General features: G+C 68.0%; 222 protein-coding genes, 1 pseudogene and 2 riboswitches (2 of these 225 running past the window's edge). Of the genes and pseudogenes, 117 read left to right on the top strand and 106 right to left on the bottom strand.

All coding sequences use genetic code 11. The features are described from left to right. A protein-coding gene (locus tag J2739_RS00545; RefSeq protein ID WP_309897747.1) for an amidohydrolase family protein crosses the window boundary here: on the top strand, positions 1 to 498 show its 3' portion. It extends 702 nt beyond the left edge of the window; 498 of the gene's 1200 nt are visible here — the last part of the coding sequence; its start codon lies beyond the left edge, outside the window; it ends in the stop codon at positions 496 to 498. A 115-nt stretch (positions 499 to 613) separates the two neighbouring features. Here J2739_RS00545 and J2739_RS00550 read toward each other — a convergent pair whose 3' ends face one another. The 5 genes from J2739_RS00550 to J2739_RS00570 all read right to left on the bottom strand — a co-directional run bounded on the left by J2739_RS00550 (position 614) and on the right by J2739_RS00570 (position 7081). Beyond that, positions 614 to 1012 (bottom strand): GtrA family protein, encoded by a 399-nt coding sequence (locus tag J2739_RS00550; protein ID WP_309897748.1) that lies wholly within the window; start codon positions 1010 to 1012, stop codon positions 614 to 616. Then, positions 1009 to 1983, bottom strand: coding sequence for a glycosyltransferase family 2 protein (locus J2739_RS00555; protein ID WP_309897749.1), 975 nt, complete (start codon positions 1981 to 1983; stop codon positions 1009 to 1011). Before J2739_RS00555 ends, J2739_RS00550 begins: the two co-directional genes overlap by 4 nt. Beyond that, on the bottom strand, positions 1980 to 3764 hold the full coding sequence (locus tag J2739_RS00560) for an ArnT family glycosyltransferase (protein WP_309897750.1): 1785 nt from the start codon (positions 3762 to 3764) through the stop codon (positions 1980 to 1982). The genes J2739_RS00555 and J2739_RS00560 overlap by 4 nt, the downstream gene beginning before the upstream one ends. Further along, positions 3764 to 6517, bottom strand: coding sequence for a methionine synthase (gene metH / locus J2739_RS00565; protein ID WP_309897751.1), 2754 nt, complete (start codon positions 6515 to 6517; stop codon positions 3764 to 3766). The genes J2739_RS00560 and metH overlap by 1 nt, the downstream gene beginning before the upstream one ends. Before the next feature lie 19 nt (positions 6518 to 6536). Continuing rightward, positions 6537 to 6632, bottom strand: a riboswitch (S-adenosyl-L-homocysteine riboswitch). Between the two features lie 8 nt (positions 6633 to 6640). After that, positions 6641 to 7081, bottom strand: coding sequence for a PACE efflux transporter (locus tag J2739_RS00570; RefSeq protein WP_309897752.1), 441 nt, complete (start codon positions 7079 to 7081; stop codon positions 6641 to 6643). 94 nt (positions 7082 to 7175) lie between these two features. Here J2739_RS00570 and J2739_RS00575 point away from each other — a divergent pair, with 94 nt between their 5' ends. After that, the gene (locus tag J2739_RS00575) at positions 7176 to 8063 is read left to right on the top strand and encodes a LysR family transcriptional regulator (protein ID WP_309897753.1); all 888 of its coding nucleotides are present in this window, start codon (positions 7176 to 7178) and stop codon (positions 8061 to 8063) included. 38 nt (positions 8064 to 8101) lie between these two features. On the opposite strand, the gene J2739_RS00580 is transcribed toward J2739_RS00575, so the two are convergent. After that, positions 8102 to 8941, bottom strand: coding sequence for an SH3 domain-containing protein (locus J2739_RS00580; RefSeq protein ID WP_309897754.1), 840 nt, complete (start codon positions 8939 to 8941; stop codon positions 8102 to 8104). Positions 8942 to 9105: 164 nt separating this feature from the next. Next, a complete protein-coding gene (locus tag J2739_RS00585; RefSeq protein WP_309897755.1) occupies positions 9106 to 10152 on the bottom strand; it encodes a homocysteine S-methyltransferase family protein in 1047 nt (348 codons plus the stop codon). Between the two features lie 139 nt (positions 10153 to 10291). Between J2739_RS00585 and J2739_RS00590 the strand changes: the two genes are divergently transcribed. The 3 genes from J2739_RS00590 to J2739_RS00600 all read left to right on the top strand — a co-directional run bounded on the left by J2739_RS00590 (position 10292) and on the right by J2739_RS00600 (position 12987). Beyond that, complete coding sequence (locus tag J2739_RS00590) at positions 10292 to 10735, top strand: CesT family type III secretion system chaperone (RefSeq protein WP_309897756.1); 444 nt, start codon at positions 10292 to 10294, stop codon at positions 10733 to 10735. Between the two features lie 626 nt (positions 10736 to 11361). Next, positions 11362 to 11721, top strand: a complete 360-nt coding sequence (locus tag J2739_RS00595) for a hypothetical protein (protein ID WP_309897757.1) — start codon at positions 11362 to 11364, stop codon at positions 11719 to 11721. A gap of 63 nt (positions 11722 to 11784) precedes the next feature. Continuing rightward, positions 11785 to 12987 (top strand): hypothetical protein, encoded by a 1203-nt coding sequence (locus J2739_RS00600; RefSeq protein ID WP_309897758.1) that lies wholly within the window; start codon positions 11785 to 11787, stop codon positions 12985 to 12987. A gap of 56 nt (positions 12988 to 13043) precedes the next feature. Here the strand turns inward: J2739_RS00600 and hutG are convergent, their stop codons facing one another. The 16 genes from hutG to J2739_RS00680 all read right to left on the bottom strand — a co-directional run bounded on the left by hutG (position 13044) and on the right by J2739_RS00680 (position 31171). After that, positions 13044 to 13862 (bottom strand): N-formylglutamate deformylase, encoded by an 819-nt coding sequence (gene hutG, locus J2739_RS00605; RefSeq protein ID WP_309897759.1) that lies wholly within the window; start codon positions 13860 to 13862, stop codon positions 13044 to 13046. Continuing rightward, positions 13859 to 15253: a formimidoylglutamate deiminase gene (locus J2739_RS00610; protein WP_309897760.1), complete on the bottom strand. Its 1395-nt coding sequence runs from the start codon at positions 15251 to 15253 to the stop codon at positions 13859 to 13861. The genes hutG and J2739_RS00610 overlap by 4 nt, the downstream gene beginning before the upstream one ends. Continuing rightward, the gene (gene hutI, locus J2739_RS00615) at positions 15250 to 16500 is read right to left on the bottom strand and encodes an imidazolonepropionase (RefSeq protein ID WP_309897761.1); all 1251 of its coding nucleotides are present in this window, start codon (positions 16498 to 16500) and stop codon (positions 15250 to 15252) included. The genes J2739_RS00610 and hutI overlap by 4 nt, the downstream gene beginning before the upstream one ends. Continuing rightward, positions 16497 to 17099 carry a HutD/Ves family protein gene (locus J2739_RS00620; RefSeq protein WP_309897762.1) on the bottom strand — a complete coding sequence of 201 codons (603 nt, stop codon included), beginning with the start codon at positions 17097 to 17099 and terminating at the stop codon, positions 16497 to 16499. Before J2739_RS00620 ends, hutI begins: the two co-directional genes overlap by 4 nt. Further along, on the bottom strand, positions 17099 to 18058 hold the full coding sequence (locus J2739_RS00625) for a Bug family tripartite tricarboxylate transporter substrate binding protein (RefSeq protein WP_309897763.1): 960 nt from the start codon (positions 18056 to 18058) through the stop codon (positions 17099 to 17101). The genes J2739_RS00620 and J2739_RS00625 overlap by 1 nt, the downstream gene beginning before the upstream one ends. Then, entirely contained in the window at positions 18058 to 18864 is an 807-nt protein-coding gene (locus J2739_RS00630) for a phosphate/phosphite/phosphonate ABC transporter substrate-binding protein (RefSeq protein ID WP_309897764.1), read from the bottom strand. Before J2739_RS00630 ends, J2739_RS00625 begins: the two co-directional genes overlap by 1 nt. A gap of 4 nt (positions 18865 to 18868) precedes the next feature. Beyond that, positions 18869 to 19870 carry an ornithine cyclodeaminase family protein gene (locus tag J2739_RS00635; RefSeq protein ID WP_309897765.1) on the bottom strand — a complete coding sequence of 334 codons (1002 nt, stop codon included), beginning with the start codon at positions 19868 to 19870 and terminating at the stop codon, positions 18869 to 18871. 11 nt (positions 19871 to 19881) lie between these two features. After that, on the bottom strand, positions 19882 to 21603 hold the full coding sequence (gene hutU / locus J2739_RS00640) for a urocanate hydratase (protein WP_309897766.1): 1722 nt from the start codon (positions 21601 to 21603) through the stop codon (positions 19882 to 19884). Positions 21604 to 21631: 28 nt separating this feature from the next. Beyond that, positions 21632 to 23182, bottom strand: a complete 1551-nt coding sequence (gene hutH / locus J2739_RS00645) for a histidine ammonia-lyase (RefSeq protein ID WP_309897767.1) — start codon at positions 23180 to 23182, stop codon at positions 21632 to 21634. 61 nt (positions 23183 to 23243) lie between these two features. Next, positions 23244 to 24008, bottom strand: a complete 765-nt coding sequence (gene hutC / locus J2739_RS00650) for a histidine utilization repressor (RefSeq protein ID WP_309897768.1) — start codon at positions 24006 to 24008, stop codon at positions 23244 to 23246. A 51-nt stretch (positions 24009 to 24059) separates the two neighbouring features. Further along, positions 24060 to 24842: an ABC transporter ATP-binding protein gene (locus J2739_RS00655; protein ID WP_309897769.1), complete on the bottom strand. Its 783-nt coding sequence runs from the start codon at positions 24840 to 24842 to the stop codon at positions 24060 to 24062. Further along, positions 24842 to 25702 (bottom strand): ABC transporter permease, encoded by an 861-nt coding sequence (locus tag J2739_RS00660; protein WP_309897770.1) that lies wholly within the window; start codon positions 25700 to 25702, stop codon positions 24842 to 24844. The genes J2739_RS00655 and J2739_RS00660 overlap by 1 nt, the downstream gene beginning before the upstream one ends. 34 nt (positions 25703 to 25736) lie before the next feature. Next, positions 25737 to 26642, bottom strand: coding sequence for an ABC transporter substrate-binding protein (locus J2739_RS00665; protein WP_405053813.1), 906 nt, complete (start codon positions 26640 to 26642; stop codon positions 25737 to 25739). 299 nt (positions 26643 to 26941) lie between these two features. Continuing rightward, entirely contained in the window at positions 26942 to 28027 is a 1086-nt protein-coding gene (locus tag J2739_RS00670; protein ID WP_309897772.1) for a hypothetical protein, read from the bottom strand. 105 nt (positions 28028 to 28132) lie between these two features. Continuing rightward, positions 28133 to 30691: a hypothetical protein gene (locus J2739_RS00675; RefSeq protein WP_309897773.1), complete on the bottom strand. Its 2559-nt coding sequence runs from the start codon at positions 30689 to 30691 to the stop codon at positions 28133 to 28135. A gap of 18 nt (positions 30692 to 30709) precedes the next feature. Continuing rightward, entirely contained in the window at positions 30710 to 31171 is a 462-nt protein-coding gene (locus J2739_RS00680; RefSeq protein WP_309897774.1) for a CesT family type III secretion system chaperone, read from the bottom strand. Positions 31172 to 31358: 187 nt separating this feature from the next. Between J2739_RS00680 and recQ the strand changes: the two genes are divergently transcribed. Continuing rightward, complete coding sequence (gene recQ, locus J2739_RS00685; protein ID WP_309897775.1) at positions 31359 to 33242, top strand: DNA helicase RecQ; 1884 nt, start codon at positions 31359 to 31361, stop codon at positions 33240 to 33242. Positions 33243 to 33246: 4 nt separating this feature from the next. Here recQ and J2739_RS00690 read toward each other — a convergent pair whose 3' ends face one another. The 3 genes from J2739_RS00690 to J2739_RS00700 form a co-directional block, all read right to left on the bottom strand. After that, entirely contained in the window at positions 33247 to 34896 is a 1650-nt protein-coding gene (locus tag J2739_RS00690) for a S41 family peptidase (RefSeq protein WP_309897776.1), read from the bottom strand. Between the two features lie 210 nt (positions 34897 to 35106). Further along, positions 35107 to 36678: a S41 family peptidase gene (locus J2739_RS00695; RefSeq protein ID WP_309897777.1), complete on the bottom strand. Its 1572-nt coding sequence runs from the start codon at positions 36676 to 36678 to the stop codon at positions 35107 to 35109. Positions 36679 to 36725: 47 nt separating this feature from the next. Beyond that, positions 36726 to 39047: an ATP-binding protein gene (locus tag J2739_RS00700; protein ID WP_309897778.1), complete on the bottom strand. Its 2322-nt coding sequence runs from the start codon at positions 39045 to 39047 to the stop codon at positions 36726 to 36728. A 120-nt stretch (positions 39048 to 39167) separates the two neighbouring features. Here J2739_RS00700 and J2739_RS00705 point away from each other — a divergent pair, with 120 nt between their 5' ends. The 3 genes from J2739_RS00705 to J2739_RS00715 all read left to right on the top strand — a co-directional run bounded on the left by J2739_RS00705 (position 39168) and on the right by J2739_RS00715 (position 42623). Then, positions 39168 to 40367: a threonine ammonia-lyase gene (locus tag J2739_RS00705; protein WP_309897779.1), complete on the top strand. Its 1200-nt coding sequence runs from the start codon at positions 39168 to 39170 to the stop codon at positions 40365 to 40367. 80 nt (positions 40368 to 40447) lie between these two features. Beyond that, a complete protein-coding gene (locus J2739_RS00710) occupies positions 40448 to 40600 on the top strand; it encodes a hypothetical protein (RefSeq protein ID WP_309897780.1) in 153 nt (50 codons plus the stop codon). A 175-nt stretch (positions 40601 to 40775) separates the two neighbouring features. After that, positions 40776 to 42623: a phosphoenolpyruvate carboxykinase (GTP) gene (locus J2739_RS00715; RefSeq protein WP_309897781.1), complete on the top strand. Its 1848-nt coding sequence runs from the start codon at positions 40776 to 40778 to the stop codon at positions 42621 to 42623. A 58-nt stretch (positions 42624 to 42681) separates the two neighbouring features. On the opposite strand, the gene J2739_RS00720 is transcribed toward J2739_RS00715, so the two are convergent. After that, positions 42682 to 43182, bottom strand: coding sequence for a hypothetical protein (locus tag J2739_RS00720; RefSeq protein WP_309897782.1), 501 nt, complete (start codon positions 43180 to 43182; stop codon positions 42682 to 42684). A 111-nt stretch (positions 43183 to 43293) separates the two neighbouring features. On the opposite strand from J2739_RS00720, the gene J2739_RS00725 reads away from it, so the two are divergent. Next, positions 43294 to 44268: a LysR family transcriptional regulator gene (locus J2739_RS00725; protein WP_309898684.1), complete on the top strand. Its 975-nt coding sequence runs from the start codon at positions 43294 to 43296 to the stop codon at positions 44266 to 44268. Here J2739_RS00725 and J2739_RS00730 read toward each other — a convergent pair. Next, on the bottom strand, positions 44265 to 44549 hold the full coding sequence (locus tag J2739_RS00730) for a hypothetical protein (protein ID WP_309897783.1): 285 nt from the start codon (positions 44547 to 44549) through the stop codon (positions 44265 to 44267). The two genes, J2739_RS00725 and J2739_RS00730, sit on opposite strands and share 4 nt — an antisense overlap. Before the next feature lie 14 nt (positions 44550 to 44563). On the opposite strand from J2739_RS00730, the gene J2739_RS00735 reads away from it, so the two are divergent. Beyond that, complete coding sequence (locus J2739_RS00735) at positions 44564 to 45394, top strand: metallophosphoesterase (protein WP_309897784.1); 831 nt, start codon at positions 44564 to 44566, stop codon at positions 45392 to 45394. A gap of 10 nt (positions 45395 to 45404) precedes the next feature. Here the strand turns inward: J2739_RS00735 and J2739_RS00740 are convergent, their stop codons facing one another. Both J2739_RS00740 and J2739_RS00745 read right to left on the bottom strand, forming a co-directional pair. After that, positions 45405 to 46946: an alkaline phosphatase D family protein gene (locus J2739_RS00740; RefSeq protein ID WP_309897785.1), complete on the bottom strand. Its 1542-nt coding sequence runs from the start codon at positions 46944 to 46946 to the stop codon at positions 45405 to 45407. Positions 46947 to 46954: 8 nt separating this feature from the next. Continuing rightward, complete coding sequence (locus tag J2739_RS00745; protein ID WP_309897786.1) at positions 46955 to 48535, bottom strand: phospholipase D family protein; 1581 nt, start codon at positions 48533 to 48535, stop codon at positions 46955 to 46957. Positions 48536 to 48627: 92 nt separating this feature from the next. Between J2739_RS00745 and J2739_RS00750 the strand changes: the two genes are divergently transcribed. From J2739_RS00750 to J2739_RS00765, 4 genes are all read left to right on the top strand, one after another. Then, positions 48628 to 49857 carry a nucleoside recognition domain-containing protein gene (locus tag J2739_RS00750; RefSeq protein WP_309898686.1) on the top strand — a complete coding sequence of 410 codons (1230 nt, stop codon included), beginning with the start codon at positions 48628 to 48630 and terminating at the stop codon, positions 49855 to 49857. 150 nt (positions 49858 to 50007) lie between these two features. Then, the gene (locus J2739_RS00755; protein WP_405053814.1) at positions 50008 to 50451 is read left to right on the top strand and encodes a flavin reductase family protein; all 444 of its coding nucleotides are present in this window, start codon (positions 50008 to 50010) and stop codon (positions 50449 to 50451) included. Positions 50452 to 50478: 27 nt separating this feature from the next. Continuing rightward, on the top strand, positions 50479 to 51015 hold the full coding sequence (locus J2739_RS00760) for a BON domain-containing protein (protein WP_309897788.1): 537 nt from the start codon (positions 50479 to 50481) through the stop codon (positions 51013 to 51015). A gap of 28 nt (positions 51016 to 51043) precedes the next feature. Next, positions 51044 to 51973 (top strand): DMT family transporter, encoded by a 930-nt coding sequence (locus J2739_RS00765; RefSeq protein ID WP_309897789.1) that lies wholly within the window; start codon positions 51044 to 51046, stop codon positions 51971 to 51973. Between the two features lie 31 nt (positions 51974 to 52004). Here J2739_RS00765 and J2739_RS00770 read toward each other — a convergent pair whose 3' ends face one another. After that, complete coding sequence (locus tag J2739_RS00770; protein WP_309897790.1) at positions 52005 to 52895, bottom strand: LysR family transcriptional regulator; 891 nt, start codon at positions 52893 to 52895, stop codon at positions 52005 to 52007. 87 nt (positions 52896 to 52982) lie between these two features. On the opposite strand from J2739_RS00770, the gene J2739_RS00775 reads away from it, so the two are divergent. After that, on the top strand, positions 52983 to 53207 hold the full coding sequence (locus tag J2739_RS00775) for a hypothetical protein (RefSeq protein ID WP_309897791.1): 225 nt from the start codon (positions 52983 to 52985) through the stop codon (positions 53205 to 53207). An 11-nt stretch (positions 53208 to 53218) separates the two neighbouring features. On the opposite strand, the gene J2739_RS00780 is transcribed toward J2739_RS00775, so the two are convergent. Continuing rightward, positions 53219 to 54241: a LacI family DNA-binding transcriptional regulator gene (locus J2739_RS00780; RefSeq protein WP_309897792.1), complete on the bottom strand. Its 1023-nt coding sequence runs from the start codon at positions 54239 to 54241 to the stop codon at positions 53219 to 53221. A gap of 136 nt (positions 54242 to 54377) precedes the next feature. Here J2739_RS00780 and J2739_RS00785 point away from each other — a divergent pair, with 136 nt between their 5' ends. Genes J2739_RS00785 through J2739_RS00805 form a run of 5 tightly spaced genes read left to right on the top strand, consistent with a single transcriptional unit; the run spans position 54378 to position 58945 of the window. After that, a complete protein-coding gene (locus tag J2739_RS00785) occupies positions 54378 to 55244 on the top strand; it encodes a dioxygenase family protein (protein ID WP_309897793.1) in 867 nt (288 codons plus the stop codon). 36 nt (positions 55245 to 55280) lie between these two features. Beyond that, on the top strand, positions 55281 to 56045 hold the full coding sequence (locus J2739_RS00790; RefSeq protein ID WP_309897794.1) for an SDR family NAD(P)-dependent oxidoreductase: 765 nt from the start codon (positions 55281 to 55283) through the stop codon (positions 56043 to 56045). After that, positions 56042 to 56935, top strand: coding sequence for a beta-keto acid cleavage family enzyme (locus J2739_RS00795; RefSeq protein WP_309897795.1), 894 nt, complete (start codon positions 56042 to 56044; stop codon positions 56933 to 56935). Before J2739_RS00790 ends, J2739_RS00795 begins: the two co-directional genes overlap by 4 nt. Continuing rightward, on the top strand, positions 56932 to 57933 hold the full coding sequence (locus tag J2739_RS00800) for a quinone oxidoreductase family protein (RefSeq protein WP_309897796.1): 1002 nt from the start codon (positions 56932 to 56934) through the stop codon (positions 57931 to 57933). The genes J2739_RS00795 and J2739_RS00800 overlap by 4 nt, the downstream gene beginning before the upstream one ends. A gap of 31 nt (positions 57934 to 57964) precedes the next feature. Continuing rightward, positions 57965 to 58945, top strand: coding sequence for a tripartite tricarboxylate transporter substrate binding protein (locus tag J2739_RS00805; protein ID WP_309897797.1), 981 nt, complete (start codon positions 57965 to 57967; stop codon positions 58943 to 58945). A gap of 12 nt (positions 58946 to 58957) precedes the next feature. On the opposite strand, the gene J2739_RS00810 is transcribed toward J2739_RS00805, so the two are convergent. The 4 genes from J2739_RS00810 to J2739_RS00825 form a co-directional block, all read right to left on the bottom strand. Further along, the gene (locus J2739_RS00810) at positions 58958 to 59344 is read right to left on the bottom strand and encodes a hypothetical protein (RefSeq protein ID WP_309897798.1); all 387 of its coding nucleotides are present in this window, start codon (positions 59342 to 59344) and stop codon (positions 58958 to 58960) included. An 88-nt stretch (positions 59345 to 59432) separates the two neighbouring features. Next, positions 59433 to 59633, bottom strand: a complete 201-nt coding sequence (locus J2739_RS00815) for a hypothetical protein (protein WP_309897799.1) — start codon at positions 59631 to 59633, stop codon at positions 59433 to 59435. Positions 59634 to 59762: 129 nt separating this feature from the next. After that, positions 59763 to 60278, bottom strand: coding sequence for a cupin domain-containing protein (locus J2739_RS00820; RefSeq protein ID WP_309897800.1), 516 nt, complete (start codon positions 60276 to 60278; stop codon positions 59763 to 59765). Then, complete coding sequence (locus J2739_RS00825; RefSeq protein WP_309897801.1) at positions 60275 to 61012, bottom strand: NAD-dependent epimerase/dehydratase family protein; 738 nt, start codon at positions 61010 to 61012, stop codon at positions 60275 to 60277. The genes J2739_RS00820 and J2739_RS00825 overlap by 4 nt, the downstream gene beginning before the upstream one ends. Positions 61013 to 61107: 95 nt before the next feature. Here J2739_RS00825 and pdxR point away from each other — a divergent pair, with 95 nt between their 5' ends. Next, positions 61108 to 62544, top strand: coding sequence for a MocR-like pyridoxine biosynthesis transcription factor PdxR (gene pdxR / locus J2739_RS00830; RefSeq protein ID WP_405053798.1), 1437 nt, complete (start codon positions 61108 to 61110; stop codon positions 62542 to 62544). 12 nt (positions 62545 to 62556) lie between these two features. Further along, positions 62557 to 63015: a CopD family protein gene (locus J2739_RS00835; RefSeq protein WP_309897803.1), complete on the top strand. Its 459-nt coding sequence runs from the start codon at positions 62557 to 62559 to the stop codon at positions 63013 to 63015. Positions 63016 to 63024: 9 nt separating this feature from the next. Here J2739_RS00835 and J2739_RS00840 read toward each other — a convergent pair whose 3' ends face one another. From J2739_RS00840 to J2739_RS00850, 3 genes are all read right to left on the bottom strand, one after another. Then, the gene (locus J2739_RS00840; RefSeq protein WP_309897804.1) at positions 63025 to 64155 is read right to left on the bottom strand and encodes a Fic family protein; all 1131 of its coding nucleotides are present in this window, start codon (positions 64153 to 64155) and stop codon (positions 63025 to 63027) included. Positions 64156 to 64253: 98 nt separating this feature from the next. Further along, complete coding sequence (locus J2739_RS00845; RefSeq protein WP_309897805.1) at positions 64254 to 65486, bottom strand: CaiB/BaiF CoA transferase family protein; 1233 nt, start codon at positions 65484 to 65486, stop codon at positions 64254 to 64256. Between the two features lie 88 nt (positions 65487 to 65574). Further along, positions 65575 to 66771 carry an acyl-CoA dehydrogenase gene (locus J2739_RS00850; RefSeq protein ID WP_309897806.1) on the bottom strand — a complete coding sequence of 399 codons (1197 nt, stop codon included), beginning with the start codon at positions 66769 to 66771 and terminating at the stop codon, positions 65575 to 65577. Positions 66772 to 66946: 175 nt separating this feature from the next. Here J2739_RS00850 and J2739_RS00855 point away from each other — a divergent pair, with 175 nt between their 5' ends. The 5 genes from J2739_RS00855 (at position 66947) to J2739_RS00875 (ending at position 70861) form a co-directional block, all read left to right on the top strand. Continuing rightward, positions 66947 to 67870, top strand: coding sequence for a LysR substrate-binding domain-containing protein (locus J2739_RS00855; protein WP_309897807.1), 924 nt, complete (start codon positions 66947 to 66949; stop codon positions 67868 to 67870). A gap of 109 nt (positions 67871 to 67979) precedes the next feature. Beyond that, on the top strand, positions 67980 to 68144 hold the full coding sequence (locus J2739_RS00860) for an FmdB family zinc ribbon protein (protein WP_309897808.1): 165 nt from the start codon (positions 67980 to 67982) through the stop codon (positions 68142 to 68144). A gap of 169 nt (positions 68145 to 68313) precedes the next feature. Next, a complete protein-coding gene (locus J2739_RS00865; RefSeq protein ID WP_309897809.1) occupies positions 68314 to 68973 on the top strand; it encodes a peroxiredoxin in 660 nt (219 codons plus the stop codon). A 13-nt stretch (positions 68974 to 68986) separates the two neighbouring features. After that, entirely contained in the window at positions 68987 to 70027 is a 1041-nt protein-coding gene (locus J2739_RS00870) for an MBL fold metallo-hydrolase (protein WP_309897810.1), read from the top strand. 18 nt (positions 70028 to 70045) lie between these two features. Next, entirely contained in the window at positions 70046 to 70861 is an 816-nt protein-coding gene (locus J2739_RS00875; protein ID WP_309897811.1) for a phytanoyl-CoA dioxygenase family protein, read from the top strand. Between the two features lie 47 nt (positions 70862 to 70908). Here J2739_RS00875 and J2739_RS00880 read toward each other — a convergent pair whose 3' ends face one another. Together J2739_RS00880 and J2739_RS00885 are read right to left on the bottom strand one after the other, a co-directional pair. Then, positions 70909 to 71709, bottom strand: a complete 801-nt coding sequence (locus tag J2739_RS00880) for a hypothetical protein (protein ID WP_309897812.1) — start codon at positions 71707 to 71709, stop codon at positions 70909 to 70911. A gap of 222 nt (positions 71710 to 71931) precedes the next feature. Beyond that, positions 71932 to 72078, bottom strand: coding sequence for a hypothetical protein (locus J2739_RS00885; protein ID WP_309897813.1), 147 nt, complete (start codon positions 72076 to 72078; stop codon positions 71932 to 71934). 96 nt (positions 72079 to 72174) lie between these two features. Between J2739_RS00885 and J2739_RS00890 the strand changes: the two genes are divergently transcribed. Continuing rightward, entirely contained in the window at positions 72175 to 72702 is a 528-nt protein-coding gene (locus J2739_RS00890) for a hypothetical protein (protein WP_309897814.1), read from the top strand. 15 nt (positions 72703 to 72717) lie between these two features. Continuing rightward, positions 72718 to 73119 carry a phage holin family protein gene (locus J2739_RS00895; protein ID WP_309897815.1) on the top strand — a complete coding sequence of 134 codons (402 nt, stop codon included), beginning with the start codon at positions 72718 to 72720 and terminating at the stop codon, positions 73117 to 73119. A gap of 54 nt (positions 73120 to 73173) precedes the next feature. Here the strand turns inward: J2739_RS00895 and J2739_RS00900 are convergent, their stop codons facing one another. Further along, positions 73174 to 74385: an MFS transporter gene (locus J2739_RS00900; RefSeq protein WP_309897816.1), complete on the bottom strand. Its 1212-nt coding sequence runs from the start codon at positions 74383 to 74385 to the stop codon at positions 73174 to 73176. Between the two features lie 45 nt (positions 74386 to 74430). Then, on the bottom strand, positions 74431 to 76443 hold the full coding sequence (locus J2739_RS00905; RefSeq protein WP_309897817.1) for an acetoacetate--CoA ligase: 2013 nt from the start codon (positions 76441 to 76443) through the stop codon (positions 74431 to 74433). Positions 76444 to 76671: 228 nt separating this feature from the next. Here J2739_RS00905 and J2739_RS00910 point away from each other — a divergent pair, with 228 nt between their 5' ends. From J2739_RS00910 to J2739_RS00920, 3 genes are read left to right on the top strand one after another with little or no spacing between them, the layout of a single operon-like run. Further along, complete coding sequence (locus J2739_RS00910; protein WP_309897818.1) at positions 76672 to 77373, top strand: phosphatase PAP2 family protein; 702 nt, start codon at positions 76672 to 76674, stop codon at positions 77371 to 77373. After that, complete coding sequence (locus J2739_RS00915) at positions 77360 to 77644, top strand: acyl carrier protein (protein WP_309897819.1); 285 nt, start codon at positions 77360 to 77362, stop codon at positions 77642 to 77644. Before J2739_RS00910 ends, J2739_RS00915 begins: the two co-directional genes overlap by 14 nt. Continuing rightward, complete coding sequence (locus tag J2739_RS00920) at positions 77641 to 78855, top strand: beta-ketoacyl-[acyl-carrier-protein] synthase family protein (protein WP_309897820.1); 1215 nt, start codon at positions 77641 to 77643, stop codon at positions 78853 to 78855. Before J2739_RS00915 ends, J2739_RS00920 begins: the two co-directional genes overlap by 4 nt. A 123-nt stretch (positions 78856 to 78978) precedes the next feature. Here the strand turns inward: J2739_RS00920 and J2739_RS00925 are convergent, their stop codons facing one another. After that, a complete protein-coding gene (locus J2739_RS00925; protein ID WP_309897821.1) occupies positions 78979 to 79221 on the bottom strand; it encodes a DNA-directed RNA polymerase subunit alpha C-terminal domain-containing protein in 243 nt (80 codons plus the stop codon). A gap of 295 nt (positions 79222 to 79516) precedes the next feature. On the opposite strand from J2739_RS00925, the gene J2739_RS00930 reads away from it, so the two are divergent. Together J2739_RS00930 and J2739_RS00935 are read left to right on the top strand one after the other, a co-directional pair. Next, positions 79517 to 79705, top strand: a complete 189-nt coding sequence (locus tag J2739_RS00930) for a LysR substrate-binding domain-containing protein (RefSeq protein WP_309897822.1) — start codon at positions 79517 to 79519, stop codon at positions 79703 to 79705. A gap of 163 nt (positions 79706 to 79868) precedes the next feature. Beyond that, positions 79869 to 80003 (top strand): hypothetical protein, encoded by a 135-nt coding sequence (locus J2739_RS00935; protein WP_309897823.1) that lies wholly within the window; start codon positions 79869 to 79871, stop codon positions 80001 to 80003. Here J2739_RS00935 and J2739_RS00940 read toward each other — a convergent pair. From J2739_RS00940 to J2739_RS00970, 7 genes are all read right to left on the bottom strand, one after another. Further along, positions 79968 to 80162 (bottom strand): DUF3606 domain-containing protein, encoded by a 195-nt coding sequence (locus J2739_RS00940; RefSeq protein ID WP_309897824.1) that lies wholly within the window; start codon positions 80160 to 80162, stop codon positions 79968 to 79970. The two genes, J2739_RS00935 and J2739_RS00940, sit on opposite strands and share 36 nt — an antisense overlap. Before the next feature lie 173 nt (positions 80163 to 80335). After that, positions 80336 to 80893 carry a DUF4142 domain-containing protein gene (locus J2739_RS00945; protein WP_309897825.1) on the bottom strand — a complete coding sequence of 186 codons (558 nt, stop codon included), beginning with the start codon at positions 80891 to 80893 and terminating at the stop codon, positions 80336 to 80338. Beyond that, the gene (locus tag J2739_RS00950; protein ID WP_309897826.1) at positions 80890 to 81810 is read right to left on the bottom strand and encodes a manganese catalase family protein; all 921 of its coding nucleotides are present in this window, start codon (positions 81808 to 81810) and stop codon (positions 80890 to 80892) included. Before J2739_RS00950 ends, J2739_RS00945 begins: the two co-directional genes overlap by 4 nt. Before the next feature lie 178 nt (positions 81811 to 81988). After that, a complete protein-coding gene (locus tag J2739_RS00955; protein WP_309897827.1) occupies positions 81989 to 82912 on the bottom strand; it encodes a ZIP family metal transporter in 924 nt (307 codons plus the stop codon). A gap of 7 nt (positions 82913 to 82919) precedes the next feature. Then, positions 82920 to 83519 (bottom strand): hemerythrin domain-containing protein, encoded by a 600-nt coding sequence (locus J2739_RS00960; protein ID WP_309897828.1) that lies wholly within the window; start codon positions 83517 to 83519, stop codon positions 82920 to 82922. Between the two features lie 209 nt (positions 83520 to 83728). Beyond that, positions 83729 to 84091, bottom strand: a complete 363-nt coding sequence (locus J2739_RS00965; RefSeq protein ID WP_309897829.1) for a DUF1161 domain-containing protein — start codon at positions 84089 to 84091, stop codon at positions 83729 to 83731. Beyond that, positions 84091 to 84327: a hypothetical protein gene (locus tag J2739_RS00970; protein WP_309897830.1), complete on the bottom strand. Its 237-nt coding sequence runs from the start codon at positions 84325 to 84327 to the stop codon at positions 84091 to 84093. The genes J2739_RS00965 and J2739_RS00970 overlap by 1 nt, the downstream gene beginning before the upstream one ends. 81 nt (positions 84328 to 84408) lie before the next feature. Here J2739_RS00970 and J2739_RS00975 point away from each other — a divergent pair, with 81 nt between their 5' ends. Continuing rightward, a complete protein-coding gene (locus J2739_RS00975) occupies positions 84409 to 84558 on the top strand; it encodes a hypothetical protein (protein WP_309897831.1) in 150 nt (49 codons plus the stop codon). Positions 84559 to 84655: 97 nt separating this feature from the next. Here J2739_RS00975 and J2739_RS00980 read toward each other — a convergent pair whose 3' ends face one another. Next, entirely contained in the window at positions 84656 to 85561 is a 906-nt protein-coding gene (locus J2739_RS00980; RefSeq protein ID WP_309897832.1) for a LysR substrate-binding domain-containing protein, read from the bottom strand. Positions 85562 to 85667: 106 nt separating this feature from the next. Here J2739_RS00980 and J2739_RS00985 point away from each other — a divergent pair, with 106 nt between their 5' ends. Then, complete coding sequence (locus J2739_RS00985; protein WP_309897833.1) at positions 85668 to 87065, top strand: FAD-binding oxidoreductase; 1398 nt, start codon at positions 85668 to 85670, stop codon at positions 87063 to 87065. 23 nt (positions 87066 to 87088) lie between these two features. Here the strand turns inward: J2739_RS00985 and J2739_RS00990 are convergent, their stop codons facing one another. Continuing rightward, complete coding sequence (locus tag J2739_RS00990) at positions 87089 to 87487, bottom strand: nuclear transport factor 2 family protein (protein WP_309897834.1); 399 nt, start codon at positions 87485 to 87487, stop codon at positions 87089 to 87091. A 287-nt stretch (positions 87488 to 87774) separates the two neighbouring features. Here J2739_RS00990 and J2739_RS00995 point away from each other — a divergent pair, with 287 nt between their 5' ends. The 6 genes from J2739_RS00995 to J2739_RS01020 all read left to right on the top strand — a co-directional run bounded on the left by J2739_RS00995 (position 87775) and on the right by J2739_RS01020 (position 92059). Further along, positions 87775 to 88251 (top strand): adhesin, encoded by a 477-nt coding sequence (locus J2739_RS00995; protein WP_309897835.1) that lies wholly within the window; start codon positions 87775 to 87777, stop codon positions 88249 to 88251. A gap of 192 nt (positions 88252 to 88443) precedes the next feature. Further along, a complete protein-coding gene (arsC, locus tag J2739_RS01000; RefSeq protein WP_309898687.1) occupies positions 88444 to 88875 on the top strand; it encodes an arsenate reductase (glutaredoxin) in 432 nt (143 codons plus the stop codon). 5 nt (positions 88876 to 88880) lie between these two features. After that, positions 88881 to 89771 carry an alpha/beta fold hydrolase gene (locus J2739_RS01005; RefSeq protein ID WP_309897836.1) on the top strand — a complete coding sequence of 297 codons (891 nt, stop codon included), beginning with the start codon at positions 88881 to 88883 and terminating at the stop codon, positions 89769 to 89771. Positions 89772 to 90030: 259 nt separating this feature from the next. Further along, positions 90031 to 90627: an ATP-dependent Clp protease proteolytic subunit gene (locus J2739_RS01010; protein WP_309897837.1), complete on the top strand. Its 597-nt coding sequence runs from the start codon at positions 90031 to 90033 to the stop codon at positions 90625 to 90627. Positions 90628 to 90808: 181 nt separating this feature from the next. Next, positions 90809 to 91147, top strand: coding sequence for a hypothetical protein (locus J2739_RS01015; RefSeq protein WP_309897838.1), 339 nt, complete (start codon positions 90809 to 90811; stop codon positions 91145 to 91147). Positions 91148 to 91231: 84 nt separating this feature from the next. Further along, entirely contained in the window at positions 91232 to 92059 is an 828-nt protein-coding gene (locus tag J2739_RS01020; protein WP_309897839.1) for an enoyl-CoA hydratase/isomerase family protein, read from the top strand. Positions 92060 to 92063: 4 nt separating this feature from the next. Here J2739_RS01020 and J2739_RS01025 read toward each other — a convergent pair whose 3' ends face one another. After that, complete coding sequence (locus J2739_RS01025; protein WP_309897840.1) at positions 92064 to 92339, bottom strand: DUF2164 domain-containing protein; 276 nt, start codon at positions 92337 to 92339, stop codon at positions 92064 to 92066. A 103-nt stretch (positions 92340 to 92442) separates the two neighbouring features. Here J2739_RS01025 and J2739_RS01030 point away from each other — a divergent pair, with 103 nt between their 5' ends. Both J2739_RS01030 and J2739_RS01035 read left to right on the top strand, forming a co-directional pair. Then, the gene (locus J2739_RS01030) at positions 92443 to 93570 is read left to right on the top strand and encodes a helix-turn-helix domain-containing protein (protein WP_309897841.1); all 1128 of its coding nucleotides are present in this window, start codon (positions 92443 to 92445) and stop codon (positions 93568 to 93570) included. A 115-nt stretch (positions 93571 to 93685) separates the two neighbouring features. After that, a complete protein-coding gene (locus J2739_RS01035) occupies positions 93686 to 94750 on the top strand; it encodes an alpha/beta hydrolase family protein (protein WP_309897842.1) in 1065 nt (354 codons plus the stop codon). Between the two features lie 6 nt (positions 94751 to 94756). Here J2739_RS01035 and J2739_RS01040 read toward each other — a convergent pair whose 3' ends face one another. Beyond that, positions 94757 to 95860, bottom strand: coding sequence for a DnaJ C-terminal domain-containing protein (locus J2739_RS01040; protein WP_405053799.1), 1104 nt, complete (start codon positions 95858 to 95860; stop codon positions 94757 to 94759). 368 nt (positions 95861 to 96228) lie between these two features. Between J2739_RS01040 and J2739_RS01045 the strand changes: the two genes are divergently transcribed. The 4 genes from J2739_RS01045 (at position 96229) to J2739_RS01060 (ending at position 100748) form a co-directional block, all read left to right on the top strand. Further along, on the top strand, positions 96229 to 98160 hold the full coding sequence (locus tag J2739_RS01045) for a PAS domain S-box protein (RefSeq protein WP_309897844.1): 1932 nt from the start codon (positions 96229 to 96231) through the stop codon (positions 98158 to 98160). 145 nt (positions 98161 to 98305) lie between these two features. Beyond that, positions 98306 to 98908: a DUF1326 domain-containing protein gene (locus J2739_RS01050; RefSeq protein WP_309897845.1), complete on the top strand. Its 603-nt coding sequence runs from the start codon at positions 98306 to 98308 to the stop codon at positions 98906 to 98908. Between the two features lie 129 nt (positions 98909 to 99037). Beyond that, a complete protein-coding gene (locus J2739_RS01055; protein ID WP_309897846.1) occupies positions 99038 to 99868 on the top strand; it encodes a DUF2182 domain-containing protein in 831 nt (276 codons plus the stop codon). Beyond that, positions 99861 to 100748, top strand: coding sequence for a DMT family transporter (locus tag J2739_RS01060; RefSeq protein ID WP_309897847.1), 888 nt, complete (start codon positions 99861 to 99863; stop codon positions 100746 to 100748). The genes J2739_RS01055 and J2739_RS01060 overlap by 8 nt, the downstream gene beginning before the upstream one ends. A gap of 117 nt (positions 100749 to 100865) precedes the next feature. Here the strand turns inward: J2739_RS01060 and J2739_RS01065 are convergent, their stop codons facing one another. From J2739_RS01065 to J2739_RS01085, 5 genes are all read right to left on the bottom strand, one after another. Further along, complete coding sequence (locus J2739_RS01065; RefSeq protein WP_309897848.1) at positions 100866 to 101306, bottom strand: MaoC family dehydratase; 441 nt, start codon at positions 101304 to 101306, stop codon at positions 100866 to 100868. 10 nt (positions 101307 to 101316) lie between these two features. Then, positions 101317 to 102600 carry a benzoyl-CoA 2,3-epoxidase subunit BoxA gene (boxA, locus tag J2739_RS01070; RefSeq protein ID WP_309897849.1) on the bottom strand — a complete coding sequence of 428 codons (1284 nt, stop codon included), beginning with the start codon at positions 102598 to 102600 and terminating at the stop codon, positions 101317 to 101319. Positions 102601 to 102791: 191 nt separating this feature from the next. After that, positions 102792 to 104219, bottom strand: coding sequence for a benzoyl-CoA 2,3-epoxidase subunit BoxB (boxB, locus tag J2739_RS01075; protein WP_309897850.1), 1428 nt, complete (start codon positions 104217 to 104219; stop codon positions 102792 to 102794). Positions 104220 to 104279: 60 nt separating this feature from the next. After that, the gene (boxC, locus tag J2739_RS01080; protein WP_309897851.1) at positions 104280 to 105950 is read right to left on the bottom strand and encodes a 2,3-epoxybenzoyl-CoA dihydrolase; all 1671 of its coding nucleotides are present in this window, start codon (positions 105948 to 105950) and stop codon (positions 104280 to 104282) included. Between the two features lie 161 nt (positions 105951 to 106111). Then, the gene (locus J2739_RS01085; protein ID WP_309897852.1) at positions 106112 to 107038 is read right to left on the bottom strand and encodes a helix-turn-helix transcriptional regulator; all 927 of its coding nucleotides are present in this window, start codon (positions 107036 to 107038) and stop codon (positions 106112 to 106114) included. Between the two features lie 170 nt (positions 107039 to 107208). On the opposite strand from J2739_RS01085, the gene J2739_RS01090 reads away from it, so the two are divergent. The 9 genes from J2739_RS01090 to J2739_RS01130 all read left to right on the top strand — a co-directional run bounded on the left by J2739_RS01090 (position 107209) and on the right by J2739_RS01130 (position 116290). Then, positions 107209 to 107676: a 4-hydroxylaminobenzoate lyase gene (locus J2739_RS01090; RefSeq protein ID WP_309897853.1), complete on the top strand. Its 468-nt coding sequence runs from the start codon at positions 107209 to 107211 to the stop codon at positions 107674 to 107676. Positions 107677 to 107689: 13 nt separating this feature from the next. Then, positions 107690 to 109249, top strand: coding sequence for a 3,4-dehydroadipyl-CoA semialdehyde dehydrogenase (locus J2739_RS01095; protein ID WP_309897854.1), 1560 nt, complete (start codon positions 107690 to 107692; stop codon positions 109247 to 109249). A gap of 31 nt (positions 109250 to 109280) precedes the next feature. Further along, positions 109281 to 110882 carry a benzoate-CoA ligase family protein gene (locus J2739_RS01100; RefSeq protein ID WP_309897855.1) on the top strand — a complete coding sequence of 534 codons (1602 nt, stop codon included), beginning with the start codon at positions 109281 to 109283 and terminating at the stop codon, positions 110880 to 110882. Between the two features lie 28 nt (positions 110883 to 110910). After that, positions 110911 to 111711: an alpha/beta fold hydrolase gene (locus J2739_RS01105; RefSeq protein ID WP_309897856.1), complete on the top strand. Its 801-nt coding sequence runs from the start codon at positions 110911 to 110913 to the stop codon at positions 111709 to 111711. After that, positions 111708 to 112877 carry an ABC transporter substrate-binding protein gene (locus tag J2739_RS01110; RefSeq protein ID WP_309897857.1) on the top strand — a complete coding sequence of 390 codons (1170 nt, stop codon included), beginning with the start codon at positions 111708 to 111710 and terminating at the stop codon, positions 112875 to 112877. The genes J2739_RS01105 and J2739_RS01110 overlap by 4 nt, the downstream gene beginning before the upstream one ends. Before the next feature lie 48 nt (positions 112878 to 112925). Next, a complete protein-coding gene (locus J2739_RS01115; protein WP_309897858.1) occupies positions 112926 to 113798 on the top strand; it encodes a branched-chain amino acid ABC transporter permease in 873 nt (290 codons plus the stop codon). After that, on the top strand, positions 113795 to 114751 hold the full coding sequence (locus tag J2739_RS01120; RefSeq protein WP_309897859.1) for a branched-chain amino acid ABC transporter permease: 957 nt from the start codon (positions 113795 to 113797) through the stop codon (positions 114749 to 114751). The genes J2739_RS01115 and J2739_RS01120 overlap by 4 nt, the downstream gene beginning before the upstream one ends. Continuing rightward, positions 114748 to 115500, top strand: coding sequence for an ABC transporter ATP-binding protein (locus J2739_RS01125; RefSeq protein WP_309897860.1), 753 nt, complete (start codon positions 114748 to 114750; stop codon positions 115498 to 115500). The genes J2739_RS01120 and J2739_RS01125 overlap by 4 nt, the downstream gene beginning before the upstream one ends. Positions 115501 to 115588: 88 nt before the next feature. Continuing rightward, on the top strand, positions 115589 to 116290 hold the full coding sequence (locus tag J2739_RS01130) for an ABC transporter ATP-binding protein (protein WP_309897861.1): 702 nt from the start codon (positions 115589 to 115591) through the stop codon (positions 116288 to 116290). Between the two features lie 99 nt (positions 116291 to 116389). Here the strand turns inward: J2739_RS01130 and J2739_RS01135 are convergent, their stop codons facing one another. Beyond that, positions 116390 to 116842, bottom strand: a complete 453-nt coding sequence (locus tag J2739_RS01135; RefSeq protein ID WP_309897862.1) for a cupin domain-containing protein — start codon at positions 116840 to 116842, stop codon at positions 116390 to 116392. A 10-nt stretch (positions 116843 to 116852) separates the two neighbouring features. After that, on the bottom strand, positions 116853 to 117251 hold the full coding sequence (locus J2739_RS01140; protein ID WP_309897863.1) for a tautomerase family protein: 399 nt from the start codon (positions 117249 to 117251) through the stop codon (positions 116853 to 116855). Positions 117252 to 117392: 141 nt separating this feature from the next. On the opposite strand from J2739_RS01140, the gene J2739_RS01145 reads away from it, so the two are divergent. Next, positions 117393 to 118313 (top strand): LysR family transcriptional regulator, encoded by a 921-nt coding sequence (locus J2739_RS01145; RefSeq protein ID WP_309897864.1) that lies wholly within the window; start codon positions 117393 to 117395, stop codon positions 118311 to 118313. Between the two features lie 418 nt (positions 118314 to 118731). Further along, positions 118732 to 119892, top strand: a complete 1161-nt coding sequence (locus tag J2739_RS01150; RefSeq protein WP_309897865.1) for an IS30 family transposase — start codon at positions 118732 to 118734, stop codon at positions 119890 to 119892. 152 nt (positions 119893 to 120044) lie between these two features. Here J2739_RS01150 and dfrB read toward each other — a convergent pair whose 3' ends face one another. From dfrB to J2739_RS01175, 5 genes are all read right to left on the bottom strand, one after another. Continuing rightward, positions 120045 to 120281, bottom strand: coding sequence for a trimethoprim-resistant dihydrofolate reductase DfrB (gene dfrB / locus J2739_RS01155; protein WP_309897866.1), 237 nt, complete (start codon positions 120279 to 120281; stop codon positions 120045 to 120047). Positions 120282 to 120541: 260 nt separating this feature from the next. After that, positions 120542 to 121504, bottom strand: a complete 963-nt coding sequence (locus tag J2739_RS01160) for a hypothetical protein (RefSeq protein WP_309897867.1) — start codon at positions 121502 to 121504, stop codon at positions 120542 to 120544. Positions 121505 to 121543: 39 nt separating this feature from the next. Next, on the bottom strand, positions 121544 to 122035 hold the full coding sequence (locus J2739_RS01165) for a hypothetical protein (protein ID WP_309897868.1): 492 nt from the start codon (positions 122033 to 122035) through the stop codon (positions 121544 to 121546). A gap of 179 nt (positions 122036 to 122214) precedes the next feature. Further along, positions 122215 to 122487 (bottom strand): DUF6572 domain-containing protein, encoded by a 273-nt coding sequence (locus J2739_RS01170; RefSeq protein WP_309897869.1) that lies wholly within the window; start codon positions 122485 to 122487, stop codon positions 122215 to 122217. Between the two features lie 197 nt (positions 122488 to 122684). After that, entirely contained in the window at positions 122685 to 123704 is a 1020-nt protein-coding gene (locus J2739_RS01175; RefSeq protein WP_309897870.1) for a methyltransferase, read from the bottom strand. Positions 123705 to 124044: 340 nt separating this feature from the next. On the opposite strand from J2739_RS01175, the gene J2739_RS01180 reads away from it, so the two are divergent. Further along, the gene (locus tag J2739_RS01180; RefSeq protein WP_309897871.1) at positions 124045 to 124317 is read left to right on the top strand and encodes a hypothetical protein; all 273 of its coding nucleotides are present in this window, start codon (positions 124045 to 124047) and stop codon (positions 124315 to 124317) included. A 64-nt stretch (positions 124318 to 124381) separates the two neighbouring features. Here J2739_RS01180 and J2739_RS01185 read toward each other — a convergent pair whose 3' ends face one another. Further along, on the bottom strand, positions 124382 to 125707 hold the full coding sequence (locus tag J2739_RS01185; RefSeq protein WP_405053800.1) for a type II toxin-antitoxin system HipA family toxin: 1326 nt from the start codon (positions 125705 to 125707) through the stop codon (positions 124382 to 124384). Continuing rightward, positions 125701 to 126057, bottom strand: a complete 357-nt coding sequence (locus J2739_RS01190; protein ID WP_309897873.1) for a helix-turn-helix domain-containing protein — start codon at positions 126055 to 126057, stop codon at positions 125701 to 125703. The genes J2739_RS01185 and J2739_RS01190 overlap by 7 nt, the downstream gene beginning before the upstream one ends. Positions 126058 to 126287: 230 nt before the next feature. Between J2739_RS01190 and J2739_RS01195 the strand changes: the two genes are divergently transcribed. Further along, entirely contained in the window at positions 126288 to 126824 is a 537-nt protein-coding gene (locus J2739_RS01195; protein ID WP_309897874.1) for an SLATT domain-containing protein, read from the top strand. A gap of 80 nt (positions 126825 to 126904) precedes the next feature. On the opposite strand, the gene J2739_RS01200 is transcribed toward J2739_RS01195, so the two are convergent. The 3 genes from J2739_RS01200 to aptA all read right to left on the bottom strand — a co-directional run bounded on the left by J2739_RS01200 (position 126905) and on the right by aptA (position 132350). Then, on the bottom strand, positions 126905 to 127549 hold the full coding sequence (locus J2739_RS01200; protein ID WP_309897875.1) for a redoxin domain-containing protein: 645 nt from the start codon (positions 127547 to 127549) through the stop codon (positions 126905 to 126907). Positions 127550 to 127578: 29 nt separating this feature from the next. Then, on the bottom strand, positions 127579 to 130710 hold the full coding sequence (locus J2739_RS01205; protein WP_309897876.1) for an adenylate/guanylate cyclase domain-containing protein: 3132 nt from the start codon (positions 130708 to 130710) through the stop codon (positions 127579 to 127581). Positions 130711 to 130991: 281 nt separating this feature from the next. Next, positions 130992 to 132350, bottom strand: coding sequence for an omega-aminotransferase AptA (aptA, locus tag J2739_RS01210; RefSeq protein WP_309897877.1), 1359 nt, complete (start codon positions 132348 to 132350; stop codon positions 130992 to 130994). A gap of 105 nt (positions 132351 to 132455) precedes the next feature. Between aptA and J2739_RS01215 the strand changes: the two genes are divergently transcribed. The 4 genes from J2739_RS01215 to J2739_RS01230 all read left to right on the top strand — a co-directional run bounded on the left by J2739_RS01215 (position 132456) and on the right by J2739_RS01230 (position 136205). Then, the gene (locus tag J2739_RS01215; protein WP_309897878.1) at positions 132456 to 133400 is read left to right on the top strand and encodes a LysR family transcriptional regulator; all 945 of its coding nucleotides are present in this window, start codon (positions 132456 to 132458) and stop codon (positions 133398 to 133400) included. Between the two features lie 259 nt (positions 133401 to 133659). Next, positions 133660 to 135462 (top strand): NAD(P)/FAD-dependent oxidoreductase, encoded by a 1803-nt coding sequence (locus J2739_RS01220; protein WP_309897879.1) that lies wholly within the window; start codon positions 133660 to 133662, stop codon positions 135460 to 135462. 99 nt (positions 135463 to 135561) lie between these two features. Then, positions 135562 to 135843, top strand: coding sequence for a hypothetical protein (locus J2739_RS01225; protein ID WP_309897880.1), 282 nt, complete (start codon positions 135562 to 135564; stop codon positions 135841 to 135843). A gap of 137 nt (positions 135844 to 135980) precedes the next feature. Then, positions 135981 to 136205, top strand: a complete 225-nt coding sequence (locus J2739_RS01230) for a hypothetical protein (RefSeq protein ID WP_309897881.1) — start codon at positions 135981 to 135983, stop codon at positions 136203 to 136205. A 23-nt stretch (positions 136206 to 136228) separates the two neighbouring features. On the opposite strand, the gene J2739_RS01235 is transcribed toward J2739_RS01230, so the two are convergent. After that, on the bottom strand, positions 136229 to 136936 hold the full coding sequence (locus tag J2739_RS01235; RefSeq protein WP_309897882.1) for a Crp/Fnr family transcriptional regulator: 708 nt from the start codon (positions 136934 to 136936) through the stop codon (positions 136229 to 136231). Positions 136937 to 137041: 105 nt separating this feature from the next. Here J2739_RS01235 and J2739_RS01240 point away from each other — a divergent pair, with 105 nt between their 5' ends. The 4 genes from J2739_RS01240 to J2739_RS01255 all read left to right on the top strand — a co-directional run bounded on the left by J2739_RS01240 (position 137042) and on the right by J2739_RS01255 (position 141889). Continuing rightward, positions 137042 to 137962, top strand: coding sequence for a beta-keto acid cleavage family enzyme (locus tag J2739_RS01240; RefSeq protein WP_309897883.1), 921 nt, complete (start codon positions 137042 to 137044; stop codon positions 137960 to 137962). A gap of 56 nt (positions 137963 to 138018) precedes the next feature. Continuing rightward, positions 138019 to 139011 (top strand): Bug family tripartite tricarboxylate transporter substrate binding protein, encoded by a 993-nt coding sequence (locus J2739_RS01245; RefSeq protein WP_309897884.1) that lies wholly within the window; start codon positions 138019 to 138021, stop codon positions 139009 to 139011. A gap of 12 nt (positions 139012 to 139023) precedes the next feature. Further along, positions 139024 to 139968 carry a 3-hydroxyacyl-CoA dehydrogenase NAD-binding domain-containing protein gene (locus J2739_RS01250; protein ID WP_405053801.1) on the top strand — a complete coding sequence of 315 codons (945 nt, stop codon included), beginning with the start codon at positions 139024 to 139026 and terminating at the stop codon, positions 139966 to 139968. Positions 139969 to 140080: 112 nt separating this feature from the next. After that, on the top strand, positions 140081 to 141889 hold the full coding sequence (locus tag J2739_RS01255) for a feruloyl-CoA synthase (protein ID WP_309897886.1): 1809 nt from the start codon (positions 140081 to 140083) through the stop codon (positions 141887 to 141889). Positions 141890 to 141940: 51 nt separating this feature from the next. On the opposite strand, the gene J2739_RS01260 is transcribed toward J2739_RS01255, so the two are convergent. Beyond that, positions 141941 to 142687 carry a hypothetical protein gene (locus tag J2739_RS01260; protein ID WP_309897887.1) on the bottom strand — a complete coding sequence of 249 codons (747 nt, stop codon included), beginning with the start codon at positions 142685 to 142687 and terminating at the stop codon, positions 141941 to 141943. 136 nt (positions 142688 to 142823) lie between these two features. Between J2739_RS01260 and J2739_RS01265 the strand changes: the two genes are divergently transcribed. Next, on the top strand, positions 142824 to 143795 hold the full coding sequence (locus tag J2739_RS01265; RefSeq protein WP_309897888.1) for a threo-3-hydroxy-L-aspartate ammonia-lyase: 972 nt from the start codon (positions 142824 to 142826) through the stop codon (positions 143793 to 143795). A gap of 3 nt (positions 143796 to 143798) precedes the next feature. On the opposite strand, the gene J2739_RS01270 is transcribed toward J2739_RS01265, so the two are convergent. From J2739_RS01270 to J2739_RS01280, 3 genes are read right to left on the bottom strand one after another with little or no spacing between them, the layout of a single operon-like run. Further along, the gene (locus J2739_RS01270) at positions 143799 to 146084 is read right to left on the bottom strand and encodes a N,N-dimethylformamidase beta subunit family domain-containing protein (protein ID WP_309897889.1); all 2286 of its coding nucleotides are present in this window, start codon (positions 146082 to 146084) and stop codon (positions 143799 to 143801) included. Further along, on the bottom strand, positions 146081 to 147055 hold the full coding sequence (locus tag J2739_RS01275; RefSeq protein ID WP_309897890.1) for a Bug family tripartite tricarboxylate transporter substrate binding protein: 975 nt from the start codon (positions 147053 to 147055) through the stop codon (positions 146081 to 146083). The genes J2739_RS01270 and J2739_RS01275 overlap by 4 nt, the downstream gene beginning before the upstream one ends. A gap of 27 nt (positions 147056 to 147082) precedes the next feature. Beyond that, positions 147083 to 148483, bottom strand: coding sequence for an aminotransferase family protein (locus J2739_RS01280; protein WP_309897891.1), 1401 nt, complete (start codon positions 148481 to 148483; stop codon positions 147083 to 147085). A gap of 54 nt (positions 148484 to 148537) precedes the next feature. Between J2739_RS01280 and J2739_RS01285 the strand changes: the two genes are divergently transcribed. After that, on the top strand, positions 148538 to 149470 hold the full coding sequence (locus tag J2739_RS01285) for a LysR family transcriptional regulator (RefSeq protein ID WP_309897892.1): 933 nt from the start codon (positions 148538 to 148540) through the stop codon (positions 149468 to 149470). A gap of 17 nt (positions 149471 to 149487) precedes the next feature. Here the strand turns inward: J2739_RS01285 and J2739_RS01290 are convergent, their stop codons facing one another. After that, a complete protein-coding gene (locus tag J2739_RS01290; RefSeq protein WP_309897893.1) occupies positions 149488 to 150801 on the bottom strand; it encodes an AsmA-like C-terminal region-containing protein in 1314 nt (437 codons plus the stop codon). Positions 150802 to 150907: 106 nt separating this feature from the next. Here J2739_RS01290 and J2739_RS01295 point away from each other — a divergent pair, with 106 nt between their 5' ends. Together J2739_RS01295 and J2739_RS01300 are read left to right on the top strand one after the other, a co-directional pair. Then, the gene (locus tag J2739_RS01295) at positions 150908 to 151333 is read left to right on the top strand and encodes a hotdog fold thioesterase (RefSeq protein ID WP_309897894.1); all 426 of its coding nucleotides are present in this window, start codon (positions 150908 to 150910) and stop codon (positions 151331 to 151333) included. A 39-nt stretch (positions 151334 to 151372) separates the two neighbouring features. Beyond that, positions 151373 to 152731: a solute carrier family 23 protein gene (locus J2739_RS01300; RefSeq protein WP_309897895.1), complete on the top strand. Its 1359-nt coding sequence runs from the start codon at positions 151373 to 151375 to the stop codon at positions 152729 to 152731. Here J2739_RS01300 and J2739_RS01305 read toward each other — a convergent pair. Next, the gene (locus tag J2739_RS01305; RefSeq protein WP_309897896.1) at positions 152698 to 153033 is read right to left on the bottom strand and encodes a hypothetical protein; all 336 of its coding nucleotides are present in this window, start codon (positions 153031 to 153033) and stop codon (positions 152698 to 152700) included. The genes J2739_RS01300 and J2739_RS01305 overlap by 34 nt on opposite strands. Positions 153034 to 153256: 223 nt before the next feature. Here J2739_RS01305 and minC point away from each other — a divergent pair, with 223 nt between their 5' ends. The 3 genes from minC (at position 153257) to minE (ending at position 155236) form a co-directional block, all read left to right on the top strand. Beyond that, positions 153257 to 154012, top strand: a complete 756-nt coding sequence (gene minC, locus J2739_RS01310) for a septum site-determining protein MinC (protein WP_309897897.1) — start codon at positions 153257 to 153259, stop codon at positions 154010 to 154012. A gap of 126 nt (positions 154013 to 154138) precedes the next feature. Continuing rightward, a complete protein-coding gene (gene minD / locus J2739_RS01315; protein ID WP_309897898.1) occupies positions 154139 to 154954 on the top strand; it encodes a septum site-determining protein MinD in 816 nt (271 codons plus the stop codon). Positions 154955 to 154957: 3 nt separating this feature from the next. After that, complete coding sequence (gene minE / locus J2739_RS01320) at positions 154958 to 155236, top strand: cell division topological specificity factor MinE (RefSeq protein WP_309897899.1); 279 nt, start codon at positions 154958 to 154960, stop codon at positions 155234 to 155236. Between the two features lie 10 nt (positions 155237 to 155246). On the opposite strand, the gene J2739_RS01325 is transcribed toward minE, so the two are convergent. Together J2739_RS01325 and J2739_RS01330 are read right to left on the bottom strand one after the other, a co-directional pair. Beyond that, positions 155247 to 156161 carry an alpha/beta hydrolase gene (locus J2739_RS01325; RefSeq protein WP_309897900.1) on the bottom strand — a complete coding sequence of 305 codons (915 nt, stop codon included), beginning with the start codon at positions 156159 to 156161 and terminating at the stop codon, positions 155247 to 155249. A 204-nt stretch (positions 156162 to 156365) separates the two neighbouring features. Next, entirely contained in the window at positions 156366 to 156968 is a 603-nt protein-coding gene (locus tag J2739_RS01330) for a TetR/AcrR family transcriptional regulator (protein WP_309897901.1), read from the bottom strand. A 121-nt stretch (positions 156969 to 157089) separates the two neighbouring features. Here J2739_RS01330 and phaP point away from each other — a divergent pair, with 121 nt between their 5' ends. Then, positions 157090 to 157581, top strand: a complete 492-nt coding sequence (gene phaP / locus J2739_RS01335) for a TIGR01841 family phasin (RefSeq protein ID WP_309897902.1) — start codon at positions 157090 to 157092, stop codon at positions 157579 to 157581. Between the two features lie 216 nt (positions 157582 to 157797). Then, positions 157798 to 157944, top strand: a complete 147-nt coding sequence (locus J2739_RS01340; RefSeq protein WP_309897903.1) for a hypothetical protein — start codon at positions 157798 to 157800, stop codon at positions 157942 to 157944. Between the two features lie 74 nt (positions 157945 to 158018). On the opposite strand, the gene J2739_RS01345 is transcribed toward J2739_RS01340, so the two are convergent. Together J2739_RS01345 and J2739_RS01350 are read right to left on the bottom strand one after the other, a co-directional pair. Continuing rightward, positions 158019 to 158369 (bottom strand): hypothetical protein, encoded by a 351-nt coding sequence (locus J2739_RS01345; protein ID WP_309897904.1) that lies wholly within the window; start codon positions 158367 to 158369, stop codon positions 158019 to 158021. A 26-nt stretch (positions 158370 to 158395) separates the two neighbouring features. Next, positions 158396 to 158971, bottom strand: coding sequence for a cob(I)yrinic acid a,c-diamide adenosyltransferase (locus J2739_RS01350; protein WP_309897905.1), 576 nt, complete (start codon positions 158969 to 158971; stop codon positions 158396 to 158398). A gap of 58 nt (positions 158972 to 159029) precedes the next feature. Between J2739_RS01350 and J2739_RS01355 the strand changes: the two genes are divergently transcribed. Next, positions 159030 to 160454, top strand: a complete 1425-nt coding sequence (locus tag J2739_RS01355; RefSeq protein WP_309897906.1) for an FAD-binding oxidoreductase — start codon at positions 159030 to 159032, stop codon at positions 160452 to 160454. 41 nt (positions 160455 to 160495) lie between these two features. Here J2739_RS01355 and J2739_RS01360 read toward each other — a convergent pair whose 3' ends face one another. From J2739_RS01360 to J2739_RS01395, 8 genes are all read right to left on the bottom strand, one after another. Next, the gene (locus J2739_RS01360; protein ID WP_309897907.1) at positions 160496 to 161386 is read right to left on the bottom strand and encodes a CsgG/HfaB family protein; all 891 of its coding nucleotides are present in this window, start codon (positions 161384 to 161386) and stop codon (positions 160496 to 160498) included. Positions 161387 to 161500: 114 nt separating this feature from the next. Next, positions 161501 to 162442, bottom strand: a complete 942-nt coding sequence (locus tag J2739_RS01365; protein WP_309897908.1) for a ParB/RepB/Spo0J family partition protein — start codon at positions 162440 to 162442, stop codon at positions 161501 to 161503. 5 nt (positions 162443 to 162447) lie between these two features. Then, a complete protein-coding gene (locus tag J2739_RS01370) occupies positions 162448 to 162990 on the bottom strand; it encodes an RBBP9/YdeN family alpha/beta hydrolase (RefSeq protein WP_309897909.1) in 543 nt (180 codons plus the stop codon). Between the two features lie 42 nt (positions 162991 to 163032). After that, entirely contained in the window at positions 163033 to 163884 is an 852-nt protein-coding gene (locus J2739_RS01375) for a ParA family protein (RefSeq protein ID WP_309897910.1), read from the bottom strand. Between the two features lies 1 nt (position 163885). After that, a complete protein-coding gene (locus J2739_RS01380; RefSeq protein WP_309897911.1) occupies positions 163886 to 164500 on the bottom strand; it encodes a LysE family transporter in 615 nt (204 codons plus the stop codon). Positions 164501 to 164561: 61 nt separating this feature from the next. Next, positions 164562 to 165200 carry a 16S rRNA (guanine(527)-N(7))-methyltransferase RsmG gene (rsmG, locus tag J2739_RS01385; protein WP_309897912.1) on the bottom strand — a complete coding sequence of 213 codons (639 nt, stop codon included), beginning with the start codon at positions 165198 to 165200 and terminating at the stop codon, positions 164562 to 164564. After that, on the bottom strand, positions 165197 to 167146 hold the full coding sequence (mnmG, locus tag J2739_RS01390) for a tRNA uridine-5-carboxymethylaminomethyl(34) synthesis enzyme MnmG (RefSeq protein ID WP_309897913.1): 1950 nt from the start codon (positions 167144 to 167146) through the stop codon (positions 165197 to 165199). The genes rsmG and mnmG overlap by 4 nt, the downstream gene beginning before the upstream one ends. 280 nt (positions 167147 to 167426) lie before the next feature. Further along, positions 167427 to 167612 (bottom strand): DUF1328 family protein, encoded by a 186-nt coding sequence (locus tag J2739_RS01395; protein ID WP_309897914.1) that lies wholly within the window; start codon positions 167610 to 167612, stop codon positions 167427 to 167429. A 173-nt stretch (positions 167613 to 167785) separates the two neighbouring features. On the opposite strand from J2739_RS01395, the gene gstA reads away from it, so the two are divergent. Continuing rightward, entirely contained in the window at positions 167786 to 168394 is a 609-nt protein-coding gene (gstA, locus tag J2739_RS01400) for a glutathione transferase GstA (RefSeq protein ID WP_309897915.1), read from the top strand. A 231-nt stretch (positions 168395 to 168625) separates the two neighbouring features. After that, the gene (locus tag J2739_RS01405) at positions 168626 to 169729 is read left to right on the top strand and encodes an alkene reductase (protein WP_309897916.1); all 1104 of its coding nucleotides are present in this window, start codon (positions 168626 to 168628) and stop codon (positions 169727 to 169729) included. A gap of 18 nt (positions 169730 to 169747) precedes the next feature. On the opposite strand, the gene J2739_RS01410 is transcribed toward J2739_RS01405, so the two are convergent. Further along, positions 169748 to 171130 (bottom strand): sensor histidine kinase, encoded by a 1383-nt coding sequence (locus J2739_RS01410; RefSeq protein WP_309897917.1) that lies wholly within the window; start codon positions 171128 to 171130, stop codon positions 169748 to 169750. 16 nt (positions 171131 to 171146) lie between these two features. Continuing rightward, the gene (locus tag J2739_RS01415) at positions 171147 to 171836 is read right to left on the bottom strand and encodes a response regulator transcription factor (protein WP_309897918.1); all 690 of its coding nucleotides are present in this window, start codon (positions 171834 to 171836) and stop codon (positions 171147 to 171149) included. Between the two features lie 155 nt (positions 171837 to 171991). On the opposite strand from J2739_RS01415, the gene J2739_RS27860 reads away from it, so the two are divergent. Next, positions 171992 to 172477: a cation transporter gene (locus J2739_RS27860; RefSeq protein WP_405053802.1), complete on the top strand. Its 486-nt coding sequence runs from the start codon at positions 171992 to 171994 to the stop codon at positions 172475 to 172477. A 113-nt stretch (positions 172478 to 172590) separates the two neighbouring features. Next, the gene (locus tag J2739_RS01425) at positions 172591 to 173364 is read left to right on the top strand and encodes a TIGR04325 family methyltransferase (RefSeq protein ID WP_309897919.1); all 774 of its coding nucleotides are present in this window, start codon (positions 172591 to 172593) and stop codon (positions 173362 to 173364) included. Positions 173365 to 173392: 28 nt separating this feature from the next. Here J2739_RS01425 and J2739_RS01430 read toward each other — a convergent pair whose 3' ends face one another. Further along, positions 173393 to 174325, bottom strand: coding sequence for a YcjF family protein (locus J2739_RS01430; RefSeq protein WP_309897920.1), 933 nt, complete (start codon positions 174323 to 174325; stop codon positions 173393 to 173395). A 78-nt stretch (positions 174326 to 174403) separates the two neighbouring features. Between J2739_RS01430 and creB the strand changes: the two genes are divergently transcribed. Together creB and creC are read left to right on the top strand one after the other, a co-directional pair. Next, a complete protein-coding gene (gene creB / locus J2739_RS01435) occupies positions 174404 to 175147 on the top strand; it encodes a two-component system response regulator CreB (protein ID WP_309897921.1) in 744 nt (247 codons plus the stop codon). Next, complete coding sequence (gene creC / locus J2739_RS01440) at positions 175144 to 176583, top strand: two-component system sensor histidine kinase CreC (RefSeq protein ID WP_309897922.1); 1440 nt, start codon at positions 175144 to 175146, stop codon at positions 176581 to 176583. The genes creB and creC overlap by 4 nt, the downstream gene beginning before the upstream one ends. A 24-nt stretch (positions 176584 to 176607) precedes the next feature. Here the strand turns inward: creC and J2739_RS01445 are convergent, their stop codons facing one another. Continuing rightward, positions 176608 to 178953, bottom strand: coding sequence for a penicillin-binding protein 1A (locus J2739_RS01445; protein WP_309897923.1), 2346 nt, complete (start codon positions 178951 to 178953; stop codon positions 176608 to 176610). A 204-nt stretch (positions 178954 to 179157) separates the two neighbouring features. Here J2739_RS01445 and J2739_RS01450 point away from each other — a divergent pair, with 204 nt between their 5' ends. From J2739_RS01450 to J2739_RS01500, 11 genes are all read left to right on the top strand, one after another. After that, complete coding sequence (locus tag J2739_RS01450) at positions 179158 to 181230, top strand: VIT and vWA domain-containing protein (protein WP_309897924.1); 2073 nt, start codon at positions 179158 to 179160, stop codon at positions 181228 to 181230. Between the two features lie 13 nt (positions 181231 to 181243). Then, complete coding sequence (gene xrtQ / locus J2739_RS01455; protein WP_309897925.1) at positions 181244 to 182173, top strand: exosortase Q; 930 nt, start codon at positions 181244 to 181246, stop codon at positions 182171 to 182173. After that, the gene (locus tag J2739_RS01460; protein WP_309897926.1) at positions 182151 to 182732 is read left to right on the top strand and encodes a hypothetical protein; all 582 of its coding nucleotides are present in this window, start codon (positions 182151 to 182153) and stop codon (positions 182730 to 182732) included. The genes xrtQ and J2739_RS01460 overlap by 23 nt, the downstream gene beginning before the upstream one ends. 13 nt (positions 182733 to 182745) lie before the next feature. After that, a complete protein-coding gene (locus tag J2739_RS01465) occupies positions 182746 to 184020 on the top strand; it encodes a biosynthetic peptidoglycan transglycosylase (protein WP_309897927.1) in 1275 nt (424 codons plus the stop codon). Between the two features lie 87 nt (positions 184021 to 184107). Beyond that, entirely contained in the window at positions 184108 to 185214 is a 1107-nt protein-coding gene (locus J2739_RS01470) for an ABC transporter ATP-binding protein (protein WP_309897928.1), read from the top strand. 45 nt (positions 185215 to 185259) lie between these two features. Beyond that, positions 185260 to 186537 (top strand): ABC transporter substrate-binding protein, encoded by a 1278-nt coding sequence (locus J2739_RS01475; protein WP_309897929.1) that lies wholly within the window; start codon positions 185260 to 185262, stop codon positions 186535 to 186537. Beyond that, complete coding sequence (locus J2739_RS01480) at positions 186534 to 187424, top strand: ABC transporter permease (protein ID WP_309897930.1); 891 nt, start codon at positions 186534 to 186536, stop codon at positions 187422 to 187424. The genes J2739_RS01475 and J2739_RS01480 overlap by 4 nt, the downstream gene beginning before the upstream one ends. A gap of 2 nt (positions 187425 to 187426) precedes the next feature. Then, positions 187427 to 188317, top strand: coding sequence for an ABC transporter permease (locus J2739_RS01485; RefSeq protein WP_309897931.1), 891 nt, complete (start codon positions 187427 to 187429; stop codon positions 188315 to 188317). A 116-nt stretch (positions 188318 to 188433) separates the two neighbouring features. Next, on the top strand, positions 188434 to 189336 hold the full coding sequence (locus J2739_RS01490; RefSeq protein ID WP_309897932.1) for a pirin family protein: 903 nt from the start codon (positions 188434 to 188436) through the stop codon (positions 189334 to 189336). Positions 189337 to 189455: 119 nt separating this feature from the next. After that, positions 189456 to 190526 (top strand): flavodoxin family protein, encoded by a 1071-nt coding sequence (locus tag J2739_RS01495; RefSeq protein ID WP_309897933.1) that lies wholly within the window; start codon positions 189456 to 189458, stop codon positions 190524 to 190526. A 135-nt stretch (positions 190527 to 190661) separates the two neighbouring features. Next, positions 190662 to 191210 (top strand): Spy/CpxP family protein refolding chaperone, encoded by a 549-nt coding sequence (locus J2739_RS01500; protein WP_309897934.1) that lies wholly within the window; start codon positions 190662 to 190664, stop codon positions 191208 to 191210. Between the two features lie 88 nt (positions 191211 to 191298). Here J2739_RS01500 and J2739_RS01505 read toward each other — a convergent pair whose 3' ends face one another. After that, on the bottom strand, positions 191299 to 191730 hold the full coding sequence (locus tag J2739_RS01505) for a serine/threonine protein kinase (protein WP_309897935.1): 432 nt from the start codon (positions 191728 to 191730) through the stop codon (positions 191299 to 191301). Positions 191731 to 191992: 262 nt separating this feature from the next. Here J2739_RS01505 and J2739_RS01510 point away from each other — a divergent pair, with 262 nt between their 5' ends. Genes J2739_RS01510 through J2739_RS01525 form a run of 4 tightly spaced genes read left to right on the top strand, consistent with a single transcriptional unit; the run spans position 191993 to position 195655 of the window. Next, complete coding sequence (locus J2739_RS01510; RefSeq protein WP_309898692.1) at positions 191993 to 192721, top strand: endonuclease/exonuclease/phosphatase family protein; 729 nt, start codon at positions 191993 to 191995, stop codon at positions 192719 to 192721. Positions 192722 to 192741: 20 nt separating this feature from the next. Next, positions 192742 to 193971 (top strand): cardiolipin synthase ClsB, encoded by a 1230-nt coding sequence (gene clsB, locus J2739_RS01515; RefSeq protein WP_309897936.1) that lies wholly within the window; start codon positions 192742 to 192744, stop codon positions 193969 to 193971. Continuing rightward, positions 193968 to 194966, top strand: a complete 999-nt coding sequence (locus tag J2739_RS01520) for a lysylphosphatidylglycerol synthase domain-containing protein (RefSeq protein WP_309897937.1) — start codon at positions 193968 to 193970, stop codon at positions 194964 to 194966. Before clsB ends, J2739_RS01520 begins: the two co-directional genes overlap by 4 nt. Before the next feature lie 5 nt (positions 194967 to 194971). After that, positions 194972 to 195655: a UdgX family uracil-DNA binding protein gene (locus J2739_RS01525; RefSeq protein ID WP_309897938.1), complete on the top strand. Its 684-nt coding sequence runs from the start codon at positions 194972 to 194974 to the stop codon at positions 195653 to 195655. Here the strand turns inward: J2739_RS01525 and J2739_RS01530 are convergent. Beyond that, positions 195643 to 196215 carry an acyloxyacyl hydrolase gene (locus J2739_RS01530; RefSeq protein WP_309897939.1) on the bottom strand — a complete coding sequence of 191 codons (573 nt, stop codon included), beginning with the start codon at positions 196213 to 196215 and terminating at the stop codon, positions 195643 to 195645. The genes J2739_RS01525 and J2739_RS01530 overlap by 13 nt on opposite strands. Positions 196216 to 196378: 163 nt before the next feature. Between J2739_RS01530 and J2739_RS01535 the strand changes: the two genes are divergently transcribed. Then, the gene (locus tag J2739_RS01535) at positions 196379 to 196885 is read left to right on the top strand and encodes a polyhydroxyalkanoate granule-associated phasin (protein WP_309897940.1); all 507 of its coding nucleotides are present in this window, start codon (positions 196379 to 196381) and stop codon (positions 196883 to 196885) included. A gap of 33 nt (positions 196886 to 196918) precedes the next feature. Here the strand turns inward: J2739_RS01535 and J2739_RS01540 are convergent, their stop codons facing one another. The 7 genes from J2739_RS01540 to dnaA all read right to left on the bottom strand — a co-directional run bounded on the left by J2739_RS01540 (position 196919) and on the right by dnaA (position 205284). After that, positions 196919 to 198109 (bottom strand): metallophosphoesterase, encoded by a 1191-nt coding sequence (locus tag J2739_RS01540; RefSeq protein ID WP_309897941.1) that lies wholly within the window; start codon positions 198107 to 198109, stop codon positions 196919 to 196921. Positions 198110 to 198213: 104 nt separating this feature from the next. Continuing rightward, entirely contained in the window at positions 198214 to 198534 is a 321-nt protein-coding gene (locus tag J2739_RS01545) for a hypothetical protein (RefSeq protein ID WP_309897942.1), read from the bottom strand. Then, positions 198521 to 198982, bottom strand: a complete 462-nt coding sequence (locus J2739_RS01550; protein ID WP_309897943.1) for a carboxypeptidase-like regulatory domain-containing protein — start codon at positions 198980 to 198982, stop codon at positions 198521 to 198523. Before J2739_RS01550 ends, J2739_RS01545 begins: the two co-directional genes overlap by 14 nt. A gap of 118 nt (positions 198983 to 199100) precedes the next feature. Then, positions 199101 to 199598 carry a hypothetical protein gene (locus J2739_RS01555; RefSeq protein ID WP_309897944.1) on the bottom strand — a complete coding sequence of 166 codons (498 nt, stop codon included), beginning with the start codon at positions 199596 to 199598 and terminating at the stop codon, positions 199101 to 199103. A gap of 208 nt (positions 199599 to 199806) precedes the next feature. Beyond that, positions 199807 to 202428, bottom strand: coding sequence for a DNA topoisomerase (ATP-hydrolyzing) subunit B (gyrB, locus tag J2739_RS01560; RefSeq protein ID WP_405053803.1), 2622 nt, complete (start codon positions 202426 to 202428; stop codon positions 199807 to 199809). A gap of 101 nt (positions 202429 to 202529) precedes the next feature. Further along, on the bottom strand, positions 202530 to 203636 hold the full coding sequence (gene dnaN, locus J2739_RS01565) for a DNA polymerase III subunit beta (protein WP_309897945.1): 1107 nt from the start codon (positions 203634 to 203636) through the stop codon (positions 202530 to 202532). Positions 203637 to 203904: 268 nt separating this feature from the next. Continuing rightward, positions 203905 to 205284 (bottom strand): chromosomal replication initiator protein DnaA, encoded by a 1380-nt coding sequence (gene dnaA, locus J2739_RS01570; protein ID WP_309897946.1) that lies wholly within the window; start codon positions 205282 to 205284, stop codon positions 203905 to 203907. Between the two features lie 303 nt (positions 205285 to 205587). Here dnaA and rpmH point away from each other — a divergent pair, with 303 nt between their 5' ends. The 8 genes and pseudogenes from rpmH (at position 205588) to J2739_RS01605 (ending at position 211341) form a co-directional block, all read left to right on the top strand. Beyond that, a complete protein-coding gene (rpmH, locus tag J2739_RS01575) occupies positions 205588 to 205722 on the top strand; it encodes a 50S ribosomal protein L34 (RefSeq protein WP_007834827.1) in 135 nt (44 codons plus the stop codon). 73 nt (positions 205723 to 205795) lie between these two features. Beyond that, positions 205796 to 206191 carry a ribonuclease P protein component gene (locus tag J2739_RS01580; RefSeq protein WP_309897947.1) on the top strand — a complete coding sequence of 132 codons (396 nt, stop codon included), beginning with the start codon at positions 205796 to 205798 and terminating at the stop codon, positions 206189 to 206191. Next, positions 206188 to 206475 (top strand): membrane protein insertion efficiency factor YidD, encoded by a 288-nt coding sequence (gene yidD / locus J2739_RS01585; RefSeq protein WP_309897948.1) that lies wholly within the window; start codon positions 206188 to 206190, stop codon positions 206473 to 206475. The genes J2739_RS01580 and yidD overlap by 4 nt, the downstream gene beginning before the upstream one ends. Further along, on the top strand, positions 206472 to 208214 hold the full coding sequence (gene yidC / locus J2739_RS01590; protein ID WP_309897949.1) for a membrane protein insertase YidC: 1743 nt from the start codon (positions 206472 to 206474) through the stop codon (positions 208212 to 208214). The genes yidD and yidC overlap by 4 nt, the downstream gene beginning before the upstream one ends. Before the next feature lie 70 nt (positions 208215 to 208284). Then, positions 208285 to 209691 (top strand): tRNA uridine-5-carboxymethylaminomethyl(34) synthesis GTPase MnmE, encoded by a 1407-nt coding sequence (gene mnmE / locus J2739_RS01595; RefSeq protein WP_309897950.1) that lies wholly within the window; start codon positions 208285 to 208287, stop codon positions 209689 to 209691. Positions 209692 to 209784: 93 nt separating this feature from the next. Beyond that, positions 209785 to 210252 carry a Crp/Fnr family transcriptional regulator gene (locus J2739_RS01600; protein ID WP_309897951.1) on the top strand — a complete coding sequence of 156 codons (468 nt, stop codon included), beginning with the start codon at positions 209785 to 209787 and terminating at the stop codon, positions 210250 to 210252. 78 nt (positions 210253 to 210330) lie between these two features. Beyond that, positions 210331 to 210402, top strand: a pseudogene (locus tag J2739_RS27990) (zinc-ribbon domain-containing protein); the annotation flags it as partial. Between the two features lie 768 nt (positions 210403 to 211170). Beyond that, positions 211171 to 211341, top strand: coding sequence for a hypothetical protein (locus J2739_RS01605; RefSeq protein ID WP_309897952.1), 171 nt, complete (start codon positions 211171 to 211173; stop codon positions 211339 to 211341). A gap of 21 nt (positions 211342 to 211362) precedes the next feature. Here the strand turns inward: J2739_RS01605 and J2739_RS01610 are convergent, their stop codons facing one another. Further along, a complete protein-coding gene (locus tag J2739_RS01610) occupies positions 211363 to 213348 on the bottom strand; it encodes a monovalent cation:proton antiporter family protein (protein ID WP_309897953.1) in 1986 nt (661 codons plus the stop codon). A 120-nt stretch (positions 213349 to 213468) separates the two neighbouring features. Here J2739_RS01610 and J2739_RS01615 point away from each other — a divergent pair, with 120 nt between their 5' ends. The 4 genes from J2739_RS01615 to J2739_RS01630 are packed head-to-tail and all read left to right on the top strand — an operon-like array spanning position 213469 to position 216426. Beyond that, a complete protein-coding gene (locus tag J2739_RS01615) occupies positions 213469 to 214470 on the top strand; it encodes a KpsF/GutQ family sugar-phosphate isomerase (protein ID WP_309897954.1) in 1002 nt (333 codons plus the stop codon). Beyond that, the gene (locus tag J2739_RS01620) at positions 214470 to 215018 is read left to right on the top strand and encodes a KdsC family phosphatase (RefSeq protein ID WP_309897955.1); all 549 of its coding nucleotides are present in this window, start codon (positions 214470 to 214472) and stop codon (positions 215016 to 215018) included. The genes J2739_RS01615 and J2739_RS01620 overlap by 1 nt, the downstream gene beginning before the upstream one ends. Next, entirely contained in the window at positions 215015 to 215656 is a 642-nt protein-coding gene (gene lptC, locus J2739_RS01625) for an LPS export ABC transporter periplasmic protein LptC (RefSeq protein ID WP_309897956.1), read from the top strand. Before J2739_RS01620 ends, lptC begins: the two co-directional genes overlap by 4 nt. Continuing rightward, positions 215653 to 216426, top strand: a complete 774-nt coding sequence (locus J2739_RS01630; RefSeq protein WP_309897957.1) for an SDR family oxidoreductase — start codon at positions 215653 to 215655, stop codon at positions 216424 to 216426. The genes lptC and J2739_RS01630 overlap by 4 nt, the downstream gene beginning before the upstream one ends. Positions 216427 to 216510: 84 nt before the next feature. Here J2739_RS01630 and J2739_RS01635 read toward each other — a convergent pair whose 3' ends face one another. Next, positions 216511 to 217029 (bottom strand): RNA recognition motif domain-containing protein, encoded by a 519-nt coding sequence (locus J2739_RS01635; RefSeq protein ID WP_309897958.1) that lies wholly within the window; start codon positions 217027 to 217029, stop codon positions 216511 to 216513. A gap of 249 nt (positions 217030 to 217278) precedes the next feature. Further along, a riboswitch (yybP-ykoY riboswitch) is annotated at positions 217279 to 217460 on the top strand. Positions 217461 to 217467: 7 nt separating this feature from the next. Between J2739_RS01635 and J2739_RS01640 the strand changes: the two genes are divergently transcribed. From J2739_RS01640 to metW, 3 genes are all read left to right on the top strand, one after another. After that, positions 217468 to 218034: a TMEM165/GDT1 family protein gene (locus J2739_RS01640; protein WP_309897959.1), complete on the top strand. Its 567-nt coding sequence runs from the start codon at positions 217468 to 217470 to the stop codon at positions 218032 to 218034. A 117-nt stretch (positions 218035 to 218151) separates the two neighbouring features. Beyond that, positions 218152 to 219306, top strand: coding sequence for a homoserine O-succinyltransferase MetX (gene metX, locus J2739_RS01645; RefSeq protein ID WP_309897960.1), 1155 nt, complete (start codon positions 218152 to 218154; stop codon positions 219304 to 219306). Beyond that, positions 219303 to 219341: the start of a methionine biosynthesis protein MetW gene (metW, locus tag J2739_RS01650; protein ID WP_309897961.1), read on the top strand. 549 nt of this gene lie beyond the right edge of the window; only the first 39 of its 588 coding nucleotides appear in the window; it begins with the start codon at positions 219303 to 219305; its stop codon lies beyond the right edge, outside the window. Before metX ends, metW begins: the two co-directional genes overlap by 4 nt.

Raw genomic sequence — 219341 nt, forward strand, 5'->3', positions numbered from 1 at the left:
ACCTCGCTGCCGGAAGCCCATGTGTGCGAGCTGTGCGAGAAGTCATCGCGCGCCATCGAGATCGTGCACAACGGCAACGAGCGCGTCGCGATCGCGGCGGCCAAGGCGGCGCTGGACCTGAAGTGCCCGCACCGCATCATCCTGGGTACCGACGGCCCGGCCGGCTCGGGCGTGCAGCCGCTGGGCATCCTGCGCATGGTCGCGATGCTGTCCTCGCTCGCCAACATCCCGGCCGAGCTGGTGTTCTGCTTCGCGACCGGCAACACGGCGCGCATCCGCAAGTTGAATTGCGGCCTGATCGAGCCCGGCCGCGCGGCCGACTTCGTCTTCATGGACCGGGCGCAGCACACGGCCGGCAAGACCTTGCTCGAAAGCGTGCAACTGGGCGACATCCCGGGCGTGGGGATGGTGATGATCGACGGCATCGTGCGCTGTGGGCGCAGCCGCAACACGCCGCCGGCAACGGAGATCCCGGTGGTGGTGTCGGGCGCGCACTGAGGAAGGTGCCTCCGGCGAATGACTCGATCGAGCCGTCGCTGCCGGCGGACCGTGCTTTTCCAGGACTTGAGCGGCAATGCTTTTTCATCGCGGCGCATCGCCATGCCGCCAGCCCTCAGCGTCCGCGTCTCGACTTGAAGATCAGCTGCCTTGCGGCCAGGAAGTTCAGCGTCATGCCCGCGCAACTGCCCAGGGCCACGCCGAACGCGGGTGCCCAGGGGCCCTCGACCGTGTGCAGCACCAGCACGTAGACGCCGTAGTTCACCACGGCCCCGCCGAGCATGGTCAGCAGGTAGCTGAAATATTCGCGCGCCAGCGAGGCGCCCGAATGCCGCGCGCCGAAGGCGTAGCGCCGGTTCAGCGCCCAGGTGGCAGTCGCCGCCGCGAGGAAGGACAGCACGCGCGCCGCATACCAGCCGAGCAGCGGCGCCGCGAGGTAGAGCACGCCGACGTCGACGCCCAGGCCGATGACGCCGGCGAACGCGAACAGCAGGAACTCGCGGCCCAGCCTCATCGCCCGAGCAAGTGCCGCACACCCGGAATGGCCAGGTAGCGCAAGCGCTTGGCCTCCTGGCGGCCCATGGTCACGGTGTCCAGCACGATGCCGCAGACGAAGGCGAGCATCGCGACCAGCATGGTGCCGGTCAGCAGCACGGCGGTCGGCAGGCGCGGCACCAGTCCGGTCTCGACGTAGGTCAGCGCCAGGGGAATCGCCGCCAGGATCGACCCGAGTGCGAGCACGGTCGCAATGGCCGAGAAGAACAGCAGCGGCCTCTCGCTCACGAACAGCTTGCAGATGGTCTTGAGGATGCGCCAGCCGTCGCGGTAGGTGGAGAGCTTGCTGTGCGAGCCCTCGGGCCGCGAACGGTAGCGCACCGGCAGCTCGGCGAAGGGCATGCGCAGCTCCAGCGCGTGGACCGTGAGCTCGGTCTCGATCTCGAAGCCCTCCGAAACGGCAGGGAAGGACTTGGCATAGCGCCGGGAGAACACGCGCAGGCCCGAGAGCATGTCGGTGAGACGTCCGCCGAAGAGCGCCGCCACCGCGCCGGTGAGCAAGCGGTTGCCGAAGCGGTGGCCGGCGCGGTAGGTCTGCGCGTCGTGGCCGTCGTCCACCCGCGAGCCGACCACCATGTCGAGGTTGCCGTCGACCAGCGTGTCGACCAGGCGGCGCAGCTCGCCCAGATCGTAGGTGGCGTCGCCGTCGACCATCACATAGAGGTCGGCCTCCACGTCGGCGAACATGCGGCGCGCCACGTTGCCCTTGCCGCGCAGGGCCACGTGGGTCACCTGGGCGCCGGCCGCCCGGGCAACGGCGGCCGTGTCGTCGGTGGAGGCATTGTCGAAGACGTGGATCTCGGCCTCGGGCAACGCGGCGCGGAACTCGTCCACCACCTGCGCGATGGCGAGCGCCTCGTTGTAGCAGGGGATCACCGCGGCAATGCGCAGCGCGGGCCGCGGGGCGGTGGAGGCAGGAGCTTCGTTCATGGTGCAGGTGGCAGGATACGGTAGGCCTTGGCGCCGTCCTGCGCGACCATCAAGGTGAAATGGCGGTTGAAATCCTCGTGGCCGACCAGGGTGCGCGCCACCGCATCGGGCATCACGATGGCCTCGAAGCCCAGCCCGGCGAACCTGCGCGCCGCCTCGGCCGCCGGCAGCAGCGGGAAATCCGCATAGCGCCAGGGGCCGAGCGTGTCACCCCAGATCGGGTTGGGCCCGTAGTAGATGGCCTCGCTCAGTGCGATCTGGTAGACGCGGCCCGTGACGTGCTCGCGCACGTGGTTCATCACGGCATAGCCCGGCACGTTGGCGCGCAGGAAGGCCTCGCGCTCCGCGGGGCTGGCCGATACCTTGGCCAGTTCGCTCGTGGTGTGCCGGAACGACACCGCGGCCAGCACGGCCAGGAACAGCCCGGCCGCGACGCCCCCCGCACGCACCGGCCAGCCGGTCCGGCCCTTCGCCGGCAGCAGCCTGCGCAGCGCGCCGGCGATCCATCCCAGCAGGACCTGCCACCCCAGCACCGCCACCAGCGCGAGCAGCGGGAAGGACGCCGTCATGTAGCGCGGATAGCGCGAGGTCAGCGCCCACACGAGCAGCGAATAGGCGCAGAAGACGATCGCCGCATGCACCGCCGGCGAGCGCCGCCAGGCCAGGCTGAGGGGCGCGAGCACCACCGGCCAGATCAGGAAGTTCGGCAGCGCCGCGTGGGCGCGCACGTCGTCGACCTGGTTCTTGTAGTCGGCAAGGTTCCAGTTGGTAAAGCCGAACACCTTGGCGCCGATCGGATTGAAAGGATCGCCGGTCATCACGGCGTTGCGCGCGTACCAGTAGACACAGGGCAGGAGGAAGCACACGAGGCCCGCCACCCAGACTGCCGGACGCCTTTCTCGCCGGACCACGAACCACGCGGCCAAGGGAAGGAAGGTCAACGCCTGGTACTTGGAACCGGCCGCGAGGCCCAGGAAGAAGGCGGCCAGGGCCAGCCAGCGCGCGCCCTGCGCCGGCTGCACCGCGTGCGACTCGTTCCACCACCACAGGGCAATCCACGCAGACAACACGAACAGCGCCACGCCCATGTCGATCAATGCGTTCGAGTAGTCGCCGATGCCGAGCCAGATGGCAGCAGCCGCGCAGGCCAGCACGCGGTTGAGGTACTGCAGGCCCAGGCGGTAGACCATCCACACCGACAGCCAGCCGGCCAGCGCGTTCATGAAGTGCGGCAGTGCGTCGTCGCCGACCAGCAGCGCGCCGGCATAGAGCAGGTTGTAGTTGTACGGAAACCAGGGATAGCGCAGCCATTCATGGATGCCGAGCTGGCCGCTCTGCGCCACCTGGCGCGCATAGGGCAGGTGGTACATCAGCTCGTCGAAGGCCGCGGGCGGCGCCAGCGGCGCCACCAGCGTGGGCAGCGCGACCAGCGCCAGCGCAGCCAGCCCCGCCTTCTCGACCCACGTCAGGGACGGCCCGGGGTCGAGCGCGCGCGCCTGCCGCAGCCAGACGGGGACCTGCACGCAAGCCGCGGCGAAGCCGATCGCGACGGTCAGCAAGACGCCGGGCAGCTTCAACAGACCCGCGATGCCCAGCGCCTGGAACACGCAGATGAAGATGCCGACGCCGAGCGCCGTCGTCATGGCCGTCTCGAGCCAGAAGTCGTGCCGGACAGGGCCCCCCAGGCGCGTGAACAGCGCGCGTCCGAAGCCCCAGCAGCCGGCGACGAAGATCGCCAGCGCGGCGTAGTGCACGGCCGCGAAGGTGAGTTTCTCGAGCATCAGAGATTGGGCGCCAGCAGCCGCTCCAGCTCCGCCTCGCTCGCGTGGCGCCGCGCGGCCTGGTCCTGCAACTGGTCGTGCCCGATCTTGCCGACGTTGAAGTAAGTGGCCGCCGGATGGCTCAGGTAGAAGCCGCTGACGCTGGCGGCGGGCAGCATGGCCAGGCTTTCCGTCAGGGTCATGCCGATGTCCTGGCACTGCAGCAGCTCGAACATCGGGCCTTTCACGCTGTGGTCCGGGCAGGCGGGGTAGCCGGGCGCGGGGCGGATGCCGCGGTACTTCTCGGCGATCATCGCTTCATTGCTCAGGGCCTCGTCGGGCGCATAGCCCCAGAGGTCGGTACGCACGCGGTGGTGCAGCGCCTCCGCGAAGGCCTCGGCCAGCCGGTCGGCCAGGGCCTTGAGCATGATGGCCGAGTAGTCGTCGAGGTCGTCGAGGAAGAACTTCTCCTTCTTCTCGACGCCGATGCCTGCCGTGACCGCGAACATGCCCACGTAGTCGGCCAGGCCGCTGTCGCGCGGCGCCACGAAGTCGGCCAGGCAACGGCTGGGGCGCATCACGCCGTCGATGGCCTGCTTCTCGGTTTGCTGGCGCAGGCCGTACCAGGTGAGTACGGGCTCGGTGCGTGTCTCGTCGGCGTAGAGCGCGATGTCGTCGTCGTTCACCGTGTTGGCAGGCCAGAAGCCGATCACGCCGTTGGCCGTGAGCCAGCGGCCCTCGATGAGGCGCTTGAGCATGCGCTGCCCATCGCCGAAGACGCGCACGGCCTCGCTGCCCACGACCTCGTCCTTGAGGATCGCCGGGAAGGGCCCGGCCAGGTCCCAGGTCTGGAAGAAGGGGCCCCAGTCGATGTACTTCGCGAGCTCCGTCAAATCGAAGTTGCGGAAGACGCGCCGGCCGGTGAACTTCGGCACCGGCGGCACATAGCCCTGCCAGTCGATCGGCGTCTTGTTGGCACGCGCCTTGGCCAGCGGCCACAGCGGCACCTGCTTCTTGTTGGCATGCAGATGCCGGACCTTGTCGTAGTCGGCATTGATCTCGTCGATGTAGGCGGTGGCTTGTTCCGACAGCAGCGACTGCGCCACGCTCACGCTGCGCGACGCGTCGGGCACGTAGACCACCGGCCCCTCGTAATGCGGCGCGATCTTCACCGCCGTGTGCACGCGGCTGGTGGTGGCGCCGCCGATCAGCAGGGGAATCTTGCGGATGCGGAAGTGCTCGTCCTTCTGCATCTCGCCGGCGACGTACTGCATCTCCTCCAGGCTGGGCGTGATCAGGCCCGACAGGCCCACGATGTCCGCGCCTTCGACCTTGGCGCGCGCCAGGATCTCGTGGCAGGGCACCATCACGCCCATGTTCACCACCTCGAAGTTGTTGCACTGGAGCACGACGGTGACGATGTTCTTGCCGATGTCGTGCACGTCGCCCTTGACGGTGGCGATGACGATCTTGCCCTTGCTGCGCACGTCGCGGCCGGCGGCTTCGTCCTGGCGCTTCTCTTCCTCGATGTAGGGGATCAGGTGGGCCACGGCCTGCTTCATCACGCGCGCCGACTTCACCACCTGGGGCAGGAACATCTTGCCGGCGCCGAACAGGTCGCCCACCACGTTCATGCCGTCCATCAGCGGGCCTTCGATCACGTGCAGCGGGCGGCCGCCTTTGGCGAGGATGGCGCGGTAGGCCTCCTCGGTATCGTCGACGATGAAGTCGGTGATGCCGTGCACCAGCGCATGCGACAGCCGCTGGTTGACCGACACCGGCTGCTCCGCCGTGCCGCGCCATTCGAGCTTCTTGCTGTCGTCCTTGGCGCCGCTCTTCGCGCTCTCGGCCACTTCGACCAGGCGCTCGCCGGCGTCGGGGCGGCGGTTGAGCACGACGTCTTCCACGCGCTCCCGCAGGGACGGCTCGAGGTCGTCGTACACGCCGACCATGCCGGCATTGACGATGCCCATGTCCATGCCCGCCTGGATCGCGTGGTAGAGGAACACGGTGTGGATCGCTTCACGCACCGGGTCGTTGCCGCGGAAGCTGAAGCTCACGTTCGACACGCCGCCGGAGACCTTGGCGCCCGGCAGGTTCTTCTTGATCCAGCGCGTGGCCTCGATGAAGTCGACCGCGTAGTTGTTGTGCTCCTCGATGCCGGTGGCGATCGCGAAGATGTTGGGGTCGAAGATGATGTCCTCGGGCGGGAAGCCCACCTCGTCGACCAGGATGCGGTAGGCGCGCTCGCAGATCTCGATCTTGCGCTGGTAGGTGTCGGCCTGGCCTTGCTCGTCGAAGGCCATCACCACCGCCGCCGCGCCGTAGCGCCGCAGCAGCGTGGCCTGGTGCCTGAAGCCCTCCACGCCTTCCTTCATGCTGATCGAGTTGACGATGCCCTTGCCCTGGATGCAGCGCAGCCCGGCCTCGATCACCTCCCACTTCGAGCTGTCGATCATGATCGGCACGCGCGCGATGTCGGGCTCGCTGGCGATCAGGTTCAGGAAGCGGACCATCGCGGCCTTGCTGTCGAGCATGGCCTCGTCCATGTTGATGTCGATCACCTGGGCGCCGTTCTCGACCTGCTGGCGCGCCACCGCCAGCGCCTCCTCGAACTGGCCGTTCAGGACCATGCGGGCGAAGGCCTTGGAGCCGGTGACGTTGGTGCGCTCGCCGATGTTGACGAACAGCGTGCCTGCGCCGATCTGCACCGGCTCGAGGCCGGACAGCTTCATCGGGGGGACGAGGACGGGAGAGGAGGAATCGGAAGACATGGGCTCACCTGCGAATGGAATCAGGCGAGCGTCGTTGCACTCCAGAAAATGGAAGCCCAAGCCTGACGCGGCGCCCTCGACAAGGGAGGGCCGCGCTGCAACGCTCCTTGGGAGCCGGCGATTTTACGCCGGCTGCACTGCGGCCCCGGCCGCCGACGCGGGCAGGCCGAAGATGGCGTCGAAGGCCCAGTTGAAGACGAAGGTGTAGACCAGGAAGAACACCACCAGGCCGAGGTCCATCACCAGCGCCTGCCACAGGCTCACGTCGAGCCACCAGGCGAAGACCGGCACCAGGAAGGCCACCAGCCCGCCCTCGAAGCCGATCGCGTGGGCGACGCGGCGGCGCAGGCTGCGGCCGCGCACGGCCTGGCGGGACTCCCAGCGCTCGAAGAGAGCGTTGAAGGTGAAGTTCCAGAAGATGGCGATGGCGGAGGCCAGGACGGACGCCACGGCCGACGGGCCGGCGCCCTGCCCCGTCATCCACGCGAGCCCGGCACCGGCCGCGACGATGGCGATGCCTTCATAGAGCGTGATGTAGAGGATGCGGCGCTTGAGCCCTTGCATGAATCGTCCGGTGTCGTTGCTGCGTCAGGGCTCGACTTTATGTGTGCCATGCTGATATAAAAAGTCACCTTCCTTCAGCTGTACTGATAGGCCGATGAGCTTCAACAGCGACAACGTGCAGGTCTTCCTGGCCGTGCTCGACCACGGTTCCTTCTCGGCGGCGGCCCGCGCCCTGCGTCGCGTTCCCTCGGCCGTGAGCATGGCCATCGCCAACCTGGAGGCGGAGCTGCACCTCGCTCTTTTCGACCGCAGCGGGCGCGAGCCGCAGCCGACGCCGGCCGCGCGCTCGCTGGAGCCGCAGGCCCGCTTGCTGGCGGCGCAGCTTCAGCAACTGCAGGTGCAGGCGCTGGCCCTCACGCAAGGCCTGGAGAACCGCCTCACGCTCGCCATCGCGCCCGAGCTGCTGGCGGCGCCCTGGAGCGGGCCCCTGGCCACACTCGCGCAGGACTACCCGCAGCTCGAGGTCGAGGTGCTGGCCGCGCCCCAGGACGACGCGTTGGCACTGCTGCACAGCGGCCGCGCGCAGCTGGCGCTGGTCTTCGAGCGGCCGAGCCTCGACGGCCGCGAGGGCTTCCAGGAGGTGGCCAACGAGACGATGGTGGCGGTCATCGCCCCCGCGCACCCGGCGCTGACCGGCGCCGGCGGCCGGCTGCGCGAGGACCACCTGCGCACCACCCGCCAGATCGTGGTGGCGGGCCGCGACCTGGCCACGCGCGACCCGCGCTTCGAGTTCGCGCGCCACGTCTGGCGCACCGACAACGCGCTCGCTGCGCTGAGCCTGATCACCGCCGGGCTGGGTTGGGGCTGGCTGCCGCGCAACTTCGCGCGGCCGCATGTGGCGGCGGGAGCGCTGGTCGAGATTCCCTTCGAGAACCTCTCCAATGGACTGGACCTGTGGGTGGACGTGGTCTGGTCGCGCGAGCGCCCGCTCGGCTTGGGGGCGCAGCGCTTCGTGGCGCTGATCGCGCGCAAGAAGGACTAGCCGCGCGCCCCCGAGGGCGCGACCTGTACGCGCAGCCCTTAAGGACGATCGTCCGACGAAGACGGCGGCCGATTGATCCGGTCCATCTGCCGTTGCCGCAGGTCCGCCCCGGGCATGGCGCTCGGCATCGGCGGCCGGGCGGCCGGCGGAGCCGGCTGCGCCTGCGGCGGACGGACGCCCTGCGGCATGGCCGGTGGCTGCGCATGCATGGGCGGCTGGACGCCGGGGATCGCCCGTTGATGGAAGTCGGGGCCCGGTTGTGGCGGGCGGATATCTCTGTCAGGGCGCGGCGGACGGAAGCCCTGATCCGGCGGCGGACGCTGTCCGGGCGGCGGCTGCCAGCCGGGATACGGCCTGACGCCGGGGTCCGCATGCCGCCGATAGCCCGGGTCACGGTCGTGCCAGGGGTTCGGTCGCCATTCGGGCCGTGGCGCCGGCACCGGCTGCCAGCCCGCCACCGGGGGCGGCGGCCGCTGGCCATGCCACCAGCGCTGCTCGCCGTACCAGGGTCGGTCGCGGTAGTGGTTGGACCAGTAGTTGCCGATGCTGAAGCCGACGATCGGCACGCCGATGATCGCGCCGTAGGTCGCCAACGGCACGCGGCGGTTGTCGTAGACGTAGTCGATGGCGCCTGCATAGACCCAGCCGCGCAGGCCGTCCGGCAGTACCACGTCGCACCAGCTGTAGCCGCTGATGCAGCCCAGCACATCGAAGGGCTGGCCGGGGCCCAGCCGCGCCACCACCGGGTATTCGCCGGAAGGTCCCGCCCGCAGGTTGACGGTGTGGCGAGCCACGGCCTCCTGGGCCGCCGCGGCGATCGGAAGCGCGAGCGCGAGGGTTCCGATGCCGATCCAGCGTTGCGCGAGCTTGTTGTTCATGGTGCCTCCTTGATGAACTGCAGGGCCGGCCGCGTGCCCGGGGCGTTGCCATTTGGCCACGGCCTGCCCGTCCAACGGGCCCGCTGCGGGGGCGGTGCACCGCCATAACCCTTGGAGAGCTTCTTCATCCGGCCTTTACAGCAAGCCGGAGCCCGGCGTCGCCCTCAAGCGGCTTCGGGATAGAAGGCCGCCCGGTGCAGCGCCCGGCCCGCCAGCGGCGACACCGCCTGCCCGATCGCGGCGATGTGCTCGGGCGTGGTGCCGCAGCAGCCGCCCACGATATTGACCAGCCCCTCGGACGCGAATTCGTGCAGCAGGCGCGAGGTGACCTCGGGCGTCTCATCGAAGCCTGTCTCGCTCATCGGGTTGGGCAGGCCGGCGTTGGGGTAGCAGCTGATGAAGGTGTCGTCCGCCACGCGGGCCAGCTCCTGGATGTACGGCCGCATCAAGGCCGCGCCCAGCGCGCAGTTCAGCCCGACGGCCAGCGGCCGCGCGTGGCGCACGCTGTGCCAGAAGGCGGTGACGGTCTGGCCGCTGAGGATGCGGCCGGAAGCGTCGGTCACCGTGCCGCTGATGATCAGCGGCAGGCGCTCGCCGCTCGCCTCGAAGTACTCGTCGATCGCGAACAGCGCGGCCTTGGCATTGAGGGTGTCGAAGATGGTCTCGACCAGCAGCACGTCGGCGCCGCCTGCGACCAGCGCCTCCACCTGCTCGTAGTAGGAGGCGCGCAGCTCTTCGAAGCTCACGTTGCGCGCGCCCGGGTCGTTCACGTCGGGGCTGATGCTCGCGGTCTTGGGCGTCGGGCCCAGGGCACCGGCCACGAAGCGCGGCTTGTCGGGCGTGGAGAACTTGTCGCAGGCGGCACGGGCGATGCGGGCCGATTCGACATTCATCTCGCGCGCGAGCTCGGCCATCTTGTAGTCCTCCTGCGCGATGCGGGTGGCGCCGAAGGTGTTGGTCTCGATCAGGTCGGCGCCGGCGGCCAGGTAGCCCTCGTGGATGTCGCGGATCACCTCGGGGCGGGTGAGCGAGAGCAGCTCGTTGTTGCCCTTCACGTCGCGGGGAAAGTCCTTGAAGCGCTCGCCGCGGTACTGGGCCTCGGTGAGCTTGAAGCGCTGGATCATCGTGCCCATGGCGCCGTCGAGGATGGCGATGCGGCTGGCGAGGATGGCGGGGAGCTGCTGGGCGCGGGTGTAGACGAGGGGCTTCATGGGGGGATTGTAGGAATTGGGGATCAGCCCTCCCAAGCCTGGTCTTTGCGGCGGGGGCGGAACTGATCGCGACAAAGGGTTACGGAGTGGAGGGCGTCGCTGCGTCCATGGTGGACCGGCCCGGCACATCCCAAGGACCATGAACCAAATCCAATTCACCGGCATCTGCGAAACCGCTGCCCGCGCCTTGCGGGTCGACCCGTCGAAGCATGAGGGGCGCTACTCGTTCTGGTTGGACGAGATCGAAATCCTGATGGATTTCGACGCTGCAGAAGACACCGATGCGCTTTATTTCTACATCGACCTGGGCGAAACCGGCCCGCACGACCGAGCGGAGGTCTGCCAGCAATTGCTGCAGCTCAATCTGAATACCCATGGACACCTGCGTGGCGCCTACGCCTTCGATGGTGGTTCCTCACGCGCGATTTTCTGCGGGGAACTCCGGGATGCCGAGGCGCTTGACGGCGAATTTGTGGCGGAGATGCTCCGATTTCACGCCGACCAAACCCGAACGGCGCGGGACGTCGCTGGCCTTCGAGCAGCGGAAAGCGGCGGCATTCTTTTGACAAGCGTGCTCGCCTGATCGCGGCTGCCATTCCTTTCATTGTTGATTCCAGAAATACCAAACGCATGAGTTCTATAAGACCACTTCCGAAAATTCCAGTTAAAAATCCGGTCGGCGACTCCGATAAAACTTCAACGACGCCCCAAGAGCCCAGCGTTTTGCAAGCCGTCGTCGGCTCAAAAAACCCATCACCGGTTCCACGATTGCGCCTGACGCCTGAGCCCTCCTCCCCGGCGAACAGGCCTCCTCCGGAGGTTCCCGAATCGACACCCCATACCTCTCCAGGTGAATTTTCTGAAGGCGCGACGACCCTCCTTCGGACTTCCTCCCCGCCTAACAGGCCTCTGCCAAGAATACCGGAGCAAGCCACCAATTCGCCACGAACCTCGATAAATCCAACCCTCCCCATGTCGGGGCCGGACACCACCAGACTAGACACAGAAGACACATCCCCAAAGAGAAGTCCGAGCCAGAAGGCATCTGTGGGTACGGGAGAGAGCAGCCCCAAGCCAGCCTTGGTGCGCCAAACCAGGTCGACGACGTTACGCGGGCGACACATGGACCCTGGCGCGGTCCCGAACCCATCATTCGACCCGAATATTCGATCGCAGCGATCATCACTCTCACGAACTGAAAAAGGCCTGATGACCAGATTGGAAGAGCTCATCACGGATGATTCTTTGATGACGACGACAGGGCAAAACAAGTTAACCCTCATTTCCAGTTTGACACCGGATTCGCCAAAGCCCGTTCAACCGCCAGAGAAGGTCGATGTATCCCTCAAAAGCCCCAAAACTCCGAGAACCAGCGCAGCCTCGAAGCCCCAGTTTCTTCGCACCAAGACCACGCCCCGACGGCCCCCGGCCGAGCGAATGGATGTCTCCCCGTCCAGCAATCTGACGAGATCAACAACCATTCCTGAAAACGCCTCGGAATTCGGCGCAATCGAAGAGGATAAAAACCTCCATGAGATCGAGCCTGCGGAAAAAAGAAAAGATAACTAGCACCCGCGTCCCGGCGAACAACTTCTCCCAGCGCTTCGTTTCAGTCAATTAGAGAAGTCATCGATGAACCGCACAAACCCAAACCCCACAAACCGTCCGACATCAGGTGCAAATGCGCCCTCCGAGAGCGAACGAGCCAAGAAGAAAGTGGAAGCCGACGCGGAGAACAAAAAACTTTCGGCCATCATTCCTCGGCAAACTCCGGAGTCACCATCTGGCGTATCGAAGATTTCAAAGCGTTTCGAGAAAATTTCAGGTTTTTGGTCTCCACGCGGGAAAGCGAAGAAGAGTAGCCATGAACCTCCCTCAGACGCTCCGACGAATTGGCAAGAGGCCCACACCCCACGAAACACGGCCCATCGGCCGACGCGATCGTTACGCCCCGATGGAGGCCTGACGGTTCTGCACAGGAGCGAAGGCACTGAACCACCGTCTTCTCACGAGCGCGATGAGCCAGACTCCGGGCAAGAGTACATTTTCCGCAACGAAAACGCAGCGCAGATGCGAGATCCAAGTGAAACTTCGGAATTGACTAATTTTGCGGAATCACTGCCGGACGGTAAAGAATCTTCGATCGCAAGAGGCGTAACCACGCCCGCATCCAACACAGATCTAGACGTGGAGATTATAGAAAAAGAGTTGAACGCCCTGGAACAGCTCCTATCAAATGTCGACGATGCGGAAACACAGGAAGCGAGCACGCCTGAAGAAGAGGTGAGCAATACCGCTGTGCGCAATGAGCGGCCAGATATGCACGAACTCGTGAAAAGCATAAATAGAAGGGAAAATCTTCTGCCGCGTCAACTGCGAGAACGTGATAAACCAACGTTGCCTGGTATGAAAAGCCCCGTCGGTCCAGGCTACATAGTGCCAGTTACACCCAATAAAATGGCCACTGAAGTTAAAAGGCTCATAGATAATTACAGCAGCCTTGGCGGCAAAGGCAAGCCCTTGCGGGCATTGAACATACTAATCTGCGTCGCTGGAGACAGGACCAACATGCGGGATCCCATCGCATATCCGGAGACCGATCAAATCGCATCGACACTGAGCAATCTTCCGGATAGAGAAAGAGCGAAATACATGTTCCCCTTATTCGAGAAATTGGAAGGTTATCTACCAACTGAAATAAGGGGCAAAATTAGAAACTCGATAGCAGAGCTTTGGAGTTGCACGCAAGTTTCATACAACACCGAAAGCGCTGAATTTCATCTCCGGGCCATCAAGCGCATACTACAAGAGAAAGTTATCGAGCTTGGAAGCTAGCGCGATCTTTTTTGGAAATCCATCTGCGAAATAGCCGTTGAAGGCAGGCCGACTGCCTACGCTCGGGCTGCCAAGAAGTCCAGCACCTTCTCCACCATCCGCCGCACCACCGGCTGCACGCGGATGGCGGTTTCCGGCAGGTACGCAAAGGGCAACCGCTCCTCCATATAGCTCGCCTGCGTCATCTCCAACTGCACCGCATGCACGCCACCCGAAGGATTCCCGTAGGTGCGCGTGATATGCCCTCCTTTGAACCGGCCATTCAACACCGCCGAATAGCCGCCAGCCGATGAGGCGATCCGAAGCAGCGCCTCCGCCAGCGTCGGATCGCAACTCGTCCCGCCCCCCGTCCCCAGGTTCAGATCCGTCAACCGCCCTTCGAAGAAGCGCGGCAGCACCGAGCGGATCGAATGCGCGTCCCACAGCGCGACGGTGCCGTGCACGGCCTTCATCCGCTCCAGCTCGGCCGCCAGCTTCTGGTGGTACGGCTTCCAGACCGCATCGACGCGCGCCGCGATCTCGGCCTCGTCCGGCACATCGCCGGCCGCGTACAGCGGCGTCTTGTCGAAGGTGTCGACCGGGCACAGGCCGGTGGTGTCCTGGCCCGGGTAGAGATTCTGGTTGTCCGGCGGCCGGTTGAGGTCGACCACGTAGCGCGAGTGTGTCGCCACGAGCACGCTCGCGCCCAGCTCGTCGGCGAAGTCGTAGAGACGCTCCAGATGCCAGTCGGTGTCGGGCACCTGCCTCGCCTCCTCAGTCAGCCGCGCGGCGAGCGCGGGCGGGAGGTAGGTGCCCACGTGGGGCATCGAGATCAGCAGCGGTCGGGTGCCCTGGCGAAAGCGAAAAGGGGGCTCGGTGGTTTCGAAGAGGTTCATGGCGAGGCGTCGAGCAGTTGGCTGCGCGCGGCGACGAAGGCCGCCGCGGCGTCGTGGTGAAGAGGATGCCGTCCGCCGACGACGCGCCGCCCCCCAGCCACCCAGGCCGCGGCGATCGCGTTGCTGCGGTGGCTGGCGAAGACATGCGAGGACAGCATGTCGGTCGCGCAGAGGCCGGCCAGTGCCGGATGGTGGGCGTCGAGCATCACGAAGTCAGCCTGCTGGCCGACCGCGAGGCCGCCGACCGCGCGCCCCGAGGCCTGCGCCCCGCCCTGCACGGCCGCGAGCGTCAGGGCGGTCGCGACGCCAGGCTCGGCCGCCTCGGCGCCGATGTTGCGCTGGCGGGTGGCCAGCCGCTGGCCGTATTCGAGCATCAGCAGTTCCTCGGCCGCGTTGACGCAGGCGTGGCTGTCGGAGCCGAGGCCCCAGCGCCCGCCGTCCGCGCGCCACGCGCCGAAGTCGAAGAGGCCGTCGCCCAAGTTGGCTTCGGTGGTCGGGCACAGGCCCGCCACGGCGCCGGTCGCGGACGCGCGGCGGTACTCGCCCGCATCCATGTGCGTGGCATGGACGAGGCACCACCGTGCATCGACTGGCGCGTGGTCGAGCAGCCAGGCGACGGGGCGCTGGCCGCTCCAGGCCAGGCAGGCTTCGACCTCGGCCGTCTGCTCGGCGATGTGGATGTGGATGGGCGCTGTGGCGTCGATTGCATCCAGCCCCGCGAGCACGTCACGCAAGGCCTCGGGCGTGACGGCGCGCAGGGAATGCGGCGCGAGGCCGAGGCGCGCTCCCTGCGCTGCGCACAACGGGCGCAGCCGCTCGAGCAGGCGCAGCATCGAATCGGTCGAGCGGATGAAGCGCCGCTGCCCCGCGTTGGGCGCCAGCCCGCCGAAGCCGCTGGCCTGGTAGAGCACCGGCAGCAAGGTCAGGCCGATGCCCGTGCGTTCGGCGGCACGCAGCAGCGCGAGCGCGAGCTCGGCGTCCTCGGCGTAGGGACGGCCGTCGCGGTCGTGGTGCAGGTAGTGGAATTCGCAGACCGAGGTGTAGCCGGCCTCGAGCATCTCGACATAGAGCCAGGTCGCGATGGCTTCGACCTGCGCCGGCGACAGCTGCGCTGCGAAGCGGTACATCAGGGTGCGCCAGCTCCAGAAGCTGTCTTCTCCGCTGCCGCGGAATTCGGTGAGTCCGGCGAAGGCGCGCTGGAAGGCATGCGAGTGCAGGTTCGGCATGCCGGGGATGACGGGGCCGGTGGAGCGCGGCGCATCGACCGTGGGCTCCGCATCGGGCTGCACCTGGACGAGCCGGCCGGCGGCGTCCCAACGCAGCAGCACGTTGCGCGCCCAGCCTGAGGGCAACAGCGCATCGCTGGCATGCAGGACGCGGAGCTCGCTCATCGCGCGCCCTCCTGCGCCACGCGGCCCTGGCGGACCACGCGTTTCACCGCGCGGCGCCCGAACCAGTAGGCCAGTTCCGAGGCATCGGTGGCATTCCACAGCACGAAGTCGGCGGGACGGCCCACGCCGAGCACGCCGTGCGTGTCCGACAAGCCCAGCGCGCGTGCCGCGTGCACCGTCACGCCCGCCAGCGCCTCGGGCACCGTCAGGCGGAACAGCGTGCAGGCCATGTTCATCATCAGCAGCAGGCTCAGCGCAGGGGAGGTGCCGGGGTTGTGGTCGGTCGCCACGGCCATCGGCACGCCGGCGGCGCGCAGCGCCTCGATGGGCGGCAGGTGCGTGTCGCGCAGCGTGTAGTAGGCGCCGGGCAGCAGCACGGCAACGCTGCCGGCATCGCGCATCGCGGCGATGCCCTCGGGGGAGAGGTGCTCGATGTGGTCGCACGAAAGCGCCCCATAGCTCGCCGCGAGCGCCGCGCCGCCCATGTCCGAGAGCTGCTCGGCATGCAGCTTGACCGGCAGGTCGAGCGCGCGGGCAGCCTGGAACACGCGCTCGGTTTCCTGCAACGAGAAGGCGATGCGCTCGCAGAAGACGTCGACGGCGTCGACCAACCCTTCGTTCGCGAGCGCCGGCATCATCTTCTTGCACACCGCATCGATGTAGTCGCCGCTACGGCCCGCGTAGTCGGGCGGCAGGGCGTGGGCGCCGAGGAAAGTGGTGCGCACGGTCACGCCATAGGCCTCGCCGAGGCGTCGTGCCACGCGCAGCTGCTTGCGCTCGTGATCGAGCGAGAGGCCGTAGCCGGACTTGATCTCGATCGCGCACACGCCGTCGGCCAGCAGTTGTTCCAGGCGCTCCGCGGCCTGCCCGAAGAGCTGGTCCTCGCTGGCTTCGCGCGTGGCGCGCACCGAGGCGACGATGCCGCCGCCGGCCTTCGCGACCTCCTCGTAGCTCGCACCCGCAAGCCGCATCGCGAATTCGTTGGCGCGTTGGCCGCCGTAGACCAGGTGCGTGTGGCAATCGATCAGGCCCGGCGTGACGAGCGCGCCACCGCCCTCGTGGCGCGGCGCGTCGGCGAAGCGTGCGGGCACGGCGCGGCTGTCGCCGATCCAGCCGATGCGGCCGTTCGCCACGACGATCGCCGCCTCGGCGCCTTCGGGCAGCTGCACACCGGGCGCCGCGCCGGGCGCCAGTCGCAGGCCGGTCCACAGGCCGTCGGCGGAAGGAAGTTCGTCGAAAGCTTTCATCGTTCGTCTCTCGAAGCCATGGGATCGGCGGGCAGCACGCGCACCGCGGCCAGGCGTGCCTCCGGGGAAGCCGGCACCGCCTGCCACGCGTGCGGTGCGTCGGTCCAGCACATGCCCTCGCCTTCGCGGCAGGCCTGCCCTTCGTCATTCAAGCGCCAATCGCCACGCAAGGCCAGCAGCACACCATGCGCGGCGGACGCGACGTCGGCCGCATGCGCCAACACACGCACCTCCGCGCGCCATTGCCCGCGCCGCGTCATCACGTTGAAGTCGCTCGACGCGCCGTCCTGCAGCGTGCAGTCGATCTCCACATCCCCGGGGAACGCGAAGGGCCGGTGCGGCACATCGAGCCGGTGATCGATGCGCCCGTCGCGCGAGCGCAGGCGCACGCCCTCGCCATCCAGCAGCATGATGCTGCGGTCCACACCCGCGAAGACGGAGAAGGGTCCGGCGGCGGCGATGGTCGCGATGCTCACGCGCCAGCCGAAGTCGGACAAGCCCGCGCCCGCCGGCCAGCAGGCGATCTCCCGCGTGGTGCCACCGCCGTTCTTCCACGGCGTGGCGGGCAGGCTCGCGCAAGAAAAGTGCGTGAGGGCCATCAGTCGGGCTTGATGTTCTGCTTCCTGATCACCTCGGCCCAGCGCGCGGTCTCCGTGCGGATCGTGGCCGCGAGCTCCTGCGGCTTGCCGCTGCCCGGCTCCAACCCCTGGGCCGCGAACTTCTCCTTGATCGCGGGCTTGGCGAGCGCGCGCACGCTCTCGGCGTTGAGTCGATCGACGATGGCCGCAGGCGTGCCGGCGGGCGCCATCAGCGCGTACCACGAGACCGCCTCGAACTTCGGCAGGCCTTGCTCCGCGATCGTCGGCAGCTCGGGCATGGCGGCCGAGCGCTTCAGGCTCGCCACGCCGAGCGCGCGCAGCTTGCCGGACTTGATGTGGGGCAGCACCGCCGACATCGAACCGAACATCATCGTCACCTGTCCGCCGACCAGGTCATTGATGGCCGGGCCGATGCCCTTGTAGGGTACGTGGATCAGCTTCACGTCGGCGTCGAGCGCCATCAGCTCGCCGGCGAGATGGGCCTGGCTGCCGGCGCCGGGCGAGGCGAAGCTGACCGTGCCGGGCTTCTGCTTCGCCAAGGCCAGCAGTTCCTTCAGCGATTGGGCGGGCACGCTGGCGTTGACCACCAGCACGTTCTCCACCGTCGCCAGCATCGCGACCGGCGCGAGATCGCTGGCCTTGTACGGCAGCGTGGGAAAGAGGCTCGGGTTCACCGCGACGTTGCCCACCGGGACGATGCCCAGGGTGTAGCCGTCCGGCGCGGCCTTCGCGATCTGCTCGACACCGATGTTGCCGGCTGCGCCGGCCTTGTTGTCGACGACGAAGGGCTGGCCGAGCGCATCGGAAAGGTCCTGTCCGACCACGCGGGCGAGCACGTCGGCCGGGCCGCCGGGCGCGAAGGGCACGATGATGCGCACCGGCTTGGCGGGCCAGGGCTGCGCATGGACGACGGAGGCGAACACGAGCGGCAGCAGAAGGGCAAGACGACGCTGGATCATCAGAGTTCCTCGAAATTGGGAAGGTGAGAACGGGCGATCTGCGCGAGGACGTCGTAGTCCCCGCGGTCGGGCGTGGCGAAGGCCGCGAGCAGCAAGCGTTCGGTCACGCCGCGGAGCTCGGGTGCCGTCGTGCTGGCCTGCAGCGCCTCGCGCAGGCGCGCGAGTTCGCCGGGCTTCAACGCGGCCGTCGCCACCAGCGGCGGGATGGGCCGCGCCTCGGTGCTCGCGACGGTGCGCACCTGCTGCGCGAACGCAGGCTCGTTGTGCCGCAGCAGGTCGTGGTAGTAGCTGTCGAGCGGGCCGACGTCGATGGTGCCGGCAGCCAGCGCCTCGATCACGCCGCGTGCGTGAATCAGGTTGCCGACGGCCTTGCGGTAGAGGCGCTTTCCACGCGCTTGCCGGTAGGGCGCAAGGTGGTTCGCCAGCGCGACGCCGCCCGACATCGAATCGGCCAGCGTGTAGCCCACCACGCCGCCGAAGGTGTCCTCGAGGCGCTGGTACGGCGCGTCGGCACGCACCACGATGTCGGTGAAGTAGACCGGCCGCCCATGGTAACGAGCGGGCGAAGGCACCGGCGCGGCGATCAGCGTGGGCCGCGGCGCGCGCTGCGAGAAGGGCAGCCCGCACATCATCGCCAGCCCCAGGTCCTCGCGTGCCCACAGCGCAGAAAGCGGCGCAGGCGCGTCGTGGTCGATCAGCTCCCAGCCGAGCTCCGCGCGCGCGAGCACCCAGGCGAGCAGTGTCTTCCAGTCGGCCCGCGCAGCGGCGGTGGCCGAGTACATGCGCGCGTTGGCGACCAGGGCCATGGCGTCAGCGGAAGCGCAGCTGCTGGCCGAGCCGCAGGCGTTTCGCCTTGGCCAGCATCGCAGAGCCGAGCGCGATGTCCGACAACGACAGCCCGCGGTGCCAGAACAGGTTGGTCTCGTCCTCGCTCTCGCGACCCGGCTTGAGCCCGGCGACGATCTGGCCGAGCTCGGCGTGCAGCGTCTGCTCCGACAACTTACCGCTGTCCACGTGCGCGCGCAGCGCGCCCAGCGGGCCCGCCTTGGCCTGGCCCCAGTCGTCCATCACCATCTTGTCCATGATGTCGGTGAGCGAGAGCTCGACCGCGCTCATGGTGCCGTAGGGAATGACGCAGGCGCCTTTCTTGATCCACTCGGTCTTGAGCATGGGCGTGGGCTTCTCCAGGCGCGAAGCCTCGACCACGATGTCGGCGCCGCGCACGCAGGACTCCCAGTCCTCGGTGACGGTGATCTTCGTGCCGAGGTCGCGCTCCAGCCGCGCGGCGAACTTCTCGCGGCTCTCGGGCCGGCGCGAATGCACGCGGATCTCGTCGAAGTGGAAGATCGAATGCAGCAGGCGCACGTTCCAGTACGAGGTGCCGCGCGCGCCGATGTGGCCGAGGATCTTCGAGTCCTTGCGCGCAAGGTGCTTGGCGCCGATGGCCGTTACCGCGCCGGTGCGCATGTCGGTGATGTCCGAGGCGTCGATGATGGCCACCGGCACGCCGGTCTTCGGATCGAAGAGGTTGAGCAACGCGAGCTCCGAGGGCAGACCCTTCTCGTAATTGCGGTAGAAGTCGCCCACGACCTTCACGCCAGCCACGCCGAGTGGCCGCACGTAGCCGCGCAGCACGTTGAAGTGGCCGGGGTAGTCCTTCTCGGGCACGAGGTGCATGCGCGGCTCGATGGTGGTCTCGCCGCGGCCTTGGGCGAGCAGGCCCTCCTCGACGGCGGCGATGATCTCGGCGTCGGTCATGGCCAGCGCCTGGACGTCGAGGTGATTCAGGTAGTGAAGGTAGATCTCGGACATGGTGGCAGGGCTCACTTGATCATGGGAAGTTGAAGGGCGTGTTGCCTGGCCGTCGCGACCGCCTGTTCGTAACCTGCGTCGGCATGGCGCATGACGCCGGTGGCGGGGTCGTTCCACAGCACGCGTGCGATGCGCTTCGCAGCCGCCTCGGTGCCGTCGCACACGATCACCACGCCCGCATGCTGCGAGTAGCCCATGCCGACGCCGCCGCCGTGGTGCAGGCTGACCCAGGTCGCGCCGCCCGCGGTGTTGAGCAGCGCGTTGAGCAGCGGCCAGTCGGACACGGCATCGGTGCCGTCCTTCATCGCCTCGGTCTCGCGGTTGGGGCTGGCGACGGAGCCGGTGTCGAGATGGTCGCGGCCGATGACGATGGGCGCCTTGAGCTCGCCCGACTTCACCATCTCGTTGAAGGCCAGGCCGGCCTTGTGGCGCTCGCCCAGCCCCAGCCAGCAGATGCGCGCCGGGAGGCCCTGGAAGGCGATGCGCTCGCGCGCCATGTCCAGCCAGCGGTGCGTGTGCTTGTTCTCGGGGAAGAGCTCCTTGATCTTGGCGTCGGTCTTGTAGATGTCTTCCGGGTCGCCCGAGAGCGCGACCCAGCGGAAGGGGCCCTTGCCCTCGCAGAAGAGCGGGCGGATGTACGCGGGCACGAAGCCGGGAAAGTCGAAGGCGTTCTTCACGCCCTCGTCGAAGGCGACCTGGCGGATGTTGTTGCCGTAGTCGACGGTCGGGATGCCCATGGCCTGGAAGTCCAGCATGGCCTGAACGTGCATCGCGCAGGACTTCGCGGCTTCGGCCGCGAGACGCGCGTGCTGCGACGGATCCTTCTGGGCATCGAGCCACTGCTCGACGCTCCAGCCCGCGGGCAGGTAGCCGTTGATGAGGTCGTGCGCCGAGGTCTGGTCGGTGACGAGGTCTGGCCTCAGGCCGCCGGCCTTCGCGCGCTTCACGAGCTCGGGCAGGATCTCGGCGGCGTTGCCCAGCAGCGCGATCGACACGGCCTCCTTCGCCGCCGTGTGCTGCCGGATCAGCGCGATGGCGTCGTCGATGTCCCTGGCCTGCTTGTCGACGTACCGTGTGCGCAGGCGGAAATCGATGCTCGACTGCTTGCACTCGATGTTGAGCGAGACGGCGCCGGCCAGCGTGGCGGCCAGCGGCTGCGCGCCGCCCATGCCGCCAAGGCCCGCGGTCAGGATCCATCGGCCGGAGAGGTCGTCGTGGTAGTGCTGGCGGCCGGCTTCGACGAAGGTCTCGAAGGTGCCCTGCACGATGCCCTGGCTGCCGATGTAGATCCAGCTGCCGGCGGTCATCTGGCCGTACATGAAGAGGCCCTTGCGGTCCAGCTCGTTGAAGTGGTCCCAGGTCGCCCACTTGGGCACGAGGTTGGAGTTGGCGAGCAGCACGCGCGGGGCATCGGCGTGGGTCTTGAAGACCCCGACCGGCTTGCCGGACTGGATCAGCAGGGTCTCGTCGTCGTTCAGCGTCTTCAGCGAGGCGAGGATCTGGTCGAAGCATTCCCAGTTGCGCGCGGCGCGGCCGATGCCGCCGTAGACCACGAGGTCCTGCGGGCGCTCCGCCACCTCGGAGTCAAGGTTGTTCTGCAGCATGCGGAAGGGCGCCTCGGTGAGCCAGCTCTTGCAGCTGAGCTGGCTGCCGCGCGGCGCGCGGATCACCCGGGTCGGGTCGTGGCGGGGGTCGGTGGCGGTCTGGGCGACGAACTTGTCTGGCGCGTTCATGGCGGCTTGTCCTTTCGTTGGGCGGGGTTCAGGGGCGGCTGGGCAGGATGTCCAGCAGGGCGGCGGGCCAATCGCTGCGGCGCGCCCATCGGCGCATGGCCTCGATGTCGGGGGCGATGAAGTGGTCCTGGTCGATGAAGGCCACGCGCTCGCGGATGGCGGCGAATTCGGCTTCCAGCAGCGGCGAGCTTTTCGGGCCTCGCTTCAGCTCGATGCCTTGCGCGGCGGCCATGGCCTCGATACCCACGACCACCGCGGTGTTCTGCACCATCTCGGCCAGGCGGCGCGCGGCGAAGGTGGCCATCGACACATGGTCCTCCTGGTTGGCCGACGTGGGCAGGCTGTCGACGCTGGCGGGATGGGCGAGCGACTTGTTCTCGGAAGCCAGCGATGCGGCCGTGACCTGCGCGATCATGAAGCCGGAGTTGACGCCGCCGTCGCGCACCAGGAAGGGCGGCAGGCCGGAGAGGCCGCTGTCCAGCAGCAAGGCCATGCGGCGCTCGCTGATGGCGCCGATCTCGGCCACCGCGAGCGCGATGATGTCGGCCGCGAAGGCCACCGGCTCGGCGTGGAAGTTGCCGCCGGAGATGACGTCGCCGTTGTCGAAGACCAGCGGGTTGTCGGAGGCGGCATTGGCTTCGATGCGCAGCACGCGCGCGGCGTGCGCGAGGTTGTCGAGGCAGGCGCCCATCACCTGCGGCACACAGCGCACGGAGTACGGGTCCTGCACGCGTCCGCAGTCGGCATGCGAGGGGATGATCTCGCTGCCTTCGAGCAGCGCACGCACGGCGGCGGCGACCGCGACCTGGCCCGGCTGGCCGCGCGCGGCGTGGATGCGCGCATCGAAGGGCTTGATCGAGCCCTGGATCGCCTCGAGCGAGAGCGCGCCGGCCATCAGGGCGGCGGCGAACACGTCCTCGGCGCCGAACAGGCCGGCCAGCGCCAGCGCGGTCGACACCTGCGTGCCGTTGAGCAGGGCCAGGCCCTCCTTGGGGCCGAGGACGAAGGGCTCGAGCCCGATGCGTGCGAGCGCCTCGGCACCGCGGATCACCGCGCCATCGGGCGTCGTGACCTCGCCCTCGCCGATCAGCACGCAGGCCAGGTGCGCGAGCGGCGCGAGGTCGCCCGAGGCGCCCACCGACCCCTTGGACGGAATGCGCGGCAGCAGGCCTGCGTTGTGCAGCGCGATCAGCGCATCGACGATGGCGGGCGCGATGCCCGAGTGCCCGCGCGCCAGGCTCACGGCCTTGGTCGCAAGCACCAGCCGCACCACGCCGTCCGGCAGCGGCTCGCCGGTGCCGGCGCTATGCGAGAGCACCAGGTTGCGCTGCAGTTCGGCCAGCCGCTCGTGCGGAATGATGGTCTGCGCGAGCTTGCCGAAGCCGGTGTTGATGCCGTAGACCACCTCGCCGGCATCGACGATCCGGCGCACGGTGGCCTGGGCCGCGAGCAGGCCGGCGCGCGCCGCGGGGTCGAGGGCGAGCTGCGCGCCGCCGGCATGCACGCGGCGCAACGCAGCGAGCTCGACCTCGCCGGGTGTGAGCAGCAAGGGGGCGGTGGAGAGGATTGCGTTGTCCATCGAAGATCCTGTCTATACAAGTAGGTGCGTGCGAAAGGCGACGCAGATTCGGCCGTCCCGGTCAGCCGAAGCTCGGGTTGCCGTCGGCGCGGAAGCGGCTGCCGAGGCGGTAACGCGAGGCCGGATGCAGGCAGCGGACCATCGTCACCGGGGTGTTGCGCGACCAGGTGCGGCGCGTCAGCAGCAGGCAGGGATCGCTGGACGGCATGTCCAGGCGCTCGGCCTGTTCGGGCGTGGGCAGCACGGCGTCCACCACGTGCTCGATCTGGTCGAAAGGCACGTTGCGCACCAGGTACTCGCTGGGCGACATGGCGGAGAAGTCCTGATCCAGAAAGGCCGGCACCACGCGCGGGTTGACGTGACGGTCCTCCAGCTGCACGGGCAGGTCGTTCTCCAGGTGCAGGCACACGGTGTGGAAGACGGACTCGCCGGGCCGCAGGTCCAGCCACACGGCCACGTCGGGCGCGGCGGCGATGCGCTCCGCAACCAGGAACTCGCAGCGGTAGTCGTGGCCGCGGGCGCGGATCTCGCTCGCGATGTTGGCGATCTGCAGCAGTGTGGACTGCGGCTTGTCCTCGGCCACGAAGCTGCCCACCCCGGCCACGCGCACGATCCGGCCCTGCTCCACCAGCTCGCGCAGCGCGCGATTGACCGTCATGCGCGCCACGCCGAACTTGGCCACCAGCTCGCTCTCGGACGGCAGCCGATGGCCGGCGGGCCAGGAGCCGTTCTGGATCTTGTGCGTGATGAAGGCCTTGACCTGCTCGTACAGCGCGAGGGCGGGCTGCGGCGGGTGGGCGGCCTTGCGGGCGGTGGTGGTGCTCATGGCGTCTCGAATGCGGGCTCGACCGGGCGCGTACGGATCTCCGCTTTCATGTCAATGCTCCGCAGCCGCCATCGACTCCGCGCGGATCTCCTCGGTCAGGCGCGCCTTGATCTCCATGAACTCCGGCGAGGTCTTGATGGTGTAGTGGCGCGGATGTGGGAAGCCGACCGCGATCTCGCTCTTGATGCGGCCCGGCCGCGCGCTGAAGACCGCGACGCGGTTGGCCATGAAGATGGCTTCGTCGATGTCGTGGGTGACGAAGAGCACGGTCTTCTGCGCCGACTCCCAGATGCCGAGCAGCAGCTCCTGCATCAGCACGCGCGTCTGGTTGTCGAGTGCGCCGAAGGGCTCGTCGAGCAGCAGGATCTTGGGGTCGTTGGCGAGCGCGCGCGCGATCGCGGTGCGCTGCTGCATGCCGCCGGAGAGCTGTTTGGGGAAGTGGTTCTCGAAGCCGCGCAGGCCGACCTTGGCGATGAAGTAGTCGCTGCGCTCCTTCTGCGCGGCCTCGCCCATGCCGCGTTCGCGCAGGCCGAAGCGGATGTTCTGCGCGATGGTGAGCCAGGGGAAGAGCGTGTAGCTCTGGAACACCATGCCGCGATCGGCACCCGGACCTTCGATGGGTTTGCCGTCGAGCAGCACGCGGCCTTCGCTCGGCTCGTCCAGGCCGGCCACGATGCGCAGCAGCGTGGACTTGCCGCAGCCCGAGGGGCCGAGGATGGTGACGAAATCGTTCTCGCGCACGTCGAAGTCGATGGGCAGCAAGGCCTGCGTGCGCTGGCCGCGATGGCCGGTGAAGGTGCGGGAGACGCCGCGGATCGAAAGCTGGGTTTGCATCACAGCGTGCTCCAGGCGAAGAGGCGGCGGTTGAGCGACTTGAAGACGAAGTCCGAGACCAGCCCGATCACCCCGATGACGATGATGCCGAAGATGATCTGGCCGGTGTTCAGCAGCGCCTGGCTGTCGGTGATCATGTGGCCGATGCCTGAAGAAGAGCCGATCAGCTCCGCCACGATCACGTAGGTCCAGGCCCAGCCCAGCACCAGGCGCAGGGTTTCGGCGATGCCCGGCGCGGCGCCGGGGATCAGCACGCGCGCGACGATGCCGCGGCTGTCGGCGCCCAGCGTGTAGGCCGCCTCGACCAGGTCTCGGCGCGCACTGCCGACGGTGACGGCCACCATCAGCGTGATCTGGAACACCGAGCCGATGAAGATCACGAGCAGCTTCTGCGCCTCGCCGATGCCGGCCCAGAGGATCAGCAGCGGGATGAAGGCCGAGGCCGGCAGGTAGCGGCAGAAGGAAACGAAGGGCTCGAAGAAGGCCTCGACGGGCTTGTAGGCGCCCATCGCGATGCCCAGCGGCACCGCGACGAGGGCCGCCAGCACGAAGCCGCCGACCACGCGCCACACCGTCATGCCGATGTCGTGGATGAAGTTGAATTCGGTGAAGAGGCCGTAGCCCTCCTTCACCATCGTCACCGGGCTCGCGAGGAAGGTGGGCGGCACGAAGCCGCCCAGCGTGAACGCGGCCCAGACCGCGAAGAACAGGACGAAGAAGCCCACGCCCAGCAACCAGCGCGCGCGCGGGCTGACGGGTTCGAGCGGCGCCATGCCGCGGCGCCGGCGGGCGCGCGCGATCGGCATGGCAGCGGGCGCCGCAGGGGCAGCGGCGGGGACGGTGGCGGTGGTCGCTTCCATGGCTGTGGCCCAGGGAGGGTTCGTGGGCGGCCCGTTACTTGATGAAGCTCGCGTCGAAGGTCGCCGAGAGATCCTCGGGCGCCTTGCGGATGACGCCGGCCTCCAGCAGGATCGGCACCGAGTCCTTCATGAACTGGGTGAGCTCGCCGGCGAAGAACTTCTGGTTGGCCGCCTTGTCCTGCCAACGCAGGTAGGCCGAGGACTTGGCGAACTGCTCGCCGCTCTGCTTGACGGCCGAGCCCATCAGCTCGTTGGCCTTGGCGGGGTCGCTCTTGATCATCTCCAGCGCCTCGAAGTAGGAGTTGGTCAGGGCCTGCGCGGCCTTGGCGTTGGCCTTGAGCCAGGTGGGCGCGCAGCCCACGGTGTCCATCACCATCGGGTAGTCGAGCGTGGTGGCGAGGATCTTGCCGGCCTGCGGATTGGCGCGCACGGTGGAGAGGTAGGGCTCGTAGGTCATGGCGGCATCGTTCTGGCCGGCGACGAAGGCCTGGGCGGCGGGCTGCGGCTCGAGCGAGACGGTCTTCACGTCCTTCAGCGTCATGCCGTTCTTGCTCAGCATCCAGGCCAGGCCGAAGTAGGGTGCTGTGCCCGGCGCGCTGACGCCGATGGTCTTGCCCTTGAGGTCGGCGAAGCTCTTGACGTCGTTGCGCACGGCGATGCCGTCGGCGCCATAGGACTTGTCCATCTGGAAGATCTGCACGATCGGCACGCCGTTGGCGTTCCAGGCCACGTGCGTCTCGACCGTGGTGGCCGCGCACTGGATGGCGCCGGAGGCCAGGGCCAGGTGGCGGTCCTTCTGCGGGATCATCTTGAGCTCCACGTCGAGCCCGTTCTTCTTGAAGATGCCGGCCTTGTCGGCCAGCGAGAGCGGCGCGAAGCCGGTCCAGCCGGACATGCCGAGGGCGAGCTTGGTGTCCTGGGCGTAGGCACTGGCCGCCATGCCTGCGGCGCACAGGCCTGCCGCGAGCAGCGAGGCGGTTCTTGCGAGGGTCTTGACCATCTGGGTACTCCTGTTGTGTTCGTAAAAAGGCCCGACGCGCCATGCGTGACACACGCGGCATGGAGACGCATGGTGCCGGGGCGGGATGCACCTGTATATACAGGCAAACCCCGATTGGTGCCTTGCGCGGCCGTGGGTGCCCGGTTCCGGTGCCAAAGCGCCTGTCGAGCCGCCTGCGCAAGCGCAGGCGGGCAAAGGGGAGCAAGGTGCGTGCCGGCTCGCGGAGCGGACCAGCGCCCTCAGCCTCGCGCGGAGAGCTGCGGCGTGGTGGCGGCGGGCTGGGGGCCGGGACGACCGGATCGTTCGAGCTGCTCGACAAGATCGGCAGCCTCCCGCAGCGCCCGGGCCTTCTCAAGAGCTTCGACCTTTTGATCCTGCGACTCGAGAAGGTGGTCGAACTTCCGCTTGGCTTTGGCGCGAGCGGCGGCCTCTTTTTTGGGGAGCGCTGCGATCTCCTTCAAATCCAGCATGAAGGCCGTCTTGGCGAAGAGGTCCGCCTGAGGCAAACCTTCCGTCTTTTCAAGGAATTTCCCGATGGTGCTGTCGAAAGCCAGCAAAGCGGTCTCAGGGTCCGGATAGCGCTCTGCCAGGGCGTTCAGAGTCTCTTGCCCCCATTCCTCGTCAATGCGATCGACACGCTTGAAAGCCGCCTTGCGCGCGTTCTCGAAATGCCGGAGGAAGACCGACACATGAGGCAGTGCCTGCACGCCACCGGCCTCCACGCGCAGCTTCATTCCCAGGCTGGATGCGATCTTCGATTGGATGTAGTCCAGCTGCACATCCGCCGGCTTGGCCGACGCCGCCTTGCAGATGGCAAGCAGCCTGACCGCATCGATGCCGACGGCCTCCAGCAACTGGATGCAGGGAGACTCGGGGTTGTAACCGGTCCCGTTACCCAAAACCAGATCCTGAACCTGGAGCGCCAATGCGTGAAGCCCCAGGTACTCGTTGTCGCGGGCATCGAATTCCATGTCCCGGCTGCCAACGAAGCGCTGGTCCTGGGGCAGGTATTCGCCTTCCTGAAACTCCGCGCGAAGACCTGACCCGTCCGGGTGTGTCCCCGCCAGCTTTTGCTCCAGTTCATTGCGGGACACCTCGAAGCCCAGAGCGCGCACGGCGCGCTGACGCCACTTGGACTTGTGCTCGATCCGGTGATGCTCGTGTCTGCGTCTGGCCGAAGCGCCTGCCCAAATGATTCCGGGCACGGCGGTCACTGCCCCGACCGGACCGAGCAAAGGGGCGGCGAGGACGCCCCCGATCACCAGCCCTCCTGCCGCTGTTTGGCCAATCGGTAATGGCGAGCGAATGCCGGGGCGCGTCGACACGCCAGTGCTGCTCCCGTGCAATCCTCGGCCTGCTGCGCCAGGACGGTGCTTGAGCATCAAGCAATCACAGGCATGCAAACGCCGCAGCCTGCCCCGGGCATTGGCTCATGCCCGGGGCAACACGATCTGATCGGCCTGCTGCATTCGATGGAACTGCTCCAATTCCTTGACTAGGTCGGTGGCCTCCTCCACGGCGGCGCGTTCTCGCTGTCTTTGTTTTTTCTGCTCAATCTCCGCATCAGTCTTCCTGACAAGTCCTTCGAACTTCTCTCTGGCTTGTAAATACTCGTCGAACGCCTTCAGCATCTCAGTGTCCTTGGTCTGAGGAAGGTGTTCCGTCTTTTTCAGAAAAGTCTTGACGGCCTGGTGAAAGGCCAGCATGCCTGCCGGGTCTGAATAGCGCGCTGCCAGCTGCTTGCGAATCTCTGGAAACAACTCACTCGAATGGGGCACGAGGCCGTGCTTGTTCTCCCAAAAGGCGCTGTTCGCTGCGACCCCGAAATGCTTCAGAAAGATCGACGGATGCGCTGGTTCCTGGGTTCGGGTTCCCGGTGCCACGATGAACTTCATGCCCAACTTGGGCGCAAGCCGAGATTGGATGTAGTCCAGTTGCTCGTTCGGCTCCTTCGCCGCAACAGCCTTGCAAATCGCCAGAAGCCGGTGTTGATCGATGCCGACGCCATGCAAGAGCTTCATGACCGGGGAGTTCTTGTCATACGCTTCTTTGCCACGGGCCAGATCCTGGACCTTGAGCGCCAGCAAGTGAAGGCCCAGGTACTCGTTGTCGCGCGCCTTGAGTTCGAGCTTGCGGTGTCCAGCGAAGTGCCCCTTTTCAGGTTCGTATTCGCCTTCCTCCTGTGCGAATTCAATGTCTTCATTGCCGGCCAGTTTGGACGCCAGCGCTTCGCGAGGCGTATCGAGGGCGATCGCCTGCACCATTCGCTGGCGCCATTTAGCGTTGTGGTCGGCACGCACCCGCTTGTAGTTGCGTGCCCCCACTGCGAAGCCCCAACCCGTTCCCAATACCAAAAGAGGCACGGCCGCCACGCCAGCCGTTGCTGCGGTGAGAACGCCAAGCCCGGCGGCCGCAGCGAGCGCCGCTGCTGTGGCAGCCGCTCCGCCGACAGTACCGCCTCCCCTGAAAATACGCCCCCGGGCGAATTTCTTTTCGCGCTTTGCCTGGCGCAGCAGACGATCCTGTTGCTTGGAGAAGCACTGGATGAGGCCTTGCGCCAACTCGTTGTCGTGATGAGTCTGGTACTCAGTGCTGGCAGGGTCCGTTCTGGACAATAGCTCCTGCATGAGTTCCTTGCGCAAGCTTGCTCGCGCCTGTTGGTCCACGCGCCGCAGCAACTCGTGCTTGCCTTCGTCGACTTCGATCACGCCCCCGACAATGGCAAGCGGCGCCAGCGCAGCACCCGCCAGAGGGCTGACTGAAACGGTGCTGTTGACGCCTTCGATGACAGCCCCGACGGTGTTGGACATCGCTGTCATGGGCGACCTGATGGCGCGGTCTCGCGCCGCCTTGCGAGTGGAGGAATCCTCCAGTGTTGTGCCGAACAACTTTTCGCAGGCGTCCATGAAATTCAAGAAACCTTCAGCATCCTCGGGAGCGGCATTCCCCGGATCCGCCATGAACCTGTCGGCGGCTTGTCTGAAGCGCAGGTTGCTCTTGGCCTTCTCGCGCTCGGAGAGCTGCCTGAGGTGCGCTTCCGTGGCAAATACCGCATCGATGCCCGATGGCACCACCGCGAGCGCTGCAAGTCCATCGGTGACCGAAGTCAGATCCGCGCCCAGCGTCGGATCGGCAAAATTGGCGTAAGCGGTCAGACCTGTGTTGAGCAGTCTGCTGCCGGATACTGCGGCCAAGGCGAAGTCATTGGGCACCTGATTGTTTTGGTTCAGCAGGCCCTTCCCCTTGTCGCTCCCGTACTCGGTGCCCGTCTTGCACGGGCGGCCGGTTTTTTCACGCAGGACGCGCCCGACCTTGTTGAGGCCGGTCTGCACTTCCTTTCCTTTCGCGGCCTGCCAGGCATGAAGCTGCACGCCTAACTTTTCCTCGCTCCTCACCAACACCCGGTCAGTACCCTCCGTACCGTCAGCTTTCGTATATTTTTGTGCCTTTCTTGCGTAGGCGCCCTGTCCGTTTTTTTCTTTCTCTTCCTCCCATTTCAACGCCAGTTCGTTGTACTGCTCGAATTGCTCGCGTTGAGTGCCGTGCAGCTTCTCCGAGAGTATTTCGAATGTGCCGGGGAGGCTTGAGCTGGCCGTGTGCGCGGCGGGTCCTGCTTCAGGCACCGCCTGCAGCACCGGCTCGCCGGAGAGGTGCAAGCCCTCAGACTCTGTCTGCGACTCTGAACCGAAGAGGGAACGGGGGACGTCTTGTTCGGGGGAGGGTCGAGCTCGCGGCGTGTCCTTTGGCAACAGCTCAAACTCGCCCTCTGTGTGTGTTGCTGCTTCGTGACCGAAGAAGGAGTGCTGGGCCTCTGCCTTGGTCCGCGGTATGAAGCCAGCCACCGACCGCTCGAGGGGAGGCCGAAACCGCGGCGTACTCTTTGGCGACGGCTCCGCGGGCAATGGGTTGTTCAGGTTCGGCAGCTTCCAGCCCCCGGTCGGCAGCCGGACAGGCAGCCCGGCAGGCTTCAAAGTGCTGTTTTTGTTCATCGCACTTCCCCTGATCTTTCAGACCCACGAACCCGGTGGCGGCGAGAGGTCGGCAGCAGGCGGCGCGTTGTCGACGGCCTCCCGCAACCGGCCCTTCCATTCGTCCAGCAAGGGAATCAATTGCTCCTGGAGCACGAACGCAAGATCGATGTCGTCCTCGAGCAATGCCGGCAGAGGAATGTGATACGCCACCACTGGATGGTGGTTCTCGGCGTGCAGGCTGAAGGTGGGCAGGTAGAAGCTCGTGTTGCCCAGGTTGAACTCCAGCAGCAGTTCGAGCATCTCCGCCCTGTCGACGCCTTCCTCGATCTCACCGAGATCGGCGAGCAGGCGAATTTCGTCACGCTCTTCGAGGTACTCGATGCAGACCAGCGTGTCGTCCACCTGCAGCAAGCCGCGATCCAGAAACTCGCCGGCATCGCCGAGTTCCAACTCCTCGCAAAGATCCTGAACCAGCTCGACATAGTCTTCACGACTCATGGGCCTGTCTCCTCATCAGGTCGAACAAAGGAAATCCACTGGTAGTTGGTAACAATGGTGTCCCAAACCCTCCTGGCGGGGTCTGACGTTTTGTGACGACAGCTCAAGCGACAATCAGTTTTCGGCGACCACTGCAGCGCCCCTCAGTTCCCCCCATCCGATCATTCACGCCGTTGGCGCCACACCCGTGTCAGTCTTGCCGTCTCCCTCACCCGATCACGAGCTGTCGCAAATCCTCAGCGAGGTCTTCGGCTATGCCGAGTTCCGCGGCCATCAACAAGCCATCGTCGAGCACGTGAACGGCGGCGGCGACGCGCTGGTGCTGATGCCGACCGGCGGCGGCAAGTCGCTGTGCTATCAGATCCCCGCCATCGCGCGGCAGCGGGCGGGCCGCGGCGTGACGGTGGTGGTCTCGCCGCTGATCGCACTGATGCACGACCAGGTGGGTGCACTGCACGAGGCAGGCGTGGCAGCGGCCTTCCTCAATTCCACGCTGGATTGGGAACAGACCCAGGACGTCGAGCGCCGCCTGCTGCGCGGCGAGATCACGCTGCTCTACGCAGCACCCGAGCGCGTCACGACGCCGCGCTTCCTGTCACAGCTCGATGGGCTCCACCAGCGCGGCAAGCTGTCGCTGTTCGCGATCGACGAAGCGCATTGCGTGAGTCAGTGGGGCCACGACTTCCGTCCGGAGTACCGCGCGCTCACAGTGCTGCACGAGCGCTATGCGAGCGTGCCGCGCATCGCGCTGACCGCGACCGCGGACGCACTGACGCGGGCCGACATCGTGGAGCGCCTGCAGCTCGAGCAGGCGCGCCAGTTCGTCTCCAGCTTCGACCGGCCGAACATCCGCTACACCATCGTCGAGAAGAAGGAACCGGTGACGCAGCTGCTGCGCTTCATCCAGCGTGAGCATGAAGGCGACGCAGGCGTCGTCTACTGCCAGTCGCGCAAGCGCGTCGAAGACACCGCGCAGACCTTGCGCGATGCCGGCGTCGAAGCCCTGCCCTACCACGCCGGCCTGGACGCGGCGGTACGGCAGCAGCACCAGGACCGCTTCCTGCGCGACGAGGGCATCGTGATGGTGGCGACCATCGCCTTCGGCATGGGCATCGACAAGCCCGACGTTCGTTTCGTCGCCCACCTCGACATGCCGAAGAACATCGAGGGCTACTACCAGGAAACGGGCCGCGCAGGGCGCGACGGCGAGCCGGCCGATGCCTGGATGACCTACGGACTGCAGGACGTGGTCAATCAGCGCCGCATGATCGACGAAAGCCCCGCCGGCGAGGAGTTCAAGCAGGTGATGCGCGGCAAGCTCGACGCCCTGCTCTCGCTGGCCGAAGCGAGCGACTGCCGTCGGGTTCGGCTGTTGCATTACTTCGGCGAGCGCAGCGAGGCCTGCGGCAACTGCGACAACTGCCTGAACCCGCCGCAGGTGTGGGACGGCACGGATGCGGCGCGCAAGCTGCTCAGCACCATCTACCGCGTGCAGCAGCAAAGCGGCATCAGCTTCGGGGCGGGCCACATCATGGACATCCTGCGCGGCAAGGCAACGGAGAAGGTGACGCAGTTCGGCCACGCGACACTTAGCACCTTCGGCCTGGGCGCCGAGTTCAGCGAAGCGCAGCTGCGCGGGGTGATGCGCCAGTTGATCGCCACCGGCGCGCTGGCGGTCGATGCGCAGGCCTACAACACGCTGCAGCTCACCGAAGGCTCCCGCGCGGTTCTCAAGGGCGAAATGTCCGTGCTGTTGCGCGAGTCGCTTTCGTCACCGGCCGAGCGCAAGAAGGTCCGGCGCGAGAAGCCGGCGCGCGGTGCGCCCTCGCCGGCCGCAGCCACGCTGGACGTGACGGGCCAGGCGCGCTTCGCCGCGCTCAAGGCCTGGCGCGCCGAGGTGGCGCGAGAGCACAACCTGCCGGCCTACGTGATCTTTCACGATGCGACGCTGGCCGCCATTGCCGGGCGCGCGCCGGCCACGCTCGAGGACCTGCAAGGCCTGAGCGGGATCGGGAGCAAGAAGCTCGAAGCGTACGGGGCGGATGTGCTCAGGGTCTGCGCCGCGTTCTAGTCCCTCAGTGGCCGCTGCGGCGGAGCACCCGGTTCTCGCGCAGCGGAGAACGCACGAGATAGGGCACACGCTCGGCTTCGGCCTTGCGCATGGCGACGTCGGCCTTGCTGGCCGATGGCGGGGTGGGGCAGATCCCGCCGCCGAGCAGGTGCAACGCGACCGCAAGCCGGGCTTCCTTCGGGTCACCCAGCTGGTGCGTGAAGTCGTCCACCACCGCACAGGTCGGCGCAAAGCCATCGCTGTAGTCGCCGAAGCCCTTGTCGTTGACGCCCTGGAACTGGATGGCGTAGTAGGTCGTGCCGCAGTTGTCCTGAGGTATGAAGCCGTAGGGCTTGCCGCAGGTGCCGCCACCGACCAGGTCGACGGTGACGCCGATGCCGCGCAGGCTGTTGACGACGGACTCGCTGGCCGAGCAGGTATCGGGGCCGCTCAGCACCGTGACATGCGACAGCCCGAGCTGCGGCAAGGCGTACCCCGGCGACACGGAGTACCCGAGCGCGGTGGCCTGGAAGGGCAGCTTGGCTTCTTCGGGCGTCAAGCGGAACGGATTCTTGTTGTTGTACTGCAGCCGCTCGAAGGTCTTGCCCTGGGTCGCGGCGCTCGAGCTCACCATGTAGGCCAGCTCGCTCGCGACATCGAGCAGGCCACCGCCGTTGTAGCGCATGTCGATCACGAGATCGGTGATGCCGATGGACTGGAACAGCTCCATCGTGGAGGTGAGCCAGTATTCGGCGGTGGCGATGTGCTCGTTGAAGAGCATGTAGCCGACGCGCTTGGTGCCGACGTTGAAGGCGTTCAGCGTCGGGACGGGATCGCGGGTGATCGACGCCGACGTGAGCGCGACCGTGCGCTCGGTGCCGTCGGTCGCCCGCAGCCTGAAGCTGTGCTGCGCTCCTTCGCGCTCGGGAGCGATCGCGGCATTGAGCGCATCGACATCCGTCCCGCCCACGACATCGATGCCGTCGATCTCGATCAGCCGGTCACCCCGAGTCACGACCGCCTGCGCCGCCGGAGACCCCGATTCGGTGAACGCGACGCGGATATCGCGCGGCGGTGAACTGCTAAGGAAGGCGAGCTCCATGCCGTAACCGATTTCGGTGCCGCTTTGCGACAGGGCGCGCGCCTGCTCGGTGTTGGCGGTGAAATGGAAGCGATCCTTCGGTTTGCCTGCCGCGGTGAGCTTCGGCGTCTTCAGCACATCGAAGTAGGCGACGGGCGTTGCATAGTCTCTTGCGAGCAGACGGGTCGGCACTTCGTCGTACCAAAGATAGGTCTCGTCGATCCAGTCGCGCACCCAGCTCTTTTCGAGCGCGAGGCTCCCCGGCAGATCGGCAAACGCAGCGCCCGTCGCAGGATCGATGCCGGTTCGCGGTGCGGCGCATCGGGCCGCCACGTCGGCGGACTTGCCAATTTCTTCTTGGACGTCCGGCGCGGGCGGCGTCGAGGGGACAGGCAGCGTGCCGGGTTCGGGGTCCACCGTCACTTCAGGGGCCGACGGCCCTGCCACTGGCGCAGGGTCTGCAGGCGCGGCGGCGATGGTCGGGAACACGACGCCGCCGCCACCGCCACCGCCTCCGCCACATGCCGCGAGCGCGATGAGCCACGCTGCGCAAAGCGCACCCCGCGCCAATTTCTTGCCGAAGACTCTGTCCATGATCCCTCCGATAGGGCATTGCTGCCGGTTTAGTCGCGGGATGCTAGGAACGCTCTGGTCAAAAAGGTTTTGCTGGCGACATTTCTTCAGAATGAGCGGGTCGCTCGGTCACTGATGGAATTGCAATTGCTTCGTCGGACCTTCCGTGAAGACGAAAAGGCGCATCGCCGCCCTCCGGCGGACGGTGTATTGAATCGGCGTGAAGTGCGGTCAGCGCTGCGGCGCGAGCGGTGCCGCGACGAGCCGGTTTTCCCGCAGTGGCGGACGCACGAGATACGCCGCGCCCTGTGCCTCCGACTTGCGCTGCGTGACGTCGGCCTTGCTCGATCCCGGTGCCGGACAGGCCCCGCTGCTTCGCAAGCTCAGCGCAGCCGCCAACCGCGCCTCGGCCGGATCGCCCAGCGCGTGATCGAAGTCATCGGCCACTGCGCAAGTCGGGGTAAAGCCGTCCCCGTAATCGCCGAAACCGATGTTGTTGACGCCCTGGAACTGGATCGCGAAATAGGTGGTCCCGCAGTTGTCCTGCGGGAGAAAGCCATAGGGCTTGCCGCAGGTGGCGCCGCCGACCAGGCTGACGGCCACGCCGACGCCGCGCAGGCTGTTGATCACCGATTCGCTGGCGGAGCAGGTGTCGGGGCCCGCGAGCACCGTGACGCGCGACAGCCCCAGGCGCGGCAGCGCCTGCCCGGCCGGCGTCGAGAAGCCCAGCGAAGCGGTGTGGAAGGGCAAGGTGGTCTGCGCCGTTGTCAGGCGAAACGGATTCTTGCTGTTGAAGAGGAGGCGCTCGAACACGGCGCCGTTGGTCGCACTCCCCGCGCTGACCATGGCGGCCAGTTCGCTCGCCACATCGAGCAAGCCGCCGCCGTTGTAGCGCATGTCGATCACCAGGTCGATGATGCCGGCGCCCTGCAACTGGTTGACGGCTGCGATCAGCCCCGCCTCCGCGGTTGCCAGATGGTCGTTGAACTGCATGTAGCCCACCGGCCCGCTGGCGGTGGCAATGGTCTTCACGTTTTGTACAGGGACGCGCGTGACGCGCGCCGCGGCCAGCGAGAGCGTGCGTTCAGTGCCGTCGGGGGCTTGCAGCTTGAAGGTGTGGGCTTCACCCTCGCGCGCCGGGGCGAGCCCGGCGTTGAGCTTGGTGGTGTCGCTGCCGTTGGCGACGTCGATGCCGTCGACCTCGACCACCCGCGTGCCGCGCACGATGCCGGCCTGCGCCGCGGGCGAGGCGGGCTCGGTGTAGGCCACACGTACATCGCGCGGCGGCGATGCGCTCAGGAAGGCGAGCTCGAGTCCGTAACCCACATCCACGCCATCTTGCGAGAGCGCGCGGTAGGCGGCTGTGTCCTGCGTGAAATGGAAGCGGTCCTTGGGCCGGCCGGAAGCCGTGAGCCTGGGCGTCTTGAGCACAGCGAACCAGGTGATCGGCGTGCTGTAGTCCTTCGATGCCAGGTTGGTCGGCACCTCGTCGAACCAGAGGTAGGTTTCGTCGATCCAGCTGCGTACCCAGCGTTTCTCGTCGACGGTGGTGCCGCTGCGGTCGGGAAAGACGGTGCCCGTGCCGGGGTCGATGCCAACGCGCGGCGCGGCGCACAGGCCGGCGACGCTGGCGGAGTCGACGATGGTGTCATCCGCGGCCGCGGCAGGCTGCTGCGAGGATGTCGCCGCCAGTGGCAGGAAGGCGCCGCCACCGCCGCCACCGCCGCCACCGCAGGCGGTCAATGCGCCGGCAGCCGCGCAAAACGCCAACAGCGCAGCCAGGCGCTGCAATCCAGGCTTCATGAAGATCTCCCTTGCGCGCCGGCACTCCGGCGCGACGGCGCGTTGTCTTAGTGAACGAAGCCCATGCCGCGCGACTCGCGTACCTCGGGCTTGATGCGGTGCTCGGCCTCGAGCTGATCCAGGAACTCCTCGGCCGAGAAGGCCACCGCAAGGATATCGGTCTGGCGCTTCACAGCCGCGAAGTCGCCGGGGCACAGCTGCTGCAGCTTGGCCAGGCGCTGCCGCCGCTCGGTCGTCAGGCCGGTTGCATCGCCGTCCAGCGCCTCGGTGACGAACATGCACTCTCGCTGCGCCGGCGTCAGAGGCATGAACTTGATCTTGAAGGTGAAGCGCCGCAATGCCGCCTGGTCGAGCCGGTCGAGCAGGTTGGTGGTGCAGACGAAGATGCCGTCGAAGCGTTCCATGCCCTGCAGCATCTCGTTGACCTCGGTGACCTCGTAGGTGCGCTGGGCGCCGCGCCGGTCCTGCAGGAAGCTGTCGGCCTCGTCGAGCAGGAGGATCGCCTGCTCGGCCTCGGCCTCCTTGAACATGGCCGCCATGTTCTGCTCGGTCTCGCCGACGTACTTGCTCATCAGGTCGCTCGCCTGCTTGATGATCAGCGGCCGGCCGATGGCGCGGGCGATGTGCTCGGCCAGCGCGGTCTTGCCGGTGCCGGGCGCGCCGTAGAAGCACAAGGTGCCGTGGCCGCGCGCCCTGAGCGCCTCGACGATGCGCGGGATCTCGAAGCGGCTCTCGACGTTGAGCATGTCGAGGTCGTAGGTGGTGACGCTGCGGCGTGCGCCCAGGCCACCCTGCGTGCCGAGCGCCATGTCGGCATTGCGCAGCTGGCGCTCGATCAGGCTCTCGATCGAAGTGCCCTCGCCCATGGCCAGGCCGGCGAAGCGCACCGCGGTGCGGATCTGCGCCGGCGTGAGGCCCTTGCGCGCCGCCAGCTTGGCGGTGAAGGCCTCGGACACGGCCACGCCCTCGAGTGTCTTGCGCACCAGCTGTTCGCGCGCGCCGGGCGGCGGCGATTTGAGCTCCAGGTGATAGGCGAAGCGGCGCCGGAAGGCGGGGTCGATCTGCTCGATGCGGTTGGTCACCCAGAGGGTGGGCACCGCATTCGATTCGAGGATCTGGTTGACCCAGGCCTTGCCGCTCACGCTGCCGCTGGCGGACGCAGGGACCTGCTCGGCGCGCGCCATGAGCTGTGCCGCCTCGGTGCTGATCGGGGGGAACACATCCTCGACCTCGTCGAACAGCAGCGCCGCCTGCGCGCTGCCCTTGAGGAAGACCTGCGCAATCTGGAGCGAGCGGTAGCGGTCGCGGCCCGAGAGCGAATTGCCGTCGCGGTCGGCGTACTCGACCTCGAAGAGCTCCAGGCCCGCGGCTTGCGCCACGACCTTGGCGAGCTCGGTCTTGCCGGTGCCGGGCGGGCCGTAGAGCAGCACGTTCACGCCCGGCTCCTTGCGCGCCACTGCGGCCGAGAGCAGGGTGATGAGCATCTGCGCATCCTCCTGGACGAAGGCGAAGTCGTGCACTGCGAGCGCGCTCTTGGCCGATGGCCGGGTGAACACGGCCATCAGCTCGTTGTGGTCGCGGTACTCGCGCATCAGCACGGGCGGCAGCTTCTCGCTCACCTTCATGAGATCGGCGAGGTCGGTGATGTTGTGCTCGGAGATCAGGTTCTCGACCAGGCCGATGCGCTCCAGCCGGGAGCCCGCGCGCAGCGCCTCGCCCACGTCGCTGGCATTGACGCCGGCCACCTCCGCGATCGCGGCATAGGCCTCGGGCGCGTTATTGACCTTGAACTCCACCAACAGCGAGCGCAGGTCGCGCTGGTAGCGGGCCAAGGTGCCATAAAGCAGCAGCGCGCGCTCCGCCTTGTTGAGCTGCAGCAGGCCTGCGAGGGCATCGATGTTCTTCTCGACCAGGGTCGATTGCTTGCGCAGCGCATGGGTGAGCCAGTCCCGCGTGGCCGACAGCACGGAGAGCAGGTCCTTGGGCTGATCCTTGGCGTATTCGTCCAGGTAGAAAAAGAGCGTGCCTTCCTCGTAGGGGCCGCGCCAGACGCCGTGGCGCTCCAGCAGCGTGCGGCCGTCGAAATGCTCGACGCCTTTCCAGACCTCGTTGCCGGCACAGCGGCGCCCGAGAAATTCGCGCAGGCGCTGCAGCACGGCCAGCGGCCAGACCAAGTGGCGGCCGGTGAGCGAGAGCAGGCCGTTGAGGTCGCGCCGCACGTTGAAGCGCGGACCCTGCTTCGCCGCGAGGGTGAGCACGAAGTGCGAGCACATGAGCTCGAGCACCGGCGCCTCCTTGAGTCCGGGCGACGGCAATGCATGACCGCGGGAAGCCGCGGCCACGACATCGGCACCGGAACGCTTGACCATCGAGCAACCCCCAGCTAGGAGAATCGGAACTGACCGCGACCATAGCGCAGACTTTTGGCTTCGGGAAGACTCGGGAACGGTAAAAACCCGGATGTTGCGATTCCGTCCACAATGCCGCCCATGCTTGGAATCGACGACATCGAACGCGCCGCCGAGCGCCTGCGCGGGCAGGTGCTCGATACGCCCTGTGTGGAATCGCGCACGCTGTCCGAGATCGTGGGCGCGCAGATCTTCCTCAAATTCGAGAACCTGCAGTTCACGTCCTCCTTCAAGGAGCGCGGAGCCTGCAACAAATTGGTCGACCTGTCGGAGAAGGGCGTTCGGGGTGTGATCGCGATGTCGGCGGGCAACCACGCCCAGGGCGTGGCCTACCACGCCCAGCGCCTTGGCCTGCGGGCGCTGATCGTGATGCCGCGCTTCACGCCGGGCGTGAAGATCGAGCGCACCCGCGGCTTCGGCGCCGAGGTGGTGCTGCACGGCGATACGTTGGACGCCGCGCGCGCCCACGCCCTGGCGCTGGCAGAGCAGGAAGGCCTGGCTTTCGTCCACCCGTACGACGACGAAGCCATCATCGCCGGCCAGGGCACCGTGGCGCTCGAAATGCTGGCGGCAGTGCCGCAGCTCGATGTCCTGGTGGTGTCGGTGGGCGGCGGCGGGCTGATCGCCGGCATGGCGTTGGCGGCCCGGGCGCGTCAGCCCGGCATCGAGATCGTGGGGGTGCAGACGCGGCGCTTCCCGACCATGGTCAACGCCATCCAGGGCACGAACCTTCCGCTGGGGCAGAGCACCATCGCCGAAGGGATCGCCGTCGGCACGCCGGGGGTGCTGACGCAAGCCATCATTGGCGCCCAGGTGAACGATCTGCTGCTGGTCGACGAGGGCGACATCGAACAGGCGGTGCTGATGCTGCTGGAGATCGAAAAGACGCTGGTCGAGGGCGCTGGCGCGGCCGGGTTGGCGGCGCTGATCCGGCATCCCGAGCGCTTCAGGGGCAAGCGGGTCGGGCTGGTGCTCTCGGGTGGCAACATCGATCCGTTGCTCCTGGCGGCGATCATCGAGCGCGGCATGGTGCGCGCCGGCCGGCTCGCCCGCGTGCGCGTCAGCGCACGGGACGTGCCCGGCTCATTGGCCCAGATCACGGCCACTGTGGCGGAAGCGGGCGCCAACGTCGATGAGGTGCACCATCAGCGCGCCTTCACCATGCTGGCGGCGCAGAACGTGGACATCGAGTTGGTCCTGCAGACCCGCGGACGCACGCACCTGACGGCGGTGCTCGAGGCGCTGCGCAAGGCCGGCTTCGAAGCAGACGAGCAGCGCTGAGGGGGCTGGCAAGCCCCTAGACCGCGGGGCGCGGGTCCGTCGGTAAAATGGCCTCAGTTTTGCGTACCCGAGGAATAACCATGTCCAATCCCACCCCTGTCGATCCGGCCAAGGCCTCCGCCGTCGAGGCCGATGCGGTCGAGTCGATCGTTCCCCTCATGCCCCTGGTGCTGCCCCTGGCCGGCGGGGTGCTGATGCTCCTGCTGGCCTCCATCGCCGTCTACATGGCCTGACATCCGGCTGCGGCAGCGGCGGACACCGAGCGGACCGCCACTGTTCGAGGATTTCGAACCCCGCCCCACGAAATCCTCCCTCTCCCGAGACGGGAAACGTTTTTTCCAACGGACCTCGGCGGCCCTGGCGCCAGAGCCCCGTTCGGAAAGACGATTTTTCAACTTAGGAGTTTGTATGAACGCACCGTTGAAGGGACTTGCAGTGCAGGCACCCTCGTACGTCAAGAACGCAAGTCTGATCGCCTGGGTGGCGGACATGGCCGCGCTGTGCAAGCCCGAAGCCATCCATTGGTGCGATGGCAGCCAGGAGGAATATGAACGCATGTGCCAGCTCCTGGTCGACTCCGGCACCTTCAAGAAACTGAACCCCGCCAAACGCCCCAATTCCTTCCTTGCGTGTTCGGACCCGAGCGACGTCGCCCGCGTCGAAGACCGCACCTTCATCTGCTCCGAGAAGAAGGAAGGCGCCGGCCCCACCAACAACTGGATGGCGCCCGCCGAGATGCGCGCCACGCTGCAGCCCCTGTTCGACGGCTGCATGAAGGGCCGCACGATGTATGTCGTGCCCTTCAGCATGGGCCCGCTGGGTTCGCCGATCGCGCACATCGGCATCGAGCTTTCCGACAGCCCGTACGTGGTCGTCAACATGAAGATCATGACGCGCATGGGCAAGGCCGTGTACGACGTGCTGGGTTCCGAAGGCGAGTTCGTGCCCTGCGTGCACACCGTCGGCGCGCCGCTGCAGCCGGGCGAGAAGGACGCGGCCTGGCCCTGCAACAAGACCAAGTACATCGTCCACTACCCCGAGACCCGCGAGATCTGGAGCTACGGCTCGGGCTACGGAGGCAATGCGCTGCTGGGCAAGAAGTGCTTCGCCCTGCGCATCGCCTCGAACATGGGCCGCGACGAAGGCTGGCTGGCCGAACACATGCTGATCCTCGGCGTCACCAATCCCCAGGGCAAGAAGTACCACGTCGCGGCGGCGTTCCCCAGCGCGTGCGGCAAGACCAACTTCGCCATGCTCATCCCACCGGCCGGTTTCGAGGGCTGGAAGGTCACGACCATCGGTGACGACATCGCCTGGATCAAGCCCGGTGCCGACGGCAAGCTGCACGCGATCAATCCGGAGGCCGGCTACTTCGGCGTCGCGCCCGGCACCAATGTCCAGACCAACCCGAACTGCATGGCCAGCCTCAACCGCGACGTGATTTTCACCAACGTCGCGCTGACCGACGACGGCGACGTGTGGTGGGAAGGCATGGGCGAGGCCCCGGCCCACGCGATCGACTGGCAGGGCAAGGACTGGACGCCCGCCATCGCCAGGGAAACCGGCGCCAAGGCCGCCCACCCGAACGCGCGCTTCACGGTCGCCGCGGTCAACAACCCGGCGCTCGACGACGCCTGGGACGATCCCAAGGGTGTGGCCATCGACGCCTTCATCTTCGGCGGCCGCCGCTCGACCACGGTGCCGCTGGTGACCGAGGCGCGCAATTGGGTCGAAGGCGTCTACATGGCCGCGACCATGGGGTCCGAAACCACCGCCGCGGCCGGTGGCCAGCAGGGCGTGGTGCGGCGCGATCCCTTCGCGATGCTGCCCTTCGCCGGCTACAACATGAGCGATTACTTCCAGCACTGGCTGGACCTGGGCAGGAAGCTCGAGGCCGCCGGCGCGCGCCTGCCCCGGATCTACACCACCAACTGGTTCCGCAAGGGCGCCGACGGCAAGTTCGTCTGGCCCGGCTACGGCGAGAACATGCGGGTGCTGAAGTGGATGATCGATCGCATCGAAGGCAGGGGCGAAGGAAACGAGCATGTGTTCGGCGTCAGCCCGCGCTATGAAGACCTCAACTGGACGGGCCTGGACTTCAGCGCCGAGCAGTTCGACACGGTCACCCACATCGACAAGGCAGCGTGGCAGGCGGAGCTGAAGCTGCACGCCGAGCTGTTCCAGCAGTTGGCGCATCACCTGCCGGAGGAACTGCCGGCGACGAAGGCCGCGATCGAGCAGCGGCTCGCCGCCTGAAGCCGGCACCCATGAAAAAAGCCGCCCGAGGGCGGCTTTTTTTTCGCGGGCGGCGCGATCAGTAGTGCTGGCCCAGGTTCACGCGGCGCAGCGCGGAGTACAGCATCGGCGCATTGGCGTCAGCGGAGCGCTTGGCGGCTTCCTCTTCCTGGCGCGTGCTGATCGCCTGCAAGTCGCGAAGAATGCGCGGGTCGAGCCGGGCGTAGGCCAGGAATTCCGCATCCGCGCGGGCCGCAGCGCGGCGTCGGGCGATGCCGCGTGCCGCGGACAGACCGCGAACCGCGATCGATCGGGCTGTGCTGGCGAAGAAGGCGATCGCCGCGAAGGCCACGCCCCACAGCACGAGCCAGGCGACGAGCAGACCGCCATCGTTCCAGGTCGACATGAGCTTGTCGGCGACGACGAGCAGCGAGGCGACGATGGCGCCCAGCAGCAGGGCTGCGAGGCCGCGCGCGCCGTCGAAGCTGCGCCCGGTGGCGCGGAGATGGTCGATGACGGCTTCCGCGCGGGCAACGCCCGGGTGCGTGGCCGGTTGTTCAACGTGGACAAAGCTGGTCATGGTGAAAGTCCCTCCTAGGACGACAATTGGCCGAAGCCGATGCATTGATACTAGTGATTTCCCTAGTATGTTTCTACTTTAGTTTCATGATGTCTATCATTCACCGTCATGATGGACGTCAACTTTCGCACGCTGGATCTCAACCTTCTCCGCGTTTTCGACGAGGTGATGGCGGAGCGCAACCTCACGCGCGCCGCGCGAAACCTCTCGATCACCCAGCCAGCCGTGAGCAATGCCCTGCGCCGGCTGCGCGAGACGCTCGGCGACGAGCTGGTGCGCCGCTCTGGTGCCGGGGTCGAGCCCACCCCGCGCGCAATGGCGCTGTGGCCGACCGTTCGCGACGCGCTGCGGCAACTGCAGCACTCGCTGGCACCCGGCGAGTTCGACGCGGCGGTCGCCGACGACACCTTCGTTCTTGCCATGGCCGATGCAACGGCGGCCGAGCTGGTCCCGGGCCTGGTCAGGATCGTCGAGGAAGAGGCCCGTGCGATCTCGCTGCGCGTGCTGCCGCTGACCACCCGGGACCCCCGGCGGCTGCTCGAAAGCGAGGAGGTCGACATGGCCATCGGCTACTTCCCGGCCGTGATCGCCAACCTGGCAGCGCGCGGCCAGTCCGATGCCGCCTTGCTGCCCTTCGAAACGCAGCGCCTCTACGTGGGCGACTATGTCTGCGTGATGCGCCGAGGCCATCCGCTGGCGGACGAGCCGCTGACGCTCGACGCCTTTTGCAGCGCGCGACACCTGCTGGTGAGCTTCTCGGGCCGGCCCTATGGCTTCATCGACCAGACACTGGGCGCGCTGCGACGGGAGCGGCGCATCGTGGTCACCGTGAACCAGTTCTTCACGGCCGGCCGGGTGGTGGCCAATTCCGACTTGCTGACCGTTCTGCCCCGCCATTTCGTCAAGGTGACGGGGATCGACGAGCAACTGGTGCTGCGCGAACTGCCTTTCCAGCAGCCACGGGTCCACGTGGATGCCATCTGGCATCGCCGGACGCAGCATGGCCATGCCCATGGCTGGTTGCGGCAGGCGCTGTTGCGCTCCGCGCGGGCGGCTTTTGCCGGGGCGCCGGGTGGACCCGATTAGCGAACGACGCTGAGCCAGGCGCTGGCGGCCGCGCGAAGTTCCCGGGCCTGGCGAGCGTTCATGCCGGCGCGGGAATCCGCACTCTCCATCAGCGCCGCAGCAGGGCTGGGGGGAAGCTCGGACGATGCGAAACGAAACAGGCGCGCCACCTGTGCAAGAAGACTGAACATGATGCATGCGCGGTCCAAAGCCCGCGCCGGAGTGAAGTTGATCTCGAAGATAAGGGTTTTCCCCAGTATCCAGAGCCCCAGGTTATGCGCTTGGCGCATGAGGATATTCACCTAGACTGACCACGATGAAACTGCAGCTGCTCTCGGATCTGCACCTGGAAGTGCATCCGCAGTTCCAGATCTCGCCCACGCCCGGCGCCGATCTGCTGATTCTTGCCGGCGATATCGGCTCGTACCAGGCTGGATCACGGCTGGTCGAACCCGATTTCGGGCTCACCCGTTTTTCCCCCCGGCACGGCTGGCCGACGCCAGTCCTCTACGTCCCGGGCAACCACGAGTACGACAACGCCGACTTCGATGAGACGCACGCGCGCCTTCGCGCCCTTTGCGACGCGCTCGACATCCAATGGCTCGAGCGCGAGAGCCGCGTCATCGGCAATGTGCGCTTCGTCGGCACCACCTTGTGGGCCGACTTCGATGCCCTGGTGGAGCCCGGCGACAGCATGACGGAGGCCCTGCGAAAGCGCGGCAAGGCCATGCGCGCCGCCAACTTCTATCTGGAAAAAGCGCTGACGCAGCGGAACGGCGAGATCTTCCTCGCAGAGCCCCTGAGAGAGCACTCACTGACGTGTCAGGCCTGGTTGCGCCACGCATTGGCCGAGGACTTCGAAGGCCCCACCGTGGTCATCACGCATTTCGCGCCGACGCTCGCCAGCGCCGATCCGCGTTACGGGCTGAGCCCCGGGACCGCAGGTTTCTGCAATACGCTCGACGACTTGCTGCCGCGCGCCGAGCTTTGGCTGCATGGACACCTGCACTGCGCCTTCGACTATGTGAAGGACGGGTGCCGGGTCGTGGCGAATCCGCTGGGCTATATCGGCAAGGGCGAGCAGGAGGGCTTCAGGCCCGACCTGCTCATCGAGGTGCCGCCCAGGCGGCCGGATCGAGCGGCCTGAGGGTCCGGGCTCAAGCCGGCTTCACGCCCGCGTGGCCGGTCTCGATCGCAAAGCGCGCCTGCGTGTGGAAGCGCGCATCGGCGACCACGGGATGCGCGGTCGCGCGGAATTCGCAATGCATGGCGGTCGGCGTCGCCTCGATGAAGGCGTAACCGCGCTCGTCTCCGCGGGCATGGATCACGTCGGGGTTGTCGCGTCGCAACCAGTCCATCGAGGTCCGGCTGGCGCCGCGCGAGCTGATCGAGCCACCGACGAACTCGCTCGCGACCACCGCCGACGCCGTGTCGTTGGGGACCACGCGCAGGTCCGCCGCCACGAACCGGTGTACGTCGCCGCCCAGCACCACCACGTCGCGCAGACCGGCGTCGGAGATCCCCTGCAGCAGCTGGCGCCGCGCCTCGGGATAGCCGTCCCAGCCGTCGGTCCAGAACTGGCGGCCTCGCGGCGCCTCCAGGCTCGTCGGGCTCATCTGCGTGGATTGGCCCAGCAACTTCCATTGGCGGTCCGAGCTTGCCAGGCCCTGGGCCAGCCACCTTGACTGCTCGGCGCCGAGCATGGTCCGCGACGGATCCGCCAGCGCTTCGCAGCCGATCACCAGTCGGCCCCAGTCACGTGCCGGATCGGCGCAGGCATGGTGACTGCGGTACTGCCGGCAGTCCAAGGTCCAGAGTTCGGCCAGCCGGCCCCAGGCGAAGCGGTCGTGGATGCGCATGGCCGCGCCCTGCGGCGGCACCAGCAGCGGCATGTGTTCGAAGTAGGCGCGGTAGGCCGCGGCGCGCCGGGCCAGGAAGAGCCCGGGCTCGGTATACGCCGGGTCGCGGTCGTTCGCATAGTCGTTGACCACCTCGTGATCGTCCCAGGTCATGACCCACGGATGCGCCGCATGCGCGGCCTGCAGGTCGGCATCGCGCTTGTAGAGCGCATGGCGCGCTCGGTACCCGTCCAGCGTTGCCGGGATGGGCGCCCCATGCCGGCGCGCCTCGGGCGTCTGGCTGCTGCCTTCGTAGATGTAGTCGCCGACGAAGAGCACGAAGTCGATCTCGCGCGCCGCGATCTCGCGATGCGCGGCGTAGTAGCCGTGCTCATAGTTCTGGCAGGACGCAAGCGCAAGGCGCAAGCGCTGCACCGGCGCATCAGGGGCGGGCGCAGTGCGCGTGCGGCCCACGGGACTTTGCGCGTCGCCGCATCGGAAGCGATACCAATATTCACGCTGCGGCACGAGGCCCTGCGCATGGACATGCACGCTGAAGCCGCGCGCTGCCTCGGCCTGCACTTCGCCTTGCGCCACCGGGCGCCTGAGCTCGGCGTCGCCGAACATCTCGTAGCGCACGGTGCAGCGCTCCAGGCCTTCGAAACCGGGCTCGTCCTCGGCCGCGAGCCGGGTCCAGAGCACGACGCTGTCCGGCCGCGGCTGGCCGCTGGCGACACCGAGGGTGAAGGGATTCGAGCGCCAGCGCGGCGCCGGCTGCGCGTGCAGCGGGCGGACCGCGGACCACCCGCAAAGGGCGAGCCACAGCGCGGCACGGTTCAGATCTCGACGGCGAATGTCCATGGCGCTTTCTACAGCAGTTCCTCGCCCACCCAGGGCGACATCAGCCAGTTCTTGAAGCGCAGCCAGAAATAGCCGCCGGGCTCGTCGTCGTGCACGATGTCGTTGCCGTCCGCGTCGAGTTCCAGCCATTGCACATGGCCGCGATCGGGCGAGAGCCGCAGCCGGTAGGCGACATTGGCTCTGCTGGTGCCGCCGATCAGCGTGTTGTAGTCGGCAACCAGCTCCGGACTGTCGATCAGCAGGCCGGCCTCCGTGTTGACGGTTGCCGAACGATGATCCATGTTCATCGAGCCGATGAAGAGCCGGCGATCGTCGATCACCGCCAGCTTGGCATGCAGCCGGCTGATCGAGCTGCCGAAGTTGCCGAACTGGCCCGATTTCCCGGTGATCCCGGGCGCGATCTCGCGGATGGTCACGCCGATCCGGAGCATCTCGGCGCGGTAGCGCGTGTAGCCGCCATAGACCAGCGGCTCGTCGGTCGCCCCCAGCGAATTCGTGACGAGAAAGATCCTGCCGGGCTGCCCGCCCGTTGCCCGCCGCATCATCGCCATGCCGCGCTCTCCGGGGACGAAGTAGGGCGAGACGATGGTCACGCCGCGGCGCGCCGAGTCCAGGGCTCGCAGGGCGCCCTCGGTCACGCTGCCGCTGAAGGCCGCTGCGTCGTTCCCGCGCGCGATCTTGCCGGGCTCGTCGACATAGAACTGCGCCGGCGCCCACCGCAGCGCCAGCGTGCCAGCCTCCAGCTGCTGGCTGACGGAACTGCGCTCCATCACGTCGCGCGGGCGCAGCGGCAGCCCGGTCAGGCCGGCGCGCGCCGCCTCGTCGAAATGCCGGCGCGCAGCGTCCGGCGCCGGCGCGCGCGCCACCACGTTGCCGACCGGGCGCACCTGCTCGCTGTTCCAGTAGCGGTCGAAGCCCTTCGACATCTCGCGCACGACCGGGCCGCAGGACAGCACATCCATGTCGATGAAATTCGCGGCGCTGCTGCGCATGAAGTATTCGCCGGCGATGTTGCGTCCGCCCGTGACGGCACAGCTGTTGTCGGCCACCAGCAGCTTGTTGTGCATGCGGTGATTGATGCGCCCGAACTCGTGCAGCGAGAACAGGAAGCGCGCCGAGAGCGATGCGGCGCGCGAGGGCAGCGGATTGAACAGGCGCACTTCGACACCGGGATGAGCGGCCAGGCCCAGCAGCAGATCGTCCTGGCCGCCGGTGTAGAGATCGTCGATCAGCAGCCGCACGCGCACGCCGCGCGCGGCCGCATCGCGCAGCTCGCGCAGGAAGAGCAGCCCGAGCTCGTCGCTGTGGATCTGGTAGTACTGCACGTCCAGCGACGCCTGCGCCTGCCGGATCAAGGCGATGCGCGCATCGAAGGCGAACTCGGCTTCCGGCAGCAGCCTGAAACCGGACATGTCCGGCTGTCCGGCCGCCTCCCCGGCGGCGCTGACCCGCGCCAGACGCGTGCCCGACACATCGGTCAATGCGTGGCTGGCTGCGGCCGGCACCATTGCAGGCAACGTGGCGCAGCCGCCGAGCCAGACGGCGGCCAGGCACGAGAGGGCGATGCGCGATCCGGAGAGCTTCGGCATGCGCCGCAATGTAACGCCACGCCGCGGCACGTTCGGCGGCGCCGCCTATGATCGCGCGCATCTTCGAAGGACGGCGGCAGCAAGGGATACGCGTGCTCAACGGCTTGTGGCTCGGTTTTTTTCTCGCGGCAGCGCTGGCTGCGTTTTCGCGCTGGCTGATCGGCGGCGATGCCGCGGTGTTCGCCGCCCTGGTCGAAAGCCTGTTCGCCATGGCCAGGCTTTCGGTCGAGGTGATGGTGCTGCTGTTCGGCACGCTCACGTTGTGGCTGGGTTTCCTGCGCGTCGCCGAAGCGGCCGGGCTGGTGGCCGGGCTCGCGCGGCTGCTAGGCCCGTTATTCCGTCGGCTCATGCCCGAAGTGCCCGCCGGCCATCCGGCGCTCGGCCTCATCACCATGAACTTTGCCGCCAACGCACTGGGGCTGGACAACGCGGCCACGCCCATCGGCCTGAAGGCGATGCGCGAGCTGCAGCGGCTCAATCCCAGCGCGACCACGGCCAGCAACGCGCAGATCCTGTTCCTGGTGCTCAATGCCTCTTCCCTCACGCTGCTGCCGGTCACCATCTTCATGTACCGGGCGCAGCAGGGCGCGGCCGACCCGACCCTGGTGTTCCTGCCCATCCTGCTGGCGACCAGTTGCTCCACGCTGGTGGGGCTGCTCTCGGTGGCCTTCGTGCAGCGGCTCAGGTTGTGGGATCCGGTGGTGCTCGCCTACCTGCTGCCGGGCGCGCTGCTGCTGGCCGGCTTCATCGCGCTGCTGGCCACGCTCTCGGCCGCCGCGCTGGCCTCGCTGTCTTCGCTGCTGGGCAACCTCACGCTCTTCGGCATCGTGCTCGTCTTCCTTCTGGCCGGGGCGCTGCGGCGCGTGAAGGTCTACGAATGCTTCGTCGAGGGGGCCAAGGAGGGCTTCGACGTGGCGAAGAACCTGCTGCCCTATTTGGTGGCGATGCTGTGCGCGGTCGGCGTGCTGCGCGCTTCGGGCGCGCTGGACATGGTGCTGGCCGGCATCCGCTGGGCCGTCGGCCTGACGGGCTGGGACGCGCGTTTCGTGGACGCCCTGCCCACGGCGCTGGTCAAGCCCTTCTCCGGCAGCGCGGCACGCGCGATGCTGATCGAAACCATGCAGAGCCATGGCGTCGACAGCTTCGCGGCGCGCCTTGCGGCCACCATCCAGGGCAGCACCGAGACCACCTTCTATGTCCTGGCCGTCTACTTCGGCGCGGTCGGCATCCAGCGCGCCCGACATGCGGTCGGCTGCGCGCTGCTGGCCGAGCTGGCCGGGGTGCTGGGTGCGATCGGCGTGGGCTACTGGTTCTTCGGCTAGCGGCCGTCGTCATGTTCAAAATTCGTGGCGACAGCGGCGCGCGAGGTGATCGGCCAGAATAGCCCCTCACTTCACGGCTTCCCAGTGACCGCTCCTGCCCAGGCGAAACCGCCCTCCTTCACGACCGATGAATTTCGCGAGGCCCTGGGCATGTTCGCGACGGGGGTGACCATCGTCACCGCGCGCGCGGCCAATGGCAGGCTGGTCGGGCTCACCGCCAACTCCTTCAACTCGGTGTCGCTCGATCCGCCCCTGGTGCTGTGGAGCCTGGCGCGCAGCGCGGCCTCGATGGCCGCGCTCAGCACCGGTTCGCACTACGCGGTGAACATCCTGGCGGCGGACCAGAAAGACCTGGCCGAGCGCTTCGCCACCAAGGACGTGGACCGCTGGGCCGATGTCGCATTCACCGAAGGCGTGGGCGGGGCGCCGGTGCTGGCGGGCGCTGCGGCGAGCTTCGAGTGCTTCAACCGCAGCCGCTACGACGAGGGCGACCATGTGATCTTCGTCGGCGAGGTCGAGCGCTGCGGGCACAGGGCGGGAGCCTCGCCGCTGCTGTTCCATGGCGGGCACTTCTACACCGAGCACCCGCTGTAATCCGCCCAGGCGGGCTACGATCGACGCATGCCCTTGCGTCCCCCCAGCCCGCCGCCGCGCGCAACACTGCTGCGCCATGCTGCGGCGATGGTGCTGCTCGCCATCACGGGTGCGGCGGCCGCGCAGCCCTCGGCCAGGCTCGACAAGAGGAACTGGTTCGACGATCCCTTTTTCCAGGTCTCCTCCGGCCTGCGCGCTTGCCCGATACCCGAAGGTCCGCTCTACACCGCCGAGGAGCGGCGACAGCAGATGCATGCGCGGCTGGAGCGCGGCACCAGCTGCTGGCTCGAAGGCCGCTGCAAGGACAGCAATGCCTACGGCTACGACAAGCGCATCGCACCCCAGGTGCAGGCTGCCCTCGCGGCCGTGCCGGGCGTGCAACGCGCCAGCGTCTGGGCCGTGGTCCAGCGGCGCTGGGTCTACCTGCAAGGCTGCGTGCCTTCGCGCGCGCTGGCCCGGCGCCTGCAAGGCGCGGCACGCGCGGTGCCCGATGTGGAGCTGGTGGTCGATGACCTCATGGTGGGCACGCGGGGCAAGCCGCCTTATCCGGTTGCCGTGCGCTGAAGCGCAATCACCGAAACGAGAAGGACGAATGATCGAACGCAAGAACCACCTCGACACCCGAGCCACCACACTGCTGCTCGCTTGCTGCGCCTTCTGGGGCCTGCAGCAGATCCTGATCAAGACCACCGTCGGTGAGGTGCCGCCGCTGTGGCAGGCGTCGATCCGCATGAGCGGCGCGGTGCTGCTGCTGTGGCTGTGGTGCCGCTGGCGCGGCGTGCCGCTGTTCGATCGCGACGGCACCCTCGGCGGCGGCCTCCTCGCGGGCCTGCTGTTCGCGGCGGAGTTCGCGTGCATCTACATCGGGCTGCAGCACACCAGCGCCTCGCGGCTCACGGTGTTCCTCTATACCTCGCCCTTCGTCGTCGCGCTGCTGCTCCCGCGCTTCGTGCCCGCGGAGCGCTTGCGCGGGGTGCAATGGCTGGGCCTCGCGCTGGCCTTCGGCGGCGTGGTGCTGGCTTTCGGCGAGAGCTTCGGGCACAGCAGCTCGCGCCAGCTGTTCGGCGATGCGCTGGCGCTGCTCGCCGGCGTCGCATGGGGACTCACGACGCTGGCGATCCGCACCACGCGGCTCGCCACGGCCAGCGCCGAGAAGACGCTCTTCTATCAGATCGGCGTCACGGCGGCGGTGTCGCCGCTGCTGTCGCTCGCGCTGGGCGAGCGCTGGAGTTTTTCGTACTCCGGCTATGCCTGGTTCTCGATCTCGCTGCAGACCGCGATCGGCGCCTTCGCGAGCTACCTGGCCTGGATGTGGATGCTCAGGCACTACCCGGCCACGCGCATTTCTTCCTTCACCTTTCTCACGCCGCTGTTCGCTCTGGTCTTCGGCGTGGTGCTGCTCGACGAACCGCTCACGCTGCAACTGGTGTCGGCGCTGGCGGGCGTGGCGTTGGGGATCGTGCTGGTGAACCGGAGGGCCGGCCCGAAGGTGCAAGCCGAATCCGTCAGCCGCGCAAATTGAGCAGGCCGATCACCTGACCGTCCCTCGTCGCTCAGGCGAACTCCAGCAGCGTCTCGATCACCCGCTGCGTGGCGCCGTCGAGCGTGCCGTGCGCGCGGTACGCAATGGCCAGGTGGCGCGTGAGCGGCGGGCTCAGCGGCCGCGTCTGCACATGCTCGCCGGCGCCGGCGACCGCCCCCTTGTCGGGCGCGGGCAGCAGCGCGACGCCGTAGCCCGCGGCCACCAACCCTCGCATTGCGACGTCGTAGTCATGCTCGATGCGCGCGCGCGGCGCGAAGCCGGCGCGGGCGAACCACTCCATGGTCAGCGCATACATGCGCGAGCCCGGCTCGTTCATGATCAGCGGATGCTGCGCCAGCCAGGCCGGCGTCGCGCGGCGCGGCACCTGCCAGCGGGCCGGCAGGAAAGCCATCATCGAATGCTTGCGCCAGGGGGTCAGCCCCAGGCCCGGCACCGCCGGCTGCGGCAGCGCGATGATGCCAAGGTCCAGCGTGCCGGCCAACACGCCGGAGACCGAATAGTCCGAGCCCAGGAAGCTGGGCGTGAGCACGATGTCGGGGTAGCGCTCGAGCAGCGCATGGAACACCGGCGGCAGCAGGTCGACCACCACGCTGGTGGTGCTGCAGCCGATGCGCACCCGGCCGGCCAGCCCCTGGTGCTGGCGCCGTACGGCGTCGATGGCGTCGTCCGCGTCGCGCAACAGGCGCCGGCCGCGTTCCACCAGCACGGCGCCGGCCGCCGTGGGCGTGACGCGCCGCGCGCCGCGCACGACCAGCGGTGCGCCCAGGCGCGACTCGAGCTCGCTGACATGCAGGCTCACGGTGGGCTGCGCCAGGTGCAAGGCCTGCGCGGCGGCGGAGAAGGTGCCGAGATCGGCGATGGCGACCAGGGTGCGGAGTTGGTCGAGGTTCAGCTGGCGCATCAGAAATCCTGATTGAAGGCCTCAGAAATCTCAACTTCCACAATAGCATGCGGCGACGCACCATCGCTCTCCATACAGGAGAAAGCGATGGCACTGAAGATGCACTTGCCCACCTTCGGGCCTCTGCGGACGATGGGCGACTGGCTGGCCCGCGCGACGGCCAGCCGCCGCGCGAGACATCGGGCCGGGGCGCTGAAGACCATGAGCGAGTACGAGCTGCGGGACCTCGGCATCGGCCGCAGCGAGGTGCCGGCCCTGATGCGCGGCACGGCAGACCGCCGGCAGGGCCATGCCGGCGGAACCGGTTCGTAGCTGGGCCCCGATCAGGAGATTCTTCGCGTCGACTCGCGCACCACCAGCTCGGGCCGCAGCACCACGGTGGAAGCCGACAGCGACTTGCCCTCGATCTCGTCGAACAGCATCTCGGCCGCGCGCCAGCCCAGCTCGCGATGCGGCAGACGGATGGTGGTCAGGGGCGGATCGACCATGTCCACCAGCGGCATGTCGTTGTGGCCGGTGATCGAGATGTCCTGCGGCACGCGCAGACCCTGCGCGCGCAGGAGGTCGTAGGCGCCCAGGGCGACGAGGTCGTTGCAGCACACCACGGCCTCGGGCCGCTCGTTCTGCGCCAGCAGCTGCGCCATCGCCAGGCGGCCGGCCTCGCGGCTGTAGCTCTCGCATTCGGCCACGCAGGCCAGCTCCAGCCCGCGGTCGCGCAGCGCCTGCTCCACGCCTTGACGCCGTGCCACGCCGGTGGGCACGTTCTGCGGCCCGGCCAGGTGCGCGATGCGCCGATGGCCGGCCGCGACCAGATGGTCCACCGCCAGCTTCATCGCCAGCCGGTCGTCGCTCACCACTGCGGGTAGGCGCCCGCTCTCGTCGGCGCGGTTCACCAGCACCGTGTGCATGCCGGCCTTCTGCAAGTAGCCGATGAGCGGGTCGTCGCGCATGGCGATCGCCATCACCAGGCCGTCGACCTGCTGCGCCAGCATGCGCTCTACCACGGGGCGGGCCAGCGTGGGGTCCATCACGTTGGTCACGAACACGAAGTAGCCGCGCGCCGCGGCGCTGGCCTCGATGCCCTGAAGGATGGGCGGGAACACCGGGTTGGTGATGTCCGGCACCAGCACGCCGATGGTGTGGGTGCGGCCGGTACGCAAGGCCGAGGCGGCGCGGTTGGGCCGATAGCCCAGGCGCCGCGCCGCCTCCTCGACCACGTGCAGCACCTCCTCGCTGATGAGGCTGCGCTTGTCCGGGCTGAGGGCGCGCGAGACGGTCGACACATGCACGCCGGCGGCCTGCGCGACATCGCGAATGGTGACGGGGGACGGCGTGGGTGCGCTCATGCCATGCAAACGATTAATTGATCCATCCCCGAGAGTATCGCCCCGCCTTCTCTGCGGCTTCTCGTAAACCCCGATTTTGCGGAATCTTTCCTGAACCGCATAATTTGCAAACGTTTGCAGACCACCAAGATCCCCCATGAACATCGTGACCACCCCCGATTCCGTGCTCCACATGGCGACGGCCGCCATGTCCCGCACGCCCGATGAGCGCCTGCGCACCGTGATGGCGTCGCTCACCCGCCACCTGCATGCCTTCGTCCAGGAAGTGCACCTGAGCGAAGAGGAGTTCGAGCAGGCGCTCGACTTCATCGTCCGCATCGGCCAGGCCACCGGCGAAAAGAAGAACGAGGTGGTGCTTGCCGCCGACCTGCTGGGGGTCTCCACCCTGGTCGCGCTGCTCAACAACCAGGACCCTCAGGGCGAATCCGCGGCCGCGCTGCTCGGGCCCTTCTGGCGGGCCAACGCGCCGCTGTGCCGGGCCGGCGAATCGATCGCGCGCGACGACACGCCGGGCGTGCCGCTCGAAGTGACCGGCGTGGTCCGCGACACGCAGGGGCGGCCGGTCGCAGGCGCCATCGTCGATGCCTGGCAAGCCTCGCCCGCCGGCCTGTACGAGAACCAGGACCCGCAGCAGGCCGACATGAATCTGCGTGGCCGCTTCGAGACCGATGCCGAAGGCCGCTTCCACTTCCGTACCGTCCGCCCGGCCGGCTACCCGGTACCGACCGACGGGCCCTGCGGCGTGCTGCTGAGCGCACAGCAGCGCCATCCCAACCGGCCGGCGCACCTGCACTTCATGGTGAGCAAGCCGGGCCACAAAGTGCTGATCACGCAGGTCTTCGCCGACGACGACGAGAACCTGGAGAGCGACCCGGTGTTCGGCGTCACGCGCCGGCTGATCGGCCGCTTCGAGGCGCAGCGCGACGGCCTCGCGGCGACGCTGCAGCACGACTTCGTGCTCGAGCCGGGGGAGATGAAGTTCCCGCGTCCGCCCATTCCCTGAATTCCCTTCATCGCACTTGCACCGCGTTCCCATCGCATGAGCTTCGATCCCACACCCCGACTCGACGGCAAGGTGGCCGTCATCACCGGCGGCCTCGGCGCCATCGGCTATGCCACGGCGCAGCGCCTCGCCGCGCTCGGCGCCAGCTGCGTGCTGCTGCATCGCGGCACGGACGACGCGGCGAAACGCGCGGCCGCACTGCCCGTCGCAGAGGGCCAGCACCATGCCGCGCTGCGCGCCGACATCGTGGACACGCCCAGCCTGCAGAAGGCCGCGGTCGAGGTCGCGGCGCTTCACGGCCGCTGCGACATCCTCGTCAACAGCGCGGGCCATACCCGGCCGGTGGCCGCCGCCGACCTCGACGGCCTGACCGACGAGCTCATCGACGAACTGATGCGCGCCAACTTCCGCGGCGTGTTCGCCACCATCCGCGCCTTCGCGCCGCTGCTCAAGGCCAGCGGCGACGGGCTGGTGGTCAACATCTCCTCGATCGCCGGCTTCACGGGCGTCGGCAGCAACCTGGCCTATGTGGCCGCCAAGGCCGGGCTGGACGTGGTGGGCGACGCGCTGGCCAAGGCGCTGGCGCCGGCGGTGCGCGTGGTCTCGGTCTCGCCGGGGGCGGTCGAATCCGGCTTCGTGCCCGGCCGCGGTGAGGACTTCAAGGCCAGGATGGCCACGACCACGCCGCTGGGCCGCATCGGCAAGCCCGAGGACGTGGCGGCCACGGTCGAGGCACTGGCGACCACGCTGCGCTTCGTGACGGGCACGCGCATCGTGGTCGATGGCGGGAGGCACCTGTGAACACCGCCAGGACCCTCATCACCTGCGCAGTGACGGGCAATCTTGTGAAGCCCGAGCAGACGCCGCACCTGCCCGTCACGCCCGCGCAGATCGCCGACGAATGCCTGGCCGCGGCCGAGGCCGGCGCGGGCCAGGTGCACATCCATGTGCGCGACCCCGAGAGCGGGAGGCCTTCGATGCAGGTCGAGCTCTACCGCGACGTTGTCGACCGCATCCGCAAGCAGGACCGCGCGCTGATCATCAACCTCACCACCGGCCCCGGCGGCCGCTTCATCCCGAGCGAGGACGATCCCAAGGTCTACGCGCCCGGCACCAGCCTGCTGCCGCCCGAGAAGCGCGTGGAGCACATCGCGCTGATCAAGCCCGACGTCTGCTCGCTCGACCTCAACACCATGAATTCCGGCCCGGACGTGGTGATCAACACGCCGAAGAACGTGCGCCGCATGGCCCGGGTGATCCGCGAGGCGGGCGTGAAGCCCGAGCTCGAGATTTTCGACTCCGGCGACATCCATATGGCGCTCGACCTGATCGCCGACGGCACGCTCGAGGGGCCTGCCATGTGGACCCTCGTGCTGGGCGTGAAGTACGGCTTCATGCCCACGCCGCAGACGGTGATGTACGCGCGGGACATGCTGCCGCGCGGCGCCTTCTGGAGCGCCTTCGGCATCGGCCGCATGGAGTTCCCGATCGTCGCCCAGGCCTGGCTGCTGGGCGGCCATGTGCGGGTGGGGATGGAGGACAACATCTACCTCGCGAAGGGCGTGCTGGCCGAGAGCAATGCGCAGCTGGTGGCCAAGGCGCGCGACATCATCGAAAGCCTGGGCGGCGAGATCGCGAATCCACGCGAGGCCCGCACCATGCTCGGCTTGGCGGGAGCGGCCGCGCGATGAATGCAGTCCTGAACACGGCGACGGCCGCCCGCGCCGTGCGCCTGCATGAAAAAGTCGCGCAGCTCGATGCCTTGAAGCTCGACATCGCGGCGCAACCCGAGCCTGCCGCCAGGCCCGGCTTCGCCGTGGTGCGCGTCGGCGCCGCGGCGGTGAACCCCAGCGACGTCAAGGCCAGCCTGGGCCTGATGCCCCAGGCCGTGTGGCCGCGCACCCCGGGCCGCGACTTCGCCGGCGTGGTGGTGGCAGGCCCGACCTCATGGGTGGGCCGCGAGGTCTACGGCTCGGGCGGCGACATCGGCATCACGCGCGACGGCTCCCATGCGCGCTTTCTCTTGCTGCCGGTGGCCGCCTTGCGCGATCGTCCGCGCAGCATCTCGATGGACGAGGCCGGCGCCGTGGGCGTGCCCTTCGTCACCGCCTACGAAGGCTTCCGCCGCAGCGGCATGCCGGGGGCCGGGCAGACGGTCCTGGTGCTGGGCGCCAACGGCAAGGTGGGCCAGGCCGCGGTGCAGCTCGCCGCGCAAGGCGGCGCGCGCGTGATCGCGGTGCAGCGGCGCGCCGGGCCTTTCGAGGGCTTCGCCTGCGGCCCGGTCGAGGGGATCGATGCCGGCGCGGGCGATGTCGCCGCACAGGTGCGCGAGCTCACCGGCGGCCGTGGCGCAGACATCGTCTACAACACGGTGGGCAGCGCCTACTTCGAGGCGGGCAACAAGGCGATGGCCAAGGGCGCCACGCAGATCTTCATCGCCACGCACGACCGCGCGGTGCCCTTCGACATCTTTGCGTTCTATCGCGGCATGCACACCTATGTGGGCATCGACTCGCTCGCGCTGGACTGCGAGGCCGCCACCGCGCAGCTCGACGCGATGCGCGAGGGCTTCGAGCGCGGCACTTTGAAGCCCTTTCCGGTGGCACGCGCCTTCACCCTCGACGAGGCTGCGGACGCCTACCGCCTGGTGCTTTCCGGCAGCACCGACCGCGTGGTGCTGCGCCCCTGAAGCCACGAACACCTGCAACGGAGACAAGACCATGACGACAATGCTTCCCGGACGCCGCCAGCTGATCGCCGCGGCGCTGGCCGCCTGCGCCTTCACCGGCGTCCAGGCCCAGGGCGACTGGCCCAAGGGCCAGACGGTCAGGCTGATCGTGCCCTTCACCGCCGGCAGCGGCACCGACATCGTCGCGCGCCTGGTGGCGGAGCGCCTCGGGCCGGCGCTGGGCACCAGCGTGATCATCGACAACAAGCCCGGCGCGGGCGGCACGCTGGGCGCGGCGCAGGTGGCGAAGGCGCCGGCCGACGGCTACACGCTGCTGGTCCACTCCGCGGGGCACCTGGTCAACCCTTCGATCTATCCCAACCTCAGCTACGACACGCTCAAGGACTTCGCAGGCATCACGCCCATGGCCAGCCTGCCCAACATGCTGGTGGTGGCGCCGAACCGCTTCGCCGACGTGAAGGACCTGGTCGCGCAGGCCAAGGCCAAGCCCGGCGGCTTCAACTACGGCTCGGCCGGCAACGGCTCGGCCACGCACATGAATGCCGAGGTGTTTCGCCTGGCCGCGGGCCTGCAGGCGCAGCATGTGCCCTTCCGCGGCACGCCCGAGGCGATGACGGAGGTGATGGGCGGTCGCATCGACTGGTTCTTCGCGCCCATGGTGTCGGCCCTGCCGCTGGTGAAGGATGGCAAGCTCAAGGCCCTCGCAGTGGGCACGGGCAAGCGGTCGGCCGTGATGCCGCAGCTGCCCACCACCGTCGAGGCCGGCGTGCCCGGTTCGGAATACCTGTTCTGGGTCGGCCTGTTCGCCCCGGCGAAAACGCCGAAGCCGGTGATCGAGCGGCTGCAGGCGGAGGTCGCGAAGATCATGACGGCCCCCGATCTCAAGGAGCGGCTCGACAAGCTCGGCGCCGAGCCCTTCACGATGCCCTCTGCGCAGTTCGACAAATTCATCGTCGACGAAACGGCCAAGGCGCAGCAGGTGGTGAAGGCGGCCGGCATCAAGGTGGATTGACCGCCCTCGACCTCAGCTTCGGGCGGCAATCAGAAGAAGATGGACGCCCGATGCCGCGGCAATCAGAAAGATGCCGAAGACCCTCCAACTGATGGACTCGACGGACGCATCATTCGCCGCCCGTGCCAACCTTCTGGAGACCTTGTTGGTCATGCTGCACCAGGAGACAAAGGCAGCGTGGGCCACAAAGGCGCCGACGATCCCAAACTCCACCGCCATGAAGAACGCTGCAAAGCCCATGCGTGCTGCAACACCCGATGCGGCCGTGAACGCCATCGACGCGCTGAGCAGCGCGAGCAGGATCACCCATGGGCCGCGCAGAAGGGCGCGCCTCCACTTTTCATCTGCCGCGAAACAACAGGTGCCGAACAGCGTCCTGATCAGGAAGAACTTTCTCACGCGCTAGTTCCCGGTGGATCCGACGACTGCTGCGCTCAAGGCGAGAACGCCGGACACTGCGCCGTACAAGGCGATGGCCGCCAGTAGTTCAGGCGCCATCGCCGCAGCTGCCATCTCCGTCTCCTCCGCTGACGAACTTGACCTCCCACGCATTCAGCTCGCGAAAGTTTGGCGAGAGCGCTGCGAATGGTTTGAATTTCTTTGTCATCAGGACTCCCCAGACATCCAATGAAAAAGACCACCATGAGAACAGTGGAGCATTGCCTCTGCTTCCCAAGAAGATCGCCATGGCGCTGAGAGTCTAGTGGTGCAGCCTGCTCACTCTCAATACACCCGATCGGGTGTATTGACGAAGTACTCCTTGTTTGCTACCTGGCTTCAGCAAGGAAAGAGAGGGCGGCCTTGCGCGACGGTCACTTCACTCATAGACCACCAGCGGCCCGCAGTTCTCGTCGGTGACGAAGAAGGCGATCAGCTTCGAAGTGCGCGACGGGTCCGGGTTTTCGGCGAACACGTGCAGCGTTCCGGGCGGCTCGAAGAAGCTCTGGCCGGCCTGGTAGTCGGCCGGCGGCGTGCCCTGCAGCTGCGAGCGAATGGTGCCCTCGGTCACGACGGCAGTGACCGAGCCCGGATGCCGATGCGCCGGCGAGTAGGCCAGCGGCGGGAACTCCACCAGCACCGTGGTCTGCGACTTGCCCGGCGCGTTGGGCAAGGGCTCGCAGGACAGCCGTTTCAGCACGGTCGATGGCCGTGCCGCGGCGCCTGCCGGTGCCGGCGCGGAGGCGAACATCGGCCGTCCCAGGCTGCTGCAGAGATCGTCGAACCACTGCACGGCCGAGCGCGGTGCGGCAGGCGTGAGCAGCAGCCACCCGGCGGCCACGCCGAACGCAGCAAGCGCCGCGGCGCGCCGGGGCGCCACGAACAGCGCGCTCATCGCAGGACCTCCGCCGGCCAGCGCAACGCCGCATGCCAGCCGAGCTCGCGCTGCGCCTTGTCGCTGCTGACCTCGGGGCCGTCCTCGGCGATGTTGTAGATGCCGCGGGCGTCGCGTTGAACGGCCAGCAGGGCGGCCCATGCCGCCGCTTCGACATGGACCGGGGTGGCGCCCCTGGGCACCGGCGTGGAGGTGCCCGGGCCGTAGATCTGGCCGTAGCGCAGCACGGTCCCGGCGATGCCGCGCGTCCCAAGCACGACCTCTTCCAGTGCCGCGACCCCACGCACGGTGATGCCGCGCGGGTCCGCGGCCTTGAGGTCCAGCGGCTGCTCCTCGCGCCACGGCCTCGAGCCGGGCACATACGCCCAGGCGATGCTCTGCGCGATCATGCGGCCGCATCCCGCCGCCAGCGCCGCGGCGACCAGGTTGCGCGTGCCTTCGCTGCGCACCCGCGCGTTGCGCACCACCGCCTCGGCCATGCGCGCCGGGTCCAGGTCGCGTGGCAGGTCGGTGAGCTGGTGGATCACGATGCCCGGGGCAATGCGCTTCAAGGCCGACGTCAGGGCGACCTGGTCGAAGACGTCGACCACCACCGGCGTCACCGCCTGCGCCTCCAGGGCCTGAGTCCGTTCGGGGCGGCGGGTGCTGCCATAAACCGTGTAGCCGGCATCCACCAGCAAAGGGGCCAGTACCGACCCGATGGCGCCCGTGGCGCCGGCCAGGAATATCTTCATCTTGCTCAGCCTCTCTTCGTCGATCTTCGGAGGCTTCAGCTTAGGTCTGCGATGCCCCAGAATAAAGATCCAAGAATTGCAGAAACGGCTGGGCCATGATGGACGCGCATTCCCTCCGTGCCGAGCTGCTCCGGCTCGACCGGCGTCAGTCGGCACCGCTCTACCAGCAGATCTGCCAGCGCTTGCGCAGGGCCATCGAGCAGGGCCTGCTGCAGCCGGGCGAACGTCTTGCCTCGGCGCGCAGCCTGGCCAGCGAGCTGGGGGTGGCGCGCGGCACGGTCGAGCTGGCCTATGGCCAGCTCGCGGGCGAGGGCTACCTGCTCGCGCGCGGACAGGCGGGCACGGTGGTGTCGCCAGCGCTGCCGCGCCGCGTGCCGGTGCGCGGCGGCAGCACCGCCGGCAGGGTAGCGGGCGAGCTGCCGCTCGCCCGCGCCGTTGCGCCTCCGCCTTTCCAGCTCGGCATCCCGGCCCTCGACGCATTTCCGCGCAAACTGTGGGCGCGCCTTGCCGCGCGCCGCGTGCGTGCCACCACCATCGCCGACATGAACTACGGCGAACCCTGCGGCCATGCCCCATTGCGCGAAGCCATTGCCGCTTACCTGCTGGTGGCACGTGGCGTGGCCTGCCGCCCGGCGCAGGTGTTCGTCACCGCAGGCCATCGCGCGAGCCTGGCCCTGGTCTCGCGCGCCTTGCTCGCCAGGGGCAATCGCGCATGGGTGGAAGAGCCCGGTTTTGCGCCGACGCGCGACGTGCTGCAGGCCGAGGGGCACCGCGTGGTCGCGGTGCCGGTGGACGAGCAAGGCCTGCGCGTCGCGCATGGTCGCCGCCGCGCGCCGGACGCCAGGCTGGCGATCGTCACGCCCTCGCATCAGGCACCGCTGGGCTGCTCGATGAGCATGGCCCGTCGCCTCGAACTGCTGGCATGGGCGCAGGCTGCCCGCGCCTGGATCGTGGAGGACGACTACGACGGCGAGTTCCGCTATGCGGGGCATCCGCTGCCGGCACTCAAGAGCCTGGATCGGGAGGACCGGGTTCTCTATGCAGGCACCTTCTCGAAAGTGCTCCATCCCGGCCTTGCGCTGGCCTACCTGGTGGTGCCGGAGCCGCTGGTGGAGCGCTTCGCGCGGGCCGCGCGCACGGTGTCCAACGGCCCTGCGCAACTCACGCAGGCGATCGTCTGCGACTTCATGCGGGAAGGCCACCTCGCACGGCACGTCAAGAAGATGCGGCTGCTCTATGGCCGGCGCCGGGCGACGCTGGCCGCCGAACTGCAACGCGCGTTCGGCGATGCGGTACGCATCGAGCTCCGTGGCGGCGGCATGCACCTGCTCGCGCGCTTCACGGGCCTGGTCGATGACCGGACACTGGCCCGGCGCGCGCAGGCGGCCGGCCTCAATTGCCAGGCGCTGTCGGAGCGCTACGCCGGCAAGGCCCGCACCGAGGGCTTGCTGATGGGATTCACCAACCTGGCCTCGGCGGCCGAAACCCGCCGGCTCGTCGCCCGGCTGCATGCAGCGCTGATCGTGGGCTAAGCTGCGCGGGCCATGACCCAAGCTCTCCTGCTCCTGCTGCATCTGCTCACCGCCGCCTTCTGGGTGGGCGGCATGGCCGTCATGCACTTCGCCGTCCGCCCCTCAGCCGCTGCGGTGCTGGAGCCGCCGCTGCGGCTGCCGCTGATGGCACAGGCGCTGTCGCGCTTCTTCGCCGGCGTGGCCATGGCCATCGTGCTGCTGTTGGCCAGCGGCCTCGGCATGGTCTGGCTGGCCGGCGGCTTCGCTCGCGTCCACTGGAGCGTGCATGCCATGCTCGGCACCGGGCTCCTCATGATGGCATTGTTCCTGCACATCCGCTTCGCGCCCTACCCGCGCCTGCTGCGCGCGGTCGCGGCCCGCGAATGGCCGGCAGCCGCGGCGCAGCTCGGGCAGATCCGCCGGCTGGTCGAAGTGAACCTCGCGCTGGGCGTGGTGGTGTTTGCGCTGGCGATCGTCGGGCGGGCGCTGTGAGGCGGCGCCTCAAGGTGGCGTGATGAGTTCGTAACTCGTGCTGCGTCCGCCGGACTCTGACTTTTTCAGCACCCCGCGCGCCACGAGCTCGCTGATGTCGCGCAAGGCCGTGTCGGCGGAGCACTTGGCGATGGCCGCCCATTTGCTGCTGGTGAGCTTGCCTTCGAGACCGTCGAGCAGCCGGTTGACGAGCTTGATCTGGCGCTCGTTGAGAGGCAGATCCGCCCAGCGCTGCCAAGCGCGGGACCTGCCCAACACGCTGGACAGCGAGGCTTCCGCGCCCTCGACCGCGCGCAGAAGGCAGCCCAGGAACCAGGTGAGCCAGGGCGTGACGTCCATCGGGCCCTTCTGCGTGCGCTCCAGCATCTCGTAGTAGTCCTTGCGTTCGCGCTGGATCTGGGCCGAGAGGCTATAGAAGCGCTGCGCCGAACGGTCTGCCCGAGCGAGGGCCATGTCGCCGACCGCGCGTGCGATGCGACCGTTGCCGTCGTCGAAAGGATGCAAGGTGACGAACCAGAGGTGCGCGAGACCGGCATGCACGAGCCGGTCACCGTCTTTGGACAGCTCGAACCATTCGACAAAGCGCGCCATCTCGGCTTCGAGCCGAACTGCTGGCGGCGCCTCGAAATGCACCTTGCGCCGGCCGATGGGTCCGGAGACCACCTGCATCGGTCCGCTCGCATCGTCGCGCCAGGCCCCGGTGCGAATTGGCGCCAGACCGCTGTAGCCCGTGGGGAAAAGGGCCGCATGCCAGCCGAAAAGGCGCTCGCGCGTCAGCGGCTGCGCATGCGCGCCGGTGGCGTCGAGCACCATGTCGACGACGCCGTCGACATGCCGATCCGCCGGCGCCAGCGCGCCGATGTCCAGGCCCAGGCGGCGGGCGATGGACGAGCGGACCGTTTCGGTGTTCAGCCGCTCGCCCTCGATCTCGCTGGTCTTGACGACGTCGTCGGTCAGCACCCGCAAGGTGGTCGCATCACGCTGCGACAGCCCCACGTCGGCCATGCGGCCCAGAAGATGCCCTTGCGCGGCATGGACAGCAGCGAGCGGCGCGGCGAGAAGGGTGAGGTCGTAGCGCAGGCGCGGCCAGCCGGCGTTCTCCCAGATATAGAGGCCCTCGTCGTTTTCTCCGCTATCCATGCGGAGATTGTGCCGCTATTCCCCGCAGGGCGCCCGCTATTCACCGCAAACCATGCGGCGAATAAGACTCTATTCGCCGCAAGCCCTCGGCAGAGGTTTCAGATCACGCCCGCATCGCGCAGCGCCGCGCGTTGCTGCTCGTCGAGCCCCATCTCGGCCAGCACCTCGTCCGTGTGCTGCCCGAGCGCCGGCGGCGCGTACCGCAGCACGGGCGGCGTGCCCTGCAGGCGCAGCGGGCTCGCAACGCCGACGATCCGCTCGATGCCATCGCCGGCGTCACGCGGCAGCGATACGGCCAAGCCGCGCGCCTTCACCTGCTCGTCCTCGAAGGCCTGGGCGATGTTGTTGATCGGGCCGCAGGGCACGGCCTTGTCTTCCAGCAGCGCAATCCATTCGGCGGTGGTGCGGGTGCGGGTGACGGCTTCCATCATCGGGATCAGCACCTCGCGGTGGCGCACGCGCAGGGTGTTGGTGGCGAAGCGCGGGTCGCTCGCCCACTCGGCCTGGCCGGCCGCCTCGCAGAAGCGCATGAACTGGCCGTTGTTGCCGATGGCCAGCAGCATCGCCCCGTCCTTGGTGTGGAAGTCCTGGTAGGGCGCGAGGCTCGGGTGGCTGTTGCCCTGGCGCTGGGGCGCGACGCCGGTGTTGAGGAAGGCGCTGGCCTGGTTGGCCAGGATGGCCATGCCGACGTCGAGCAGCGCCATGTCGATGTGCTGGCCTTCTCCGGTGCGATGCCGCACCTCGATCGCCGCCAGGATGGCGGTCGCCGCGTAGACGCCGGTGAAGAGGTCGGTGAGCGCCACGCCCACGCGCAGCGGGCCGCCGCCGGGCTCGCCGTCGGGGCGGCCGGTGATGCTCATCATGCCGGTGGTGGCCTGGATCATCAGGTCGTAGCCGGCGCGCGAGGCATGCGGGCCGTCATGGCCGAAGCCGGTCACGCTGCAATAGACCAGGCGCGGGTTGAGGGCGCGGAGGCTGTCGTAATCCAGGCCGTACTGCTTGAGGCCGCCGGTCTTGAAGTTCTCGACCACGATGTCGGCTTGCGCCGCCATCTTCTTCAGGAGGGCCTGGCCTTCGGCCGTGGCCATGTCGATGGTGACCGATCGCTTGTTGCGGTTGCAGGCGGTGAAGTAGCTGGCCTGGTCGGTGTCGCGGCCCTGAGCGTCCTTCAGGAAGGGCGGGCCCCAGGTGCGCGTGTCGTCGCCGACGCCGGGCCGCTCGATCTTGACCACGTCGGCGCCCAGGTCCGCGAGGATCTGCGTGCACCACGGGCCCGCCAGAACGCGCGAAAGATCGAGAACCTTGATGCCGTCGAGTGCTGCTGGGGTCATGTGTTTCGGGTTCGAGGAATCGGGGTCGAGAACGCAGAGGACGCGAAGGTTCGCCGCTGTGCCCTCTGCGTTCGGATGTCCGGCTTGTTCAGTTCGCGAACGCCGCAATCCCGGTCTGCGCGCGCCCCAGGATCAGCGCATGGATGTCGTGCGTGCCCTCGTAGGTGTTGACCACTTCCAGGTTGACCAGGTGCCGCGCCACGCCGAACTCGTCGCTGATGCCGTTGCCGCCCATCATGTCGCGTGCCAGGCGGGCAATGTCCAGTGCCTTGCCGCAGGAGTTGCGCTTGAGCAGGGAGGTGACCTCGACGGAAGCCGTGCCCTCGTCCTTCATGCGGCCCAGGCGCAGGCAGCCCTGCAGGCCCAGCGTGATTTCGGTCTGCATGTCAGCCAGCTTCTTCTGGACCAGCTGGTTGGCCGCGAGCGGGCGGCCGAACTGCTTGCGGTCCAGCGTGTACTGGCGGGCGCGATGCCAGCAGTCCTCGGCGGCGCCGAGCGCGCCCCAGGAAATGCCGTAGCGCGCGCTGTTGAGGCAGGTGAAGGGGCCCTTCAGGCCACGCACCTCGGGGAATGCGTTCTCCTCGGGGCAGAACACGTTGTCCATCACGATCTCGCCGGTGATGCTGGCGCGAAGGCCGACCTTGCCATGGATCTCGGGCGCCGACAGACCCTTCATGCCTTTCTCCAGCACGAAGCCCCGGATCGGGCCGACGGCGCCGCCCTCGCTCACTTCCTTGGCCCAGACCACGAACACGTCGGCGATCGGGCTGTTGCTGATCCACATCTTGGCGCCGGTGAGGGAGTAGCCGCCGGGCACCTTCTTGGCACGCGTGACCATGCTGCCGGGGTCCGAGCCGTGGTCGGGCTCGGTCAGGCCGAAGCAACCGATCCATTCGCCCGTGGCCAGCTTGGGGAGGTACTTCTGCTTCTGCGCTTCGGTGCCGAATTCGTTGATCGGCACCATCACCAGCGAGCTCTGCACGCTGGCCATGGAGCGGTAGCCGGAGTCGACGCGCTCGACCTCGCGCGCGATCAGGCCGTAGCAGACGTAGTTGAGCGCGGGGCCGCCGTACTGCTCCGGGATGGTGGGGCCGAGCAATCCGAGCTCGCCCATCTCGCGGAAGATCTTCGGGTCGGTCACGCCGGTGCGGAAGCCTTCGAGCACGCGCGGGGCGAGCTGGCCCTGGCAGTAGGCGTGGGCGGCGTCGCGCACCTGGCGCTCTTCGCTGGTGAGCTGCTGGTCGAGCAGAAGGGGATCGTCCCAATGGAATGCGGCGTGGGCCATGTGCGGTCTCCGATGTAGGTGGGCAGGGGAAGCTAGTGCGATCCTAAGCGGCCGACCTCGCGAGCGCAAACGAAGATTCAGCACCCAGTTATGCGCTTTGCTCACTTCAGCGCACAATAGCCGATCGATCCTCATTGGCAGACGGCATCGATCAACTATGTAGCACCCGCATACCATGCGCCGAAGACTCCCTTCCACCCAGGCCCTGATCTGCTTCGAGGCCGCCGCCCGGCACGAGAGCTACACGCGGGCGGCGCAGGAGCTCGCGCTGACGCAGAGCGCGGTCTCGCGCCAGATCACGGCGCTGGAGGACTTCCTGGGCATGGCGCTGTTCCGCCGCACCCGCCACGGAGTGGCGCTCACGCCGGCAGGTGCCGACTACGCGCGCCAGATCGCCCGCCAGCTCGACAGCATGGAGCGCGACACGCTCGATGCCATGGCGCGCCAGGGCCTGGGCGGCTCGCTGCAGCTGGCGGCGGTGCCGACCTTCGCCACGCGCTGGCTGATCCCGCGGCTGCCGGACTTCGCCGCGAAGCACCCCGACATCACGGTTCACATCGAGACCCGCACCCGCCCCTTTCTGTTCAACGAAACGCCCTTCGACGCCGCCCTTTACGCCGGCACGCCAGCGCAAGCCGCCAACTGGGCCGGCACGCGCTCGGTGCTGCTGCTGCACGAGGACGTGGTGCCGGTGTGCAGCCCTGCGCTGCTGGGCGCCAAGGCGCAGCTGTCGCCGGCCGCGATCGCGCGGCTGCCGTTGCTGCAGCAGAGCACCCGGCCCGACGGCTGGCACCAATGGTTCGACGCCCAGAAGGTGGACGCACCGCGGGCGCGCAGCGGTCCGCGTTACGAGCTGTTCTCGATGATCGCCGTCGCCGCCACGCATGGCCTGGGCGTGGCGCTGATGCCGCGCATGCTGATCGAGTCCGAGCTGGCCCGCGGCGAGCTGGTCGTGGCCTGCGACCGCCCGCTGCGAGCGGAGCGCGGGTATTTCCTGATCACGCCCGCCAGCGCGGACGAGCGGCCCGCGCTCGCAGCCTTCCGCGACTGGCTGGCGGCCCAGGCCTCGGCGGAGGCCGACCCTGCCGGCAATCGCTGAACGGCTGGCCCGATGCGGTCGTTCGGTTTAGCATGGGCCCGGTGCATCGGAGCTCACTGGCCCGCGGGGCCCAGCGCCGCCTTCGGCTGCATCACGATGGAGACGCGCCATGCCTACCTATCAGTACCGTTGCCAGAAATGCGGCGAGGTGTTCGAGCACGCCGAGCACATGGCGGAGCACGAGACCGTGCAGCTGCGCTGCCCCAAGTGCGGCAGCGACGCCGTCGAGCACAAGCCGACGCAGTTCTTCGCCAAGACCTCCAAGAAAAGCTGAGCCGAGGCGAGTTGCGCCACGGCGCCGAGGCCGCGGGCAGCAAGCGCCGTCGCCTCGTGCAGCAGGGAACCGTCGCTGGCATCCGGCGCGCCAGTCTTCTATGCTCTGAGTCTTGCCGCAGGCGCGGCAACAGCGTTCGCCCTCAGTCATTTCTTCTCCAGGAGCAACCATGTCACTGCGCATCAACGACGAGGCCCCTAACTTCAAGGCCAAGACGACCCAGGGGGATATCGACTTTCACCAATGGATCGGCGACCAATGGGCCGTCCTGTTCTCCCACCCCAAGGACTTCACGCCGGTGTGCACCACCGAGCTGGGCTACATGGCGAAGATCGAGCCCGAGTTCACCAAGCGCAACGCCAAGCTGATCGGCTTGAGCATCGACCCCGTGGACGCCCATGACCGGTGGTCCGACGACATCGAGGAAACGCAGGGCCATCGGCCCACTTATCCGATGATCGGCGACACCGACCTCGCGGTGGCCAAGCTCTACAACATGCTGCCGGCCGAAGAGCCGGGCAGCTCCGAAGGCCGCACGGCGGCCACCAACGCGACCGTGCGCTCGGTCTTCATCATCGGCCCCGACAAGAAGATCAAGCTGATGCTGACCTACCCGATGACCACCGGCCGCAACTTCGACGAGATCCTGCGCGTGCTCGACTCCATGCAGCTGACCGCCAAGCACAAGGTCGCCACGCCGGTGAACTGGAAGCAGGGCGAGGACGTGATCATCGCCGGATCGGTCTCCGACGAGGACGCCAAGAAGCTGTTCCCCGGCGGCTGGCAGGCGCCCAAGCCCTACCTGCGCGTGGTGAAGCAACCCGGCTGAGCCCGGCGGCCGCATGGTCTTCGAGCAGGTCGCGACCGGCGGCTGCCAGTCCTACCTGGTCGGCTGCGAGCAGAGCTGCGCGGCCGCGCTGATCGATCCGGAGATCAGCCAGATCGACCATTACCTGGGGCTGGCGGCGCGCCACGGCGTGCGCATCCGCTACCTGATCGACACCCACACGCACGCCGACCACTTCTCCGCCACGCGCGAGCTGGCACGCCAGCTCAAGGTGCCGGTGGTGATGCACCGCGCCAGCCCGGCGCCCTTCGTCGAACTTCGCCTGGCCGACGGCGAGATGCTGGTGCTGGGCAAGCTCAGGCTCTCGGTGCTGCACACCCCGGGCCACACGGCCGACTCGATGTGCCTGCAGGTGGAGGACCGGCTGTTCACCGGCGACACGCTGCTGATCGGCGCCACCGGCCGCACCGACCTGCCGAGCGGCGACCCGGAGGCGCTCTATGACAGCCTGTTCAACAAGGTGCTGCGGCTGGACCCGGCGCTCAAGGTCTGCCCGGCGCACGACTACAAGGGACGTACCCACTCGACCATCGGCGAGGAGCTGGCGACCAACCCGCGGCTGCAGAAGCGCGAGCGCGCCGAATTCGTCGCGATGATGCAGAACCTCAACCTGACCATGCCCACCCATGTCACCGAGGCGCTGCGCACCAACATGAGCGGCGGCAAGACGGTGGCGCGGCTGCTCGCCGAGGCCGGCGCCAAGGTGCCCTTCATGTCGCTCGCCGAGCTCAAGGCGCGCGTGGAGGCCGGCGAGGACGATCTGATCGTGCTCGACGTGCGCGAGCGCGAGGCCTACGAAGCCGGCCACGTGCCGGGCGCGCGACTGCTGCCGCGCGGCCAGCTGGAGCTGCGCGTCAACCAGGATCTGCCCGATCCGACGCGGCGCATCCTCAGCTGCTGCGAGCTGGGCTACATCTCGACACTGGCGGCTGCAACACTGCGCGACATGGGCTTCCTGCACGCGGTCGCGCTCGACGGGGGCATGAAGGCGTGGCGAGAGGCGGGCTACCCCGTGAAGGCAGGGAAGGAACCCTGAGAGAGAGGCAAGACGGACATGGCCCGACTTTCTTACGACGAGATCGCCCACTACCAGCGCGAAGGCTGGGTGATCCCCGAGTTCTGCCTCGCACCACGCCGCGTGGCGCAGATGCACGATGCGCTCAACGAGCTGATCCACCGCAACCCCGGCGTGCGACCCGAGAAGCTCGTTTCGGCCCACATCGAGGGCGACAACGGCGAGGGCGTGCGCGGCAGCCGGGAGTTCCTCGACCTGGCAATGGACCCCGACATCGTCGAGTTGGTCTCAGGCGTGATCGGCGAGGACGTCGTCCTCTGGGGCTGCCACGTCTTCTGCAAACCGGCCAGCGAGGGCTTCGAGACGCCCTGGCACCAGGACGGCCACTACTGGCCGATCCGCCCGCTGGCCAACTGCACCGTGTGGGTGGCGCTGGAGCCGTCGACGCGCGCCAACGGCTGCCTGCGCGTGATCCCACGCTCGCACCGGGGCGGCGTGCTGCATCCGCACCTGCACGAGGAGCGGCAGGACCTCACGCTCAACCAGCGCATGGCGGCCGGCAGCTTCGACGAGCACGAGGCGGTCGACCTCGAACTGCAACCCGGCCAGATGTCGCTGCACGATGTCTACATGATCCACGGCGCGCGCGCCAACACCTCGAACCAGCGGCGCACCGGCGTCGCGCTGCGCTACATGCCATCGACTTCGGTGTTCGAGCGCGACCTCCGGCCGGCGGACGGCAAGACCGGTGTCGCGGTGAACTTCGCGCAGCGGCCCTTGTGGCTGCTGCGGGGGGTGGATCGCAGCGGGCGCAACGACTTCGAAGTGGGCCATCGCCGCCACGGCGCCGGCTGATACGGTCCTTGCGATCGCGGGCTATGCGACGTCGATGCAGCCCGTAGTCAGGCGAGGGCCGCCAGGCCGCTCGTCGGTGCGCTGACGGGGGTGCTTTCCTCGCCGGCCAGCACCGCCGACGCATGGATCTTGTCGTGCCCGTGCAGCCAGGGGATGGTCTCGTCCTTGCGCAGCAGGGCCAGCTCGCGCTCGTAGAAGCTCATCAGCTCGGTGCCGGTGCTGTGCGAGAGATAGAGGCGCATGTCGTGCTCGGCGATGCCCAGGTAACCGTCCAGCACCAGCTCGACGTGCAGGTGGTGCAACCCGCTGGCGCGCAGGTTCATGCCGGAGAGATAGAGGGCTTCGGCGGTCATGGCGGTGGACATGGCCAAGGTGCCGCGGGTGCGCAGCAAAGCTTCGGCCTGCGCGATGCGGGCGATGAACCCGGCGAGGTTGTGGCCGCGGAAGCGCGGATGCACCCAGCCCGCGCCGATATAGCCGAAGAGCGCGTGGGGAGGGAGCGTCGGGCCCGTTTCCGGCAGCCAGCCCTCCTTCTGCTTGCAGCGGTAGAGCGACCCCTGGCTGTAGGCCTCGCCGACACGGCGGACTGCGCTGCCGTTCTGCATGGTCCGGAACCCGGTGAGGGCCACGGGCGCATTGCCGTCGTCGAAGCAGACCCAGAAGTTGCAGGGGTTGGCGTCCTTCGGGTCTTCGATCACGAAAGGCAACTGAACGTAGCCGGTGCCGGTGGCCGCCTCGTAGGTCTTGAGCAGCACCGACAGATCGTCACCGAAACTGACGGTCAGGCCGGATTCCTCCAGCTGCTGCACGAGATGGTCCTGGTATTCCGTGATCTCCGAAAGTTGCATGACGAGTCCTTGAGAGTGATGGCGGCACCGGTCGGCTCTGTTAGGGCGGCTTGGGGCAGCGGACAGAATGTTTCCGACAACAGATTGCGCATTACTCCACTTGCGCGAGCATCGCGCAAGCTGTATGCGTCGCTCGCTGAAAAGTAGTTGGGCGGAGAATACAAAGTGTTACCTGAAGTAATCATATTTTCCTATTCGGCAAATTCGTGTTACCACTTTTTTCTAACACTCCCAGGAGGCAATGCGCTCGCGGAAAAAGGCTTGGCTGTAGGCCGTATGGGTGAAGACGCCCTTGCGATGGCCGTCGATGATCGGTAGTTGCTCGCATAAATCGACGAAATCGTCGATGGAGAGCGTCTGTGAAGGCACGTGCCGATCTACAGTGGGGCCCCCAAGGGAATCATGACAAGAGCGAAATTGCGAATCACAGGGCCCCACTCGAGCCCCTACGTGCTAGGCGAACCCATGTACTTGTACGATGGGTCGCTGCACGTCGCGACCCTGGACCCGGTTCCTGTGAACCGCGAAGGCACCGAGGTTCACATCGAGCACTTCACGCCGACCACCGTCGTCACCCAGCGGAAACTGGAGATAAGCAAGCTGGCCCTGGTCGAGATGGTGTATTTCGTCGCCGAGAACTTCACCTCGGTCCAAGCCATCAGCCTGGCGCTGAGCCGCCAGGTCGAGGGCTACGGCGACGGCATGCGGCTCGCCGGTGCTCGCTCGGCCTTCCTCCAGAGCCTTGGCGCCAGCCACATCGTGATCGCGCCCAAACCCAATGCCGAGCACATGGGCCACTTCGTGGTCAGCGGGCTGTGGGAGTACAACCCGGCGAACCTCGAAGCACTCGCCTCGGTCCTGCGGCACGAGCGCGAGACCTACTACGGCCGGCGCGCCGCAAATACCGAGGAAGCGCGGCGGCCGGGCCTGGGCGCGTGGGTTCGGCGCTTCATCCCCGGGGCAGCGCCCCGCACCGGCGGCGACGAGCGTTGAGGCCCATTTAAAGCAATGCTGAACACCCTCGCGACCTTTCTTTTGCACTGGGCCATCATTGCGCTCTCGCTTTGGGTGGCCAGTCATATCTTCAGCGGCATCCGTTTCGAGAGCACCTCCGCGCTGGTGGTCTCCGCGCTGCTGCTGGGCTTCGCGAACGCGATCGTCAAGCCGGTCCTGATCCTGCTCACGTTGCCGCTGACGCTCCTGACCTTCGGCTTGTTCCTGCTGGTGATCAACGCCCTGGTACTGCTGCTGGTGGCGGCGCTGGTGAAGGGCTTCAAGATTTCGGGCTTCTGGACCGCACTGTTTGCGAGCCTCTTCGTCTCGCTGTTGAGCATCGTCTTCGGCGCCCTGATCGGCGGCGGCGATCCCGCCACGACGATCCAGATGCCGGACAACGGCAACTGGCTGTAGCGCCGCCGCCGGCCACTCGGCGCGCCAGGGTTCGGACCCCGCGACTGACGCCGATCAGCGGGCCGCCGCCACGGCAGCCCGCAGGCGCCCGCGCTCGCTCGCCAGCGACCAGGCGAACACGCCCAGCCCCGCGAGCGCCAGCAGTGCGCCCACCCATCCGGTCGAAGTCCAGCCCAGGCCGGCGCTGATCGCGGCACCGCCCAGCCAGGCCCCGAGCGCGTTCGCCGTGTTGAAGGCCGAATGGTTGAGGGCCGCGGCCAAGGTCTGCGCGTCGCCGGCCACGTCCATCAGGCGGATCTGCAGCGCCGGACCCATGGCGACGATGGTGCCGATCAGGAAGACGTTGAGCGCGGCCGTCGCCACGTTGTGGGCCGCGAACGAGAAGGTGGTGAGCACCAGTGCGGCCCAGACCAGCAGGCCGCCGATGGTGGGCATCAGCGCCTTGTCCGCCAGGCGCGAGCCGACCAGATTGCCGCCCACCATGCCGAAGCCGAAGAGCGCGAGCACCAGCGGCACGCCGCCCAGCGGCAGGCCCGCCACCTCGGTGAGCGTCGGCTTGATATAGCTGAAGACGGCGAACATGCCGCCGAAACCGATGGCACCGATGCCGAGGGTGAGCCACACCTGCTTGCGCCGCAGCGCGCCGAGCTCGCGAAGCGGGCTGGCGCCCGAGGGCGCGGCGAGGTCGGGCAGGTCGCGCCGCAGCATCGCTATGGCGAGCACGGCGATCAGACCGACGAAGACGAAGGCAGCACGCCAGCCGAAGTGCTGGCCCAGCCACGCCGCGATGGGGACACCGACCAGCGTGGCGCCGGTGAGGCCCAGCATCACCAGCCCGACCGCGCGGGCCCGCCGGTCCGGCGGTGCCAGCGCTGCGGCCACCAGGGCCGCCACGCCGAAGTAGGTGCCGTGCGGCAAGCCGCTGGCGAATCGCAGCAGGTTCAACGAGCCATAGCCCGGTGCCAGGGCGCTGGCGAAATTGCCGGCGGCGAACACCGCCATCAGCGCGATCAGCAATGCGCGCCGCGGCCAGCCGGCAGCCAGCACCGCCAGGACCGGTGCGCCGATCACCACGCCCAGCGCGTAGGCGCTGATCACATGTCCGGCCTGCGGGATGGTGACACCGATGTCGCGGGCGACCTCGGGCAGCAGTCCCATGATGACGAACTCGCCCGTACCGATCGCAAAGCCGCCCATGCCAAGAGCAAGCATGGCGCGCCCAAAGGCGGGGGTCGAATCGGAGGTGGACAGGGAGGGTGGGGACATGGGACGGCGGAGTTGCGGGTAGGGGTTAACCCTAGAGCCGCGACCTTAGCACGCCCCGGCCTGTGCCCGCTGTGCCGCGAAGTCCACGTACCAGTCGAGGCTGCCCGGGTTGGCCATGGCTTCGCGGTTCACGACCTTCTCGATCGGCTGGCCCAGGAGCAGCTTCTTGATCGGCAGCTCCTGCTTCTTGCCGGAGAGCGTGCGCGGGATCTCGGGCACCTGGAAGATGTCGTTGGGCACGAAGCGCGGCGACAGCCGGGTCTTGATCGCGCCTTCGATCTTCTCGCGCAACGCGGCGTCCAGCGCGACCCCGGGCCGCAGCACGACGAACAGCGGCATGTAGCTCTCGCGGCCCAGGTACTCCAGGTCCACCACCATCGAGTCGAGCACCTCGGGCAGCCCCTCGACCGCGCTGTAGATCTCGCTGGTGCCCATGCGCAGCCCTTGGCGGTTGATGGTGGCATCGCTGCGGCCGTAGATGATGCAGCCGCCGTCCTCGCCGATCAGAAGCCAGTCGCCGTGGCGCCACACGCCCGGGTAGGTGTCGAAGTAGCTCGACAGGTAACGCGCGTTGCCTGGGTCGCCCCAGAAGTACAGCGGCATGGCAGGGATCGGCTTCGTGCACACCAGTTCGCCGACCTCGCCGATCACCGGCTGCCCCTGCTCGTTCCAGGCCTCGACCGCGGCGCCAAGGAAGCGGCATTGCATCTGCCCCGGCACCTCGGGCAACTCGCGGTTGCCACCGACGAAGGCACCGCAGAAGTCGGTCCCGCCCGAGATGTTGTACCACCACACCCCGGGCGCGCCGGCGTCGCGCAGCTGCGCCGTGCCCCAGCGCTGCACCTCCTCGGACAGCGGCGAGCCGGTGCTGCCGAGGGCGCGCACGCGCGAGAGGTCGCCGCAAGCCTTGGCTTCGAGCCCCGCCTTCATGCAGTTGGCGAAATAGGCCGCGCCGGCGCCGAAGAAAGTGACCTGGTGGCGCGCCACGAAGCGCCACAGCACGCTCCAGTCGGGCTTCTCCTTGCTGCCCGCGGGATTGCCGTCGTAGATGCACACGGTGGTGCCGATGGCCAGGCCCGACAGCTGCGAGTTCCACATCACCCAGCCGGTCGAGCTGTACCAGTGGTAGCGCTCGCCGAAGTTGTTGGCGCCGTAGCTCGGGCCCAGGTCGTGGTGCAGCCCGCAGGCGTACATCGTCAGCAGGATGCCGCCCTGCCCGTGCACGATGGGCTTGGGCAGGCCGGTGGTGCCGCTGGAATAGACGATCCAGATCGGATGGTCGAAAGGCAGCCATTCGGGCTCGAAGGCCGCAGTGTCGCCGTCGTCCCGCGCAATGGCGTCGCTCCACTCGGCGTCGCCGGGAATCTGCTGCGCCGCGAAAGGCGTGCGAATCAGCAGCAGCTTGTCCACGCTGGGCAGTGCGGCACGCAGCTCCTGCACCACCGCGCTGCGGTCCAGCGCCTTGCCGCCGTAGTGCACGCCGTCCGCGGCGATCAGCAGCCTGGGTTCGATCTGGCGGAAGCGGTCGACCACGGCCGCCGTGCCCATGTCGGGCGCGCACACGCTCCATACGGCGCCGATGCTCGAGCAGGCGAGGAAGGCGACCATCGTCTCGGGCACGTTGGGCAGGTAGGCGGCGACGCGGTCGCCCCGCTGCACGCCCAGCGTGCGCAGCGCGAGCGCGCAGGACGCGATCTGCCGGCGCAGTTCCGGCCAGGACATCTCGCGCACCTCGCCGAGCTCGTTCTCGCTGACGATCGCCGGCATGCCGGCCGCATGCGCCGCATCGACATGGCGCAGCACCTCGTGCGCGTAGTTGAGCTGGGTGCCGGGGAACCAGCGCGCGCCCGGCATGCGCGCATCGGCCAGCGCGACCGTCGGCGGCGCGGGCGAGCGGATGCCGCTCCAGTCCCAGATGCTGCGCCAGAAGGCCTCGAGGTCGGTGACCGACCAGCGCCACAGCGCGTCGTACGAATCGAAGGCCAGGCCTCGCTGCTCGCGCAGCCAGTCCTGGTAGAGGCGGATCTGGGGAATGTAAGGAGGGGCGTTGGTTTTCACGGGTGCAGCCTAACGCGCATGCGCCTTTGGCTTCAATGCGGGAAAGCATAAGGTTCGGACGGTGAAGCCGGGCCCTGCGCGCATCGGCTTCGGCGAGAGCGGGTGATCGTCCTGCCGACGCGGACTCCCGAGAGAAGGTGGGGTTTCATGCCCGCATGAAAACAGGCATGCTCGGGTGCTGGTGCCGCCGGCGATGAACGACGCCGGCGCACGCGCATCCACTTGCACATGCACGCCTCACCCCTCCCGCACTGGACCTCCGAGCTCCGCTTTCGCATCCGCCACCTGCTGGCCCTGAAGATCGTCGGCGTCACGGTCTTCACCTGGCTCTTCTTCATCGGGTACTTCCAGCTGCTGCGCCACCCGGTCTACGCCATGACCGTGATGCCGCTGACCGCGCTCGACCGGCTGATCCCCTTCCAGCCCGGGATGCTCGTCGCGTACTTCTCGCTGTGGTTCTACGTGGGCGTGGCACCCGGACTGGAGCGCAGCTTCAAGGACCTGGTGGTCTATGGCCTGTGGGTGGGCGCGCTGTGCCTCACCGGCCTGGCGCTGTTCCATTTCTGGCCGACGCAGGTGCCGCCGCTCATGGCGGACAGCTCGGACTTCCCGGGCTTCGCGCTGTTGCAGGGCGTCGACGCGCCGGGCAACGCCTGCCCTTCGATGCACGTGGCGGTCGCGATCTTCACCGCGATCCGGGTGGACGACGTGCTGCGCCGCACGCGCGCGCCCCTGCCGCTGCGCGTGGCCAACGGGCTCTGGTTCGCCGCCATCGCGTATTCGACGCTGGCGGTCAAGCAGCACGTCGCGCTGGACGCGCTGGCCGGGGCGCTGCTGGGCCTCGTCTTTGCGTGGCCCTCGATGCGCTGGCGGCCGATGCCCAGCCCCAGCGGATATCATCCCTCACGGATGACCCATGGCCCCGCGTGAAGACGGACATCGCCCAATGAGTTCGCTGAAAGAATTACAGGATCTGATCCAAGAGAAATACGGCATCGAACCCGCCGCGCTCGACCCCCACGCGTCGATGCGCGACAAGGGCTTCGATTCACTGACGCTGGTCGAATTCGTGTTCGCGGTCGAAGACCATTTCAAGATCTCGATGCCCGACCACGACGTGAACGTCGATACGCTCGCCGAGCTGGCCGCCGTGGTCGACAGGACCTTGGGCGCGCAGGCGGTCCCCGCCCCCGGCAAGTGAGCGTCGCGCAGGTCGCCGTCACCGGGCTGGGCGTCGTGAGCCCGCATGGCGACGACGCGGGCGCGATGTTCGACGCGCTGATGCGCGGCGAATCGGCCATTCGGCCGGTCTTCCCGGAACTGCCCAAGCCAGCGGCTGCCGCGCTCGCGCCCTTCGACGCCGCGCCCTGGTTCACCAAGCTTCAGCTGGCCGGCGTGGACCGCGTGAGCCAGCTCGCCGTGGCCGCGGCCGAACTCGCGGTGCGCGATGCGGGCGTGCTCGGCGATGCCGATCCCGAACGCATCGGCGTCTATGCCGGCTGCGGCATGGGCGGCGCCGCCGCCCTCGAGGCGGCGTACCGCGGCGCCAGTGCGCGCATGCCGCCGCTGACCATTCCCGCCTTCATGCCCAACGCCCCGGCCGCGCAGGTGGCCATGCGCCGACAGGCGCAGGGCCCGGTGCTCACCTATTCGGTGGCTTGCGCTTCATCCGGCGTCGCGATCGCCGAGGCCGCGAAGGCGGTGCAGCGCGGCGAAGTCGACATCGCCATCGCCGGCGGCAGCGAGGCGCTGATCGTCCCCGGCGTGGTGCTCGCCTGGCAGGCCATGCAGACGCTGGCCGCCTTCGAGCCCGACGGCGCGGCGCGCGCAGTGCGTCCCTTCGCGAGCGATCGCAGCGGCTTCGCGCTCGGCGAGGGCGCCGCCTTCGTGGTGCTCGAATCGGCCGAGCGTGCCCACGCCCGCGGCGCGCGCGCCTATGCGGCGCTGGCAGGCTGGGGCGTCGGCTGCGACGCCACCCACCTCACCAAGCCCGACGCGCCGGGCCAGGCGCGCGCCCTGCGCGCCGCCCTGCGATCGGCCGAGCTCGCGCCACGCGACGTGGGCTACTGCAATGCGCACGGCACCGCCACGCGCATCGGCGACGTGGTCGAGCGCAACGCGCTGGCGGAGGTCTGGGGCGAGGACGCGCTCGGCGACCTCCAGGTGAGCTCGACCAAGGCCCTGCACGGCCACCTGCTCGGCGCCGCCGGGGCGCTGGAAGCGGCGATCACCGTGCTGGCGCTGCACCGCCGCCAGCTCCCGCCGAACGCGCACTGCACGGACATCGACCCGGCGTGCAGGCTGAACCTGGTGCCCGCGCAAGGCACCGCAGCGCCGCGGCTGGAGGCGGCGATCAGCAACTCCTTTGCCTTCGGCGGCACCAACGCCGTGTTGCTCTTCCGCCGGGTCTGAGGGCGAAGTCTCGGTACAGCGGCGCAGGCCAGCCCAAAGGCTGGACTGCGAGCTTGCCTGGGGCTCGTGCCAGGCCGACGCCATCAGCGCGTGCTCGCGGCCCCGGGGCGCCAAGGCCCTGCTTCAGTCCGCGAGCCGCAGCCCACGCCGTTGCATGCTCTCCACGATCTCCCGCAGCGAGTTGCGCCCGAGGCGCGAGAGCACGAAGAGCTTTTTCGCCGGCACGCGCGTGACATCGCCCACCGTGTGCAGCTGATGGATCCGCAGCACGTTGGTGGTTCGAAGCGAGAGCTTGAGAACTTCGATGTCGGCGTCCAGCAGCGAAGCGGTCACTGGCCGGATTGCAATGGCTTGACCCTCATCCATGGGTGTCTCTCCGGAAAACGATGGCTGAAACTTGCACAGTTCATGCCACGGGCTTCACGCTGGGGCGAAGCAAGGTTTTCATTGAGAGAGAGGCTTTGCAAGGCTAAAAATCGAGCAATCGAAATGCCCTTTTTTCAGTCATGTGCCTTGCACGCGCACAGGGTTTTCCAGAAGGTTGCTTGCGCTAATTTTTGGAGCGTTCGTCGCCAGGCCGAGATGGGCCTCAGCTTCGTGCGCCGGCCGCCCGGCGGCGTGAAGGCCGTGTGCCTGGCCAACCTGCCGATCGGCATCGTGCATGGCCGGCAAGGGCATCTCCTGCTTCTCGAAGATCGCCTTCGTCGAGGAGCTCAAGCGCGGGGAACTGCTGTGGCGCCCGTTCGCACTGCCGGCGCTGAACGCGCTGCAGGTGGGCATCGTCGTGCCGACGCAGCGGGCGCTGCCGCACGTGACGCAGAACTTCGTGGGGCGGATGCGCGCCGCCTGACGCAGCTGGAGTTGACTGCGGCGGCGCTGTGACTTCGCCTTCCCTCCTCGCGAGGGACAAGGCCGCGCGGGGCGTCGGCTGACAGGCGCCGCATCCTGGCAGCGCCAGAATGAACCGCGCGGCTCTCGTGCGCCCCTGCACACCCGCGCGAAGGAGACGCATCATGAAGCTTCGGACACTCTGCCTGGCTTTGGCCTCCCTGGCGGTCGCCGTCCTGGCCGGCTGCGACCCCAAGCCGCAGCCGCCCAAGGCACGGCAGGCCTCACTTGCCGAGGTGGTCGCGCACGTCCTGCACTGAACTCCCGACCGCGGCCACGGCAAGGCGGAGCTCGGTTTCGCTCACGCCCAGGGCCTCGGTCCAGTAATCGACCTCGCTCGGATCGGTGACGTCGATGATGCGCAGGGTCGGCGCCGTCTCGGCGACGGATGGAATGAAGAGGCTGGCGGGTGAGGTCATGGCTTCTCGCATGGGAATTGAATCGGTACAAGGAAGAGCCTGCCCGCCCGAGCAGCCCGGCCTCGTAGGAAAAACCTGCATCGTCCTACCCGCGAAAGGCGGACGCGCCGGAGCCCCGAGACCCGGGTTTTTCAAGCTGCCGCCGGACCAGCTGCTGTCCATGGAACCGCCGGCTATTTCTTGCTGCCCGCAAGCTTCTGCGCTTCGGCGAGGTGCTCCTTCAGCGTCGGCAGGGTCTTCGTGGCCCACGCCTTCACGTCCGCATCCTTGGCGGAGCGGGAAGCCATCTCGAACAGCTTGATGTCCTCCTGGTGATCGCTCACGCCGACCTTCTGGATGAAGGCGCGGTCGAAGGAAGCGCCGCTGCGGTTGTTCTCGATCATCGCCATCTTTTTCTTCTTGTCCGCAGGGACATCCTTCGGCAGCTCGACCGACTTGCTGGCGGCCAGCGCCTTGAGCTCGTCGTTGGCGGCCGTGTGATCCTTCACCAGCATCTCGGCGAACTGCTTGACGTCGGCGGACTCGGCTTTCTGCGAGGCCATCTTCGCGATCTCGACCTCGTACAGGCCGCCGCCCGCGGCCTTGGTCATGAAGGTGCGATCGCTGGCGCTCACGGTCTGCGAAGCGGCCCTGGCGCGCGCGGCGGGCGGGTCGGCGGCGCGCACCGGCTGGATGCCGGCCAGGAGGGCGGCGGTCGCAGCGGCGGCGAATGCAAGCGTGGTCTTGTTCATTTCTTCGGCTCCTTTCCAAGTTGCGCGGTCACGTTCTTCAGCGTGTCGGCTTCCGACATGCCCAGCTCGGCGCCGGTCTGCGGATCGCTGGAAGGGTCGGACGCGGTGCGCTGCGCCATCTGCTGCACCAAGGCCTGTTCATTCGCTTGCAGCGTCGCCGTCGCTTCGCCGCCACCGCCGTCCACCCCCATCTGCTGCTCGGGTGCGTCGATGTATTGCCAGTTCGGACCCTCGTTCCACGGGCCGCGCACCTCGCCGCCCTTCGACATGTCGAAGTAGACGTCGGTGAACTGCGGCATGCCCGGCTGCTTGCCCGGCGGGAAGTTCGGCGAAATGGCATACAGCGCCTTCTCGAAGGACTTCTGGTGCGCGATCTCGCGCGTCATCAGGAAGCCCAGCGCTTCCTTCACGCCGGGGTCGTCGGTGCAAGCCATCAGGCGCTCGTAGATGATCTTGGCGCGCGCCTCGGCCGCGATGTTGGAGCGCAGGTCCGCGGTGGGCTCGCCGATGCTGTCGATGTAGGCCGAGCTCCACGGCACGCCGGCGGAGTTCGTCAGAGCGGGGCCGCCGCCGTAGAGGACCTGGGTCAGGTGGCTGTCGTTGCCTGCACCGGTGATGCGCCGGTACATCTCGCCCTCGGCCTCCACCGCCTCGGCCAGTTGGCCCTTGGCGCCCTTGTTGAGCATGCCCACGATGGTGCCGATCACCTCCAGGTGACTGAGCTCTTCGGTGGCGATGTCGAACAGCATGTCCCTGCGGCCGGGATCGTCTTCGCCGACGGCCTGGGTGAAGTAGCGCATGGCCGCTGCGAGCTCGCCTTGCGGCCCGCCGAACTGCTCGAGCATCAGGTTGGCCAGGCCGGGATTGCACTCGCCGACCCGCACGGTGTATTGAAGGCGTTTGTTGTGAGAGAACATGAGCGTCCTTGAACAGAGGGTTGAGAAGAGGGTTGAAGAAGGCATGGTGGCCGCGGAAAAACCACTGTCGATGGCTTGCGAATGGGCCCTCCTCGGGATGCGCCGGCTCTCGGTGTAGTCCTGCATTACGCGACGACGTCCACGGGTATTGATGAGTGGACGAAGGCGCCCGCGCCGCTCAGGCCAGGGCCGTGTCCAGCAGCATCATGACCACGAAGCCCAGCATCAGCCCGATGGTCGCGGCGGCTTCGTGGCCCGCGCGGTGCGACTCCGGAATGATCTCGTGGCTGATGACGAAGAGCATCGCGCCGGCCGCCAGCGCGAGCCCCCAGGGCAGCAGCGCGACCGAGAGCGAGATGACCGCGGCGCCGAACACCGACATCGCCGGCTCGACCAGCCCCGACAGCACGCCCAGCCCCGCGCTGAGCAGCCGGCCGTAGCCGACGCTGCGCAGCGCGAGCGCGACCACTAGGCCTTCGGGCACGTCCTGGATGGCGATGCCGGTCGCCAGCGCAGTCGCGCCCACCGGGTCGGAGCCCGCGAAGGCGACGCCGATCGCCAGGCCCTCCGGCAGGTTGTGCAGGGCGATGGCGAGCACGAACAGCCAGACGCGCCGCACGCTGCGCGCCTGCGGGCCTTCGAGCCCCTTCACGAAATGCTCGTGCGGCACCCACCGGTCGATGGCCAACAGCAGGCCCGCGCCGAGCAGGATGCCGATCCCGACGATGGTCCCGGCGCCCCAGCCACCCGCCCCCTGCGCCTTCGCCGCGGAGAGCGCGGGAATGACCAGCGAAAAGGCGCTCGCGGCCAGCATCACGCCCGCGCCGAAGCCGAGCATGCTGTCGTAGGTGCGCTGGGAAAACTGCTGCGACAGCAGCACGGGCAGCGTGCCCAGCCCGGTGGCCAGGGCCGCGAAGAGGCCGCCGACCAGGGCGCCGCGCAGGCGCGGATCGTCCCCGCCGACGGCTTCGAAGCCCTGCCAGCCCAGCAGCGCGGCGCCGAACAGGACGATGGCGAATCCGATGCTGCGGCGCCACGCCAGCCGGGACGAAGCGGCCGCGCGACGTTGCCCGAGCACACCGGAATCGGGCAGCCAATGCATGGCGCGCTCAGCTGCGCAGCGATTTACCGGTGCGCGTGCCGCGCGACACGCGCGCGATCAGCAGGCCGGCCGCGGCCACCGCGGCGATCGACAGCGCCGCCGTATTGCCCGAGGCGGCGCGCCCCATGTTCAGCGCGATCTCGCCGCTGCGCGGCGCCACCAGCTGCAGGCGCCGCTTGGTCATCTCGGTGCCGAGCTCGCCGAGCCGGTCGCCGAGCACGCGCTCCGCTTCCGGCAGCACCGTGGTCTCCTCGTCGGCGACGTGATGCATGACGGCGCGCATGAGCGACATGAAGGTGCTGTCGTAGTCGACCGCCTCCGGCTCCATGCGCCGCAGCAGGTCGATCAGGCGCCGCATCTCCGCGTGCTCGGCCACGCTGTCACCGAGCAGCTCGCCCTGCCCGGCTTCGCGCATGGCGGGGTAGAAGATTTCCTCTTCGAGCTGCGCGTGGATCTCGAGCGCCGTGCAGATAGTCTTCACCAGCCCCGTCTTCACGCGCGAGGAGGCGCTGGCCTTGTACTGGTGGAAGGTGGACATCACGTGCGTGTGGTCGATGCGGATCATGTTGGTCACGGTCGGCATCAGGTGGGAGACGAGGCTGGTCATAGCGACCTCCCGACGATCCGCTGGGTGTCGAGCAGGCTGCGGCCATCTTGCATCGAGGTCGGCATCGTGGTCTCCATGGAAGGTTGTGGATCGAGGATGCGGAGAATGGCCGCTCGGCGAAGCGCTCGCGTAGGAAGGCGTCGCAAGCTTCTAGCGGCAGGCAGCCCGCCTTCGCGCGATGCCTTCTTCGAGCGGGGGATGCGCCGGATCTACCTGCGGCAGTCGCCGCCCATGTTCACCGTGCCGTCCCTGCATTCCGTCAGCATCGGCTCGTCGCGCGATCCTGCGGCCGTCGGCGCGGGCTGTTGCGCCGGACGGATCGCGGGGACCGCGCCATGGGTGGGCCCGGGCTCGTACACGATCTTCTTGGTGCCGAGGTCGCAGGTGCCGACCACGCGCCCGCCGGCGTCGGCCGTGGCATCCACCGTCGTGAGGGTGAACTGCACGACGCCCGACGCCCGGATCTTCGCGTCGATCTGGGCCACCAGCGCCTCGCAGCTGCCCGCTGCGTGCACGGCGCCCGCGCAGGCCAGCAGCGCCATGGCGGCGAGGGAACGGCTTGCGATAGCCATCAGGCGTAGTTCGTGATGCGGCGACGCGGGTAGGAGGTCGCGGCGAGGCGGCTCAGCAGCTCGAGTTCGCGCGCCTCCTCGGCTTCTTGCAGGCTCCTGGCGGCGCGCTGCGCCACGTACTGCTCGAACAGCGCGTCGACCGCCTCCTGCCATCGGCCGCTGCCATCCTCCGGCAACTCGGGAACGGCCACGCCGTTGCAGCGCAGGAGGTGGGCTTTGTGGGCAGTGGCGAGCATAGTGTTCTCCGGGTCGTCGCGATGTCCAGGGCAATTTAGCCATCGTGCAGGCCCCTGCCATCGGCCGCTTGGCGTATGCGCATGTCGGACAAAGGTCATGCCTCGATGTCGCATTCCTTCCTGCGCGTGGCGCTGCCGCCCGGGGAGGACGTCGCGGTCATCGCCTACCGGATCGAAACTTGCGGGCAGCACCGCCTGTCAAGCCACGCACTGACCAATGCCGCGCCGTGAGCGGCTGGCTCGCGTTGCCGGCAGTGCTGTGCTGGGGGCACGGCGCACCCGAAGCCAGAATGGCGTCGTGAGGGATCTCGATCCCATACACGCCCGCTCAAATGACGGATCTCATCCAGGCCGAGAAGGATTCGATCGTTGCCGCGCGCGGACTCAGTGGCATCGAGACGACATAAAAGCCATACCCTGGCAGCGACAGCGGGTGCGCCTTGACGAGCGCCCCACTGTTCAACTCGCGGCTGACGACGATGTCGCTGCAGATCGCCACGCCTTGCCCGGCGACGACTGCATCGATCGCATGAATCTCCTCGCGAAAGCTCAGGTCCCATCGCTTGTCGATGTCCAGGTCAGGATCGATCGAACGCGCCATGGCAAGCCATTGGCGCCAGGTGGGGGCGTCGGGATCGCGGCTCCTCCAATCGAAATGGATCAAGGGAAAGCGCAAAAGGTCGGCGACGCGCTGGATGGCCCCGTCTTCGTTCGCCAACAAGGCCGGGCTGCAGACGGGAAAGTAGGTGTCGCGGCAGATCTCGCGCGCTGGAAGGTCGAGGGGCTGCTGACGTGCGTAGCGGATCGCCACGTCGGCGGCGCCGGAGCGAAGATCCAGCACCGTGTCCGTCCCGATGATTTCCAAGGGCAGCATCGGGTTGGCTTCGCGCCAGTTCGGCAGGCGCGGGACCAACCATCGGCTTGCGAAGGCGCTGGGGCTCGTGACCCGCAGAGGGCGCTGCACATCGGGTTCGGCGAGCGCGGCAATCGCGCTCGCAAGGACATCGAAGCCATTGCGCAGCGCCGGAAACAACGTCGCGCCCACGCTCGTCAGCACGAGCGGTCGTGGCCGCCGTTGGAACAACTGCCGACCGCACGTTTCCTCCAACAAGCGGATCTGGTGGCTGATCGCGGTCGGCGTCACGCCGAGCTCGGCCGCGGCGGCCTTGAAACTGCCGTGCCGCGCGGCCGCCTCGAACGCGTGCAGCGAGCGCAGAGGCGGAAGCTTTCTCATGCGCCCACTGTAGATGAACTTTTCTCATCTCACAGCTGAGATCTTAGAGTTTGCGGCAGCCGCACGCCCGTGAAATCATGGTCCCGCAAGACTGGAGGACCGTTCAATGGACCACAAGCAACTGCCGCAGACGGACACGCTCCCCGGGACCTCGGCCGTGCCGGCCATCGATCGGCTCCGTCACCATGTGAGGGGTGAGTTGGTCCAGCCCGGCGACCCCGCCTACGAGGGGGCCCGCAAGGTCTGGAACGGCGCGGTCGATAAACGACCTGCCGCGATCGTCTATTGCACCAGCGCCGACGACGTCATCCAGGCCGTGACCTTCGCCAGGGCGACCCACCATCTTGTTGCGGTTCGCAGTGGCGGCCACAACGTCGCGGGGCTCTCGGTCTGCGATGGCGGAATCGTCATCGACCTGTCTCGCATGAAGGCGGTCGAGGTCGATCCCGTGCGCCGCGTCGTACGGGCCGAGGCGGGACTCAGCCTGGGCGAATTCGATGCCGCCACGCAGGCCCACGGCCTGGCGACGACGATGGGCGTCAACAGCGACACCGGCATTGCCGGGCTGACGCTCGGCGGCGGCTTCGGCAAGCTCGGGCGCAAATACGGGCTCACGTGCGACAACCTCATCGCGGCCGACATCGTGACGGCCGACGGTCGTCTGTTGCGCGCGAGCGCTTCCGAACATCCCGACCTGTTCTGGGGCCTGCGAGGCGGGGGCGGCAATTTCGGCATCGTCACGGCCTTTGAATACCAGCTTCACGAGGTTGGCCCTGATCTGCTCGTCGGCTCCGTGCTTTACCGCTACGACCATGCGCGCGGCGCGATCAAGTTCTATCACGAGTTCTCGCGCAGGGCCGCCGATGACCTCAGCATCGACGCTGCCCTGGTCACCCTTCCGACAGGCGAACGCGCCTTCAACATTTCCGCCTGCTACGTCGGCCCTCCCGCCGCCGGCGAGGACGCGCTCGCTTCGCTCCTGAAGTTCGGCTCGCCGATCGAGAGCAGCCTGGCTACTCGTTCCTACCTTGAAATTCAGTCCGCCGGCGACATTCTTTTTCCGCGCGGGCGCCGCTATTACTGGAAAGCGCAGTTCCTCCGCGAGATCAGCGACGGCGCGATCGACGCGCTCCTGGAGATCTATCCCAAGGCCCCTTCGCCCGCCGCGGTGCTGGTTTTCCAGCAGGTTGGCGGTGCGATCGCCCGCATTCCGTCCTCCGAATCCCCGTATGCGAACCGCGACGCGCTGTACGACTGCTTCCCGCTCGCGATCTGGGACAGCCCGGCGGACGACGAAGCCAATATCAGCTGGGCCCGCGAGCTATGGAGCGCCGTGAGCCCCTATTCGACGGGCGGTGTCTACGCCAACAATCTGGGCGATGAAGGCGAGGATCGGGTCCGCGCCGCCTATGGCGAGAACTATGCGCGGCTCGTCGCACTGAAGAACCAATACGACCCGACCAATTTTTTCTGCCTCAATCAAAACATCAGGCCCATCGTCTGATGGATGGGCAAGGTCATGGAGCGCTAGCGAGGCGCCATCGACGGACGGTTCTTGCGATAGGAGTTCTTCAGCGCGATCTTGCGGTCGCGGAACGTGAACAGATCGCACCCATTCACTTCGACGTGGGTGCCGTCATGCCGGGTGCCGGTGAAGATCCACTCCGACACCCCACGATCTCCGCAAACGAAGTGATGGGCGTTGTCCCAATGCGCATCGGGGAAGGTCGTCCAGACCTCCTCGAAGGCGGCCCGCACGGCCTCCCGGCCCTGGTAGCGCGCGCCGCACGCGTCGGGGCCCGCGGAGGCTTCGAAGACGCAATCGTCCGTCATGAACGACATCAAGGCTTCGGCATCGTGCCGATTGAATGCATCAGCGAACGATTGGAGGAATTCCGTGGTGAGCTCCGCAAGAACGTTCGACATTCGATGCTCCTTTCCGACGGAAGCTCATGACTGCCGGCTTGCTGCCGGACCTTCGAATCGTGCGCCTGATGAAGGGCTTGTCAAGCTCGCGTAAAGATATTCCACATGAGGCCGCAGGGCTAACGCAGCACACACCGATGTCGCTGACGGCCACTTCTCACAGCAGGCCCCGGCCCTGCCTCACGAGCTGACCTTTGCGACCGCCCCTATGGTTCACCCCGAACCGGCCCTCGAGGCTGGTTCGTTTTTTATCAGTGACCATTCATCCATGAAAGGGACCGTCACACATGAAGAAGCAACACAACACTCGCATCGCCCTCGGCGCCTTGCTCGCAGGCCTCCTGGCCACCAGCGGCATCGCAGTCCATGCACAGACAGTGAAGACGCCGAATGTCGGCGTGGGCGTCGGCGCGCAGGCCGACGTGAATGCATCGGGTGGCGCGGGCGCGTCGCAGCAGCAGGGCGAGCAGCGCCAGCAGCGCGGCGCACGCGCCGGAGGCTCCGCGCAGACGCGCGCAGGTGCGAATGCGGGCGCCGACACGGGCGCCTCTTCTTCCTCGTCGCCAGCCAGCACGGTGGGCAACACGCTCGGTGGCGTCGGCTCCACGCTGAGCGGTGGGGTGCAGAGCGCGACCGGCGCGGTGGGCGGCGCCACCAATGCGGTGGGCGGCGCGACGAACGCGGTGGGCGGCGCCGCGGGTGCGCTCGGCGCCGGTGCCGGCGGACAGGCGCAGGGCTCGGGCGCGATCGGCGTCAAGAAGTAAGCGGGCCAGTGGCATCGAGAACGCGGCTCCACCCAACGCGCCCTCGCCCTGCTCCGCTCCCCTGAAGAAACGCAAAGCCCGCGGCGCTCGCGCTGCGGGCTTTTTTGCGCGTGCATGTGCATGTCACATGAAGACGCCATCATCGCGCGCATGGGCAAGCGCCCCTCCCGCTCGTTGTTCGAGAATCGCCTGATGTTCCAACCGCCGATCACCATCTATCACAACCCCGCCTGCGGCACTTCGCGCAACGTGCTCGCACTGATCCGCCACGCGGGTCTCGAGCCCACGGTCGTCGAATACCTGAGGACGCCGCCGAGCCGCGAGCAGCTGCGCAGCATCGCGGCCGCCACAGGCGAGCCGCTGCGTGCGTTGCTGCGCGAGAAGGGCACCCCCTATGCCGAGCTGGACCTGGGCAATCCGAAGTGGAGCGACGACGAGCTGCTCGATTTCATCGGCCAGCACCCGATCCTGCTGAACCGCCCGATCGTCATCACGCCGCTGGGCACCAAGCTCTGCCGGCCCTCCGAAGAAGTGCTGGAGATCCTGCCCGTGGGCAAGCTCGCGCCCTTCACCAAGTCCGACGGCGAAGTGATCGAGGACAGCGGCACGCGCCGCGGAGGCTGAGTGCGATGCACGGCTTCGAATCGCTCGAGATCGACGCCGGCGAGACCCGCATCTTCGTGCGCCGCGGCGGCTCGGGCCCGCCGCTGTTGCTGCTGCACGGCTTTCCCCAGACGCACCTGATGTGGCGCAGCGTGGCACCGAGGCTGGCGCACGACTTCACGACCGTGTGCGCCGACCTGCGCGGCTATGGGCGCAGCGGCTGCCCGGTCTCGTCCGCCGACCATGCGCCTTATGCGAAGCGGGCCATGGCGCGCGACATGGTGCGGGTGATGGAGCAGCTGGGCTTCACGCGCTTCGCGCTCGCGGGGCATGACCGCGGCGGGCGGGTCGCGTACCGCCTCGCGCTGGACCATCCGGACCGCGTGCAGCGCCTCGCGGTGCTCGACATCCTGCCGACGGAGACGGTGTGGGCGCGTGCCGATGCGCGGCTCGCGCTGGGCTACTGGCCGTGGTCGCTGCTGGCGCAGCCCGCGCCGCTGCCTGAATCGCTGTTGGCCGCCGCGCCCGAGGCGATGGTGGACAACGCGCTGGGCGCTTGGGGCTCGCCCGCCGATGCATTTCCGCAGGACGTGCGCGCGGCGTATGTGAATGCGCTGCGCGATCCGGCCCATGCGCATGCCATCTGCGAAGAGTACCGCGCTGCGGCAACGATCGATCGTGCGCACGACCAGGCGGATCTCGCGGCCGGACGGCGCATCCGCTGCCCGCTGCTGGCGCTGTGGAGCAGCGGCGGCGCGCTGGACAATTGGTACGCCGACGCGGGCGGGCCGCTCGCGCTGTGGCGTGCATGGGCCGACGAGGTGCAAGGCCACGCCATCGAGGCCGGGCACTTCTTCCCGGAAGAAGCGCCCGACCTCACTGCGGAGGCCTTGAGGCGCTTCTTCCTGGCTCCCTGAGGGGCGAGGCGGGTGCCTCGCGTGACAGCATCGAATTCCTGGCGCGTTGGAGCCCATCGTACGGAGATGCGCGCCGCTTGACGATCCCGCATCCACGCGACGCGCGGATGCGGGGCGGCGAGACGGCATCCGCGTGGCCGGCAGTGCTTCTTCGTTTTCTTCGAGAATGGGCCACGGGCGCGCGCAGCGCCTGCCATGCATCGGGTTCGCCTTCAGGGGCGGGCCTGTTCGTCATCGCACCCGCACAACGAGGAGCACCATGGAAACCCCTGAAGAAGACGCACCGGGCGGCCCGGCAGGCGAGCCGCGCAGCAGTTCCTATCTCGAAGAGAAAGCCTTCAAGTCGCGCACGTTGCTGATCTTCGGCGCCATCACCGACGCGGCGGCGCGCGACGTGACACGCCGGCTGATCGCGCTGGACGCCGACAGCAACGCGCCCATCGACATCCTGGTGAGCTCGCCCGGCGGCCACCTGGAGTCGGGCGATGCGATCCACGACGTGGTGCGCTTCATCGCGGCGCCGGTGCGCATGATCGGCACCGGCTGGGTGGGCAGCGCGGCGACGCACCTGTACCTGGCAGCCCCGCGCGAACGGCGCTTCTGCCTGCCGAACACGCGCTTCCTGATCCACCAGCCCAGCGGCGGCGCCGGGGGGCCGGCGAGCGACATCGCGATCCATGCGCAGGAGATCATCAAGGCGCGCGAGCGCATCGCCCGCACCATCGCCCGCGAGACCGGCAAGTCCTTCGACTCGGTGATGGCCGACATCGAGCGCGACCGCTGGCTGTCGGCGGAGGAGGCGGTGGAGTACGGGCTGGTGTCGCGCATCATCGAGCGCAAGAGCGAGCTCGGCTAGGCGTGGATCGAGCGCCTCGAGGCGCTCGATCGTCACACGCGAGTACATGTGAAAACATTTCTGTCTCGCCGCAACAGCACTGCGCGGCATGAATGATTGCGGCGCGGCCCGAACGCTTGTCCCGCCGGGCGTGCTTCGGATAAGGTGGTCGGCTTGCCAGCCGCCTCGTCCCCCCCTCTTCATGAACAAGCCCCTTCTGACATCGCTCGCCCTCGCCGCCTGCTGCGCGGCCGCCCTGGCGCAAACGCCGAAGGTCCCGATCGAAAGCAACGACGAGGGCTCGATCTACGTGAGCCCCAACCTGTCGCCGAACGAGAAGTCGGCCACGGCCAACGGCGGGACGCTGGGCCTGCAACGCAAGGACGGCAGCGGTGTCTATGGCGGCATGGATACCTCGGGCAGGCGCCCCAACTACTCGCTGGGCGCCAGCACGGGCGGCGATGTCTCCTTCTCCGCGGGTGCAAGCACGGACGGGAAGGACAACAAGGGCATCAAGGCGGGCGTGACGATCCGGTACTAGGCAACGGGACGCGCCGGGTCCGGCAGCGCAGGGCCGGGCAGAGGGTGGAAGATCGGGGCTTTTCCACCCGACGAGGATCGAGACATGCCCAACGAATCCCCCTACGCGCACTACAGCGCGCTCACGCTCAAGCCCCACCCGAACGGCATCCTCGAGGTGGTGATGGGCGCCTCGCAGAGCGCAAACAAGAAGCTCTCGACCGCCGATCACAACCTGCACCGCGAACTGGCCTCGATCTGGAGCGACATCGACAAGGACCCGCAAACGCGTGTGGCGCTGATCCGCGGTGAGGGCAAGGGGTTCTCCGCCGGCGGCGACCTCGGTCTGGTGGAGGACATGGCGAACGACTTCAACGTGCGCGCGCGCGTCTGGCGCGAGGCACGCGACCTGGTCTACAACGTGATCAACTGTTCCAAGCCGGTGGTCTCGGCCATGCACGGCCCGGCCGTGGGCGCGGGGCTGGTCGCGGGGCTGCTGGCCGACGTGTCGATCGCCAGCACCACGGCGCGCATCATCGACGGGCACACGCGCCTGGGCGTGGCAGCCGGCGACCACGCGGCGATCGTGTGGCCGCTGCTGTGCGGCATGGCCAAGGCCAAGTACTACCTGATGCTGTGCGAGGCGGTGTCGGGCGAGGAGGCGGAGCGCATCGGCCTCGTCTCGCTGGCGGTGCCGGAGGACCAGCTGGTGGCCAAGGCCTTCGAGGTGGCCGAGAAGCTCGCCGCGGGCTCGCAGACCGCCATCCGCTGGACCAAGTACGCGCTCAACAACTGGCTGCGCCTGGCCGGGCCCGCGTTCGACAGCTCGCTGGCGCTGGAATTCCTGGGCTTCTCGGGGCCGGACGTGCAGGAGGGCATCGCCTCCCTGCGCGAGAAGCGCAGCCCGAAGTTCGATCCGTCCTGCCCGTTCTGATCCTTCACTTCCTGGCCTTGCGCTGGGCGTCGTACCTGCGCCAGTACTGGAATTCGTCCTCGTGCACCTCGAGGTCGAGTTCCGAGATGCGCACCTGCAGCCGCTCCTGGACTTCCGCCACGGCCTGGTTGTAGATGACAGGCCCGATCTCCTCGACGAAAAAGCTCAACAGCGCACCCGCGGCGATGTTGCCGATACGCTCTTCCATGTTCTCCTGGAAGTAGCGCTCGATCGACTTGATCGCTTCGCTCCTGGCTTCCTTGTTCAGCTCGATGGTCATGGCGATACGGCTCCGTGGTGTCGACGGCCACTGTAAGGTGAGCGGGGCGCCGATCCAAGTCCCGACGGCTCGCCTGCTACCCTGTCGCGCCCTGCTTTACCCCATGACCGACGCCCTGCCCTTGACCCTTTTCGATGCCGCGCTGCGCGGCATGGTGCTGGCCCTGCTGCTGCTCCTGGCCTGGGTGCTGGGCCGCGATCGCCCGCGCCTGCCCGCCGCCCGTGCGGCGCTCGCGATGACACTGGGGCTGGCGGTGCAGGTGATCAGCTCGACGCCGCTGTTCGAAGCGCAGGTACCGCGCCTGTGGCAGGCGCCGCTGGTCGCGGTCTCGGTCGCCAACGGCGTGCTGTTCTGGATCTTCGTGCAGGCGCTGTTCGACGACGACTTCGCGCTCCGGCCGCTGCATGCGGCCGCGTGGCTGGCGGTGGCGGCGCTGGCCGGCTTCAATTGCGCGGTGATGAACGGCAGCGCCTCGGTGCTGGCGCCGTTGACGATCGGCCTGCAGCGCGGCGTGCCGTTGTTGTTCGCGATGCTGGCCACGATCGCGGCAGCGGCGCATTGGCGCGCGGACCTGGTCGAAGGCCGGCGCCGGCTGCGCGCCTTCATCGTGGTGACGGGCGTGGTTTATACGCTGGCGATGCTGGCTGCGCGCCTGGCCTCGCCGCAGGGCCGGCTCTCCGGCGCGACCGCGACGGTCGACGCCGCGCTGCTGCTGCTGATCGTGGCGGTCACCGCCTTCTGGATGCTGCGGCTGGCCGGCTCCGAGATCTTCCCGTCGGAGCGCGTCGTCGCGGCCTCGCCGGTGCCGCGCGGTGAATCCGCCGAGGCCGCGCGCCCGGCAGCCGCGGATGGCGCGGAGCCGCCCGCGCCCGATCCGGCCGACCAGGCATTGGCCGAGGCGCTGCAACGCCTGATGGACGAGGAGCGTGCCTACCGCGCCGAAGACCTGAGCATCGCCGGCCTGGCGGCGCGGCTGGGCACGCCCGAGTACCGGCTTCGTCGCCTGATCAACCAGCGCCTGGGCCACCGCAACTTCAACGCCTTCGTCAACGGCTTCCGGCTCGCCGAAGCGCGTGCCGCCCTGGCCGACCCGATGCGGCGCTCGCGGCCGGTGCTGGCGATCGCGCTGGAGGCCGGCTTCCAATCCATCGGGCCTTTCAACCGCGCCTTCAAGGCGGCCACCGGGCTCACGCCCACCGAGTACCGCCGGGAAAAGCTGGCCGATTCCTGAAATCGGCGAGCCGAAAGATGCGTTTCGTCGCATTCGGCAAGACCGGGCGGGCGCGGCAGGGCATCGTCCGCAGCACCGCAGGCAGGTGCCTTCGGATCAACGAAGAGGAGTGAGCATGAAGCGTTCTTTGCGTTTGCTGGCGTCCGCGCTGGCGCTGTTGCTGTCGGGCGTCGCCCAGGCCACCATGGGCCTTGGCGAGATCGCCGCGACGGCGAAGGACGGACCGGTGACGCTGTACTACCCGTCCGCCGATGCCGAGCAGCCGACCCGGCGGGGGCCTTTCGTGCTGCAAGTGGCGCCGCAAGGCCAGCCGGTGCGCGGCAACGGGCGCCTGGTGGTGATCTCGCACGGCTCGGGCGGCGCCCCCTGGGTGCACGCGGACCTGGCGCGCAGCCTGGTGCAGGCCGGCTTCGTGGTCGCCATGCCCGAGCACCGCGCCGACAACTACAAGGACGGCAGCGACCCCGGCCCCGACAGCTGGACGTTGCGCCCGGCCGAAGTCTCCCGCGCGATCGACGCCGTCGGCCGCGACCCGCGCTTCGCGCCGCTGCTGGCGCTGGACAAGGTCGGCGTCTACGGCATGTCGGCCGGTGGCCACACCGCGCTGAGCCTGGCGGGCGGGCGCTGGTCGCCGGCCGGCTTCAAGCGGCACTGCGAGGCGCACCTGGAGGAGGACTTCCAGACCTGCGTCGGGCTGCTGACCCGCCTGACCGGCGGGCCGCTGGACGGCATTCGCAAATGGGCCGCGCTCGCGGTGATCCGCTGGCGCTTCGGCGACGACACGCCGCGCGTGCACGCCGATGCGCGGGTGGCGGCCGTGGTGGCCGGGGTGCCGGCGGCCGCCGACTTCGACATGGCCTCGCTGGCCGCGCCGCCGGTGCCGCTGGGGCTGGTCACGGCGAAGCAGGACCGTTGGCTGATCCCGCGTTTCCACAGCGACCGGGTGCTGGCGGCCTGCACGCCCTGCGAGCGGATCGCCGACCTGCCGACGGCCGGGCACGGGGCCTTGCTGTCGCCCCCGCCGCCGGGGCTGACGGGCCTGATCGGCGACATGCTCAACGACCCGCCGGGCTTCGATCGCGCGGCCACGATGCCGGAGGTGGACCGCAGGATCACCGCCTTCTTCGCGAAGCACCTGCTGCAGGAGCGGGGCGCGCGCGGAGCGGCGTCGGCCGGATGACGCCCGTCAGCCGCGCAGGCCGCGCTCCCATGTGCGCAGGCTGCGCTGCCACGCCTGGAGCCGCTCGTCCATGGCCTCGCCGCCGGACGTGGTCGCGCAAAGCTGGTCCAGCAGGATCTGTTGGTCGGTGCTGAGCCGCTCCGGGAACACCGGTACCAGCGTGACCCACTGGTCGCCGCGTGCGCCGCGCCGCTCCGTCGGAAAGCCCTGGCCCTTCAGGCAGTAGGACAGCCGGCCGCGGCTGAGCTGCAGCGGCTGCAGGCCGGAGAGGGTCGGCACCTGCGCCTGGCGGCCGGCGATCCAGGTGAAGGCGTCGACCGGGACCTCGCATCGGAGGGTGCCGTCGTCGTCCAGCTCGAAGAAGGCATGGTCGAGCAGCTCGACGCGGATTTCGAGATCGGCGGGAAGCCGCTCGGGGCGCAGGCGCCGCCCGTCGACGTGGAGCAGATCGCCACGGCGCACGCCATGCGGAATGCGGACCTTGGCCTGGTAGCTGCGCGCGGCCGTCTTGCCGGAGCCCCGGCAGGCCGCGCACGGCTGCCGGGCGATGCCGCCACCCAGGCAGGCCTCGCACTCGGCAAGCCCGGTGGGCCAGCCGAAGAAGGAGCGCTTGGGCACGGCGCCCGAGCCGCCGCATCGAACGCAATTGCCGCCGAGCACCTGGTGGCCGGCACCCTCGCAGCTTCGGCAGGTCTCGGTGATCTTGCCCCGCAGCACCTTGATGCAGCCGGCCGCGGCCTCCTCGAGCGTCAGCTTCACCTTGCGGTGGATGGGCCGCCGCTGCCGGCCCGTGCCGGGCTCGTCGCGGAAGGCGGTCGCGCCGTCCTCGCCGTGCTCGTCGAATCCGGCGCCGGGGTCCGTCGCCGGGCCGGGGGCGGCTTCCTCGGCGTCGGTGGCCGACGGTTCGGGCGCAGCGGCCCGGAAGCCGGCGCGGCGGATCTCCTCGAAGGCCTGGTTGATGCGCTGCATCTTGGCCACGGCGCCGGCGCTGCCATTGCGGTCCGGGTGCCATTGCGAGGCCAGGCGACGCCAGGCCGCCTTCACTTCGCTCTCGCTCGCATCTGATGCCAAACCCAATTCGGCGAAAGCGTCGTTGGTGCCCAAGCGCACATCCTCATCGCGGCCCGCCGTCCGGGACGAAGGTCCATGGAGGCGGCAGCACCGTCTGCGCGAATGCTAGCCGAAGGCAGTGGCGCACTGGCGACAGAAGCGCGCGCTCCGGCTGCGATCCGACAGCCGGCGTGCCGACTTGGCGCGTTCGGCCGATCCCTGCCCGACGCCCTGACGCCCGTGGCATCACGCGCGAAAACCCGGGCATCTGTCCGACTTCTGGGTTGCGCGGGCGTCGGTAGACTGCCGCGATTCGCCCCGGCTGCATCCAGATTCCGCGTCACGCTCCGGACGCACCGGCTCCACGGCGCCGCGCCTGGCCGCTTGGCGGATGCGGCCACCCGGCCTCGATCGATCGACAGGACGCAATGGCAGATGCCAGCGACAACCCGCCGCCCGGCTCGCTCCCGCCAGCCGTGACCCGGCCGAGCGACGCGGACTACCGGCTGCTGGTCGACGCGGTGGGCGACTACGCGATCTTCCTGCTGGACCCGGGCGGCGTGGTGCGCAGCTGGAACGCCGGCGCGCGCCGGATCAAGGGCTACGAGGAGCACGAGATCGTCGGGCGCCACTTCTCCCTGTTCTACCCGCCCGAGCAGCTCGAACGCGGCTGGCCCGAGCATGAACTGAAGGTGGCGCGCGAGGTCGGCCGCTTCGAGGACGAGGGCTGGCGCGTGCGCAAGGACGGGACCCGCTTCTGGGCGAACGTCATCATCACCCGGCTGATCGACAACGAGGGCGCCTTCCGCGGCTTCTCCAAGATCACGCGCGACCTCACGGACCGCCGCCACCACGAAGAGCAGCTGCGCATGAGCGAGGAGCGCTTCCGCCTGCTGGTCGAAGGCGTCAAGGACTATGCGATCTTCATGCTCGACCCCGACGGCATTGTCGTCAGCTGGAACTCGGGAGCGCGCCGCTTCAAGGGCTACGAGGCCGTGGAGATCATCGGCCGGCATTTCTCGGTGTTCTATCCGCCCGAGGTGGCGGCACGCGGCTGGCCCGAGCAGGAGCTGCGCCTCGCGAGGCGCGACGGCCGCTTCGAGGAAGAAGGCTGGCGCCTGCGCAAGGACGGCACCCGCTTCTGGGCCAACGTGGTGATCACGGCCCTGCACGATGCCGACGGCACGCTGCGCGGCTTCGCCAAGTTGACGCGCGATCTCACCGATCGCCGCCGCATCAGCTCCCTGGAGGACGAAGGCCGGCGCATCAGCACCTTCCTGGCCATGCTGGGCCACGAGCTGCGCAACCCGCTGGCGCCGATCTCGAACGCGCTCGCGCTGATGGCCCGCGAGAAGATGGAGAGCCGGACGCTGCGGCTGGCGCAGGACACGATCTCGCGCCAGCTCAAGCAACTGATCCGGCTGGTGGACGACTTGCTGGATGTCGGCCGCGTCACGAGCGGCAAGATCCGGCTCGAAGCCAAGCCGGTCGATCTGAAGTGGGTGGTGCTGGAGGCCGTCGAGGCGATGTCGCCGGCGGCTGCGGACAAGGGCCAGCGGCTGCACAGCGAGATCGAGGAGACGCCGCTGTGGATCACCGGCGACCGCGCCCGCATGATCCAGGTGATGTGCAACCTGCTCGGCAACGCGATCAAGTTCACGCCGCCCGGCGGCCACGTGCAGGTGCATGCCGGCCGCGACGGCGAGCACGCCGTGCTGAGCGTGCGCGACGACGGGCCGGGCATTGCCCATCAGGACATCCAGCGCATCTTCAATCTCTTCGAGCAGGGCGAGCAGGACATCGCGCGGCTGCAGGGCGGCCTGGGCCTGGGGCTGAGTCTGGTCCAGCAGCTGGTCGGCCTGCACCGCGGAGACGTCGCCGCATACAGCAAGGGCGTGCCGGGCGAAGGCAGCGAGTTCGTGGTCCGGCTGCCCCTGGCGCCTCCCCCGGCCCTGCCCGAAAAAACCACGGAGGCCGGCACGCAGGTCAACGGCCGGCCGACGGTGCTCGTGGTGGACGACAACCGCGACTCGGCCCAGACCATGGCCGCGCTGATGGAGACGCTGGGCTGCCACGCGCTCGTGCGCCACGACGGCGAGGCCGGGCTCGAGGCCATCAAGCGGCTGGCACCGGACCTGGTGCTGCTGGACATCGGGCTGCCCGGCATCAGCGGCCTGGAAGTGGCCCGGCGCGCGCGCTCGGAGATCGAGCATCCGCCGCCGCTCATCGCCGTGACCGGCTACGGCCAGGAGCACGACCGGCAGCTGAGCTTCGACGCCGGCTTTTTTGCACACATGACCAAGCCGGTGGACGTGACCCAGCTCGAAGACCTGCTCAGGCGCCTGCTCGACAGGCGCTAGGCGCCGGCGCCAGACCCCGTCGAAGCGAAGCGGCCCGGCCATTCGGCACATGGACGCGCGCCCGCACCGGGCGTAGCATCCTCTTCCCCCTTGCCGCCACAGCCGCGGCGACAAGTCCGTCAGCCATGCTTCAACGGAGGTCGGAATGAGCTATCACCTGGAAGGACGCCTGCTCGAGGTCTGCAACTGCAATGTGCTGTGCCCCTGCTGGATCGGCGAGGACCCGGACAACGGCACCTGCGACACCATCGTCGCCTGGCGCATCGACAAGGGAACGGTCGACGGCCTCGACGTCGGCGGCAACACCATCGCGGCGGTGGCCCATGTGCCCGGCAACATCCTGGAAGGCAACTGGACCGCGGCCATCTACGTGGACGACAACGCCTCCAAGGAGCAGGAGGAAGCGCTGCTCAAGGTGTACACCGGCCAGGCAGGCGGGCCGATCGCCGACCTGGCCAAGCTGATCGGCACGGTGGTGTCCGTGGAGCGGGCGCCCATCGGCTTCCACGTGAACGAGGGCAGCGGCAAGCTGTCGATCGGCAGCGACTACTACGCCGAGCTCGAGCCCTACCGCGGCGCGACCGGCGGCCAGACGGTACTGTCGGACACCGTGTTCTCCACCGTGCCTGGCGCACCGGTCTTCGTCGGCAAGGCGCCGGTCTATCGCTCGAAGAATGCCGCGATCGGCATCGACGTCGACATCAAGAACCACAACGCGCTGCAAAGCACCTTCGTCTTCGACGCGTGAAGCCATGAGCGCCGCACGGCCGCTCCGAAGGCGCTCGCACCGCAGTGCGGAGCACGAAGGTTGCCTGATGAGCGCCGCACGGCCGCTCCGCGCTGCTCACACGGCGGGGCGTCGCACGAAGGCCGTCCAATGAGCACCCCTGCGGGCATCGCGCGGCCCCTTGCGCCGCGCTCCGGCGCCGCGCGCCACCGGCGGGTCTTCCTGCCGCTGCTCGTGGCGCTGGCCGGGCTGGCCTGGCTGGCGCTGTGGGCCTGGGCGCGCAGCCCCTACGGACGCTACCTGGAACACGGCGACTGGGTGTCCTCGGGCCCCGCCGCCTTCCTGTGCCGCGCCCTGCCCGCCGGCGAGCTGCTGGTGCCCGCGCTGCTCTACGCGCTGGCCTGGATCCTCATGACCGCGGCCATGATGCTGCCGACCACCTTGTCGCTGTTCAACGTGTTCGATCGAATGACCGCGCGGCGGCCGGACCACGCGCGCCTGCTGGTGCTGCTCGGCCTCGGCTACATGGCGGTGTGGGGCGTCTTCGGCTTGCTGGCGCATGGGCTGCACGCGCTGATCCTCGCGCTGGTCGAACGCTCGCCCACGCTCGCCTGGCACGGCTGGCTGATCGGCGCTGCGACCTTCGCGCTCGCCGGCGCCTTTCAGTTCAGCCCGCTCAAGCACCAGTGCCTGGACAAGTGCCGCACACCGCTGGGCTTCGTCATCGAGCACTGGCGCGGACCGGCGCCCGCGCGCCAGGCCTTTGCGCTGGGCGCGCATCACGGCCTGTTCTGCGTGGGCTGCTGCTGGGCGCTGATGCTGCTGATGTTCGCGCTGGGGACCGGCAGCCTGGGCTGGATGCTGTTGCTGGCGGTGCTGATGGCGATCGAGAAGAACCTGCCCTGGGGCCGCCGCTTGAGCGCGCCGCTGGGCATCGCGCTGCTGCTGGGGGCCCTGGTCGTGGTGATCGCCCATGCCTGAGGGGCGCGATGCCCGTGTGGCATGGCAGGCCATCCTGCTCACCGCCGTGGCCATGCTCGCCTTTGCTGCCAATTCGCTGCTGTGCCGGATGGCGCTGCAGCAGCGCGGCATCGACCCGGCGAGCTTCGGCAGTATCCGGCTGGTGTCGGGGGCGTTCATGCTGATGCTGATCGTGCGGCTGCGCTCGAAGCATGCACCGGCCGGACGCGCCGACTGGCTGGCCGCGGCGATGCTGTTCGCGTATGTCGCCTTCTTCTCCTTTGCCTACCTCAGCCTCTCGGCCGGGACCGGTGCGCTGATCCTGTTCGGCGCGGTGCAGCTCACGATGTTCAGCGCGGGCCTGCGCGCCGGCGAGATGTTCGGGCCGCTGGCGTGGTCGGGCTTCGTGCTGGCTTTCGGGGGACTGGTGTACCTGGTCTCCCCGGGGCTCGCCGCGCCGCCGCCGCTGGGCGCGGGCCTGATGGCGGTCGCCGGGGTGGCCTGGGGCGTGTACTCGCTGCGCGGGCGCGGCGTGGCCGATCCGCTGGCGGCCACGGCGCGCAACTTCGTGCGGGCGGCGCCGATGGCGCTGGCGCTGAGCGTGGTGCTCGTGTCCCAGGCGCATGCGGACCGCGCCGGCATCGCGCTGGCCATCGCCTCGGGAGCGATCACCTCGGGGTTGGGCTATGTGATCTGGTATGCGGCGCTGCCCAAGCTCACGGCCTTGCGCGCGGCCACGGTGCAGTTGTCGGTGCCGCCGATTGCGGCGTTCGGCGGGGTGCTGTTTCTGGCGGAGGCGATCACGCCGAGGCTGATGCTTTGCTCGGTGGCGATCCTCGGGGGAATCGGGCTGGTGCTGGCGGGGAAGACGAGGATGGCGCGGTCGCAGGCGAGGCGCTGACCATCCGCCTCGTCACGCAAGAAGCGAAGAAGAACAAGGCGACCCGCATCCAGTTTGGACGCGAATTGCGGCATGGACAGCCTCGCACCTCCTCGCTGCACCGGCTTCATCAACGCTTCACTGCGCCTCGAGCTTGAACAAACTCGTCGCCTCCAGATCCAGCGCCACCTGCTCACGCTGATTGAACAGCCGCCAGCGCCACCGCAGAATCCCCAGCGTCGGCCGCTTCTCCGAACGCCGCACCTCGATCACATCGGCCACCAGCCGCAGTGCATCGCCCGGCCGCACGGGATTCGGCCACTTCACATACGCCAGCCCTGGCGATGCAAAAGACTCCGACCCCGCCAGTGCCGCATCGGTCACCAGACGCATCGCGATGCCGCCGGTATGCCAGCCGCTGGCGATCAGTCCGCCGAACGGTCCCTCGGCGGCCGCTTCGGCGTCGGTGTGGAACCACTGCGGGTCGTAGGCCTTGGCGAACTGCAGCACCTCGGCTTCGGTGACGAGATAAGGCCCGGCCTCGATGACCTGCCCTGCATGGAATTCGGCGAACTTCATGCCGCCGAGCTTAGTAGGTCTCGAGGTGCAGGCGCCCTTCGCGCTTGAGCGCGGCACCGATGGTGTCCCAGTCGAGGCCCGCCTCCGTCGCGACGTCGCGCAGCGCGAGCACCACTCCCTCTTCCATGCTCTTCAGGCCGCAGACGTAGAAGTGGCTCTGCCCGTCCTTCAGCAGCGCGGCCAGGTCGGCGGCGCGCTCGCGCATCACGTCCTGCACGTAGCGCTTGGGCTGGCCGGGCGTGCGCGAGAAGGCGAAGTTGATGTCGATGAAGTCCTTGGGCAGGGTCTGCAGCGGGCCGAAGTACGGCAGCTCCTGCTGCGTGCGCGCACCGAAGAAAAGCAGGAGCTTGCCGCCCTCGAACTTGCCGCTCTTGCGCAGGCGCCGGCGCCACTCGGTCATGGCGCGCATGGGCGCGCTGCCGGTGCCGGTGCAGATCATCACGATGTGCGACTTCGGATGGTTGGGCATCAGGAAGGAAGTGCCGAAGGGCCCGATGACCTGGACCTTGTCGCCGACCTTGAGGTCGCACACGTAGTTGCTGCACACGCCGCGCACCGGCTTGCCCTGGTGGTCCTGGAGCACGCGCTTCACCGTCAGCGAGATGTTGTTGTAGCCGGGCCGCTCGCCATTGCGCGGACTGGCAATGGAGTACTGGCGCGCGAAGTGCGGCTTGCCGTTGGCATCTGTGCCCGGCGGAATGATGGCGATGGACTGGCCCTCCAGCACGGGGAAGGGCATGGACCCGAGGTCGAGCACGATGTGGTGCGTCTGGTTCTCGTACCCGGCCTCGGTGCAGTTGAAGTTGCCGACCACGGTGGCCGTGGTGGGGCTCTTCGGCGGGAACAGGTTGGTGTACGCGTGCGCGGCCGACCAGGGCGGCACGGTGGCGCCGTACTGCGCGGAGTTGAAGGGCTGCTCGCCGGGGGCGGAAGGCGGCTGCGGCGCGGCCGCGGGCTGCGCCTGCATCACCACCTCGTCGGACGAGGCAATGCCCTCGGCCTCCAGCTGCTCGGGCGTGAGTTCGGCGGGGAGCTCGTCCCAGGTGAACTGCTCCTCGATCGAATAGGCGCGCGCCACGGGCATGGTGCGCCAGTTGTCGATGGAACCCGTCGGGCAGGGCGAGATGCAGGCCATGCAGCTGTTGCAGACGTCAGCGCGCACGACGTAATTGCGGTCGTCGTGCGTGATGGCGTTGACGGGGCAGGTGGCCTCGCAGGTGTTGCAGCGGATGCAGATCTCGGGATCGATCAGGTGCTGCTTGATGACGCCGAGTTGGATGGTGGCCGTGTCCATGTCTTTATCTCCTTTGCCGCCCCGGACAGTCATCACCGTTCAAGGCTCATCTACCGCCCCAGGGCCGCGCAAAGCGCCAGCCCCTTCGTGAAACACCGCGGAACCGGCTTCGCCGGGCCGCTGGTGTTGCCCCCGGTAGGGGGTGGGCGCCCGGACACGAAGTGCCGGGCAACCTGGGGGCGAGCAACAGTTCATCCGAAGCGAACGTATTCGAAATCCACCGGCTGGCGGTTGATGCCCATCACAGGCGGCGCGATCCAGTTGGCGAACTTGCCGGGCTCGACCACGCGACCCATCAACGATGCCACGAAGGCGAAGTCCTCGGGCGTCGGCAGCCATTCGCTCTTCTTCGCAGCCCATTCGGCTTCGCTCACCACGCGGCCGTCGGGCGACAGCTTGATGCCGGCCAGCGCGCCGATCTGGCGGTTGAAGGCCTTGTGCGGGACGGTCAGGCGGGTCGGGATGCCGGCCTTTTCGAGGACCTTGTTCCAGCGGCTCACGCCGGCGACCGAGTCCTTGATGAAGTCGTCGCGCAGGACTTCGTTCAGCGCGTTGAGCATCGGCACGTCCTTCTCGACCAGCTGGCCGTTCTGGACTTCGAGCACCTTGTAGGTCTGGCCCTTGAGCACGTGGTCGTCGGTGCGCTTGCCCTCTTCGTAGCGGCCCTTCAGGCCCGAGCTGTAGAAGGTGGCGGCGTTGCTCGACTGGTCGGCGCCGAACAGGTCGATGGTGACGCTGTAGTGGAAGTTCAGGTAGCGCTGGATGGTGCCGAGGTCGATCGCGCCGGCCGCGCGCACTTTCTGCGGGTCGTCGGTCTTGAGCTCGTTCATGACCTGCGCCGTGCGCTGCAGCACGCGCGAGACGCCGCTCTCGCCGACGAACATGTGGTGCGCTTCTTCGGTCAGCATGAACTTCGTGGTGCGCGCGAGCGGATCGAAGGCGCTTTCGGCCAGCGCCGACAGCTGGAACTTGCCGTCGCGGTCGGTGAAGTAGGTGAACATGAAGAAGGCCAGCCAGTCCGGCGTCTTCTCGTTGAAGGCGCCGAGGATGCGCGGGTGGTCCTGGTCACCGGACTGGCGCTGCAGCAGCGCCTCGGCCTCCTCGCGGCCGTCGCGGCCGAAGTACTTGTGCAGCAGGTAGACCATCGCCCAGAGGTGGCGGCCTTCTTCCACGTTGACCTGGAAGAGGTTGCGCAGGTCGTACTGGCTCGGGCAGGTCAGGCCGAGGTGGCGCTGCTGTTCCACCGAGGCCGGCTCGGTGTCGCCCTGGGTGACGATGATGCGGCGCAGGTTCGCGCGGTGCTCGCCGGGCACGTCCTGCCAGGCCTTCTCTCCCAGGGAATCGCCGAAGTGGATCTTGCGTTCCGCATCGCCCGGGTTGAGGAAGATGCCCCACCGGTAGTCGCGCATCTTCACGTGGCCGAACTGGGCCCAGCCGTTCGGATCGACGCTCACCGCGGTGCGCAGGTAGACGTCGTAGTTGGTCGACCCCTCCGGGCCGACGTCGTCCCACCAGTGGATGAAGTTCGGCTGCCAGCCTTCGAGCGCGCGCTGCAGCGTGCGGTCTTCGCCCAGGTTGACGTTGTTGGGAATCTTCTCGCTGTAGTTGATCGTGCTCATGACGGGTCCTTTATCGGGTGGGGTCGGGAACTGAAGGCGCCTTGCGCGGGGTGGTCTGGGTCATACGCGGTTCAGGTCGAAGCCGGCCTTCTGGCCGGTGCCGTAGACCTTCAGCGCACCCTTCTCGCCGACGGCGTTGGGGCGGTTGAAGATCCAGTTCTGCCAGGCGGTGAGCCGGCCGAAGATGCGGGTGAGCATGTTCTCCTGGCTGGCGAAGCGCAGGTTGGCCTCCAGTCCGGTGAGGGCATCGGGCGACATGGCGGCGCGCTCCTCGATGGCGATGCGGATCTCGTCGTCCCAGTCGATGTCGTCGGGCGCGGCGGTGACCAGGCCAAGCTTGAGCGCCCGGTCGGCGTCGAGCGGCTTGCCGGCGGCGGCACGGGCGGCCTCCAGCGGCGCGGCCTCTTCGTAGAAGCGGCGCTGCAGGCGGCTCTGGTCGTTGACCATCGGGAAGAAGCCGAAGTTGAACTCGTCGAGCACCAGCTTGGGCGCGCGCTCGGGCTCGTCGGGCAGCGCGAGCATGTAGGCGCGGTCGGCGGCGAAGGCCAGCTCGGCCAGGGTGCCGGCGAAGCAGGAGCCGGGCTCGATCAGCGCGAACAGGCTGCGCGAGGAGACGTCCAGGCGCGCCAGCGTGCGGCGCAGCGCGCCGATGGTTTCGCGCACCAGCCAGTGGTCCTGGTGGGCGAGCAAGGTCCGGTCGCTGGCGAGCACGGCCTCGGCGTCGCCCTCGGTCTTGAGCAGCCAGGTGCCGATCTCCAGCTCGTTGGTGCGCAGGTTGAGGATCGCATCGTCGAGCTGGCGCACCATCGCCAGCGGCCACCAGGCGGCGCCCGCGGCCTCGATGCCGGCGACGTCGGTGGGCTGCACGCCGCTCGGGGCCTTGACGGTGAGCGTGGCGGTGCGGCGGGCGCGATCGATCTCGACCGTGACGAATTCATAGCGGATGCTGTCCGGCCCGTCCTCCCGCTCCAGGCGGGTGAGACTCACGCCCTTGGCGCCGGCCGGGCGGTGGCTGCCCTCGGCCAGCCTGGCGGCGCGCTCCTGCACGGCAGCGCCGAACTGCGCAGGCTTGGCGATCGCATCGACCAGGCGCCATTCGACCGCTCGCTGGCCGCGCACGCCCTCGACGCTGGTGCAGAAGATGTCGGCCAGGTCATGGCGCACATGGCGCTTGTCGGTGACGCGGGTCAGGCCGCCGGTGCCGGGCAGCACGCCCAGCAGCGGCACCTCGGGCAGCGAGACGGAGGAGGAGCGGTCGTCCACCAGCAGGATCTCGTCGCAGGCCAGGGCCAGCTCGTAGCCGCCGCCGGCGCAGGCGCCGTTGACGGCGGCGATGAACTTGAGGCCCGAGTGCTTCGAAGAGTCCTCGATGCCGTTGCGCGTTTCGTTGGTGAACTTGCAGAAGTTCACCTTCCAGGCATGGCTGGAGACACCCAGCATGAAGATGTTGGCGCCGGAGCAGAAGATGCGGTCCTTGTCGCTGGTGACGATCACCGAGCGCACTTCCGGATGCTCGAAGCGCACGCGGTTGAGCGCGTCGTTCAACTCGATGTCCACCCCCAGGTCGTAGCTGTTGAGCTTGAGCTTGTAGCCGGGCCGGATGCCACCGTCTTCGGCGATGTCCAGCGACAGCCGGGCGACGGGGCCCTCGACGCTGAGCTTCCAGTGGCGGTATTGGGTCGGGTCGGTGCGGTAGTCGACGCGGGCGGGATGGGCAGCGGTCTCGGTCATGTCGCGGTCTCCTGGGTGCCTGTGGGGGTCAATGAATAATAGTGCACTTGGCTAAGGCCATAACATGCATCATGGTGCATGTTTGAAGACGAGTCAAGCCGTTGACCGATTTTTTACAAAAAAGGGACGGAGGCCAGAACGCAGAGCGCGCGAGCTCGCCTTCAGCCCCGGCTCATCGCCTCCCGCACGGTCGTCCGCAGCGCTTGGAAGCTCTGCGCCAGATCGCAGCCGCTCGTGTCCACACTGAGGTCGGCCTTGGAATAGAAGGCAGCGCGGCCCGCGAGGATGCGCCGCAGGTCGTCCATGGCCTCCTTGCTGGCGGCCATGGGGCGCGTATCGCCCTGGGCGGCGACGCGGCCCATGTGCTCCTCGGGCGCGGCCTGCAGCCAGACGGTGGTGCAGTGCGCGAGCAGCTCGTTGAAGGTGGCGGGGTCGGAGACGATGCCGCCGGGGGTGGCGATGACCACCTCGGCGTAGATCTGCACCGTCTCCTCGAGGGCGCGGCGCTCGTAGCGGCGGTAGGCGTTGGTGCCGTAGAGGTCGTGGATCTCGCGCACGCTGCAGCCGGCCATCTTCTCGATCTCGCGGCTCAGCTCGATGAAGGGCACGTCGAGGTCGTCCGCCAGCATCTGCCCCAGGGTGGACTTGCCGGCGCCGCGCAGGCCCACCAGCGCGATGCGGCGATGCCGCGCCGGGTCGCCGGCGGCGGTGCCCAGCAGCTCGCCCAGGGCAATGCGGGCGCGGCGCAGGTCGGCTTCGCCGCGGCGCTCGAGCAACTCGCGGATCAGCAGCCACTCCGGGCTGCTGGTCGTGACGTCGCCCACCAGCTCGGCCAGCGAACAGTGCAGCGCGGTGGCTACCTGCTGCAGCACCAGGATGGAGGCGTTGCCGATGCCGTACTCGAGGTTCGCCAGGTGGCGCTCGGAGACCTCGGCCGCCTGCGCCACGGCCTTGCGCGTGAGTCCGCGGCGCGCGCGCAGGTTGCGCACGCGCTCGCCCAGCGCCACCAGCAGCGGGTTCTTGGCTTCCTCGGCCGGCAAGGCCGGATCGGCGGGTGCGTTCAGCACCGCGTCGGCTCGCTCATTCATCTCGCTTCGTCCTCTCCTTGTCCTTCCCGTCTACGGGTAAACACCATAGATGCACTATATTGCTTGACACCTTTTGTGTCGGTGCTTATGGTTCATGGACAGGCAAGATACTGCACACTTCGATTTGCCGCAAGTTCGTTCTTCTTCACCCCATGCATGAGCGCACCACGATGTCCAAGGAATCCTTCCACCAGATCGTCGCCGACGTGACCTCCCAGATCGCCGGCCGCCCGCTCGATGGCGAGCTCGACCGCTGGCTCAACACCGTGCACGGCGTCGGCAGCGAAAGCTACGAACGCCTGAAGCAGGCCTGCATCGACGGCGTGGCCGAAGGCTGGCTGTGCGAGCGCGAGGGCGGCGGCATCAAGTATGGCCGCGTGTTCAAGGCCGAGGACGCGTTGCACCGCTTCTCCGTGGACGTGGTGGACATGAAGGACATCGAGGGCCCCCACCACACGCATCCGAACGGCGAGGTCGACCTGATCATGCCGCTGGAAGGCAATGCCACTTTCGACGGCCGGCCGGCCGGCTGGTGCGTCTATCCGCCGGGATCGGCGCACCACCCCACGGTCGCCCAAGGCCGCGCGCTCGTGCTCTACCTGCTGCCCGAAGGCCAGATCCAATTCACGAAGACTTGAACCGAGACACCCCATGACCGAACTTCTCTCCAACTACGTCGCCGGCCGCTGGCAGGCCGGCAGCAGCGCCGGAACGCCGCTCTTCGATCCGGTGCTGGGCACCGAGCTGGCCCGCGTCGACGCGACCGGGCTGGACCTGGCCGAGGCCTTCGGCTTCGCGCGGGAGAGCGGCGGCGCGGCCCTGCGCGCCCTCACCTACAAGCAGCGCGCGGCCCTGCTCGCGGCGGTGGTCAAGGTGCTGCAAGCCAACCGCGACGCCTATTACGAGATCGCCACCGCCAACTCCGGGACGGTGAAGAACGACTCGGCGGTCGACATCGACGGCGCGATCTTCACGCTCGGCCAGTACGCCAAGTGGGGCGATGCGCTGGGCGACGTGCACGCGCTGCGCGACGGCGATGCGGTCAAGCTGGGCAAGGAGCCCGTGTTCCAGTCGCAGCATCTGCAGGTGCCCACGCGCGGCGTGGCGCTCTTCATCAACGCCTTCAACTTCCCGTCGTGGGGCCTGTGGGAGAAGGCTGCGCCCGCGCTGCTCTCGGGCGTGCCGGTGATCGTGAAGCCGGCCACGGCGACCGCCTGGCTCACGCAGCGGATGGTGCGCGACGTGGTCGAGGCCGGCGTGCTGCCGGCCGGAGCCCTGTCGGTGATCTGCGGCAGCTCGAACGGGCTGATGGACCAGCTGCGTGGCTTCGACGTGGTCTCCTTCACCGGCTCGGCCGATACCGGCGCGGTGATCCGCTCGCACGCCGCGGTCGCGCAGCGCTCGGTGCGCGTGAACATCGAGGCGGACAGCCTCAACTCGGCGCTGCTGCTGCCCGACGCCACGGCCGACAGCGAGCCCTTCAAGCTGCTGGTGCGCGAAGTGGTCCGCGAGATGACGGTCAAAGCGGGCCAGAAGTGCACCGCGATCCGCCGCATCCTGGTGCCGGCCGCCCTTTACGACGCGGCGGCCGATGCGATCGGCGCCAAGCTCGAAGGCATCACGGTCGGCAACCCGCGCAACGAGAGCGTGCGCATGGGCTCGCTGGTGAGCCGGGCGCAGCTGAACGCGGTGCGCGAAGGCCTGGAAGAACTCAAGGCCCAGGCCGGCGTGCTGCATGACGGCAGCCGCGCGCCCCTGGTCGATGCCGACCCTGCGGTGGCCGCGTGCATCGCCCCGGTGCTGCTGGGGGCGCGCGATGCCGATGCAGCGCAGCGAGTGCACGACGTGGAGGTCTTCGGCCCGGTCGCCACCCTGCTGCCCTACCGCGACCTCGACCACGCGATCGCGCTCGCGCACCGCGGCCAGGGCTCGCTGGTGACATCGCTCTACGGCGCCGACGATGCCGCGCTGGGCCGGGCCTCGGTGCAGTTGGCCGCCAGCCATGGCCGCGTGCACGTGATCACGCCCGAGGTCGGGCAAGCCCACACGGGCCACGGCAACGTGATGCCGCAGTCGCTGCACGGCGGCCCCGGCCGCGCGGGCGGCGGTGCCGAGCTGGGCGGCCTGCGCGCGCTCGACTTCTACCACCGCCGCGCTGCGGTGCAGGCCAGCCCGGGCGTGCTGGCGCAGCTGGGCCTGGCGCAGGCCTGAGCAAGAACACGACATCCGAAGCGAGAACACGATGAGCCTGCCCGCACGATTCAATTTCGCCGAACACCTGTTCGCCCTCAACCGCGGCCGCGCGCAGAAGATCGCCTATATCGACGACCGCGGCACCCTGTCCTACGGGCAGCTGGAGGATCGCGCGCGCCGGCTCGCGGCGGCCCTGCGCGCCGCGGGCGTGGAGCGCGAAGACCGCGTGCTGCTGCTGATGCTCGACACCAGCGACTGGCCGGTGAGCTTTCTCGGCTGCCTTTACGCCGGCATCGTGCCGGTGGCCGTCAACACGCTGCTGACCTCGGACGACTATGCCTACATGCTCGCCAACAGCGGCGCCAAGGCGGCGCTGGTGTCCGGCTCGCTGCTGCCGGTGCTGCAGGACGCGCAGCGCAAGGCCTCGAGCGCGTTCAAGGCGCTTCTCGTCTCCCAGCCTGCCGGCCCGCTGCCCGAGGGCGCGCAGGAATTCGAAGCCGCACTGGCAGCCTGCGCGCCCCTGGAGGAACCCGCCGCGACGTCGCCGCAGGACCATGCCTTCTGGCTCTATTCGTCCGGCTCCACCGGCAAGCCCAAGGGCACGGTGCACACGCACGGCAATCCGTGGTGGACCGCCGAGCTCTACGGCAAGCCGGTGCTCGGGCTGACCGAGAACGACGTCTGCTTCTCCGCCGCCAAGCTCTACTTCGCCTACGGCCTGGGCAATGCGCTGACCTTCCCGCTCTCGGTGGGCGCCACCGTGCTGCTGATGGCCGAGCGGCCGACGCCCGATGCGACCTTCAAGCGCTGGACCGGCGAATTGCCCGGCCACCAAGGCGCTGCGTCATCGGCGCAGGGCGCCCCGGCGCCGATCAAGCCGACCGTCTTCTTCGGAGCGCCGACGGGCTTCGCCGGCATGCTGGCGTCGCCCAAGCTGCCTGCGCGCGAGGCGGTGTCGCTGCGCATGTGCTCTTCCGCCGGCGAGGCGCTGCCGGGCGAGCTCGCCCAGCGCTTCAAGCAGCATTTCGGCTGCGAGATCATCGACGGCATCGGGTCCACCGAGATGCTGCACATCTTCCTGTCCAACCGGCCCGGCGACATCCGCTACGGCACCACCGGCCGCCCGGTCGACGGCTACGTGATCGAGCTGCGCGGCGAGGACGGCCAGCCCGTCGGTGTCGGCGAGGTGGGCGACCTCTATATCAAGGGGCCCAGCACCGCGGTGATGTACTGGGGCAATCCCGAAAAGAGCGCCGAGACCTTCCGCGAAGGCTGGACCAAGAGCGGCGACAAGTACTCGCGCGACCCCGACGGCTACTACACCTACGCCGGCCGCAGCGACGACATGCTCAAGGTCAGCGGCATCTACGTCTCGCCCTTCGAGGTCGAGGCCACGCTGATGCAGCACCCGGCCGTGCTCGAGGCCGCGGTGATCGGCAAGGAAGATGCCGACGGGCTGGTCAAGACCAAGGCCTACGTGGTGCGCAAGGCCGGGCAGGACGTGAGCGACGAGGCGCTCAAGGCCTTCGTGAAGGAGCGCCTAGCGCCCTACAAGTACCCGCGCTTCATCGAGTTCGTGGAAGAGCTGCCGAAAACGGCCACGGGGAAGATCCAGCGCTTTCGCCTGCGCGAGCGGGAGCAGAAGGCGTGAGGCGCGGTTCCGACACCCGCCTGAAGCCATGAGCGCCACCACCTTCGCCACCCTCACGTGGCGCGAGCGCAAGGTGCGCATCGAACATCAATGGATCGCGCCCGAACGCACCGGCGCTCCGCTGGTCGTCTTCCTGCACGAAGGCCTGGGCTCGATCGCGATGTGGAAGGACTTCCCCCGGCAGCTGTGCGACGCCGGCGGCTTTCGCGGCCTGGTCTTCTCGCGCCCCGGCTATGGCCGCTCCACGCCGCGCGGCCCTGAGGAGACCTGGGACGTCGACTTCATGCACCGCCAGGCGCACGAGGTGCTGCCCGCCTTCTTCGAGGCCATCGGCCTCGACGAAAAACCCTGGCTCTTCGGCCACAGCGACGGCGGCTCGATCTCGCTGCTGTACGCGGGGCGCTTTCCCGATCGCGTGGCCGGGCTGGTGGTGCTCGCGCCGCACATCTTCGTCGAGGACGTGACGGTGGCCAACATCGAGCAGGCCCGCCTGGCCTACCTCGAGACCGACCTGCCGAAGAAGCTCGGCCGCTACCACGACGACGTGGATTCGGCCTTCTGGGGCTGGAACCGCATCTGGCTGCATCCGCCCTTCAAGCAATGGAACATCGAGGCCGAGCTCGACACCATCCGCTGCCCGGTGCTTGCCATCCAGGGCATCGACGACGAGTACGGCACACTCGCGCAGATTCGCGGCATCGCCGAGCGCGTGCCCGGCACCGCACTGGTGGAACTCCCCGACTGCGGGCATTCCCCGCATCGCGACCAGCCCGAAAAAGCGATAGTTGCGACCGTTTCATTCATCAACGAAGACAGGAGATCTCCATGACCCCCCGCACCGCCGCACGCAGCACGCTCACCGCCCTGGCGCTGGCCTGCATCGCCACGCTGGGCCACGCGCAACAAGGCAAGCTCAAGGTCGGCCTGATGCTGCCCTTCAGCGGCACCTACGCCGCGCTCGGCGTGGCCATCGAGAACGGCTTCAAGCTCAACGTCGAGGAGCATGGCGGCAAGCTGGGCGGCCGGGAGATCGAGTACGTCAAGGTCGACGACGAGTCCGACCCGGCCAAGGCCACCGACAACGTCAACAAGCTCATCAAGCGCGACAACGTCGACGTGATCGTCGGCACCGTGCACTCGGGCGTCGCGATGGCGATGGCCAAGGCCGCGAAGGAAAGCGGCACCGTGCTGATCGTGCCCAATGCCGGCGCCGACGCCGTGACCGGCCCGATGTGCGCGCCCAACATTTTCCGCAGCTCCTTCTCCAACTGGCAGCCGGCCTACGCCATGGGCGAGGTCGCGGCCAAGCAGGGCAAGAAGACCGCGATGACCATCACCTGGAAGTACGCGGCCGGCGACGAGTCGGTGGCCGGCTTCAAGGAAGGCTTCGAGAAGGGCGGCGGCAAGGTGCTGAAGCAGCTCACCGTGCCCTTCCCCAACGTGGAGTTCCAGGCACTGCTGACCGAGATCGCGGCGGCCAAGCCCGATGCGGTGTATTCCTTCTTTGCGGGCGGCGGCGCGGTCAAGTTCGTCAAGGACTATGCGGCCGCGGGTCTCAACAAGACCATCCCGCTCTACGGCCCCGGCTTCCTGACCGACGGCACGCTCGACGCGCAGGGCGACGCGGCCCAGGGCATGCTGACCACGCTGCACTATGCCGACGGCCTCAACACGCCGCGCGACAACAAGTTCCGCACCGAGTACGCCAAGATGTTCAAGCTGCAGCCCGACGTGTATGCGGTGCAGGGCTACGACGCGGCGCAGATGCTGGCCATCGGCCTCGACGCCACCAAGGGCGACATCACGAAGAAGGCCGAGTTCGCCTCCGCCATCGAGAAGGCGAAGATCGACAGCCCGCGCGGCACCTTCACGGTCGGCAAGTCGCACAACCCGGTGCAGGACATCTACCTGCGCAAGGTCGACGGCAAGGAGAACAAGGTCGTGAACGTGGCCGTGAAGGGCCTGGCCGATCCGGCACGCGGCTGCAGGATGTGACCGGCCTCCCGCACCGACTGACTGACTGACTGAAAGTGACAACCTGCCGTGGACTTCGGTACCTTCCTCGTCCAGTGCCTGAACTCGGTTCAGTACGGGCTTCTCCTGTTCCTGGTGGCCTCGGGACTGACGCTGATCTTCGGGATCATGGGCGTGATCAACCTGGCCCACGGCAGCTTCTACATGGTCGGCGCCTACATGGCGTTCGCGCTCTCGCCGCTCTTCGGTAACCAGTTCATCGTCATGCTGCTGGCGGGCGTGGTGCTCACCGCGCTCTTCGGCTACGTGCTGGAGTGGGCCTTCTTCAGCTACCTCTACCAGCGCGATCACCTGCAGCAGGTGCTGATGACCTACGGGCTCATCCTCGTCTTCGAGGAACTGCGCTCGATCCTGGTGGGCAACGACGTGCACGGCGTGCCGGTGCCGCCGTGGCTCGACGGCAGCTTCGCGCTGGGCAGCCTGATGAGCTATCCGTGGTATCGGCTCTTCGCCTCGGCCGCCTGCATCGTGCTCGCGATCGGCCTGTACTACGTGGTCAACCGCACGCGGCTCGGCATGATGATCCGCGCCGGCGCCAGCAACCGCGACATGGTGCGCGGCCTGGGCATCGACATCCGCCGGCTCTACCGCATCGTGTTCGCGGCCGGCGTCGCGCTGGCCGCGCTGGCCGGCATGATCGCAGCGCCCATGTCCTCCGTGTATCCGAACATGGGCGCGAGCGTGCTGATCATCTGCTTCGTGGTGGTGGTGATCGGCGGCATCGGCTCCATCACCGGCGCGCTGGTGGCCTCGCTGCTGGTGGGCTTCGTCGACACCTTCGGCAAGGTGTTCTTCGCCGAGCTGAGCGGCATCGGCGTGTATGTGCTGATGGCGATCATCCTGATCTGGCGTCCCGAGGGCCTGATGGGGCGCAAGACATGAAGCGCTTTTCCCACTACCTCCCGCTGGTCTGCGCGATCGCGCTCGCGTTCATCGGTCCTTTCCTCGGGCCGTACCTGGGCGACCTCGTGGTCAAGGTGATGATCCTCGCGATCTTCGCGCTCAGCCTGGAGCTGCTGGTCGGCATGACCGGGCTGGTGAGCCTGGGCCACGCGGCCTTCTACGGCATCGGCGCCTACGCCACGGTGCTGGGCTCGGGCAAGGAGGGCGGCTCCATCGCGGTACTGCTTCCCCTGGCCATGGGCTGCGCGGCCGCCTATGCGCTGGTGACAGGCGCGCTGAGCCTGCGCACGCGCGGCGTGTACTTCATCATGGTCACGCTGGCGTTTGCGCAGATGGCCTTCTTCGTCTTCCACGACACTGCGCTCGGCGGCGGCAGCGACGGCATCTACCTGTACATCCGCCCGGTGCTGGGCGCGCTCGACATGGAAAGCAGCAAGGTGCAGTTCTACTTCGTGCTGGGCGCGCTGGTCTTCACCTACGGCGTGCTCGCGCTGATCCGCCGCTCACGCTTCGGCGCCGCGCTGGCGGGCATCCGCGTCAACGAGCAGCGCATGCGCGCGGCGGGCTTCCCGGTGTACGGCTACAAGCTGGCGGCCTTCGTCATCGCAGGCGCGCTCGCGGGGCTCGCGGGCTTTCTGCTGGCCTCGCGCGACGGCGTGGTCAACCCCGAGCTCCTGGCTTGGCACAACTCGGGCGAGGTGTTGCTGATGATCATCCTCGGCGGCCTGGGCCATTTGCGCGGCGCGGTGATCGGCGCGGTGGCCTTCACGCTGCTGAAGGAACTGCTCTCCACCCACGCCATCGTCGGCCCGCTGGCCGACCACTGGCAGCTCACCCTGGGCCTGGCCATCATCGCCTTCGTCGCGCTGCTGCCCAAGGGCATCGTCGGCCTGCGGCTGCGCGTGGCGCCGAAGAAGGAGGCCACGGCATGAGCAGCCAAGCGCTTCTGTCGGTCGACACGCTGACGCGCCGCTTCGGCGGCCTCGTCGCCGTCAACAAGGTCACGCTGGACCTGCACCTGGGCGAGGTGCATGCGGTGATCGGCACCAACGGCGCGGGCAAGTCCACGCTGATCAACATGCTCTCCGGCGAGATCGATGCCTCCGAGGGCCGCATCACGCTGGACGGCCAGGACATCACGAAGCGCGCGCAGTTCCGCCGCGCGCTCGCCGGCGTGGGCCGCAGCTATCAGCGCACCACCATCTTTCCGGAGTTCACGGTGCTGGAGAACTGCCGCCTCGCGGCGCAGGCCGCGGCGCCGAAGCCGTGGGCCTTCTGGCAGGCGTCGACGCGCTGCGAGTACAGCAACGCCGCCGCGTGCGAGGCGCTCGACGCCGCGGGCCTCTCGGCCGTGGCTGCCCGCGTCGCCGGCACCTTGAGCCACGGTGCCAAGCGCCAGCTCGAGGTCGCGATGTGCCTGGCCACCAAGCCGCGCGTGCTGCTGCTCGACGAACCGCTGGCCGGCATGGGCGCGGAAGAAACCGAGCGCATGCTGGGCCTGCTCGCCAGCTTGAAGACCAGCCACGCGATCCTGCTGGTGGAGCACGACATGGATGCCGTGTTCCGCATCGCCGACCGCATCACCGTGATGGTCAACGGCACCGTCATCGCGAGCGGCGACCCGGCCTCGATCCGCGTGAACCCCGAAGTGCGCACGGCCTACCTGGGCGAGGACCACTGAATGAATAGCCCCCACGCTCATCACTTCGTGTATCGCTGCCCCCCGAGGGGGCACTCATCGCCCTACGGGCGGCCGGGCGGGCGCTGACATGCTCCAGATCGAAAGCCTCAACACCTACTACGGCGACAGCCACATCCTGCGCGGCGTGGATGTGACGTTGCCCACCGCCACTTCAGTCGGCCTGCTGGGGCGCAACGGCATGGGCAAGACCACGCTGATCCGATCGCTGATGGGCTACGTGCGGCCGGCCTCCGGGCGGGTGAAGATGGACGGCCAGGACGTGACCGGCTGGGCGCCGGAGAAGATGGCGCGGCACGGCATCGGCTATGTGCCCGAGGGGCGCGGGATTTTTCCGAACCTGTCGGTGCGGGAGAACCTCGTCATGAGCGCGCGGGCGGGCGTCGATGGGAAGCGGACGTGGACCTTCGATCGCGTCATGCACACCTTCCCGCGCCTGACGGAGCGGCTTTCGCATGGCGGGCAGCAGCTGTCGGGTGGGGAGCAGCAGATGCTTTCGATCGGGCGGGCGTTGATGACGAATCCGCGCCTGTTGATTCTCGATGAGGCGACCGAAGGGCTGGCACCGCTGATCGTGGCGGAGATCTGGCGGGTGATCGGGGAGATCCGCGCCACCGGCATTGCCACGCTGATCGTCGATCGGGACTGGCGCAAGGTGCTGGGGAATACCGAGCAGGCGGTGGTGATGGAGAAGGGGCGGATCGTGCGGCAGGGGCCTTCGGCGGGGCTGCTGGCGGAGCCGAAGGTGCTGGAGGAGTTGTTGGGGGTCTGAGGGTCGCGTCCGCCTTCACCAGGTGCCCGGCGACCCAGCCTCACCCCGGCCGCGCCACCATTGCGTCCGAGTGCGTGCCGGTGCTCGCGGCGAGCCCCTTCAAACCAGCTCGTGCGGTCGACGGCCAATGGCCGCACAGTGCCTGTGGTAGTCGGCGATGCGATCGGCCGTGTCGATCCGCTGCAGCACGCTGTGATGCGCGCCGAGGTACTCGACGCTGCCTTTGACGACCACGTGCACGAGCAACCGCTCCTTGCCGGTGGCTTCCCACCAGTCGACATTGCCGGCGGGTTCGTACACATAGTCGCCGGCGCGCAGTACCCGCCCATCGTTCAGGCGGCGTTCGCCCGCGAGGTTCAGCGCATGGACTTCTCCGGTGTGCCGGTGCAGGCCCACGCGCACGCCGGGGTCGAGCCGCATCAGCTCAACCCAGCCCGCGCCGGCGGGCAGGAACTGAAGCGGCAGCGACCACTTGCCCTCACCTTCGGGGATCCAGGCATCCAGTCCCGCGCGGCGCATCGCCGAGGCGACGACGAGGTTGGCGAATTCCATGGCCGTCTCCTCAAAGGCTCGGGTGCTGGTGGCGGTATTCCTGCGTCTTGCCGCCGTAGCCATAGGCGGCGGCCCGCACGTCGTGCACATACACATAGCTTTCGTGGTGCAGCGGGCCCAGCAGGGCGGCAAAGGCCTCGAACGCTTCGGCCACGTAGCGCGCCTTCTCGGCCTTGGTATTGGTTTCGTCGACCACCTTGACGTCGAAGTAGAAGCTGGCCAGCTTCTGTTCGGCCAAGGACTTGCCGGCGACAAACCAGTCGCGCGGATCGACGTAGTCGATCACCACGGCGGTCAGGTCGCGCCGCTTGCCGAGCACGCGGCTGGTCAGGTCGAGCAGCATTTCGTTGATGCGTTCAGAAAGCTCCGTCGTGCGCGACGCGCTGACCTTGACATTGAGGATGGGCATGGCTGTTTCCTTCGCTTGTTAGTTGGTTGGTGCAATGACTGTAGGCAGCCCGGCCGCGTCCGGAAATCGTCGCTCGCCATAATCGGTTTTGCTCGCCAAGCAAAGGCAGACGCGAAGCACCCCAGAGCAAAGGATCTTTCCATGCGACCTTTCCTGCCCGACCCTGCGGACCTGCGCTGGCTGGTGCGCTCGCTCGACCTGCGATCGTTCTCGGCAGCGGCCCGGGAGATGGACGTGGCGGTCTCCGTCGTCTCGCGGGGTGTCGACCGCCTCGAAAGCGGCTTCGGCATCACGCTGCTGCGCCGCTCCACGCACGGCTTGTCGGCAACGCCCGAGGGCGCCGAGCTGGTGCAGGAAGCGCGTGAACTCCTGGGCCGCCTCGAAGAGATGGCGACGTCCTTCGACAAGCAACGCCACCGTGTGGCCGGCGCCGTGCGGCTGGCGTCGAGCCAGGAGATCTGCGAGCAACTCATCGTGCCGCAGCTGGCCGCACTGCGCGAGCGACATCCGGCCCTGCGTATCGAACTCGTAGCCGATGACCGCGTCGTGGACCTGGTGACCGACGGCATCGACGTGGCACTGCGCACGACGGTGGGCAGCAGCGATGCCGTCGTCGCCCGCGAATTGGGTTCGTTCGAGCGGCGCCTGTACGCGTCGCCGGACTACCTGCGCCGGTACGGCGTGCCGGCCGAGCCCGCGGACCTGCACCGGCACCAGACGGTGACGCATACCGCGCAGGGACCGGCCGTGACGTGGGCGTTCCGCCATGCCGGGCGCAAGCTGGAGATCACCGTCAGATCGCAGCTGGCCGCCAACAGCTCGGCCCTGCTTCACCGCGCGCTCGTGGCCGGCGCCGGCATCGGGGTGCTGTCACGGCCCTTGGCTGCAGCGGATGCGGCGGACGGCAAGCTGGTCGAAGTCCTGGCGCCCTTCGCTCCGCGGGCGACATACACGATGTACGCCGTTTCCTTGCCGAGCCGGCGCAACGCTTCGCGCGTGCGGGCGGTAACCAGCTTTTTGCAGGAAGCTGCGCGGAAGTCCTGGGGGTTGGCACCGGCCTGAGTGCACCCGCGTGCAAGGCGGGGCTGGCGGCCTTTCGCAAGGATGAATCAGCTCGGCTTCAGCTTGGCTGCGCCATGGCGGCAGCCTTGTGTCGGAGCTGCGCGAACGCTACAGCCCGACACCGCTCCAGGTTGGCGTGTCGGGAGAGCCGGGGAAGAAGGAGTTGCGTCGCATCGGCCCTGCCCTGTCCGCAGCATGTCCTCCTCTTCTTCTTTGCGAAGAGCGCGATTCGATCGCAAAGGGTTTTTGTGACTGCTGGCGCAAGATGGCATTTTGATGAGCAAGCGACGCGCGTGTACCAGAAGAAGCGCTTGGGCTTGGCACGTGCGTCGATATTGAATGGCCGCTGCAGACTGCGGATTCAACCGGTCGATGCAAAACACACTGATGACTGCTATAGGCAGAAGGAGTGTTGCAGATGGCGTACCGGACGCGAACCTACTACACAGACAGCCAGAAGGCACTGATGTGGGAGCGATGGAGGCAGGGATGGACGCTCCATCAGATCGCTCAGCTGTTCAATCGGGCCCACACGTCGGTACAGGGAATTCTGTCCCGTACGGGCGGCATTCGGCCGCCGGAGCGAACCCGTTCCCCGGTGGCATTGACACTGGCTGAGCGCGAGGAGATCTCGCGTGCCCTGGTGGCTGGCTTCTCGATTCGCGCGATCGCGGTGATCCTTGGGCGAGCTCCCTCCACCATCAGTCGCGAGATCAAACGCAATGGTGGTCCGGGATGCTATCGGGCGACCCAGGCCGACCAGGCAGCCTGGGAACGAGCCCATCGGCCCAAGCGCTGCAAACTGGCTGAGAACCGGTTCTTGGTGCGCATCGTCACGGAGAAGCTTCGACTGCAATGGTCACCGGAGCAGATTGCGGGGTGGCTCAAACACACTTACCCTTGCGATGAGACCTGCCACGTGTCACACGAGACCATCTACCGCAGCCTGTTCATTCAAGCCCGCGGGGCCTTGAAGAAGGAGCTGCTGCAGCACCTGAGACGAACGCGAGGCATGCGCCGCTCGCGCCATCACACGCAAAAGACAGACGCCCACGGAAGAATCCTCGACGCCGTTTCGATCAGCGAGCGCCCGGCCACGGTTGAAGACCGCGCAGTCCCTGGTCACTGGGAAGGCGACTTGCTGTTCGGAAGCTCCAACAGCCAGATCGCCACGCTGGTTGAGCGTCAGACACGCTACGTGATGCTTGTGAAGGTGACCGGCAAGGACACGGAGACGGTCGTCAACGCGCTGGTCAAGAACGCTCGCAAGCTGCCGCAGGAGCTGTACAGATCGCTGACCTGGGACCGAGGTAAAGAAATGGCGGGCCACCAGCAGTTCACCTTGGCGACAGATATCAAGGTCTATTTCTGCGACCCTCAGAACCCGTGGCAACGTGGAACCAACGAGAATACGAACGGGCTGCTGAGGCAGTACCTCCCCAAGGGCATCGACGTCTCGACCTACTCACAGGCCAAGCTCAATGCCCTGGCGCGGAGGTTGAACGAGCGACCCAGAAAGACCCTCGACTTCCAGACACCGGCTGAGATGTTCAGCCAGATCGTTGCATCGACCGGTTGAATCCGCAACTGATCTCCGACGTTCAGCGTAACCGCCCGACCGGCAGTTCTGGGCCCATAGCGGGCGCTGGCCCGTACCCTGAAGCAGTCGTTCAACGTTCGAGATAAGAGGCGGCGCCCGGCTTGCCGGGCGACGTCCTCTCGATTGAGGGGTTAGGCCACGCGTTCAAGCGCAGCCACAGGATAGATTTGTACTGAGCCTGGGTGAGACTCGGACTCGACGGCATAGCCTTCAGGGGTCAGTTTTGTGCAGTACCAACCGACAACTTGACCCTGCCAAGCGGCGCCAGATTTCTTGCGTACGCGATCTCCCAAGCCAAATGTGGCGCGCAATGGGAGCGCAAACTGGCCAGCAACTGGAGAACTGACTTCATTACTACGTTGATCCATACCTAACCTTTCTTGTGAATGTCATGAGGGGATCTGGCTGGCCCATGGATGGGGTTCTTATTTGAACTGGAGTGTCTTGTCGTTCGTCTGCTTCTGGCCGGGTCCGGCCTGACGGTTCGGCTGATTGTGCCTCGGCATCGGGCGCGTTTCAGTCTTTCGAGCCATCCGATACCAGACCTTCAACGCTTGACCTTAGCTGCGCGCTCAGGCGTCCCTGGAAGAATGGGCTCAAGCGCATCGTGACCGGCAATCCACTTTTGTCACTTCTGCGTCGCGTTGACATGTACTGAAGCGTATGCGGACGAGGCGGATCTCCAGTCCGATCGACCGTTAATGAGCAACGTAGCCTTGACGATTCGCCCACCGAGATCGACCTCTGCAATATCGGCCCACCGAGTCTCTAACGGGAGTGGCAAACGCACATATCCCTGTGCAATGTGCTCACCATCGAAAGTCAGCAGATCAAAGTACAGATCCGATGCATAAACCCCCGAGGCGACGAGGATCCGCTCTGAACCGCAGGCGACGAGTTGTAAGGGATTGCGTGGCAGAAACTCAAAGCTTGGCCCACGTATCGTGCTGCTGTGGGGCCGACGCTCAATCCGGAGCGTTTCGGGGCATCGTTTCGGCGTCACCTGTGCTGGATAGGGTGAAGACTCAGGGGACTTTGCAAGTTCAACTTTGGCCACTGCCGGCTGATAGTCGGCGGCTCCCCAAGGTCGGCCGGGCGCCTGCGGCGAACTAAGAACTTTGCGAACAAATTTGACTGCATGGTCTCCGGTCCAACCTGTGCCATCTTCGATGGCGTGAGAAACTAGGCCACGACGTGCAAGCTCTTCTCCGGTGCCCTTGTCCAGAATTTGAAGCAGCGAAGACTTTGCATATCCGCGCTCATCCTTAGACAGTGCCGTTTCACGAACCAAAAATTTTGCTGGCGAGTTCGTGATTGGCCGTATCACCACACTTCCACCTCCGACGGAGCGGTAAAGCTTGCCCCGATACGTGAAATAGCCGTAGTTGGCCTTGGCGGCGTAACCGAGGTCAAACAACCCGAACTCCGCTCGCGCGGCGGAGTCATCGAACACCAAGTCGAAGCCCTCGACGCCGCTCGCGGTTCTTTCAATCCTGGGGGCCACCGACACTTCTCGGCACGAGCAGAGGATCGCAGCTGTCAGCAGCACAACCATCCGGACAACGGCGCCCGGCGAGATGAGGCGATTCATACGTTCGTTCTGAAAGTCCGGAGTTGGCCGGAAGCCGAGCTAGGTCGATGCGTGTGCGTTCGCCCATCCCTTCGTGCTTCTGTGCGTGCCGAGCCCCACGGTGTCAAACTCGTCCTTCCCATCGTCGGCTTGGACGCCAATCGCGCGCAGCGCTTGGCTAATTGGCGTGTTGGGCCATGCCAGCATATTGTCTTCGTTGTCGCTCAGCGCGAATACGATTCCCGACCCTTTCCAAACAAGCGCGTCTTGGCCCCCCGTTCCACCGAAAAACTCAGTGGAGATGAACGCAACAGGACCTTCCTCTGACAACTGAGCAGCGAGGGCGGCAACGCCAGGTGCCATGCTTTCCAAAAGTGGGGGCGAAACATGCACCAGCTCAGGGTGAGCGTCGGCCAATTCCTGGGTAAAGGCGTCCGTGATGGGCAACAGCGCAAGGCCCTGCACCAGTGGACATACGACGGCGGACGTGAAGCGAGCGGCTACCACCTCCAGAGGCTTCTTCAACGCGATGAGTGCTTTTACGTCGTGCATCTTGTTCTGGGCGACTGTAGCAAGGGAGAGACCGCCGGCAGGGAAGTGGGGAAGGAAAACTAAAGGGTCGTGACGAACTTCCGCTCCGGGCCGACTGTAGCCACTGAACCGCTACGCGGAATCATCAGCGCAGCCGCCCGTGGATGGACCTTGACGCAACGATGCGCCGTAGTTTGCTGTCACAGCCTCGGCCCGCTCCAGGAAGCGCGCTGCGTCCTCAGTGGGGCGAGACTTTGTGTACACATCGATGACCAACGGCCGACCTTGGCGCTTGGGTACGAGACATAGATTTCACCGGATTCGATGAAGCCAAGGTATACGTTGATTTTGTCCTGCAGGAGGCGAAGGTGTTCGGTGTCCCAAGGCAGGTGGTCGATGATGCTCAGCCGAACCTCGCCGGTCTCCGTGTCGGTCCCGACGGCGTCAACGATTGAGGTGTTCTCGACAGTCATTGGAAGGTTCGAAGGAAGGTCCGGTTGTGGCCGACTACGGTAGTACGCGAGCATAGGCCCGAGGTCGGCAACCGCTGCGCGGCCGCCTTTGGTGACAGAGGCAACCGAGCAGACCGTACTCGACGGCGCGAAGTCGACTATCGCGATGGGGCCCACGGCCATCTTGGAAGCGCGCGACAGAGTCAGCTCCCAGCTCTTCAGCGCGGCAGCGCCTCGATCACCGACACCGGCGATCCGGTGGCGATGACGCGCTGGCGCGTGAAGCCTGAGCGCTCGAACAGCTCGTCGAACTCGGGAATCGTGCGCTCCCGCGCGGTGCCGAACATGGCCATCATCTGCATATCGACCAAGTAGCCGGCCGGGCGGCCGCGCGCCGGATCGGGCTCGATGATCTGTTCCACCACCAGCAGCCGAGCATCGCTCGCCATTGCCGCACGGCAGTTGCGCAGGATCTGCACGCACTCGGTGTCGGGCCAGTTGTGCAGGACCCGGACAATCAGGTAGATGTCCCCACCTTCGGGTACACGCTCGAAGAAGCTGCCACCTTCGAAGTCGATGCGCCCGTCTGCCAGTGCCTGCGGCGCGATGGCGGCCACCACGTCCTCGCGGTCGAACACCACGCCGCGCGCCGCCGGAAAGCGCGCCAGGATGTGGTGCAGCGCCTCGCCGTTTCCCGCGCCCACGTCGACGATGCGCTTCGCCGTCGAGAAATCGAAGCTCGCGGCGATCGCCTCGTGTCGCCGGTCAGGAAAATTTGCCATGAAGGCGTCGAAGCCGCGCGCTTCGTCGGCATGCTCGCGCAGGTATTGGAAGCGCCCGGTGCTCCATGCCGCCTCGTGCGGCACGCCGCCGGTCAAGGCGACGTCGAGCATGCCCCAGGCCTTCCATGAGCCGGGTGCGCTCCAGAACCGCGCGCCGTAGTGCAGGCTGTTGGGTGCATCGGTGCGCAACCAAAGGGAGCGCGGCGAGTGCCAGACACTCCCGTCCATGTCGAGCCGGAACACGCCGAAGGCCGCCAGCGCGCGCAGCACTCGCAGTAGCGGCGTGGCAAGCACCGCGCAGTCAGCGGCGAGTTCGCTCACGGTGCGGCTGCCGTCACGGGGGATCTTGTCCGCCAAACCCAAGTCGGCCACGAGGCGCAGCATCCGTGAGACCTGGAACCCTCTGATCAGGAGGTCCAGTGCTTCCCGATCGCCTTCGACTTCGTCGTTCGTCATGGCAACACCCCCGCTTCGTTTGGCGAGGCCGAATCTTGAATCAACTCGCGGGAAAAGTCATGCTCGCCATTGAGTGTGAAAACTCCAAGAAGAACGATGGCCTGCCTGCTTGAAGGGGCGCTCGAATACGTCCGGTGCAGATCGTCCCGCTCTTTGCACGCGCGTTTGACGAAGCGGCTGGGCTCAAGGGCTGCAACTGCGGCAACGGCCAACAGACCACTATCAGCGTGCGCGAAGAGCTTGCAGTGAGAAAGCGATCCGGCCGTTGGTGATCAGGCGCAACAACAAATGAGCACTCTAGTCCGTGGACTTATCGTCATCCCTTGGCGACGATCGCCCCGTGAAAAATGCCTCCTCGGAAATACCTCGATCGCGCATCTGCGAGAAACGCACCGAGCACACCCTGCTCCGTCGCATCGCCAGCGAACCTCTCCCTTGTGTTTTGACGGGCGACGAAAACCTGCTCGCCGTCAGCAAGCTGTTTCAAGCAGGCTACGTAGACGCAGTGGTGCGTCTCGTCCTCGATCCGCTGGGCGGCGTTCCACAAATCGGCGTGGTCGTCAGCGAGATCACCCCCTTGGGTTGCTTGCTGCTCCGAGGCACGCAACCGTAGCCACGCGCCGCAGCCCAGCCAGCGTCGACCGGCGTCAAGTTGCAGACTCGCCGACAGGCGAAGCTCAGCCAATCACTCCACTTTCAAACACCCGAACCTGCTTCCGCATGCCCGCCACCAGCCGCCTCCAAATCACCTGCGGAAACGAATTCGAAAGCCTCCCTTCCACCGCCTCGATCGCCGCCTCCACCTGCCCCACCATCCCCTGCATCGCCTCCCACACCCGCACCCCGCCGTTCCTCATCGCCAGCTCCTCCCAATGCCTCGCCTGGATGGTGTGAAGCGCATAGTGCGCATTCTTCGAGCGCATCGCCATCGCCAGCCCCGCACTCCGCCACCGAAACTGATTCGCGCCCTCCCCCACATAGGGCCAGACCGAGATCACGTCATACAGCGGCGTCATCGCATACACATCCCCCTGCCCCAGAAAGATCGAGTAGTTCTTGGCATGCCCATCGGTCGCAGCCAAGAGCCAGAAAGCCAGCTGCGTCAGCAGGAATGCCGCGCGATCGGTCTGCGCATCCGCGCTGCCAGCCAGCAGCTTCAGGCAGGCGTCCATGCCGTGGCCGCCGTCCTTCTCGTACTTCCTGGCGGGCGGGCAGCCCAGGGCCTGGCAGAAGTCTTCCTGCGGCAGGCGCGCGATCCACTGCTTGCCGTCCATCCACGCACGGTCGAAGCGCTCGACGATCAGCACCTTCTGGCCGTCGAACTCGGCCATCTCGGTGTTGGCCACGGGCAGGCCCAGCTCGCGCAGGAGTTGCGCACACAGCCATTCGTTCTCGATGGAGTCGGACAGGTCGATGCGCCGCGATCCGCCGACGAGGCCCAGCGGCAGCTTGAAGATGTGGGTGGTGGGTGTGGCGCCGTGCGGCCGGCACCAGCGGCCGCGGTGGCGGGTGAAGGCGGTCTTCTCCTGCGCGCCGGCGATGGCGATGCGGAACAGGTCCTCGTCGTCCGCGAACTGGCCCAAGGGGGTATCGGAGGGGACGGCCTGCAGCAGGGCGCGGATGTCCGCGTCGCGCAGGGCTTCGCAGTCGACGCGGTCCCATCCCTGCGGTGCCGTGCCCTCGGGCATCAGCTGCACCGCGCCGACGCAGTCGCGGCCGATGGCCTGGAGCAGCGCGAAGGCGCCGGCGTCGCGCGCGCCGAAGCGGCGGCGCAGGCGCTCGCGGATGCGGTCGTTGTCCGGCAGCAGGTTGTCGAAGTAGTTGGCGACCACCTGGCCGCGAATCTCTCGCGCGCCGGTGATGGGCAGCGACAGCGACAGCGAGCGGCGCTTCTCCGACTGCAGCCATTCGCTTGCATAAGTGAGGATGTGGGTGCCGCGCTCGACCTGCCAATGGCCGACGAGCTCGCCGTTCATCCAGATGCCGAGGGCGGCGCTCACCACGAGCCCTTCTTGGGCGGGATGATGAGGGGCGCAGGCTGAGTGTGAGTGGCGGCGCGTTTGAGGGGCGGCTTGCTGGCCGCGTGGGTTTTGGGTGCAGGCTCTTGGGCTACAACGGCGGAGGACGGTGCGCCCTGCGCGAGGTCACGCAGGACGAGGGTCGCGCCGAGTGCGGACAGGATCTGAACCAGCTGGTCGACGCTCACCAGGCCCGGCCTGGCCTCGATCTCCGCGATGCGCGCCTGGCCGAGGCCCAGGCGCTGCCCGAGCTGGGCCTGGGTCAGCCCCCTTTGCTTGCGCAAGGCGCGAAGGTGCGCCTTGAGCTGGTCCGTGAGTCGAATTGCGTAGTCCATGAGCGGCGGTGAATTTATCGGCCAAAGCCAATAATCCCACCTTATCGCTCAAAGGCGATATGTGCAATATATTGGCTGTGAGCGATAACGTGCGGCTCGCCCCTTTCGCACGTCCTGTTGCAACTCGCTCAGCGACCCTAGGCTTTTTGCCGATGGAGCCCGCCCCACCCCTGCTGCATCATCCCGCAGTCGCTTGACCTCTCGAAAGCCCTCTGCGAAAGGACCGCGCCATGTCAGCCGAGCCCACCGCAATCGTCCAGCAGCGCGAGCCGGGCTTCGAGCCCGGCGCTCACACGCCCCGCACGGCGCGGCGGGAGCACGCGGAGTCGCAGCTCGAGTTCGTGTACCGGCAGATCGACGCCACCTACAACAAGCGGCTCAGGCTCGCGACGTGGTACCGGCGCGTGAACTTCGGCTACCAGATGTCGGCGGCGGCGCTCTCTGCATTGATCACGGTGATCACGGGCTTCCAGACCGTGTCTTCGGATCGAAGCATGGTCGCGACGAACGTGGTGCTGATCGTGAGCGCGATCGTCACGATCATCACGCTGGCCGGAGGCTTCTACGCGCCGCGCGAGCTGTGGGTGGTCATCATGGGGCATTGCGGCAATCTCGAAGACCTCAAGGCGCGGCTGGAGTTCGAGGAACGCAGCCCCGACTTCGACGAGCGCAGGGACGAGATCGCCGACTGGGGCTTCAAGGAATACCAGAAGCTGATCGACGCGTACGAAGAAAAGTGGAAGGCGATCCGCGAGAAGGGCAAGTAGGCGCCGGGGTCACCGGCGCCTACATCACACCTGGCTGCGCGGCCTGCGCTGCCTGCGCCCGCCCGGCGCCGCAACGCGCGTCACGCGGCGCAAGCGCTGGCGGCCTGCAGGATCTCCTCCGTCGAGGGCATCTTGCCGAGGCCCGCCAGCCCCTCGGTCGCGCACTCCACATAGGCCCAGCGCACGACGCCCGTGCGGTCGATCATGAAGAGGCCCTTCAGCTGCGGCCATTGCCGCTCGACGTCGCCCTGGTCGGCCTGGGTGTACTGGTAGCCATCCATCTCATGCAGCACCTTGCCCGCCTGCGAGACAGGCAGCGGCTCGGGCAGGTCGCCGAAGGGGTTGATGCGCACCGTATCCAATGCCTCCAGCAGGGCCGGCGTGGGCTCCGGCTTCGGGAGGCCATAGGCGCGGTGGGTGGAGAGCTCGGGGTCGGCGGCCAGGGGCACTTTGGTGGGCCTGAACTTGAAGTACAGCCGCGCGTTCTCGGGTGCGGTGGCCACGACGGCGAGGCTGTCGACCCCCATGTCCTTGAGCCGCTCCTCGAAGGTGCCGAGCTGCGCCAGCTGCCGGCGGCAGAAGGGGCACCAGAGGCCCAGCATGAGGGAGAGGAAGAGCGGGCTGCGGCCGCGGTAATCGTCGAGCGAGATGATGCCGGAGCCAGCGACCGCCGGGAGGGCGAAGTTCGGCGCTGGCTCGCCGGGAGCGACGGGATGCATTGTCATGGTCATGATGAACGACCCCCTTCTGCAGTTCAGCAAAGGAACGGAAGCACGACCAGCGCATCGGGGTCCAGGCCGGCGCGCTGGCAGGTGTCCTGGGCGAGCGCCATGTAGCGCTCGGCCTGCACGCCATCATCGGCGTCGAGGTACAGGGTTGCAAGCCCCTCGTAGCAGGGAAAGAGTAACTGAGGCTCGGCGCTCTTCTCGGCCAGGACCAGGGCTTCCTGGTAGTGCCGCATGGCGCGCGCGGACTCGCCGTGGCACTGGTAGATCTGGGCCAGCACCACCAGCGAGACGGCGAGGTGGTCCAGCTGGCCGGTGCTGCGGTCGATGTCGATGGCGTCATGGGCGGCGCCGACCCCGCGCTCGTCGCAGCGGTTGGTGAGGGTGCAATACGCCACCGCGAGGTTGGCCGACAGGCGCGACTGCAGGCCCAGGTCGCCGATGCGGCGCGCGGTCTCCAGGCCGCGCTCGCAGGCGTCGATGGCACGCTGCGGATGGCTGGAGCTGTAGAGCACGCCCAGGTTGCACAGCGCCCGGCATTCGGCCTGCGGCAGGTCGGCCTCGCTCGCCACCTTCACGCTGCGCTCGAGCTGGGCGACGGCCTCGTCGAGACGGTTCAGGCGGGCGAGCGCCACGCCCTGGGTGTTGAGGGCGAGCGCGGCGGCGGCGCGCGCGTTGCGGCGCTCTTCCTCGTCCGCGCCCTCGCGGCCCTCGAGCGCCTCCAGGTGGGCGAGCGCACGCTGGGTCCAGGCCAGGGCCCCCTGGTTGTCGGCGTTGCGGAAGCGCAGTTCGCCCATGCGCTGGTAGAGCCAGGCCCGCTCGATGTGCGGCGCCTCGCCGTCGACGAGTGCCAGGCCGGTGGTCAGGCATTCCTGGGCCTCGGCGCGGTCGCCGGCCTCCCAGCGCAGGGCGGCGATCTTGCCGAGCAGCCGGGCTTCGGACACCCGGTCGCCATCGGCGGAGCGGCCTTCGCGGGCGGCGGAAAGCTGCTGGGTGGCCTCGGCAATCCGGCCCGCGGGGGCGAGCACGTCGGCCAGGCGCTCGCGCACGGCCAGGCGCTCTTCCTCGTTGCCCTTGGCGGCGGCGAGGATGTCCAGCGCCTGCGCATAGTCGCGGATGGCGTCGTCGTTGGCGTAGGTCCCGCGCGCCCAGTCGCCGGCGGCGACCAGGTAGCGTGCGCCGCGCGCCTTGTCGACGCCCAGGCGGAAGTGATGGGCCAGGGCCTGCAGTTCCTCCAGCCGCCGGGGCACGCCGCCGCACTGCTTCTCCAGCGCTTCGCCGATGCGCGTGTGCAGCTCGGTGCGCCGGCGCAACAGCAGGCTCTGGTAGGCGACTTCCTGGAGCAGGCCCTGGCGAAAGCGGAACTCGCGGCAGCCGTCCTCCGCCGGCATGGCGGCCAGCATGCCGGCATCGACCAGGCTGTCCAGCGCCTGCGGCACCGACGCCGGCGCGCTGGCAACGCCGCGCAGCAGGCCCTCGTCGAACTCGGGCCCGATCACGGCGGCCTCGCGCAGGACGGCGCGAACGGGCGTGGGCAGCCGATCGATGCGGCCGAGCAGCAAGCCGTGGATGGTTTGCGGCACCTGGACGACGCTGACGTTGGGGTTGTAGACCCATCGCTCCCCGCGCCGCGTCAGCAGCCCGTCGGCAATGAGTCCGCGCGCCATCTCTTCGAGGAAGAGCGGGTTGCCGCCGGCATGCTCGACGATGCGCTGTCGCAGGGCGCCGGGCAGGACGCGCGGGCCGAACAGGCCATCGAGCAAAGCGTCGCTGCAGCGTGCCGACAGCGGTTCGAGCCGCAGCAGGGTCTGCGCGCCCGCGCCCTGAGCCCAGGTTTCCAGGGCCGGCGCGGGGCGCTGCGTCACCATCAGCATGAAAGGACGATCGTGCAGCCGCTCCAGCAGGAAGCGCAGCAGCTCCAGCGAGGCGGCATCGGTCCAGTGCAGGTCCTCCACGATCATGATCACGGGGTTTTGCTGCAGGCGGCGCTCGACCACGGCATGGACGGCGAAGAAGATCTGCTGCTTCAGCTGCTCCGGGTCGAGGTAGCGGGTGTGCGCATCTTCGTCTTCGAGGCCCAGCACATGGCCGAGGCAGGCGGCGAGCGCCTGCATTTCGGCTTCGTGCACGCCGAGGCCGGCGAGGGCCGCGGCGACCTTCTGGCGCGCCGCCTCGTCCGGCTCGCGCGCTTCCAGGCCCCAGGCGTCGCGCAGCAGCGCTGCCGGCACGCCATAGGCGCGCTCGCCGAGGGGGGAGCAGGCGGCGCGGCGCACGACCACATCTTCCAGCCGGCCTTGCGCCCGAAGCTGCTCCAGGAATTCGGTGAGCAGCCGGGTCTTGCCGCTGCCCGCCTCGGCGACGATGCGCAGCAGCCGGCCCTGCCCGGCGCGCATCTGCTCGAAGGCCTGCTCCAGCGCCTCGAGCGCTGCTTCGCGGCCGACCATCGCGCTGGTCAGGCCGTGCGCCTGCAGGCCGCGCGTGGACTGGGGGTCGTTCAGCGCCGCCTCCAGCCGGTAGGCAGCCATCGGCTGGGCCATGCCCTTGAGCGAGAGTTCGCCCAGGGGCTCGAAGCCGAAGGCATGCTGCGTGAGCAGCCAGGTCGCATGGCTGACCACGGTCTGGCCGGCGCCTGCCGCGCTCTGGAGGCGGGAGGCGGCGTTCACGGTTTCGCCGGTGACGGCATAGGCGGCATTGGTCTCCGAGCCCAGGTGGCCTGCGACCACCGGGCCGGTGTGGATGCCGATGTGCAGGGACAGCGGCCGGCCGGTGCGCGCCTGCCAGCGCTCGCCCAGCTCGCCGGCCCGCCGGTGCAGCAGCAGGGCGGCCCTCAGCGCGCGCTCCGGGTCCTCCTCGTGGGCCACGGGCGCGCCGAACACGGCCATCACGGCATCGCCGACGAATTTCTCGACGAAGCCGTCGAAGCGGCGGATGGTGGAGGCCATTTGCTCGAAGAGCTCGGTCTGCAGCGCGCGCAGGTCTTCGGGGTCGAGCGTCTCGGCGAGCGCGGTGAAGCCCGACAGGTCCGCGAACATGACCGTGACCATGCGGCGGTCGGATTCGGGCTCGGGGGGTGGCGGCGGGGCGGCCGCGAGCCGCGTCCCGCACTTCGGGCAGAAGGCGAACTCGCTGTCGGCGTCGTATCCACAGGCGGGGCAAGCCATGGCGCGGCCATGGTACAGCGACGGAGCGCCGCGCGCAGGGTGATGGCCGTCGCACGGTGTTCGACAGGCTGGCGCGGCCGGGTGGGTGACGGGTTGTCAGCTATGGCTTGCGACCCCGACCCCGACCGGCCGGCCCGTCGCCTTGCTCATGCCCCCCAGGAGCGCCTCACCTGGCAGCACCGCTGATCCGGATGCCGTCCGAGTTCCTGGCGAAGATCGGACACGCCTGGGCACAGGGCATGCAGCACGCCCGTCGAATGCCCGCGGCCCGATCGTCGACCTCAGGCCGTCTCGGCCAGCGCATCCCCGAGCGCGCTGACCAGCCGCTCGACATCGGCCTTCTCCGCGACGAAGGGTGGCGCGAGCTGGAGGGTGTCGCCGCCGTAGCGGACGTAGAAGCCCTTCTTCCAGCAAGCCATCGCGATTTCGTAAGGCCGGCGCGCCGGCTCGCCGGGCATCGAGGCGATCGTCAGCCCCGCGGCCAGGCCGTAGTTGCGGATGTCCGCCACGTGCTTGCTGCCCTTGAGGCTGTGCACCGCGGCCTCGAAGTGCGGCGCCAGCGCCTGCACGCGGCCGACCATGTCTTCCTTCACCAGCACGTCCAGCGCCGCGACGCCCGCGGCGCAGGCCACCGGATGGGCCGAGTAGGTGTAGCCGTGCGGGAACTCGAGCATGTAGTCGGGGCCGCCGGCCGCCATGAAGGTGTCGTAGATCTCCTTGCTCGCGATCACGGCGCCCAGCGGCTGGGTGCCGTTGGTGACCTGCTTGGCCACGTTCATGATGTCCGGCGTGACGCCGAAAGCCTCGGCCCCGGTCATCGCGGCCGCGCGGCCGAAGCCGGTGATGACCTCGTCGAAGATCAGCAGGATGTGGTTCGCGGTGCAGATCTCGCGCAAGCGCTTCAGGTAGCCCTTCGGCGGAATCACCACGCCGGCGGAGCCCGAGAAGGGCTCGACGATCACCGCGGCGATGTTGCTCGCGTCGTGCAGCGCGATCAGGTCGAGCAGCCGGTCGGCCAGCTCGGCGCCCTGCGCCGGCTCGCCGCGCGAAAAGGCATTGGCCGCCAGCTGCGTGTGCGGCAGATGGTCCGCCTCCACGGCCTGGCCGAAGGTCTTGCGGTTGGCCACCATGCCGCCCACCGAGATGCCGCCGAAGTTGACGCCGTGGTAGCCCTTCTCGCGGCCGATCAGGCGGGTCTTGCCGCCCTGGCCCTTGGCACGCCAGTAGGCGCGGGCCATCTTGAGCGAGGTGTCGGCGGCCTCGGAGCCGGAGCCGGTGAAGAACACGTAGTCCAGGCCCTCGGGCGTGAGCTCGCGCAGCCGGTTGGCGAGCTCGAAGGACAGCGGATGGCCGAACTGGAAGGCCGGCGAATAGTCCAGCTTCGCGATCTGGCGGCTGACCGCCTCGGTGATCTCCGGCCGTCCGTGGCCCAGGCCCGAGCACCACAGGCCCGACAGGCCGTCGAAGATCTTGCGGCCATCGCTGTCGGTGAAGTACAGGCCCTGGGCCTCGACGATCAGGCGCGGGTCGGCCTTGAACTGGCGGTTGGCGGTGAAGGGCATCCAGTGCGCATCCAGCCAGGCGGCATCGGTGCGGACCGAGGGGAGATGGGCGGGGGTGTCGGCGGCGAGAGCGCTCATGGCAGTGGGGGCGCGTGAGCGCCGGCGTGTTGGGAGGTGGCATCCATTCTGGGGAGGGCTGATACTTCGGCCAATGCCGGAATATCCACGTTCACTTGCCATCTGATGAAAGTAAAGGCGCCCTCTTCGTCCGCCCCTTCCCGCCTGGGCCAGCTTGGCGAATCGGACCTGCGCATGCTCAAGGTCTTCAAGGCCGTGGCCGACTGCGGCGGCATGGCGGCGGCCGAGCTGGAGCTCAACGTGGGCACTTCCACCATCAGCCGGCAGATCAAGGACCTGGAGACGCGATTGGGCTTGACCCTGTGCCGGCGCGGGCGCGCCGGCTTCGCGCTGACGGTCGAAGGGCAGCGCATCTACGAGGAGACGATGCGCCTGCTGAGCGCGGTCGACGCCTTCCGCAGCGGCGTGGACGACATCCACCAGCGCATGGGCGGGCAGCTGGAGATCGGACTGTTCGACAAGACCGCCACCAATCCCAAGGCGCGCATCGGCGAGGCCATTGCCGCCTTCGTGGAGCGCGCGCCGGAGGTGGCGCTGCAGATCCAGATCGGCACCATCAACGCGATCGAACGCCAGCTGATCGACGGCAGCCTGCACGTGGGCATCATCCCGGCGCACCGGCGCTCGGAGAGCCTGGCCTACGACCTGCTCTTCGACGAGACCATGCTGCTGTACTGCGGCGCCGGCCATCCGCTGTTCGAAGGCCGCAACACCGGGCTCGACTGGAAGGGCCTGCGCGCGCATCGCTTCGCCGGGCTGGGCTACCACTCGCCCAACATGGAAGCCAGCCACCGCGCCGGGTTGAAGCGCGCCGCGACCGGGCTGGACCAGGAAGCCATCGCGACGCTGATCCTCTCGGGGCGCTTCCTGGGCTTCTTGCCCGACCACTACGGGCGCATCTTCGAGGACCAGGAACGCATGCGACCGGTGCGCAAGCAGCTGTTCCGCTACGACTGCGGCTTCGTGTGCGTGATGCGGCGCTCGCCGGCGCCCTCGCGCGCGGCGCTGGCCTTCAGGGAGGCGCTGCTGCAGGCGCACGGCGTGGCCTGAGCCGTAGGCAGGCGGCTGCGCGACGTGAAGCCATCCGCATCGCGCCGGCGTGTCGTTCGAGGTGCCGCCCGGCGGCGACGCACCGGGTTTTACCTCTGGCCGCGGGATGGATCGCCCGCCAAAGATGTCCGGCTGTGCTGCCCGCACCGCGGCATGGCGAGGCGCCGGCAGCGTGCACCCGTCCCGAACGCGGCGTGCGCGGACGCGGGCTCGCGCCTCGACGCTCATGGCCCCTTCTTCCTCACTTACGGAGATACGCATGACCGATCCCACCCCCGATCCGACCCGCGCCGCCTCAGCCTGGCTGGCCGATTTCGCCGCTGCGCTGGCGCGCCGGGACGTCGATGCCGCCGTCGCCCTCTTCGCGCCCGAGAGCTATTGGCGCGACCTGGTCGCCTTCACCTGGAACATCCGCACGCAGGAAGGGCCGGCGGCGATCCGCGCGATGCTGGAGGCGCGGCTGGCGGATACGCAGCCCTCGAACTTCGCGATCGAGGGCGAAGCCACAGAAGCCGATGGCGTGGTCGATGCGTGGTTCCGCTTCGAGACGCGCGTGGCGCGCGGGCGCGGCCACCTGCGGCTGCGCGAGGGCCGATGCTGGACCCTGCTCACCACCATGACCGAGCTCAAGGGCTTCGAGGAGAAGACCGGCGAGAAGCGCGCCAAGGGCACCGAGCACGGCGTGCGCCGCGATCGCAAGAGCTGGCTCGAACAGCGGCAGGAGGAAGCGCAGGCGCTGGGCCGCACGGTGCAGCCCGAGGTCGTGATCATCGGCGGCGGCCAGGGCGGCATCGCACTCGGCGCGCGGCTGCGCCGGCTGGGCGTGCCGACCATCATCGTCGAGCGCAATGCGCGCGCCGGCGACTCCTGGCGGCGGCGCTACAAGTCGCTGTGCCTGCACGATCCGGTGTGGTACGACCACCTGCCTTACCTGCCCTTCCCGGACGACTGGCCGGTGTTCTCGCCCAAGGACAAGATCGCCGACTGGCTGGAGATGTACACGCGGGTGATGGAGCTCAACTACTGGAGCTCGACCACCGCGAAGAAGGCGCGCTTCGACGAGACGACGCAGCGATGGGAAGTGACGGTCGAGCGCGAGGGCGAAGAGATCGTGCTGCGCCCGAAGCAGCTGGTGTTCGCGCTCGGCGTCTCCGGCTACCCCAACGTGCCGGAGATTGCGGGTGCCGAGAACTTCGAGGGCGAGCAGCACCATTCGAGCCAGCATCCCGGGCCCGAGGCCTATCGGGGGAAGAAGTGCGTGGTGCTGGGCTCCAACAACTCGGCGCATGACATCTGCGCGGCGCTGTGGGAGCACGGCGCCGACGTCACCATGATCCAGCGCTCGTCCACCCACATCGCGCCTTCGGATTCGCTGATGGAGCTGGCGCTGGGCGGGCTGTATTCGGAACAGGCCGTGAAGAACGGCATCGACCACCACAAGGCCGACCTCATCTTCGCCTCGGTGCCCTACAAGATCATGCATGCCTTGCAGATCCCGGTGTACGAGGAAATGAAGCGGCGCGATGCCGATCTTTACAACCGGCTCGAGAAGGCCGGCTTCATGCTCGACTTCGGCGCCGACGGCTCGGGCCTGTTCATGAAGTACCTGCGCCGGGGCTCGGGCTACTACATCGACGTGGGCGCCTCGGAGCTGGTGGCCAACGGCAGCATCAAGCTGAAGAGCGGCGTGAACATCGAGCGCGTCAACGAACGCTCGGTGACGCTGAGCGACGGCAGCGAGCTGCCGGCCGACCTGCTGGTCTATGCCACCGGCTACGGCTCGATGAACGGCTGGCTGGCCGACCTGATTTCGCCCGAGATCGCCGACCGGGTGGGCAAGTGCTGGGGGCTGGGCTCCGACACCCCCAAGGACCCCGGCCCCTGGGAAGGCGAGCTGCGCAACATGTGGAAGCCGACGCAGGTCCCGAACCTGTGGTTCCACGGCGGCAACCTGCACCAGTCGCGCCACTACTCGCAATTCCTGGCGCTGCAGCTCAAGGCGCGGATGGAGGGGCTGGCGACGCCTGTGTACGAGCTGGCGCCCAGCTACCACCGGCGCTGAAGCGGCACCGCCACGCCGCGACCCGCTCGGCGGCGCGGCGACTCGGTCGCATTGCCGAACGCGTGGTGGCAGACTGCGTTACTGCCCGAGGAGCCGAAGATGAACCTGCTCGAAATGCCCGAAGCGCAACGCACCGAGCTGCAAGCGCGCAGCGCCCTGGCCATCGATGGGCGCGGCCAGGAAGTGCTGCTCGGCATGAATGCCGAGGAGTCGCGCTTCTTCATCGCCTGCATGCAGCAAACGCCGTCGCGGCCGGCGCAGCGCGAGCGCTATGCGGAACTGAAGGTGCGGCACGAAGCCGCGCGACTCAGGCTTGCTTCGGTGGACGACGAAAGCACGGGCGACGAGGAAGGGCCGCCGCATCTGGCGCACAAGTTCTGACGCCGCGTGCGCTGGTCCACCGGCGCAGCCTGGCCACCACGTGCGAGTTCTCCCACGGCGACTGCGGCACCGGCCCGACAGCGACACGTCAGGCACTGGCTAGCTTCGAGGGCAGTCGCCTTTTCAGGAGCTCGATCATGCCCAGACACGATGTCCCCAGCCGTTCCGACGGTCGACCGGCACGCGGGGGCCCGCACCATGAACGGTGGCGCGACGAGCACCCGCACGGGCTCGACGAGGAGGAGGAAGAAAAAAACGCCGCGCCCCGCATCCGCCCGGACGCTGGCCCGCCCGTGGAAGAAGAACAGCCCCAGAGCCCCGGCGCCGAGCCCTTGCACAAGACGCAGCAGCAGCAGCACTGAAGGCCGCGAACGCGCCGCCGGCGCTACTCGACGAAGCGCCGCAGGCCTTCCACGTCGACCACGGTGATCCCGCCGTACTCGATGCGCAGCAACCCCGCCTCGCGCAGCCGGTTGAGCGCCGCGTTGCAGCGCTGCCGGGACAGGCCCGACAGGTTGGCGATCTCTTCCTGCGATGTCTGCAGGTGCGCGTCGCTGCCGGGATGCAGCCAGGGATGAAACAGCCCTGCCAGCGCACGCGCGACCTGGCTGTCGGCGTCGAGCAGCCGGTGCGCCGCGTAGTTGCCCATGAACCAGTGCAAGCGCTCGTTGAGCTGGCGCAGCAGGAAATGATTGAAGCTCAGCTGCGTCTGGTGCAGCCACTCGAAGGTCTCCAGCGGCAGCCGCGCGACCCGGCTGTCGCGCAGCGCGATGATGTCGGCGGAACGCGGCAGCGCCCGCAGCAGCGTGCCCTCGCCGAACCAGCTCCCGACCGAAAGGCCGCCCAGCGTCACCGAGCGGCCGTCGGCGGCGGTGATGGACCACTTGAGCAGCCCTTCGAGCGTGCCGTACCAGTGCAGCGGCGTCTCGCCCCGGCGGCACAGCGCGCAGCCGGCGGCCACGGGCTGCTCGCGCATCTCGTCCAGCACGCGCGCCTGGGCCTGTGCATCCAGCGCGGGAAACCAGACCGAGTGCTGCAGCAGCTCGGGAATGGAAAGAGGTGCCGCCGGGGGCCGGCTCGGCTTGGGGTGCATGAGGCTCCTGCGCCGTGTAAACCCTGACTCCAAATGTCGTCGCAATGACTGTGGGACCGCCGGCGGGCAAAAATAATAGCGCGCTCATCCAAGGAGACCCACCCGATGTCCAAGCGCAAGGTGATCGTGACCATTGCCCCCACCGGCGGCATGGCGCACAAGTCGCAGAACCCCCACCTCCCCACCCAGCCGGCGGAGATCGCCGCCGACGTGGTGGCCTGCTGGAAGGCCGGCGCCAGCGTCGCCGCGATCCATGCGCGGCGCCCGGACGATGGCGCGACCTGCGACGCGGCGGTGTACCGCGAGATCAACCAGCGCATCCGCGACGCCGGCTGCGACATCGTGATCAACAACTCCACCGGCGGCGGCGTGCACGGCGACATGGTCAAGCCGCTGCCCGGCGGGCGGTGGGAGATCGCCTTCGAGGAGCGCGTCAAGGGCATGGAGGCGGGCGCCGAGATGTGCACGCTGGACGCCACCACGCTCAACCTCAGCTTCGAAGGCCGCGAGATCCTGATGGACACGCCGCTCGGCAAGGGCCGCGAGCTCGCCGCCGGCATGAAGGCGCGCGGCATCAAGCCCGAGTGGGAGGTGTTCAGCCCCACGCACATCCTGCAGGACACGACCACGCTGATCCATGAAGGCCTGGACGAAGCGCCCTACTTCATCAACCTGGTGATGAACGTGCATCGCAACTTCCAGAACGCGATGCCGTTCTCGCCGCGCCACCTGCAGATGATGGTGGACACGCTGCCCGAGGGCGCGATCTTCTGCGTCAGCGGCATCGGGCCCTCGCAGCTGGAGGCCAACATCAGCGCGCTGCTGCTGGGCGGCCATGCGCGCGTCGGGCTCGAGGACAACCTCTATTACCGCCACGGCGAGCTCGCGACGAATCTGCAGCTGACCGAACGCATCGTGCGCGTCATCCGCGAGATGGACCTGGAACCGGCCACGCCGGCCGAAGCGCGCGACATGATGGGGCTGCCGCGCACGGGACTGCCGCGACCCGAGTTTGCGCCGCGCTGAGCCGCGTCCTCTGCGCCCGGTACCCGCATCCGAATTTCACAAGGAGACGACAAGCCATGAACACCCGCCGCCACTTCGTCCACACCCTGGGCGCCGCTGCCGCCCTCGGCACGCTCGCGCCCCTGGCCGCGCTGGCTCAGCCGCTCGAACAGATCAAGATCTACTACGGGTTCCCGGCCGGCAGTGCGGGCGACAGCGTGGCGCGCCGCGTCGGCGAGAAGCTGGCCGGCTCGGCCTACACCCGCAACGCGGGCGTCGTGGAGAACAAGCCCGGCGCGGGCGGACGCATCGCGCTGGAAGTGCTCAAGGGCGCGCCGGCCGACGGCAGCGTGCTGGCGTTGTCGCCCTTCTCCTGCACCTCGATCTACCCGCACATCTACAGCAAGCTCAGCTACGACCCGGTCAGGGACATCACGCCGGTATCGATCGCGGCGGTGATGCACCACGGCCTGGCGGTCGGGCCGCTGGTGCCGGCCAGCGTGAAGAACGTCAGGGACTTCCTGGCCTGGGCCAAGGCCAACCCCGACCAGGCCAGCTACGGCTCGCCGGCGGCCGGCTCCACGCCGCACTTCATCGGCGCCCTGCTGGGCATCAACAACGGCGTGGAGCTCAAGCACGTGCCGTACCGCGGCTCCATCCCCGGGGTGACCGACGTGGTGGGCGGCCAGATCGCCGCGATGGTCACGCCGAGCGGCGACTTCATCGCCAATCACAAGGCCGGCAAGCTGCGCCTGCTGGCCACCTCCGGCAAGACGCGCTCGCCCTTCTCGCCCGAGGTCCCGACCCTGGCCGAGCAAGGCTTCGGGGAACTGACGACGGAGGAGTGGTTCGGCTTCTATGCGCCGGCCAGGACGCCGGCCTCGGTCATCAGTGCCGCCAATGCGGCCATCAACGCCGCGATCAAGGACAAGTCGGTGCTGGACAGCCTGGCGGTGGTCGGGCTGATCGCGCAGGGCTCCACCGTCGAGGAGATGGCGCGCTCGCAGCGCGTCGAGTTCGAACGCTGGGGCCCGCTGGTCAAGAAGGTCGGCTTCACGGCCGAGTCCTGAGGAATGGCACACGTGAACACGGCGATCGCCCGCGTCGCAGTGGTCGGCACCGGCGTGATCGGCGCCAGCTGGGCCGCCTGGTTCCTCGCGCAGGGGCTGGATGTCGAAGCCACCGACCCGTCGCCAGGCGCCGAGGCGCGGCTGCGCGAGGCCGTGGCGCAGCACTGGCCGACGCTGGAGCGCTTCGGGCTGGCCGAGGGCGCCTCGGCGGACCGGCTGCGCTTTCATGCAGCGCTGGAAGACGCGCTGCGCGAGGCGGACTTCGTGCAGGAGAACGGTCCCGAGCGCCTGGACTTCAAGATCGACCTGTTCCGCCGCATGGATGCGGCTGCGCCGCTGCACGCGATCCTGGCTTCCAGCTCCTCGGGGCTGACGGTCAGCGGCATGCAGTCGGGCTGCGCGCATCCGGAGCGCGTGGTGCTGGGCCATCCCTTCAATCCGCCGCACCTGATTCCGCTGGTCGAAGTGATCGGCGGCGAGCGCACCTCGGCGGAGGCGGTCGAGCGCGCCATGGCCTTCTACGCCGCCATCGGCAAGCGGCCGATCCACGTGAAGCGCGAGGTCAAGGGCCACATCGCCAACCGGCTGCAGGCCGCGCTGTGGCGCGAGGCCTTCCACCTGGTCGAACAGGGCGTCGCCTCGGTGGCCGACATCGACACCGCGATCTCGCAGGGCCCCGGCCTGCGCTGGGCGGTGATGGGGCCCTTCATGAACCTGCATCTGTCGGGCGGCGCCGGCGGCATCGCGCATGTGCTGGCGCATCTGGGCGGGCCGATCGAGGACTGGTGGAAGGACCTGGGTTCGCCCCTCATGACGGCCGAGCTCAAGCAGCAGGTCGCCGAGGGGGTCGCCGCGGCGCTCGGCGATCGCCATGAGCGCGAACTCGAGCGAGCGCGCGATGCCCTGCTGTTGAACCTGATCCGCGCCAAGTCCGCGTCCGGCACACTCGAAACATGACAGCCCCCCGGCCTGACACGAGCGCCGCGCTTGCAACGCGACCCGGCGCAAGGGCGGCGCAGCCCGCCTCGGATCGGCCCGGCGGCGGCCACTTCGCTTCGGAGACGAGAACATGACCACCGGCTTCTTCGACGACCCCCGCCAGCTCGCGCCGCCGCGCACGGTCCGCATCGATTTCGATGACGGCTCCTTCGCCCTGCGCTCGCCCGCAGCGCTCAAGCCCTATGCGCGCTGCATCGGCGAATGGCTGGAGCGCTGGGCGAGCGAGACGCCCGATGCGCTGGCGCTGGCCGAGCGCGACGAGCGCGGCGAAGGCTGGCGCAGGCTGGACTACCGCGCGCTGCGCCGCGCGGTGGGTGCGGTGGCGCAGGGCCTGCTGGACCTTGGCGTGCCCGCGGACAAGCCGGTGGTGATCCTCTCGGACAACGCGATCGACCACGCGGTGCTGATGCTGGCCGCCATGCACATCGGCCGCACCGCCTGCTCGCTCTCCAGCGCCTACTCGCGGCTGGCCAAGGACCCGTCGCGGCTGCACGGCATGCTGCAGGCGCTGGAGCCGGCGCTGATCTACGCATCGGACGCCGCCGTCTACGGCAAGGCGCTGGTCGGCTGCGGCGTCGATGCGGTCACCGTCTTCAGCCGCAACGCCGAGGCTCACCCGGATGCGCTCGCCTTCGCACGGCTGCTGGAGGCCGAAGAAACGCCGGCCGTCATGCAGGCCTTCGAGGCCATCCTGCCCGACACCCACGCCAAGTACCTGCTCACCTCCGGCTCGACCGGAAAGCCCAAGGTGGTGATCAACACGCACCGCATGCTGTGCGCCAACCAGCAGATGATTTCGCAGACCTGGCGCTTCCTGGACCAGGAGCCGCCGGTGCTGGTGGACTGGCTGCCCTGGAGCCACACCTTCGGCGCGAACCACAACTTCAACGTCGTGCTCAGCCACGGCGGCGCGCTCTACATCGACGAGGGGCGGCCGGCGCCGGGGCTGATCGAGAAGACGGTGCGCAACCTGCGCGAGGTGCGGCCCACGCTGCTGTTCAACGTGCCGCGCGGCTTCGACATGCTGCTGCCTTTCCTCGAGGCCGATGAAGCGCTGGCTGCCGACGTGCTGTCGCGCCTGCGCCTGTGCTTCTACGCCGCCGCGGCGCTGGCGCCCTCGACCTGGCAACGGCTGGAGGCGGTGGCGAAGCGTGCGCGGCCGGATGCGCCGCTGTGGCTCACGACCTCCTGGGGCGCGACCGAGACCTCGCCGGCCGTCACCTCCGCGCACTGGAAGCTCGACGGCGCCGGCTGCATCGGCGCGCCGCTGCCGGGCCTGGAGCTGAAGTTCGTGCCCAACGGCGACAAGCTGGAAATGCGCGTCAAGGGCGTGTCGGTCTTCCCCGGCTATCGCAACGCGCCACGCGAAACCGCGGAGGCCTTCGACGAAGAGGGCTACTACCGCATCGGCGACGCCGGCTACCTGGCGGACGCGAAGCGGCCCGAATGCGGCGTGATCTTCAATGGCCGCGTGGCCGAGGACTTCAAGCTCACGAGCGGCACCTGGGTCTCGGTCGGCACGCTGCGCGTGCAGCTGGTGTCGCGCCTGGCGCCGCTGGTGCAGGACGTGGTGATCACCGGCCACGACAGAGAGGCGGTCGGGATGCTGGTCTTCCCGAGCGCACAGGCCGCGCAGCGCCCACGTGAGGAACTGGCGGCAGCGCTGCTTCGCACGATGCGCGCCCTGCGCGACGAGGGCGCGGGCTCCTCGCGATGCCCGGTGTGCGCGCTGGTGCTGGCCACGCCGCCGGACATCGATGCCGGCGAGATCACGGACAAGGGCTACATCAACCAGCGCGCGGTGCTGGTGCGGCGCGCGTCCGAGGTCGAGCGGCTGTACGGGGCGGCGCAGGATGGCGAGGTTGTGCGGCTCGGGTGATCGCGAAGGAGCGAAGTCTTCGCGCAGGGCGCGGAAGAAGACACCCGCTTCCTACATCAGCCAGCGTCCCCCGCCTCGGCGCGGGGTCCGGTCCGGCACGCCGTAAGGCAGCGGCAGCGACGCGGTCGTGCGGCTGGCCTGGAGCACGGCGCGGTCGGTCTCGACCTCGTGGAAGCAGGCCAGCATCGCGTTCACGCCCGGCGCCCGCCCGGGCTGCGTGCGCCAGGCCGGCCATTCGTGGTCCATCTGGGCGCAAAGGTCCTTCCAGGTTTCGGCCAGGGCCGCCCAGGACACCAGTTCGGGATCGGCCACGCGGCGTGCGAGCTGGCGCAGCGCGGGCTGCAGCGAAGGCACCTGTTCCACGAGCAGGCGGCAGCGCCGGAATTGCTGCGCATTGCCTGGCAGGTCCAGCGCGGCGCCGCCGTAGTGGGGCGGGCGCACGCCGGTCAGCAGCGTGAAGAGCGCCAGGCTGGACAGGCCCTGCTCGCCGGCTGCCAGCCAGCGCACTGCCTGCGCGTCCAGCCGGCGCGCCGCGCGGCCGAGCTGCGCGCGCACCCGGCCGGTGGCGGCGGCGGCTTCCTGCTCGCGCAGGCGCGCCAAGCCCTCCGGCGGGCCGAGGACGGCCGTGGCGCCCAGCATGCGCGCCACGTCGGCATGCAGCACATGCAGGTCGCTCGCCTGCCGCAGCAGGCGCAGCCAGCTCCCGAGCGGCATGTGGCCGTACACGATCGTGCAGCCTTCGCGCTGCAGGATTCGGTAGTTCGGCGGGCCCTGTGGGGGCATCTTCCACGTGCTCATGCCTGTCTATCGGCAAGGCGGGGGTCAGCCAACAGGGCATCGGCGGAAAAAAGCGCGACGGAAAGGACGATCTCGAGCCCGGGGATGGCCGATTCCTCGCGCTACGGATAATCCGTTCAACAAAGGAAGTGCCCGCATGCCAGACACCTTGAAGCTCCCCACCTTCGACGACGTGGCCGCCGCCGCGCTGCGCCTCGAAGGCCATGCCCATCGCACCCCCGTCCTGCGCTCGCGCACGGCGGACGAAGAACTGGGCGCGCAACTCTTCTTCAAGTGCGAGAACCTGCAGCGCATGGGCGCCTTCAAGTTCCGCGGCGCCTTCAATGCGCTCGCGAAGTTCGACCCGGCGCAGCGGCGCGGCGGCGTGGTGGCCTTCTCCTCGGGCAACCATGCACAGGCCATCGCGTTGTCGGCGCGCATCCTCGGCATGCCGGCGACCATCGTGATGCCGCACGACGCGCCGGCCGCGAAGGTGGCGGCGACCCGGGGCTACGGCGGGCAGGTGGTGATCTACGACCGCTACAAGGACGATCGCGAGCAGATCGGGCGCGAGCTGGCGCAGAAGCACGGCATGACGTTGATCCCGCCCTACGACCACCCGGACGTCATGGCCGGCCAGGGCACGGCGGCCAAGGAGCTGTTCGAGGAAACGGGCCCGCTCGATGCGCTGTTCGTGCCGCTGGGCGGCGGCGGGCTGCTCTCCGGCTCGGCGCTGGCCACGCGGGCGCTCGCGCCGCAGTGCAAGCTCTACGGCGTGGAGCCGGAAGCGGGCAACGACGGGCAGCAGTCCTTCCGCAGCGGACGCATCGTCCACATCGATACGCCCAAGACCATCGCCGACGGCGCGCAGACGCAGCACCTGGGGCAGCACACCTTCGCCATCATCCGCCGCGATGTCGACGACGTGCTGACGGCGAGCGATGCACAGCTGGTCGAGGCAATGCGCTTCTTCGCCACGCGCATGAAGCTGGTGGTCGAGCCCACCGGCTGCCTGGGCTTCGCGGCCGCGCGCGCGATGAAGGCACAGCTGCACGGCCTGCGCGTGGGGGTGCTGATCAGCGGCGGCAATGTCGACGTGGAGCGCCTGGGCGCTCTGCTCGCGGGCTGAGCTTCACTCCCCGGGCCGGACCCCGAAGCGGTACAGCACATTGCGCAGCAAGCGGCCGAAGAGCGGGTCGCAGCCCAGCACCCAGGCCGCACCCACCGCGCCCGCGTGGAACACACGGCCGCCCTGAGGTCGTTCCCAATAGATCATCTCGGCCGAGAGGCCGTCGATGGATTCGGTGAGGTTCGAGAAGCAGTCGAGGTAGGCGTCGAGCCGGCCGGGCACGCGGCGGATGCCGCGGGCAATGACCTCGATGCCCTGCTGCGGCACGGGCAGCGACGCACCCGGCGACACCTGCTTCGTCATGCGCGCCAGGGTGGCGATGGTGAGATCCCACTCGTGGCCGATCGCGCGCGGCAGCCCGCCGCCCGGCGCGTGGCCGAAGGTCTGGCCTTCTTCGAGGCCGAGCGGATGCGGCTCGTTGAACAGGGCATGCCGCGGCTGCGTCACGTGGTAGACGCCGAAGTCCTCGCCGTCGGCGAAGGCCCAGCCCGCCGTCTCGAGGCCGACGATGTCGGCGGCCGCGCGACCCGACGCCTTGAGGCGACCGCCGCGCGCCCAGTCCTGGCTGTGGTACTGCTCGCCGAAGGAGCCCGCGGGCGGGCCCACCGGCGGCACGGTCTCGTCATGGCCGGGGCCGTTGACCTTGCGCTGCTCCATGACGCTCATGTCCTCGTCGTAGCTCACGCGCAGGTACATGGTGTTGCCCGAGAGCACGATCGCGCTGCCGCCGCGGCGAAGGTAGTCGTCCAGGCCATCGATGGCCGGGGTCGACCAGTATTCGCTGTGGCCGTTGACGACGACAGTCCGGTAACGCGAGAGCAGCGATGGATCGCGATGCAGGTCGATGTCGCCGATGACATCGAAGTCGTAGCCCTCGCGCTCCAGCCACACATGGAGGCGACGTTCGAGCCTCGCCCATTGGCTGAACCCGCTGCCTTCGGGGTCGTACAGCGCATTGGGGCTCCCGTTCGGCCACGGCATGCGCAGGCCGACCTGGTAGCAGGGCTGGCCGGCGCGGTGGTAGGTGTAGCTGCAGTAGGCGGGCGCCTGCGGATGGCAGCTCTCCAGGCCCGCCGAGCGGCGCGGCCACACGGGATCGTCCACCACGTTCTTCGCGAAAGGCGTGCTCGCATAAGCCAGCCAGCTGTTGACGGCGCACAGCACGAGAATGGGGGCGCGCGCCGCATGCGCGGGCTTGCGGACGATGAAGGTGATGTCGTAGTCCGCCTCTCGGCCGTCGAGCTCGAAGCGCAGGCGAGCGACGTAGAGGCCGGACCTTGCGTCCTCCGGCACGCGGAACACGTGCGTGGCCTCCCAGCGGCAGTCGTACAGGTCGTCGCTCGCCAGCCGCAGGCCGTGGCCCCGGGTCGGATCGCTGAAGGGGTCGTAGCTCGATTCGGTGTCTTCGCCGGCGCCGACCTTGGCCGGCTCGAAAGCCGGGCCGACGATCATCCAGGTGCCATGGTTGACGATGCGGCCGGTGCGCTGATGGCCGCTCGCATCGGCCACCTGCGCGCCGCGTTCCTCGCGCAGTGGCCAGCACGCCAGCACCGAGCGGCCGGCGGGGACGACCAGGCCGCGTCCCGCGAAACGCTGCGCGATCTCCCCCGCTTCCAGCGCGCGGTCGTACAGCACGGGCATCAGCAGGTCGGCGTCGGCAAAGAGGTCGGCCAGGCCGTCGACGGCGGCGGCGCCGAGGCGCAGCGGTGCGGGGCCGGGCCGCACTTCCTGCGCGGCCTCCCATTGCCCGGCCTGCACGCCGTCGATCCACAACGCGGCCACCCGGCCGTTCCACGTGGCGGCGACATGCTGCCAGCGCCGCGCGGCCAGGCGGCCGCGGGCCTGCAGCGCATCCGCCTGGAAGGCGCCGCCATCGCCGAGGTGCAAGCCCAGCGCGCCGCCCTCCTCGATGAAAAGGCCCCAGCCGCACCGGGCAGGAAAGTCGTACTGGCCGATGAGGCTTTGGCGCACGTCGACGCGCCACGGCTTGACCCAGCATTCCACCGTCAGGCCGCGCAAGGGCAGTGCGGCGGGCAAGCCCTTGTCGACATGGACGTAGGAGCCCGGATGAATGGGCTGCACCCGCGCCGCCGAGGGCGCAAAGCGATGCAGGACCACGTCGTCGCTGCACCCTTCCACGTCGCTGCCCAGCCTGCAGACGGAGAGCTGCCAGGGCCTGTCGCTGCTGACGTGGAAGCGCAGCAGTTCACCGGCCGCCACGCTCTTGCGGTTGGCATAGCCGTGGACCCCCGGAAGATGAAGCGGCTTGTGCGGGGGAATGCAGCTCATTCGGAGGTGAAGCCCGAGGCCTTCACCACGGGCCCCCAGCGCTTGAGGTCGTCTTCGATGAGCCGGCTCAGCTCGTCCCCGCTGCTCGGGTGGGGATTGCTGCTGAGCTTGAGCAGCCGCTCCTGCACCTCCTTGTTGGCAAGTGCCTTGCCGAGCGCCGCATGCAGCTGGTCGACGATCGGCTTGGGCGTTGCGGCCGGCACGAACAAGCCTGTCCATTCGAGGTTGTCGAAGTAGGGCTGGCCGAGCTCCTTCAGCGTGGGCACGTCGGGTAGCAGCGCGGCGCGCGTCGCGCCGTTGACCGCCAGCAGCTTCAGCTTGCCGCCCTGCAGGTGGGGCACCAGGTCGGCAATGGGCGTGATGCCGGCCGCGATCTGGTCGCCGAGCAGGTCCTGCACCAGCGGTGCGGCGCCGCGGTAGGGCGCGGCCACCAGGTTGACCTTGGCTTCGGCACCGAGGCGATAGCCGATGAACTGCGCGACGCTGCCTGGCGCGGGCACGCCGTAGCTGGCCTTCTGCGGATCGGCGCGCGCGATGTCCAGCCACTGCTTCACGTCCTTGGCCGGCAGCGCGGCGGGCACCGCGATGGCTTCGTAGAAGCTGGCGATGCGGCCCACGGCCTTGAAGTCCTTCACCGGGTCGTAGCGGACCGACTTCGAGGTCAGCGGCAGCATCACCATCATGTGCATGTTGGCCAGCAGCACGGTGAGGCCATCGGGCGCAGCGTTGCGCACGTACTCGGCGGCGATCTGGCCACCGGCGCCGGTGCGGTTGTCGACCACCACGGTGGTGCCGAGCTCCGCCGCGAGCTTGTCGGACAAGGTGCGCGCCTGCACATCGGCCGAGCCGCCGGCGGGGTAGCCGACGATCAGCTTGATGGGGCCCTTGCCGGCGGCGATCTGCGCCGGGGCGGCAGCGGCGAAGGCAAGGCTGGCGCAGGCCAGCGCGGCCTGCAGGAGACGATCGATCATGGTGAGCCTTTGGAGGATGGAAAAAGGTCAGGCCGAGAGGCCGTTGCGCGCGATCTCGTCGGCAAGATCGGCGAGCGATGTCTCGAGCAGCTCGGCCAGCGTGTCGATCTCGGACTCGCTGATGGTGAGCGGCGGCGTGATCATCTGGAAGTCCCCGAAGGCGCCGAGGTTGGCGCGCCGGTTGTAGAGCGCGATGCCACGCTTCAGCCCGTGCCCGGTCAGCCGCGCGGGCGCGTTGAAGGACGCGGGCAGCTGCCGCCGCGTGGACTTGTCGGCGACGATCTCGATCGCCGTCAGCAGGCCCTTGCCGCGCACGTCGCCCACGATGGGCGAGCGCGCCGCGATGTCGCGCAGCCGCGCCATCAGCAGCTCGCCCCGCTCGCGCGCCCGCGTGACCAGGTCCTGGCGGATCACCTCGTCGACCACGGCGTGCGCGACCGCGCATGAAAGTGGATTGGTGAAGTAGGTGTGGCCATGCACGAAGCCGCCGCTGCCGGCCACGGCGTCGACGATGCGGTCGGGCGCCAGCAGGCAGCCCAGCGGGGTGTAGCCCGCAGCCAGCCCCTTGGCGAGCGTGACCAGGTCGGGTCGCGCGGCAGGCCAGTGGTGCGCGGCGAGGAAGGCGCCGGTGCGGCCGGCGCCGCTCATGATCTCGTCGTAGATGACGAGCACGCCATGGCGATCGCAGATCTGCCGCACACGCTCGAAGTACGCGGGCGACGACACGACCGCGCCGGTCGAGAGGCCGCCAATGGGTTCGAGGATGAAAGCGAGCACGGTCTCGGGACCTTCGCGCAGGATGGCCTGCTCGAGTTCGTCGGCGCAGGCCATTTCGTGAGAGGCGGCCGTGTGCCCCTGCGGCACGCGGTAGGACAGCGGCGCCGGCACCTTGGGCATCGCGCGGATCATCGGCCCGTACAGCTCCAGCGTGTTCGCGTCGCCGGTGACCGCGAGCGCACCCAGGGTGGAGCCGTGGTAGCTCGGGTCGCGCGAGATCACCTTGCTGCGGCTGCCCTGCCCCGTGACCACCGCGTACTGCCGCGCCAGTTTGAGCGCCGCTTCGTTGGCCTCGGAGCCGCCCGAGACGAAGAAAGCGCGATCGAAGCCCTCGCCCGCCAGTGCGCAGACGCGATCGGCCAGCGCGATGTTGTGCTCGCTCTCGAAGAAGCGGGGGTAGGCGAAACTGACCTTGGCCGCCTGCTCGGTCATCGCGGCGAGCACGCGCGGGTTGCCGTGGCCGATGTTGGCCACCACTGCGCCGGCCGTTGCGTCCAGGTAGCGCCGTCCGTCGGCGTCCCACAGGAAGATGCCCTCGCCGCGGGCGATGCGCGGCGGGCGCGGCGCGCCCTTGGGCGCGTAAAAGCCGAGGACGGTGCCGCCCTGGGGCGTGTCGCCGACGGTGCGGGCGATGGAGGCCGGGTTGTTCATGCCGCGCACGATACGAACAGAGCGCCCTGGCGGGTAGACGTATGGAGCGATGAAGTGCTATACGTCATGCGCATGAAGTACACCCACGACCGCCTGGACCTGCTCGCCACCTTCATCCGCATCGGCGAGAGCGGATCGCTCAGCAAGGCGGCGCGCCTGCTCGACACCACGCAGCCGACGGTGAGCCGGCGCCTGCTGGAACTCGAGCGGCTGCTGGGCTGCAAGCTGGCGCTGCGCACGACCGCGAGCTTTTCTCTGACCGACGAAGGCCGCTCGCTGCTGGCCGAGGCGCACGACCTGACCGATCGGTGGTCGGGCCTGTCGCACCGGCTGTCGGGCGGCCAGAGCCGGCCGGAGGGCACCTTGCGCGTGATCGGCCCCTCGGGCTATGGCACCGGCTTCCTGACGGACGCCGTGACGGACCTGCGCGCCGCGCACCCCGGCCTGCGCATCGAGCTGACGCTGACCGATCGCGTGGTCGACCTCGCGGCCTCGGGGGCGGAATGCTGGGTCTGCGTGGGCGAGGTGCGCGACCCGGGGCTGGTGTGCCGCCACCTTGGCGCCATGGAGCGCGTGCTGATCGCCACGCCGGGCCTGCTCGAGCGCACCGGCCCGGTCACGCTGGCGCGGCTGCCCACGCTGCCCTGTGTGGGTCTCGTGCCTTATGTGGAAGGCAGCGTGCGGCTGCTCGATCGCTCGGGTCGTTCGCGCATGGTGCGGCTGGACACGCCGATCAAAACCGACAGCCTGTTGTCGAGCTACCGCGCGATCCTCAACGGCGCCGGGATCGGCGCCGCCGCGCCCTGGATGTGCCACGCGGACATCCAGGCCGGCCGGCTCAAGCGGGTGCTGCCGCACTGGTGGCTGGAGCCGATCGGCATCCACGTGGCGCTGCCGCCGGGGCTGTACCGGCCGGCGCGGGTCACGGCTTTCATCGAGGCATTGAAGCAGCGCATGCATGCACTGCCGGGATTCAGGCCCGCGTGACGGCAAGGAGCGCCGGCTCAGCGCGCCTTGGAAGGCGCCGGGCGCCGCGGCGTCTTCTTCTCGTCCTCCCCGCCGAAGAGCTTTTCCACCTGCTGTCCGACGCGCGCGCCGATGGCGGTGCCCACGCCGGGCAGCACGGCCGTCCCCACCGCGGCACCGGCCAGGGCGCCGCCGGTCATCGACAACTGAGGGTTGTCGAGCGTGCCGGCCAGCTTGAGCGGCACGCCGACCAAGCCGTCGACGAGGTCGATCGCCATCTCGCCGTTCAGACGGCGATTGAGCACGCTCGCGCTGCCGCTGGCGCTGAGCACGCCCGAGCGCGCCTGCAGGCCCTGGTAGCGCAGCAGGATGCCGTCCCCCGTGTTCTGCGTCTCGACCGTGCCCGTGAGCTCGTCGAGCACCGTCTGGCCACCGCGCGCGGCGCCCGGCGGGCCGACCACCTTCGACAGATCGAAGCCCTTCAGCGTCGCGGGCCGCATGGCGAAGCGGGTGCGGGTGTTCAGGTGGCGGACCAGCTCGCCGACGTTGTCGCCCTCGCTGCGCACTTCGGTGCGGCCGTCGAAGCGGCCCTCGATGGCCTTGTGCCGGCCGAAGGCGGTCACCAGTTCACCCACGTCCACGCCCCGCGGCTCCAGCTCGGCGCCGAGGCGCAGGCCGCCCTTGTCCACCGTCTGAAGCGCGGCCTGGCCGTTCCAGGTTCCGCCGCCGGCATCGATCTGGACGCGCCAGCGGTCCTCCTCGCCTTCGCGCGTCAGGCGCAGGCGCGTGGTGGGCGACACGCCGGGGCGCCGTACTTCCGCCTCGCGCGGGCGCCAGCCGGGGTCGAAGCGCAGCTCGGCGTCGTAGGCGAGCGCGATGTCGCGGCGGTTGATCCACACGAGGTCCTGCAGCCGCAGGCGCTCGACCGGGATTTCGGCGGGGGTCCACGCGCCGGCGATCATGCCGGAGACCCCGTCGCCCTTCCATCGGCCGCGGAAGGCGCGCACCGAAGGCTGCGGCAGCACGGCGCCTTCGACCTCGATCGCTTCGATGGCGATGGTGCGCCGTAAAAGGGCCGAGAGCCGCGGCCGAAGCACCATGCGGCGCACGGTGATCGGCCGCGGCTGCGCGGTCGCGAGATCGCTCAGCACCACGACGGGCGCCGGCCGCAGCGACCAGGTCGCGCCGCCCACCCGCAAGCCGATGCCGCTCGCGCGCTCGAAGCCCTCGCTGATGCGCGCCGCAAGCGCATCGTCGCTCGGCAGCAGGCGCCAGGCAAACCAGCCCAGGCCGCCCAGGAACAGCAACACCGCCACGCCAGTGCCGAGGAGCCATCGTCGCGTTCGCGTCATCGCCGCAGCTTAGGCCGGCGGCCGTTCGGCCTTGTCGTCTGCGGGCGTCCCGTCATGTCAGGGCCAGTCGCTATAGTTTTGGCCACATCACGACCTGGAGAAACCGATGTCCATCTGGAAAAAAGAGATCTCGATCGAGGAACTGACCCGCAGCCACGAGAACACGGCGGTCGCGACGCTGGGCGTGGAGTTCCTCGAGATCGGCCCGGACTTCATCCGCGGCCGCGTGCCGGTGGACACGCGCACGCGCCAGCCCTACGGCATCCTGCACGGCGGCGTGTCGGTGGTGCTGGCCGAGACGCTGGGCTCCTGCGGTGCGCACTACTCGGCACCCGAGGGCCATCGCGCGGTGGGCCTGGACATCAATGCCAACCACCTCAAGTCCACCACGTCGGGCTGGGTGACGGGCGTTGCGCGCCCGGTGCACCGCGGCCGCAGCACGCAGGTGTGGCAGATCGACCTCAGCAACGACGCCGGCGAGCTGACCTGCGTCTCGCGCCTCACCATGGCCGTGCTGATCCCGCAGGGCTGAGCGCGCCCGCCCAAGAACAACAACGAGGAGAAAAAGACCATGAGCGATTCCTTCTTTCCGCGCTGGCGCGAGGTCGCGGCCGGGCATGCCGCCGTGGTGGCGCCGGACGAGCGCCTGCCCTGGCCGCAGACCGCCGCGATGGGCGTGCAGCACGTGATCGCGATGTTCGGCGCGACGGTGCTGGCGCCGATCCTCATGGGTTTCAATCCGAACATCGCGATCCTGATGAGCGGGATCGGCACGCTGATCTTCTTCGTGGTGACGGGCGGCCGGGTGCCGAGCTACCTGGGCTCGAGCTTCGCCTTCATCGGCGTGGTGATCGCGGCCACCGGCTATGCCGGCCAGGGACCGAACGCCAACCTCGGCGTGGCACTCGGCGGCATCATCGCGTGCGGCGCGGTCTACGTGCTGATCGGCGTGCTGGTCGCGGTCACCAACGAGCGGCACCACAAGTCGGCGCCGATCCGCGGCGTGGAGGTGGAGGAGATCGAGCAGGACGTCGCCGTGCACTGGATCGAGCGGCTGATGCCGCCCGTGGTGACGGGCGCGGTGGTGGCGGTGATCGGGCTCAATCTCGCGAGCGTGCCGATCAAGAACATGGCGCCGACCGGCTTCGACACCTGGATGCAGGCGCTGACTTTCCTGTGCGTGGGCTTGATCGCGGTCTACACGCGCGGCATGGTGCAGCGCCTGTTGATCCTGATGGGGCTGATTGCCGCGAGCCTCATCTATGCGGTGCTGGCCAACGGCCTGGGGCTGGGCAAGCCGATCGACCTCGCGCCGCTGGCCGCGGCGGCGTGGTTCGGCCTGCCGAAGTTCGCAGCGCCGGTGTTCGAGGCCAACGCCATGCTGCTGATCGCACCGGTGGCGGTGATCCTGGTGGCCGAGAACCTGGGCCACATCAAGGCGGTGAGCGCGATGACGGGGCGCGACCTCAATCCCTACCTGGGCCGCGCCTTCATCGGCGACGGCATCGCGACCATGGTGAGCGGCGCGTGCGGCGGAACGGGCGTGACCACCTACGCCGAGAACATCGGCGTGATGGCGGCCACCAAGATCTACTCGACCGCGATTTTCGTGGTGGCGGCGCTGATCGCGCTGCTGCTGGGCTTCAGCCCGAAATTCGGAGCGCTGATCCAGGCGATCCCGTTGCCCGTGATGGGCGGCGTGAGCATCGTGGTTTTCGGACTGATCGCGGTGGCGGGGGCGAAGATCTGGGTCGACAACAGGGTCGACTTCTCGCAGAACAGGAATCTGATCGTGGCGGCCATCACGCTGATCCTGGGCACCGGCGACTTCACGCTGAAGTTCGGCCAGTTCGCACTGGGCGGCATCGGCACCGCGACCTTCGGTGCGATCCTGCTCTACGCCCTGCTCAACCGTTCGCGCACCGCCTGAGGCGGACTCCAGCGCGGGAGGGCGCGGGTCCGGTAGGTGCGTAGGATCCTCGCCATGAGCTCCTGGAACAGCCCGAGCGGATCGTCGACCATGCGCGCGACGGGGTAGCTGCCCAGCGCGAGGCCGGCGAAGCGGATCTGGACGCGGTCGAAGTAGTGATGCAGCCCCTGCCCCGCGTCGAGCAGACAGCGTTCAGCGGTGTCGAAGAAATCGCCGCACTGGAGCTCGGCCTCCGGTGCGGCGCCGAGGCTGTAGGTAAAGAGGCCCGGCTGCACCGTTCGAATGTCGAGGATGGGTTGCATAGGAAGGAAGGAGGTCCCGTGCTATTTCGAAGCGGCAGAGTGTCTGAAAACACGGGGGTGGTGCTTGTAGGAGTCAAGCGCTCTTTCGTGCAGGTGTTGCGTGCACGAATCAATGTGAAACCCCATGCAAGATGTGTTGTGCCGCGTCATCTTTCCATGAAGCATCGACAGGTTGCCCGCCACTGCCCGTTAGACTCCAACGCTTTTCGCACCTACGTTTTCCATGGCCGACGCATCCGCCGCGCGCACCCGAGCGGTTTTCGAATTCAAGAGCGCGACGCTTCCGCTGATCGCCGTGATCCTCAAGACCGCCGATTTGGGCGTGCTGGCCGAGGCGCTGGACGCACAGCTCGCCGATTCCCCTGACTTCTTCGACCAGGAGCCGGTGGTCATCGACCTCTCGCAGCTCGAGCAGGACGATGCGGCATCGGGCATCGACTTCGCTGCCCTGCGCGCCCTGCTGGCGCGCCACCAGACGCAGCCGGTCGCGGTGCGCGGCGGCAGCGATGCGCAGAACTTCGCGGCACGGGCAGCCGGCCTTTCGGTGACCACGATGCCGGTGCCGCCGGCGCCCAGCCCGCGGCCGCCCGCTGCGCCCGCCGAGGCGCCCCAGCCGCAGATCGTGCGCGAGCTGCCGGTGCCGGCCAGCGGCACGCTGGTGATCGACAAGCCGCTGCGCTCGGGCCAGCAGGTCTATGCGCGCGGTGGCGATGTGGTGGTGACCGCCGTGGTGAGCTTCGGCGCCGAGGTGATCGCGGACGGCAACGTGCATGTCTATGCGCCCCTGCGTGGCAAGGCGATCGCGGGAGCGCGCGGCAACACCGAGGCACGCATCTTCACCACCTGCATGGAAGCGCAGCTGGTCGCGATCGCGGGCATCTACCGCACCGCGGAAGTCGCGCTGCCCGCGGAGATCGCGGGCAGGGCGGCGCAGATCTCGCTGGATGGAAAAAAGATCGTGATGAGCGCGATCGCATGAGTCTGGCGGCTTGCCACTTCGTATGGTTCGCCACTCCGCGCGCGCAAGGCGCGGCAGCCGTGGGGCGGCCCGGCGGCGGCGGCCCGCACGCGCGCAAACTGAACAATTGAACTAGGAAGGACTGGAATGGCCAAGATTGTGGTGGTGACCTCGGGCAAGGGCGGCGTCGGCAAGACGACCACGAGCGCGAGCTTTGCATCGGGGCTCGCGCTGGCGGGCAAGAAGACGGCCGTGATCGACTTCGACGTCGGCCTGCGCAACCTGGACCTGATCATGGGCTGCGAGCGGCGCGTGGTGTACGACCTGATCAACGTGATCCAGGGCGAGGCCAACCTGAGCCAGGCACTGATCAAGGACAAGCAGTGCGACAACCTGTTCGTGCTGGCCGCCTCGCAGACGCGCGACAAGGACGCGCTGAAGCAGGAGGGCGTGGAGAAAATCCTGAACGAGCTCAGCGAACAGGGCTTCGACTACATCGTCTGCGACTCGCCCGCGGGCATCGAGACCGGCGCGCTGATGGCAATGCACTACGCCGACGAGGCGCTGATCGTGACCAACCCCGAGGTGTCCTCGGTGCGCGACTCCGATCGCATCCTGGGCATGCTGGGCTCCAAGACCAAGCGTGCCAAGGAAGGCGGCGAGCCGATCAAGGAGCACCTGCTGATCACGCGCTACAACCCGAACCGGGTGGCCGGTGGCCAGATGCTGTCGCTGGAGGACATCCAGGACATCCTGCGCATCAAGCTGATCGGGGTGATCCCGGAGTCCGAGAGCGTGCTGCAGGCTTCCAACCAGGGCATCCCGGTGATCCACGACCAGGAGAGCATGGTGGCGCAAGCCTATGCCGACGTGATCGCGCGCTTCCTTGGCGAGGACAGGCCGATGCGCTTCGTCGACGCCGAGAAGCCCAGCTTCTTCAAGCGCTTTTTCGGAGGGAGATAAGCCATGTCCTTCCTCTCGTTCCTCCTGGGCGAAAAGAAGAAGACGGCGGCGGTCGCCAAGGAGCGGCTGCAGATCATTCTTGCGCACGAGCGCAGCAGCCTGAGCAGCAAGCGCCGGCCGGACTACCTGCCGGAACTGCAGCGCGAGCTGATCGCGGTGATTTCCAAGTACGTGTCGATCAACGCCGACGACATCAAGGTCCACCTGGAGAAGCAGGACGATCTCGAAGTGCTCGAGGTCAAGATCGAGCTTCCCGACGGGGCGGCGCTGGCGGCGCGCTGAGCGCCCTGGGTCAAGCCTTCGCCTTCGAGATGAAGGCGGTCACCTGCTGCAGCACCGAGGGCTCCCTCAGGATGCGGCGATGGCCCAGGTCCTGCGTCGCGACGAGTTCTGCGCCGGCGATCGCGTCGCGGTAGGCCACGCCGTCGGCGAAACGATTCACGCGGTCGCCGCGGTCATGGACCACCAGCGTGGGCTGCGCAATGCGCGGACCGACAGCGGCCGGCTCCAGCAGCGGCATCAGGATGCCCTCGCGCGCCTCGATGCGGTGCTGCATGGCGGCACGCGTCCGCTCGCTGAGGCCGAACACATGGGCGAAATAGCGGGTGAACGCATGCGGCGATGCGGGTGGCGCCAACAGCACCAGACGTTCCACGTGCAGGCCGCGGCTGGCGGCATAGGCCAAGGCGTTGGCGCCCAGCGAGTGCGCCGCGATCGCCTTGAGCGCGGTGCCCTCCAGGGCCAGCCGGGCCGCCACGTAGTCGATGGCCCGCGCGAACTGCGGAAGGTTGCTCACCGTGCCTGCGCTCCTGCCATGGGCCGGCATCTCCAGCAGCAGCGGGGCAAAGCCGGCAGCGGTCAGGGCCTGCGCCAGCGGCAGCATCTGGCCGGCGTGGCCGCCCCAGCCATGCACCAGCAGCACGCGCGGGGCGTCGGTCGAGGCCGTGTCGCGTGCGTACAGCCCCAGGCTGGCGTTTTCGAAGGCCCAGGCCTCGCGCTGCCAGCCGGCCTCGGGGCCATGGCGGCGGTTCAGCCACTTGAGCGGCAGAGGCGTGCCGAACAGGCGGTACGCGGCGCGCACTCCGAGGGCGGGCCAGGCCCGCTGCGATGCGCCGAGGGCCAGGCGCAGGGCGCGCATCCAGGGGCTGGTGCCGTAGTAGTTGGAGGACGCGGCAGAGGGGGCGGCGGGGGACGGGGCAGTCGTCATGACGGATTCCTTGTTTCTCAGTACCAGACCCAGTCCTCGTTCTTCTGCGGGAGGCTGCGCACCGTCTCGAAGACCGTGCGCGCGCCCAGCCCGATCAGGCAGGCACCGAGAAACAATAGAGCGATCAACATGGTTTTCTCCTTTATCGCACGGATGTGCGAAATTTAGGCAGGCTAAAGACAAGGGGGATGGCCCGCATGGGATTCAGGCCCGGTAACCGGCCAGCAGCCGCTGCCAGGTGAGCTGGGCCCGGTCGGCGGCGTGGGGGTCGCGCAGGAAGCGCGCGTCGTGCAGCAGGGACATGATCAGGCCGTTGATCTCGCTGACGAGTTGGGCGGGATCGGTGTCTGGCCGCAGCTCGCCGGTTTCGATCGCCTGCAGCACGGTGCGGCGCAGGGCGGCGCGCCAGCGCGTGACCTCCGCCACCAGCAGGTCGCGCAGTTCGCCCTCGCGGTCGTCGAACTCGAAGGCGCCGGCGGTATAGATGCAGCCGGTCTCGGTCTCCACGTCGCGGGTGCGCACGATCCAGCGCGAGACGATCTCGTCGAGCCGCGCGAGCCCCTTCGGCTTCTGCATGGCGGGCACGAACACGTCGGCCAGGAAGCGGCGGCCGAACTCCTCGATCACCGCCTTCTGAAGCGCCTCGCGCGAGCCGACGCGGGAGAACACGCCGCTCTTCGACAAGCCCAGCCGCGTGGCGACAGCCTGCAGGGTGATGGCGTCCAGGCCCTCGGCCGAGGCGAGGTCCATCGCCGCGCCGACGATTGCCGTGCGGGTCAGCTCGCTCTTCTGAGTCTTCGCGTCCATGCCATCCAATTTAGCACATGCGTGCGAAATTACAAGACAAGAAGAATTGGGGCTTTGCAGCTTCCATCCGGCCAGGGTGTGGGCGTATCGTGGCGGCTCCAACCACAACGCGGAGAGAAGCATGGCAACCAGCAGCAAGACGAGCAGCACGGCCAGCGCCAAGAAGGCACGGTCGACGGCTGCGGACGATGTCCAGGAGGCTTTCATCAAGCCGCTCAAAGGCATGGCCGAACGCCTGCAGAATCTCCCGCTGGCCGGCGCGGCCAGCACCATCGTCGAGAGCGGGCGCAAGGACCTGCAGGCACTGATGGAGGCCAACGAGCGTTCCTATCAGGGCCTGCAGGCCGTGGTGGCGCGACAGACCGAAATGCTCAAGGCGTCGATCGTCGACTGGCAGGGCACGGTGAAGGGCATGTCGCCTGCCGAGCCGCGCGAGAACCTCGCCAAGCTCGATGCCATGGGCAAGGCCGCCTTCAAGCAGGCGCTGGACGACATCCGGGAACTGTCGGAGCTCGCCGCGAAATCCCAGGCCGAGGCTTTCGACATCGTCAGCCAGCGCATCCGCGCCAACGTGGACGAGGTCAGCAAGCTGCTGAAGACGCCGCGCAAGTAGAAAGCCCTCGACGGCGAGGGTGCTCACGAGAATTCGCGAAAAAGGTCCGTGACGGCGCGCGCAGGAAGCGTACATTGGTCTCTTTCGTCTGCGATCGGAGCGATTTTGGCCAAGGCATCGACTTCTCTTCCTACGCGCAATCCCTCCCCTGCGGCGGCCGAGCAGGCCGCGGCGCGGGAAAGGCTGCGGCAGGCCCTGCCCGCCACGGTCCACCTGTTGAAGCAACGCCAAGCCGACCAGATCTCCGATGCCGACATCGAAGCCTACGTGGCCCTCAACTGGCTCGAATGGCATGGCGGCGGGCTGCGCCTGACCATCACGGGGGGCAACGTGTGCGCCCAGAGCGCCGCAGCCGCCGCCTGAATCCCTCCTTCGTCGACGCGATGATCCGGGCGATCCGCCCGGTGTAAGAGGCGGCAAAGACCCGCGGGGCCCTCTCAGGGCGCGCTGCCTTGCGGACCGACGGGCGGCGCCCCGCGGCCGTGCCCCCCGGGCAGCTTGCGGCCCAGCGATTCGCCAAAATTTCGGATCGGCCGGCTCGCACGCTCGGAGGTGTTGTTGACACCCCGGCGCGTGGCCGCGTCGGCGTGCTCGATGCTGCGGCCCGCGGCGTCGGTGCCGTGCTGGATGCCACCGAGAACCTTGCTGTTCTGCGGCGGCGGCTTGCGGGCATGGGCGCGCGGCGGCGTGGGGGGATCGTTCGCGTTCTGCGCGGCTGCCGCCAGCGGCAGTGCAAGCCAGGCCGCGAGTGCGGCGGCACACGCGCATGAGAGGGGCTTGTTGGGCATGGGTCGGTCTCCTCGGGTCGGGTATTTCATGCGTCGCCAGCGGCGGCAGCGCGTGCCATCCGTTCGCTCTTCCAGTACACGTCGTCGCCGCCATCCACACGGTTCAGCACGCGCGCCAGCACGAACAGCAGGTCGCTCAGGCGGTTGAGGTACCGGCGCGGGGCGTCATTGAGCTCGGCCTCGTGGCCCAGCGCGACCAGCGCACGCTCGGCACGCCGAGCAACCGTACGGCACACGTGGGCCTGCGCGGCCCCGCGGGTGCCGGCCGGCAGGATGAATTCGGCCAGCCGCGGCAGCGCGGCGTTGTGTTCGGCCAGCGCGTTGTCGAGCTGCAGCAGCGCCTCGTCCTTCAGCAGCGTGTGCCCGGGCATCGAGAGCTCGCCGCCCAGGTTGAAGAGCTGGTGCTGCACATCGACGAGCAGTTCGCGCACCGGTTCCGGCATGGGCTCGCACAGCAGCAAGCCGACATGCGAGTTGAGCTCGTCCACCTCGCCCAGCGCGTGCACGCGCAGGTGGTCCTTGGGCACGCGCGTGTTGTCGCCGAGGCCGGTGGTGCCGTCGTCGCCGGTGCGCGTGGCGATCTGCGTGAGTCGGTTGCCCATGGGGCTGTCCTCGTGGAAGGTGGTTCGTAGAATGGTAGCTCCCTCAGGAGACCCGCCGATGAATGCGCCCACCGCCCTCTCCCACCTTACGCCGGCCATCGCGCTGCGCGAGGTGCCCGACGTACTGATCGAAGCCCTGAAGGCTCGCTTCGGCAACAACTGTTCCACGGCGCTCGCGGTGCGCACACAGCACGGCCGCGACGAGTCCTCGTTCGACGCACCACCGCCGGCGGCCGTGGTCTTCGCCGAGAACACGCAGGACGTGGCGGACGCGGTGAAGCTCGCCAGCGGATACAGCGTGCCGGTGATCCCCTTCGGCGTCGGCTCCTCGCTCGAAGGCCACCTGCTCGCGGTGCAGGGCGGCATCAGCATCGACGTGAGCCGAATGAACCGCGTGCTCTCGGTCAATGCCGAGGACCTCACGGTCACGGTGGAGCCCGGCGTCACGCGCAAGCAGCTGAACGAAGAGATCAAGAGCACAGGCCTCTTCTTCCCCATCGACCCCGGCGCCGATGCCTCCATCGGCGGCATGACGGCCACGCGCGCCAGCGGCACGAACGCGGTGCGCTACGGCACCATGCGCGAGAACGTGCTGGCGCTCGAGGTGGTCACCGCCAGCGGCGAGCCGATCCGCACCGGCACCCGCGCGAAGAAGTCGTCGGCCGGCTACGACCTCACGCGTCTCTTCGTCGGCAGCGAGGGCACGCTGGGCGTGGTCACCGAGATCACCCTGCGCCTCTATCCATTGCCCGAGGCGGTGTCCGCCGCCATCTGCTCCTTCCCGAGCATCGAGGCTGCCGTGCGCACCACGATCGAGATCATCCAGCTGGGCGTGCCGATCGCGCGCGTGGAACTGATCGACGTCAACACCGTGCGCATGGTGAACGCCTACTCCAAGCTGGCTCTGCGCGAGGAGCCGATGCTCCTCATGGAGTTCCACGGCTCGCCGGCGGGCGTCAAGGAACAGGCGGAGACTGTGCAGGAACTGGCCAGCGGCCATGGCGGCAAGGCCTTCGAATGGGCCAGCACGCCGGAAGAGCGCACGCGGCTATGGACCGCACGGCACAACAGCTACTTCGCGGCGGTGCAGTCGCGCCCGGGCTGTCGCGTGATCTCCACCGACACCTGCGTGCCGATCTCGCGGCTCGCGGACTGCCTGCTCGAATCGGTGGCCGAAGCCGATGCCAGCGGCATCCCTTACTTCCTCGTCGGGCACGTAGGCGACGGCAATTTCCACTTCGGCTATCTGCTCGATCCGAATGCTCCCGAGGAACGCGTGACGGCCGAGAAGCTCAACCACGCCCTGGTCTCGCGCGCGCTGGCGCTCGAAGGCACCTGCACCGGCGAGCACGGCGTGGGGCTGCACAAGATGGAGTTCCTGGTGAACGAAACCGGGGCCGGTGCCATCGACATGATGCGCACCATCAAGCGCGCGCTCGACCCCAAGAACATCATGAACCCGGGCAAGATCTTCAGCCTCTGAAAGGCTCGAAGGCCGATGCCCGGTCCCTCCTGAAGCCCAGCCTACTTGCGGCGCGCCGGCGCACGCGCCGCCGGTGCCGAGGTCTGCGAAGGCGCCGCGCCGCCGTCGACGCCCAGCCGTCCACCGCCCCCCAGGCCTTGGCCCTGCACCGTCTGCGCCTTGTAGTTGCGCAGCGAGACGACCATCTGGTTGAAGGCGTCCATGAAGGCAGCGCTGATCACCTTGCCCTGCGCCGTGTTGGTGTAGCCGCCCAGGCCGCCGGCGCCGCCCCCGCCGAAGACCGAGCCGAAGGCGCCGAAGTCGGTCTTGGAGGCGCTGCCCTCGGAAGCCGCGACCTGTACGCCTGAACGGTTGTCGATCAGCGTTAGCAAGGCACTCGCTTCCTTGGTCTGGAGATTGCCGCCGACCGCCGCGAGTACGCCGCTGTAGCGGCCGCCGACCAGGCCGCCGAGCCCGCCGCCCATGCCGCCGGCATTGCTGTTGCTGAACACGATCTCGGGCGACAGGCCGTAGTCCGAAGCGACCATCTGGCCGCGGCCGAAGTTGCTGCCCTGACGCATCTCGCCGGAAGCCATCAGGTCGCGCTCACGCGACATGGCGTTCATGCCTGCCGCGCCGCGCTCCACCACCACGAAACAGTTGGACTGCTGCACCAGCAGGCGCAACAGGTTTGCGGTGGGCGGCAGCTTGTATTCATTGCGCAAGATGGTGTACCAGCCGGCCGACTGGTTCTCGATCAGCGAGACAGTGCCCAACGGCGAGGCGCAGCGTTCCAGCGAGCCGCTGGTATTGGCCGATGCGGTGCCGGCGGCGCTGCCCGTCGCGACGGTCTTCGCGCTCTGACTGCCCATTTGCATGTCCGTGGTCTGGCAGCCGGTCAGGAAAAGAGCCCCCACGGCAGCGGCGGCGAGCGAAGAACGGGCGATGGTCATGGTCGGGGTCCCTCAGAGAACTTTCTGCTTAACGTTAAGAAAAGTAACGGGCAGAGCATAGGCGTTAAGAAGCCCCCGGACAATCGTCCGGAAGCTAGGACTTCCCTCTTGCGGCTAGGCCGTTTGGCGGATGCGATCGATCAGGCCGTTGAGGGCCTCGAGCGAGCCGAAGTGGATCGCGAGCTCGCCGCTCTGCTCCACCTTGCCTCCTCGCTTGCTGCGCTTCTTGATGCGCACCTCGACCTCGGCCGCCAGCAGGTCGGCCAACTCTTCCTCGACGCGCTGCAGGTCGCGCGATTTTTCTGCGACGCCGCGCCGCACGGTCGGGCGCAGGCTGAACTCGGCGCCCAGCTTCTTGACCAGCGCCTCGGCCTCTCGCACCGAGAGTTTCCGGGCGGCGATCTGGTTGGCCGCGGTGATCTGTGTGGCCTTGTCCAGCGACAGCAGCGCGCGCGCATGGCCCATGTCGATGTCGCCTGCCATCAGCATCGCCTGTGCGGGCTCGGCGAGGTTCAGCAGACGCAGCAGGTTGCTGGCAGCACTGCGCGAGCGGCCGACGGCCTGGGCGGCCGACTCGTGGGTCAGCCCGAATTCGGAGACCAGGCGCTGCAGGCCCTGCGCCTCTTCCAACGGGTTGAGATCTTCGCGCTGGATGTTCTCGATGAGCGACATGGCTGCCGCGGCCTCGTTCGGCACGTCGCGCACGAGCACCGGCACGCTGTCCAGGCCCGCCAGCTTGGCCGCGCGAAAGCGGCGCTCGCCCGCGATGATTTCGAACTCAGCGTTGTTGGCGCGTGATGCATCGCCGTCGAGGCGGCGAACCAGGATGGGCTGCATGATGCCCTGCACCTTGATGCTCTCGGCCAGCTCGTAGAGCGCGCCCTCGTCCATCCGGGTGCGCGGCTGGTAGACGCCGGGGACCATCTGGTCGAGGCTCAGGGTCGTGGGGTTGGGCGGTGCGGCATCGTCGTTGGCCGAGCTGTCCGGACCGGTGAAGGTCGGCCCCAGCAGGGCTTCGAGTCCACGGCCGAGGCCCTTGGGTTTCTTGGTGGCCATCGAGGTCATTCGTCTTTCAGGAGTTCGTTCAGCAGTTGCCGGCCCTCTGGCCAGTCGCCCAGCCCGGATTCGCCGTTGAGATGGCCGCCGGGGCCCGTGTCGTGGTAGCGGGCGCCCCAATCGCGCGCCATGTCGCGCGAACGCTCGGCGCTGCAGTAGGGATCGTCAGTGGCGGCGATCACCAGCGCGCGAAATGGCAGGCGTTGGCGCGTGATCGGCGCCCAGCCGGGAATCATCTGGCGCAGGTCCTCGCGCTCGAGATCACCCGGGGCGACCAGGAGCGCGGCCCGGACCTTCCGGGTGTTGCGCGAATGGGCGGCCCAGGCGGCGACCAGGATGCAGCCCAGGCTGTGCGCCACCAGCACCACCGGCGACGTTGCGGCCAGCACTTCTTCCTCGAGGCGCGCCGACCAGTCGCCCCGCAATGGCCGCATCCATTCGTGCTGCTCGACGCGGCGATCGCCATGCACGGCCTGCCAGCGGCTTTGCCAGTGCGAGGCATCACTGTTCTGCCAGCCAGGCAGCAACAGGATGGCGGGTGAAGTCATCTGCTGCAAAATTGATAGCAAGAAGAGATGATCCGGCGGCCCTCAGAGGGCATTCGGGACCTGAACGGTGATCGGCGGAGCATCCATGGGCACCGGTGCGGCCGCGCCGGCCCCGGCCATCGCGCTGGCTGGCGGCATCTTGCGCACCAATTCCTCTGCAAAGGCAATGAAGGCCTGGCTGCCGCGCGCGGCCGGATCGAAGATCACGCCGGGCAGTCCGTAGCTCGGGGCCTCGGCCAGACGCACATTGCGGGGAATCACGGTGTCGAACACCTTGTCGCCAAAATGCCCCTTGAGCTGCTCGCTGACCTGCTGCTGCAGGGTGATACGCGGGTCGAACATGATTCGAAGCAGGCCGATGATCTGCAGGTTCTTGTTGAGGTTGGCGTGCACCTGTTTGATCGTGTTGACCAAATCGGTCAGGCCCTCGAGCGCGAAGTACTCGCACTGCATGGGGACGATCACGCCGTGTGCGGAACAAAGACCGTTCAGCGTCAGGAGGCTGAGGCTGGGCGGGCAGTCGATCAGAATGAAGTCGTACTCGGCACCGACGGCGGCCAGCGCGGTGCGCAGCCGCTTCTCGCGGCGATCAAGCGTCACCATCTCCACCTCTGCGCCCGCCAGCTCGCGGTTGGCACCCAGCACGTCATAGCCGCATTTCTCGGACTTCACGCGCGCTTCCGCCACCGAGGCGGACTCGAGCAGCACGTCGTACACGGTCGTTTCCAACTGTCGCTTGTCGATGCCCGAGCCCATCGTCGCGTTGCCTTGCGGGTCCAGGTCGATCATCAGGACCCGCTGCCCCACCTTGGCCAGCCCGGCGGCGAGGTTGACAGTGGTCGTGGTCTTGCCCACGCCGCCCTTCTGGTTCGCAATGCAGAAGATCTTCGCCATGCTACTGGGAGGCCGCCAGCTTCACGCCAAAGCCGATCAGGAACACGCCCGCCAGCTTTTCAAGCGCCGTCTTGATACGCGGATTGGCGCGCAGCCGCTCCGCCAGGAAGTGGGTGAGCAGCGTGGCGGCCAGACAGTAGGCGAAGGTCAGCACCGCGATCGTCAGTGCCATGGCGCCGAACGTCAGCAGACCCTGGTGGCGAACCGGGTCGACGAAAAGCGGAAAGAAGGCCATGTAGAAGACGATGGCCTTGGGGTTCAAGAGCGTGATCATCAGGGCTTGCCGGAAATACTGGCGCGGGCGGATGTTGAGCACCGGGGCGGCGCCCGGCTTGGCCGTCAACATCCTGAATCCCATCCAGCCCAGGTAGGCCGCGCCCAGCCACTGCACCGCCTTGAAGGCTGGCGGATAAGCGCTGAGCAGCGCGGCCACCCCGGCGACGGCCGCCCACATCAGCAGTTGGTCGCCGGCGATCAGACCGAAAGCAGCCGCCAGACCGCCGCGGATGCCGCCCTTGCCGGTGGAAGTGATGATGGCCAGATTGCCCGGCCCTGGAATCGCCAGAAAAATAATGATGGCGATAACGAACGCGCCGTAGTCAGCGATGCCGAACATGGAATTTGCCTCGGATGGGAGAGGCTTCGAGTCTAAGCGAGGTCAATGCGATGAAGGCTTGTCAGTCCGCCTGTTTTCGGGCCCAGACAATGCATCGATCGGCTTCCAACCCGGGAACGCGCAGTTGTTCCACGTGAAACACCTGGATTTCATGCGACACCAGCGCCAGTTCTCCGCTGGGCACTTTGCCTTTCATGGCCAGCCAACGGCCGCTCGGCGCCAGCAGGTGCTTTGATCCCGCGAAGAAATCGGGCAATGAGGCGAAGGCGCGTGAACTGATCAGGTCAAAAGTCCCGGCCAGCGATTCCACCCTTGAATGTACGCCCCGCAAGTTCGGCAAGCCGAGCTCTGCGGACACCTGCTGGACAAAAGCGGCTTTCTTGGCCACCGCATCCAGGCACGTGACCGCGATGTCGTCGCGCATGATAGCGATGACCACCCCCGGCAATCCAGCCCCCGCCCCAACATCGAGCAGCGCCGCCCTCCCCGGCCACTCGCGCGCCAACGGCGCAATGATGGAGAGACTGTCGAGCAGGTGGTGCGTCAACACACTCGCCGGATCACGCAATGCCGTGAGGTTGTAGACCTTGTTCCACTTCAGGATCAGCTCGCCGTAGGCGAGGAGCCGTTCGCACTGCCGATCGTCCAGGTTGACGCCAAGCGCAGCTGCACCCGCGTGCAACTCCCTTTCGGAACTCATTCGCTGATTTGCCGCGATTCGGCCACCGCGTCTTGGGCAAAGGCGCGGTGCCCGCCCTTGCGCAGATGAATCATCAGAAGCGAGATGGCCGCCGGAGTCACACCAGAAATGCGCGACGCCAGGCCCAGGGTTTCGGGCCGATGCTTGGCCAGCTTCTGCCGAACCTCAAAGCTCAGGGCCTTGACCTGGCTGTAGTCCAGATCGCCCGGCAGCCTGAGATTCTCGAAGTGCGCAGCGCGCTCCACCTCGTCATGCTGGCGGTCGATGTAGCCGGCGTACTTAGCGGCGATTTCGATCTGCTCGATCTCCCGTTCGCCCAGCGGCTCGTCCGCAGCGTACTTGCCGCCATCCAGTGACATCAGGGAGGCGTAGTCCACATTCGGCCGACGCAGAAGGTCGCCCAGGTTGTACTCCCGCTCGATCGCCTTGCCGAGCACGCGCTCTGATTCACTCCCGGGCAGGTTCCGCGGGTTCACCCAGATCGACCGCAAGCGCTCTGTTTCACGTGAAACAAGGTCTCGCTTGCGCGAGAAGGCATCCCAGCGTGCGTCGTCCACCAGCCCCAGCTTGCGGCCAGCTTCAGTCAGACGCATGTCGGCGTTGTCTTCGCGCAACTGAAGCCGGAACTCGGCGCGGCTCGTGAACATGCGGTAGGGCTCTGTCACACCCTTGGTGATCAGGTCATCCACGAGCACACCCAGGTAAGCCTCATCGCGGCGCGGCAGCCACGCGTCCTCGCCGCGGCACAGCAGCGCCGCGTTGATGCCGGCAAACAGGCCTTGAGCGGCGGCTTCCTCGTAGCCTGTCGTGCCATTGATCTGCCCGGCGAAGAACAGCCCCTGGATGGCGCGCGTCTCGAAGCTGCTCCTGAGCTCGCGCGGATCGAAGTAGTCGTACTCGATGGCGTATCCTGGGCGCAGGATGTGAGCGTTCTGCAAGCCCGCCATCGAGCGGACCAACTGGTACTGAATGTCGAAGGGCAGGCTGGTCGAGATCCCATTGGGGTAGTACTCGTTGGTCGTCAGCCCCTCGGGCTCCAGGAAGATCTGGTGGCTCTCCCTGTCGGCGAAGCGGTTGATCTTGTCTTCCACGCTCGGGCAGTAGCGCGGCCCCACTCCGTCGATCTTCCCCGTGAACATCGGGCTGCGGTCGAAGCCGGAGCGGATGATCTCGTGGGTGCGCGCATTGGTATTGGTGATCCAGCATGGCATCTGACGCGGATGCATCTCGGTGCGGCCCATGAAGCTGAAGACCGGCATCGGCCCAGCCCCGCCGGGCATGCCGTCTCCCGGCTGCTCGACGCACTGGGAGAAATCGATGCTGCGTCCATCCAGCCGCGGCGGCGTACCGGTCTTGAGGCGGCCTTGCGGCAGCTTCAGTTCCTTGAGCCGCGCCGACAGGCTGACCGCCGGCGGATCGCCTGCACGGCCTGCCTGGTAGTTGTCCAAGCCGACATGGATCCGGCCGTCGAGAAAGGTCCCGGCAGTCAGCACCACGGCGCGAGCCCGGAAAGCGATCCCGACCTGTGTCACCGCGCCCACCACCCTGTCGCCCTCGACCATCAGGTCATCGACCGCCTGCTGGAACAGCGAAAGATTCGGCTGGTTCTCCAGCCGGCGCCGGATCGCCGCCTTGTAGAGCACCCGATCGGCCTGCGCGCGCGTCGCCCTTACCGCCGGCCCCTTGCTCGAATTGAGGATGCGGAACTGAATCCCGGCTTCATCGGTTGCGATCGCCATCGCGCCGCCGAGTGCATCGACCTCCTTCACCAGATGCCCTTTGCCGATACCGCCGATCGACGGGTTGCAGCTCATCTGCCCCAGCGTCTCGATATTGTGGGTGAGCAGCAGCGTGCGGACACCCATCCGGGCGGAGGCCAGCGCGGCCTCGGTGCCGGCATGACCGCCGCCAACGACGATCACATCGAATTCTTCGGGATAAAGCATGGGCGGGGCGCACCTGCGCGTGCGCTTGCGGAAACGGGCGTCGATTTTATCGCGCAGATGACACCTGCAGGCGCGCAGGGGCAAGTCGCCACCTCGCCCAACCTCCCTCAAAGTCGCTTGTCATCTTGCCCCAGTGCTATTGTTTTCATAGCATTCGACTGCAGCCCCGCTCACCGGTTTCCCGCTGCCCCCAGCGGCACGCCGGGCACGTGCGCAGCAGCAGATCGCCAAAGAGCTGCCGTGCGCAATACGACATCGGAAGGGCGCCGCCCCGACACCGTCAGTCCAGGGCTTTCTTCGCAGCGCCGACCCCCAGGGCGGCCAGTACCAGGAAGAGCACGGCGAGAATCAGGAACAGGCCGAACAGCAGCTTGGCAATGCCGGCGGCGCCCGCAGCGATGCCGCCGAAGCCGAGCGCAGCCGCGATCAGCGAGATGATCGCGAAGATGATGGCGTACTTCAACATGACGGGACTCCTTCGATTGCGGCCCCCGCCGCAGCGCAAGGGAGCATAGGAAGCCCTTCCTCCGCCACTGATAGTCAGCTCGCCCGAGGCACCGTAGGACAAAAACGCAGCGCGGTCGAAACCGCTAGCATCGCCCTTCCGCATCGTCCTCAACATCCCCTGGAGTCTTTCGCATGAAGCTGTACTACTCGCCTGGCGCTTGTTCGCTGTCGCCGCACATTGCGCTGCGCGAAGCCGGCATTGCCTTCGAGCCCGTGCTCGCCAGCACCAAGAGCCACAAGCTGCAGGACGGCACCGACTACTACGGCATCAACCCGCTCGGCTATGTGCCGATGCTCGAGCTCGACGACGGTACGCGCCTGCGGGAAGGCCCGGCCATCGTGCAGTACATCGCCGATCTCGCCCCCACCAAGAACCTGGCACCGGCCCCCGGCACGCTGTCGCGCTATCGTCTGCAGGAGTGGCTCACCTTCATCGGCACCGAGATCCACAAGACTTACTCCCCCTTGTTCAGCCCCGCCATGCCCGACGAGGCGAAGGCCATCTTCAAGAGCAAGCTGCAGTCGCGTTACGAGTGGCTCAACCGCGAGCTTGAAGGCAAGGCATACGTAATGGGCGAGCACTTCACCGTGGCCGACGGCTATCTCTTCACCGTCACCAACTGGGCCAAGCCCGTCGGCCTCGACCTGTCGCCCTACCCGAACGTGCAAGCCTGGCATGCGCGCGTCGGCGCTCGGCCGAAGGTCCAGGAAGCGCTCAAGGCAGAAAGCCCGGGCAAGTAAAGGCGCGGCGCGGGCTCAGCGGACCTGCCTGGCGGCCGCTGCCGTGGCGCCAGGGCGGCCCGCCGCCTACCCGCAGGGCTCGGGCAGGCCTGGAGAACGCTGCAGGTCGCCGTTTTTGGGGACGGCCATTCTGCTGCATCCCCAGCAGAGATGCGACAACCCCACGGCAGCACGCCCGTGCGCATCGCATTACCGTCGAGCGCATCCCCCTCACAACAAAAGGAAAAATGGATGTCCTCCCTCTTCGATCCGATCCAGGCCGGCGATCTGAAGCTTGCCAACCGCGTCGTCATGGCGCCGCTCACGCGCAACCGCTCGCCCAACGCGGTGCCGCCTCCCATCGCCTCCACCTACTACGCGCAGCGCGCCGGCGCCGGCCTGCTGATCACCGAAGCCACGGCCATCAGCCACCAGGCCCAGGGCTACGCCGACGTGCCGGGGCTTTATTCCAGTGAGCAGCTCCAGGGCTGGAAGCGCGTCACGGAAGCCGTCCATGCCGAGGGCGGCAAGATCGTCGTGCAGCTCTGGCACGTGGGCCGCGTCTCGCACAACGAACTGCAACCCGGCGGCGGCAAGCCGGTCGCCCCTTCGGCCATCGCGGCCAAGACCAAGACCGTGCTGATCCGCGACGGCGTGCCCACCTTCGCCGAAACGTCCGAGCCGCGCGCCCTCGACGCGGGCGAGCTGCCCGGCATCGTCCACGCCTATGCGGCGGCCGCGCGCAATGCGGTGGAGACCGCCGGCTTCGACGGCGTCGAGATCCATGCGGCCAACGGCTACCTGCTCGACCAATTCCTCAAGACCGGCAGCAATCACCGCAGCGACGACTACGGCGGCAGCATCGAGAACCGAGCCCGCCTTCTGCTCGAGGTCACGCGCGCCGTGGTCGACGCCGTCGGCGGCGGCGTGACCGGCATCCGGCTGTCGCCGGTCACGCCAGCCAACGACGTGCACGATGACGATCCGCAGCCGCTCTTCGAGTACGTCGTGAAACAGCTCGCGCCGCTGGGCCTGGCCTACATCCACGTCATCGAAGGCGCCACCGGCGGGCCGCGCGAGCTGGAAGACCGGCCGTTCGACTACGAAGCGCTGAAGGCCGCCTACCGCAAGGCCGGCGGCCGAGCCGCCTGGATGGTGAACAACGGCTACGACAAGCCGCTGGCGGAAGCTGCCCTGAAGGAAGGCGACGACCTCGTGGCCTTCGGAAAGCCCTTCATCTCGAACCCCGACCTCGTGCGCCGCTTGCGCGAAGGCGCTCCGCTCAACCCTTGGGACAAGAGCACCTTCTACGGCGGCGACGAGAAGGGCTACATCGACTATCCGGCGCTGGCCTGATCCTGGGAGTCTTGACGCCTAGCCCGCAGGCGCGGCGCCGAAAGCCACGCTGACCCGCAGCCCGCCCGCCTCGCCCGCCTGCTCGAAGCGCAGCTCCGCATCCAGCAGCGCGGCATAGCGTGCCACGATCGCCAGCCCAAGGCCGGCGCCCTGCCCCAGCTTCATGCCCTCGGGCCCCTGCGACCAGCGCTGCACCAGCGCGCGCTCCAGCTCGGGCGCGATGCCCGGGCCGTCGTCGATCACGGCCAGCGTGCGCCCGGCCAGCGCGATGGTGATGGTGCGGCCGCCGTAGCGCAAGGCGTTGTCGATCAGGTTGTCGAGAATGCCCTCGACCAGCGCGGCATTGGCCAGCACCGTCACCGGCACCTCCAGGCCCAGTGCGCCCAGGTCCACGCCCTTCGCATCGGCGCGCGCCAGATGGCGCAGCACCGCCTGTTCCACCAGCACGTCGAGCCGCAGCGGCTCGCGTTGCAAGGCGGTATGCCCTTCGTCGGCCAGCGCCAGGCCGAGCAGCTGGTCGACCAGGCGGCTGGCGCGCGCCTGGCTGGCGGCGATCTGCTGCAGCTGCTCGCGCCACACGCCGGGGGCCTGCTGCGCGAGCCCGTAGTCCGCCAGTGCGCGGATGCCCGCCAGTGGCGTGCGCAACTCGTGCGCCACATTGCCCGCGAACTCGCGCTGCGCGCGCACGCTGTGCCCGAGGCGCTCGAACAGGGCATTGAGCGTCTCGCCCAGGCGCTCCAGCTCGCGCGAGCTGCGTGCCACCGGCACCGGCGCCAGGTCGCGCGCATCGCGCCGGTCCAGCGTCAGGCGCAGCTCGCCCAGCGGCCTCAGCTCGGACTCGATGCCGCGCCACAGCCAGACCGCGAGCAGCGCCAGCAGCACCAGCTGCGGCGCCAATGCGTAGGCCAGCAGCCGCTCGACCAGCGCGCTGCGGGCCCGCGTGGTCTGCGCGATCACCACCCGGAACGCATTGGGCGGCTCGTGATTCAGCACCACCGCGCGCAGCGGCTGGCCATGGTGGCGGATGTTGGAAAAGCGGTAGCGCGCTCCCTCCTCGGGCAGCGGCGCCTCCAGGCCCGGATTGCCCGCCAGCAGCGAGCCGTCCTGCCGCAGCACCGCGAAGTACATGGTCTCGGTCTGGTCGAAGAGCACGCTCGTGACCTCGCGCGGCGTGAGCCGCAGCTGAATGTCGCGCTCGCCCGATTCGACGTTGGCGAAGACCGCGTAGGCGTCGTCGAGCAAAGAGCGATCGAAGGCCTGTTCGGTGAAATGACTGGCCACCGCGACGGCAACCGCCGTGCCCGCGAGCCAGGTCAGCGCCAGCGGCAGCAGCACCCGCCGCAGCACGCGTGCGGTGAGCGAGGGTGCGCCCGCCGCTGCAAGGCGGGCCGGCGCGTTCATCGGACGACCCCTGCCCTCAAGCCGTCGCTTCCAGCAGGTAGCCGATGCCGCGGAGCGTGCGGATGGCGGCGCCGCTGCCGGTCAGCTTCTTGCGCAGCCGCGAGATGAAGGCTTCCAGCGCGTTGTCGCCCAGCGCCTCGTCGAAGGTCGAAAGCTTGTCGGACAGCGCGCGCTTGCTCACGGTGCGGCCCGGCGGGCTCATCAGCTCCCACAGCACCTCGAACTCGCGCGCCGGCAGGTCCAGCGGCGCGCCGGCCACCATGAAGCGGCGCGCCTTGCGGTCGAGCTTCAGCTGGCCCAGTGTCGCGATGTCTTCGGTGCCCTGCGCGCGTCGCACCAGTGCGCGCAGGCGGGCCTCGACTTCGGCGAGGTCGAAGGGCTTGCCGAGGTAGTCGTCAGCGCCGGCATCCAGGCCCGCGATGCGCTCCTCGGTCCGGTCGCGCGCCGTCAGCACCAGCACCGGCGTGCGATCGCCGCGGGCGCGGGCATGGCGCAGCACGGTCAAGCCGCTCGCGAGGCCGCTGGTCGGGCTGGCAGTGGCCGGCAGGCTCAGGTCGAGCAGCACTGCGTCGAAAAGCTGCACCCGCCACAGGTGGTCCGCGTCCTCGACATTGGCCGCGACGTCGACGCGGTGACCGGCATCGCCGAGGCTGCGCAGGACCACGCCGCGCAGCACGGCATCGTCTTCGACCAGGAGGATTCGCATGGGGTGGATGAGAAACAAAAGAAAGGGCCCGGAGACCGGGTCCGGGGGCACGCCGCCGGTCAGCAGGCGGTCAGCCCGTCGACGCGACAAACGGGAACGAGGATACGACAGCGCGGCGCGCGTTGCGTTCCTCGTGCCGCCCAGGAACTCGCCCCATGGCCACGCCCACTTTCAACACCATCGCTGCCATCCTCGCCCAGGACTTCCATGTGCCGCCGGCGCAGCTGCGTGCCGACGACGTGCTGGACCATCTCGGGCTGGACCGTCGCGAGCGTCTCGAATTGATGTTTGCCGTGGAGGACGCCTTCCGGCTGCGCATACCCGGGCACCGACTCGACCCGCGCGAGCCCGGCATCACCCTTCAGCAAGTGTGCGATGCCGTCGACCTTGACATTGACACCGTGGCAGAGTCGACACTCTCGCTTCAAATCCCTGAAGGAGCAACGATGAGCCAGAAATTCCAGGTGTCGGGCATGAGCTGCAGCCACTGCGTCAGCGCAGTCCAGAACGCGGTGCAGGCGATCGATCCCAAGGCACAGGTCACGGTCGACCTCGAGACCGGCCATGTCGACGTGATGAGCACACAGCCGCGCCAGGACATCGTGCTGGCCATCGAGAACGCGGGCTATCGGGTCGAGTAACGCCCCGGCCCCGTCGGCGGCCTTCGCCGACATTTCGAAAAAGTTGAATACCTTTGTTTCAAAGTGCAAAATGCGCGCTGCAACTGCACTCAACCAAAAGGCAAAAGGCGCTCATGCTGTCGAGTCTTCTTCCCCCGTCGGTGCGCGAAGCCGCCTACCGGCGCAAGTTCCTGGAGAACCGTGAGGAGAACCTCTTCATGGGCTCCTTCGAGAGCTTCGCCGCCGCGGAGGCCGGCGCGCCGCCCTCGAAGGCCGTCGGCTACGACAACGCCCCCGCCGATGCCTTCTACAGCCACCAGGTGGCCTTCTACGATTACCCCGGCCTGTTCTGGCTCGGCCGCGCGCTCGACGACGGCATGCGCAGCATCTTCGACCTCGGCGGCCATGTCGGCATCAAGTACTACGCCTTTCGCCGCATGCTCGACTACCCGGCCGACCTGCGCTGGACGGTCTGCGACGTGCCGACCGTGGTCAAGATGGGCCGCGAACTCGCCGTGCAGCGCGAGAGCACCGCGCAGCTGAGCTTCAGCACCGACTTTCGGGACGCGAGCGGCTATGACGTGCTCTACGCCTCCGGCAGCCTGCAATACCTGCCGCTGCGGATCTCCGAGATCATCGCGGCGCTGCCGGTGAAGCCGCGGCGTATCGTGCTCAACACCACGGCCGTGCACCCGGAGCGCACGCTCTACACGCTCAACAGCATCGGCTTCGCCGTCTGTCCCTACCGCATCCAGCACCACGACCAGCTGCTCGCCGAACTGGCCGAGTCCGGCTACAAGCGCCGCGATGCCTGGCGCAACGAGGGTAAGCCGATCGAGGTGCCCTTCGTCGATGGCGGCGACAAGCCCTACTACGCGGGCTGCTGCTTCGACCTGCACCAGGGCTGAAGGCAACGCCGGTTGCGCCGCGCCCGCCTCAGGCGCCGCGCACCATCGCCATCACCTTGCCCGCGTCGAGCGTGCGGGCCTTCTCCTGAATTTGCGGCAGGTAGCGCGTCTGCAGGCCGTGGGCCTCCTGGGTCACGCTGGCGAAAGCGTCCTTCAGCATCTGCGTCGACAGCGTGCGGCCGCCCGCGTAGTAGCGCTTCGCCACGTGGCCCAGCGCGTACGTGCTCGCGAAGCTCATGCCCGAGCTCACGGCCTGCTTGCCCAGTCCGCCGAGCAGACCACCGCCCATCTTGCCGAGCAGCCCGCCCAGGAGCTTGCGGCCGGCCTGCTCGAGGTACTGCGAGGTCAGGCCGACGCCGACGGTCGCGAGAAAGTCCTTCACATGGCCGCTGTCGAGCTCGTAGCCATGGGCCTTGCCGATGCGATAAACCAGCTTCATCTGCAGCGGGATGATCGCCATCGTCGAGAGCGTCTCGGGCAACAGCTCCAGCGCACCGTTGAGGACTGCGGCGTTGAGGATCGCCTGGTCCAGCGCAGCGCCGTCGACGGTGGACGTTGCCGCAGCAGCGGCGGCCGGCGCCAGCGGCACGGCGGCCATGTCCTCGGCATGCTGCGCGAACTGCGTCGCCTCCGGCGTCTCCAGCCCCAGCGCCGCGCGGGCGTCGGCGAGGAACAGGCGCTCGGCTTCCGACTGCGCGCCGTCGGCATCGCAGACGCAGACGGCCATCTCGTAGGCCAGCTGCCGGGCATCGGGGCTCGTCAGCTCGCCGGCCACCGAAGCCAGCGACACGCGCTTCATGAGCACGTCCTGATAGAGCATCGGCAGCTGCACGCCGTCGGCCTGCGACAGGCCCTCGGCGATGCGCTTGATCTCCGCACGCTCGCGCTCGTGCTTGTCGCCGTCGACGAAAGCTGCCAGGAGGCTGAGGCTCACGATGGCCCGGGTTTCGGTTGGGGTCACGATGGGGTCTCCGGAAAGTGCAAAGCCCTGTTCGTTCGCCGATGGGCGCAAAGGTTCCGGGCCGCTACCATCCGCCCCATGCCCTCCCACCCGCGGATCCTGATCGCCGAAGACGAATCCGGCATCGCCGACACCCTCCAATACGTGCTCAAGACCGACGGCTTCCTGCCCGTGTGGTGCGCCACGGCCGAGGAGGCCATCGCCGAGTTCGCGGCCGAGCCGCCGGCGCTGGCCATCCTCGACGTGGGCCTGCCCGACATGAACGGCTTCGAGCTCTTCAAGCGCCTCCAGGCGCTCAATCGCGCGCAAGGCGGCGCCGAGGTCCCGATGCTCTTCCTCACGGCGCGCAGCGACGAGATCGATCGCGTGGTGGGCCTCGAGCTGGGTGCCGACGACTACGTCGCCAAGCCCTTCTCGCCGCGCGAACTGGTGGCGCGCGTGCGCACCATCCTGCGGCGCAGCGAACGCGGCAACGGCCAGGCGCCGGCGGGGACCGCGCCCGCGGCCGCCCCTTCCGCCTCGCCCTTCGCGCTCGATGCTGAGCGCATGCAGCTGCGCTACTACGGTCGCCTGCTCGAGCTTTCGCGCTACGAGTACGGGCTGCTGAAGCTGCTGGTGCAGCGCCCCGGCCGCGTGTTCACGCGCGACGAGCTGCTCCAGCTCGTATGGGACGACGCCAGCGAGAGCTTCGACCGCACGGTCGACGCCCACATCAAGACCCTGCGCGCCAAGCTGCGCGCCGTCGCGCCCGAGGTCGAGGCGATCCGCACGCTGCGCGGCACGGGCTACGCGCTCAACGAAGCGCTGCCATCGAGCCTGTGAGCCGAAGAACCCGCATCTTCATCGGCATCCTGCTGATCTACACGGCAGGCATCGCCCTCCTGCTCTACCGCGTGGTCGCCGACATCGACCCGCGCTACCGCGAGTCGGCCGAGGAATCGCTGGTCGAAGCCTCGCAGTTCATGGCGAGCCTGGTCGAGCAGGACGTGATCGCCGGCGCCATCAACACCGCGCGGTTGGAGCCGCTCTTCCGCTCGGTGTACGCGCGCCAGTTCTCCGCCCAGATCTACAACCTGCACAAGAGCCGCGTCGAGCTGCGCGTCTACGTCACCGACCGCAGCGGCCGCGTGCTCTTCGACTCTCTGGGCCGAAACAAGGGCGCGGACTATTCCCGATGGAGCGATGTCAGCCGCACCCTGGCCGGCATGTACGGCGCGCGCACCTCGCGCGACATCGAGGGCGATCCGCTGACCTCGGTGATGTACGCCGCCGCCCCCGTGCGCTGGAACAACGAGATCGTCGGCGTGGTCAGCGTGGGCAAGCCTGTGCAGAGCTTCGGCCAGTTCATCGAGGATGCCCGCGCCCGCACCCTGTGGGTCGGCGTCGGCTCCGCCTTCGCGCTGCTGGTGGGCGCACTGATCGTCTCGGTCTGGCTGGTGCGGCCCTTCGGCCTGATCTCGGACTATTGGCGCTGGCTGCGCAGCCAGCGCAGCTGGAGCCTCGCGCGCATGCTGCGCCGCGCCGTCGACACCCTGCGCAGCGGCTTCGGCGAGATGCGCGATGCGCTCACCGGCCGCAGCTACGTGGCCGACTACGTCCAGACCTTCACGCACGAGATCAAGAGCCCGCTGTCGGCCATCCGCGGCGCCGCCGAGCTGGTGCAGGAACCCTCGATGCCGCAAGCCGAACGCGAGCGTTTCCTGGCCAACATCACGCACGAGACCCAGCGCATCCAGGAGATCGTCGACCGCATGATGGAGCTCACCGCGCTGGAAACCCAGCGCGCGCTGGAGCGCAGCGAGTTCGTCGCCCTCGCGCCGTTGCTGCAGGAGGTGGCGGCCAGTGCGCAAGGCGCGGCGGCGGTGCGCGAAATCCGCTTGCACGTGGCGATCGACGGCGATGCCCGCGTCGAGGGCGACCCCTTCTTGCTGCGGCGCGCACTCAGCAACCTCCTCGACAACGCCATCGACTTCTCGCCCGCCGGCGCCGAGGTCGCGCTGGCCCTGCACGCCGGCGCGCGCGAAGCGCGCATCACGGTGCGTGACCATGGCCGCGGCATTCCCGACTACGCCAAGGACAAGGTCTTCGAGAAGTTCTACTCGCTCGCGCGCCCTCATAACCAGAAGAAGAGCACCGGCCTCGGCCTCGCCTTCGTCAAGGAGATCGCCGGCCTGCACCGCGGGCGCATCGAGCTCGCCAATGCGCCGCGTGGCGGCGCCTTGGCCACGCTCACGTTGCCGCTGGCCTCGCACGGCTGAAGAAGCCAGCGATGAGTCCGAACTTCAGCGGAACAGGTCGAGGATGCTGCTGCGCTCTTCCGGCGTCGGCGCGTCGCTGAGGGGCAGCCCCGCCAACGCTTCGGCTGGCGGCACAGCCCCTGCCTCCGTGCCCAGGCTCGCGATGCCGCGGCCGGGCGCATAGTCGTCGTAGTACCACTCGCCCTCCACCTGCACCACCCCCGCCGGCACCGGCACCGGCGCGACGGGGACGCCCTGCAACGCCGCCTGCATGTAGCCGGTCCAGATCGGCAGGCTCAGGCTGCCGCCGGTCTCGCCGCGCACGCCGAGCTGGCGCGGTGTGTCGTAGCCGATCCAGGCCACGCCCACGCGCGTCGAGACAAAGCCGGCGAACCAGGTGTCGATCGAGTCGTTGGTGGTCCCGGTCTTGCCGTGCAGGTCCTCCCGCTTCAGCGCCTGCCAGGCCTTGGCGCCGGTGCCGTTGCGCACCACGCTTTGCAAGAGCGAACTGACGATGAAGGCGTTGCGCTCCGGAATGGCGCGTGTCGTTTCGTCGCGCAGCGGTGGCGGCACCTCGACCAGCACCTGGCCCTTGCGGTCGGTGATGCGAGTCACCAGCGCGGGGCTCACGCGATAGCCGCCGTTGGCGAAGACGGCATAGGCCGCCGCCATCTGCATCGGCGTGACCGAGCCGGCACCCAGGGCCATCGGCAGGTAGGCCGGGTGCTTCGCACGCTCGAAGCCGAAGCGGCCGATCCAGTCCTGCGCATAGCGCGGTCCGATCGACTGCAGCACGCGGACCGTGACCATGTTCTTCGACTGTTCCAGCGCGCGGCGCAACGTCATCGGGCCTTCGAAGCGCCCGTCGTAGTTCTTCGGCTCCCAAGCCGCGCCGCCCGTGGCGGCGGCATCGAAGAAGAGCGGCGCGTCGTCGACCAGGGTGGCCGGCGTGAAGCCCTTCTCGAGCGCCGCCGAATAGATGAAGGGCTTGAAACTCGAGCCCGGCTGGCGCCAGGCCTGCGTCACGTGGTTGAACTTGTTCCGGCCGAAGTCGAAGCCGCCCACCAGCGCGCGGATCGCGCCATCGCGCGGGTCGAGCGACACGAAGGCGCCCTCCACCTCCGGCAGCTGCGCGATCTCCCACGATCCCTTGGGCGTCTTCGCCACGCGGATCACCGAGCCGCGCCGCACGCGCAGGTTCGGCGCGGCCCGCGGCGCGAGCCCGGCCTGGGCCAGGCGCAAGCCATCGCCGGAGATCCGCAGACTGTCGCCATTGGCACGCACGGCCACCACCTCTTTCGCGTCGGCCTGCAGCACCACGGCGGCCAGCACGTCGTCGCTGTCGGGATGCTCGGCCAGCGCCTCGTCGACCGCATCGTCCAGGTCGGCTGCATCGGAAGGCAGGTCGACGAAGGCCTCGGGTCCGCGCCAGGGCTGCCGCCGCTCGTAGTCCAGGATGCCCTTGCGCAGGGCCTGCCAGGCCGCCGCCTGCTCCGTCGCCACCAGCGAGGTGCTGACCTTGAAGCCGCGCGTATAGGTGCTCGCGCCGTACTGCGCGACCATCAGCTGGCGCACGGCCTCGGCGGCGTGCTCGGCGTGCAGGTGCTTCGGCTCGGAAGGGTCGCGCAGCCGCAGCGGCTCCTGCTTCGCTCGAGTCGCCTGGTCTGCGCTGATGGCGCCCGTCTCCACCATGCGGTCCAGCACGTAGAGCTGGCGGGCGCGCGCGCGGCGCGGATTGCTCACCGGGTCGTTGGTGCCCGGCGCCTTGGGCAGCCCCGCCAGCATCGCGGCCTCGGCCAGCGTGATGTCCTTCAAGGGCTTGCCGAAGTAGCGCTCCGACGCCGCCGCGAAGCCGTACGCGCGATGGCCGAGGAAGATCTGGTTCAGGTAGATCTCGAGGATCTGGTCCTTGCTCAGGTGCTGCTCGAGCCGGAACGCGAGCAGCGCCTCCAGCAACTTGCGCGACAGCGTCCGCTCGGCGCTCAGATAGACGTTGCGCGCCACCTGCTGCGTGATGGTGGAAGCGCCCTGGTGCATGCCATGCCGCAGGTTGGCCAGCACGGCGCGCAGCAGGCCCTTGGGATCGATGCCCGGATGCTGGTAGAAGCGTGCGTCTTCCACCGCCACCACCGCGTCCTTCAGCGCCTTCGGCATTTCGGCGATGGGCACCAGCTCGCGCCGCTCCTCGCCGAACTCGCCGATCAGCACGCCGTCGGAGGTGTAGACGCGCAGCGGCAGCTTGGGCCGGTAGTCGGAGAGCGCCGAGACATCCGGCAACTGAGGTGAGAGCACCGCGAACGCGATTCCCGCGATGCAGGCCAGTGCAAACGCGGCCAGGACCAGGAAGCCCAGCACCTTGATGAGCACGGAATGTCGAAGCCGCGCGAGCATGGAAGTTCTCCTCATCGATGACGATGGGTCGATGCTGGCCGCGCCGCCCGAAGCGCATGTGAAGTGCGCCGGGTGCCGGACTTCACACGGGCTTCACAGGGCGCCGCTTGCTTCAAGAAGGCTTCCCACTCCCTTCGCCTGCGCTCTCGACATTGGCTCCCGTGCACCGTTGCACGAATCCATCGAGGGAAAAGGACCATCGCCATGGAAGCCATCACCACCCGTTCCGGCCGCTGGCTCTGGCTCGCGACCATCGGCGTCGCGAGCGCCGGCTTCGCGCTGCTCGTCGCGCGGCCCCTGCATGCGCAGGAAGCGCCCGGCCCGCGCCTGAAGACCGAGAGCCCGTACTTCTTCGTCAACAGCGACGACCCGAGCATCGACGCGCTGCCGCTCAAGGCCACCGAGGTGGACGTCCAGGTCTCGGGCGTGATCGCGGACGTCACCGTCACCCAGACCTACCGCAACGAGGGCACGCGCGCGATCGAGGCGAAGTACGTGTTCCCCGGCTCGACACGCGCGGCCGTCGGCGGCCTCCACGTGCGCCTGGCCGAGCGCCTGATCACCGCGCAGATCCGCGAGAAGCAGCAGGCGCGCATCGACTACGACGCCGCGAAGAAGGAAGGCAAGACGGCCGCGCTGCTGGAGCAGCACCTGCCCAACGTGTTCCAGATGAACGTCGCCAACATCCTGCCGGGCGACGAGGTCAAGGTGGAACTGCGCTATACCGAGCTGCTGCTGCCGCAGGGCGGCAACTACCAGTTCGTGTTCCCCACCGTGGTAGGGCCGCGCTACAACAGTCCGCAGTCCGCGCAGGCCCCTGCGAAATGGGTGGCGCAGCCCACCCTGCGCGCCGGAGTGGCGCCGAACACGAGCTTCAGGATGAAGGTCGCGCTCGACGCGCCGCTGGGCATCAAGGAAGTGCGCTCCGCCACCCACACCATCGAGGTCGGCAAACGCGACAACGACCAGCATGCCGAGATCACGCTGGCGCGCACGGGCGAGCCCGCCGACAACCGCGACTTCGTGCTCGACTGGCGCCTGGCCGGCGAGAAGATCGAGTCGGGCCTGATGCTCTACAAGGGCCGGGGGGAGAATCCCGAGAACTTCTTCCTTGCCATGGTCGAGCCGCCCAAGTCGGTGGCCGCCAATGCCATCTCCCCGCGTGACTACATCTTCGTGGTCGACATCTCGGGCTCCATGCACGGCTTCCCGCTGGACACGGCCAAGGTGCTGCTGGAGCGGCTGATCGGAGGCCTGCGGCCCAGCGACACCTTCAACGTGCTGCTGTTCTCGGGCAGCAGCAAGATGCTGTCACCGCAGTCGGTGCCTGCGACCCGCGCCAACATCGAGCAGGCGCTCGCCACCATCCAGAACTACGGCGGCGGCGGCAGCACCGAGCTCATCCCGGCGCTCAAGCGCGTCTACGCAGAGCCGAAGGCCGAGGAGGTGTCGCGCACCGTGGTGGTGGTGACCGACGGCTACGTGACCGTGGAGCGCGAAGCCTTCGAGCTGGTGCGCCGGAACCTGTCGAAGGCCAATGTCTTCGCCTTCGGCATCGGCAGCTCGGTCAACAGGCACCTGATGGAAGGCCTGGCACGCGCCGGCATGGGCGAGCCCTTCATCATCACCGACCCGCTCCAGGCGCCCGAACAGGCGGCGCGCTTCAGGCGCATGGTGGAGTCGCCGGTGCTCACCCACGTGAAAGCCACCTTCGTCGGCCTCGACGTCTACGACGTGGAGCCGCAGGCGCTGCCCGACGTGCTGGGCGAGCGCCCGGTGATCGTGTTCGGCAAGTGGCGCGGCGAGCCCAAGGGCCGCGTCGTGATCGAGGGCCGGGGCGCGGAAGGCCCTTACCGCCAGGAACTGGTGGTCGACCCGAAGACGCGCCAGGACGCCGCCGCGTTGCGCAGCCTGTGGGCGCGGCACCGCATCGCCAGCCTGAGCGATCAGGAGGCGCTGGAGGGCGGCGATGCCTTCAAGCAGCGCATCACCGAACTGGGCCTGCGCTATGGCCTGCTCACGCAGTACACCAGCTTCATCGCGGTCGACAAGGTGGTGCGCAACCCTGCACCGCAAGCCAGCACCTCGGTGGACCAGCCGCTGCCGCTGCCCAAGGGCGTGAGCGAGCAGGCGCTGGGCCAGGGCCCGACGCTGGGCGCCGAAGTGCCGACCACGCCCGAACCCGAGACCTGGGGCGCCATCGCGGTGCTGCTGTCGATGCTGGCCATGCTTCGCCGCCGCGCGCGCCGCCACGATGCGCGCCGCTACACCGCATGAGGAGGATGCAGGCATGACCCTCGATCAACTCGCCCGCGCGCATCCCCGCGTGTTCGACTGGGGCATCCGGCTCGACCGCGCGCCCGCCGGCGCCTGGCTGGCGTTGCAGGCCGCTGCGCTGGCGCCGACCTGGCTCTGGATGGCGCGCCGGCTGCAGGATGGCGCCGACGATCCGCTGGGCCCGCTGGCGCTTGGCGCCCTGGCCTTCTTCGCGGCGTCGAAGCGTCACGCACTGCGCGCGGCACCGCGCCTTGGCTGGCTCGCCCTCGCCGCCACCGGCACGCTGGCGGCCACCTTGCTGCGCACCGGCATCGGCCCCGTGCCGGCGCTGCCGCCGCTTGCGGCCGGCCTCGTCGCCGTGCTCGCGTTTGCCGCCGGCCTGCTGGCCTTCCTGCCGCGCCCAACGGCCAGGTTGCCGGTGCTGGGCCTGGCGGTGCTGGCCCTGCCGCTGCTGTCCTCGCTGCAGTTCTATGCCGGCTATCCGCTGCGCGTGATCACCGCCGAGGCCAGCCGCTGGCTGCTGGCGCCGGGCTTCTCGGTGCTGCGCGAGGGCAGCAGCCTGCTGGTCGATGGCCGGTTGGTGATCGTCGATGCCCCCTGCTCGGGCGTGCAGATGGCCTGGTTCGGCTATTTCACGGCCTGCGCGGTGGCGCTCTGGGCCCGGCACGGGGACCGGCGCTTCCTGGCCCGGCTGCCGGTCGTGGGCCTGCTGGTGCTGGCCGGCAACATCCTGCGCAACAGCGTGCTGGTGGGCTTCGAGGGCGCCGGCCACGCGCTCGCGCCCTGGCTGCACGAGGCGGTCGGCCTGGCCGTGCTGGCGCTGGTGTGCGGGGCCATCGCGCAGCGGATGGCGCCGGCACGCCGGGCGCCTTTCATCTCCAACGCCGTTCCCGGCCTGATCACCACCCCCGGAGCCCGCCGTGTCGATACCGCTCTTTCTTGAACGCTGCTTCGGCAACCGCTTCCTCAACCGCATCGCGCACAAAGCCGCCTTCGCCGGGGTGATCGCGCTGTGCCTGTTGTGGTCGGGCGCCTCGGCCCTGCTTCCGTCGCCGCCGCCGGCCCCGGTCGCCAACTTCCACGAATGGCCCAGCCACTGGGACGGCGCCGCCCTGCGGCCGATGGCCCTGGGCGCCGTCGAGCAGCGGTTTGCCGAGCGCTTCCCCGGCGCCATCGCCCGCCTGACCGACGGCCGGCAGACCCTGGTGCTGCGCCAGGTGAACGCGCCCACGCGCCTGCTGCATCCGGCCGCGGACTGCTACCGGGCGCTGGGCTTTCGCATCGGCCAGGCCGGCCTGGAGCGGGATGCGCAGGGCCGACTGTGGCGTTGTTTCGTCACCGACGGCCCCGGCGGGCAGAAGTTGCGGGTCTGCGAGCGCATCGTCGATGCCGGGGGCACGGCTTTCACCGACACTTCAGCCTGGTATTGGGCGGCGGCCGGTGGCCGGTCCAAGGGGCCCTGGCAGGCCGTCACCCTGGCAAGGCCGATCGCGTTCGAGTGACTGAGAGATTTTTTTGAAGAAAGCGCTGCTCTTCCTGCTTTTCGGCCTGCTGGCCCTGGTCCTGACCGCCGCGGTCGCCATCTACCTGGTCGTGAAGCTGGCGCTGGCGCCCAGTCCGGGCGAGTGGCCGACGCGCGTCGAGGCGGGGCCTTTCTCGCTCGAGGTGGGCGTCCCCACCGCGATCCGGCTCGCCACCTCCTCCTGGTTCGCGCCCTGGCTGGCCGGCCGCAGCTTCGAGACCGAGCACGGCCCGGTACAGGTCGGCTGGAACGAAGCCGGCACCACCCTCGAACTGGAATGCGCCCCCTGCAGCGCTTCCGTGCCGGCGCTGGGCAACGCACCGATCCGCCTCGACAAGCTGCGCTTCACCGCGCGCCGCGACGCCGGCTCGCTCAACGGCGTCATCGAGGCCACGCCGGGCGCGACCACCGTCTCCAGCGTGGCGGGCGACAACGTGCTGCGCGCCCGCTGGGACGGCCGGCTCACGCAGAAGGCCCTGCAGATCCACATCGATGCGCCCGACGCGCCGATCGCCCGCTGGTACAGCGTGCTGGCGCCCGAGCTGCCCGAGCTGCAGCGGGCTCGGATCAGCGGCACGCTGGCGCTGCGCGCCCAGCTCGACCTGCCGGCAAACCATCTCGCGCTGCATCCGCGCATCGAGCAGTTCAGTGTCGAAGGGCTGGGCACCGAAGCCTTGCTCAACGCCCGCACCAGCTGCGGCCCGCCGAGCCGGCTGACCGCCGACAGCTGGCTGGCGCGCGCGGTGATCGCGGCCGAGGACCAGCGCTTCTTCAGCCACCCCGGCTATGACCTGGCCGAGCTCACGGCCGCGCTCGATGCCAACCAGAAGGCCGGCCAGGTCGAGCGCGGCGGCAGCACCCTCAGCCAGCAGCTGGCCCGGCTGATCCTCACCGGCAGCGAGCGCAGCGCCGAGCGCAAGCTGCGCGAACTTCTCTACGCGGTGGAGATGGAAGACACCCTGGGCAAGCCCCGCATCCTGCAGCTTTACCTCGATAACGCACCTTGGGGCGAAGGCCTGTGCGGCGCCGAGGCCGCGGCGCGCCGCTACTTCAAGCGCAGTGCCCGCAACCTGGAGCCGGCCCAGGCGGTATGGCTGGCCTCGATGCTGAACAACCCGGGCGCGGCGCTCGAGAAATGGCAGCGAGACGGGCACATCGACTTGGAACGCGCCAAGTGGGTGGCCGAGGGCCTGCGTGGCCTGACCCGTGGCCAGCGCGAGTCGCTGCTCAGGAACCTCGCCGCGGCGCGCTTCGCACCGCCGCACTGACACGGGCAGCGCCCGCACCAAGTCGACGCGTCGCGGACCAGCCCCGGCTACGCAGCCGCTGGCATCCATCTTGCGAAGCCGGCATCGATGGATGCCGTCACCCCCCTTCCGCCCGCGGCGGTCGAAATCGTCGCGCTCAGCAAGCGCTACGCCGCCGGCGCGCCGCCCGCCGTCGACCAGATCGACCTGCGCATCGCCAGCGGCAGCTACTGCTGCCTGCTCGGCCCCTCGGGCTGCGGCAAGAGCACCACGCTGCGCATGGTGGCGGGGCATGAATCGGTGTCGGGCGGCGACATCCTGCTGGACAACCGCAATATCACGAACCTGCCGGCCGCTGCCCGAGGCACGGCCATGATGTTCCAGAGCTTCGCGCTGTTCCCGCACCTCACGGCGCTCGACAACGTGGCCTTCAGCCTCAAGATGAAGGGCGTCTCCAGGCTCGAGCGCCACCGGCGCGCGGGACAGCTGCTCGAGCGCGTCGCGATGGGGCACCTCGCGCAGCGCAAGCCGGGCGAGCTCTCGGGCGGGCAGCAGCAGCGCGTGGCGCTGGCGCGCGCCCTGATCACCGAGCCGCGCGTGCTGCTGCTCGACGAGCCCCTGTCGGCGCTCGATCCCTTCCTGCGCATCCAGATGCGGGCCGAGCTGCGGCGCTGGCAGAAGGAGCTGGGCCTGACCTTCATCCACGTCACGCACTCGCAGGAGGAGGCGATGGCGCTGGCCGACACCATGGTGGTGATGAACCACGGGCTGATCGAACAGGTGGGCACGCCGCACCAGGTCTACAACCATCCGGCCAGCGAGTTCGTCGCCCGCTTCATGGGCGGGCACAACGTGCTCGAGACCCCGGGAGGGCTGATCGCGGTGCGCACCGACCACATGCAGATCGCGCCGGCCGCCACCGCCGACTCCGGGCTCGCCGCCCGTGTCACCGATGTCGAATACCAGGGCACCTATGTGCTGATCGGCCTTCAGCTCGAAGGCGCCGCGCCGGCACGCAGCGGCGTCTCGGTGCTGCTGCCGGAGAAGGTTTTCGCCACGCATCCGTATGCGGTCGGCGACCATGTGGGCCTCGGGTGGTCGCCGTCCGATGCGCGGCCTCTGGGCCCCGGGGCCGTCCGCCCTGAGCGCGAACCGCCTGCCGGACCGGTGTCGCGGCCCGCGCCCTTGTCAGCGCTCGCATCCATGGCGGCCTGACCCCCACTCATCCAGTTCCATCACCGCGCCCTCAGGAGCACAACCATGTCCGAACCCATCGATTCAACCAAAGGCAAAGGCGGCCTGCGGCGCCGCGCGCTGCTCCAGGGCAGCGCCGGCATCCTTGCCGCGGGCGTGTTCCCCGCCATCCATGCACAGGAGAAGATCGTGCTGCGCTACCTTGGCACCGCCGTCAACCAGGACAAGGCGATCGCCGAGAAGTTCAAGGCCGACACGGGCATCGAGATCCAGTACGTGGCTGTCACCACCGACGACGTCACCAAGCGGGCCGTGACCGCGCCCAACAGCTTCGACCTGATCGACACCGAGTACTTCTCGCTGAAGAAGATCGTCCCCACCGGCAACCTGAAGGGCATCGACACGAAGAAGATCAAGAACGCCGGCAAGATCACCTCGCTCTTCACCCAGGGAGAGGTGGGCGGCAAGAAGGTCGGCGACCAGGGCACGGCACCGAAGAAGGTCATCTTCCTCGAGGGCGAGAAGAGCAAGGTGTTCGCCAAGTCGCCGACCCAGTTCATGTCGCTGATCCCGACGGTCTACAACGCCGACACGCTGGGCATCCGGCCCGACCTGATCAAGCGGCCGGTCGACAGCTGGGCGGAGCTGCTCAATCCCGAGTTCAAGGGCAAGACGGCGATCCTCAACATCCCCTCGATCGGCATCATGGATGCGGCCATGGTCGTGGAGGCCAAGGGCCTGCACAAGTACGCCGACAAGGGCAACATGACCAAGGCCGAGATCGACCTCACGATCAAGACCCTGATCGAGGCCAAGAAGGCCGGCCAGTTCCGCGCGCTGTGGAAGGACTTCAACGAGTCGGTCAACCTGATGGCCTCGGGCGAGGTGGTGATCCAGTCGATGTGGTCGCCGGCCGTGACGGCCGTGCGCACCAAGGGCATTGCCTGCAACTTCCAGCCGCTGAAGGAAGGCTACCGCGCCTGGGCGGCGGGCTTCGGCCTGCCGGCCACGCTCTCGGGCCGCAAGCTCGACGGCGCCTACGAATTCATCAACTGGTTCCTCGACGGCTGGGCCGGCGCCTACCTCAATCGCCAGGGCTACTACAGCGCGGTGCTGGAGACGGCCAAGGCGAAGATGGAGCCCTATGAGTGGGCCTACTGGATGGAAGGCAAGGCCGCGACGCAGGACATCAAGAGCCCGAACGGCGAACTGCTGGCCAAGACCGGCGCGGTGCGCGACGGCGGCAGCTACGAGCAGCGCATGGGCGGCATCGCATGCTGGAACGCGGTGATGGACGAGAACGAGTACATGGTCCGCAAGTGGAACGAGTTCGTCGCCGCGTGAACATATCGGCAGCTGCGAGCATCAAGCCCTGGTGGCAGGCCGCCCCGTTCGCGGCGGTCTTCCTGCTTTTCTTCCTGATCCCCCTGACGCTGATCGCCATGGTCAGCCTCTGGAACTTCAACGAATACGAGCTGATTCCGGCGCTCACCCTGCGCAACTACGCCAGCATCTTCGAGGGCTGCTCGCATCTCACGGACAACGGCGACTTCTGCGTCACCCTGTCGACCTATCTCAGCACGCTCAAGTTCTGCCTGCTGGTCTGGGCCATCACCCTGGTGATCGGCTTCTCGGTGGCCTACTTCCTCGCCTTCCACGTGCGCTCGCCGGGCATGCAGACGCTGCTCTTCGTGCTTTGCACCGTGCCCTTCTGGACCTCCAACGTGATCCGCATGATCTCCTGGGTGCCGCTCCTCGGCCGCAACGGCCTGGTGAACCAGGGACTGATGGGCCTGGGCCTGATCGAGACGCCGGTGGAGTGGCTGCTGTTCTCCGACTTCTCGGTCGTCCTGGCCTTCGTGCACCTCTACACCATGTTCATGATCGTGCCGATCTTCAACTCGATGATGCGCATCGATCGCTCCCTGCTCGAAGCCGCCAGCGACGCCGGCGCCTCCGGCTGGCAGACGCTGTGGAACGTGGTGGTGCCGCTCTCGCGCACCGGGATCCTCATCGGCTCGATCTTCGTCATCACGATCGTGATGGGCGACTTCGTCACCATCGGCGTGATGGGCGGCCAGCAGATCGCATCCGTCGGCAAGATCATCCAGGTCCAGACCTCCTACCTCCAGTTTCCGCTGGCGGCGGCCAACGCAATGATCCTGCTGGCGCTGGTGCTGATGATCATCTGGGGGCTGACGCGGCTCGTGGACATTCGCAAGGAGTTGTGAGCGTGGATCCCATCGGCGCCCGACGCCCCTCGGGCTTCTGGCCGCTGGCCATCGTCTTCGCGCTCTTCGTGCTCTTTCTCTACGGGCCGATGATCACCATCTTCGTCCTGAGCTTCCAGGGCCCCGAAGGCGGACTCACCTTTCCGCTGCGCGGCCTCTCGCTGCACTGGTTCCACAAGCTGGCCGACGGCCTGGGCACGGTGGACATCGGCGCGGCCTTTCGTCGCTCGCTGATGCTGGGCACGGTGGTCATGCTCTTCACGGTCGTCCTGTCGGTCCTCGCGGGCCTGGCCTTCCGCAAGAAGCTGCGCGGCGGCCATGCGCTCTTCTTCGTCACGGTGGCGAGCTTGATCATGCCCTCCATCATCGTGTCGCTTGGCATCGGCTTGCAGTTCCGGCTTCTGGACAGCGGCATCAAGGGCGCGCTGGCGGCATTCGAAGCCAACGGCGCGCTCGAGAACTACGGCACCGCGCTGGGCCTGCTGAGCTCCGCGCTCGGAGCGCATCTCACCTGGACGCTGCCCTTCGGCCTGCTGATCATGTTCGCGGTCTTCAACCGCTTCGATCGGGCCTACGAAGAGGCCGCGCGCGACTTGGGCGCCACGCCCTGGCAGAGCTTCCGTCACGTGGTGCTCCCGCTGATCGGCCCCTCGATCGTGGGGGTCGGCATGTTCGGCTTCACGCTCAGCTGGGACGAGATCGCGCGCACCTCGCAGGCCATCGGCGACGTCAACACGCTGCCGCTCGAACTGCAGGGACTGACCTCGACCGTGACCACGCCCGCCATCTACGCGCTGGGCACTGTCACCACCATCGTTTCTTTCGCGGTGATGGCGGTCGCGCTCGGCAGCGCGGCCTGGCTGCGGCAGCGCGCGGCGCGGCAATCGCGCTGAGCGCCCGGTCAGGCGGCGTCCCCACCGGCAGCGCGGGCATCGGTCCGTGTCACCATCCCCGCGTGAGCGCAGCACGGTGGTCCCGAAGGCGCTCGCACCGCAGGCAAAGGCAACCCATGACGACCTCGAACAACGCCCACTCCCCTCACCATGTCCAAGCCCTGACGCTGGTCCGGCCGCGCGGCATCGACCAGATCGTCGCCGGCGTCTCCACCAGCGATGGCGACGGCGTCAAGCTCACGCGCGTGCTGCACCAGCCGCTGCAACAGCGCCTCGATCCCTACCTGATGCTCGATGCCTTCGGCAGCGACAACCCGGGCGACTACATCGGCGGATTTCCCAGCCATCCGCACCGCGGCTTCGAGACCGTCACCTACATGATCGCCGGCCGCATGCGCCATCGCGACAGCGCCGGCCACGAGGGCCTGCTGGCCAACGGCGGCGTGCAATGGATGACCGCCGGCCGCGGCCTGGTGCACAGCGAGCTCCCCGAGCAGGAGGAAGGGCTGATGGAAGGCTTCCAGCTCTGGCTGAACCTGCCCGCCAAGGACAAGATGCGCGAGCCCTGGTATCGCGACATCCAGAGCGAGGAGATCCCCGAGCTCGCCACGCCGTCCGGCGTGCACGTGCGCGTGATCGCCGGCGAGAGCCACGGCATCGCCGGCGCGGTGCAGCGCGAGCACACCGAGCCGCTCTACCTCGACCTCACGCTGCCCCCGGGCACCGAATTCGCCGAGCGCCTGGCGCCGGATCGCAACGCGCTGGTCTACGTGTTCCGCGAATCGCTCTACATCGGAAGCAGCGAGATCCCGACGAAGCGCATGGCCATCCTCGCCAACGATCCGGACAGCGACGGCGTACTGCTGCGCGCGCCCGCCTCCAACCACAGCCCGGCACGGGCGCTGCTCATTGCCGGCAAGCCGCTCAACGAACCGATCGCGCAGTACGGTCCTTTCGTGATGAACACGCGCGAAGAGCTGACGCAGGCGATGCACGACTTCCAGAACGGAAGGCTGTAACGCGGTCCTCCGGTCGCAGCGTGTCGAGGGACTCGCACAGGAACTGTAGTCATGGGCCTACGGCAGCTTGCGCTCGTCCCGGCGACGGGCCCTGACCGTCCGCTGCGTAGATTTCCGAGATGACAGAAGTCCGCAAAGGCCAGGCGCCACCGCAGCTCGACCGCGCTCAGTTCCATGAACGCTTCATGCAGACCTATCGGGATCCGGCCTTTCGTGCCGAGTCGGAGGCGCTGGGGCGGATCGAGATCATCGCGTGGGAGGCCTACCAGCAAGGCCGCAAGGCCCCGGTGACGCGCAAGGCAGGCCCCGGCTACGCCGATCCGTCGTACGAACTGTCGGTCGACTGGCTCGAGGCGAAGGAAGGCATCGAGCGCGCGCAGGCCGCCTGGTCCAGACCCGAGACCCGGTCGCGCGTGCTGCTGATCAATGGTTCGCCGCGCAACGACGGCACCTGTCCGGGCGAGATGTCGAAGAGCTTCCGCCTGATGCAGCTGTCTCGCGAAGTGCTCGAGCAGCAGCAGATCGAGTGCGACGTGCTGGACCTCAGCCTGCTGACCTCCGACTACGGGCGCCACATCCATCCCTGCAAGGGCTGCGTCTCCACGGCCATGCCCCTGTGCCACTGGCCCTGCAGCTGCTACCCCAACCACGCACTGCGGCAGACCGGCGACTGGATGAACGAGATCTACGCACGCTGGGTCGCGGCCCACGGCGTGATCGTCTTCACGCCGGTCCACTGGTACCAGGCCACCAGCCCGCTCAAGCTGATGGCCGACCGCTTGGTCTGCGCCGACGGCGGCAATCCCGACCCCACCTCCACCCACGGCAAGAAAGCGGACGAGGCCAAGGCCATCGAGCTCAAGGGCTGGGGCTACCCCAAGCACCTCGCGGGGCGCGCCTATGGCCTGGTGGTGCATGGCGATGTCGGCGGGGTTGAGAGCCTGCGGCGCAACCTCAGCGACTGGCTGGACTGGATGGGCCTGATCGACGCCGGCGCCCAGGCGCGGTTGGACCGCTATCTCGGCTATTACGGCCCGTACGCCACCAGCCACGATGCGCTCGACGAGGACACCGGACTGCAGGAAGAGGTGCGCAACGTCGCGCGCGCGGTTGCCCGCGCGGTGGCCGCGCTGCGCGCCGGCCGGCTCGAGCCGCCGGATGCCGGCCTCAAGCCGCCGCGGCCCAAGTAGCGCCCGGGGCCGACACGGCCTGACATTTTTCTTTACACCCGCCTCACGCACGCTCGACGGCGGCGACACAGAGCGCTTCCACACTTGCCTCACCTGCCGCCGTGCCGGCAGGCTTCTTCGAAAGGAAGCACTCTCATGATCTCGTCTCGTCAGAAAAAGCTCATGGCCGGCCTGGTCGCCTCGGCCGCCTTCGCCTGCAGCACCGGCTTCGCGCAAGGCAACCCGCCCTCGACGACCGGCCCCGCCGCCGCCGCAGCAGCACAGGCAGCCCCGGCCGACGCCAAGCCCTCGCGCCCGCATGCAGACCGTGCCCAGCGCATCGAGCGCATGCAGGCCCGGCACGCCGAACGGATGGCTGCGCTCAAGCAGAAGCTGCAACTCGACCCCAGCCAGGAAGGCGCCTGGAACAGCTTCACGGCCGCGCAGCAGCGGCCGGCAGGCCAGGCCCGCATGGACCGCGCCGAGTTCGCCAAGCTGACGACGCCGCAGCGCCTTGAGCACATCCAGGCGCGCCAGGCCGAGCGCAGCGCGCGCTTCGCCCAACGCGCGGAAGCCACGCGCAGCTTCTATGCGACGCTCTCGCCGGCGCAGCAAAAGACCTTCGATGCGGAAACCGCGCACTTCGGCCATCGCGGCGAGCACGGCCATCCGCACCACGGCCAGCGCGAGCCCGCCAAGAGCTGAACGCGGCCGGCGCACGAAAAAGCCCGCATCGCTGCGGGCTTCTTCTTGTGCTCGATACGCGGTCAGGCCACGCTCATCGAGGCGTTCCTCATTGAGGCGTTCCAGTCCGGTCGCTCGGGTTGGTCGGCACTTCCGGCCGCTCGCCTCTTTCACCGAAGTGCGGCTTCATCTTGCGCGCTTCCATGCTCACCTCCGTGCGCGTCTGGTCGCCCGTGGGCGGCGGCATCGCATTGGGTTGGCTGTTCACCACGGTCGTCGCCTCGCCCTTGGGCACGGCGTTGTTGATGTTGTTGCGGTTGTGGGCGCGCGCCTCGGCCTTCACGGCCTCGCGAGAGGCGGGCGCGGTGCCATCGGGCCGCTGGGTGGCGTTGGCCACCCCGCCCGGTACGCTCTTGGTGCTGGCTTGCCCGCCCTTCGCCGGGTCGGACTGCGCCGGGACACTGGTGGTCTGGCCGAAACTGGCGCTCGCCAAGCCCATCAGGCCGGTGAGCACCGCACTTGCAATCAAGGCTCTCTTCATGATGATGTCCCCTTCCAGGTTCAATGCGAAGCAAACGGTGAGCCCCTTGTTCGAGCTCTGAATCCACCGTAGGAAGGCCCCGCCGCACCAGGTGTGGGGATCGGGCAGCCCCGACTGTAGGAACCGGCCGCTGCCTCACGAAGGCGGGCGAAGAAGGTGGCAAGCTCCTACAGCGACAGGCCGCACCTCGGCTTACAACCCGCATGTGAAGCCCTTCAACCCCGCTGTAGGCACGGCGGCCACGCCCTCCTCGCTCAAGGTCATGACGGTGAACACCCACAAGGGCTTCACCGCGCTCAATCGCAAGTTCATCCTGCCGGAGCTGCGCGACGCGGTGCGCACGGTGGGCGCCGACGTCGTGTTCCTGCAGGAGGTCCTGGGCACCCACTCGCGCCATTCGCGCAGGATCGACAACTGGCCCGAGGCGCCGCACTACGAATTCCTGGCCGACACCATGTGGCCGCAGTTCGCCTATGGCCGCAACGCGGTCTATCCGAGGGGCCATCACGGCAACGCGGTGCTGTCGAAGTTTCCGATCATCCATTTCAAGAACCACGATGTGTCGATCGTCGGTCCGGAAAAGCGCGGGCTGCTGCACTGCGTGCTTCGTTTGCCCGGCCGCCCGGTCGACGTGCACGCGATCTGCGCACACCTGGGCCTGGCCGAGAACCATCGGCTGCAGCAGCTCGAGCTCCTGTGCAACATCGTGCGCGACGAAGTGCCGGCCGATGCGCCGCTGATCGTGGCCGGCGACTTCAACGACTGGCGCGGGCGCGCGCATGACATCCTCGCGCAGGGCGCGGCCCTGCGCGAAGTCTTCGTGCATGCCAACGGCAGCGCCGCGAGGACGTTCCCCTCACGCTTCCCGCTGCTGCCGCTGGATCGCATCTACGTGCGCAACGCGGGCGTGCACGCGCCGGTCGTGCTCCCGCGCAAGCCCTGGTCGCACCTCTCGGACCACGCGCCGCTGGTGGCGGAAATCGAGCTCTGACGGCAAACGGGAGCCTTGCCATGGCCCAGCGCTGGACAGCCGGCAACCGCGTCGAACTGCTTGAGAACGGGGAGCAGTTCTTTCCGCGCGTCTTCGAGGCCGTCCGCACAGCCGAACGCGAAGTGATCATCGAGACCTTCATCCTGTTCGAGGACAAGGTCGGTCTCGCGCTGCACGAGGCGATGTGCGCGGCCGCGCGGCGCGGCGTGAAGGTCGACCTGATGATCGACGGCTTCGGCTCGCCCAACCTGTCCGATGCCTTCATCGAAGGCCTGGGCGAGGCCGGCGTGCGGGTGCGCGTGTTCGACCCCGGCCGCCGGCTTCTCGGGCAGCGGCTCAATCTCTTCCGGCGCATGCACCGCAAGCTCACGGTGATCGATGGCCGGCTGGCCTTCGTGGGCGGCATCAACTTCTCCGCCGACCACCTGATGGACTTCGGGCCCAAGGCCAAGCAGGACTATGCCGTCGAGCTCGAGGGACCCATCGTGTCGGAGATTCACCGCTTCGTGCTGCACGCGATCGCCGTCGGCAACAAGGGCCCGGGTTGGTTCCGGCGCCGACTCAAGGCCGCACCGCCCGTGGACCAGGCAGCCGCGGCGGGGGAGGCCGAGGTGCAATTCGTCACGCGCGACAACCGCCGCCACACCAACGACATCGAGCGCCACTACCTCGCCGCCATCCGAACCGCCCGCCGGCGCATCGTGATCGCCAATGCCTACTTCTTCCCGGGCTACCGCCTCATCAAGGCGCTGCGGCGCGCGGCGCGGCGCGGCGTGGAGGTGAACCTGATCCTGCAGGGAGAGCCGGACATGCCGATCGTCAAGGTCGGCGCCAGCATGCTCTACCACCACCTGCTGCATGCCGGCGTGTGCATCCACGAGTACTGCCGGCGCCCGCTGCACGGCAAGGTTGCGCTGGTGGACGATCGCTGGAGCACCGTGGGCTCCAGCAACCTCGATCCGCTGAGCCTCTCGCTCAACCTCGAGGCCAACGTGATCGTGCGCGATGCCGCGTTCGCCGCGCGGCTGGGCGAGCGGCTGGAGCATCTGATGCAGCACGAGTGCAAGAAGATCGACGTGGCCGAACTCAGCGAGTGGAGCGCCTGGCGCCTGGTGCGCAGCTTCTTCGTTTTTCACCTGCTGCGCTGGTATCCCTCCTGGGTCGCCTGGCTGCCGCGCCATGCGCCGCGCCTCCATCCGCTGGTCGACCAGGGCCCGCATGGCGGCGCGGCACGAACGGACAACGCATGAGCGGCCTCCCCACCTTGCACGACAGCGCGCCGCCGCGTCGCGCGGCCCGGCACGCGTGGTGGACCTGGCTCAAGCGCATCGCGGCCTGGGGCTTCTTCGGCCTCGTGGCCTGGCTGCTGGTGCGCCAGGCTCGCACCATCGACTGGGGCAATGTGCTGCAGGCAGTGCGCGAGATCCCGCTGCCCGCGCTCCTCGCCGCCCTGCTGCTGGCCGCCTGCAGCTACGCGATCTACAGCACCTACGACCTGCTGGGTCGCCATATGACCCGCCATCGCCTCGGCACCCGCACGGTCATGGGCATCACCTTCATCAGCTATGCCTTCAACCTCAACCTCGGCTCGTTGATCGGCGGCGTCGCCTTCCGCTATCGGCTCTATTCGCGGCATGGCCTGGGCAACCTCACGACCACGCGCGTGCTGGGCTTCAGCATGCTGACCAACTGGCTCGGCTACCTGGTGGTGGGCGGCATCGCCTTCTTCTTCTGGCCGCTGCCGCTGCCGCCCGAATGGAAGATCGAGGAGAGCGGCGCGCGCATTCTCGGCGCCACCCTGCTGGTGCTGGCGCTCGCCTACCTGATCCTGTGCGCGGTGGCCCGGGAGCACGTCTGGGAGCTCCGCGGGCACGAACTGCAGACGCCGGCACTCGGCATGGCGCTGCTGCAGCTGGTGATCTCCTGCGTCAACTGGGCGCTGATCGGCGGCGTGATCTGGTTCTTGCTCCAGCGGCAGTTGCCATACCCACAGGTGCTCGCGGTGCTGCTGGTCGCCGCCGTGGCAGGCGTGATCACCCACGTGCCGGCCGGCCTGGGCGTGCTCGAAGCGGTGTTCGTCGCGCTGCTGTCGCACCTGGTGCCGACGGACCGACTGCTCGGCGCGCTGCTGGCCTATCGCGCCATCTACTACCTGCTGCCGTTGTGCATCGCGTCCGCTGCCTATTTCCTGACCGAGGTGCGTGTGCGGCAGCGCCGGCGCCGCGATACCCCCGGCAGGCGCTGATGCGGATGAGCAGCCCGACATCGACGGAGCTAGCCATGCCGGATTCCCCACGATCGCCCGAACTGCCCGAGGATCCCGAACGGGCGCTGGAAGCGTTGCGCCAGGCCACGAACCGCTGCCGCGAATGCCCGATCGGGGAGCACGCCACGCAATCGGTCTTCGGAGAAGGGCGGGTGGGCGCGGCGGTCATGGTGGTTGGCGAGCAACCCGGCAACCAGGAGGACTTGCAAGGCCGGCCTTTCGTGGGGCCGTCCGGCCAACTGTTCGACCAGGCGGTGGCGGACCTCGGCTGGTCGCGCGACCGGCTCTACGTGACGAACGCCGTCAAGCACTTCAAGTTCGAGCTGCGCGGCAAGCGGCGCATGCACAAGACGCCGGCCCAGCGCGAGATCGCCGCGTGCCTGCACTGGCTCGAAAGCGAGATCGCGCAGGTGCGCCCCAAAGCCCTCATCGCCCTCGGGGCCACGGCTTCGCGCGCCCTGCTCGGGCGGCCGGTGGCGGTGATGCGCGAGCGCGGCCATTGGCACACCGACGCGCGGGGCCTGCCGGTGCTGGTCACGCTGCATCCGTCGGCGCTGCTGAGGGGCGATCCGGCAGAGCGCGAATTGGCCTATGCAGCGTGGCTGAAAGACCTTGCGGTCGCCGGCGAGTACCTGGCCCCGCGCAAGCGCCCCGCTCAGAAGCGGTAGAGGTAGCGCACCATGTAGAAGTTTTCGCCGGGGTTCGGCTTCTTGATGCCCCCGTTCGAGAAATGCTGGATCCGCAGCGAAAGCTCATGCCCCCCGCGCTCGCCGAAGCTGCGGCCGATGCCCAACTGCTCCGTGAACTGGAACCGGGTGCTGAAGCGGCGGTCAGGCGACTCGTAGCGGTCGTTCATCTGCGTTCCGCCGAGGCCCGCATCGAAGAACCAGGGCGAGGCGCCCTCATCGAAACGAAAGCGCCAACCTGCGATGGCGCCCAGTTGCAAGTAGTTGCGATGGCTTTGGCGATCGGCGGTTGGCGCCTGCCACTGGCTCAGAGACAGCTCCGCATAGGGCGTGACGCGGGTGCCCCAAAGCAGGTGCTGCGCACCCCATGGCAGGACCGCGCCGATCGTCAGCGACCGGGTGTGGGTGTCTCTGTGCGGCGCGCGGCCGGCACCGGCGTAGAAGGCGGGATTGCCATCCTCGAAGGCGGAGGCGGCGAGAGAGAGCGACAAGAGTCCCGCACCCAGCAGAACCTTGGCGCAGGACGATTTCTTATTGGGCATTCGATGGGCCTGCGACGAAACGACCGGCGACTACCACCAGCGCCTGACGGCGCCCGGACCTTGGCAACTCGCCGATACACAAAAAAGGGAATCTTCGCTCAAAACCTGCTGCGCTACCGCGAAATCGTTCGATGAGCCTATAGTCATCAAACTACCCATTCGTATGACGTTCATGCCGCCCGCCCTCTACTCCCCCCGTTTCTTCAATCCTTTCATGCTGTGGGTCGACGTGGCCTTCAAGACGCAGGAGATGCTCCTCTACTCCAGCTCCGTGATCCAGCTGCGCACCGGTCGCATGGCCAGGGCCGGGCTCGCGCCCAGCGACGCGGACCTTGCCGAGATGCAGCTCATGGGCCACGAGAAGCTCGCGGCGGCCACCGAGTCTGGTGCCGCGATCGCCAACCAGCTGCACAGCACCCAGTTTGCCCTGGTGAGCCGCGCCGTGCGGCAGTGGCTGGGCGGCGCCGTCGCGCTGGTCTCGCTCGCCACCAGCACCACGCCGGCGCAGATCGCAACGCACGGCCTGGCGCTCACCAAAGCTGCCGCACGCTCGGCCGCCACGCTGAGCCAGCTGTCGAGCGCCGGCGCGCGCATCGCGCAGCGTGGACTGAAGCCGATCCACGCGAAGGCGAGCGCCAATGCCCTGCGCCTCGCCGGCCCACGGGCCTGAGCGCGCACGCCATCCGGCCCGCTCTGCAGCCCGTCAGAGCCGCTCCGGCACCAGCCTCAGCAGCGTGATCTCGGATGGCGCACCGAAGCGCTTGGGCGGCCCCCAGTAGCCGGTGCCGCGGCTGGTGTAGACCCACATCTCGCGCAACCGGTGCAGCCCGGCGGTGAAGGGCTGCTGCAGCGGCACGAACAGGTTCCATGGAAAGAACTGGCCGCCGTGCGTATGGCCCGAGAGCTGCAGCTGGTAGCCCGCCTCCGCAGCGGCCGGCGCGCTGCGCGGCTGGTGCGCCAACAGCAGCCGGGTGCGCACCAGCGGCGGCGCGTCTTGCAGCGCACGCTGCGGATCGCTGGCATGGGCGGCGTCGAAGTGCACCGCGGTGTAGTCGGTGACGCCGGCGACCACCAGGGCGCTGTCGAGCATCTCCTCTTCGGTCTGCGCACCCTTCACGTTGCGCGTCTGCAGCACCACGTGCTCGTTGAGCAGCACCCGCAAGCCCAGGCGCCGCAGTTCGGCGATCCAGGCGTGGGCGCCGGCGTAGTACTCGTGATTACCGGTCACCACGAAGGTGCCGTGACGCGCGCGCAGGCCGGCCAGCGGCGCCACATGCTCGCGCAGCTCGGACACCGTGCCATCGACCAGGTCGCCGGTGATTGCCACCATGTCGGCGCCCAGCCGATTGACCGCGTCGACGATGCGCTGGAGATAACCACGGCGGATGGTCGGGCCGACGTGGATGTCGCTGAGCTGGGCGATGGTGAAGCCCTCGAGGCTCGCAGGGAGGCCGCGGATCGGCACGTCGACGCGCACCACGCTGGCAGTGCGCCGGGCATTGAAGAAGCCGATCAGCGTGACCAGCGTCGAGACCAGTGCGACCGCCGCGGCGCTCCAGGACTGCGCAGCCGCGCTGTCGATCGACGCGCCACCGACGCCGGCGAGCGCCCAGGCCAGCAGCAGGCCTGCATCGCGAACCAGCGTGAGCACGAAGATCGAGGAGAACCAGCCCATGCTCAGCAGCCCCAGCCATTTCCAGCCATGGGCCGGTCCCCCACGCCGGGCACCGGCGCGCGCACCGATGAAGGGCAGCGGCATGGTGGCGGCCGACAGCAACAGCGCTGCCAGGAGCAGCGGCCAGCCACCGGTGAGTGTCGCCAGCGCAGGCAGGAGCCGCAGGCCCGTGTAGACATGCAGCAGCGTGACGAGGAGTGTGAGGAGACGTAGCGGCATCGAGGCCTTGCACGGAAACAGAGCGCGAACGGTGCATGTGGGCGCTTGCAGCACCGCATTCAAGGCGCGTGCCAGCGAAAAGTAACGGGTCCGCGCCGCTTCAGTCAGTCGATCGCGAAGGCGATGGCCACCGCGCCCAGCGTCAGGATGGCGAGGCCGGCCAGAAACAGCAGTTCGGCACGGCGCTCGTGGCGCGGCCCCTGGCGGCGCGAGCGCATCGAGGCGAAGGAAAGCACTGCGCTCGCCAGGAAGACCAGGGCGTCGATCGCCAGCAGCTTGTCGATCAGCACGCCCGAACCGCCGTTGCGGCGCAACCGGCCGATCGAGAGCACCGTCATGCACACCCCGACCATGGTGGCCGAGGTCGGAAGGATATGGGCCGAGAGGCCCCGAAGCTCCTCGAGCTGCGGCTCACGAATGCGCACTGACGTCGGTGCCGGCCGGCCACAGGAAGAGCGTATGGGTCGGGCTCCCGGCGTGGATTTCGACCGTCTGCTTCAAGGTGCTGCCGGCCAGCGTGGCCTCGACCTCATAGCGGCCGGGGTCCAGACGCGCCACCATGAAGGGACCTTCCGCGTTCACGTGCGACAGCACGGTGCGGCCGGCGGCATCCCGCACCGTGACGGAGACATCGGCCGCGAAATCGGAGCGGGTGCCGTCCTTGATGGCGAACTCGAAGGTGGCCGGCCAGCGCGGCGCCACGGTCCGCATGAGCGCGGCTTCGTCACTGCTGATGCCACCGCTCATGTACTCGACGCCATTGGCCATGTGGATCGGTGGGTTGTAGGCCGCATGCGCCGAAAGCGCGCCGATAAACGATGCACCGCCAAATGCGAGGGCGGCCAGCGGCCGCCAGAAACGGGTTGCGTTCATAGCCATGTCCTTGCTCGAATGAGGAAGCGGAGACGAAGCGTTTCGCCCCACGGCCGGACTATGGGAGGCCAGACTTAGAAGAAGCTGAATTTCTGCCGCGCCCCGCCGTGGGCGAGCCTCAATCGCTGGTGCGCGCTGCCGCCTGCTGCTCCGCCCGGTGCGGGCCGCCAGCATTGGCGAAATCGACGTTGGAGGGCCACACGAAGACGGCTCGCGAGGCGACACCGTTGAACACGGTCAGCGGCTGACTCAGCGTCACCCCGGCCAGGGTGGCCTCGACCTCGTAGGCGCCCGGATCGAGCCGCGCCACCATGAACGGCGCGCCTGCGACGGCTTCCATGATCGGGCGGCCGGTGTAGCGCTCGCGCACCACCACCGTCACGTCGTCCGGCACCTCGTTAGGTTTGGCCCTGTTGACCGAGAACTCCAGGGTCGCGGCCCAGCGTGGCGACACCATGCGCATGAACGCCGCCTCGGCGCTGCTCTTGCCGCCGCACATGTACTCGATGCCCTGGGCGATCTGGATCGGCGGGTTCGACGGCAGGGCCTGTGCCGATGTCCATGCGCCAAGGAAGACCCATGCCGCCAGGGGCCACCCGATCCGGTTCGGTTTCATGCTGCTGTCCTCGCTCCAGTAAAACGGCGCCAATCGGCCGAAATTCTTACTTAGCAAGAGTCGGGCGAGGTATAGCGTTTACACGCAGTGCGCCTGCAAAGCGCGTCGGCGGCAGGCACTTTCTGGCGGTTCTCGCGAGGATCTTTTTCCGGACGGCGCCCCCTGGAGCGGTCGGGCACGCCGAGGAGGGTCCGGCCGGCCGGCGTGGCTACACGTCGATGTTCGCTGCCCGCAACGCGTTCTGCTCGATGAACTCGCGCCGTGGCTCGACCTCGTCCCCCATCAACATGGTGAAGACGCGGTCGGCCTCGATCGCGTCGTCGATCTGCACCTTGAGAAGGCGCCGCACGTTGGGGTCCATGGTGGTTTCCCACAGCTGCTCGGGGTTCATCTCGCCGAGGCCCTTGTAGCGCTGCCGCGAGGTGACGTTCTCGGCCTGGCCGATCAGCCAGCGCATGGCTTCGCGGAAATCGCCCACCTTCTCTTCCTTGGCCTTCTCGCCCTCGCCGCGGCGCACCACCGAGCCCTCGCCCAGCAGATCGCGGAAGGTCTTGGCGGCTTCGGCCAGCGCGGCGTAGTCGGCGCCGTGCACGAAGTCCTGCGTGATCACGCTGCTCTTGATGTTGCCGTGGTGGCGCCGGCTGATGCGCAGCAAGGGTTTGTCGGTGCGCACGTCGAACTCGCTGGCCACTTCAGCCGGCACGCCGGTGACGTTGAGTTCCCGCAGCTTGGCCTGCAGCGCCACGGCCGAGGCCTCGGCACCCGGGGTGGTGTCCAAGTCGAGCGCCACGCCGTCGGCGATGGCACGCAGCGCCTCGGCATCGAGGAAGTTGCCCAGGCGCGCGATCACGGCTTCGGCCAGCTGATGCTTGCGCGCCAGCTCAGCCAAGGTCTCGCCGCTGAGCGTCGTCGGCTGGTTGCCGCCGGTGCGGATGCTGGCGTCCTTGAGCGCCACCTTCAGCAGAAAGGCGTCGAGTGCGGGACCATCCTTGAGGTATTGCTCCTCCTTGCCGACCTTCACCTTGTAGAGCGGCGGCTGCGCGATGTAGATGTGGCCGCGCTCGACCAGCTCCGGCATCTGCCGATAGAAGAAGGTCAGCAGCAGCGTGCGGATGTGGGCACCGTCGACGTCGGCGTCGGTCATGATGATGATGCGGTGGTAGCGCAGCTTGGCGACGTTGAAGTCGTCGGCGCCGCCGCCCGCGGTGGTCGCGCCCGCCCGGCCGATGCCGGTGCCCAGCGCCGTGATCATGGTCAGGATTTCATTGCTGGTGAGCAGCTTCTCGTAGCGCGCCTTTTCCACGTTCAGGATCTTGCCGCGCAGCGGCAGGATGGCCTGGAACTTCCGGTCGCGGCCCTGCTTGGCCGAGCCGCCGGCGGAATCGCCCTCCACCAGGTAGACCTCGCACAAGGCCGGGTCCTTCTCCTGGCAGTCGGCCAGCTTGCCGGGCAGGCCCATGCCGTCGAGCACGCCCTTGCGGCGCGTCATCTCGCGCGCCTTGCGTGCCGCCTCGCGCGCACGCGCGGCCTCGACGATCTTGCCGCAGATGATCTTGGCGTCGTTGGGCCGCTCCTGCAGGTAGTCGCCGAGCAGCCGCCCGACGATGTCTTCGACAGGCGCACGCACCTCGCTGGACACCAGCTTGTCCTTGGTCTGGCTGGAGAACTTGGGCTCGGGGACCTTCACGCTGAGCACGCAGCACAGGCCCTCGCGCATGTCGTCGCCGGTCACCTCGACCTTGGCCTTCTTGGCCAGTTCGTTTTCTTCGATGTACTTGTTGATCACCCGCGTCATCGCGGCACGCAGGCCGGTGAGATGGGTGCCACCGTCACGCTGTGGGATGTTATTGGTGAAGCACAGCACTTGCTCGTTGTAGCCGCTGTTCCACTGCATCGCCACCTCGACGCCGATGTGCGTGCCGGGGATGCCGCCGTAGGTGTCGGCAGGCCGCTCGCCGGCGGCGTAGAACACGTTGGGATGCAGGACCGTCTTGCCCTTGTTGATGAACTCGACGAAGCCCTTGACGCCGCCCGCCCCGGAGAAGTCGTCCTCCTTGCCGGTGCGCTCATCCAGCAGCCGGATGCGCACGCCGTTGTTGAGGAAGCTCAGCTCGCGCAGCCGCTTGCTGAGGATCTCGTAATGGAAGTCGGCGTTCTCCTTGAAGATCTCGGTGTCGGGCAGGAAGTGCACCTCGGTGCCGCGCTTCTCCGTGTCGCCCGTGACCTTCATCGGCGACACCTCGACGCCGTTCACACGCTCGACGATGCGGTTCTGCACGAAGCCCCGGCTGAACTCGAGCACGTGCACCTTGCCCTCGCGCCGCACGGTCAGGCGCAGCATCTTGCTCAACGCGTTCACGCAGCTGACGCCCACGCCGTGCAGGCCGCCCGAGACCTTGTAGCTGTTCTGGTTGAACTTGCCGCCCGCATGCAGCTCGGTCAGCGCGATCTCGGCGGCCGAGCGCTTGGGCTCGTGCTTGTCGTCCATCTTGACGCCCGTCGGGATGCCGCGGCCGTTGTCGACCACCGAGATCGAGTTGTCGGTGTGGATGGTCACGACGATGTCGTCGCAATAGCCCGCCAGCGCTTCATCGATCGAGTTGTCGACCACCTCGAACACCAGGTGGTGCAGGCCCGTGCCGTCGGAGGTATCGCCGATGTACATGCCGGGACGCTTGCGCACGGCCTCCAGGCCCTCGAGGATCGTGATGGAGCCTTCACCGTACGCGTCCGCGGCGGATGGAGTGACTTCGATCGGGATCGCGCTCTCGATCTCGGGGGTGTAGACCGGCTCGGTGTGCGGCGTTTCCGGCTTGGTGTCTTCGCTCATCAGGATCTTTCTCTCTCTCGGGGACCAGAAATTGTTCGTCTCTTGAAAGACCAAGCCCGCGGAATGCCGCGGGCGGTCTCGTCACTCCCTGCCGAACACCGTCAGATGCGCATCGGCATGACGACGTACTTGAAGGAAGCGTTGTCGGGGATCGTCATCAGCACCGAGCTGTTGGAATCAGCGAGGTCCAGCTTCACCATGTCCTGGCCCATGTTGGCCAGTGCGTCGATCAGGTACCCGACGTTGAAGCCGATCTCGATGGCATCACCGCCGTAGTCGATGTCGAGCTCGTCCTGGGCTTCTTCCTGCTCCGCGTTGTTGGAGGCGATGCGCAGCGTGCCGGGCTCGATGTTGAGGCGTACGCCCTTGAACTTCTCGCTGGTCAGGATGGCGGTGCGCTGCAGGCTGGCCAGCAGCGGCGCACGGCCCAGCGTCACCGAGTTCTTGTGATTCTTGGGGATCACGCGGTTGTAATCGGGGAACTTGCCTTCGACCAGCTTGGTGACGAACTCCATGCCCTCGAAGGCGAACTTGGCCTGGTTGTTGGCGAACTGCATTTCAATCGCGCCTTCGGCATCGGACAGCAGGCGCTGCATTTCGAGCACGGTCTTGCGCGGCAGGATCACCTCCTGGCGAGGCACCTCGACGTCCAGCATGGCGGAAGCAAAGGCCAGGCGGTGGCCATCGGTGGCCACGAGGCTCAGTTGCTTGCCCTCGGCCACGAACAGGATGCCGTTGAGGTAGTAGCGGATGTCGTGCACCGCCATCGCGAACGAGACCTGGCTGAGCAGATCCTTCAGGGTTTTCTGCGGCACGCTGAACACGGGACCGAAGTTGGCCGCTTCCTGCACCAGCGGGAAGTCCTCGGCCGGCAGCGACTGCAGCGTGAAACGGCTCTTGCCGCCCTTGAGGACCAGCTTGTTGGCACTGGACTCCAGGCTCACCGTCTGATCGGCCGGCATGGTGCGCAGGATGTCGATCAGCTTGCGTGCGCCCACGGTGGTGGTGAAGTTGCCGTCGTCACCGCCGAGCTCGGCATGGGTGCGGATCTGGATCTCCAGGTCGCTCGTCGTCAGCTGCAGGCGCGACCCCGCCTTGCGGATCAGCACGTTGGCGAGGATCGGCAGCGTGTGGCGCCGTTCCACGATCCCCGCCACCGATTGCAGGGCGGCAAGGACTTTGTCTTGTGTAGCCTTCAAAACGATCATGACTTACCTCTTCCTTTATTTCTTTAATTCAAATTAGTAGTAGTAGATAAGGGACGCGCCCCGCTGTGGACAGGCCGATTTTCCGCTTTGGCGACAGGCACTTGCCGTTGCTGGCCGGCTGTGTGCAGGCGTGCTCTCGTGCTGTCGCGCCAAGGCGCACAACTTTCGGCATCGCGGCTGCGCTGTGGACAACACCTTGCTTGTGCCGGAACTTTCCCCAGAGTTGTCCTTTGACACGGCTTCGTGAATCTGCGATGACAAGCATGCATCAGCCCTTGAGGGTTTGTTCCAGCACGTGCAGCTGCTGGTTGAGCTCGGTGAGCTGCTGGCGCTCGCCGGAGATCTTGCGCACCGCGTGCAGCACCGTCGTGTGGTCCCGGCCGCCGAACAGCTCCCCGATCTCGGGCAGGCTCTTCTGGGTCAGCTCCTTGGCGAGGTACATCGCGATCTGGCGCGGGCGCGCGATCGAGGCCGGCCGCTTCTTCGAGTACATGTCGGCGACCTTGATCTTGTAGTAGTCCGCCACCGTCTTCTGGATGTTCTCGACCGAGATCTGCCGGTTCTGGATCGACAGCAGGTCGCGCAGCGCCTCCCGCGCCAGGGCGATCGAGATCTCCTTCTGATTGAAGCGCGAGTAGGCGAGGATCTTGCGCAGGGCACCTTCGAGTTCGCGCACGTTGGAACGCACGTTCTTGGCGACGAAGAAGGCCACTTCCTCCGGCATCTCCGCGTTCTCGGCGCGTGCCTTGTTGATCAGGATCGCCACGCGCATTTCGAGTTCGGGCGGCTCGATGGCTACCGTGAGCCCTGAATCGAAGCGCGACACCAGCCGCTCGTGGATGTCCGCCAGGCCCTTCGGATAGGTGTCGCTGGTCATGACGATGTGCGACTTCTTGGCCAGCAGGGCCTCGAAGGCGTTGAAGAATTCTTCCTGCGTCCGATCCTTGTTGGCGAAGAACTGGACGTCATCGATCAAGAGCAGATCGAGCGAGTGGTAGCGTTCCTTGAACTCGTCGAAGGTCTTGCGCTGATAAGCCTTGACCACATCCGATACGAATTGCTCCGCGTGGATGTAGAGAACTTTGGCGTCGGGGCGGTCCGACAGCAGCCGGTTACCCACCGCATGCATCAAGTGGGTCTTGCCCAGGCCGACGCCGCCATAGATGAACAAGGGGTTGTACAGATGGCCCGGTGTGCTGGCCACGTGCATCGCAGCGGCACGCGCCATCCGGTTGGCTGTACCCTCGACCAGGGTCTCGAAGGTCAGGCCGGAGTTGAGCCGGTTCTTGAAAGCGCCGCCAGGCAAATCCTCCCCCGGGCCGGCCACGTCGCGTGGCACGTCGGTCTCGACGGCGATCGCCATCGATACAGGCCTGGTAACGATTTCCCGAGGAGCAAGCGCTAACTCGATGATCACCGGCTGACCATAGAGCTTCTCAGCCATGGCGGCGATCTTGCCCGCGTACTGGGCGCGGATCCAGTCCAGCTTGAAGCGATTGGCCACGAAGACCGTGACCCGCGAAAGATCATCCGCAACCCTGGCGGTCAGCGGCTTGATCCAGGTATTGAACTGCTGTTCCGACAGTTCCTGCGCGAGTTGGTCGACGCAGGCTTGCCAGAGGCTGTCGCCGATGCCTTCACTCGGCATGGGGGGGCGGAAAGGTGAAGTGTCCCTCGGTCATTTCTCGTTCTGCTTGTGGATAGTCGCCCCTGGGATGGGTCGATGATTCTAACTTGTCAAAACCTTATCCACATGGTTTTCGGATGGGCGGAAACCGCTTCCAGGCACTGGCGCATTGTTGCGGCGCCGAATGTTTGCGATAATCGCGGGTTTCCCTGAAAACCTCTTTGCGTGTTTCGGGGTATTCAGCCGACTTGGCGTCGATTTGGCGTCAGGCACGGCAGCAGAACCCGACAAGCGCCGCTTTGCGGGTCCACCAGGAAAACCATCATGAAACGCACCTACCAAGCATCCAAAGTCCGCCGCGCCCGTACCCACGGTTTCCTGGTCCGCATGAAGACTCGCGGCGGCCGCGCCGTGATCAACGCACGCCGCGCCAAGGGCCGCAAGCGCCTCGCCGTCTAAGGCGCCGTCGGACCCGTTGCCAGTCGTATCGCTGCCGCCGCTCTTGCCTGCCGGCGCCTTGCGATTGGCTTCCATGCAGCGGCTCAAGACCCGCGCGCAATTCCAGGCCGTCCTCGCAGGTGCTACCGTGGCGCGCACCACCCATTTCGCCTTGCACCGTTGCGCGCTCGACGCGCACCCCGGTGCCACGCCGTTGTTCGCCACGCAGGACGTTTGGGTCGGCGCAATGGTGCCGAAGCGCTGGGCGCGCCGGGCCGTGACCCGCAATGCCATCAAGCGCCAGATCTACCGCATGAGTTCGGCCGCCCAAGCCTCATTGGCGCCCGCTGCACACGTGGTTCGGCTGCGCGCGGGCTTCGACCGCAAGGAATTCGAAAGCGCGAGTTCCGACAAACTCAAGACGGCCGTCCGTGCCGAACTCCAGCAATTGCTGGAACGAGCCGCCGCTGCTGCAGCGCGGGCACCATGAAAGCCCTGCTGATCGGCCTGGTGACGGCCTACCGCCTGCTGCTGAGCCCCTGGCTCGGCCAGGCTTGCCGCTTCGAGCCCACCTGCTCGGTCTACGCCATCGAGGCGCTCGAGCGCCATGGGGCGGCGGCCGGCAGCTATCTCACCCTGCGCCGTCTTGCCCGCTGCCAGCCCTGGTGCCAGGGCGGCCATGATCCCGTTCCCCCCAGGAAGAAGCGCGGCGCCCATGATGCGGGCGCGCTGTTCTCCTCCCTCTTCTCCGACGACAAGAAGTCTTCTTCATGAACGATATTCGCCGCACCATCCTGTGGGTGATTTTTGGTTTCTCGCTGGTGCTGCTGTGGGACCAATGGCAGGTTTACAACGGTCACAAGCCGACCTTCCTTCCATCCACCAAGGCGGTCGCTCCGGCGAATGCGCCTGTCGCGCCGACGTCGAGCGCCAGCGGTGTTCCGGACCCTGCCGCAAGTCCCTCCTCTGGCTCGGTGCCGGCACAGGGGGCACCGACCGTTGCGGGCGAGAAGGTGACGGTTTCCACCGACGTCTTCAAGGCAGTCCTGGATGCTCAAGGCGGCACGCTTTCACAGTTGCAGTTGCTCCAGTACGTCGATCAGACCAATACCAACGGGCTTGTCGAACATGTCCGTCGGCTTTTCGGCTACCCGGTTGCGCAGAACGAGACCCATCCCGTGACATTGATGGAGGACGGTTCGCCTGCAACACGCTATGTGGCACAGACCGGCCTTCTCAATCCGGTGGACACCGGCGAGCGATTCCCCAACCACCTGAGCCCGATGACTGCTCGAAGCGGTCCGCGAGAACTGGCCCCAGGCCAGAACACGCTGGAAGTGGCGTTCGAGTCGCAACCCGTCGGCGGCCTGAAATACGTCAAGACCTATGTGTTCACGCGTGGCGACTACTCGATCCGGGTCAAGCACCAGATCGTCAACGTGAGCGATCAGCCGCGCGATGCCCAGCTCTACCTGCAACTGGTGCGTCATGGAACCGTGGCTGCCGGCACGATGTTCGGCACCAACACCTTCACGGGGCCGGCGCTCTTTACCGAAGAAAAGAAGTTCCACAAGATTGCCTTCACCGACATCACGAAGAACAAGGCTGAACTTCCGCCGCCTGCCGACAACGGATGGGTCGCGATGGTCCAGCACTACTTCGTGTCGGCCTGGTTGCTGAACGTGCCAGGCGGCGACAAGCTCAAGCGGGAGTTCCGCGCAGCCGATCTCGGCAACAATCTCTACTCGGTCGCGATGGTGCTGCACTTGCCGAAGCTGGCACCGGGCGCAACGGAAACCATCGACAGCAATCTGTTCGCCGGCCCAGAGGAAGAGAAGAAGCTCGAGGCGCTCGCCCCCGGGCTCGACCTGGTCAAGGATTACGGGATCTTCGCGATCATTTCCAAGCCCCTGTACTGGCTTCTCAACCAACTGCACGGCATCCTCGGGAACTGGGGCTGGGCCATCGTTGCGCTCGTGGTGCTGTTGAAGGCAGCCTTCTACTGGCTCAACGCCAAGGCGTACGCCAGCATGGCGAAGATGAAGGCCATCAACCCGAAGGTGATGGAGATGCGCGAGCGGCTCAAGGACAAGCCGCAGGAGATGCAGCAGGAGATGATGCGCATCTACCGCGAGGAAAAGGTCAACCCGATGGGCGGCTGCTTCCCGATCGTGATCCAGATCCCGGTGTTCATCGCGCTCTACTGGGTGCTCCTGTCCTCGGTCGAAATGCGCCATGCGCCCTGGGTCGGCTGGATCCACGACTTGTCGGCGCCCGACCCGTGGTTCATTCTTCCCGTCGTGATGACGGCGACTTCGCTGTTCCAGACCTGGCTCAACCCGACGCCGCCGGACCCGATGCAGGCCAAGCTGATGTGGATCATGCCCCTGGCCTTCAGCGTGATGTTCATCTTCTTCCCGGCCGGCCTGGTGCTGTACTGGATCACGAACAACGTGCTGTCGATCGCGCAGCAGTGGTTCATCAACAAGCGCCTTGGCGTGATCGGCAAATAGCGCCGCCGACGCATCCGTCTCGAGCAAGGGCCGCAGAATGCGGCCCTTCTCGTTGAAGCATCATTCCCTCATGCTGGCGCGCACCACTGACCCCATCGTTGCCATCGCCACGGCGTCCGGCCGCGGCGCGGTCGGAATCGTGCGCGTGTCAGGCGCGCGGCTGGCGCCCCTGATTTCAGTGATCTGCGGGCGCAGCCTCAAGCCGCGCGAGGCCAGCTACTTGCCCTTTCGCGATGCTGGCGGCGAGGCCATCGATCATGGCCTGGCCATCCACTTCCCGGCACCGCATTCGTATACCGGCGAGGACGTGCTCGAACTGCAGGCGCACGGTGGGCCGGTCGTGCTCCAGCTGCTGCTGGCTCGATGTCTGGAGGCCGCTGTCGAGAGCGACGCCTCGACCGGCCAGCCCCGGCTGCCCGGCCTGCGCGTGGCTCAGCCGGGGGAGTTCAGCCAGCGCGCCTTCCTCAACGGCAAGATCGACCTGGCCCAGGCGGAGGCCATCGCCGACCTGATCGACGCCAGCACCGAGGCGGCGGCGCGCAGCGCCGGGCGCTCGCTGTCCGGTGCCTTCTCCCAGGAGATCCACACGCTGCGCGACGCCTTGATCCATCTGCGCATGCTGGTCGAGGCAACGCTGGATTTCCCGGAGGAGGAGATCGACTTCCTGCAAAAGGCCGATGCCGAAGGCCAGCTCGCCACTCTGCAGGCGCAGCTCGGTGCGGTCCAACAGCGTGCGCGCCAGGGCGCGCTGCTGCGCGAAGGCATCAAGGTGGTGATCGCCGGCCAGCCGAATGCGGGCAAGAGCTCGCTGCTCAACGCGCTGGCCGGGGCCGAGCTTGCCATCGTGAGCCCGATCCCGGGCACGACGCGCGACGTGGTGTCGCAGACCATCCAGATTCAGGGCGTGCCCCTGCACGTCGTCGACACCGCCGGCTTGCGCGAAAGCACGGACCTGGTGGAGCAGATCGGCGTCGCGCGCGCATGGGGACAGATCGAAGGAGCCGACGCCGTGCTGTTTCTGCACGATCTGACGCGCTCTGCCGGCACCGACTACGCACAGGCCGATGCCGACATCCTGCGGCTCCTGAGCGAGAAGCTGCCCGCCGGCGTGCCTGTGCTCGACCTCTGGAGCAAGCAGGATGCAGCCCCGTCCACCGGACCGGTCACCGGCATGAGCCTGTCCGCCAAGACTGGCTTCGGGATCGAGGCGCTGCGCCAGCGCTTGCTCGAGGTGGCCGGCTGGCAGGCGGTGCCGGAAGGGGTTTACCTGGCCCGGGCGCGCCATGTGCAGGCGCTGTCGCGCGTCGGGGAGCACCTGATTCTGGCGGCCGAGCACCTGGCCGCTCGTGCGCAGTCCCTGGATCTGCTGGCGGAAGAACTGCGCCTGGCACAGAACGCGCTCAATGAAATCACCGGCGAGTTCGGCGCCGATGACCTGCTGGGCGTGATTTTTTCCCGTTTTTGTATCGGAAAGTAGACAGAAAGAGTTAGTAGATGTGACTTCTGTCACCGCAATCCGACGCAATCATCGATACTGCGCTCGGCACGCAGTACAGCAGGATGGATCAACATGTCATCGAGCATCCAGGAACTTTGCCGCGCCGTGGCGCAGAACACCAGCTACGACGCGTTCGCTCCGGCCTTCAATGTGCAGCAGTGGGAGATGCTCGCGGGCTACCTGCAGCCTTATGACCTCAACGCAGGGCAAGTGCTGATCGACCAAGGCGCCCATGACCGCACGCTCTTCTTTATCGAGCGCGGCGCGCTCAGCGTGCACCTGATCGGCAGCCAGGGGCAGATGCGCTTGGCGATCCTCAATCCCGGCTCGGTGGTGGGCGAAGGCGCCTTCTTCTCGCGGCTCCCGCGTTCGGCCAACGTGGTGGCCACGGGCGCCGCGCGTGTCTGGCGGCTCACGGCCATCCGCTTTGCCGAGATGTCGAACCGCCAGCCTGCCCTGGCCCTTGAACTCTCGATGGCCTTGGGCGCCGTGATTGCGAAGAGAATGGTCAACAAGCCCAAGCGCGTGGCGGTGACCTGAAGCTCCCGGCTCGAGCGCGTGGACCAGACCTTCCTGCGCTGCTTGGAGGGTGATTCATCAGCTTCAGGGGCTTCCAAGATGACTGTGGAGTGTGCGTCCTGCGGGTCGCAGAATCGCGACAGCGCGAAATTCTGCAAGGGCTGCGGCCATCGGCTGGCGCCCGTTGCCGCGAACGAGCGGGTCGCGCCTGCCCAATGGCCGATCACGGAGCGCCTGCCGCTGCCTGAGCCGTCCGCGAGCAAGCCTTTCTCCGCGGCCGACGAGCGAACCGTGGTGATCGGCCGGTCGTCGGGCTCGCCCGCTTCGCCGTCGCCGCCGTCAGCTGCTCGCCAAGCACCGGTCGCACCGCCGCCGGCCGCCGTTCAAGCGCCCGAGGTGACAACGCGGGCCGCCGGCCTCTCCAATTCGCTGCCCTCGCGCCGATCCAAGGTGCCCCGGGCCGTGCTGGCCTTGCTGCTCCTTGTGCTCGCGGCGGGCGGTTGGTATGTCCAGAGTCGGCGTACTGCCACCGTGCCGGCTGCGGACCAGACACTTGCGGCAACGCAGCCGGCCGCCGTGGCGCCGCCCGTCCCCACGACCGAAGCCCCAGCCCCAGCCTCCGCCCCAGAACCGGTGCCGCCTGCCCCTGGCGCGCCGGCACCTGCTGAGGTGCCTGCCCCAACCGCGCCCCTTACGCCTGAGGTGCCCGCACCAGCCCCGCAGACAACCGCCATTGCCGACCCGCCCCCGGCCACCCCACGTCCCCGCGAGGCCGAAGCCCCGCCCAAGCATGCGGTTGCGGCAGCGACGAAGTCGACGGCCGCCACAGCACCCAAGCCGCGAAAGGCCTCCCCCGTCGCGCCAGCCGTGCCGGTGCCGGTACCCCCGCCTGCGCCGCCACCTGTGGCGGTCGTCGGCACGGCGCCAGCGGCGCCTGTCGTGCCGCCCAGCCCCGAGGCGGCCTGTGCGGGCCAGGGCTTCTTCGGCCGTGCGCGCTGCATGGTCGCGCAATGCGCCAAGCCCGAGCTCAGGGCACATGCCCAGTGCGACGCGGTGCGGCGCCAGCAGCAGACCGACGAGGAGAAGCGCAACCCCGCCCTCGCCAACTGAGGCGCGTCTTGCGGGGCGACCTCAGCCCTTGTGCAACTGCTCGATGGCGAGGGCGAGTGCGCCAGGTTTGCCCGACAGCACCAGGGTGTCCCCGTCAGCCAGCACAAGGTCGTCGCTCACCGTCTCAGCCTTGCCGTTGTGCCGGCGCAGGCCCACCACCCGCACGCCCACCGCCTCGAGCGTCTGCTGGTCCAGCGGTCGGCCCACCGCCTGTGCGTCGCCGGTGAGCGTGATGCTGTTGAGCCGCTCGTGGTCGAGCTCATCGGCGTTGTCGTCGTCGGCACCGTGGAAGTAGCCGCGCAGGAGGTTGTAGCGGGCGTCGCGCTGGTCCTGCACCACGCGGATCACGCGCCGCATCGGTACCCCGACCAGCGCCAAGGCGTGGCTGGCGAGCATCAGGGAGCCCTCGATCGCTTCCGGCACCACTTCGGTCGCGCCGGCGGCCTGCAGCTTCTCCAGCTCGCGGTCGTCCTTGGTGCGCACGATCACCGGCACCTGCGGCGCATGGGCCCTCGTGTTGGCCAGCACCTTGAGCGCCCCGGGGCTGTCGAGGTAAGTCACGACCACCGCGCTGGCGCGGGCCAGGCCGGCCGCCATCAGCGCCTGCAGCCGCGCCGCGTCGCCGAACACCACCGAGTCGCCTGCCGCGGCCGCCTGGTGCACACGATCGGGGTCCAGGTCGAGCGCCAGGTAGGGGATGCCCTCGCGTTCGAGAATGCGCGCCAGGTTCTGCCCGCAGCGTCCGTAGCCGCAGATGATCACGTGCTGGGCGGTGTTGATGGTCTTTCGCGCGATCGAGGTCATCTGCAGCGACTGCTGCAGCCAGTCGCTGGCCACCAGCTTGCGCACGATGCGGTCGCTGTACAGGATGATGAAGGGTGTCGCCAGCATCGACAGCACCATCGAGGCAAGCACCGGGTTCGCGAGCCAGGACGGCAACAGCTCCCGCCCTTGCGCGAGGGTCAGCAGCACGAAGCCGAACTCCCCCGCTTGGGCCAGGTACAGCCCGGTGCGCAGCGACACGCCGGCCGTGGCGCCCAGCAAGCGCGCCAGCAGCGTGACCAGCACCAGTTTGAAGGTGAGCGGGAGCAGCAGCAGGACCCCGACCAGGGCCCAGCGCTGGACCACGATGTGCCAGTCGAGCGACATCCCGATGGAGATGAAGAAAAGTCCCAGCAGCAGGTCGTGGAACGGCCGGATGTCCGTCTCCACCTGGTGCTTGAACTCGGTTTCGGAGACCAGCATTCCGGCCACGAAGGCCCCGAGCGCCAGACTCAGCCCCGCCAGTTCTGTCAGCCAGGCCAGTCCCAGCGTGACGAGCAGCAGGTTGAGCATGAAGAGCTCTTCGCTTCGCCGGCGTGCGACCAGGGTCAGCCACCAGCGCATGACGCGCGGCCCCCCATAGAGCAGCACCGCCACCAGGAAGCTGGCCTTCAGCCAGGCGATGGCCAGCGCCTTCAGCATGGCCTCGGGCGGAGCGCCCAGCGCCGGGATCAAGACCAGCAAGGGCACCACGGCAAGGTCCTGGAACAACAGCACGCCCATCACCCGCTTGCCGTGCTCGCTCTCCAGCTCCAGCCGTTCGGCCATCAGCTTCACCACGATCGCGGTGCTGCTCATGGTGAGCGCCCCGGAGAGCGCCAGCGCCGTCTGCCAGCCCAGCTGCCAGTCGGGTGGCAGCCACGAGGCGAGCAGCAGCCCGCCCAATGTCGCGATCGCCATGGTCAGCATGACCTGCAGCAGCCCCAGGCCGAATACATGCTTGCGCATCGCGCGCAGCTTGGGCAGGCTGAATTCCAGCCCGATCACGAACATGAGGAAGACCACGCCGAATTCGCCCAGGTGCCGGATGCCCTCGGCGTCCTCGGCCAAGGCCAGCGCGTGCGGTCCGATGAGCACGCCCGCTCCCAGATACCCCAGCATCGGCGGCAGGCGCAGGAAGCGGCAGGCCACCACGCCGACCACTGCCGCGAGCAGGTACATCAGCGTGAGATCGAAGGAGGACATGGTCCGATGCTACTGAATGGAACCTCCATCGCGGGCGTTCATTGGCCTGCCTCCGCCTTCCGCTGCAGTGCGAGCCCTCTTCGGAACGGCTGTGCGGTGCGCGACCGATAAAATCCCGTGATGCGCTCCAGCCCAGATCCGGCCCTTTCCGCCTCCTCCAACGCAATGCTTGCGCGGGCCCGCACCACCTTCGACATCGAAGCTGCCGCCGTGCTCGGCCTCAAGCAGCGCATCGGCGCGAGCTTCGTGCAGGCCGTGCAGAAGATCCTCGAGGTGCGCGGCCGCGTCGTGGTCATGGGCATGGGCAAGAGCGGCCACGTCGGCCGCAAGATCGCGGCCACGCTCGCCTCCACCGGCACGCCCGCCATGTTCGTGCATCCTGCCGAGGCCAGCCACGGGGACCTCGGCATGATCAAGCCTGTCGATCTGGTGCTCGCCATTTCCAACAGCGGCGAGGTCGACGAGCTCACGGTGATCCTGCCGGTCGTCAAGCGGCAGGGCGTGCCGCTGATCGCGATCACCGGCCGCGTCGACTCTACGCTCGCCCACCACGCCGACATCGTCCTCGACAGCGGCGTCGAAAAAGAAGCTTGCCCGCTCAACCTCGCGCCGACCGCCAGCACCACCGCCCAGATGGCCATGGGCGATGCACTAGCGGTCGCGCTGCTCGATGCGCGCGGTTTCGGCACCGAAGATTTCGCGCGCTCGCATCCGGGCGGCGCCCTGGGCCGCAAGCTGCTGACTCACGTCGGCGACGTCATGCGTTCCGGCGATGCTGTGCCGAGGGTGGTTTCCGGCGCCAGCTTCAGCGAGTTGATGCGGGAGATGAGCTCCAAGGGCCTGGGCGCCACCGCGGTCGTCGACCGCGAAGGCCGTGCGATCGGCATCTTCACCGACGGCGACCTGCGCCGCCAGATCGAGACCGGCGCGGACCTGCGCGCCCTGACCGCCGCCGACGTGATGCACGTCGGCCCGCGCACGTTGCGCGCCGACGCGCTGGCAGCAGAGGCGGCCGAGCTGATGGAGCAGCACAGGATCACCAGCGTCCTCGTGATCGACGCCGCGGGCGTGCTGATCGGCGCGCTCAGCATCAACGACCTGATGCGCGCGAAAGTCATCTGATGGCGCTCCCATTCACGGCGGAGACCTTGCTTGCCGCCCAGGACATCCGCGTCGCCTTCTTCGACGTCGACGGCGTGCTGACGGATGGCGGCGTGTACTTTAGCGAGCACGGCGAAACGCTCAAGCGATTCAGCATTCTCGACGGCTATGGCCTCAAGCTGCTGCGACTGGCGGGAATCACGCCGGCCGTGATCACGGGCCGCGACTCCAAGCCCCTGCGCCTGCGCCTGCAGGCCTTGGGCATCGAGCATGTGCGCTACGGCACCGAAGACAAGCTGCCGGCCGCGCAGGCCATGCTCGCGCTGCTCGGCTTCGAATGGACCCAGGCCGCCGCCATCGGGGACGACTGGCCGGACCTTCCGGTGCTTACGCGCGTCGCCTTCGCCGCTGCGCCCGCCAACGCGCACGCGGAAGTGCGCGCCATTGCGCACCATGTGACGTCCGCGCGCGGCGGCGAAGGCGCGGCGCGTGAATTCTGCGATCTCCTGCTGACGGCCGGCGGCCACTATCGGCGCCTGCTGGACATCGCGCGGGGTCCCGCCGCATGAAGCCGAAGGCGGCCTGGAGCCTGCTGCGCGACACATTCGACCGGGTGACGATCTACCTGCCGATCATCCTGACGGCGATGCTCGCGCTGGGCACCTACTGGCTGGTGCGCAATGCGCCGAAGCTGCTCGAGCCTGCCCCCAAGGAGGCGCCCAAGCACGAGGCCGACTACTTCATGCGCGACTTCGTGATCAAGAACTTCCTGCCCAGCGGCGAACTGCGCAGCGAGCTGTTCGGCACTGAAGGACGGCACTATCCGGACACGGACACCATGGAGGTGGATCAGGTGCGCGTGCGCGCCGTGTCACCCGAAGGCCTGACCACCCGCGCCACAGCCAACCGCGGCCTGTCGAATGCCGATGGCAGCGAGGTCCAGCTCTTCGGCAACGCGATCGTGGTGCGCGAAGCGGCCACCACGCCGGACGGCAAGGTCGTGCCGCGGCTGGAATTTCGCGGCGAGTTCCTGCATGCTTTTCTCGACACGGAGCGGGTCCGGTCGAACAAGCCCGTCACCCTGGTCCGCGGCTCTGACCAGTTCACCGCCGACTCGATGGACTACGACAACCTCTCGGGCGTGGCGAACCTGCGCGGCCGCGTGCGTGGCCTGCTGATGCCGTCCACGCCCGGGGTCAAGCGTTGAAGCCCCTGGCCTTCGTCACCGGCGCGTCGAGCGGCATCGGGCAGGCGCTGGCGGCGCGTTTCCACGAGGCGGGCTACCGGCTGGCCCTGGCTGCGCGGCGCACCGGCGAGATCGAAGCATGGGCCGCCTCCCGCGGCATCGGCGCGGCTGATGTCCAGGTCTATGGCGCTGACGTGGCGCAGATCGACAGCATCGTGGCGGCGGGCGCCGCGTGCATCGAGCGCCAGGGGGTGCCCGAGGTGGTCATCGCGAATGCCGGCATCAGTGTCGGCATCGACACCGAAGATCGCGGCGATCTCGACGTGTTGGCCGAGACGCTGGCCATCAACAACGTCGGCTTGGCCGCCACCTTCCATCCGTTCGTCGCCGCGATGCGTGCGCGGGGCCGCGGACGGCTGGTGGGCATCGCCAGCGTCGCCGCGATTCGCGGTCTGCCCGGCCATGGCGCCTACTGCGCCAGCAAGGCCGGCGTGGTGGCCTATTGCGAGAGCCTGCGCGGCGAACTGCGCGCCAGCGGCGTCAAGGTGGTCACGCTGTTGCCCGGCTATGTCGATACGCCGCTCACCCGGGGCAACCGGTACGGCATGCCCTTCCTGCTGCAGCCAGAAACCTTCGCCGATCGCGCCTTCCTCGCCATCGAGGCCGGCGTCAGCTATCGCGTAATTCCGTGGCAGATGGGTGTGGTGGTGAAGCTCATGCGAGTGCTGCCCAATCCCTTGTTCGATCTGGCCGTTCAGGGACGCGGCCGAAAGAAAAGGCGCACCGAATAGGCCTTATAGCCGGCGACGAGCGGACCGTGTCGATCAACACAAAAGGCTCCCGAGGGAGCCTTTTTGATACGGGCAGGATGTGGATCAGTAGCCGCTGTTGCCGCCGCTGTTACCGCCGCCGCCGTAGCCACCGCGACCGCCGCCACGCGGGCCGGCGCCATACGGGCTACGGAAACCGCCGTCGCCGCCGCCACCACCGCCGTAGCCGCCACCACCACTGCGGCCGCCGCCACCGCCGTAGCCGCCACCACCACTGCGGCCGCCGCCGCCACCACCACCGTAGCCGCCGCCACCCCCGCCGCCATAGCCACCGCCGCCACCGTAGCCGCCGCTACGAGGAGGCCGCGCTTCCATGGGGCGCGCCTCGTTCACGACGACGCTGCGACCGCCCATGTCCTGGCCGTTCATGCCCTTGATGGCCGCTTGCGCTTCTGCGTCGCTGCCCATTTCCACGAAACCGAAACCCTTGGAACGAGGCGGGCTGGAGTCGCGCTCCATCATGACCTTGGCGCTCGTCACCGTGCCGAACTGGCTGAATGCGTGCTCAAGATCACCGTCGCGTGCCGAATAGGGCAGGTTGCCGACGTACAGTTTGTTGCCCATGAAGGGACTCCTATAAACACAAAGAAAAAGCGATGGAGTCCCGGGAGCACCACCCACGAGAAGGCCGCTGGGCCGCGCGAAACTGACCGATCACCGAATCGCCGCCCACCCGAAAATCAAGTGAGAGGCTCGTGCATTATGGGTGAAATGAATGGCGCGCAAGTAGGAATTTGCCCGCAAAAACGCCCCCGTGAAAAATAGTTGAAGTTTGCGCCCGCTCACAAAGCGAGGCATGCGCACGGCTAGAATCGCCCGGTCATTGGGGAGTAGCCGCCTTCCATCGCGAGAAGGGTGTGCGTCAACAGACTTGCCCGGCCGCGTGTCGGACATGGCGCAGACAGTGTTCCACCTGGCGAGACCTTTGACCGTGCAGCTTCGGATGTGGCCGAAGGTGTTGCACGGTCAATTGCGTCCTTCGGCCGAGGAGTCCCTTTTTCCATGGAAGCTTTTCTAGTCGCGACCGGCGTGGTCGCACTCGCCGAAATGGGCGACAAAACCCAACTGCTCTCGCTGGTCCTGGCCGCGCGCTTTCGCAGGCCCTGGCCGATCGTGCTTGGCATCTTCGCGGCCACGGTCGTCAATCATGGGCTCGCGGGCGCGGTGGGCAACTGGGTCACCCACGCGCTCGGGCCCGATGTGCTGCGCTGGATCCTGGGCTGCTCCTTCATCGCAATGGCGTTGTGGATGCTGATCCCGGACAAGCTCGACGAGGACGAACTGCCGAAGGCCTCGCGCCTCGGCGTCTTCGGCACGACCCTGGTCGCCTTCTTTCTCGCCGAGATGGGCGACAAGACACAGATCGCCACCGTCATGCTCGCCGCACGCTACGTCGATGCCTACGCATGGGTCGTGCTCGGCACCACGCTCGGAATGATGCTGGCCAATGCGCCGGTGGTGTGGATGGGCGAGCGCATCGTGAAGCGCGTGCCCATCAAGCTGGTGCACGGCGTGTCCGCCGCGCTGTTCCTGCTGCTCGGCGCCGGCGCGTTGATCCGATGGGCTTGAGCGGCATATACTCCCCGGACGCGCCGATTTGCTCCAGCTTGCGGGCGCTTAACAAATGCTGCTAAAGACGGATGCCCGACCTGGCTCGTTTTTGGCGAGGCCGGGTTTTCTTTTTCCATGTCTCTGCTCGTCTCTTCGCAATCGATGTTCTTCGCGGGTCCGCTGCCGCTCAGCAGCGGCGCGACGATCTCCGATTACAGCCTGGCCTACGAAACCTACGGCACGCTCGACGCGCATCGCAGCAACGCCGTGCTGGTCTGCCATGCGCTGAACGCCTCGCATCACGTGGCTGGCGTGTATGCGGACCAGGAGAAGTCCGAAGGCTGGTGGGACAACATGATCGGTCCAGGCAAGCCCGTCGACACCGATCGCTTCTTCGTCATCGGCATCAACAACCTGGGCTCCTGCTTCGGCTCCACCGGCCCGATGCACGCCAATCCCGCGACGGGTCGCATCTACGGCGCCGACTTTCCGGTGGTCACCGTCGAGGACTGGGTGCGCGCGCAGGCCGCCCTGCTCGATGCGCTCGGCATCGAAACGCTGGCCGCCGTGATGGGCGGCAGCCTGGGCGGCATGCAGGCGCTGTCATGGACCTTGCAGTACCCGCAGCGTGTGCGCCATGCGGTCGTGATCGCCAGCGCGCCCAGCCTGACGGCGCAGAACATCGCCTTCAACGAAGTGGCCCGCCGCGCCATCGTGACCGACCCCGACTTCAACGGCGGCAACTTCTACGAGCATGGCGTGATCCCCAAGCGCGGCCTGCGCATCGCCCGCATGATCGGCCACATCACCTACCAGAGCGACGACCTGATGAACGAGAAGTTCGGCCGCGCCCTGCGCAACGCTGTCGAGGGCGACGTGGCCGGCACGGACTTCCTCTACTCGACGCAGGAGGTCGAGTTCCAGATCGAGAGCTACCTGCGCTACAACGGCGACAAGTTCAGCGAGTACTTCGACGCCAACACCTACCTGCTGATCACCCGTGCGCTCGACTACTTCGACCCCGCGCGCGCCCACGGCGGCGACCTGCGCGCTGCGCTGGCGCCGGCCACCGCGCGCTTCCTGATCGTGAGCTTCAGCACCGACTGGCGCTTCGCGCCCGCGCGCAGCCGCGAGATCGTGAAGGCGCTGCTCGACAACCGCCGCCACGTGAGCTATGCGGAGATCGATGCACCGCACGGGCACGACGCCTTCCTGCTCGACGACCCTCGCTACATGAGCCTCGTGCGCTCCTACTTCGAACGCATCGCGAAAGAGGGAGCGACGCGATGAGCGACCTGGACACCCAGCGCCTGATTGCGCGCCTC

Origin of the sequence: Variovorax soli (genome assembly GCF_031454625.1) — a bacterium.
GTDB lineage: Bacteria > Pseudomonadota > Gammaproteobacteria > Burkholderiales > Burkholderiaceae_C > Variovorax > Variovorax soli_A.

What these genes read in the sequence shown, in the direction of transcription:
- lptC (WP_309897956.1), top strand. Translation starts at nt 215,015, where the DNA reads ATGAAGCCGAAGGCGGCCTGGAGCCTGCTGCGCGACACATTCGACCGG.
- J2739_RS01540 (WP_309897941.1), bottom strand. Translation starts at nt 198,109, where the DNA reads ATGCCGCTACGTCTCCTCACACTCCTCGTCACGCTGCTGCATGTCTAC.
- J2739_RS01370 (WP_309897909.1), bottom strand. Translation starts at nt 162,990, where the DNA reads ATGACTTCACCCGCCATCCTGTTGCTGCCTGGCTGGCAGAACAGTGAT.
- J2739_RS01305 (WP_309897896.1), bottom strand. Translation starts at nt 153,033, where the DNA reads ATGCAACCCATCCTCGACATTCGAACGGTGCAGCCGGGCCTCTTTACC.
- J2739_RS00725 (WP_309898684.1), top strand. Translation starts at nt 43,294, where the DNA reads ATGGACGTCAACTTTCGCACGCTGGATCTCAACCTTCTCCGCGTTTTC.
- J2739_RS01265 (WP_309897888.1), top strand. Translation starts at nt 142,824, where the DNA reads ATGCCAGACACCTTGAAGCTCCCCACCTTCGACGACGTGGCCGCCGCC.
- gyrB (WP_405053803.1), bottom strand. Translation starts at nt 202,428, where the DNA reads ATGAGCGAAGACACCAAGCCGGAAACGCCGCACACCGAGCCGGTCTAC.
- J2739_RS00845 (WP_309897805.1), bottom strand. Translation starts at nt 65,486, where the DNA reads ATGACCCCAGCAGCACTCGACGGCATCAAGGTTCTCGATCTTTCGCGC.
- J2739_RS01035 (WP_309897842.1), top strand. Translation starts at nt 93,686, where the DNA reads ATGAAGCGTTCTTTGCGTTTGCTGGCGTCCGCGCTGGCGCTGTTGCTG.
- J2739_RS01235 (WP_309897882.1), bottom strand. Translation starts at nt 136,936, where the DNA reads ATGCACCCCAAGCCGAGCCGGCCCCCGGCGGCACCTCTTTCCATTCCC.
- J2739_RS01150 (WP_309897865.1), top strand. Translation starts at nt 118,732, where the DNA reads ATGGCGTACCGGACGCGAACCTACTACACAGACAGCCAGAAGGCACTG.
- J2739_RS00950 (WP_309897826.1), bottom strand. Translation starts at nt 81,810, where the DNA reads ATGTTCTCTCACAACAAACGCCTTCAATACACCGTGCGGGTCGGCGAG.
- J2739_RS01140 (WP_309897863.1), bottom strand. Translation starts at nt 117,251, where the DNA reads ATGCCCATCCTCAATGTCAAGGTCAGCGCGTCGCGCACGACGGAGCTT.
- J2739_RS01445 (WP_309897923.1), bottom strand. Translation starts at nt 178,953, where the DNA reads ATGCTCGCGCGGCTTCGACATTCCGTGCTCATCAAGGTGCTGGGCTTC.
- J2739_RS01125 (WP_309897860.1), top strand. Translation starts at nt 114,748, where the DNA reads ATGAGCAGCCAAGCGCTTCTGTCGGTCGACACGCTGACGCGCCGCTTC.
- J2739_RS01470 (WP_309897928.1), top strand. Translation starts at nt 184,108, where the DNA reads ATGGATGCCGTCACCCCCCTTCCGCCCGCGGCGGTCGAAATCGTCGCG.
- J2739_RS01050 (WP_309897845.1), top strand. Translation starts at nt 98,306, where the DNA reads ATGAGCTATCACCTGGAAGGACGCCTGCTCGAGGTCTGCAACTGCAAT.
- J2739_RS01130 (WP_309897861.1), top strand. Translation starts at nt 115,589, where the DNA reads ATGCTCCAGATCGAAAGCCTCAACACCTACTACGGCGACAGCCACATC.
- J2739_RS01330 (WP_309897901.1), bottom strand. Translation starts at nt 156,968, where the DNA reads ATGGACGCGAAGACTCAGAAGAGCGAGCTGACCCGCACGGCAATCGTC.
- dfrB (WP_309897866.1), bottom strand. Translation starts at nt 120,281, where the DNA reads ATGGATCAACGTAGTAATGAAGTCAGTTCTCCAGTTGCTGGCCAGTTT.
- J2739_RS01010 (WP_309897837.1), top strand. Translation starts at nt 90,031, where the DNA reads ATGGAAACCCCTGAAGAAGACGCACCGGGCGGCCCGGCAGGCGAGCCG.
- phaP (WP_309897902.1), top strand. Translation starts at nt 157,090, where the DNA reads ATGGCAACCAGCAGCAAGACGAGCAGCACGGCCAGCGCCAAGAAGGCA.
- hutC (WP_309897768.1), bottom strand. Translation starts at nt 24,008, where the DNA reads ATGAGCACCACCACCGCCCGCAAGGCCGCCCACCCGCCGCAGCCCGCC.
- mnmG (WP_309897913.1), bottom strand. Translation starts at nt 167,146, where the DNA reads ATGCTTTATCCCGAAGAATTCGATGTGATCGTCGTTGGCGGCGGTCAT.
- boxC (WP_309897851.1), bottom strand. Translation starts at nt 105,950, where the DNA reads ATGACCGAGACCGCTGCCCATCCCGCCCGCGTCGACTACCGCACCGAC.
- J2739_RS00575 (WP_309897753.1), top strand. Translation starts at nt 7,176, where the DNA reads ATGAGCTTCAACAGCGACAACGTGCAGGTCTTCCTGGCCGTGCTCGAC.
- J2739_RS00705 (WP_309897779.1), top strand. Translation starts at nt 39,168, where the DNA reads ATGCTTGGAATCGACGACATCGAACGCGCCGCCGAGCGCCTGCGCGGG.
- xrtQ (WP_309897925.1), top strand. Translation starts at nt 181,244, where the DNA reads ATGACCCTCGATCAACTCGCCCGCGCGCATCCCCGCGTGTTCGACTGG.
- J2739_RS01120 (WP_309897859.1), top strand. Translation starts at nt 113,795, where the DNA reads ATGAAGCGCTTTTCCCACTACCTCCCGCTGGTCTGCGCGATCGCGCTC.
- J2739_RS01270 (WP_309897889.1), bottom strand. Translation starts at nt 146,084, where the DNA reads ATGAGCTGCATTCCCCCGCACAAGCCGCTTCATCTTCCGGGGGTCCAC.
- metH (WP_309897751.1), bottom strand. Translation starts at nt 6,517, where the DNA reads ATGTCTTCCGATTCCTCCTCTCCCGTCCTCGTCCCCCCGATGAAGCTG.
- J2739_RS01090 (WP_309897853.1), top strand. Translation starts at nt 107,209, where the DNA reads ATGTCCAAGGAATCCTTCCACCAGATCGTCGCCGACGTGACCTCCCAG.
- J2739_RS01280 (WP_309897891.1), bottom strand. Translation starts at nt 148,483, where the DNA reads ATGAACAACCCGGCCTCCATCGCCCGCACCGTCGGCGACACGCCCCAG.
- J2739_RS01530 (WP_309897939.1), bottom strand. Translation starts at nt 196,215, where the DNA reads ATGCCCAATAAGAAATCGTCCTGCGCCAAGGTTCTGCTGGGTGCGGGA.
- J2739_RS01205 (WP_309897876.1), bottom strand. Translation starts at nt 130,710, where the DNA reads ATGGCTTGCCCCGCCTGTGGATACGACGCCGACAGCGAGTTCGCCTTC.
- J2739_RS01200 (WP_309897875.1), bottom strand. Translation starts at nt 127,549, where the DNA reads ATGACAATGCATCCCGTCGCTCCCGGCGAGCCAGCGCCGAACTTCGCC.
- J2739_RS01380 (WP_309897911.1), bottom strand. Translation starts at nt 164,500, where the DNA reads ATGTTCGGCATCGCTGACTACGGCGCGTTCGTTATCGCCATCATTATT.
- hutU (WP_309897766.1), bottom strand. Translation starts at nt 21,603, where the DNA reads ATGAACGCGCCAGACAAGTTCGTCGCCCAGACCGCCACCGACCCCCGC.
- J2739_RS00975 (WP_309897831.1), top strand. Translation starts at nt 84,409, where the DNA reads ATGTCGGACAAAGGTCATGCCTCGATGTCGCATTCCTTCCTGCGCGTG.
- J2739_RS00925 (WP_309897821.1), bottom strand. Translation starts at nt 79,221, where the DNA reads ATGGATGAGGGTCAAGCCATTGCAATCCGGCCAGTGACCGCTTCGCTG.
- J2739_RS00735 (WP_309897784.1), top strand. Translation starts at nt 44,564, where the DNA reads ATGAAACTGCAGCTGCTCTCGGATCTGCACCTGGAAGTGCATCCGCAG.
- J2739_RS01045 (WP_309897844.1), top strand. Translation starts at nt 96,229, where the DNA reads ATGGCAGATGCCAGCGACAACCCGCCGCCCGGCTCGCTCCCGCCAGCC.
- J2739_RS00585 (WP_309897755.1), bottom strand. Translation starts at nt 10,152, where the DNA reads ATGAAGCCCCTCGTCTACACCCGCGCCCAGCAGCTCCCCGCCATCCTC.
- J2739_RS01160 (WP_309897867.1), bottom strand. Translation starts at nt 121,504, where the DNA reads ATGAATCGCCTCATCTCGCCGGGCGCCGTTGTCCGGATGGTTGTGCTG.
- J2739_RS00695 (WP_309897777.1), bottom strand. Translation starts at nt 36,678, where the DNA reads ATGAAGCCTGGATTGCAGCGCCTGGCTGCGCTGTTGGCGTTTTGCGCG.
- J2739_RS00865 (WP_309897809.1), top strand. Translation starts at nt 68,314, where the DNA reads ATGTCACTGCGCATCAACGACGAGGCCCCTAACTTCAAGGCCAAGACG.
- boxA (WP_309897849.1), bottom strand. Translation starts at nt 102,600, where the DNA reads ATGGACACGGCCACCATCCAACTCGGCGTCATCAAGCAGCACCTGATC.
- J2739_RS01175 (WP_309897870.1), bottom strand. Translation starts at nt 123,704, where the DNA reads ATGACGAACGACGAAGTCGAAGGCGATCGGGAAGCACTGGACCTCCTG.
- J2739_RS01275 (WP_309897890.1), bottom strand. Translation starts at nt 147,055, where the DNA reads ATGATCGATCGTCTCCTGCAGGCCGCGCTGGCCTGCGCCAGCCTTGCC.
- gstA (WP_309897915.1), top strand. Translation starts at nt 167,786, where the DNA reads ATGAAGCTGTACTACTCGCCTGGCGCTTGTTCGCTGTCGCCGCACATT.
- J2739_RS00595 (WP_309897757.1), top strand. Translation starts at nt 11,362, where the DNA reads ATGACCAGATTGGAAGAGCTCATCACGGATGATTCTTTGATGACGACG.
- J2739_RS01020 (WP_309897839.1), top strand. Translation starts at nt 91,232, where the DNA reads ATGCCCAACGAATCCCCCTACGCGCACTACAGCGCGCTCACGCTCAAG.
- J2739_RS00980 (WP_309897832.1), bottom strand. Translation starts at nt 85,561, where the DNA reads ATGAGAAAGCTTCCGCCTCTGCGCTCGCTGCACGCGTTCGAGGCGGCC.
- J2739_RS01365 (WP_309897908.1), bottom strand. Translation starts at nt 162,442, where the DNA reads ATGGCCACCAAGAAACCCAAGGGCCTCGGCCGTGGACTCGAAGCCCTG.
- J2739_RS01525 (WP_309897938.1), top strand. Translation starts at nt 194,972, where the DNA reads ATGAGCAGCCCGACATCGACGGAGCTAGCCATGCCGGATTCCCCACGA.
- J2739_RS00785 (WP_309897793.1), top strand. Translation starts at nt 54,378, where the DNA reads ATGAACATCGTGACCACCCCCGATTCCGTGCTCCACATGGCGACGGCC.
- J2739_RS01520 (WP_309897937.1), top strand. Translation starts at nt 193,968, where the DNA reads ATGAGCGGCCTCCCCACCTTGCACGACAGCGCGCCGCCGCGTCGCGCG.
- J2739_RS00915 (WP_309897819.1), top strand. Translation starts at nt 77,360, where the DNA reads ATGGCCCCGCGTGAAGACGGACATCGCCCAATGAGTTCGCTGAAAGAA.
- J2739_RS01290 (WP_309897893.1), bottom strand. Translation starts at nt 150,801, where the DNA reads ATGACGCGAACGCGACGATGGCTCCTCGGCACTGGCGTGGCGGTGTTG.
- J2739_RS01510 (WP_309898692.1), top strand. Translation starts at nt 191,993, where the DNA reads ATGACGGTGAACACCCACAAGGGCTTCACCGCGCTCAATCGCAAGTTC.
- J2739_RS00745 (WP_309897786.1), bottom strand. Translation starts at nt 48,535, where the DNA reads ATGCCGAAGCTCTCCGGATCGCGCATCGCCCTCTCGTGCCTGGCCGCC.
- J2739_RS00720 (WP_309897782.1), bottom strand. Translation starts at nt 43,182, where the DNA reads ATGACCAGCTTTGTCCACGTTGAACAACCGGCCACGCACCCGGGCGTT.
- J2739_RS01555 (WP_309897944.1), bottom strand. Translation starts at nt 199,598, where the DNA reads ATGAAACCGAACCGGATCGGGTGGCCCCTGGCGGCATGGGTCTTCCTT.
- J2739_RS01240 (WP_309897883.1), top strand. Translation starts at nt 137,042, where the DNA reads ATGTCCAAGCGCAAGGTGATCGTGACCATTGCCCCCACCGGCGGCATG.
- J2739_RS00550 (WP_309897748.1), bottom strand. Translation starts at nt 1,012, where the DNA reads ATGAGGCTGGGCCGCGAGTTCCTGCTGTTCGCGTTCGCCGGCGTCATC.
- J2739_RS01475 (WP_309897929.1), top strand. Translation starts at nt 185,260, where the DNA reads ATGTCCGAACCCATCGATTCAACCAAAGGCAAAGGCGGCCTGCGGCGC.
- J2739_RS01500 (WP_309897934.1), top strand. Translation starts at nt 190,662, where the DNA reads ATGATCTCGTCTCGTCAGAAAAAGCTCATGGCCGGCCTGGTCGCCTCG.
- metX (WP_309897960.1), top strand. Translation starts at nt 218,152, where the DNA reads ATGTCTCTGCTCGTCTCTTCGCAATCGATGTTCTTCGCGGGTCCGCTG.
- J2739_RS00690 (WP_309897776.1), bottom strand. Translation starts at nt 34,896, where the DNA reads ATGGACAGAGTCTTCGGCAAGAAATTGGCGCGGGGTGCGCTTTGCGCA.
- J2739_RS00880 (WP_309897812.1), bottom strand. Translation starts at nt 71,709, where the DNA reads ATGCAACTTTCGGAGATCACGGAATACCAGGACCATCTCGTGCAGCAG.
- J2739_RS00710 (WP_309897780.1), top strand. Translation starts at nt 40,448, where the DNA reads ATGTCCAATCCCACCCCTGTCGATCCGGCCAAGGCCTCCGCCGTCGAG.
- J2739_RS00840 (WP_309897804.1), bottom strand. Translation starts at nt 64,155, where the DNA reads ATGGATAGCGGAGAAAACGACGAGGGCCTCTATATCTGGGAGAACGCC.
- J2739_RS00870 (WP_309897810.1), top strand. Translation starts at nt 68,987, where the DNA reads ATGGTCTTCGAGCAGGTCGCGACCGGCGGCTGCCAGTCCTACCTGGTC.
- J2739_RS00995 (WP_309897835.1), top strand. Translation starts at nt 87,775, where the DNA reads ATGAAGAAGCAACACAACACTCGCATCGCCCTCGGCGCCTTGCTCGCA.
- J2739_RS01060 (WP_309897847.1), top strand. Translation starts at nt 99,861, where the DNA reads ATGCCTGAGGGGCGCGATGCCCGTGTGGCATGGCAGGCCATCCTGCTC.
- J2739_RS00960 (WP_309897828.1), bottom strand. Translation starts at nt 83,519, where the DNA reads ATGACCAGCCTCGTCTCCCACCTGATGCCGACCGTGACCAACATGATC.
- J2739_RS01145 (WP_309897864.1), top strand. Translation starts at nt 117,393, where the DNA reads ATGCGACCTTTCCTGCCCGACCCTGCGGACCTGCGCTGGCTGGTGCGC.
- J2739_RS01065 (WP_309897848.1), bottom strand. Translation starts at nt 101,306, where the DNA reads ATGAAGTTCGCCGAATTCCATGCAGGGCAGGTCATCGAGGCCGGGCCT.
- rsmG (WP_309897912.1), bottom strand. Translation starts at nt 165,200, where the DNA reads ATGAGTTCCGAAAGGGAGTTGCACGCGGGTGCAGCTGCGCTTGGCGTC.
- J2739_RS01195 (WP_309897874.1), top strand. Translation starts at nt 126,288, where the DNA reads ATGTCAGCCGAGCCCACCGCAATCGTCCAGCAGCGCGAGCCGGGCTTC.
- J2739_RS01620 (WP_309897955.1), top strand. Translation starts at nt 214,470, where the DNA reads ATGGCGCTCCCATTCACGGCGGAGACCTTGCTTGCCGCCCAGGACATC.
- J2739_RS00955 (WP_309897827.1), bottom strand. Translation starts at nt 82,912, where the DNA reads ATGCATTGGCTGCCCGATTCCGGTGTGCTCGGGCAACGTCGCGCGGCC.
- J2739_RS01505 (WP_309897935.1), bottom strand. Translation starts at nt 191,730, where the DNA reads ATGAAGAGAGCCTTGATTGCAAGTGCGGTGCTCACCGGCCTGATGGGC.
- J2739_RS01405 (WP_309897916.1), top strand. Translation starts at nt 168,626, where the DNA reads ATGTCCTCCCTCTTCGATCCGATCCAGGCCGGCGATCTGAAGCTTGCC.
- J2739_RS00760 (WP_309897788.1), top strand. Translation starts at nt 50,479, where the DNA reads ATGCCCTTGCGTCCCCCCAGCCCGCCGCCGCGCGCAACACTGCTGCGC.
- J2739_RS00660 (WP_309897770.1), bottom strand. Translation starts at nt 25,702, where the DNA reads ATGGAAGCGACCACCGCCACCGTCCCCGCCGCTGCCCCTGCGGCGCCC.
- J2739_RS01415 (WP_309897918.1), bottom strand. Translation starts at nt 171,836, where the DNA reads ATGCGAATCCTCCTGGTCGAAGACGATGCCGTGCTGCGCGGCGTGGTC.
- J2739_RS00895 (WP_309897815.1), top strand. Translation starts at nt 72,718, where the DNA reads ATGCTGAACACCCTCGCGACCTTTCTTTTGCACTGGGCCATCATTGCG.
- J2739_RS01100 (WP_309897855.1), top strand. Translation starts at nt 109,281, where the DNA reads ATGAGCCTGCCCGCACGATTCAATTTCGCCGAACACCTGTTCGCCCTC.
- J2739_RS01350 (WP_309897905.1), bottom strand. Translation starts at nt 158,971, where the DNA reads ATGGGCAACCGACTCACGCAGATCGCCACGCGCACCGGCGACGACGGC.
- J2739_RS00965 (WP_309897829.1), bottom strand. Translation starts at nt 84,091, where the DNA reads ATGGCTATCGCAAGCCGTTCCCTCGCCGCCATGGCGCTGCTGGCCTGC.
- J2739_RS00985 (WP_309897833.1), top strand. Translation starts at nt 85,668, where the DNA reads ATGGACCACAAGCAACTGCCGCAGACGGACACGCTCCCCGGGACCTCG.
- J2739_RS00790 (WP_309897794.1), top strand. Translation starts at nt 55,281, where the DNA reads ATGAGCTTCGATCCCACACCCCGACTCGACGGCAAGGTGGCCGTCATC.
- J2739_RS01640 (WP_309897959.1), top strand. Translation starts at nt 217,468, where the DNA reads ATGGAAGCTTTTCTAGTCGCGACCGGCGTGGTCGCACTCGCCGAAATG.
- J2739_RS00770 (WP_309897790.1), bottom strand. Translation starts at nt 52,895, where the DNA reads ATGCGCCAGCTGAACCTCGACCAACTCCGCACCCTGGTCGCCATCGCC.
- dnaA (WP_309897946.1), bottom strand. Translation starts at nt 205,284, where the DNA reads ATGCCGAGTGAAGGCATCGGCGACAGCCTCTGGCAAGCCTGCGTCGAC.
- J2739_RS01300 (WP_309897895.1), top strand. Translation starts at nt 151,373, where the DNA reads ATGAGCGATTCCTTCTTTCCGCGCTGGCGCGAGGTCGCGGCCGGGCAT.
- minC (WP_309897897.1), top strand. Translation starts at nt 153,257, where the DNA reads ATGGCCGACGCATCCGCCGCGCGCACCCGAGCGGTTTTCGAATTCAAG.
- J2739_RS01490 (WP_309897932.1), top strand. Translation starts at nt 188,434, where the DNA reads ATGACGACCTCGAACAACGCCCACTCCCCTCACCATGTCCAAGCCCTG.
- J2739_RS01535 (WP_309897940.1), top strand. Translation starts at nt 196,379, where the DNA reads ATGACGTTCATGCCGCCCGCCCTCTACTCCCCCCGTTTCTTCAATCCT.
- J2739_RS00655 (WP_309897769.1), bottom strand. Translation starts at nt 24,842, where the DNA reads ATGCAAACCCAGCTTTCGATCCGCGGCGTCTCCCGCACCTTCACCGGC.
- J2739_RS00570 (WP_309897752.1), bottom strand. Translation starts at nt 7,081, where the DNA reads ATGCAAGGGCTCAAGCGCCGCATCCTCTACATCACGCTCTATGAAGGC.
- J2739_RS01495 (WP_309897933.1), top strand. Translation starts at nt 189,456, where the DNA reads ATGACAGAAGTCCGCAAAGGCCAGGCGCCACCGCAGCTCGACCGCGCT.
- J2739_RS00580 (WP_309897754.1), bottom strand. Translation starts at nt 8,941, where the DNA reads ATGAACAACAAGCTCGCGCAACGCTGGATCGGCATCGGAACCCTCGCG.
- dnaN (WP_309897945.1), bottom strand. Translation starts at nt 203,636, where the DNA reads ATGATCGTTTTGAAGGCTACACAAGACAAAGTCCTTGCCGCCCTGCAA.
- J2739_RS00675 (WP_309897773.1), bottom strand. Translation starts at nt 30,691, where the DNA reads ATGAACAAAAACAGCACTTTGAAGCCTGCCGGGCTGCCTGTCCGGCTG.
- J2739_RS01170 (WP_309897869.1), bottom strand. Translation starts at nt 122,487, where the DNA reads ATGACTGTCGAGAACACCTCAATCGTTGACGCCGTCGGGACCGACACG.
- aptA (WP_309897877.1), bottom strand. Translation starts at nt 132,350, where the DNA reads ATGAGCGCTCTCGCCGCCGACACCCCCGCCCATCTCCCCTCGGTCCGC.
- creB (WP_309897921.1), top strand. Translation starts at nt 174,404, where the DNA reads ATGCCCTCCCACCCGCGGATCCTGATCGCCGAAGACGAATCCGGCATC.
- J2739_RS00755 (WP_405053814.1), top strand. Translation starts at nt 50,008, where the DNA reads ATGTTCGCGACGGGGGTGACCATCGTCACCGCGCGCGCGGCCAATGGC.
- J2739_RS00800 (WP_309897796.1), top strand. Translation starts at nt 56,932, where the DNA reads ATGAATGCAGTCCTGAACACGGCGACGGCCGCCCGCGCCGTGCGCCTG.
- J2739_RS01135 (WP_309897862.1), bottom strand. Translation starts at nt 116,842, where the DNA reads ATGGAATTCGCCAACCTCGTCGTCGCCTCGGCGATGCGCCGCGCGGGA.
- J2739_RS00850 (WP_309897806.1), bottom strand. Translation starts at nt 66,771, where the DNA reads ATGGCCCACGCCGCATTCCATTGGGACGATCCCCTTCTGCTCGACCAG.
- J2739_RS00990 (WP_309897834.1), bottom strand. Translation starts at nt 87,487, where the DNA reads ATGTCGAACGTTCTTGCGGAGCTCACCACGGAATTCCTCCAATCGTTC.
- J2739_RS01450 (WP_309897924.1), top strand. Translation starts at nt 179,158, where the DNA reads ATGGAAGCCATCACCACCCGTTCCGGCCGCTGGCTCTGGCTCGCGACC.
- J2739_RS01105 (WP_309897856.1), top strand. Translation starts at nt 110,911, where the DNA reads ATGAGCGCCACCACCTTCGCCACCCTCACGTGGCGCGAGCGCAAGGTG.
- J2739_RS00875 (WP_309897811.1), top strand. Translation starts at nt 70,046, where the DNA reads ATGGCCCGACTTTCTTACGACGAGATCGCCCACTACCAGCGCGAAGGC.
- clsB (WP_309897936.1), top strand. Translation starts at nt 192,742, where the DNA reads ATGGCCCAGCGCTGGACAGCCGGCAACCGCGTCGAACTGCTTGAGAAC.
- J2739_RS00900 (WP_309897816.1), bottom strand. Translation starts at nt 74,385, where the DNA reads ATGTCCCCACCCTCCCTGTCCACCTCCGATTCGACCCCCGCCTTTGGG.
- J2739_RS01550 (WP_309897943.1), bottom strand. Translation starts at nt 198,982, where the DNA reads ATGAACGCAACCCGTTTCTGGCGGCCGCTGGCCGCCCTCGCATTTGGC.
- J2739_RS01345 (WP_309897904.1), bottom strand. Translation starts at nt 158,369, where the DNA reads ATGCCCAACAAGCCCCTCTCATGCGCGTGTGCCGCCGCACTCGCGGCC.
- J2739_RS01220 (WP_309897879.1), top strand. Translation starts at nt 133,660, where the DNA reads ATGACCGATCCCACCCCCGATCCGACCCGCGCCGCCTCAGCCTGGCTG.
- J2739_RS01425 (WP_309897919.1), top strand. Translation starts at nt 172,591, where the DNA reads ATGCTGTCGAGTCTTCTTCCCCCGTCGGTGCGCGAAGCCGCCTACCGG.
- hutH (WP_309897767.1), bottom strand. Translation starts at nt 23,182, where the DNA reads ATGGACAACGCAATCCTCTCCACCGCCCCCTTGCTGCTCACACCCGGC.
- J2739_RS01095 (WP_309897854.1), top strand. Translation starts at nt 107,690, where the DNA reads ATGACCGAACTTCTCTCCAACTACGTCGCCGGCCGCTGGCAGGCCGGC.
- J2739_RS00930 (WP_309897822.1), top strand. Translation starts at nt 79,517, where the DNA reads ATGGCCGGCAAGGGCATCTCCTGCTTCTCGAAGATCGCCTTCGTCGAG.
- yidC (WP_309897949.1), top strand. Translation starts at nt 206,472, where the DNA reads ATGAACGATATTCGCCGCACCATCCTGTGGGTGATTTTTGGTTTCTCG.
- minD (WP_309897898.1), top strand. Translation starts at nt 154,139, where the DNA reads ATGGCCAAGATTGTGGTGGTGACCTCGGGCAAGGGCGGCGTCGGCAAG.
- J2739_RS00910 (WP_309897818.1), top strand. Translation starts at nt 76,672, where the DNA reads ATGCACGCCTCACCCCTCCCGCACTGGACCTCCGAGCTCCGCTTTCGC.
- J2739_RS00775 (WP_309897791.1), top strand. Translation starts at nt 52,983, where the DNA reads ATGGCACTGAAGATGCACTTGCCCACCTTCGGGCCTCTGCGGACGATG.
- J2739_RS01015 (WP_309897838.1), top strand. Translation starts at nt 90,809, where the DNA reads ATGAACAAGCCCCTTCTGACATCGCTCGCCCTCGCCGCCTGCTGCGCG.
- J2739_RS01355 (WP_309897906.1), top strand. Translation starts at nt 159,030, where the DNA reads ATGAATGCGCCCACCGCCCTCTCCCACCTTACGCCGGCCATCGCGCTG.
- J2739_RS00665 (WP_405053813.1), bottom strand. Translation starts at nt 26,642, where the DNA reads ATGGCGGCCAGTGCCTACGCCCAGGACACCAAGCTCGCCCTCGGCATG.
- arsC (WP_309898687.1), top strand. Translation starts at nt 88,444, where the DNA reads ATGTTCCAACCGCCGATCACCATCTATCACAACCCCGCCTGCGGCACT.
- J2739_RS01610 (WP_309897953.1), bottom strand. Translation starts at nt 213,348, where the DNA reads ATGTCCTCCTTCGATCTCACGCTGATGTACCTGCTCGCGGCAGTGGTC.
- J2739_RS01085 (WP_309897852.1), bottom strand. Translation starts at nt 107,038, where the DNA reads ATGAATGAGCGAGCCGACGCGGTGCTGAACGCACCCGCCGATCCGGCC.
- J2739_RS00805 (WP_309897797.1), top strand. Translation starts at nt 57,965, where the DNA reads ATGACGACAATGCTTCCCGGACGCCGCCAGCTGATCGCCGCGGCGCTG.
- J2739_RS01395 (WP_309897914.1), bottom strand. Translation starts at nt 167,612, where the DNA reads ATGTTGAAGTACGCCATCATCTTCGCGATCATCTCGCTGATCGCGGCT.
- J2739_RS00700 (WP_309897778.1), bottom strand. Translation starts at nt 39,047, where the DNA reads ATGGTCAAGCGTTCCGGTGCCGATGTCGTGGCCGCGGCTTCCCGCGGT.
- J2739_RS00945 (WP_309897825.1), bottom strand. Translation starts at nt 80,893, where the DNA reads ATGAACAAGACCACGCTTGCATTCGCCGCCGCTGCGACCGCCGCCCTC.
- J2739_RS01165 (WP_309897868.1), bottom strand. Translation starts at nt 122,035, where the DNA reads ATGCACGACGTAAAAGCACTCATCGCGTTGAAGAAGCCTCTGGAGGTG.
- J2739_RS00855 (WP_309897807.1), top strand. Translation starts at nt 66,947, where the DNA reads ATGCGCCGAAGACTCCCTTCCACCCAGGCCCTGATCTGCTTCGAGGCC.
- J2739_RS00680 (WP_309897774.1), bottom strand. Translation starts at nt 31,171, where the DNA reads ATGAGTCGTGAAGACTATGTCGAGCTGGTTCAGGATCTTTGCGAGGAG.
- J2739_RS00560 (WP_309897750.1), bottom strand. Translation starts at nt 3,764, where the DNA reads ATGCTCGAGAAACTCACCTTCGCGGCCGTGCACTACGCCGCGCTGGCG.
- J2739_RS01005 (WP_309897836.1), top strand. Translation starts at nt 88,881, where the DNA reads ATGCACGGCTTCGAATCGCTCGAGATCGACGCCGGCGAGACCCGCATC.
- J2739_RS00610 (WP_309897760.1), bottom strand. Translation starts at nt 15,253, where the DNA reads ATGAGCGAGCTCCGCGTCCTGCATGCCAGCGATGCGCTGTTGCCCTCA.
- J2739_RS00825 (WP_309897801.1), bottom strand. Translation starts at nt 61,012, where the DNA reads ATGAAGATATTCCTGGCCGGCGCCACGGGCGCCATCGGGTCGGTACTG.
- J2739_RS00935 (WP_309897823.1), top strand. Translation starts at nt 79,869, where the DNA reads ATGAAGCTTCGGACACTCTGCCTGGCTTTGGCCTCCCTGGCGGTCGCC.
- J2739_RS00765 (WP_309897789.1), top strand. Translation starts at nt 51,044, where the DNA reads ATGATCGAACGCAAGAACCACCTCGACACCCGAGCCACCACACTGCTG.
- J2739_RS00860 (WP_309897808.1), top strand. Translation starts at nt 67,980, where the DNA reads ATGCCTACCTATCAGTACCGTTGCCAGAAATGCGGCGAGGTGTTCGAG.
- J2739_RS01245 (WP_309897884.1), top strand. Translation starts at nt 138,019, where the DNA reads ATGAACACCCGCCGCCACTTCGTCCACACCCTGGGCGCCGCTGCCGCC.
- hutI (WP_309897761.1), bottom strand. Translation starts at nt 16,500, where the DNA reads ATGAAAGCTTTCGACGAACTTCCTTCCGCCGACGGCCTGTGGACCGGC.
- J2739_RS01055 (WP_309897846.1), top strand. Translation starts at nt 99,038, where the DNA reads ATGAGCACCCCTGCGGGCATCGCGCGGCCCCTTGCGCCGCGCTCCGGC.
- J2739_RS01260 (WP_309897887.1), bottom strand. Translation starts at nt 142,687, where the DNA reads ATGAGCACGTGGAAGATGCCCCCACAGGGCCCGCCGAACTACCGAATC.
- mnmE (WP_309897950.1), top strand. Translation starts at nt 208,285, where the DNA reads ATGCTGGCGCGCACCACTGACCCCATCGTTGCCATCGCCACGGCGTCC.
- J2739_RS01410 (WP_309897917.1), bottom strand. Translation starts at nt 171,130, where the DNA reads ATGAACGCGCCGGCCCGCCTTGCAGCGGCGGGCGCACCCTCGCTCACC.
- J2739_RS00820 (WP_309897800.1), bottom strand. Translation starts at nt 60,278, where the DNA reads ATGAGCGCGCTGTTCGTGGCGCCCCGGCGCGCCGCGGCGCTTGCTGCG.
- J2739_RS01600 (WP_309897951.1), top strand. Translation starts at nt 209,785, where the DNA reads ATGTCATCGAGCATCCAGGAACTTTGCCGCGCCGTGGCGCAGAACACC.
- J2739_RS00555 (WP_309897749.1), bottom strand. Translation starts at nt 1,983, where the DNA reads ATGAACGAAGCTCCTGCCTCCACCGCCCCGCGGCCCGCGCTGCGCATT.
- J2739_RS00890 (WP_309897814.1), top strand. Translation starts at nt 72,175, where the DNA reads ATGTACTTGTACGATGGGTCGCTGCACGTCGCGACCCTGGACCCGGTT.
- rpmH (WP_007834827.1), top strand. Translation starts at nt 205,588, where the DNA reads ATGAAACGCACCTACCAAGCATCCAAAGTCCGCCGCGCCCGTACCCAC.
- J2739_RS01025 (WP_309897840.1), bottom strand. Translation starts at nt 92,339, where the DNA reads ATGACCATCGAGCTGAACAAGGAAGCCAGGAGCGAAGCGATCAAGTCG.
- J2739_RS00815 (WP_309897799.1), bottom strand. Translation starts at nt 59,633, where the DNA reads ATGGCGATCTTCTTGGGAAGCAGAGGCAATGCTCCACTGTTCTCATGG.
- J2739_RS01295 (WP_309897894.1), top strand. Translation starts at nt 150,908, where the DNA reads ATGTCCATCTGGAAAAAAGAGATCTCGATCGAGGAACTGACCCGCAGC.
- J2739_RS01615 (WP_309897954.1), top strand. Translation starts at nt 213,469, where the DNA reads ATGCGCTCCAGCCCAGATCCGGCCCTTTCCGCCTCCTCCAACGCAATG.
- hutG (WP_309897759.1), bottom strand. Translation starts at nt 13,862, where the DNA reads ATGAACCTCTTCGAAACCACCGAGCCCCCTTTTCGCTTTCGCCAGGGC.
- boxB (WP_309897850.1), bottom strand. Translation starts at nt 104,219, where the DNA reads ATGAGCACGATCAACTACAGCGAGAAGATTCCCAACAACGTCAACCTG.
- minE (WP_309897899.1), top strand. Translation starts at nt 154,958, where the DNA reads ATGTCCTTCCTCTCGTTCCTCCTGGGCGAAAAGAAGAAGACGGCGGCG.
- J2739_RS01030 (WP_309897841.1), top strand. Translation starts at nt 92,443, where the DNA reads ATGACCGACGCCCTGCCCTTGACCCTTTTCGATGCCGCGCTGCGCGGC.
- J2739_RS00740 (WP_309897785.1), bottom strand. Translation starts at nt 46,946, where the DNA reads ATGGACATTCGCCGTCGAGATCTGAACCGTGCCGCGCTGTGGCTCGCC.
- J2739_RS00600 (WP_309897758.1), top strand. Translation starts at nt 11,785, where the DNA reads ATGAACCGCACAAACCCAAACCCCACAAACCGTCCGACATCAGGTGCA.
- pdxR (WP_405053798.1), top strand. Translation starts at nt 61,108, where the DNA reads ATGATGGACGCGCATTCCCTCCGTGCCGAGCTGCTCCGGCTCGACCGG.
- J2739_RS00715 (WP_309897781.1), top strand. Translation starts at nt 40,776, where the DNA reads ATGAACGCACCGTTGAAGGGACTTGCAGTGCAGGCACCCTCGTACGTC.
- J2739_RS27860 (WP_405053802.1), top strand. Translation starts at nt 171,992, where the DNA reads ATGGCCACGCCCACTTTCAACACCATCGCTGCCATCCTCGCCCAGGAC.
- J2739_RS01255 (WP_309897886.1), top strand. Translation starts at nt 140,081, where the DNA reads ATGACCACCGGCTTCTTCGACGACCCCCGCCAGCTCGCGCCGCCGCGC.
- J2739_RS00835 (WP_309897803.1), top strand. Translation starts at nt 62,557, where the DNA reads ATGACCCAAGCTCTCCTGCTCCTGCTGCATCTGCTCACCGCCGCCTTC.
- J2739_RS00780 (WP_309897792.1), bottom strand. Translation starts at nt 54,241, where the DNA reads ATGAGCGCACCCACGCCGTCCCCCGTCACCATTCGCGATGTCGCGCAG.
- J2739_RS01190 (WP_309897873.1), bottom strand. Translation starts at nt 126,057, where the DNA reads ATGGACTACGCAATTCGACTCACGGACCAGCTCAAGGCGCACCTTCGC.
- J2739_RS01325 (WP_309897900.1), bottom strand. Translation starts at nt 156,161, where the DNA reads ATGACGACTGCCCCGTCCCCCGCCGCCCCCTCTGCCGCGTCCTCCAAC.
- J2739_RS01375 (WP_309897910.1), bottom strand. Translation starts at nt 163,884, where the DNA reads ATGGCGAAGATCTTCTGCATTGCGAACCAGAAGGGCGGCGTGGGCAAG.
- J2739_RS00620 (WP_309897762.1), bottom strand. Translation starts at nt 17,099, where the DNA reads ATGGCCCTCACGCACTTTTCTTGCGCGAGCCTGCCCGCCACGCCGTGG.
- J2739_RS00625 (WP_309897763.1), bottom strand. Translation starts at nt 18,058, where the DNA reads ATGATCCAGCGTCGTCTTGCCCTTCTGCTGCCGCTCGTGTTCGCCTCC.
- J2739_RS01230 (WP_309897881.1), top strand. Translation starts at nt 135,981, where the DNA reads ATGCCCAGACACGATGTCCCCAGCCGTTCCGACGGTCGACCGGCACGC.
- J2739_RS01580 (WP_309897947.1), top strand. Translation starts at nt 205,796, where the DNA reads ATGCAGCGGCTCAAGACCCGCGCGCAATTCCAGGCCGTCCTCGCAGGT.
- J2739_RS01360 (WP_309897907.1), bottom strand. Translation starts at nt 161,386, where the DNA reads ATGACCATCGCCCGTTCTTCGCTCGCCGCCGCTGCCGTGGGGGCTCTT.
- J2739_RS00940 (WP_309897824.1), bottom strand. Translation starts at nt 80,162, where the DNA reads ATGACCTCACCCGCCAGCCTCTTCATTCCATCCGTCGCCGAGACGGCG.
- J2739_RS01215 (WP_309897878.1), top strand. Translation starts at nt 132,456, where the DNA reads ATGAAAGTAAAGGCGCCCTCTTCGTCCGCCCCTTCCCGCCTGGGCCAG.
- J2739_RS00635 (WP_309897765.1), bottom strand. Translation starts at nt 19,870, where the DNA reads ATGTCCGAGATCTACCTTCACTACCTGAATCACCTCGACGTCCAGGCG.
- yidD (WP_309897948.1), top strand. Translation starts at nt 206,188, where the DNA reads ATGAAAGCCCTGCTGATCGGCCTGGTGACGGCCTACCGCCTGCTGCTG.
- J2739_RS00970 (WP_309897830.1), bottom strand. Translation starts at nt 84,327, where the DNA reads ATGCTCGCCACTGCCCACAAAGCCCACCTCCTGCGCTGCAACGGCGTG.
- J2739_RS01635 (WP_309897958.1), bottom strand. Translation starts at nt 217,029, where the DNA reads ATGGGCAACAAACTGTACGTCGGCAACCTGCCCTATTCGGCACGCGAC.
- J2739_RS01110 (WP_309897857.1), top strand. Translation starts at nt 111,708, where the DNA reads ATGACCCCCCGCACCGCCGCACGCAGCACGCTCACCGCCCTGGCGCTG.
- J2739_RS00590 (WP_309897756.1), top strand. Translation starts at nt 10,292, where the DNA reads ATGAACCAAATCCAATTCACCGGCATCTGCGAAACCGCTGCCCGCGCC.
- J2739_RS01225 (WP_309897880.1), top strand. Translation starts at nt 135,562, where the DNA reads ATGAACCTGCTCGAAATGCCCGAAGCGCAACGCACCGAGCTGCAAGCG.
- J2739_RS00630 (WP_309897764.1), bottom strand. Translation starts at nt 18,864, where the DNA reads ATGGCCCTGGTCGCCAACGCGCGCATGTACTCGGCCACCGCCGCTGCG.